Below are 228585 nucleotides of genomic sequence, written 5' to 3' on the forward strand. Positions count from 1 at the left end.
AACTGGACTGTCCGCCCAAACGGTATGCATGAGTTCGGCTATACCGCCTCGTGGCTTACCCTGCCGCATGCCCGGCCGATCTCTCTTTCCATGCCGTTACGAACTGAACCTTACCGTGGTGAAGCGGTCTACGCCTACTTCGACAACCTGCTGCCGAACAATGACCAGATCAGGCGAAGAATCCAGAACCGCTTTGCCGCCGGAGGCATCGATCCGTTTTCGCTCCTGCAGGAAACCGGACGCGATTGTGTTGGTGCCATCCAGCTTCTCGCCCCAAACGATACAGGAGAAGATATCCGAACCATCCGGGCAACGGCTCTTGACCCGGCAGGAATCGCATCCCTCTGCAATAATACAACCCGGGACGCCGCCTTCGGCAAAAGAGAACAGGCGGGTGACGAATTCAGGATTTCTCTTTCCGGGGCAAAGGAAAAAACGGCCCTTCTTTTTCATGAAGGCCGGTGGATGATTCCCCACGGCACCACACCCTCAACCCATATCCTCAAACTGCCACTCGGCACAATCGGCCAAAACCATATCAACATGGATTTGTCGATCGAAAACGAGTGGCTCTCCCTGAAGATCCTCGAGGCATACGGAATTCCTGTCGCCAAAGCAACCATCGAAACCTTCAGCGACGTGAAATCGCTCGTTGTAGAACGCTTCGACAGAAAACCGTCCCGTGAAGGGGACTGGATCATGCGCCTCCCGCAGGAAGACCTATGCCAGGCCACCGGGACACCGCCTTGGCAGAAATACGAAAGCGATGGTGGTCCGGGCATCGAAGCCATCATGCAGCTCCTCCTCGGCTCAGCGCGTGCAGAGGATGACCGGAAGCTGTTCTTCCAGATACAGGTTGCCTTTTTTCTTCTCGCGGCTATCGATGGGCACGCAAAAAACTTCAGCATCTTCCTTGGTCCCACAGGAACGTTCCACCTCACGCCCCTCTATGATACCCTCTCGGCTTTTCCTGTCATCGGAAACGGCCGAAATCAGCTTCCTCCCGGAGAAATCACCATGGCCATGGCTCTTTGGGGTAAAAGCCGTGTGTACCGATGGGCAAACATGACACGGCGCCACTTCATCACCACTGCAAGAAGCTGCGGCCTTACAGGGCGTGCCGCCGAAACCATCATCGATGATATGCTGCAGCGAACGCCGCAGGTTCTTATGGATACCGCCCGACAACTCCCGTCCGGGTTCCCGGAAAGCGTAGCCGGAGCAATCTTTGACGGTGTGGAGCAGTCACAGGAAAGAATTGGATGAAAGAGACCCTGTGCCCTGAAATGAGACCGTACGGCAGTCTTTTCCGCCAATACATGCTACTTGAGAAAGGAGGCCCTCGCTGACATCCCTCTACTCTCATCTCCTGGGGAACTGTTCGAGGCCGAGCTGCCCCGCTTCAGCCGGGTTGGAGAGGAGTGCCGGCCGCTGACAGGGTTGTTTCATAGCTACCTGCTTCGTGGCAGCTTTCCCCAGACCGCACTACTGGAAAGCACCCCTATGGCACAGAAACTTCTTCGTGAAGACATTGTCGACAAAGTCCTCAAGCGCGACATCTGCTCCATGTTCGGCGTAAGGAGACTCAAGGAGCTTGAGCAGACATTTCTGTATTTCTGCCAGCATGACGGGGGGATGCTTGACATCCCCACACGCTGCAACAATCTTGATGTCAATAAAAAGACTGTACTCAACTTCATGATGCTGCTTGAATCAGCTCACCTGATATAGAGGCTGAAGCCGCCTGGTTACGGCAAGGAAATACTGAGGGGCCGAGAGAGAAAGGCCTGCTGGAAGACTCCACAGCGCTTGGCCGGGTTGTTGAAACAGCATTTTTCAAACACGTCTTCGAATGCCACCACAAAGAGAGCGGCGCATTTTCGTACGGGAGAGACCCTTCCACCCAGCATGAGATTGATTCCATATTGTTTTTCTCTCTGATCTCACTGAGAATGTATCAATCGATTATTATCGAAGACTTTCGCCGGGGGCGTACTTTTTACCGGCTTTTTGTCGGGACCCCTTTTCTGTCTTTTCGATACGGAATTTTGTTGCATGTAGCGATGTTTTAGTATATGTTACATGTTACAGGATCAAACAATAACTCAAGGATGGATACTATGGCGGGGGTAGCCGAAAGAGTTCAAAAGTACAGGGCGGGCTTACGCAAGGCCGGGATGCGCCCGTTGCAAATATGGGTTCCCGATACCCGGCGGGCAGGGTTCGCGGCGGAGTGCAGGCGGCAATCGGCCCTTTTGAAAAAAGATCATCAGGAAAAGGAAGTCCTGCAGTTTCTGGAAAAGGCCGCAGACCGTGAAGGGTGGACGGCATGAAGCGGGGCGAGCTCGTCTCCATTGCATTATCAGGCGACTACGGCAAGCCACGCCCTGCCCTCGTCGTTCAGTCTGATTTCTTTTCTGAACATCCTTCTGTGACGGTGCTGCCCGTGACCAGCGAACTTCGTTCAGCGCCGTTGTTTCGCATTGAGATTCCTCCGACGGCAGACAACAACCTGAAAAAGCTTTCCCAAGTGATGGTGGATAAAATCCAGACCGTCCCTTCTGAAAAGGTGGGGCCTGTTTTTGGACGGCTCGATGATACAAGCTTACTCGCCATTAACCGGGCATTGGCTTTGTGGCTGGGGTTTGCGTAGGCTTGCCCCACCAATCATTCACGACCGCGTTGATTACGCAGCCTTTTGTTAAGCCCGTCCCAACCATCGATTACATCCGTTCTCCAAGGCCGAAGGATCGCCAAGGATGTAGGTTTCGCCAAACCTCGAACACATTGCAGCCCTTCGATGGAAAGTGTTCTCGAGTTGACCCGAAAGGCGCTTCACCATTCTTCTGCATGTGGTATTAATCCTAGCCTTGCCGTTTTCCTCAACCAGAACGCAGCGCCTTGCATGGTACTGAGTAAATCTACTCAGTACCATGCAGGGCAGCTCTGTTTGGTGCAAGCGTGACAATGCGTGAGCTTCACTCCAACTGCATTCGTAGGGCGGTCCGGCCGCCATGGGCTGCCGGATGCGGTATCCCATCAGCCTGATAGCCATTTCGGCGATTCTGCCCCATACGAGCCAGCTGCGGGAGGTTCAGCTCGATGGAGTCGTAGATGTGGATGATTCCTTTGTTGGGGTGGGGGGAGATGGCCGTGGAGCGTGATGAGGTTGGGGTTACTGGTTTGATGAGATTCTGCAGGCGCTGGAGATGGGCGGTGTGATGCATTTTCCTGTAAGCCCTGATTTCAATTCGGCTGCAGGGCTTTTGCCGGTTATGCAATTTTCAAGTTCAACTTGAATATTACATACTTCAGAACAAGTACCGAACAGAAACCCGTAGGATGCATCATAACAACCGACGCGGCTTCCAGTCCCTGTCTTCATCCTTCAGGGAGCCATTCTTTCTACCATGCAGGCGGGGACAGCAAAAACACGTCTTCGAATGCCACCACAAAGAGAGCGTCGCATTTTCGTACTGGAGAGACCCTTCCACCCAGCATGAGATTGATGTCATCGCCGACACAGGCGAACGACCCGTGCCGTTCGAGGTCAAGTTCATGGACGGTGCTAAAGAGACCGGGAACCTGAAAAAACTGAAAGCATTCTGCAGGACCCGCTCCGTCGAGGGCGGGTGTGTAATCACCCGTGATGCCGCTAAGGGCTCCCGGGTGTCGCTGCCCCCCTCCCCCCTCATCCATGCTCATCGACGAGCCTTGAGGCGCTTTGGTAGCCGATCACATCGACATCACTCCGCCGTTGGTGTTCCGTGCCGCCATAGATCAGGCTTAACGTCTGAACGCGTTCACCGAGCGTGTTATGGACAGCGTGCAACGAGGTAAAAGCCTCCTTCGCAACAGTCATTCCTGATTTAATTTCGGCAAGACCGATCTTCTCCCCATCTTCAAAGAGCAGGTCGACCTCCCTGCCGTTGCTGTCCCGGTAAAAAAAGAGACGGGAGTGCCGCCCCAGATTTTTCTGCCTCTTCACGACCTCCAGGACAACCAGATTCTCGAACAGGTTCCCTCGAAGGGGGTGTGAAGCCAGATGCGTTTCATCACGGATGCCGATAAGCCAGGCGGCCAGACCCACATCACAAAAGTAGAGCTTGGGTGATTTGGTCAGGCGCTTGCCAATGTTGGCGAACCATGGAGGGAGAAGGAAAACGATAAAAGATGCCTCAAGAACGCTCATCCATGCCCTTGCCGTCTGGCTCGAAATGCCCGAGTCGGCCGCCAGACTGTGCAGGTTCAGAAGCTGACCGGTCCTGCCGGCGGCAAGACGCACAAAGGTTTCGAATGCGCTGAGATTGCGGAGCTGCATCAGTTCGCGAAGATCCCTTTCAATGTATGTTGCAAAATAGTCTCCGAGCAGGACCGTCGGATCAAGCCTGTCGGCATGGATGCGCGGGTATCCTCCGGCATAAAGCATTCGGTTGATGGAGGTGTCGGCGCCAGCGCCCTGCAGCTCCGCAATGGAGAGGGGGAGAAGTTCGAGCAGAGCCGTACGACCTGCCAGAGATTGGCTGACGCTACGACTAAGCTCGAAGTGATGGCTGCCAGTAAGGATGAACTCGCCTTTGCGGTTATGCAGGTCAACCCGGACCTGAAGCCAGGAAAGCAGTTCGGGCACTCTCTGAATCTCATCAAGAACGGCTCCCTCGGGAAACTGCTCAAGGTACCCCCGGGGGTCGGACTGTGCGAAGGCCCTCGTATCCGGCCGTTCGAGGTTGCTGTATGGCTTTTCTGGAAAGCATTGCCTACAGAGAGTTGTTTTTCCAGATTGGCGGGGCCCGGTGAGGGTGACGATCGGGTACTGCCCTGACCTCTCCTTCATGGTAGGAGCAAGATGTCTTTGGATCATTGTTATGCAATTTTCAAGTTCAACTTGAATATTACATACTTCAGAACAAGTACCAAACAGAAACCCGTAGGATGCATCATAACAACCGACGCGGCTTCCAGCGCCTGTCTTCATCCATCAGGGTGCCATTCTTTCTACAATGCAGGCGGAGACAGCATAATGACCAGATAAGGATAACCATCATTTAGAAAGAACACATATACAGCAATAAACAGTTATCCTCAAAGAAGGAGGATTCTACCCTGTGGATTCAAATTTCGGGGTCTTCATGGACTCATGTCCCGACCGGCGGGGCCAACAGCTGATACTGCGGCGGGAAGCCCTTCCTGCAGAAGAACAGAGGCGTCATCCCATGGCACCCGGTGCATGACAATGCTGCACCATATCGATAGCGATGATGCCGGTTATCTGGAAATCGCGGAGTTCATTGCTTCGTACGGGGAACCTGCAGCTGTCAACCAGGACCTGCATGAGCTTTTCACCCGGACTGCATTCAATGTCGCCACAGCACATCGCGACCTTCATCTGAGAAACCATCTGTTTCTCCGCTCGCCGACGGGATGGAGGCTTTCCCCCGTTTCCCGAACCCCGCCCCGTTCAGGGGCGGGTATCCTCGATCTTGGCCTGTTTGCGGATGGAAGCGAAGTATTCGCTGAAGAGCTGTTCCTGCTTCATCTGCAGGAGACGGGGGGCGACAGCCGCTTTTTCAAGGGCGGGGTCCAGCCCTTCGGGAAGAGTTTTCTTCTGCACCATGAAGACGGCAAAGCCGTCATTACCCCTGACAGGCAGGGAGAGCTTCTGCACCGGCATGCCGGCCATGGCCTCCACAAGGGGACGGTCAACCCCGTAGCCCGGAATGAACCCGTCGCTCCAGCGGATGTCGTCGGCAGTGAAGAGGCTGAAGTTCTTGTCCGCGGCAGCGATCTTCTGCAGCGTGGCGCCGGGAACCGAGACCAGCGCCTGCAGCTTCTTTTTGATGAACTCCCCCTTTTTCTCCCGTTTCAGTTCTGTGGTAATGGCCGATTTAAGCTCATCGTCAAGCTTGCGGTAACCGGTGTCGTTCTTCCCGGTAAGGCTCATGACATAGAATCCCCGCTCGGTATCAAGTACGTCGGAGAGGTCGCCCTCACCGGCCTTGAAGGCGAATGAAGCAATCTTTTCGCTGTAGCCGATGGAGGGAATCGGCATGTTGCGGGTGAAGTCGCCGGTTTTGGCAATCTCGCGTTTTTCAGTTTCGGCTGTCTTCGCAAACCCTTTATCCTTCGCATCCATCTGGAACGCCATGGCGATGCGGCGCACACTCTCGGCAGTTTCGGTCGAAGGACGGATGTTGCGGGAAAGGGCGGAGCCGACAAATGCACTGCGGTCGAACCCTTCCACCTTGATGATGTGAAGGCCGAAGCGGGTTGCGACAGGGCCTACAACCGTTCCCGGCGCTGCACTGAAGACCGCATCGGCGAACTCCGGCACCATGCGCTCACTCCGGAACCAGCCAAGCTGGCCACCGCTCCGGGCGCTGCCGATGTCAGCGGAGTAACGGCGTGCAAGATCGGCGAACGAAGCACCGCCCTTGAGCTGCCGGAGGATGTCCTGCGCCTTTGCGCCGGCCTGCTGGGCCTCGGCCCTGTTTGCGGGATTGAATCCGATGAGGATATGCGAGGCACGGGCGACGGGCTGCGAAGCCGTCACGATCTGCTTCACTTTCAGGAGCCGGTAGGCGCCCTGATCTGCGACAGGGCCGATCATCCCGCCCGGCCGCATGGCGGGGGAGCCGAAGATGGCAGAACCTGCTTCGGGTGAAAATACGGAACGGTCAAACGTCCTGTCGGCGCCGCCGGGCTCATCGCTCTGCACCGACACAAACGCGCTGTCGGAGGAGGCAGAGGCAAAGTCACCCCTGAGTGACTCAAGTTCACTGCGGGCCAGCAGACTGTCCTTTGCTGAAGGAACGAGCGGGAAGAAGACGTACTCGGCTGAACGCGAAGGGGGCTGAAGGAACATCTCCTTGTGCTCGTCATAATACTTCCGCAGTTCATCGTCCTTCACCGGGAAGCTGGCATCGTCACCGGCGTAGCTGTAAGGAACAGGGATGAACGAGGCCGACATGCGGGTATACTGGCGGAGGACAAGTTCATCGACCTCCCGGTCCGTCACGTGCGCCATCGTGCCGAGTGCACGAAGCAGCTTCTGGATCTTCAGTTCACGGCGGATGATGTCTTCGACCTGTACCCACATTTCCTTGTTCCGGGGATCCTTGCGTGCGCTGTCAAGCCGTGCGCGGTCGATGGCGCCGGTAGCGGGGTCCATGAAGTTGCGGGCGATGATCTGGGGCGGATCGGGGCGCTGGATGGCAGCCAGGATTTCAGAATCCTCGATGGTGATCCGGAACTTCCGGAACTGCTCTTCAAGCAGCTTCTGGTCGACAAGGGTGTTCCAGGCCTGTTCCTTGAGACCAAGCTCCGCTTCGGGCGAGATGTCTGCTCCGGGGTTGCTCTGGCGGTAGTTTTCGCTGTACTGGCGGTAGATTTCCTCATACTCGCTGTAGGGCACCGGCGTGCCGTTCACACTGCCCGCCTGGCCGTTGCGGCCGGCCGGTCCGCTGAAGTTCATGCCCCATTCGAACACGATGAGGGCGAGGAATGCGGCAAGGAGCGTGTAGAGGATGATATGCGTTTTATCGCGCATGCTCGTCATGAGTGCCATAAGACTTCCCTGTGTATGGTTGCTGCTTTTGTGTTACGATTGTTCCTGTTCTTCTTCCCAGCCTTCCCTGCCGATGAGCGGCACGAAGGCGAATTCATGATACCGTTCCTTCAGAAAGACCTCGCCGCGGCGGGTAATGACGGTCATCTGCTGCACATCCATCCCCCCGAGCGGAATGACGAGGCACCCGTTGTCCGAAAGCTGGCGGAGGAGCGCTTCGGGCTCCTTCGGTGCTGCGGCAGTGACCAGGACGGCGTTGAACGGGGCCTCCTCCGGCCAACCCTCTGAGCCGTCCCCGAGTTTTGCTGCAACGGGGAGGGCAAACCGCCTGAAGCGCCCCAGGGCCTCGCTGTAGAGCGCCGCAACCCTCTCGATGGTAAAGACCCTGTAGCCCATGGCATCGAGGATGGCCGACTGGTAACCCGATCCGGTGCCGACCTCCAGCACCTTGCCGGACGGCACCCTGTCGGCAAGCAGGCTCGTCATGTAGGCCACCGTATAGGGCTGCGAGATGGTCTGGCCGTGCCCGATGGGCCACGCCGCATCGTCGTAGGCGTGCTCCCGCTCGCTTTCGGGGAAAAACAGGTGGCGGCGGACCTCCAGGAACGCCTCGAGGACCCTTGCATTCATGATGCCTGAGCGCCGAAGTCCCTCGACCATCTCCCTGCGCCTTCCGTCAAATACCGATTCGCTCCATTCCATACCTGAAATCCTTTATCTTTAGAGACACAGGCGCAGGGGGAACGCTCCGCTAATATTGCATCAAAAGGGGAAAAAGCCAAACAAAGAGAGCCGCCATGAGCGAACTGCAGTGCACGATACTGGGTGAAGGGTGCAGGATGGGAACCTACATCCTCTTCATCCGCCTCAAGGCTCCGCTCCTGATTCCGTTCGGGCGGTTCATGGGCGGCCGACCCGTCGAGGCCCCGGAGGGCGACTACGTCTACGTCGGCTCAGCTCTCGGAGAGCGGGCCTCGGGTTCACCGCTTGCCCTGCGCCTCTTGCGTCACGCCTCCCGTTCAGGCAAAAAACCCGCGCACCCGATCCGGCGCCTTATGCTCCGGGAGTTCCAGGCCGCCGGCCTCACAAGCGGACCTTCCGCCCGCCACCCCCTTAAACATCTCCGCTGGCACGTCGACTACCTGCTCGAGCGGCGGGAAGCTGAACTCTTCCGGGTAATCGCAATCCGAAGCCCCCTGCGGCTCGAGGACGCGCTCTCCGTCGTCCTGAACACGCACCCTGCCGCCGAAGCCCTCGCTCCCCGTCTCGGGGCTCAGGACCGTAAACAGGGCGCACACCTGCTCCGGCTTTACGACACCGCGGCCGTCATGGCCGACATGGAGAACGCTGCGCTCCATCTGACGGGGAACTGAAGAACTACTCCTCCAGACGGCCGAGCAGTGCGGCGACGAACTGCCGGCGGTCGAAGAGCTGCAGGTCGTCGATCTTCTCTCCCACACCGATGTACTTCACCGGCAGCTTGAGTTCCCGCGATATAGAGAGCACGATGCCGCCTTTGGCCGTACCGTCAAGCTTGGTGACAATGATACCCGTCACATGCACGAACTTCATGAACTCCCGGGCCTGCTGCACGGCGTTCTGGCCGGTGGTGCCGTCAAGCACCAGCAGCACCTCGTGCGGGGCCTCGGGGATCTTCTTTTTGGCCACCCGCATGATCTTGGCAAGCTCCTCCATCAAATGACTCTTGTTGTGCAGCCGGCCTGCCGTATCGACCAGCACCACGTCAGTGCCGCGCGCCACGGCCGAGCTGACGGCATCGAACACCACCGAGGCGGGATCTGCACCCTGCCCCTGGCCGATGAGCGGCACGCCGGCCCGTTCGGCCCATACCTGCAGCTGCTCATAGGCCGCTGCGCGGAACGTGTCAGCGGCGGCAATGACCACCTTCTTCCCCGCCCGCTCGTAGTTGGAGGCAAGCTTGGCCACGCTCGTGGTCTTGCCCGCGCCGTTCACCCCCACGATGAGGATCACATGGGGCCTGGCCGCAAGCGGTGCGTCGAACTCGACCGGATGCTCAAGGCTGCTGTCCCTGAGCATGCCCGAGATTTCATCGAGCAGCATCCGGTTCAGCTCTTCTTCAGAACGGTAGGTCTCCCGTTTCGCCCGCAGGGTGATGGCCTCGACGATGTCGAGCGTCATCTCCACGCCGACATCCGCCCCGACGAGGATGTTTTCGAGTTCCTCAAGGAACTCGTCATCTATTTCCGTTTTTCCCTTCGTCACCACAGCCAGCTTCTCGCGAAGTGTCTCGCGCGTCTTGCCGAGCCCTTCAGTCAGCCGTGAGAGTTTGAACTTGTCAAAAAAACCCATATGCAGTCATGTTAATCCAGCCCCGAAAGGCAATTGAGTTCCCCCATGCGGCGCACCCATTGCAGCCGATCCAGTCAATATAACGAGCACTCCAGCCATAACGGCATGCCACCCTGCATAAAAAAAGCGGCAGTCTCTCTCTCTCTCTAAACCCGCCCCGTCCGTCGAGGCCCGGTGCGGCAAGCGGCCGGTTGCGCTCGAATGGTACAACACCTCACGAAGCAGCCCTAAGGCTGTTTCAACGGCTGCCATTCTGCTGAAGCAAGCATCGATGCCGGTACAGCATCAATCCCCTCAGCCATCGCCCACGGCTCTCCTTCAGCATGGCACATGACGAAAAGACGGTCGAGCTCAAGCGTCTTCAGGGCCCTGCGCATCGACAGCGTGACTTGCGGTGACCGGGTAAGCTTGATTTCAAACCCCACCCTCTGAGCGTTTTTTACGATCAACAGGTCCAGTCCCGCACCCGCATGCAGGCCCCAGAAAAAAGCCTCACCACACTCCGCATGGGTCCGCCGGATAAGCTCCTGTACCATGAACCCTTCCCACGAGGCGCCGCATTTCGGATGGGCCAGCAGATCGTCCCGCCCGCCGATTTTCAGAAGGCTGTGAAGAATGCCGGTGTCGGCCACATACACCTTCGGCGACCGTACCTCCCGCTTGCCCGTATTGGCATGCCACGGAAGAAGGCGAAACGCCATGAACGTGCCTTCCAGGATATCCAGATAACGGCCGACCGTTTTGTCGCTGACGCCAAGCGAACGACCCAGTTCGCTCCCGCTCCAGGTCCGGGCGTGATAATGAGCCAGCATGGTCCAGAAACGCCGCAGCGTCAGGGCCGGCAAGTTGATGCCCAGTTGCGGAAGGTCGCGCTCAAGATAGGTGCGGATAAAGGATTCCCGCCATTCCAGACTGCCGGCGTTGTCGAGCGCAAGCAATGCACTCGGCAAGCCGCCCCGCAGCCAGCGATCATCCAGCCAGTCGCTTTTGGCTGCTGCAGGCGCATATTCGTCCAACCCAAGGCCGTCAAGTTCATGAAAAGCCACCCGTCCGGCAAGGCTTTCCGATGTCTGCTTAAGAAGTTCAGGCGCGGCGCTGCCGAGAATCAGAAAGCGGGCAGGCAGTTCCTCGCGGTCGGAAAGCACCCTCAAGAGAGGAAAAAGATCCAAACGAAGCTGTATTTCATCCAGTACAACCAGGCCGGTCAATGGCCGCAACACAAACGAGGGATCGCTGAGGCGGGCCTGATCGTCAGGATCCTCCAGGTCAAAGCGGTGCACGGGGCCCTGCCAGACGGCTGCAAGCTGCCTGGCCAGCGTGGTTTTGCCTGCCTGCCGGGGTCCGAAAAATAGCTACCACGGGAAAAGCGGCTAGCTGTCGGACAAGATCCTGAATATGGCCTTTTCTTGGTATCATGACGGAAATATATGAAGATTCGGAGTCAGTCTCCGAATCTTCATGCCAACAACAAAAAACACAGCACGCTCCCTCACCAACGGGAACGAGCGGCCGGAATCGGAGCGGAAAACAGCTTTTGGTCGCATCCGCAAAGCCATCGGCACGCCGAAGGCTTCAAGAGAAATCTGGATTTGCTTCGTAGAGAGGCTCTCTGGCCACAGAAGCGAAGATGTTGTTTCTCCCGGGGAAAATACATACAATTCGGAATGGCGCGTCCAACTGACTTCGGGAGAGGTGCGGAAGGCGTCACGCCCCTGAGGGTAACGCCCCATCATCCAGAACCACATTACCGTGCACAGCACCTTGAAGCATGACACACAAAACAACCGCTGAGGTCGGAGAGTTCGGCCTCATCGACAGAATCTCCGCCATCGTCAAGCCCACCCTTGCGGCCTCACCCGGCCTCATCGCCGGCATCGGCGACGACTGCGCCGTCTGGCATCCGGCGGCGGATATGACTGAAGTGGCTTCAACCGACCTGCTTTTGGAGCAGGTCCACTTCGACCTCCTCACCACCCCCGTGAAGCACCTCGGAAGCAAGGCGATCAGCGTCAATGTCTCCGACATCTGCGCCATGAACGCCATACCGCGCCACGCCCTCGTCTCCATAGCCGTGCCGCCGTCATTTCCAGTCGAAATGATCGAGGAGCTCTACCGAGGCATGGAGGCCGCCGCCCGGGAGTACGGGATCGCCATCGTCGGTGGCGACACCTCGCGCTCACCTTCCGGGCTCGTGCTGTCCGTCACGGTAACAGGGGAAGCCGAAGAGGCCAACATAACCTACCGGAAAGGGGCCGAACCGGGAGACCTCGTCTGCCTCACCGGCACACTCGGCGGCTCGGCGGCCGGCCTCAGGGTCCTGACGCGCGAAAAGCTCATCATGATGGAGCATATCGAACACAATGAAGCGTACGAAGGCAGCATCATGGCCGACCTGAAGGAGTACAGCGGCGCCATTCAGCAGCACCTGCTCCCGCTTGCACGGCTCGACATCGTCCGCTTCCTCCACGAACGCCGGGCGCACCCCTCGGCCATGATTGATGTGTCCGACGGACTCGGCCAGGACCTCGGCCACATCTGCAGCGCATCGGGTACCGGCGCGCTCCTGCAGGAGAACCGCATCCCGGTCAACTCCACCGCCCGGCTGATTGCCGACGAGCTGCAGGACGACGCCCTCGGCTGGGCGATAGGCGGAGGAGAAGACTACCAGCTGCTCTTCACCATGCCACATGAGGAATACCAGAAGATCGCCGACAACCGCGACATCTCGGTAATCGGCGAAATCACCCCCAAGGAACAGGGCATACTGCTCAAAGACATCTACGGTATCGAAATAGACCTCCAATCGCTCCCCGGATTCGACCACTTCCGATGATGAGGGAGGGGACGGGTACAGGAATAATCAGCAACACATGGAGGGTGGCGCATTCTGCTTGTGAAAATGAGGGAAGAGTGTAACTTTACCAGGCTTGGCCGAAGTGGCGGAATTGGTAGACGCCCGGGACTTAAAATCCCGTGTTCAGCAATGAGCGTACGGGTTCGACCCCCGTCTTCGGCACCACCCAGCATAGGCTTACATAAGCAACAGCCCTGAAACCCCTGCAGATAAGGGAACCCCACAGGGTAGCCGGCGATTAATTCAAGTCCAGTGAGTATGCCGGCAGGTAGAGCGCCCCGAGCCCCAGCATGCCAAGCAGGATCTGGAGCGTAAGCGCCGTAAGTAAAGCACGATTGCAGAAAACCAACCCTCGCCTCACCCGCGGGGGTTTTGCATGCCCCGCCCCAAACACCCTCACACCCGCCCATCCCCAAGATCGACCTCCCCATTGATCTCTTTCCAGCTGCGCTTGTCATCCTCCAGCACCATACGCCCTAGGCTGCCGCAACAAAAAAAATCGCACCCACGACCCATCCTCCGACGTTTTCCCTATGGAAGCGGCCAAAGACTTTCTTTTCTTTAGAGAACCCCGAAACGGACACGGAACATCCACACAAAACCCACCGCCTCATGAGTACAGAGCCCACCAAGATCCTCCTTACCGAAGATGAGATGCCGCGCCAGTGGTACAACATCCAGGCCGACCTCCCCGTACCGCTCCCCCCTCCCGTTGGCCTTGACGGCACACCCATCGGTCCTGACGACCTCGCCCGTGTGTTCCCGATGAACCTGATCGAGCAGGAGATGAGCACCCAGCGGTGGATCGACATCCCGGAGGAGATCCTGGGAATCCTGAAACTGTGGCGCCCCTCGCCGCTCTACCGGGCTCACCGCCTGGAGGCCGCACTCGGAACCCCCGCAAAGATCTACTACAAGAACGAGGGGGTGTCTCCGGCCGGAAGCCACAAGCCGAACACCGCGGTAGCGCAGGCGTGGTACAACAAACAGTTCGGCATCAAGTACCTCACCACCGAAACCGGTGCCGGGCAGTGGGGCAGCGCACTTGCGATGAGCTGCAAGCTCGTCGGCATCGAGTGCAAGGTGTTCATGGTGCGCATCAGTTTCGATCAGAAGCCCTTCCGCAAGATCATGATGAAGACCTGGGGAGCCGACTGCATCCCGAGCCCGAGCATGGAAACAGCCGTGGGCCGCAAAATCCTCTCTGAGATGCCCGATACCCCGGGAAGCCTGGCCATCGCCATCAGCGAAGCCATCGAGCAGGCCGTAGAACGCGAAGACACCCGTTACGCACTCGGCAGCGTGCTGAACCATGTGATGATGCACCAGACCATCATCGGTCTTGAGGCCAAAAAGCAGCTCGAAAAGGTGGGACTGTATCCCGATGTGGTGATCGGGTGCGCAGGCGGTGGCTCGAACTTTGCCGGCATCAGCTTCCCGTTCCTCTGCGACAAGATCCACGGCAAAGAGGTGCAGGTGATCGCCACGGAGCCGGAAGCATGCCCGACCCTGACCAGGGGACCCTATGTGTACGATTCGGGAGATGTTGCCAAAATGACGCCGCTCCTGCCGATGCACAGCCTCGGCCACGGGTTCATCCCGCCGGCCATCCATGCCGGAGGCCTCCGCTACCACGGCATGGCGCCGCTCGTGAGCCATGTGCGCCAGCTGGGACTCATTGAAGCCACCGCCCTGCCGCAGACCGAGTGCTACCAGGCAGCCCTGCTGTTCGCCCACACCGAAGGGTTCATACCCGCACCGGAAACCTCGCACGCCATCGCTCAAACCATCCGGGAAGCGAAAAAGGCGAAGGAGGAAGGCAAAGAGAAGGTGATCCTCATGAACTGGTCGGGACACGGCCTGATGGACCTGCAGGGCTATGACGCATATATGTCGGGTAAAATCAGCGACTTTCCGCTGCCGGAGGAGATGCTGCAGCGCTCTCTGGAGGCATTGAAGGACCATCCGCCAACGCCCTGAGAGACCGGAGGAAGGGCGCCACGAACATGCCCGGCAGACCCCCGGTGACGAAGCCGGGCCTCCCCTGATGCGAGAAGCCGCTCAAAAAAAGAGCGGCTTCTCTGTTCCCCACGCCACCTGCGGGGGGCATGTCAGGAATAGTCATATCGCGCTCTTTTGCACGCTCCTGCATCAGTGTATGGTGTTCGAGGCGGAGTTTCTGTCGGGCTGCGTCAGTGGTGGCGGCGCGCATACGCATCCGGTAGTCGTTACGTTCGGCCGGCGTCATCAGCTGGCTACCGTAGATGGGCGCTTCTGCCAAGGTTGGGCAGGTGGCGCTGCTGGAAGCGAAGGTCGGATAGGATTATTGAACGTTATTGCAGATGAAGCCGTTGTATTTGTAAATTGTCATTCAACCATGAACACCTTAGCTATGATAGAGATTACCAGCACAGAATTGCGAAGAAACTTTGGCAAATATCTGGATATGGCCACAAAAAAACAGGAACAAGTACTTGTCCGTTACAGGAACAAGAGGCTGTTTACGTTGACTCTTGAGCCCGTTAGTGAGAGCCTCTCTGAAAAGGAGGAGAAGAACGATACGTATTTTGAACAGACTGAGGTGCGTGACTCAATCCTCCGTGGTCGTGCTGACGTCAAAGCGGGAAGAACGCGTAAGTTTACCGGCGTAAAGGATTTATGGGCAAATATCACGTAGAGCTTACTGAGGAGTTTGACAAACACCTTGCTCACTGGAAAAAAGTCGGAAATACAGCTATAATCAAGAAGATTGGAAAGATGATGCTTGAGCTGGAAAACCACCCAACCACAGGGATAGGTAAGCCTGAGCTACTGAAAGGTGATTTAGCCGGGCTATGGTCACGAAGACTAAACCAGCAACATCGAATGATTTATGAAATTGACGACGGTATTGTTACTGTCTATGTTCTTTCAGGTAAAGGGCATTACGACAACAAGTAACATCCCCATTGCCTGACCTTCAACCCTCGCCCCCCGGGCGGGGGACGGACGCCACGAACATGCCCGACAGCCCCTCGGTGACGAAGCCGGGCCTCCCCAGATGCGAGAAGCCGCTCAAAAAAAGAGCGGCTTCTCTGTTCCCCCCGCCAGTAATCCAACGAAGAAGCTGTCAGCTTTTTTGCGATGGCGGCAGAGGGAACTCCCACAGCGCCCTTACCGGACGCTATTTTTTGCCGCCGCCCATTCCGCCACCCATTCCGGGACCCATGCCGCCGCCACCCGCAGGAGGCATGTCAGGAAGAGTCATGCCGCGCTCTTTTGCACGCTCCTGCATCAGAGTATGGTGTTCGAGGCGGAGTTTCTGCCTGGCTTCGTCAGTGGTGGCGGCGCGCATGCGCATCCGGTAGTCGTTACGTTCGGCCGGCGTCATCATCTGGCTGCCGTAGATGGGCTCTTCTGTCACTTTGGCTGACGCTGGAGCCGGAGCGGCAGCTTTCGGCTGCATTACGACGGGAGCAGGCGGAGTCTTTTCGGCAGGCTTGGCCTGTGCCGACCCGGCCTCTGTTTTGGCCGGAGCGGCTGCCGGCTCGGCGGCCTCCTCGGCCCCAGACGCCATTGCCGGTCCCAGGATGAGCGCTCCGGCAAGGATCGGCAATGCAAACGTGTTTCTCTTCAACATGGTATTGTTCCCCCTTGGTGTAGTGGTTCGGGTTGGTTCAGCATATGCCGCTGCCGCAGCAACCCTTTCAGCGGCAGTAGCAACCGGCCGCCGCACCCTGCATCTGTGCAGGGTCGGACGTGGCCGGAGCCGGGTATGGGGGAGTGGAAAAAAACGGATTACTTGTCGAGCTTCTCTTCGCGTCTGCCTTTTTTGGCGGGTTCCGCGCCACCGTCGAGAAAGCGGAGCTCGTTCTCCTTTTCGTCGAAGCTGATGTGGATGGTGCTGCCTTCACTGAAACGGCCCTTGAGCATCTCCTCAGCCAGCGGGTCTTCGACATACTTCTGGAGCGCACGCTTCAGCGGCCGGGCCCCGTATTTCTGGTCGTAGCCCTTGTCGACAAGGAACGCCTTGGCCTTTTCGTCGATCTCGACCTCGATGCCCATCTCCCGGAGGCGCCGGAACAGCTTGCCTGCGGTAATGTCGATGATCTTGAAGATATGCTCCTTCTCAAGCTGGTGGAAGACCACGATATCATCGATGCGGTTCAGGAACTCGGGGTTGAATACCCGTTTCAGGGCATCCTCGATCGTGGACTTCATCGCCTTGTAGCTGCTGCCGACAGCATCATCCGGTGCGCTGAACCCCATGCCGGCGCCGATGCTCTTGATGTCCTTCGCCCCGATGTTCGAGGTCATGATGATGATGGTGTTGCGGAAGTCCACCTTGCGGCCGAGGCCGTCGGTGAGCACGCCCTCATCAAGCACCTGGAGCAGGATGTTGAACACATCCGGGTGCGCTTTTTCGATTTCATCGATCAGCACCACGGAGTAGGGCTTGCGGCGCACCTTCTCGGTGAGCTGCCCGCCCTCTTCGTACCCCACGTAGCCGGGAGGCGCTCCGACGAGTCGGCTGACGGAGAACTTCTCCATATACTCGCTCATGTCGGCGCGGATAAGGGCATCTTCAGTGTCGAAAATGTAGCGGGTCAGCGCTTTTGCAAGCTCCGTCTTGCCGACTCCTGTGGGACCGAGGAATATGAACGAGCCGATGGGACGCGAGGGGTCCTTGAGGCCGGCGCGGGTACGCTGGATGGCCTTGGTGATTTTCTTGATGGCTTCATCCTGGCCGATGACCTCCTTCATGAGGTCGGCCTCCATCGCGAGCAGCTTCTTCGATTCCGACTGGGCGACCCTGTCGACCGGTATGCCGGTCATCATAGCCACCACTGAGGTGATATCCTCAAGGGAAACATCGTAGACGGTTTCGGAGGCCTGGTCCTCCCACACCTGTTTGGCATGGTCAAGCGCTTCGATGAGGTTCTTCTCCTTGTCGCGGAGTCTGGCAGCCTCCTCGAAGTTCTGCATCTTCACGACCTGGTTTTTCTCGGTTTTCACCTCTTCGACCGATTTCTCGAGCTCAAGGATCTCCTGCGGCACATGGATGTTGCTGAGGTGCACGCGGGCTCCGGCTTCGTCCATGACGTCAATTGCCTTGTCCGGCAGGAAGCGGTCGGGTATGTAGCGGTCAGAGAGCTTGACGGCTTTTTCGATTGCCTCGTCCGAGTAGCGGACGTGGTGGTGCGATTCGTACTTCGACTTGATGTTGCCGAGGATCTGGATGGTTTCATCAACCGAGGCCGGCTCGACCATGATCTTCTGGAACCGGCGGTCGAGCGCACCGTCTTTTTCGATGTACTGGCGGTACTCGTCAAGCGTGGTAGCGCCTATGCACTGGAGTTCTCCGCGTGCGAGCGCGGGCTTGAAAATGTTGCTTGCGTCGAGCGAGCCGGAAGCGCCGCCGGCTCCGACGATGGTGTGCAGCTCGTCGATGAAGAGGATGACGTCGCGTGACTTCTCCAGCTCGTTCATGAGCGCCTTCATGCGCTCCTCGAACTGCCCGCGGTACTTCGTGCCGGCCACCAGGGCGGCAAGGTCGAGCGCCACGACGCGCTTGTCGTAGAGCACCCGGGACACCTTGCGCTGCACGATTTTCAAGGCGAGACCTTCAGCAATGGCGGTCTTGCCGACGCCGGGCTCACCGATGAGCACCGGGTTGTTCTTCTTGCGGCGGCTGAGCACCTGGGCAACCCGCTCAATCTCCTTCTCGCGCCCGATGATGGGGTCAAGCCGGTCCTCGATGGCGAGCCGGGTGATGTCGCGGCCGAAGTTGTCGAGCACGGGGGTCTTGGTGCGCTCGCTCTTGCGTTCCGCACCCTTGCTTACAGGACGCTCGCTGCCTCCCGATGAAAACGACTCCTCCATCGGCGGTTCGTCGGGCTCGCCGGCGCTGCCGCTGATGGCCTGCAGTTCGTCTCGCGCGAGGTCGTAGGTGACCCCGAACTGCTCAAGAATCTGTGAGGCGATGTTGTCCTCGCCTTTGAGAATCGAAAGCAGCAGATGCTCGGTGCCAATCACGCTGGACTTGCAGATTTTGGCTTCGAGGTAGGTGATTTTGAGCACCTTTTCAGCCTGCTTCGTCAGCGGGACATTGCCCAACTGCGTCGCCGGCACTTTCGGGTGCGTGCTGTCCTCTATTTTCTGTTTCAGTTTGAAGAGGTCTATCTTGAGGCTCTTCAGTATCCGGGCGCCGATCCCCTCGCCCTCGCGGATGAGGCCGAGCAGCAGGTGTTCGGTGCCGATATAGTCGTGGCCGAGCCGGAGGGCCTCCTCACGGCTGAGGCGGATGACATCCTGGACTCTGTTCGAGAAATTTCCTTCCATTGGGTATGTGCTGGTAAAAGTGTTGGCGGTGCGCCCTTTTGCGACAGGGTCCGCATACTGCAGTATTATATGAAGACAGCGGCTCAAAAACAATGACGAAAGAACCTCATATCCCCACACTTACCCTCCCGAGCTGCTCCAGGGGGTTGCAGGCGCCCTTCCGGGGTCCTATCTTCCTTTGACGACGGCCGCCCCTGAATTCTCTCACCAGTGGCATGTAATGATGAGAGTACCGGCGTGAGAATACCCGGTTGAGCATGCCGCCAAGGCACCCGTTCACACAACAGAACCCTGGGAACCCTCAAAAGGTTCTCTTTGCCCCATACCGACCGCCACCGAGCCCATGGACATCACCTACATCCTCATTGACGATGATAACCCACTGCACCGCGCGCTCTCTATCTGCCGCAGCGGCACCCTGAACAGCGTACAGCTCGAAGACAGCTCCTACCGGGTGTACGAGTCGCTCCCGATGGACTTCCACGACTATGCGGCCATGTTCCACTACGGCCTGCCGGAGGCGCTTCGGGAGCTGCCGTTCATTTCAGAAAGCGGCAACGGGTTCGACAGCTGGGACGAGGTGTTCCTGCACTGCAGCAGCCTGCCGGCAATGCTGAAGATCCTCCGGGAGGTGCGGGAGAGGATCGATCCCGACAACCCCGAGACCATCCTGCTCGGGTGGCAGGAGGAGCCGCCGGCGGCGTACCTGCGCGACATCGATCCGAAACGCTTTCTCCTGTTCCTCGACCGGATGGAAGGGTTCGTGCGGCGGGTGGAACGGGAAGGCAAAGACCTCGAGTTCATCCTTTAGGGTGCATGGCGAGCACGGGGAGAAGGGCTCAGCCGATTCCAGCCTCATGGAGCAGCCAGTCGGCTCGCTCTTCGACCCCGGCCCGGGGCACTTCGTGGATGCGGTAGCCGAGCCAGCTGTAAGTATCGTGGAGTGAACGGCTGAGAGCGGCGGATTCAGCCTCTGACTGCGGGCGCTCCCGGTCGTTGACATAGATTTCCGGCCAGGGAGGAAGAATGAACACCCTCCTGCTGTATCGGCACCCTCTGTGCGCTTCAAGGTAGTCGTCAGGAACAGGAAGCCCGGCATGGCGGAGGTAGCCGAACACGTCCGGCAGGCCCCGGTCGAAAAAGCAGGCACCCTTTCGCTTCATCGCATGGGCGTGCTGGCGGAGGATGGCGCGCAGAGCGAGTCGGGAAAACGCTTCAAGATCGGTCCACGGCAAAACGCCGCCCGGACGGCGGGCTTCGCGACGGATGATGTCCCGCGACACCTCCCGGTAACAGGCGAACCCACGCTTACGAAGCTCCTCGATGAGGGTGCTTTTCCCGCTGCCGGGACCGCCGGTGATGATGAACCGCCTTCCGTTCATGCTTCTGCCCTCACAGTTACCTTCACTGCTGCGTTATCTTCTCCCCTCATGCCTCAAGAAGCCACAGGGGAAACCCGGGCTCCGCCCCCCAGTACATATGGATATACGACGCAAAGGTGTTCCCTTTGCGGTAGACGGGGGTCCCGGAAACCTTGCCGCTTGCCGTAGTGACATTGGCGATGCTCTCAAGCGGGCCTGAACGGAGCAGCTTCGAGTAGTGGAACTCGTGGCCGCGCAGCTCCCCCGTAAAGCCTTGAAGCTTGAGTGAGCGGTAGCCGAGGGTGAGGGAGGCCTGCTGCATCGTGGTCTCGAGGTCAAGCACGCCGCACATGGGGTGCCGGCTGCCGTCGGCAAGCGTGATGGCCTCTGCGAGGTACATCATGCCGCCGCATTCCGCCCAGGTGCGCCCGCCCGAGCGGCAGTATGCGGCAACGGCCCCGCGCATCGCAGTATTGCGTGCGAGCTGCTCCGCATAGAGTTCGGGATAGCCTCCTGCAAGGCAGACAAGATCCGCTTCCGGCAGGCGGTCGTCCTCAAGCGGGCTGAACCATTCGATGCGGCCGTAGCGCCGGAGCACCTCGAGGTTTTCCTGGTAGAGAAAGCTGAACGCCTCATCGCGCGCTACGGCAATGACCCGCTTTCCACCGGTCCCTCGAGGAAGGTCGGCAGGCGCCTCTGGACGCGGCACTGCCGAGAGAGCCAGCAGGCGGTCGATGTCGAGGGTTTCGGCAACATGGTCGGCCATGCGTTCAATCACGCCTTCCCGGTCGTACGACACGGAGGTGTTCAGGCCGAGATGGCGTTCGCTGATGGCGATAGCTTCATTTTTCGGCACATAGCCGAGCGGTTCGACGCCGGCGTCCCGGGCTGCGGCTTCCAGATAGCTGTAGTGCGACGGGGTGTTGACCCGGTTGAAGATGACGCCCGAGAGATTCAGACGCGCGTCGAAGGTGCGGAACCCGTGAAGCAGCGGTGCGGCTGAATAAGCCATGCTCCGGGCGTCGACAACCATCACCACCGGAAGGCCGAGCAGTTTTGCGATTTCAGCGCTGCTCCCCCGATCCTTTTCCGCCCCGTCGAACAGCCCCATCACCCCTTCCACAACAGCCACGTCAGCATCCGCCGACCAGCGGCCGAACAGCTCCCGGGCGTGCGCCGGAGGAGCCATGAAGGTATCAAGGTTGATGCCCAGGCGCTCACGCCCCTCAACTGAAGCAGCCATGCCGTGCAGGCGGGTGTCGAGGTAGTCGGGGCCGCACTTGAAGGGCTGCACCCCGAGCCCCCGTCTTGAAAGAAGGCGGAGGAGGGCGAGCGTCAGGGTCGTTTTACCCGAACCGCTGGAGGGGGCGGCAATGAGGAACGCGCTGAAGGGGGCAATCATCAGAGGTCGGCCATCGGATCAGGGTGGAGGAAGGTGTAGCCGATGGCATTCTCCAGCTTGCGGCTGCTGACGATCTTGAAGGGAGCGTCTCCTCCGGCTGCCGGGGGCAGGGGTACACCGGCCTTTTCGGCAGCTTTCGTGTAGTAGTCGATGCGCTTCGGGTGCACGGAGCTGCAGGCGTTGAACACCTCCCCCCACTGGCCGAGCCGTATGATCTCCATCATGATGGCGATGCAGTCATCGCGGTGGATGAGGTTCATCGGCTGGCTGGGTGCCGTAATCTCCTTCATGCGCCCGAGGTAGTTAGAGGGCGTACGGTCGTATCCGACGAGGCCTGCAAATCGCAGCACCGTCGTCTGGAACCCTCTCTCCTGCATGAGCATCTCCTCCACCGTAAGGAGCGCACGGCCCGACGGGGAGTCCGGTTCCAGAGCGTCCTCCTCCACAACCTCACGGTTGAGGGCGGGGTAGACGGACGTTGAACTCACCATGAGGACATGATGGACCGGGGAGAGACGGATGGCATCGATCAGCGAGGAAAACTGCAGCACATGGTACTCTTCAATATCATCTCTGCGCTCCGGCGGGAAGTTGATGATGAGGGTGTCGCTCTGCAGGAAGTCCGCAACCTCGTCGCCCTCAAGCTCCGGATCGAGGCTGAGCAGATAGGGTTCGATGCCCGCTTCCTGAAGCAGGGAGACGTGATCTTCGGAGGTCGTGGATCCTTTGACCGGGAAGCCCCGCGAAGACAGTTCCGCTGCGAGCGGAAGGCCCAGCCAGCCGCAGCCGAGGATGCTTATGGATTCGTTCTGCATTGGTGTATGTTGATGGTTAATTCGGAATGTGGGCAAATATACATAGCTTTCACGATTTATAAACCATTCGCTAAACCATTCACCCCAATGCCAGTGAAGGGAAACATCACCGTTACGGTCATCGTCGACAACAACGCCCTTCCGGGCTTCGCCGCAGAACACGGCTTTTCGCTATGGATTGAAACATCGGGGATGAGGATGCTGTTCGACCTGGGCCTCGGCCCCGCATTCCGGCCGAACGTCCTGCAGCTCGGCATAGATCTCAGGACCATGGACGCCCTGGTGCTCAGCCACGGCCATTACGACCATACCGGCAGTGTCCGTGAAGCACTCGAGGCAGCACCGCATGCAAGGGTGTGCCTCCACAGGGGGGCGTTCACCGACCGGTGGAGCATCCGCGGAGGCACGGCAAAACCGACCTCAATGCCCGAATCCTCACGAAACGCCATCAAGGCGCTCAGGGAAGGACAGGTATGCTACGCTCTCGGCCCTACGGAGCTCGCTCCGGGAGTGTGGGTGACGGGGCCGGTGCCGAGGCTGAGGGAGTTCGAGGACCCGGGCGGACCGTTCTTCCTCGACACTGAAGGCAAGATTCCGGACCCGATTGAAGACGACATGTCGCTCTGGATTGAAACCCCGGAAGGGCTTGTGGTAATGGCAGGATGCTGCCACTCGGGCATCATAAACACCCTGGAGTTCATCACCCGTACCACAGGAGAGCATCGGATAGCGGCCGTGATGGGCGGACTGCACCTCTCTTCGGCCTCTCAGGAACGGATCCTGCGAACGGCCGGGGAGCTCAAGCGCCTCGGCGTCCGGCGTGTGGTCACAAGCCACTGCACGGGTGAGGCGGCAACGGAACAGTTCAGGGAGCTGCTGGCATGCCCGGTTGAAGGAAGCCTTGCCGGCATGCGCCTTACTCTGCCTTGAATGCAGGCGGCTGCAGATGCTCGGCCCGCTTTTTCATGGCGTTCAAAAGTCCGGGAAGGTCTTTTTTCTGCACCTTCCTGACAAACATCGCAGGGGCGAAAAAATCCGGCTTGATTTCCGCAACGAAGGTCAATAGCACCCCCCGGCCAAGAGGATCATCGCTGATCCGCCACTCCCCGTTATAGACCTTGAAGTCACCTCTCGTCTGACGGAACACGAGCCGGCGCGGCCGCTCGCCCTTCAGGCGCAGCTGTATATGCACGGTCTTCCGGAACAGCAGCACCCCGGTGCGGCCGGTCTGGAACATCTCCTGCTCGCGGCCGTTGTCGGACAACAGGCCGCTCTCTTTCACGTTCGGCAGAAACTGCCAGTGGTGATCATAATCGGTAATGACGTCCCATACCTGATCGGCGGCGGCCTGCACCCGGATCCGGCCGGTGACGCCGGTGAGGCCATCTCCCATCGACTCGGTTGTGACCACGGCCTCCCCCCGCTGCAGTTCCTCGAGCTCTCCAGCCGAGAGCGCAGGTACGGAGGGAAGCGCCGGGGCCGTCGTCGGCAAGACCAGCATGAACCACACGAGAAACGCGGCGCCCGGGGCCATTATTCTCGCAGCACTCCTCTGGATCCGGCATGTCAGCATCTTGAAGGGTGTTATGATGGGAGTTATGATGGGAGTTATGGGAGTCCGCATACCCGCAACATACCCGCTTGAGAGAGATCCCCTATCCATCCTGCTCCTTCTGCATACCTGCAGCATCTTCGGCGATGAGGCGATCGAGGCAGGCGGGGCAGACGCAGGTGGCGTAGCGGTCGGCAAGCCAGCTTTTTACGGACTCCGGGAGGGTGCGCCCTGCGCACCAGCAGGAAGGTGAGTTCCAGCAGGTGAAAGTAGCGCCGCAATTCGGGCAGGTGCGCTGTAAGGGTGTGCCGGCATGGGATGCATCGCTGTGTGTCATCACGCCTGAATGTTGTCTTGGTTGTCGGTTACCTTTGTCTCTCCGATAGCACCCACTAGCAAGCAAGCGTCTGGCAAAGGGCCTTACGCCATCCATCGAAGAGAGAGCGGCGAAGCCCGTCCTCCATCGCTGGAAGAAACAGGTCCCCTTCCATCTGGAGTGCCGGAAGCTCATCGGCCCGCTGCCACAATCCGCACTGCAGGCCGGCAAGCGAAGCGGCTCCGAGGGAGGTCGACTCAATGTTTTTCGGACGCTTCAGCCGGATGCCGAGGATATCGGCCTGGAACTGCATAAGAAAGCTGTTCGATACCGCTCCGCCGTCCACGGTGAGCGAGCCGGCAGCCATGCCCGTATCGGCCCGCATGGCCGCAAACACGTCGGCGGACTGGTAGGCGATGGACTCCAGTGCAGCACGCACAATCTGGGGGCGGCCGCTCCCCCTCGTGAGGCCGACAATCGTTCCACGGGCGTCCATCTGCCAGTGCGGAGCGCCGAGTCCGGTGAAGGCAGGCACCATGTAGACCCCGCCGTTCGAGCCCGCCTCCACGGCAATGGCTTCGGTTTCGGCAGCACTTCCAATGATGCCGAGAGCGTCGCGCAGCCACTGCACCACAGCTCCACCGATGAACACGGAGCCCTCAAGGGCGTAGCAGGGCCGGCCGTCAGGCTGTATGGCAAGGGTGGAGAGCAGACCGCTTTTAGAGCGGACCAGTTCGCCGCCGGTGTTCATCACCATGAAACAGCCGGTGCCGTAAGTGTTCTTGACGCTTCCGGCCTCAAAGCAGCACTGCCCGAACAGGGCCGCCTGCTGGTCTCCCACGACAGCGGCAATCGGCACGCCCCGGAGCCCCGGAATATCCACCACGGTACCGTACCCGTCCATGGAACCGCGCACTTCCGGCAGCATGGAGGCCGGCACCCCGAACAGCTCCAGAAGGCCGGGGTCCCACTGCTTTGAGCGGATATCGAAGAGCATGGTCCGCGATGCGTTGGTGAAATCGGTGGCATGGGTGCGGCCTCCGGTCAGATTCCAGACGAGCCAGCTGTCAACGGTACCGAAAAGGAGGGTGCCGGGATCGAGCTCGGGATGGGCCTCGAGTATCCAGCGGATCTTGGTGGCACTGAAATAGGCGTCGAGCGGAAGACCGGTCGCAAGAGTGATCCGCTCCTGCTCGGCCTGGTAGCGGCGGCAGATGTCGGCGGTGCGACGGCACTGCCATACGATGGCGTTGTGGACCGGCCGGCCACTCACCCGGTCCCATACGATGGTGGTCTCCCGCTGGTTGGTGATGCCAAGGGCCGCAATGGGGCCCGGATACTCGCGGCGAACCTCCCCTACGCACTCCAGAACACTCCGCCAGATCTCCATCGGATCATGCTCCACCCACCCCTCCCGGGGGTAGTGCTGGGTAAGTTCACGGTAGCTTCTCGAAACTGAAGCGCCTTCGGCATCGTAGACGATGCAGGTGGTTCCGGTGGTTCCCTGGTCGATGGAGAGAATGGCCATGGAGGTGCAACGAATGAAGTGGATGAATCCTGCTGATGCAACATATGCGACATGACCGACGGGTCATCAAGCCCTTAGCGAATCAACCATTTTAATGCAGATCCATGCATAAAAGTGGGACATTTTAAAGCACAGCAATGAATAAAAATGGCACAACCGCCCTCACTCCCCCGGCTTTTCGACCAGATACTTCCAGTACTTCATCGGCATGTTCGACTTCTGGAGCCGGGAGTCCTTTCTGTCAGCGATGGCTATTGAGCTGAAAAAGACCTTCCAGAGCGCCTGCACCTTCATTTCGTCCTCGCTGTGAGGCGGATTCGTAAACTCTTCGATGGCGCCGAAACGGAGCTCCCGCTGGTGCCAGCGGGCGGCGGTACGACGGCCTGCATCATAAATAAACCAATCCTCCGCCTTGAGCCTCCTGCTGAAATAGTAGGCAAGCGGCTGGAGGATGTTGCTCTCGGGCTCCATTCTGGCGAGGTAGGCCCCGTCACGGAGCTTTTCAAAGCGCAGGAGCCCTTTCATGCGGTGCAGCTCACGCGATGTTTTTTTGGCAGTTGCGACAATCTCCTTCACTGAAGGGTCGGTGAGGAAAGCGTTGACGTCCGCTCCGCTTTGGAGCGACAGCATGAGGTAGCAAACGAGGCTCCCCTCCATCCCCTTTTTTTCAGCGAGCAGGAACGTGAAGAGCGTTCGGGCCGCTTCGGGTGCATCGTGGCGGAGCCGCAGGAAGAATTCCGAGGCCCTTTCTGTGTCAGTCGGTACCATCGCCCCCTCCTCGAACAGGGTGTCCTCCCGTACAGCGAGCACAGCCTCCTCCGGGTGGGCATCGGTATCGAGAATGAAGGAGATGGCCGAAAGCAGGCCTTCGGCGGTTCCGTCGTAAAGATAGCTGTTCATGCAGGCATAGGGAAAAGGCCGGGAAGCACAAGCTGGCGTGGCTCCGACGGCGGTGAAAGGAGCCGATGCTCGCGAAGCAGCGGAGGAGCTGGAAGCGCGGGAAGACGGCTGTCATCGTTGACGGATATGAATGCCGAGTAATATACGCGCTTGAGATGCATTTTCCGGTACAGCCCTTCGGATAGTCGCAGGATCTGGAAATCGGATTCGGGGCTGGCGCCGATGATCATCTGCGTGCTCTGGCCCAGAGGAGCGAAGCTGGGAGCATGACGACTCCGGCGGCGTTCAGAAATGCTTGTAGTGATACCTCTGCCGATAGCAGACATGGGACCAAGGATGGCGTCCTTCTTCTTCTCGGGAGCCAGCCGTTCGAGCGAAGCTGCGGAGGGAAGTTCGATGTTCACGCTGATGCGGTCGGCACAGAGCCCTGCCCTATCAACCAGTTCGCTGCTGCAGCCGGGAATGACCTTCAGGTGGATGTACCCCCCGAACCCTGCCTCCTCACGGAGCAGTTCAGCAACCCGCACCATCCTCTCCATGGTATAGTCAGGACTTCCGAGCACGGCGGAACTGAGGAACAACCCCTCAATGTAGTTGCGGCGGTAGAAATCAAGCGTAAGGGAGACGACCTCCCCCGGACTGAACGAGGCACGCTCCACCTGGCTGCTCCTGCGATTGACGCAGTAGGCGCAGTCATAGGAGCAGTCGTTGGAAAGAAGGATCTTCAACAGGGATATGCAGCGTCCATCGTCGGACCAGCCGTGGCAGATACCACCCGAAGAAGCGTTGGCGGTGCCGGAGGACGCGCCATTCCGCCTGCTTCCGCTGGAAGCGCACATTGCATCATAACGCGCCGCGCCCGAAAGAATACGCAGTTTGGAGAGGGTGTCCATACCCTGAATATAAAAAAACAAGCCGCCCTTAAAGGCGGCTTGTGCGGGTATTTTCTGTCGGCGTAGCGGGATTTGAACCCACGACCCCTTCCACCCCAAGGAAGTGCGCTACCAGGCTGCGCTATACGCCGATACATGTCAATGCGGGTAGAAAGTATAAAAAAAATCTGTGGATTACTATAATATTTTTTCCCTGCAGCACCAGCCAGCGGAGCACCCGCTCACCTCAAAGCAAAAGTTGTCAACATCAGTCCACATTTCTGTCAGAAAAAATCAGATCCAGTCTGGTGACGCAAAACGATACAGCGGAACCCGGGCAAAACCGGTATTACAATACAATAAAACAACTTAACCGATAACCAGAATCACCTGTCGGCACAACACTCCATTGCAGAACTGAGCGGATGGACAGTTGTTCCACAAGTTGTCAACATTCTTTCAACATTGTGGACAACTTGCGGAACAGCAGAGAGGGCGGGGCTTTCGGGGCTTCAGCGGCGCAGGAAACGATGCTTCAGGTATTCCACAACGGGAGGAAGGATGGAGAAGATTATGATGGCGAGGATCAGCAGCTTGAAGTTCTCCTGCACGAACGACAGCTGCCCGAAAAAGTATCCGCTGTAACAGAAGAGCCCGACCCAGAGGAGAGCGCCCGTGATATTGAAAAGAATGAAGCGGCCGTAGGCCATGGCGCCGATGCCGGCGACGAATGGAGCGAAGGTGCGGACAATCGGCACAAAACGGGCGATGATGATGGTCTTGCCGCCGTACTTCTCGAAAAAGTGCCTGGTCTTGATGAGATGTGAGGGGTTGAAGATCATCGAGCGCTCGTAATCGAACACCTTTGGGCCTACCTTGTGGCCTATCCAGTAATTGAGGGTGTCGCCGAGCACTGCGGCCGTGAAGAAGACAAGAAAGAGCAGGTGCGGATCAAGGGCGGAACCGGCGACAGATGCCAGCGACCCGGCGGCGAAAATCAGCGAGTCACCCGGAAGGAACGGCGTGACGACAAGGCCCGTTTCAGCGAACACGATGAGGAAGAGGATCAGGTAGAGCCAAAGACCGTACTCTGCGGCAAGCACCTGGAGGTGGGTGTCGATATGCATGATGAAATCGACGAGGGCGCTGGTGAGGTCGAGCGGCGAATAGTGCATCGGGAAAGGGGGGTGGCTGAAAAAAAGTATTATTAGTTATTATATTAACTTTTCTCTTCCCGCAAAAGAACTGAACTGCCCCATGAGCTATTTCCCGACGAAGCGATGCCGGCTCTATTATGAGGATACCGCCGAATCGGATCCTTCGGCCATAGGGCGCCCTGCGGTGCTCTTCGTCAACGGCTGGGCCATCTCCGCCCGGTACTGGAAGCCGGTGGTGGAGCTGCTCTCCCCCTCCTACCGCTGCATCACCTACGACCAGAGCGGAACTGGACGGACGGTGATCAAAGGCCACAGCCCGTCGTTCACGATTGCGGGGTTTGCCGAGGAAGCCGGGGCACTCATCGAGCATCTCGGTCTCGACCGCCCGAAGAACCTCCACATCGTCGGCCACTCGATGGGCGGGATGGTTGCAACTGAACTCGCACTCCGTTACCGGGACGCACTGCTCTCGGCCACAATCATTGCCTGCGGCATCTTTGAAGAGACCCCATTCACAACTCTCGGTCTCTTTTTCCTCGGAGGGCTGATCGATGTCTCCCTGAGCTTCCGCAACATCTTCCAGGCCGGCCCGATGAAGACGCTATTCATCAAGCGTGCGGCAGCAAAGGATATCGGCAGGGAGTACAGCGACATCATCATAGAGGACTTCACCAGCTCAGACCGCGACGCGACAATCGCCGTGGGGAAATTCTCGATCGATCCCGAAGCGCTCCGGGCCTATACGCGCCATGTCATCGAAATACCCGCTCCGGTGCTCTGCTGCGTCGGCATGGAAGACCATACCATCCCCCCCGAGGGAACCATCACGCTCTACAATACACGCAGGAAAAAGTCGGCAGCACCGACAACGCTTCTCAAGTTCCAGGACCTCGGACACCTGCCGATGCTCGAAAACACGGCCGGGTTTGCCGATGGGCTGAAAAAACATTTTGATTCCTCGTCTCTTTTTCATAAAAAGGCGACTGACCCTATACGATAACGACACAGCAATGGATGCAACAATTTCAAGACTGAACCTGAACGTGTACACCTCATTATCCAGACTCTTCGTCATTCTCTCTCTTTCTTTAGCCGCCATCGCCTCGAACCCGCCCGAAGCCCGGGCAGGCTCCTCCATTCTCGGCCTGCCGAGCCTTGAGGAGCTCGAAAACCCGAACCCGGACCTCGCATCCCTCGTCTATTCAGAGGACGGTGTGCTCCTCCACAAGTTCTTCCTGAAGAACCGGACCTTCGTCCCCCTGCGTACGATTCCGATGTCGGTCCGCAATGCGCTGATCGCCACCGAGGATGTGGAGTTCTACCGCCATTGGGGCGTCGACATGCGCCGTCTGGTGCTCGCCATGGGCGAAAACATCCTGAAGGGCCGAACCCGCTGGCACGGAGCGAGCACCATCACCCAGCAGCTGGCCAAGAACCTCTTCCTGAGCCAGGAACGGACCGTCACGCGCAAGATGAAGGAGTTCGTCACGGCCGTCGAGCTTGAGAAAACCTACACGAAAAACGAGATCCTCGCCCTCTATCTCAACACCGTCTACTTTGGATCGGGAGCATACGGGGTCGAAGCTGCGTCGCGGACATACTTCGGCAAGCCTGCAAGCCAGCTGAATCTGCCGGAGAGCGCAACCCTCATCGCAACCCTGAAAAACCCGACCGCCTACAACCCGGCAAAAAACCCGGCTGGTTCCATCGGCAGACGGAACCTGATCCTTTCTCTGATGGCAAAGGAAAAGTTCATCACCGAAGCACAGGCCGCCAAGGCAAAACAGGCACGGCTGGTCCTCAAGTACACCCCTGCGACCCATCACGGCGCAGCGCCGTATTTCACCGAGTACATCCGCCAGACCGTTAAACCTGCTTCGATGCTCGGCGACGTCAACCTCTACCGTGACGGGCTGACCATACAGACCACCCTCGACAGCCGAATGCAGAAGTATGCCGAAGCGGCGGCCAGAGAGCACCTGGCAACCCTGCAGGCAACATTCGACCAGTCGTGGCGCTGGACTGAACCGCTGAAGAACCAGCTCATCCGTGAAAGCGCACGCTACAAGGAAATGCGCGAGGAAGACGGTCTCACCGACGCCGCAGCCATGGCAAAGCTCAAGAGGGACCGGGTATGGCTCAACGGCCTGCTCCGCGACAAGACCCGCATTCAGGTCGCGCTTGTAGCCATAGACCCCTCCAACGGTCACGTGAAAGCCTGGGTCGGCGGCAACCAGTTCGCCTCCGAGGACTACAAGTACCAGTTCGACCATATCTGGCAGGCGCGCCGCCAGCCCGGCTCGACCTTCAAGCCGTTCGTCTACACCGCAGCGATAGACAAGGGCATCCCCGCCAACTTCCAGGTGCTCGACAAGCCCCTCTCGCTGCAAAGCGGAGGCGGCATATGGTCGCCCCGGAACTCGGACGGATCCTCGGGTGGATGGACCACCCTGCGCTCGGCCATTGCCCGCTCACTGAACCAGGTGACGGTGCGCCTTGCCTATGAGCAGCTCAGCACCGCCGACATCATCAGCTATGCCCGCAGGATGGGCATCTCTTCGCCCATCCCATCGAACCTCTCCATCGCACTCGGCACCGCCGAAGTGTCTCCGCTTGAACTGGCAGGGGCATTCTCGACCTTCGCCAACAACGGGGTATGGAACCAGCCGGTATCCATACTGAGGGTCGAGGACAAGAACCACCATCTCATCTCCGAATACGTGCCGAACAGCCGCTTCGCCATCGACTCCACCACCAACTTCGTGATGGTCTCGATGCTGAAGGACGTCATCAATAAAGGCACCGGCATCGCAGTCCGCGCCCGCTACGGCCTTGAAATGGAAGCCGCCGGAAAGACCGGCACCACCCAGAGCCTCCGCGACGCATGGTTCGCCGGCTTCACCCCTCAGCTGGTCGCAGTGGTCTGGACCGGGTTCGACGACGAACGCATCAAGTTCACCTCCATGGAGTACGGCCAGGGCGCACGCGCCTCACTGCCCATCTGGGCCGGCTTCATGAAGCGCTGCTATGCCGATCCGTCACTCGGCCTTGAGAACCGCTATTTCCGCATCCCGGAAAATGTCATCGCAGTGCCGATATCCTCGACGTCCAACCGGCCCTCCGACCTGTTCGACAGCGATGTCTACATCGAGTACTTCACCCCGAAAGGGTTCCAGAACTACCAGCAGCATCCCGAACGGACAGAAAACGCCGTGCCGGACACATCAAGAGGCCCTGCGGCTGTTCCCGCTGAACAGCCTTCATTTTAATACAACCACAACCGCGCTCCCATGCAATCTGTCCTGGTACTGGATTTCGGATCACAATACACCCAGCTGATCGCCCGCCGTATCCGCGAACTCGGCATCTATTCCGAGATCCTCCCATACAGCACCACGCCTGAGGCCATACGGGAACATGATCCCAAGGCGATCATTCTTTCCGGCGGCCCTACGAGCGTCTACGGCGAATCGGCCATCCTGCCGCACCCCGGCATTTTCTCGCTCGGCCTCCCCATCCTCGGCATCTGCTACGGCCTGCAGGCCATTGCCAACCATTTCGGGGGTGCGGTTGAAAGCTCTTCAAAGCAGGAGTTCGGCCGTGCGAAAATCCTGGTCGACAGGACGGAAGGCCACGAAAGCATGCTGTTCAAGGACATTCCGGATTCGGACGTATGGATGAGCCACGGCGACAAGGTGACCCGCATGCCTGAAGGGTTCCAGATTACCGCCAGCAGCGGCAACTCGGAAATGTGCGCCATCGAGAGCTTCGGCCCGAAGGCCGCCCTCAAGATCTACGGCCTGCAGTTCCACCCCGAGGTACAGCATACCCTCTACGGCAAACAGCTTCTTTCGAACTTCCTCATCAACATTGCCGGCATACGGCCCGACTGGTCGTCGAAAAGCTTCATCGAGCACCAGATCGAGGATATCCGCCAGCGCGCCGACAAAGGAACGGTCATCTGCGGCATCAGCGGCGGCGTCGACTCCACCGTGGCGGCAGTCCTTGTCAGCAAAGCCATCGGCAAGCAGCTGCACTGCGTCTTCGTCGACAACGGCCTGCTCCGCAAGAACGAAGCCCGGAAGGTGATGGAGTTCCTTAAACCCCTCGGCCTGAACATCACCCTTGCCGACTCCGCGGACCTCTTCCTCGGACGCCTTAAAGGGGTGGCCTCTCCCGAAAAGAAACGCAAGATCATCGGACGCACCTTCATCCGCGTCTTTGAAGAGCATATCAACGAGGAGAAGTTCCTCGTCCAAGGGACCCTGTACCCCGACGTCATTGAAAGCCAGAGCGTGAAAGGACCTTCGGAGACGATCAAGTCGCACCACAACGTGGGCGGCCTGCCGAAGCGCATGAAACTGAAACTCATCGAACCGCTCCGTGAGCTCTTCAAGGACGAGGTCCGCGCCGTCGGCCGCGAGCTCGGCATTCCGGAAGACATCCTCATGCGCCACCCCTTCCCGGGCCCGGGCCTCGCCGTCAGGGTGCTCGGCTCACTCACCAGGGAGCGGCTTGACATACTCCGCGAAGCCGATGAAATCTACATCGACGAGTTGAAGTCCAGCGGGCTCTACCAGCAGGTATGGCAGGCGTTCTCCGTACTGCTTCCTGTCCAGTCGGTCGGCGTGATGGGTGACAAGCGCACCTACGAGAACGTGCTTGCACTGCGTGCCGTGGAGTCCACCGACGGCATGACGGCCGACTGGGCCCACCTCCCGCACGACTTCCTCGCAAAAGTATCGAACAGGATCATCAACGAGGTCCGCGGCATCAACCGTGTCGCCTACGACATCTCATCGAAACCCCCGGCCACAATCGAATGGGAATAATACAGTAGCATGCAGCAGAAAAATGCTTACGGGTTTCTTGCCGGCGTCATCATAGGAACACTAGGCGGCCTTATCGGGCTGGGCGGTGCTGAGTTCCGCCTGCCGCTCCTGATTGGATTCTTTGGCTTTCCGGCACTGGAAGCAGTGATTCTGAACAAGGCGATGAGCCTGGTGGTCGTAGCATCAGCGTTGCCGTTCAGGGCAGGAGCTGTCTCATGGAGCCTGCTTGCCGAACACTGGCAGATTGTCATGAACCTGCTTGCAGGAAGCCTGCTGGGAGCTTGGACGGGTGCGGGATGGGCCACAAAGCTTCGATCAAAAGGGTTATACAAAATCATTGCCATCCTTCTTGTCGTCATCGCAGCCATAATGATCAGCAGCCATATGATGGAGGGTGCCGGCAGTCCGATGCTGGAGAATGCTCTACTGCTGGCACTCAGCGGAGCAGTTGCAGGGTTCGCCATCGGCGTTGTTGCCGCCCTGCTCGGTGTTGCCGGCGGGGAACTGCTTATCCCGACGCTCGTGATTCTCTTCGGCGTCGACATCAAGCTTGCCGGCAGCCTGTCTCTAGCCGTCAGCCTGCCAACCATGCTGGTCAGCTTTACCCGTTACAGCCGCGACCGGAGTTTTTCAGTCCTCGGCGCCAATAAGCCGTTTCTCTTCCTTATGGCGGCGGGCTCCATCGCCGGAACCTGGATTGGAGGCCGTTTACTCGGCGTTGTTTCTGAAACCGTACTGATCCCGATGCTCGTCCTGCTTCTGCTGCTGTCCGCCCTCAAGGTATGGAAGCACCAGTAAACACCTCCACCAAGAACATCCATTGTAACGAGAAGGCATGAAAGAACTCCTCCTCATCAATATTTCAGGCCCGGACCGTCCGGGCCTCACCGCATCCATCACCGGGGTGCTCTCCAGCCACCTGATTCCGGTGCTCGACATCGGCCAGGCCGTCATCCACGACCATCTCGCACTCGGCATGCTGGTGGAAATCCCCGGCGGATCGGACTCGGCCGCCATCATGAAGGACCTCCTCTTTAAAGCGCACACCCTCGGCCTGCAGCTCACCTTCACGCCGGTCACCGAGACCGAGTACGCCCGGTGGGTCGACGAGCAGGGCAAAACCCGCCACCTGCTCTCGCTGCTCGGACGCAGGATCACCGCAGAACACCTCGGACAGGTGACTTCCATAGTCGCCGCCCACGGCCTGAACATCGACACCATAAACCGCCTCTCCGGGCGTGTCCCCCTCGAAAACGCGACGACGGATGACATAACGAAGGCCTGCGTAGAGTTTTCGGTGCGCGGCACCCTCCAGAATGAAGCGAAGTTCCGCGAGGAACTGCTCATCGTCACCGACACGCTCGGCATCGACATCGCATTCCAGGAAGACAACATCTTCCGCCGCAACCGCCGTCTCGTAGTGTTCGACATGGACTCAACCGTCATCACCTCCGAGGTGATCGACGAACTGGCCCTTGAAGCGGGTGCAGGGGCCGAAGTGTCCGCCGTTACAGAGCGTGCGATGCGCGGTGAACTGGACTTCTCTGAAAGCCTCCGCCAGCGGGTCATGAAACTGCAGGGACTGGAAGAAGGTGTCCTTGAGAAGGTCGCCCGGCGACTGCAGCTCACCGAAGGAGCCGAAACCCTCTTCCACAACCTGCACAACCTCGGCTTCAAAACCGCCATCCTCTCCGGCGGGTTCAGCTATTTCGGGAGGTTCCTGCAGAAGAAGCTGAAGGTCGACTACGTCTATGCCAATGAACTGGAAATCAAGGACGGCAAACTCACCGGCAACGTGATAGGACAGGTGGTGGACGGAAAAAGGAAGGCTGAACTGCTGGAGCACATCGCAGGAAAGGAGAACATCCGCCTCGAGCAGACCATCGCCGTCGGCGACGGAGCCAATGACCTTCCCATGCTCGCAAAAGCCGGACTCGGCATCGCCTTCCGCGCCAAACCCATTGTGCGCGAAAGCGCCCGCCAGGCCATCTCGACCCTCGGCCTCGACGCCATTCTCTACCTCATGGGCTTCCGCGACCGCGACAGCCTGCGTTAAACAATCACCGTGCGCCCGCCCGGGGCGACGGGCAGAGCCTCCCGGACGCTCCAGGTGTTGAGGGGGTATGTCAGTCGATGTATTCCACGAACTGCAGGAAATCTGCGGCGGGAGGAAGAGTGATCGCGCCTGAGGTGCAGATGGGCACGCAGCGGGTGCAGAGCACCACACAGCTGTAGGGGTTGGCGACGATCAGTTTCGGGCGGTGGATGCCGGCGGGGTCGGGCGGTCCCGGCTCGAATACCCCCGGCCGGCAGAGTACCTTGCAGTCGCCGCAGCCGTTGCATAGCTCAGGCTTGATGGTCGGGTACCAGGGGATCTCCTCTCTTGGAACCGTGAGACGTTTCTTCATTTTTACCTGAGCCTTACCCTCCACCGTTGCGGGTTTCGGTGGGCAGACGGGCGCAGATGGAGCGCTCGGTGCCAATGAGGGTGCCTGCGGAACAGATGGCGGGACCGCTGCGGCAACAGCCCCGTCCTCGAAACCGCCCATGGAGCGCGACTTCTGCAGGCGCCGCAGGGAACGGACAGGGCGACAGAGGCAACCCTCGCAGGTGGGTTTTTCACACCTTCCGGAAAAACAGTCAAGAATCAGCATACGGAGTCATAAACCCCTGGAGCTTCACAGCGATGCATCCAGGGCACTTGTCGTTACGGGTTCAATGGATGAGTTCCACAAAGTGTTCGAAATCGGCAGCAGCCGGAAGCGTTATCGCACCCGACGGGCACCGGGGTTCACAACGGGTGCAGAGCACCACGCAGTTGAAGGGGTTCATGACCGTCATCTTCGGACGCCCTGCACCAACCTCAAGCGCGGGGCCGAACACCCCCGGCCGGCAGATATCCATACACTCTCCGCATCCATTGCAGAGTTCCGGGTCAATCACTGGAAACCATGCAATCTCTTCACGCGGAGCTGTGAGGCGTTTTTTCTGTCGTGGAGTGGTCATTGGGTGGTCATTGGGCGGTCATTGAGAGCGTCATTGAGAGAGTCATTGAGAGAGTCACATGGTTCGCTTCTCTCATGTGAAAGAACGCTGAAAAGCCTATCGCCCCCATCTGTCCTGCACCAGGGGGTGCAGGACGGAGAGAGGAGGCAAAAGTTTCGAGGGGGGAACCATCAGCTCTGTTTCTCGGCACAGCGGTCGAGATGGCGGAGCTTTATTTCCACGGCTTCGGCAGCCTTGAGCAGCGGGTAGCCGGTGGGCGGGCCGGTAAGCAGCGGATGGGTACCGAACTGCAGGGTGAGGAGTTCGTTGATGGTCATCTTCGTCTCGATGATGACACCGATGACGTTGATCAGCTCGCCTGCGCTGTTGCCGCCGGTGACCGCGCCGCCGAGCACGAGGCCGGATTCACGGTTGACGATGAGCTTGACGAACTGCGTAGCGGTGCCGGGCATGGATTTCGGGTGCTTGTCGATGCCCTCGAACCCTGCAGACACAACATCGAACCCGCGCTCTTTGGCGAGGCATTCGGTCACGCCTGCCGCAGCGAAGGTGATGCCGCCGATCGCGGTAGAGAAGATGGAGATGGTGCCGCCGAAGGTGCGGAGACGGGAGAGGCCGAAGAGGTTCATACCGGCGATCCTTGCCTCTGAGACGGCCGTTGAGGCGAGCATCAGGCCCTTGACGATGCGGGTGATGAAGGAGAACTTCTCGGCGCAGTCACCAACGGCGAAGATATCCTTGTCCTCGGTGCGCATGTACTCGTCGACACGGATGGCACCAAGCTCATTGATCTTGATGCCGGCTTTTTCGGCAAGCGTGACGTTCGGGGCGTAGCCGGTGGCGAGGATGACGGCGTCGGCAGGAACCGAGTCGCCGCTCTCAAGCAGCACCCTCGACACCTTCCCGTTTTCTCCAGCGAGCTCATGGACCTTTTCACCGGTGCGGAGCACAATGCCGCGATCCCTCAGTATCCCTTCGGCCTGCAGCGACAGATCGCTGTCGAATGCGAGGCTGAGCACATGCGGCAGCACTTCGACAAGCGTGATCTGTTTGCCTTTCTTCGAGAGCTCGTCGGCCATCTCGACGCCGATGAACCCGCCGCCGATGATGACGATGCGCTCGCATGACTCAAGGCGCCGGCGTACATCAGCAAGATAGTTGCGGTCTTTAGGAATGGTGAAGACATTCTGGAGATCCCGCCCCTTGAGCCAGCCCGGAACCCTCGGCAGTGAGCCGGTGGCAATGACGAGCTTGTCGAAGGTGATGGTCACTCCATTGGCTGTGGTTGCGGTCTTTGTCGAACGGTCGAGTGAGACCACCTCGTCGATGAGGAGCTCGACACCGGCACCTTCGATATGTGCATTCGGGATCACGTTCTGCTCGATGCCCTGAAGGGTACCGAACACATAGGGAATCCCGCAGGGAACCACGGCTTCAGCTTCCTTCCTGACGATCAGAAAACTTTTGGCGGCATAAAACGCCTTGCCTGTCGTGGCTGCGGCTATACCTGCGGCACTGCCGCCTATTACGAGTACATCTACGCTCTTCTGCATCATCGCCCCTTCTTATTGTTTAGTACTGCATTACGTTACAACTATACTGCTCCTGCAATCCTACGAACGTCTTCAGCAAAAATCCTGCATGCTTCCGCGACCCCATCGGGGTTTTTCCCGCCTGCTGTTGCAAGCTCCGCCCTGCCGCCTCCGCCGCCCTTGACGGCTGCTGCTGCAAGACGGATCAGCTTTCCCGCGTCGATGCCTTTTTCCTTCACCGCCACGTCCGATGAAAACGCCGCAAGCGACACCTTCCCGTCGGCGATACTGCAGAGCAGGCCGGCCGAAACGGGAAGTTTTTCACGGAGCGCCATGGCCGCCGAACGGAGGGTATCGGCGTCGACACCTTCGAGCACCTTCGTCACGATCCGGCACCCACCAATCTCCTCGGCCGATGTGGCATCACGGACGAGCGCGTCGATCACCGAAGCACTTTTGAGTCCGGCCAGTTCTTTTTCAAGTTCCTTCTTTTCCTCCTGCAGTTCGGCCAACTTCTCTGCGACAGCCTCATCCGCCTTCAGTTTGAGCTGCTGGCGCACATCCTGGAGTTCATGATACTCTTTCCAGAGGAGCATTTCGGCCGCACGGCCGGTGAGCGCCTCGATTCGGCGGATGCCGGCGGCTGCGGAGGACTCGCTGATGATCTTGAAGATGCCGATCTGGCCGATGTTGTCGACATGGGTGCCGCCGCAGAGCTCCGCAGAGATGCCCGGCACTTCGACCATCCTGACACGCTCAGCGTACTTGTCACCAAAGAACGCAAGAGCCCCTTTGGCGATGGCCTCATCGTAGGGAAGGTCGGCGTGCTTGGAAACGTGTGCGGCACAGCGGATATGTTCGTTCACTTCAGCCTCAACAGCCTGGATCTCTTCGGGCGTCATTTTTGAAAAGTGGCTGAAGTCGAACCGCAGACGCTCTGAGGTGACGAACGAGCCTTTCTGCTGCACGTGGCTGCCGAGAATGCGGCGGAGCGCGGCGTGGAGCAGGTGGGTTGCGGTATGGTTTCGCTCGGTTTCCTGACGGAGGATGCGCTCAACCGATGCATCAACGGGAGTGGCCTCTTCAATCACTATGTCCATAGGATCGATCTCGGTGTCACGGACCTTGTCGAAGGCGCGGCTGACAACGTGGACGAACGAGTCGCCGTCCTTCCGGGTGTCGGTCACCTGCATGCGGTAGGCAGCACTCTCCAGCCATCCCCGGTCGCCTGTCTGGCCGCCGCTTTCGGCATAGAAGGGAGTCTCGGCAAGGACCAGAAGAAGATGGCCCGAAGCATGGGCGGCGCCAATGATGGTTGAGGGCATTGCAAGGCGGTCGTAACCGAGGAAGGTGGTGGCATGGCTGTCGCTGAACCACTGCCAGCTGCCGGCACCATCTCCGGTCTGCTGTTTTTCACGCCTGTCACTTCTGGCACGGGATTTCTGCTCCTGCATGCAGTGCTCGAAGCCTTCGCCGTCGACATCAAGGCCTGCCTCGGTGGCAAGCAGACGGGTGAGGTCGAACGGGAACCCGTAGGTGTCGTAGAGCTTGAAGGCATCTTCTCCCTTCAGCATCCTGCCTCCAGCCCGGGCCGTTGCTGCCGCCAGTTCGCCGAAGATCTCCATGCCGCGGTCAAGTGTCGTGATGAAGCTCTCCTCTTCTGCCCGTATGATGCGCTCGACCGCATCACGGCGGTCGCGCAGCTCGCCGAACACGTCGCCCATGGAGTCGGCAAGCGTACCGACAAGCTGATGGAGGATGGGACCGCTGCAGCCAAGGTCCCTTGAGTAGCGAAGCGCCCGGCGCAGGATGCGGCGAAGCACATAGCCGCGCCCTTCGTTCGAAGGCATGGCACCGTCGGAAAGGGCAAAGGTGAGGGTGCGGGCATGGTCTGCAATCACCCGCATGGCGATGTCCTGACGCCCGTCCATCGAAGCGCCGTAGGTGACGCCCGTCAGCTCCGAGAGGCGCTGAAAGAGCGGGAGGAAAACATCCGTATCATAGTTGGAGGCCTTTGACTGCATGACGGCGCATACGCGCTCGAAGCCCATGCCGGTATCGACATGGCGCTGCGGCAGCGGCTCGAGCCGGCCGTCCGGCTGGCGGTCATACTGGATGAAGACAAGGTTCCATAACTCTATGGCCCGGTGGTCACCGGCGTTGACGAGTTCTTTTCCGGAGCCGTCGGGGGTGAGGTCGATATGGATTTCAGAACAGGGACCGCAGGGGCCGGTTTCGCCCATCTCCCAGAAGTTGTCCTTGTCGCCGAAGCGGAGGATGTGGGAGGGCTCGATTGAGGTCTTCTCCGCCCAGATGCGGGCGCTTTCATCGTCGTCGTGGTAGACGGTGGCGTAGAGCCGGTCGGCCGGCAGTTTCCATACTTCGGTGAGGAGCTCCCAGGCCCAGCTGATGGCTTCCTCTTTATAATAGTCGCCGAACGACCAGTTGCCGAGCATCTCGAAAAAGGTGTGGTGGTAGGTATCGCGCCCCACGTCTTCAAGGTCGTTGTGCTTGCCGGAAGCGCGGATGCACTTCTGGGTGTCGGCTGCACGGGTGTATGGCCTCGTGCCCTTTGCAAGGAAGACGTCCTTGAACTGGTTCATGCCGGCGTTGGTAAAAAGAAGCGTCGGGTCGTCGGCAGGAATGACCGGAGCGGAACGGACGATGGTGTGGCTCTTTGCGGCAAAAAAATCCAGGAAGGACTGCCTGATTTCTCGGGAATGCATAGCGAGGGTGAATCTGGTTTCTGTAGGGCCGTTTATGCCTTGAAGGCTCAATGGGCTGGCTCTTTCGGCGACAAAGTTAACCTTTTTACGCCCTTGTTGCCAACCAAATATGTATTGTTTTTCACGCCGGCAACCATCCCTTCCGGCAAAGTGAGCTGCATATGCAATCCCCCCATCTTCCGTAAAAAAGGATTATATTCATGGAGCTACCCGCTCCGGGGAGCCATACTCGAACACCAAAGGGAGGATCGCTATGAGCTGGGGAGTTGAAGATGAAGCCCGCCGCAAAGGGGTGAAAGCGTTGATGGATCTTTCCGAAAAGATCATGCGTGAAAACCCGAATCACGTCAACGATGTCAAAAAAAGCGACAGCGGATGCTGGATGGAACAGATGTACGGCATGCAGCGCTGCGACTTCTGCGACCTCGCCTCCGACTGCCCTATCCGCGAAGAGTCCGAGTGGCAGGCCTACCTGAAGGAAAACAACATCGTCATCGAAAAAAATCCCCCTGGAGAGGGAGGACCCGCACCAGCCGGCACCTGACAACGGAGGCTGGATATTAGGGGCTTGCGTAAGCCCGAATGATGCCTTATATTCTATACTTTAGCGTAGAATGCAGCAGGGGGCGCCCTGTATCTCATCACCCGCCAGCAATACATTTCACCATACAGCGACCCGATGAACGCCATGAGGGGATGTTCACCGCTGGGAGGATTTTGCTGTTTATCAACCTTGAAAAGTAATTAAGGGACAATGACTGACACAAAAACGACAACACGACAGGTCAATGTGACATCGAAAACCAGCGTGACGGTGCTCTTCGCCGGCGACTCTGGTGACGGCATGCAGCTGACCGGCACGCAGTTCGCCAACACCGTCGCGGTGTACGGGTCCGACCTGAATACCTTCCCGAACTTCCCCTCGGAGATCCGCGCCCCGGCCGGCACCATCTCAGGCGTTTCGGGCTTCCAGATGCAGTTCGGCAGCACCGCCGTCTACACTCCCGGCGCAAAGTTCGACGTACTCATCGCCATGAACGCGGCAGCATTGAAGTCGAACATCGACAAGCTTCACCATGGCGGCATCATCATCACCGATACCGACGGATTCGATGCCAAGAACCTGAAGCTCTCGGGCTACGGCGAAGGCAACAGCCCGCTTGAGGACGGATCGCTTCAGGACTATACTCTCTTTGAAATCCCGGTTGTTTCACTCACCCGCGCTGCTCTCGCCGACACCGGTCTCAGCGTGAAGAACATCGACCGCTGCAAGAACATGTTCATCCTGGGCATCCTCTACTGGCTCTACAGCCTGCCCATCGACACCACCGTCAAGACCCTGCAGACGAAATTCAAGAACAAGGCCGACATTGCCGAGGCCAACATCAAGGCGGTACAGGCAGGTTATAATTTCGGTGACGAAACCGACATGTTCGCACAGTTCGGGCGCTTCGAAGTCGGCCCTGCAGCGATGAAGAAGGGTACCTACCGCCGTGTCACAGGCAACGAGGCAGCCGCCATCGGTCTTGCCGCCGCATCGAAGAAAGCCGGCCTGAAGCTCTTCCTCGGCTCCTACCCGATCACCCCGGCTACCGAGATCCTCCAGGCGCTCGCCAACATGAAGAAGTGGGGCGTGAAGACGTTCCAGGCCGAAGATGAAATCGCCGGCGTACTTTCAAGCATCGGCGCATCCTACGGCGGCGCGCTCGCCGCCACAAGCACCTCCGGACCCGGCCTTGCGCTCAAGTCCGAGGCGCTCGGCCTTGCCGTCATCATGGAACTGCCGCTCGTCGTCATGAACGTGCAGCGCGGCGGCCCCTCAACAGGCCTTCCGACCAAGCCCGAACAGTCCGACCTCTTTATCGCCATGTACGGCCGCCACGGCGACGCTCCGATGCCCGTCATCGCCGCCTACTCGCCGGTCGACTGCTTCTATGCAGCCTACGAGGCCGCAAAGATCGCCGTCGAGCATATGACCCCGGTCATCTGCCTCACCGACGGCTACCTCGCATTCAGCTCCGAGCCGATGCTGATCCCCTCACCCGACAGCCTCCTGGAAGTGAAGCCGGTCTTCGCAAAACCCAGGAACGAAGGCGACGACCCCTACCTGCCCTACAAGCGCAATCAGCTCGGCGTAAGGGAGTGGGCCGTTCCCGGCACCAAGGGCCTCGAGCACCGCGTCGGAGGGCTTGAGAAGGCGAATGAAACCGGCAACGTGTCGCACGACCCCCTCAACCATCAGCTGATGACGGATCTCCGCATGGAGAAGGTCGCACGCATCGCCGACTGCATCCCGCTCCAGACCATCGACAATGGAGCAGAGAAGGGCGACCTGCTCGTGCTCGGATGGGGTTCGACCTACGGCGCCATCAAGATCGCCGTCGACCGTGCCCTCAAAGCCGGCCACAGCGTCGCACACGCCCACCTGCGCTACCTTAATCCCTTCCCGAAAAACCTCGGCGAGATCCTCAGGAACTACAAGAAAGTGCTCATTCCCGAGAACAACTGCGGCCAGCTGCTGCTCATGATCAGGGACCAGTTCCTCATCGAGCCGGTAGCGTTCAACAAGGTCGAGGGACTGCCGTTCAACGAGATGGAAATCGAAGCAAAAATCACCGATATCGTAAAGGAGCTTTAAATCATGACCGATACACTAACCACCCTGACCGCCAAGGATTTCACCTCCAATCAGGAGCCAAAATGGTGCGCCGGCTGCGGAGACCATGCGGTCCTGCAGCAGCTGAAAAGCGCTATGGCCGACCTTAACCTCAAGACTGAAGAGGTTGTCGTGGTATCCGGCATCGGATGCTCCTCCCGCCTCCCCTACTACGTGGCCACATATGGGGTGCACGGCATCCACGGCCGCGCCCTGCCGGTTGCCAGCGGCCTGAAAGCCGCCCGCCCCGAACTCAACGTCTGGGTCGCGACCGGAGACGGTGACGCCCTTTCCATCGGCGGCAACCATTACATCCACACCATCAGGCGCAACCCCGACCTGAATGTGATCCTGCTCAACAACGAGATCTACGGTCTGACCAAGGGCCAGTACTCTCCGACCTCGAAGATCGGCCAGAGGACGGTGACCTCACCCAACGGCCTGATCGATTACCCGATAAACACCATTGCCCTGACGCTCGGCGCCGGTGGCACCTTTGTTGCAAGGGTGACGGACCGCGACGGCAAGTTCATGCGCGAAATCTTCAAGCGCGGAGCCCGGCACCGCGGCACCTCGCTGATTGAAATCTATCAGAACTGCCCGATCTTCAACGACAACGCCTTCTCGGCTTTCACCGACCGCGAGCGTAAGGCCGACACCACGCTGTATGTAGAGCATGGTCAGCCGCTGGTATTCGGCAAGGAAAGCGACAAGGGCATCCGCCTCGACGGCTTCAAACCGGTCGTTGTCAACCTCAACGATGCCTCGGTATCGAAAAACGACCTCTGGATCCACGATGAGGGCGACTTCAACAAAGCCAACATCCTCTCACGCTTCTTCGACAATCCGAATGCTTCCGAGGACTTCCCCCCGAGGCCATTCGGCATTTTCTATGTGGAAGACCGCTTCACCTACGAAGATGCGCTCACCGCACAGGTCGAAAAGGCTCAGGAGAACGGCGAAGGAACGCTCGAGGCCCTGCTTGCAGGCAACAGCACCTGGACCATCAAGTAACCCCTGCCTGAACAAACAGGACGGGCATAACAGAAAAGCCGGCTGCAGAGCCGGCTTTTCTGTTTCTACACTAATCCATGTACTCCCCGTTAAACCTCCGGATAAACCCGGAGACTGCGGGCCGGAGGCGGTGTTCACCCTTCGTCGTTCCACACGCCCATGGCGGAGAACTTTTCAATACGGTTGTTGACAAGCTCTTTCTCCGGCACAGGCATGAGCGCCTTCAGCTCTTCGATGAGCATCCCTTTCAAGGTGGAGGCCATAGCCTCGGGGTCGGTATGCGCACCACCCATCGGTTCAGGTATGATGCGGTCGATAATTCCCTGCTTCAGGAGGTCTTCCGCCGTGAGCTGCAGCGCCTCGGCCGCCTGCTCCTTATAGTTCCAGCTCCGCCACAGGATGGACGAGCAGCTTTCAGGGGAGATGACGGAGTACCAGCTGTTTTCAGCCATCAGGATGCGGTCACCGACACCGAGACCGATGGCACCGCCGCTTGCGCCTTCACCAATGATGACGACGATGACCGGGACGGTAAGCTTGGCCATTTCATAGAGATTGCGGGCGATGGCCTCAGCCTGTCCGCGCTCTTCGGCCTCGATGCCGGGGAATGCCCCGGGGGTATCGATGAGGGTGATGACGGGCTTCCGGAACTTCTCTGCGAGCTTCATCAGCCTGAGCGCCTTGCGGTACCCTTCGGGCTGGGCCATGCCAAAGTTGCGGTAAAGGTTCGACTTGGTGTCGCGACCTTTCTGGTGGCCGATCACCATAACCGGCTGGGAGTATCCCGATGCACGGTCTTCCAGGCGGGCGAACCCGCCGACGATAGCCTTGTCATCGCTGAAGTGCCGGTCGCCGGCCAGTTCAACGAAGTCACAGGTCATCATGTAGATGTAATCGAGCGTATAGGGGCGTTCCGGGTGGCGGGCCAGCTGCACCTTCTGCCACCTGGTAAGGTTTTTGTAGATCGACCGCCGAAGTGCGTCGACCTTCTTTTCCAGAGTTTCAATTTCTTTCGAGAGCGCATCGCTCTCCACGGGTGCCTGTTCGCGGGAGCTGCTCCGGAGACACTCGCGCATCTCGTTCAGCTTGGCTTCCAGTTCAACAACGGGCCGTTCAAAATCCAGCACGACATTCGTAGCCATAGTGCGTAGTATAATATAAGATGGTCGCCTCCTTCGCCCCCTTATGGGGTTCGGACGCGGTTAGCGATAAAAAAAGCCCATCAGGCAGATGCCCGGATGGACTTTTTTATAATAATACAGCACAAAGCGGGAGAGAAGGGGATTATCCACCGACCTCGTCCTTGAGCGCCTTGCCAGGCTTGAACTTCACAACTTTCTTGGCAGGAATGGTGATGGCCTTTCCGGTCTGGGGATTGCGTCCCTGACGTGCAGCCCTGTCGCCCGTGGTGAAGGTGCCGAAGCCAACGAGAGTGACATCGTCGCCGCCCTTGAGGGAGGAGGTAACGACATTGATGAAAGCGTTGACTGCGCGCTCGGCATCAACTTTGGTAAGTTTGGCCTGTGCGGCAATCTTCTCTACTAACTCAGCTTTTGACATGTGGCATTGTTTTTTGTTGAAGTAAAACCCGATCAATAATGCAAAGGTACTAATGGAATGAATTTAAACAGTACTTCATAAAGATGCAATCTGTTTTTACCCATAAAAGCCAATAGATTCGGCTATTTGAAGTTCGTCGTGCGCTATGTTATATTCACTATCTTTGATTCGGGGATTCCAGGAGGAGGCCCCGGTACGTAAATATTTCACCCGAGCAATGACTTCGATCAGCAACATATCCAAAGGTTCCATCATCCGATTCAAGGGGGAACCCCATATCATGGAAAGCCTTGTACACCGAACGCCGGGCAATCTCCGGGCATTTTATCAAGCAAGCATGCGCAATCTCAAAAGCGGCCGAAACGTCGAGTACCGCTTCAGCGCCACAGAGTCCGTCGATCTCATCGTCACCGAACGGAAGGAGTACCAGTACCTCTATCCAGACGGCAGCGACTTTGTCATGATGGACAACGAAACCTTCGACCAGATCAATGTCCCCGAATCGGCAATCGGTCCTGCAGTCCGCTTTCTCAAGGACGGTGTGAACGCCATGATAGTATTTTCAGATGACGGTGCCATTCTCAGCGTCGAGCTCCCGACCTTTGTCGAAGTGGAGATCACTGAGACCAGCCCTGCCACAAAGGACGACCGGGCCACCAGCGGCACCAAGACCGCGGTGATTGAAACCGGCGCCGAGGTCAATGTTCCCATGTTTCTTCAGACCGGCAGCATCATCCGCGTCGACACCCGCAGCGGGGAGTACATTGAGCGGGTAAAAAAATAACCTAAAGCCTCACCTATCATGAATCTCAACGAAATCAAGCAGCTCATCGGCCTCGTCAACGGCTCTGATCTTCAGGAAGCCATCATCGAAGAGGGTGACTTCAAGATCATCCTCCGCCGCAGCGTACCCCAGAGTGTGCAGTACGCACCGGCTCCCGCTCCCGCACCGGCTGCTCCAGCTGTCGCGCCTGCGGCAGCTCCGGCACCTGTCGTCGAAGCAACCCTCACCGCTCAGGCTGCCGGATTGATCGACGTCTGCTCACCGATCGTCGGCACCTTCTATCAGGCGTCCTCACCCGATGCCGCTCCCTTCGTCAGCGTCGGCGACACCGTGAAGAAAGGCGACATTCTCTGTATCATCGAAGCCATGAAGCTGATGAACGAGATCGAAGCCGAGATTTCCGGCACCATTGCCGAAATTCTTGTCGAAAACGGCCAGCCGATCGAGTACGACCAGCCCCTTTTCCGCATCAAACCCTAAACAATGCCATCCCCAACAACCGTGTTCAAGAAAATCCTTGTCGCAAACCGGGGCGAAATCACCCTTCGCATCATGCAGACCTGCCGTGAGATGGGCATCAGCACGGTTGCAGTCTATTCAAAAGTAGATGCTGATTCGATCCATGTGAAGTATGCCGACGAGGCAGTCTGCATCGGACCCGCCCTGTCGAAGGAGAGCTACCTCAACATCCCGCGCCTGATGGCCGCGGCCGAGGTCACCAATGCCGATGCGATCCATCCCGGTTACGGGTTCCTCGCCGAAAATGCCGATTTTTCCGATGTCTGCGCTTCGGCCGGCATCAAGTTCATCGGCCCTTCGGCCAGGATGATCAACCAGATGGGCGACAAGAACACCGCAAAGTCGACCATGATCGCGGCTAACGTCCCGGTCGTTCCCGGCAGCCCCGGTCTCGTCACCGACCTCAAGGAAGCCATTGCCGTAGCGAAAAAGACCGGCTACCCCGTCATCATCAAGCCGACCGCAGGTGGCGGAGGAAAGGGGATGCGGGTCGTGCATGAGGAAAGCCAGCTTGAAAAAGCGCTCAACACGGCAAGAAGCGAAGCCGAGCAGGCTTTCGGCAACAGCGGCGTTTATATAGAGAAGTTCCTCGAGAATCCCCGTCATGTTGAAATCCAGATCCTTTCGGACCAGCACGGCAACACCCTTCACCTCGGCGAGCGCGACTGCACCGTGCAGCGCCGCCACCAGAAACTGATTGAAGAGACTCCCTCCCCGGTAGTCGATGAGGCGCTGCGTAAAAGAATGGGTGATGCGGCCGTTGCAGCCGCAAAGGCAATCAACTATGAGGGTGCTGGCACCATCGAGTTCCTGCTCGACCGCCACAAGGACTTCTATTTCATGGAGATGAATACCCGCATCCAGGTCGAGCATCCAGTCACCGAAGAGCGCTACGATGTGGATATCGTGAAGGAACAGATTCTGATTGCGGCCGGCGAGTCGCTCAAAGGACGCGTCTTCACCCCGAAGGGTCACTCCATAGAGTGCCGCATCAACGCAGAGGACCCGGAGCACATGTTCCGACCCTCACCAGGCAAACTTCAGGTGTTCCACACGCCCGGTGGGCATGGCGTCAGGGTAGATTCGCACTGCTATGCGAGCTACGTGGTACCATCCAACTACGACTCCATGATCGGCAAGCTGATTGTCACTGCACATACCCGTGAAGAAGCCATCGAGCGGATGTCGCGCGCGCTTGACGAGTTCATCGTCGTCGGAATACAGACGACCATCCCCTTCCACAAACAGGTGATGCATAACCCTGTTTTCCGCAGCGGCGACTACGACACCAGTTTCCTCGACAGCTTCCGCTTCGAAAAGAAGTAATCAGGCTGCACTCCGGAATGCGTCTCTTTCCGCACGCACTGGCTATACGTCGCTTTTGGAAAAGGCCGCCCCGAAGGGCGGCCTTTTCCATTTTCCAGCCACAACCAGCATCTGGTCCGGGTATCCATAGCCGAATCAACAACCGGATAAGAACAAGTAAAGCCGCCCGAAGGCAGCTTTACTTGTTAACTCTCCCGGGATGACTATCCCGACAATGAAGCAGCTTACTCGTCCATCGCTTCGCGGCGAGCCTGCGCTTCGGCTTCAGCGGCCGCTGCTGCGGCATCTGAGGCTTCAATCGCTTCTCCACCAAGGCGGATGGCCTTGTACTTCTTCAGTCCGGTACCGGCCGGGATCAGCTTGCCGACGATGACATTCTCCTTCAGACCTGCAAGATGGTCGACCTTGCCGGCGACTGCCGCATCGGTGAGCACCTTGGTGGTCTCCTGGAAGGAGGCCGCCGAGATGACACTCTCAGTCTGGAGTGCGGCGCTTGTGATGCCGAGCAGGACCGGATGCGAGGTTGCCTGAAGGGCGGGCTCGAAGGCGATGAGCTGTTTTTCGTTCTTGCGCAGGTCACGGTTGAGTTTGGTGATCTCGCGCAGGCGATGGAGCTGGTCGTCCTGAATCCTCGGCGGAGCATCGCCCCGCTCGCTGATACGCACCTTTTCGGACACGTTTTCGTTGGCCTCCAGGAAGACACTGCGATCGATTAGGTCGCCGGGAAGCAGCTCGGTATCACCGGGCTCCTCGACGCGGACCTTCTGCAGCATCTGGCGTACAATCACTTCAAGGTGCTTGTCGTTGATTTCCACACCTGCGTTGATCTGGTACACCTTCTGAATCTCGTTGACCAGATACTGCTGCACAGCGTTCGGTCCCTGAATGCGGAGGATGTCCTGCGGGGAAACAGCGCCATCGGTAAGCGGTTCGCCTGCCTTGACCTCGTCGCCCTCGTTGGCAAGCACATGCTTACCAACCTGGACATAGTATACCTTCTCTTCCCCGAAGTCGTTCTTCACCTTGATTTCCTTGCTGCTGCGACGCTGTGAACCGAAGCTGACATAGCCATCGATTTCAGTGACAATCGCCGGATCGGTTGGAATGCGGGCCTCGAAGAGCTCGGTGACCTTAGGCAGGCCGGCAGTAATGTCGCCGCCGACACGGTCGAGGTTGCGGGGAACCTTGGCCATGATGTCGCCGGGCACGACCTTCTGTCCGTCCTCGACGTAGAGGTTGCTCTTGATCGGTACAGGGTATGTCTTCTGGACCTCGCCCGACGCGTCGATGATCATGAGGCGAGGCTCACGGGTCTCGGTTGCGCGAAGTTTGGAGCGCCAGTTGATGATGGTATGCTGGGCAAATCCGGTCTGGGGATCGACCTCTTCCTTATAGGTCACACCCTTCTCGATATCGGCGAACTTGACGGTACCGTTGATCTCGGCGATGATCTGCGTGCTGTTCGGCTCGCTGCTGAAGAGGACCTGGTCCTTTTTGACCTGGTCGCCGGGGGCAACTGCCAGATGCGCGCCATGCGGTACGACGTAGCGTTTCAAGACCTTGCCGCTTTCAGCATCGACGATGTTGATCTTGCCGTTCTTCTGGATGACGATGGTGTGCTGTTCCTCAACACCGTCCTCATTTATTGCGGCGTGGTAGACTGTCTTGATATCCTCAAACTCGACCGTACCCTCGTTGAAGGCCTTGGTCTCGGTTTCGGAAATTCCGCCCTGCGCAGTACCGCCCTGGTGGAAGGTACGAAGCGTCAGCTGGGTACCCGGCTCACCGATGGACTGCGCCGCGATGACGCCGACCGCTTCGCCGATTTCAACCAGCTTATGAACCGAGAGGTTGGTTCCATAGCACCTTGAGCAGATACCGATTTTCGATTCACAGGTGAGCACCGAACGGATTTCGGCCTCTTCGACGCCCGGGGTGTCCTGGATGATCTCTGCGAGCTCTTCGGTGATGGTCTCTCCGGCAGGAACAATGACGTTGCCGGTGATGGTGTCGTAGATGTCACGGGCAGCGACGCGTCCCTTGATCTTCTCGCGGAACTTGATCTGGCCGCTCGTCTCCTCCTCGATATTGCGCTGGATGAACAGGCCGCGGGTGGTACCGCAGTCATCCATCGTGACGATGACGTCCTGGGCGACGTCATGCAGACGTCTCGTCAGGTAACCGGCATCTGCCGTTTTCAGCGAGGTATCGGAAAGACCCTTACGGGCACCGTGCGTTGAGATAAAGTACTCGAGGACGGTCAGACCTTCCTTGAGGTTCGAAATGATCGGGTTCTCGATGATCTCGCCCGGCTGTCCCGACATGGACTTCTGCGGACGGGCGATGAGACCCCTCATACCGGTAAGCTGGCGGACCTGCTCACGCGAGCCGCGGGCACCGGAGTCAAGCATCATATAGAGCGGGTTGAAGCCTTCGCGGTCTTTCTTGAGCTTCTGGTAGGACTCCTCTGCAACGATGTTGGAGGTCTTCTGCCAGACGTCGACAATCTGGTTGTAACGCTCGTTGTCGGTAAGGGTACCGCGATTGTACTCCTTGACGACCCTTGTGCTGTCACGCTGGGCGGCCTTGATGTGCTTGGCCTTGGTTTCAGGCACGATGGCGTCTGAAAGGCCGACCGAAAGGCCACCCTTCATCGCATAGTGGAAACCGACCTGCTTGATGTTGTCAAGGAATCGGGCGGTTTCGACATTGCCGACTTCGCTGGAGAGGCGGCCGATGAGCTCCTTGGCCACCTTTTTGTCGATGACGCGGTTGATGAATCCGATCTCTTCGGGAACGCTCTCGTTGAAGATCACGCGGCCTACCGTCGTGAGCAGCATGGTCTTTTTCTCGAGCTGCTTCTTCAGCCACTCGTACTTTTCGGTTCCGGCTTCAAGGATCCAGTCGAGCGCACGGAGCGAATCGAACTTCTGGTCGAGCCTGCCGTCGTACTGCACGAAAATCTGTGCATGCAGACCAAGGCGCCCTTCGTTGTGTGCAATGAGCACATCCTCACGGCTGTAGAAGATGCCTGCCTCGCCAAGGCTGCCTGGGCGTGACTTGGTGAGGTAGTACATACCGAGCACCATGTCCTGTGAAGGAACGGTAACCGGTTTACCGGACTGCGGCAGGATGAGGTTGTGCGAGGAGAGCATGAGAAGCGAAGCCTCAAGCTGCGCCTCCTGCGAAAGCGGTACGTGCACAGCCATCTGGTCACCGTCAAAGTCGGCGTTGAATGCCGTACAGACGAGCGGGTGGATCTGGATGGCCTTGCCTTCAATCAGGGTAGGCTGGAATGCCTGAATACCGAGACGATGGAGGGTAGGTGCACGGTTGAGGAGCACCGGACGGCCGTCGATTACTTTTTCAAGCACGTCCCAGACAATGGGATCCTTCTTGTCGATCAGTTTCTTGGCCGATTTGACCGACTTGGCGATGCCGCGTTCTACGAGACGCCGGATGACAAAGGGCTGGAACAACTCGATGGCCATGCTCTTCGGCAGGCCGCACTCGTGCAGTTTCAGCTCGGGCCCGACAACGATGACGGAACGGCCGGAGTAATCAACTCGTTTACCGAGCAGGTTCTGACGGAAGCGGCCCTGCTTACCCTTGAGGGCATCGGAGAGCGACTTCAGCGGGCGGTTTGATTCGCCGGTTTTGACTGCATTGGCCTTGCGCGAGTTGTCGAACAATGCGTCGACGGCTTCCTGGAGCATCCGCTTCTCGTTGCGGAGAATGACCTCAGGAGCACGAATATCAATCAGCTTCTTCAGGCGGTTGTTGCGGATGATCACCCTGCGGTACAGATCATTCAGATCGGAGGTAGCGAAACGGCCGCCTTCGAGCGGAACGAGCGGACGGAGCTCCGGAGGAATGACCGGAATGGCTTCCATCACCATATACTCGGGCTTGTTGCCCTCATAGATATAGGGCTCGGGGATGTCGTCCTCCGGGAAAAGTCCGGTCGACTTCTTGCGGACCTTGCGCTGCGGCTCGTAGCTCTTGCGGAAGGCCTCGACGACCTTCAGGCGCTTGAGTGCATCGGCACGCTTCTGTTCGGAACTGCTCTCCTTGAGGATCTTGCGGAGAAGAACTGCCGAACCGTCCAGATCAAGGTTCTTCAGCAGCATATGGATGGCCTCGCCGCCCATCTTGGCGACAAACTTCTGAGGGTCCGAATCTTCCAGGTCCTGATTGTCTTCGTACTCAGTGATAATCTGGAAGTACTGCTCTTCGGTCAGGCGGTCGAGCTTCTTGATGCCCTGCTTCTCGCCCGGCTCACCGGGGTTGATGACCACGTAGACTTCGTAGTAGATGATGCGCTCAAGCTCCTTGGTGGAGAGGTCGAGCAGAGCACCGATCTTGCTCGGCACTGAGCGGAAGAACCAGGTGTGGACAACCGGAACGGCAAGGGAGATATGCCCCATACGTTCACGCCGCACACTCTTGGTGGTCACTTCAACACCGCAACGGTCGCAGATGATGCCCTTATAGCGGACCCTTTTGTACTTGCCGCAGTAACATTCCCAGTCCTTGGTCGGACCGAATATCTTTTCGCACATCAGGCCGTCACGTTCAGGCTTGAATGTACGGTAGTTGATGGTCTCGGGTTTCAGCACCTCTCCGCGCGAATGGGCGAGGATACTCTCGGGCGAGGCGATGCTGAACTTAATCCTTGTAAAATCACCTTTCAGCGGCGATGCTCCCTGTGAAAAAATCATGATCGATATCCTGGTTAAACGACTCTTTTCAGCTTCCTTTAATGATGGTCACTCCGGGGCCCCTGCCCCTTCTGCTAAGGTACCCTGTCGTCGATGCGAATCTCAAGGCCGAGGCCCTGAAGTTCTCTGATAAGCACATTGAACGATTCCGGGATGCCCGGCTCGGGAAGGTTCTGGCCCTTCACGATGGCCTCATAGGTCTTGTTACGGCCGACCACATCGTCGGATTTCACCGTCAGCATCTCACGGAGGATGTTTGCGGCACCGTATGCTTCGAGCGCCCAGACCTCCATTTCACCGAACCGCTGTCCACCGAACTGCGCCTTGCCACCGAGCGGCTGCTGGGTGATGAGTGAGTATGGACCGGTTGAGCGTGCGTGGATCTTGTCGTCGACAAGATGGCTGAGTTTCAGCATATAGATGTAACCCACCGTGACCTCATCGTCGAACTGCTCGCCGGTACGGCCATCGTAGAGACGGACCTTGCCATGCATGGGCAGTCCTGCCCGTTCCAGCTCGGCCTGGACCTCTTCGTAGGTAGCGCCGTTGAAGATCGGGGTCTTGAACTTGACGCCGAGTTTCTTGGCAGCCCAGCCGAGGGATGTTTCATACAGCTGACCGATGTTCATACGGCTCGGCACACCGAGCGGGTTGAGCACGATGTCTACCGGGGTGCCGTCTGCCATGAAGGGCATGTCCTCGATAGGAAGAATCTTGCCGACCACACCTTTGTTTCCGTGGCGGCCGGCCATCTTGTCACCGACCTGGATCTTGCGTTTCTGGGCAATGTAGACTTTAGCCAGCTCCTCGATTCCGGGGGGCAGCTCGTCGCCGACGTTGACCTTGTACTTTTCATTGTCGCGTTCGTCAGCGAGATCCTTCAGCTTGAAGCGGAACTCTTTGACAAGGCGTATAACGGCTTCATCAACCTTCTTCGTTCCGGTAACGCCGAGAGTGAAGTCGATGGACTCAAGGAACGGCTGGCTCGAGAACTTCGCAAGGAGTGCATCGTCAAACGCCGCTCCCTCATCGGCAAGGACTTTGCCCTTGTCGCTCGTGAGTCCCTTTACTTTCTTGCCCTGGAGCATCTGGCGGAGCCATTTCTCAAAGCTCTTGCGCAGCTCGATCTCACGGCGCTCGAAACGGGCATCGATGAGTTCAAGTTTTTCCTTCACGTCCATGCCAACCTTTTTCTTGCGGCTGAACAGCTTCGTCTTGATGACGATGCCCTTCATGCCTGCGGGCACATGCATGGATGCGTCTTTCACATCGCTCGACTTGTCGCCGAAGATGGCACGCAGAAGCTTCTCTTCCGGCGTCGGATCGCTCTCGCCTTTCGGCGTGATCTTTCCAACGAGGATGTCGCGTTCCTTGACCTCGGCGCCGATGCGCACGATGCCGTTTTCATCAAGGTTACGCAGCGCTTCGTCGCTGACGTTGTAGATGTCGCGGGTAAACTGCTCTTCGCCGCGCTTGGTGTCGCGGACGTTGGCTTCGAACTCGTGGACATGGATGGAGGTGAACACATCGTCGTAGACGAGGCGTTCGCTGAGGATGATGGCATCCTCAAAGTTGTATCCGCGCCACGGCATGAAGGCCACAAGAACGTTCTTTCCGAGTGCGAGCTCGCCATCCTCCGTTGAGGAGCTGTCAGCAAGCACGGTACCTTTATCGACCTTCTGACCGTTCTTGACAATCGGCCGCTGAGAAATGCAGGTATCCTGGTTGGAGCGCTTGAACTTGATCATCCGGTAGGTTTTCAGACCTTCGTCCGGATCAAGCAGCGACATATGCTCGTTATTTTCGGTATCGATGTCGTAGCGGACCTTTATGAACTCAGAGGTAACCTCTTCGACAAATCCGGGACCTTCACCGAGAATGACCGAGCGGGAGTCGCGTGCGACCTTGGCCTCCATGCCGGTGCCGACTACCGGGGCCTCGGAAACGAGGAGCGGCACTGCCTGGCGCTGCATGTTGGCACCCATGAGGGCACGGTTACCATCATCGTGCTCGAGGAACGGGATGAGGGCAGCGGCTGCGCTGACGATCTGGACGGGGGAAACGTCCATGTAGTTGACATCCTCGGACGGAACGAGCGGATAGTCGCCCTTGGTCCTGGCCTGCACGGATTCGACTGCGATATTATTGTTCGCATCAATCGGGATGCTGACCGGAACGGTGATCTTGTTCTCCTCGTCCTCGGCAGAGAGCATCACGACCGTATCGGTGACGTGACCCTTCTCGACGACGCGGTAGGGGGTCTGGATGAAGCCCTTGTCGTTGATTTCGGCATAGACCGAGAGCGACGAGATAAGACCGATGTTCGGGCCTTCTGGGGTTTCAATCGGACAGAGCCTGCCGTAGTGGGTGTAGTGGACGTCGCGAACCTCGAAGCCAGCCCGCTCGCGGGTAAGGCCGCCAGGTCCAAGCGCCGAAACCCTGCGCTTGTTGGTCATCTCGGCCAGAGGGTTGGTCTGGTCCATGAACTGCGAAAGCTGGCTCGTGGCAAAGAAGCTCGAGACCACGCTGGAGACCGTACGGGCGTTGATGAGGTCAGCAGGGGCGATCTTGTCGGAGTCGCGGCTGTTGAGTTTTTCACGCACGTTCTTGCCCATTCTGGCAAGACCGATGACGAACTGGGCGGCGAGCTGCTCACCGACCGAACGCACACGGCGGTTGGCCAGGTGGTCGACATCATCAACCTCAGCCTGGCCGTTGACCAGCTTGATGAGGTAGTTGATGACGGCGATGATGTCAAGGTGGGTAAGTACCAGAACCTCTTCACCGATCGGCTCGTCGGAGAACGACTGGATGGTCTGGAGGATCTTCTGGTGGATCGTGTCGGAGAGCTGCTTCAGCTCGCCTTTTCCACCAAGGTACTCATCCATCTCACTGAACTCTCGGCTGAGTTTTTTTCCGATACGGTAGCGGCCGACTTCGCCGAGATCATACTTCTTCTGGTTGAAGAAGGTGCGCTCGAGGAAGCTGCGGGCGGCATCGATATCGGGTGCCTCATTGGCACGGAGCTCTTCATAGACGATCTCAAGAGCCTCTTCCTCGGTGGCCGAGCTGTCGTTGAGGATCGTATTGATGACGATGGACTTGTCCTGGCCCTTATCGCTGCCATTGAAGCTCTTCATGATCTTCACGCTCTTGTAGCCGGCGGCCTGAATCTGCTCGAAAACCTCTTCAGTGATCGCCGTGCGGGCGCTGACCACTTCACCGGTCTGCATGTCGACGATGTCGGAGGCGAGATACTGGCCGACCAGGCGCTCCCGCTTGGCAGCCTTCATAGGGACCTCTTCGACAAGATCGAAGAGCCCGAGGATATCCTCGTCGCGGGTAAAGCCGATGGCGCGAAGCAGTGCGGTGACCAGGAAGTTCTTCTTCTGGTCTATATAGACGAAAATCTGGTTGTTGATATCGGTCTGGAACTCGATCCACGACCCACGGGTCGGGACGATCTTGGCCGAATACATTTTTTTGCCGTTCGGGTGGACAGCCTCGCTGAACACCACGCCGGGGGAGCGGTGGAGCTGGGCCACGACGACGCGCTCGGCGCCGTTTACGATGAACGTACCCCGTTCGGTCATATAGGGAATCCTGCCGAGATAGACCTCCTGCTGGATGGTCTCCTTCCAGTCGGTCTCGTCAGCCTCGTCCTTGTAGGAAAGCTTCAGCTTTACCTTCAGCGACACATCATAGGTCAGCCCGCGCTCGATGCAGTCCTCTACCGTGTACTTCGGCTTGTCGAAGCTGTAGGAGATGTACTCGAGGAGGTAAAGGCCTCTGGTATCGGTAATCGGAAATGCGCTCCTGAGGACCTTTTCCAGACCCTGCTCCCTGCGCTTTGCGAGGGGAACGCTGTCCTGTATGAAGTTATGGAAGGAGTCGAGCTGGACTTTTAAAAGGTCAGGAGCCTCTATAACGCTTTGGATTTTGGAAAAGTCAATAGACGGTGTTGATGTTGCATCAGCCACTTTCACAAGCACCTCGCTTTTGGTTCAATTGCATGAAATCTGTTAACCCGGCCGGCATATTACCCGGTTGCATCCTGGTCATATCGTCACGTGACCACGCCTAAAATACCACTTGCAGAAACAGACAAAGCTCCGCTTCGTAAAGAAGCGGAGCTTGCTGTGTAAATCGGCTCTGCTGAAATCACTTCAGCTCTACAGATGCGCCTGCGTCCTTGAGCTCCTTCATGAGCTTCTCGGCCTCGTCCTTGGAGACGGCTTCCTTGACGGTCTTCGGAGCACCGTCAACCATGTCCTTGGCCTCTTTCAGACCCAGGCCGGTGATGGCACGCACAACCTTGATGACGTTGATCTTGCTCTCGCCGGCGGCGGTCAGGACCACGTCGAACTCGGTCTGCTCTTCTGCTGCGGCTGCTGCAGGTGCGGCAGCGGCTACGCCGGCGACGACTGCGGGAGCTGCGCTGACGCCGAACTTCTCTTCAAGCGATTTGACAAGCTCAGATGCTTCGGTAAGGGTAAGTTTACCAATTTCCTCTACAAGTGTTTCGATGGACATTATTGCCTCTCTCCTGGTTTTGATTGACGGTTGTAAATTTCTGTACTGAGTGCGTAATAGACTGTGATTGACCCTTTTACTGCTTCTGTTTTCCGACCTGGTCGATGACAGAGACGAGGTTTCTCATCACCGCATTGACAACCATCGGAACGGAAGCGACCACGTTGTTGATGACACCTGCTGCGCGACCGATGTTCTCGGTTTTTGTCAGCATCTCCGACAGTGCAGGAAGCTTGTCCGAACCGAACACAACACCGTCGATGGCGGCCATCTTGAACTTCAGGGCCTCATTGGTTTTACTGAACTTGGTAATCACCCTTGCAGGGGCGATGGGATCGTCGTAACCGAAGGCCACTGCAGTAGTGCTCTTCAGGGCAGGAGCCAGCTTGTCGGCACCTTCCATGTCGCTGAGCGCCTTCTTGATCAGGGTGTTCTTGACCACCCGGTACTCCACGCCGGCCTTGCGGAACTCATTGCGGAGTTCTGCCATCCGGGCCACACTGAGACCCTGGAACTCGGTCAGATATATGCCCTGTGAACGACGGAGCTTCTCGGAAACTTCGCTGACCACCTGTTCTTTCTTATCTCGCTTCATCGTATAAACCGTTTGTTATTAGGCGACAAATTTCTCTCTCTTGATCCGAACGCCGGGCGACATGGTGCTGGAAACCGCGATACCCTGGACATACTGTCCCTTGGCCGCAGAAGGTTTCAGGCGCATGACCTCCTTAAGGAAGCTGGTGATGTTGGTGACCAGCTGGTCAGCGGGGAAGGATGCCTTGCCGACGGGTGCGTGGACGTTGCCGGCCTTGTCGACGCGGAACTCGATCTTTCCGGCCTTGACCTCCTTGACAGCCTTTGCCACATCCATGGTCACCGTACCCGATTTCGGGTTCGGCATGAGGCCGCGGGGTCCGAGGATCTTGGCTACCTTGCCGAGCTGGCCCATGACGTCGGGAGTGGCGATGATGACATCGACACCGGTCCAGCCGTTCTGGATTTTTTCGATATACTCTTCAAAACCGACCAAATCTGCGCCGGCCTCAGTTGCCTCAGCGGCCTTGGCCTCTTTGCAGACGACCAGCACCGAAACAGTTTTACCTGTGCCATGCGGGAGCATGACGGTGCCGCGAACGACCTGGTCCGCGTGACGCGGATCAACTCCGAGCTTGACAGCCACATCAACGGTGGCGTCAAACTTGACGTTGGTGATCTCCTTGACCTTGGCCACTGCGTCCACGAGGTCGTACTCCATGTTCCGGTCGACCTGCGCAGCAGCTGCCCTGTAATTCTTTCCTGCCATTCTTTATACTATGCTAGTGGTTGAAAAAGCGGCCTCTTCAGCCTCCCACGACTTCAAATAAAACGGGCGTCCTCAGCCCTCTACTACAATACCCATGCTTCTTGCCGTACCCATGATCATCTCTTCTGCACCGCGAAGATCGAAGGCATTGAGGTCAGGCATCTTCAGCTCGGCGATCTTCTTGACCTGCTCGCGGGTAACGGTGCCGACCTTGTTGCGGTTCGGCTCACCCGAACCTTTCTGCAGCTTGGCTTCCTTCAGAAGGAGCACTGCGGCGGGAGGCGTCTTGGTGATGAAGGTGAATGACTTGTCGGAGAAGACAGTGATGACCACGGGGATGATCATACCAGCCTCTGACTGGGTCTTTGCATTGAACTGCTTGCAGAACTCCATAATGTTCACACCCTTCTGACCGAGGGCGGGACCGACAGGAGGTGCGGGGTTCGCAGCGCCGGCAGGGATCTGAAGCTTGATGAAACCGATTACCTTTTTTGCCATTGTCCTATGTTCTGTTCAGAAGCTTACCAGCGTAAGCCCGTGTTGTATTTATTGTGAAACTGACTTAACCTGCGAGAAATCAAGCTCTGTCGGCGTGCTGCGACCGAAGAAGCTGATCATGACCTTCACCTTCATGCGCTCGGTGCAGACATCGTGGACCACGCCGGTAAGCGAACTGAACGGGCCGTCGATGACCTTGACGGAATCGCCGACCTGGAAGGGCGCCTCGATGATGGTGCGATGCTCGACAGAAGCCTCCGGCTGAAGCAGCTTTTCGACCTCGTCGGGACGAAGCGGAATCGGGTTGTCGTCGACACCGAGAAAACCCATGATCGAGGGGATATCGAGAATGAGGTTGCGGGTCTGCTTGTCAAGCACGGCTTCGATCAGCACGTAGCCCGGAAACGCATTCTTCGTCATGCTGCGCTTCTTGCCGTTCTTGACCTCGACGAACTTCTCGTAAGGAACATACACCTGCAGGATCTTGTCACCAAGCCCGCTACGCTCAACTTCCGCATCTATACCTTCCTTGACCTTCCGCTCGTGCCCGGAATAGATCCTGAGCGCATACCAGCGTGCTGCCGGCGGCACTCCCAGATCCTCAACTTCCTTTTTTCTTGCGGCCATCCTCACTCCCCTTTCCGGTTTCTTACAGTAACTTTCCCATCACGAAGTTTATCACCCAGTCGACGAGGAAGGTGAAAAGAGCGAGGAGGCCCGACACTGTCAGGACCACCACCGTCAGATCTTTCAACTCTTCCTTGCTCGGCCAGACGACCTTGCGCATCTCTGCGACAACGTCCCTGTAATACTGACCGGCCTTACCGATATACTTGTTCATGAATCACGGCCCGGAATAAACTGCGCTTCCATACAAATAAAAATCATGCGTGCACGTCAGGAGGGAATCGAACCCCCAACCTGCGGTTTTGGAGACCGCTGCTCTACCAATTAAGCTACTGACGTATAGCCAACACCAAAACCGGAGCTGATGATCGGACTCGAACCGATGACCTCTTCCTTACCAAGGAAGTGCTCTACCAACTGAGCTACATCAGCACGTAAAACAGGAAAAACAATGTGTGGGTAGGGGAGGATTCGAACCTCCGAAGACATATGTCGACAGATTTACAGTCTGTTGCGTTTAACCACTTCGCTACCTACCCGCAATAGTCCAGAGCTGGTGATGGGACTCGAACCCGCAACCTGCTGATTACAAATCAGCTGCTCTACCAATTGAGCTACACCAGCAGCTCAGTCAAAAAACAGGGCAGGTAATATAATGAGATGATTTAAAAATGCAAAAGAAAAAGGGAACAAATTATTTTCCCCAGACGCCCGACAGAAATGCCGCCAGCCGGGCGGAAACCTCTCTCGGGGCAAATCTTTCAGCAAAGGCAAGGAGGGTGTCGATGAGGGTGGGATACACCCGCATCTTATTTTTCATAAGTCCGCGGACGGCCGCCTTCACCACGACCGAAGCGTCTGAGATGGGCAGAAGGATGGAAGCAGGATCATGGCCGGCGACGGCGAAGAAGCCTGTTTCGATGAACCCGGGGCATACTGCCAGCACTTTCACCCCGGAAGCTTTCAGCTCTACATGCAGGGCTTCGGTGAGGGTGATGACGAATGACTTGGTCGCCGAATAGAGTCCGAGACCGGCGATACCCTGCAGGCCTGCAAGCGAGGCGATGTTGATGATGCCGCCCCCGCCCGCAGCCACCATGTCGACCGAAAAGAGGCGGGTGAGACGGGCAAGCGCAAGCATGTTGACGGCCATCAGCTCCTCGAGTTTTTCCGGAGGGATCCCGCTGTACCCTCCCGCATACGAGAGCCCTGCGGCATTGATGAGGAGGTCTACCCTCACACCCTCGCGGCGGCAGAACTGATGGATCTCCTCCGGCGCAGTCGGCCGGGTGAGATCCGAAACGCACACCAGCACTTCAACGTGCCTTTTTTCTCGGAGCTCTGCGGCCAGCGTGTGCAAAAGCTCAGCCGAACGGGCAACGAGAATGAGGTTGTTCCCCCTGCGGGCGAACTCGCGGGCAAAGGCCTCGCCGATTCCCATTGAGGCCCCGGTGATGAGCGTGCAGCGCATGGACATGCTAGTCCTCTAGGGGGGCAGAGGGCTCGACCCAGCGGCCGTGCTCCCGGATGAGATCGATCAGGCGGTCGACAGCCTCCACCTCAGGCAGATTCTCGGCAACGCATTCCTTTCCTACATAGAGGCTGATGCGGTTCTTTCCCGCACCCACATAGCCGAAATCGGCATCGGCCATCTCGCCCGGCCCGTTCACCACGCACCCCATGATGCCGATTTTGAGTCCTTTCAGGTGTGAGAGGCGTGTTTTGATGGAAGCGGCGGCACGCTCAAGGTCGAAGTAGGTCCTGCCGCAGCCGGGACAGGAGATGAATTCGGTTTTCGACATACGGGCCCTGGCACCCTGCAGGATATTGAACCCGAGACTGATCTCGTCCTCGGCACTCAGCGGCGTCTGGAGGGAGAGCATGTCGCCGAGTCCATCGGAAAAAAGCGGACCGGCCTGTACGGAGGCATCGATTATGGTACTGAGTCGAAGGGGATCGCTCCCGCTGAAACGTACAGAAACAGGGGCCCTGATGGAGCGGCGGCGGAACTCAAGGGCGAGGCGGCGTGCAGCATAGAGCCCATCGGAGGAGACAACCGAAAAGAGTACCCTTTGCAGGTTGCGGGCTCGGGCTTTCATGGCAAACGATGCGAGGACTTCGGCCGCAACGCCGACACCTGAGCGCTGGCGTACGAACGAAAATTCGACCGCCGGAAAGCAGTCGGCGGGAATCATGTCGACAAGATCTTTCGGAAGCATCTCCTCTTCGGTAATCTCGAAGCGGACTTTGGCGAGATCCTCCCTGAGAAGAAGATTAAAAAGCCCTGCTTCAGCCGTCGATGCTCCGACAGACCTGGCAGCCGGGCCAAGCCTCCCAAGCAGATTCCGGAGCAGAGGGAGATCACTTTCGACGGCCACGGGAACCGTGAGGAGCTCGGAGCGGATGGCACCCGCCTCCAGCTCGGGGCGAAGCCGCAGGAGAGCTTCCTCCAGTGCACCATCCGCTTCAGAAAGAGGTGACTGCAGCGCAGTCTCGACCACCGGCAGCGCTTCACCGCCGATGACAAGGCCTCCGGTCTCCAGCGGCTCCGAGCTCCGCCGGCTGTAGCTGACGGGATCAAAAGGAAGCTCCTCCGTTGCGGCACGCGATCTGCCGGCCTCACCGGAGGACTCTATAAGATGCTTGAGGGGGAGATGAGCCTTTTTGCCCTTCACCTGATGGAACGTGTTGTACTTCCGTACGATCTCGAAACCGACAGGCACCTCGTTGACAGGGTCTTCGGTGAGCGATACCCTTATGGTGTCGCCAAGACCGTCCTCAAGCAGGGCGCCGATGCCCATGGCGGATTTCACCCTGGCCTCGTCACCATCCCCGGCTTCAGTCACCCCGAGATGGAGTGGATATGCGTGGAGAAGCTCCTTGTCTGCACGCTGCACAAGAAGACGATATGCCTGGATCATCACCCTGACATTGGAAGACTTCATGGAGAAGAGGATGTCATAGTAGCCGGCATCTTCGCAGATGCGGGCGAACTCCAGCGCGGCCTCGACCATGCCGTCCGGGGAGTTGCCCCTGCGGCTGACGATGCGGTCGGACAGCGAGCCGTGGTTGGTGCCGATGCGCATGGAGACGCCAAGGCTGCGGGCTTTCTCGACAAGCGGAAGGAATTCCTGGCGGACATGCAGAAGCTCCTGCTGGTATTCGTCCTCCGTGTAGTCACCGTTTGAAAACTTCTTGCGGGTTGCGTAGTTGCCCGGATTGATGCGGATGTTCTCGACGAACTCCACCGCCTTCATTGCGGCGCGAGCGGAAAAGTGGATATCGGCCACAAGCGGCGTCCGGATGCCGTCGCGCCGCAGCTGGTCGCGGATGGCGCGGAGGTTTTCAGCGTCTTTCTCGGTAGGGACGGTCAGCCGGATGATTTCGCAGCCCGCATCATGGAGCCTGCGGCACTGTTCAACCGAGGCCCGTGTATCGGAGGTATGGGTATTGAGCATGGACTCCACCCTGATCGGCAGGTATCCTCCGAGGGATATGGGGCCGAACGGCACTTCTCTGGTCAGGCGGCGGCGGTACTCGTACATGGGACTGTCGGGTTTTCCTTGGCTGTTGAAATGTAAGGGGGCAGTGTGAAGGAGAACGGGCTACTCCTCACTGATGATATAGATGCGTTCCCCCGTGCGGCGGAAATTATACCTCTCCCGGGCAGCCTTTTCGATGCTGTCGGGATCGGATGAATGGCGGATGCGGGCCTCGTTCCGGATGATCCGCTGCTGCCCCTCCTCCTGCGTTCGCAGCAGGCTCCGGTGCTCTGCCTCCATGGAGATCCTTGTCAAGAGACCGTAGTCGTCAAAGAGGAGCCAGGTAACGAACACAACGGCAAGCACCGCGAAAAAAAACTTTTTCGGGTTGGTGCGTACATAGCCCCAGAACATGTTCAGCGTGTGTTTCAAGCTCAAGATGCCTCAGGATATTTTTCGCCCCGGGGAAGCCGAAGGAAAGAACCCGTGCCGGCCAATGAGACAGCACGGGGTTCCCGCCTCGGAAGCATGCACCCTCAGACCCTGAAGGCCTGCTTTCCGGGATAGATTGCCTGCTCGCCGAGCTCTTCCTCGATGCGGAGCAGTTCATTGTACTTCGACATGCGGTCGCTGCGCGACATGCTGCCGGTCTTGATCTGTCCGGCATTGGTCGCTACAGCGATCTGGGCGATGGTGCTGTCTTCGGTTTCGCCGCTGCGGTGGCTGATGACCGAGGTGTATCCGTTGCGCTTTGCCAGATCGATGGCCCGGAGGGTTTCGGTAAGGGTACCGATCTGGTTGACCTTGATGAGAATCGAGTTGCCCACACCTTTTTCAATGCCCTCGGCGAGGCGCAGGCTGTTGGTAACGAAAAGATCGTCGCCGACAAGCTGCACACGGTCTCCGATCTTTTCGGTGAGGAGCTTCCAGCCTGCCCAGTCGTCTTCGGCCATACCGTCTTCGATGGAAATGATCGGGTAGGTGTTGGCCCACCCTTCCCAGTAGGAAGCCATCTCTTCAGAGGAGAGTTCGCGCTTATCGGACTTCTTGAAGACGTATTTCTTTTTCTCCGTATCGTAGAACTCGGAGCTTGCAGGATCGAGTGCGATCATGACCTGAGCGTCGCCGAGGCCGCCTTTCGAGGCGGGAGAACCTGCCTTGTAGCCGGCCTTGCCGATGGCTTCGACCACAAGCTCGATAGCTTCTTCGTTCGAACGGAGGTTGGGTGCGAACCCGCCTTCGTCACCGACGGCAGTGCTGAGGCCGCGGCTGTGGAGAAGAGCCTTCAGGGCATGGAAGATTTCTGCACCGCAGCGAAGTGCATCGGAGTAGGTGCTGAACCCTATCGGCATGATCATGAACTCCTGGAAGTCGACGGTATTGTCTGCATGGGCGCCGCCATTGAGCACGTTCATCATCGGAACCGGAAGCGTATTGGCCATGGTGCCGCCGATGTAGCGGAAGAGCGACAGGCCGGAGTATTCGGCTCCGGCTTTGGCGCAGGCCATGGAGACGCCGAGAAGGGCATTTGCTCCGAGTTTGGATTTATTCGGAGTGCCGTCGAGCTCGAGCAGGCGGGCATCGATCTCTTCCTGCTCGGTCACGAGCATGCCTCTGAGCGCTTCGTCGATGACGGTGTTGACGTTCTCCACCGCTTTCAGGACGCCTTTGCCGAGGTAGACCCCCTTGTCGCCATCACGCAGTTCCACTGCCTCATGCACGCCGGTCGACGCACCGCTGGGAACGGCTGCACGGCCGAATGAACTTTCAGTATAGACGTCGACTTCGACCGTAGGGTTGCCCCGTGAGTCAAGGATCTGGCGGGCGTGGATTTTGTGGATTACAGGCATGGGTAACGATGATTTGGGTTGCGGTGGTTCGCTGGAAAACCAAAATATATCCTTTTTTCCATAGCATTTCACCCCCGCCTGAGAAGCAAATAGGACTTTTTTTCGTTAATTGACTCTTAAGCTTCAACTGCTGCACCGTTCCATTACCTTCCAACAAGGAGTAACCGCCATGCAAGCTGTCCAACCCGATCAAATCCGCAACATCGTCATCACAGGCCATGCCGGCAGCGGCAAGACCATCCTCACCGAATCCCTTGCTCTCTCGATGGGACTCATAAACCGGGCTGGCAGCATCGAGGAGGGCAATACCCTCTCCGACTACTCACCCGATGAGATAAGCCGCAGGCACAGCCTCAACACCAGCCTCATAAACGGAATGTGGCAGGGCTGCAAACTGAACATCATAGACACGCCCGGCCTGATTGACTTCCATGGCGACGTAAAGTCCGCTATGCGCGTGGCCGACACGGTGCTGGTCACCGTCAATGCGTCCACCGGCGTGGAGGTTGGCACCGATACAATCTGGGAGTACACCAAAGAATACTATAAGCCGACCGTCTTCGTCCTGACCAAGCTCGACGCCGACCGAACGCGCTTCAACGAGACAATCCAGGAACTGCAGGACCATTTCGGGCACCTCGTCACCCCGATCCAGTTCCCGGCAGAAGAGGGCGTCGGACATCATATACTCATCGATGTCCTTTTGATGAAGCAGCTCGAATTCAACCCGGACAAACCGGGCAGCATGACAGTCTCCGACATCCCGGACATTTATCTGAAACGGGCTGAGGAACTTCACCAGCAGCTTGTCGAAGCAGTCGCCGAAACCGATGAAGAGCTTATGGAGCGCTTCTTCGAGATCGGTTCCCTGACCGAGGACGAACTGCGCCACGGCATCAAAAGTGCACTTGTATCCCGCACCTTCTTTCCGGTGTTCTGCACCTCTCCCCTGCACCTCATCGGCTCTGAGCGTCTGCTGAACGCGATGGTCAACCTCTTTCCTTCGCCCATAGAGCGTGGCCCGGAGCACTCCCTCTGCACGTCCGGCCAGAACGAACAGCTCCTCGAACCCGATCCGGCAGGCGCCACCATCGCCTTCATCTTCAAGACCATGTCGGAACCACGAATCGGTGAAATATCCTACCTACGGGTCTATTCCGGCCATCTTGAATCCGGTCATGAACTCCAGGACGTGCAGACCGGCCAACTTGAAAAACCCGGCCAGATCCACACCGTCATCGGCGAAAAACGTACTCCGGTCGACAGCCTTCTTGCCGGTGACATCGGCATGGTCGTCAAGCTGAAGGATGCACATACGAACGACACCCTTGCCGACAAGGGCACCAACTGCCGCATCAGCCCCATCACTTTTCCCGTTCCGGTACTCGCCACGGCCATCGTGCCGATCACACAGGGCGATGAAGAAAAGATCTCGGCGGGACTCCACCACCTGCATGAAGAGGACCCGAGCTTCTCGATCGAGCATGATGTCGAGTTCAACCAGACCATTCTCAAGACGCAGGGAGAGACACACCTCGATATCATCCTCAGCCGCCTTGAAAAGAAGTTCAATGTGAAAGTCGAGACCGCCCCGGTAAGGGTCCCATACCGCGAAACCATCCGCGTACAGGCCTCTGCCCAGGGTCGCCACAAGAAGCAGTCGGGTGGACGCGGGCAGTACGGTGACGTCTGGGTAAGGCTCGACCCCGCCCCTCGCGACAGCGGATTTGAATTCACAAGCGAGGTGGTCGGCGGCGTGGTCCCCACCCGCTACATCCCTGCCGTTGAAAAAGGACTCCGCGAGGCTATCGCCTCCGGAACCCTAACCGGCTACCCTGTGGTCGATTTGAAGGCTGTCGTTTACGATGGCTCGTACCACCCTGTCGACAGTTCTGAATTCGCGTTCAAGATTGCAGCCGGAATGGCGTTCAAGGCGGCCATCGAAAAAGCTAAGCCGATGGTTCTTGAACCTATTGCGGAGCTCACCGTGACCGCACCCGACCAGTACACCGGAGAAATCGTTGGGGATATTTCAGCCAAACGGGGAAAGATACTCGGCATGGAGGCGGACGTCCGGATGCAGGTGGTCAAGGCGGAGATTCCGCAGTCAGCTCTTCCGGCCTTCCATCACTCGCTGACGCGCCTCACCCAGGGCAGAGCACGTTACAGCTATCATTTCAGCCACTATGAAGAAGCGCCGGCCGAGGTGGTGCAGCAACTGGTTGCTGAAAAGAATGACTGAGCAGCATTGAAGGCAGCAATAGTAGCGCCGGGCAGCATCATGCGGCCGCCCGGCGTTTTTTTTCGTCCCCCCAAAAAAAACTCCGACTAAAGCATTCCGACAAGCGATTTCAGTTTCAGCCACCAGACCATCCATACCGCTTCGCGGATGTTCCCTCTCGTCATCTTCGACAGCCCCACGGTCCTGTCGGTGAACACAATCGGTACCTCCTGAATCCGGAACCCTTTCTTCCATACCCTGAAGTTCACCTCGATCTGAAACGAGTACCCCTGCGAAGCGATGCGGTCAAGATCGATTGCCTCAAGCACTTCACGCCGGAAGCACTTGAACCCCCCGGTCGGGTCTGCAACGGGCATGCCGGTGATGACCCGGGTATAGATGCTAGCCATTTTCGATAGAATCAGGCGGCTGAGCGGCCAATTGACAACGTTGACCCTGTTGCCGACATATCGGGACCCTATCACGAGATCCGCAGTTCCAGCAGCGTCAATAAGTACGCCGACCATGGCAGGGTCATGCGAGAAATCGGCATCCATCTCCAGTATGAACCTATATCCACCCTCAAGCGCATAGCGGAATCCCTGAATGTAGGCAGTGCCTAGCCCGAGTTTTCGCTCCCGCTTGATGAGATGCAGCCCCCGACAGTGCTGCTGCATTTCAGCGACAATACTGGCGGTCCCGTCAGGCGAACTGTCGTCGATGACCAGGATGTCGAGAAGCCGGCCGAACGACTTCTGAAGGGTGTCGATGAGACGCCCGATGTTCTGGCTTTCGTTGTAGGTTGGTATGATGACGAGGGCGGAGGCATAGCCCGCTCCCCCGATCTCTTGCTCGTTCATACGTCTATTGACAGAGGAGACTCGAAAAAAAAGAGCATTGTCAGGCTGACAATGCTCTTGTAAAAAACAACGATACGTTCCAGCCTCTCTTCAGCGGGCTTCGCGGTGGAAGCGATGCAGGAAGCGGAGATCAAAATCAAGACGATCAGGCGGCGTGAATGAGAAGTCGAGGACTTCTCCGTCAGGCAGCACTTCAACAAGCGCGCCGGAAGGGCACTCATCACCAGAGAAGCAGGCCGAGCAGGAAATACATGCAACCTGATCGATGTAGCAGCGGAAGCCGCCTTCCTGAACGTCCCCGTAGAACTTGTAGCCGATGGCGTTGACCTTCGGTGGACACTTGTCAAGGCAGAGGCCGCATCCTACACAGAGATTCTCGAAGATGAAGTAATGCTTCTTCGCCCTCGGAGCCGCAGGCTTCATGGCCGGAGCGGCAGCAGGTGCGGCCTTCGGTGCCGGAGCTGCGGTCGGTGCCGGTTTTGCTCCTGCAGCGGGCTTGGCAGCGGGTGCTCCTTTAGCCGCAGGTGCTGGTTTTGCAGCGGGCGCTGGTTTTGGAGCAGCAGGCTTCTTATAGGGCAGCGCGGATTCCTGCCGGACGCCGCAACGGCCAAGGTTGACATTCAGCGGCTCAAGGCGGGCCTTGCCGGCCGGTTTCGCCGCCGCACCCTTCGGCGCTGCCTGCCCCTGCTTCGCGGCTGGTGCCGGTGCCTTAGGCGGCGCACCCTTCGGCGCTTCCGCCTTGGGCGCAGCCGGAGCCTTCGCGGCTGGTGCCGGCTGAGTTTCTGGCTGTTTTACAGGATCGGCCATCAGGGAACCCTCCTCTATTGATTATAGTCTTCTGTAGTTTCCTATTGCATTCTGACCATAAGGGGAGCCCGGAAGCCCCCCCGGTCAGGCAGTTCATGCAATAAGCTTCATCAGGTAGTCCACCACCTGAGTCAGGAGCACCTGACCGGACACCGCTGCGTCACTGACGGTCGGCGGTAGGGGTGAATCAGTCTGATAGAACCCGTTGGCCATGAAAAGGAACACAAGCATAAAGGTTCCGCCGAAGTACAGGAAGGTACCTGCAAGCTTCGAGTCCGAGATGGTCAGGACAGGGAAACGGAAGTTGACGTCCCTGCCGAGGAACTTCTTGCCTAGCCAGCGGATGGTGCGGGTCTGGATATCGGCACCTTCAAGACGGGAACCGCGATCCTCGAACCATACTGCAAAGCTGATGAACCATACAAGGTGACCGATCATCAGAATGGTCGAGAGATGCGAGCTCGAGAAAATCGTCACGGTCTCTGTCCAGAAATAGTAGAAAATGCCGGAGGTATAGTGGTGGGCTAGGCCGGCCACAGAGTCCCAGGCTTTTGCGTCAGCCGCAGGCACACCGTACATCATCGAAGCAATCCATGCGCCGTCGATATACCAGCAGACTGCAGACAGACCCTTCACTCCCCAGAGCATGGCAAACCAGAGCTGATCCTGGATCGAAACGCCGCAGGTACCGCCGTAGACAGGTCCGAGACAGGGGAAGGAGTACGAGTTCTTCTTCAGACCGAGATCATCCCAGAGGGGTGAGGTGTGGGCGAAGAAGGCGATGCGGACAAGTGCGATAAGCGAGAAGAGCGAACCTGCCACGATGACGTGGACCATGACCCAGTCGTTGATGCTCGGGTCTGCAAACATCCACTGGAACATCGGAAGCGGCTTCAGCCAGTAGAACGACATCATGATGTTCGTTCCGAAGATGTTCAGCTCGCAGATGGTGTTCCACACGATGACAGCGTAAACGGAAAGCATGGTGGCGAAACACAGCGCCATGACAGTACCGAGGATCTTGACCTGGACTTCCTGATTGCGGCCCTTTGTGATCCAGATGGACTTGATCTGATTGTAGAGGCCGTTGAGCTGGATCTTGAGGAGGTACTGGCCACCATGGTAGACACCTGCGAAGACATAGAGTACACCGCAGATGATGTGGTTGAAGGTGATGAGGTTGATGACAACCCTCGACATGCCGAACGATGCGCCGTTCTTGGGAAGGATTGCGAAGGGAGCGAATTCCGAGAATTCCTTCGAGCCGGAGACGATCCGGCCGCCTTCCTGCACGAAGTCGTAGCTGACACGGTTGAACGGCTCACCATAGAGATAGAACACCAGCTTGTCGAGCTCCTTGTAATAGGGCGCGAAAGATGGCTGCTGGAAAGCGACGAAGGCGATGACACCAAGAGCGATGTTGATGTAGCCTATCGCGGTGAGATGCACCGAGAAGGCTGCTTTCATGTCGTCATTGAGGTGAATGGCCGCATTCGGGGGGTTGTTCCACCAGTAGATGCCGAGAGCAAAGAAGGCCACGAACCACACGAACGACATAAACGTCTCGGAGTTGATGGTCTGGAAATCAGGAACAGGTGCGAAACCGAGCACGAACCACATGAGCAGGCCCCATCCGAGGAACAGGAGGGACATGTAGACGGCGTGGGGTCCGAGAGCATCTTTGTATGTCTTTGCGCTGGTTCCGTTGAAGACCATGTCACCGAACTTGCCGAGGAAACGGAAATCGCGGAAGTTGCCTGCGCGGCCGGTAAACGGATTGGTCAGGTTGTGGGTCCAGTGACGCCAGCCGCCGAAGAGGAGGATGGAGCCGGAAAGGAAGTGGAACGCTGCCCAGCCGATGAGATTGGTCGCTGCCTGCTGGAGATCTGCTGTCTGGGTGCTGTAGGTGTCGATGCCGAGAGAGACCATCCTCGGTTTGATGGTGAGGTAGAACCAGTTGTCATGGAACCCGGGCATTCCACCGAGCCATGCCGGGAAGACCTGGATGCCGGAGAAATAATAAATGGCCATGAGGAATCCAAGAACGCCGAGAAGGGCGAGATGGCCGCCGACGACCTGTTCGTCGTCGATCTTGTCGGTGTCGAACACCTGGTACCATTTCGTGGACCGGGTCTCTGTCCGCTGGAACAGGAACCTTCTCATTTTGGCGGCATCCTGCTCCTTGATGACGGAAGGACCGCCCGAAGCGCCGCTCGCCTTCGGAGAAGGAGCGCTCCCCTTGGGAGGCGGAACCGTCCCCTTTGGCTTGACTCCTGCCGGATTCACTTGTTCAGCCATTGTATTCTCTCCTTTGTTTGGACATATTTCAGGTTGAAGAAACCGAAAGAAACCCTCCGGACCAGCGCCATACACCGTACTGAGGAATGGTCCATCGGAGCAAGTGTTCCACCCATCCCCGGCAAAGCAACGAAGGCACCTTTCCCGGTGCCGGCCATACCGGAATGGCTGCTGAGGCGGTCTTCCCACCTGACGCAGTATTAAATAAAATAAGAAAAATTATTTAATAATAAATTTTTTTGGGCCGCCATTACAGGGCTATTGTTTTATTATAAAGTAGGAAAGCCCCTACGGGGACTGCTTTGGCGGAGCATTGGCGGCAAGGGTCCTCATGAAAAGCCAGGAGCACGAAGCCCCTCATCAACACCATTCCAACACATTCTGGGCATGAGACGAGAGATCCCATTCAGCAAACTGTCCGGTGCAGGCAACGACTTCATCATCATGGACAACCGTGACCGCTCCATCACCCTTGAGGCTTCGGCCATCCGTGCGCTCTGCACACGCCGTACCGGCATCGGCGCCGACGGGCTCATCCTCATCGAGCCGTCAGAAACAGCATCATTCAGCATGCTCTATCACAACGCCGATGGTCTGCCCGGCACGATGTGCGGCAACGGAGGCCGCTGCGCGGTCTGGTTCGCCAGGAGCATCGGGGTGCAGCCGGACGCCGGGGGGTGCTTCCGTTTTGAGGCAAACGGCGACCCCTATCAGGCATGGGTGAGCGGACCCGAAACGGTACGGCTCCGGATGCGCGAGCCACGGGGCATAAGGGACGAAATCGATCTCGGCGGTCAGTACTGTGCCTTTATTGATACCGGCTCGCCGCACGCCGTGATCCGCACCGAAGGGCTTGATGCCGTGGATGTGGTCGGGGAGGGCCGCGCCATTCGCCACCGCACCGACATCTTCCCCGGCGGCACCAATGTCAATTTCATCGAAGTGACCGCCACCGACAGCATCGACCTCAGAACCTTCGAGCGGGGCGTCGAAGATGAGACCCTCGCATGCGGAACCGGAGCGGTCGCAGCCGCACTTCTCAGCCGCCGCCTCGGCATGACCTCAGCCGACAGCATCAGGGTCCGGGTGAAAAGCGGTGACATGCTCAACGTGACGTTCAGCGAAGATATGCGGGAGGTCTATCTCACCGGACCGGCGGTCATCGTCTATACCGGCGTGGTGAAAGCAGGCTGAACATCGGTCGATGAAATCGGCAGGACACGATGAACTTTTTACAGGCGGGGGGAATTCATTTTCGCTGAATGGGCAATAGCCCCCGATACAGCCTTAAATCAGAACCCTTCAACACCAAACGGAGAATCATCATGCAGAAATGGGTATGTGTGCCTTGCGGTTACGTATACGATCCCGAAGCCGGAGACCCCGACAGCGGCGTCCAGCCCGGAACGCCTTTTGAAGATGTGCCCGAAGACTGGGTATGCCCTGTCTGCGGCGTCGACAAGACCCTCTTCGAACCCTACGAAGAACGTTGAGCCTGAGGGCCGCAGCCAAAGGCGCACTCCTTCCCTCGTATCCATCTGCACGCCGCCATCCGCGGCGTGCTCAGTTTCCGCCCTCTCCAGAATCCATGAACACCCCGTCGATCAGCTCGCGTGGAACACCGATCGTGATGGTATCTGAGGCTGCCGCCGTAGCCGTGGTATCGACCGGAAGCGGCACGCGTCCCCCATAGGATGGCGCCACAATCCCCCGTTTCTGCATGATGCGGTAAATGATGGCGGAGCGCTTCCGGACATAACGGGAACTGCCGGTGGGTGACCAGCGGATGGGGTTTGGGAGTACGGCGGCAAGACGTGAGGCCTGACGGGCGTTCAGCCGGCCGGCACTGGTGCCGTAGTAGTGGCGGGCAGCGGCTTCAATGCCGAAAATGCCATCACCCCATTCGGCAGAGTTGAGGTAGAGCTCCAGAATGCGGCTCTTTGAGAGCGACCGCTCGATCCGCCAGGTGAGGATCGCCTCCTTGATCTTGCGCACCGGGTTCTTCGATGGTGAGAGATAGAGGTTCTTTGCCAGCTGCTGGCTGACGGTGCTCCCGCCCATGGCGATTTTGCGCTCCTTGAGGTTTTTCTCCAGCGCATGCTCCATCGCATCGTAGTCGAACCCGTCATGCTGCCAGAACTTGTCATCTTCAGCAATCAGCACAGCCTTGACGACGTTTTTCGATATGGCGGAGAGAGGGACGACCTTCCGGTCGGTCTTCCTTCCGCTGTATCCGGCACGGCGCCATGCCTCCACCCGGTAGCGCATGAACGCGGTGGTCTCCGGGGTTTTCCGGGCAAGACCCTCCACATCGGGAATGACGAAGTAGCGCACGATATCTACCACAAAAAGGCAGAAAAGCAGGATGGCGATGTTCCGAAGGAACTTCATATGCTGGGGCGGTTAGTTTTTTTGGGTACCTTTTCCTTTCGAAGGCAGGAATATTTCTTCATCCAATGTAACACGAGGAAGCACCGACATGAAACTGGTCATACTGCCGCTTGCGGCTGGACTCATCCTCTCGGCAGCAGCCGTTGACTGCTTTGCCGCCGCTCCGGACGGGAAAGCGGTCTTCGAGCGCAACTGCAGCGTCTGCCACAGCGTGGCGCCGCCGCCAAAATCCGCTCCACCGATCATTCCCATCGCCTCCCGCTACCGTGCAAAGTTCTCATCGAAAGCCGAAGGCGTCAAGGCAATGACGGCATTCATGCAGTCGCCCTCCAAAGCGGCATCGGTCATTGAAGCGCAGGCCATCGAACGCTTCGGCCTCATGCCCGCAATGTCGGCACTCAGCGAAGCAGACCTCCGGGCCGCAGCCGGATGGGTCTGGGATCAGGGCGGTGCAGGCATGGGTCCCGGCAGGGGTGCTGGCCAGCCAAAAGGCAGCTGCCGGTAGTATTGAAAAACCCGGAGGGTTGCTCCGGGCTCTCTGTTCTTTATGTACCCTTGGGCAGACTCGAACTGCCGACCCACAGTTTAGGAAACTGTTGCTCTATCCACTGAGCTACAAGGGTAGCTGTCTGAAGCGGGAATTTAGCATCTTTGGCCGAAAGAAGCAAACACTCAGGACCTGCCGAACATATGGTCGAGCTCGGTCAGCGTCATCTTGATGATGACGGGCCTGCCATGCGGGCATGAGTAAGGTTCCCTGGTGGCGAAAAGATTGTCGATGAGGGTGCGCATCTCCCCCATCGAGAGTTTCTGGCCCGCCATGATGGCGTTGCGGCAGGAGTATGATTTCGCCAGATTGTCGCGCCTCTCCAGCCGCAGCCGGGTGGCGTTCTCCCTGTACTCGGCAATCATGTCCTGCATGATGGTGGCCTCGCTTCCGGGCCGCACATCCTGCGGGACGCCCTCGATCATCACCGCCCGGGTCCCGAACGAACGAAGGTTGAAGCCCAGCCGGTACAGATCGTCTTTGATCTCCTCGAACACTTCATACTCCCACGGCCGGAACTCGACCTTCTGCGGAAAGAGCAGCTGCTGGGAGTTCGGCACGCGGCTCTCCATCACCTCCACCGCGCGTTCGTAGAGCACCCGCTCATGAGCCACGTGCTGGTCGATGATCATGAGCCCGGTCTTGATCTGGCAGATGAGGTACTTGTTGTGGAGCTGCCAGATCTTCGGTTCCTCCCCTTTCGGCTCCACTCCGGCGCCTTCCGGGCCCTCGTGCATGCTCGAGCGGAGCAGCTGTGAGATATCCTCACGGGCCGCCGGGACTTCAGGAACAGGGAACATCACCTCCTGGTGTGAAGGCTGCGGAACTGCCGGGCGGGAACTGCCGAATGCCCCTTCGCGATAGCTGCCGTAGAGCTCTCCGGTCGTAATGGCCCGTTCCGGGACCTCCTGAAAAGCAAGGGTCCTGAATCCACCCCCGCCGGCATGAGTGAACCCCCGGGAAGCGGAATCATCCCCTGCCTGCGAGGTCCGTCCTCCTGCGGCAAGATCGGGGGAAAAGTCATGCAGTGTCACGGCCCGCTTGATGACGGGGTAGAACATGTTGCGCACGCTTCGCTCATCGTCGAACCGGACCTCGAGCTTCGCAGGGTGCACGTTGACATCCACCCGTGAGGGATCGATACCGAGAAAGAGGAGGGCGAAGGGTGCCTGGCGCTCTACAAGCAGCTCGGCATATGCCTGCTGGAGAGCCTGGGTGAGCATGCGGTTCTGGATCGGGCGACGGTTGATGAAGAAGTACTGGTCGAGCTTCTTTCGCTTCTGGAGCGCCGGGCGGCCGATGTATCCCCTGATGGAGAGGTAGTCGTTTTCTTCGCCGACCTCGATGAGGCTGTCGGCAAACCCTTTTCCGTAAAAGGTATCGAGGCGCTCCAGCATATCGGAAGTGCGGAAGTTGAACAGCTCCTGGTCGTCGTTCAGGAGCTGCCACTGTATTTCAGGGTAGGCGAGGGAAAACGAACGGACGAGTTCGAAAATATGGCCGTACTCGGTGGCGTTGGACTTCAGGAACTTCCGGCGCGCGGGGACGTTGTAAAAGAGATTGCGGACGCTCACCGAGGTGCCCGCCTCACCCTGCACCTCAGACTCTTCCACTGCAATGCCGCCCTCGTAACGGAAACGGAGCGCGACAGGCGCATCGGTCATGCGGGTGCGGAGCTCGAAATGGGAGACGGAGGAGATGCTGGCGAGTGCCTCGCCACGGAATCCGAGGGTCCCGAGGGTATCGAGGTCATCGACGTCCCTGAGCTTGCTTGTGGCGAACCGCTCGACCGAAAGAAGTGCATCCGCCCTGCTCATTCCCCGTCCGTTGTCGATGATGCGCACCAGTTCCCTGCCGGCGTCTTTTATAACGACTGAAATCCGGTCGGCGCCGGAGTCTATGGCGTTTTCAAGGAGTTCCTTGACGACGGAAGCCGGCCGCTGGACGACCTCCCCCGCTGAAATCTTGTTGGCTACATTGTCCGGAAGCCTGGCAATGGATGGCATACCTGTTCACAGATGAATACTGTTCGACTGAACGTGCTCGAACAGCAACTTATCGATAAATACCCGTCTTTGAAAGCGACGGGGGGAAGTTATCCGCCCTGTTCACCCCGAAGCGCCACCCAGAGATCACGAAGCGCAGCCTCCGAGAACCGGTGCTTGTTCTGAAGGCGGTCGCCGTGCATATGGAGAGTCCGGACTCCGACCGACGGCCCCGAGCCCGGAACCTGGCGGGCGATGGCAAGACAAAGGGTGCCGACAGGCTTTTCAGGGCTCCCGCCCCCGGGGCCGGCGATGCCGGTAGTGGCAAGAGCAATCGAGGTTCCGCTGCGGCGGAGGCAGCCGAGCGCCATGGCGCAGGCCACCTCTTCGCTGACCGCTCCGTGTGTGTCGATGAGGCCCCGGCTGACGCCGAGCAGTTCTTCCTTGGCGCTGTTGCTATAGACTATGAACCCCTGCATCAACGAAACCGATGAGCCGGGCACATCGGTCAGGCGGCTCGCTATGAGCCCTCCGGTGCAGGACTCCGCAACGGAAAGTGTCAAGCCGCCAGAAGCCAGCATGCCGATGATGGTCTCCTCGAGGCTTGCCGTTCCGACGGCGAAGATGAAAGCCGCGGCCCGCTCCCGGATGGCCTCGACCACAGCGGCATTGTCCCGTTCTGCACGCAGGGGGTCCCGGGCGATGGTGCTGACCATGAGGTCGACCCCTGCGCCGTGCGGCAGGTATGCCAGGCTCGTGCCCTCCGGCAGCGAGTCCTCGATGTCGGGGAGCATGTCGGCAAGCGTGGACTCGCCGATGCCGGTGGTCTTTACGGGGGTGTGGATGATCGTCGTATCGCTGAGGCCCCTGAGCCACGGCTGGACCGTCAGCTCCATCATGGCCTCCATCTCTACCGGCACACCGGGCATCAGCACCAGATGGCTTCCGCCGAAACGCTCTCCTGCGGGGATGATCATTCCCGCTGCCGTACCGCGGGTGTTCGGGATGGCCCTCGAGCCATCAAGCACCATGGCCTGGCCCTGCATGAGTTCGCTCATTGTCCTGCCGTGGGCCGTGACCCGCCGTTCGACCTCCCTGAGGGCATCGGGGTCGAGCCGGAGGCCGAGCCCCAGGAGTTCCCCGGCGGCCTTCCGCGTACGGTCATCCCTCGTAGGTCCGAGTCCGCCGGTCACAAGCACCACATCGGCACGGCCGAGCGCCTCCCTGAACACTGAGGCCATCTCGCTCTCGAAATCGGAACATGCCGTGACGCGAACGACCGGAATGCCGACGGAGCCTAGGCTGCGTGCGATGAAGGAGGCGTTGGTGTTGACGCGCTGGCCTTTCAGCAGTTCATCGCCGACCGAGACGATTTCCGCCCGAATGGACGGCACCCGTTCAGACAAGGTAGCCGGCGATGCGCAGGATGTCGGCGAACACGCCTCCTGCGGTTACTTCTCCGCCCGCACCAGGTCCCTTGACAACAAGCGGAGTCTGGAGGTATCGGTCGGTGGTGAACACAACCATGTTCTCGGAACCGCTTAGTCCGGCAAGGGGGCTTTCCAGCGGGACCCGCTTGACGCCGATACTGGCTTTCCCGTCACGGATCTCGCCGGCAAATGAGATGGTCATCCCTTCCCGGCCTGCATCTTCGATGGCATCGCTGTACCCGTCGTCCACACAGCTGAGGCGCTCAAGGAAGGTGTCGACATCCATCTCGCCCCGGAGTTCTTCGGGAACAAGGCTCTCGCACTCCACATCGTCATACTCGAGCTCGAAGCCGAGTTCGCGGCCGAGAATGAGGAACTTGCGTGCGAAATCCGCTCCAGAAAGGTCATCGCGGGGGTCCGGCTCGGTGTAGCCGGCCTGGCGCGCGCTGCGAACAATTTCGCTGAACCGTCCACCCTTGCGGAGTTCGTTGAAAATGAAGCTGAGGGTCCCGGACAGCACACCCTCGATGCTCCTGATTCTGTCGCCGCTGTTTTTAAGGTCACCGAGGGTGTTGATGATCGGCAGGCCGGCGCCGACGTTGGTCTCATAGAGAAAACGCGCATTGCTCAGACGGCGAGCATCGCGGATTGCGCGGTAGAGCGGCCAGGGCCCCGCCATGCCGAGCTTGTTTGCCGTGGCGACGGAGATGTCGGAGCGTAGCAGCTCGGGATATTTAGCGGCGACATCGGCACTTGCGGTACAGTCGACAAAAATGGTGTTGTGCAGGTTCTTCTCCATGATGAAGCGGAGGTAGCCATCGATTCCCTGGTAGTCGCCACGCGGCTCCAGGGCATCCTGCCACCCTTCGAGGTCGATGCCGGAGGGGTTGAATGCGATGCTGCGGGTGTTGGCCATCGCGGCCACAACCACGTCGAGTCCGTTCTCCTCCTGGAGTTTCTTTCGATGCGCCGAAATCTGGCCGATCAGGCTTTTTGCAATCGTGCCGGTGCCCGCGATGAAGACATGCACCCTTCGGCGTGAGAGGAAGAAGGATTCGTGGATGCAGTTGAGTGCCTTGTCCTCGTCATGGCTCTCGACGACGAAGGAGATGTTCATTTCATTCACCCCCTGGGCGACGGCAATGACATTGATGCCGTTCTTTCCGAGGGTTTCGAACAGCTGGGCCGACACGCCGGGATGCCCCGACATGTTGTTGCCGACAACGGCGATCATCGCAAGGTCGCGGCGGACGGCGAGCGGGTCGATCTGGCGGGCAGTTATTTCGGCAGAGAACTCGTCATCGAGTACAAGCTTCGCCTCGGCGGCCTGCGCGGGGTTGATGGCCAGGCTGATAGACTGCTCAGAGGAGGCCTGCGAGATGAAAATGACGTTGATGCGGTGCCGTGCCAGGCGGGTGAAGAGTCGCGAGGCAATACCCGGTACACCGACCATGCCGCTTCCGGAAAGATTGAGGAGCACCACCGTGTTGATGGAGGTGAGGCCCGTAACAGGAAGAACGACCGCTTCATCGCGATGCTCGTCGCGCTCGATGCGCGTTCCGGCGGCCCCGGGGTTGAACGAGTTCTTGATAATCAGAGGAATGGATGCCTTCATGGCCGGCTGCACGGCGAGGGGGTGGAGAATCTTCGCGCCTGCGTGCGACAGCTCCATAGCCTCGGCATAGCTGATATAGGGCAGCACCCGTGCATCGGTGACACGCTTGGGGTCGGCGCTGAAGAAACCATCAACGTCGGTCCATATCCATATTTCACGAGCACCGAGCGCAGCGCCGAGAATAGAGGCCGTGTAGTCTGATCCGCCACGGCCGAGTGTGGTCACGGTACCATCAGCGGCGGCGGCAATGTAGCCGGTCACCACGGCAAGCTCGGTCTCCCGGGCAAGGCGGAGGGCGACGCGTTCGCGGGTAGCCGGTTCGTCAAGCCGGGCGTCGGGATAACTGGCATCGGTCACAATCAGCTCGCGGCCGTCGACATAAACGGCAGGAAGTCCCGCCTGGCGGAGCCATGCGGCAACGATCCTTGCCGACATGCGCTCTCCGAAGCTCTGCACGAGAGCGGAGCTTTTGAAGGATAGTTCACGGAGAAGGAAAATCCCGTGCAGGACATCGTGCAGTTCTTCGAGTTCCCGGCGAAGGATGCCACTGAGCTCCTCAAGGGCTTGCCCCTCGAGCAGATCTGCCGCCACACTAAGATGGCGTTCCGCCAGTTCTTCGTGAACGGCCACGTACCCGCTGTCGCCTCCGCATGCCCTTCTGGCGGCTTCCAGCAGGCGGTCGGTCACCCCATGCATGGCAGAGATGACAATGACAAGGCGGTCGTCAGCGAGCGCCCTGGAGATTATGCCGGAAACGTTCCTGATACGGTCGGCCGATCCGAGGGAGGTTCCCCCGAACTTGAATATTTTCATGTGCAATCGAGTTACTGGGTATTAATGTCTCCGTAGAATTTCATCCATTGCGCGTTAAAATACAACTATCCTGATGCAGCGTAACGACCGGAACGATTGAGGGAAACGGTCCGGCTGCGCGTGACATCCCGATAAGCCGCGGCACTCGTTGCTCCTAATATAAAAACCTTTACCATAACAGCCACCGAAACCGTAACCCTCTCATTTATTGCGTGATACGCCCTTGCATTTTGTGATGGATGAGCCCTCATGCCCATCCCCGGTCCGTGCACGGCACACGCCCCCGGGCTGGTCTATGGAACGAGACGGCAATGCGCTCAAAAAAAAAGCGCCCCGAGCGGGGCGCCTTTTCTTGTTCTCCATGGGAGAAGTGTATCAGTTCTGCAGTGCATCGGCACCACCGACGATCTCGCTCAGCTCCTTGGTGATCGCCGCCTGGCGGGCACGGTTGTAGCTGATATTGAGGCCGCGGAGCAGTTCCTTTGCGTTCTCGGTCGCAGAGTCCATGGCGGTCATCCTTGCTGCCTGTTCGGCGGCATTGGATTCGAGCATCATTCCCCAAACCTGCGTATTGAGGTGCTTCGGAACCAGCTCTTCGATGATCGCTGCCGGCGAGGGCTCGTAGATGTAGTCGCCACCCTCGGCAACAGGCAATTCGCTCTTGATCGGAAGCAGTACCTCGGCCTTCAGGGTCGGGGCAAGCACCGACTTGAACTCGTTGTAGACCACGACCACCCTGTCCACCTCTCCCTTGACGTACATCGAGGAAGCGGTTTCGGCAATCTCGCGTGCCGTCGAGAAATCAAGGTTCTGGAACACCGCGGGATACCCTTTCAGCACACTGTAGCCCCGCTTGCGGAAGAAATCAAACCCGCGGGTACCGGCGCAGATCAGCTGGACGTTGCCGGCAGCGTATGCCGCAGCATACTCTTCATGGATCGTGCGGTGCGCAAGCTTGATGATGTTGGTGTTGAAGGCGCCGCAGAGCCCCCTGTCAGAGGTGATGAGGACCACCAGGACCCTTGAGGCATCCGCACGGTCGGCAAGCAGCGGCGATGCGGAGGTATCGACCTTGCCGGAAAGCGAGCCGAGCATCTCCTTGAGCTTGGCTGCGTAAGGTCGGGCCATGACCGCCCGCTCCTGCGCCTTGCGGAGCTTCGCAGCAGCAACCATCTTCATGGCCTTGGTCACCTGCTGCGTCGACTTCACACCCTTGATGCGAACTCGTATGTCCTTTAATGTTGGCATGTATTACGGGTCGTTAATGAATTATCTGAATTACCCTGCACCGGCCAGTCAGGCCTTTACCTTGTCGTTGAAGGTGGTGACGAACTTCTGCGCCGCCTCTTTGAGCCTTCCGGCCACGTCGGCCTCGAGTGCACCGGTTTCTGCAATGGATTTCAGGATGTCGCTGTGCTTCAAGTCGAGCATGGCGAGGAACTCTTCCTCAAACTTCTTGACATGCTGCACTGCAACAAGGTCGAGCAGACCCTGGGTGCCGAGGAAGATGATGGCGACCTGACGTTCAACAGGCATCGGCACATACTGGCCCTGCTTGAGGATTTCAACAAGACGTGCACCGCGGTCGAGCTGCGCCTTGGTGGTCTTGTCGAGGTCGGAACCGAACTTCGAGAAGGCTTCAAGCTCGCGGAACTGTGCGAGATCGAGGCGAAGGGTACCGGCAACCTTCTTCATCGCCTTGATCTGGGCAGCACCGCCAACGCGGGAAACCGAGATGCCGACGTTGATTGCAGGACGCTGTCCGCTGTTGAACAGGTTCGACTCGAGGAAGATCTGACCGTCGGTGATGGAGATCACGTTGGTCGGGATGTATGCCGACACGTCACCGGCCTGGGTCTCGATGACCGGCAGCGCGGTGAGACTTCCTCCACCCTGCACCATCGGGCGGAGAGCGTCGGGAAGGTCATTCATTTTCTTTGCGACTTCGATGTCGTCGGTAATCTTTGCAGCCCTTTCAAGAAGGCGGGAGTGCAGGAAGAACACATCGCCGGGGTATGCTTCGCGTCCCGGGGGACGGCGGAGCAGGAGGGAGAGCTGACGGTAGGCAACTGCCTGCTTGGAGAGATCATCGTAGACGACCAGCGCATGGCGGCCGGTGTCACGGAAGTATTCGCCGAGTGCGGCGCCGGCAAACGGAGCAATGAACTGCAGCGGCGCAGGATCGGAAGCCGTGGCCGTAATGACGGTGGTGTATTCCATCGCACCATGCTTCTCGAGGGTGTTTACCACCTGTGCGACGGTCGAGCCCTTCAGGCCGATGGCGACGTAGATGCAGTAGACGCCCTTGCCCTTCTGGTTGATGATGGTATCGAGCGCGACGGCGGTTTTGCCTGTCTGGCGATCGCCGATGATGAGCTCGCGCTGGCCGCGGCCGATCGGGATCATGGAGTCGATTGCCTTCAGACCGGTCTGGAGCGGTTCATGCACCGACTTGCGGTAGATGACGCCGGGAGCGCGGCGCTCGAGAGGAAGACGGATGTCGGTATCGATGATACCTTTGCCGTCGATGGGTACGCCGAGCGGGTTGACAACCCTGCCGAGCATTGCTTCACCAACCGGAACAGAGGCGAGGATGCCCGTGCGCTTGACGGTGTCGCCCTCTTTGACCTCGGTGGAATCACCGAAAAGCACAGCACCTACGTTGTCCTCCTCCAGGTTCAGAGCCATGCCCATGACTTTGTTCGGAAACTCAAGGAGTTCACCGGCAGCAGCTTTGGACAAACCGTACACACGTGCGATACCGTCGCCGACCTGCAGCACGGTTCCCACATCATAAACTTCGGCTTCGGACTCAAAGCCGGCAAGCTGCTTGCGAAGTATGGATGAAACTTCATCAGGCCTGACTGTTGTAGACATATGCTTATTCCGCTTGGTTATTTGTTAAGAAAAGAGAAAGATTCTGCTTACTTTCATTTGAATTCAAAGGGTCTCTTCCCTTTCCAAAAATAAAAGCCAAATTTAATGAAAAGCTTTTAGTTATTCAAGTACTCTCTCGCATTTGAACAACTTGGTTTTTCAAGGGACACGGCAGGAGCCACTCTGGCCCATATCCGGCCCGCATCATACGGTATGAAAACAGTCAGGGGATTTGCTTCAGCGACCGTCGGAAACGTGGCATGCGGTTTTGACGTTCTCGGATTTGCCATAAAGGAGCCCGGCGACGAGGTCATCCTGACGCTTTCGGAGCGGAAGCACTCATCGTGCCCCGTCACCATATCCTCCATCTCCGGAGACGAAGGAAAACTCCCCCTCGACCCGAAAAAGAACACGTCAAGCTTCGTCGTCCTGAAGTTCCTCGAACACCTGCGCGCCCAGAAAGGCATCGCCTTCAACGGCCACATTTCGCTCGAACTGAAGAAGCACCTGCCGCTCAGCAGCGGCATGGGCAGCAGCGCGGCCAGTGCGGCCGCAGCCCTTGCGGCGGCCAATGAACTCCTCGGCCAGCCCTGCACGAAAATGGAGCTGGTCCACTTCGCCATCGAAGGCGAGCGGGTCGCCTGCGGCTCGGCCCACGCCGACAACGCCGCTCCGGCCATCCTCGGCAACTTCGTCCTCATCCGCAGCTACACGCCGCTCGACCTCATCGTCATCCCTCCGCCCGACGAGCTCTACTGCTCGCTCGTGCATCCCCATACGGAACTCAGAACCTCATTCGCCCGCTCGGTGCTGCCGAACGAAATCCCGCTCAAGATGGCGACCCAGCAGTGGGGCAACGTAGGGGCGCTCGTCGCCGGGCTCCTCACCGCCGACTACCCGCTCATCGGCCGCTCACTCATCGATGTTGTCGCCGAACCCAAACGAGCTCCACTTATTCCGGGATTCTTCGAAGTGAAGGAAGCCGCCCAGAGGGCCGGCGCCCTCGGCTGCAGCATCGCCGGCTCGGGCCCCTCGATATTCGCATTCTCCTCTTCTCCCGACACCGCACGGGAAGCCGGCATCGCCATGCAGGAAGCATTCCTCACCTCCAAGGCGAAGCTGCCCTCCGACATGTGGGTGTCGCCGATATGCAGGGAAGGCGCAAGGATACTGTAACGAACACAACCGCCGAAGCCTTACCGCACATGATCTACTTCAGCACCAGCAAATCATCCACGCCGGTCTCCATGAAACGGGCCACCCTCGAGGGGCTCGCGCCCGACGGCGGCCTCTACGTCCCCTCCGCCATCCCCTCGTTCACCCGTCAGGAAATCAAGCAGCTTGAGGGCGCCACGTTCAGCGATGTGGGCTTTGCCATTGCAAAGAAGTTCGTCGACGGCGAAATCCCTCCGCTGGAACTGCAGGAGATTGTCAGCGAGTGCTGCAACTTCCCGACACCGCTCGTCCAGCTTGATCCGGCAACCTTCGTCCTTGAGCTTTTCCACGGACCGACCCTCGCCTTCAAGGACTACGGCGCCCGTTTCCTCGCCCGCATGACCGGATGGTTCGCTGCCGAGGACAACCGGCTGATCACGGTACTCGTGGCAACATCCGGTGATACAGGAAGCGCCGTGGCATACGGATTCCAGGGGATCCCGAACACCCGCGTGGTGCTGCTCTACCCCTCCGGCAAGGTCAGCCGCCTTCAGGAGCAGCAGCTGACGACAGCCGGCGGCAACGTCCACGCGCTTGAAGTGAAGGGTGATTTCGACGACTGCCAGCGCCTGGTGAAGGAGGCCTTCGTCGACCCGTCGATGAAAGAGCGCCACACCCTCACCTCTGCCAACTCGATCAACATCTCGCGCCTCATTCCGCAGTCTTTCTACTACGCCTGGGCTACCCTCCGGCTCAAAGAGGACCACGGTCTGGAAAACCCCATATTCAGCGTTCCCTCCGGCAACTACGGCAACCTGACGGCCGGCGTGCTCGCAAAAAAGATGGGGTTCCCTGTCGGAGGCTTCATTGCCGCCTCGAACGCCAACGACAGCGTCACCCGCTACCTCACCGACGGACGCTATGAACCCCGTCCAACCCGCCGCACGCTCTCGACGGCGATGGACGTCGGCAACCCCAGCAACTTCGCGCGGCTCATCCATTTCTACCAGGGTGAGCACGATGCCATGGCCCGCGACATCACCGGCACCTCGGTCACCGACCGGGAGACCCTTGAGACCATCCGCCTTGTACACAGCCGGTTCGGCTATGTCATGGATCCCCATACCGCCGTCGGCTACTGCGCCCTCCTCAGGATGCGCCAGGACGGTGTGTACCGCGAAAACCCCGGCGTCGTCCTTTCGACGGCCCATCCGTCGAAGTTCCTCGAGGCCATCCATGAAGCCCTCCAGCTGGAAATCGAGGTCCCCGAACGGCTCGGGTGCCTTCTTGCGAAAGAAAAACACTCGACCATGATCAAGCCGGATTACCGCGATCTTGCGGACTTTCTCAACGGGCTGGACCACTGACTTGTGTCCACCGACCCACACCACATCCCATGAACGCTCGCACCCTGCTCTTCTTCATCATCCTCATACCCGTGATGTTCTTCGGAATGCTCACCGGCTATATCATGAACACCATTGACGGGACCGGAGACCGGTTCCACCGCCTCGCCTCCTGGTGGGGGCGTTTCAGCGCGTGGCTCTTCGGCATCACGGTGGAGGTGGAAGGCGAGGAAAACTACAGGGCGGGCGGCAGCTACCTCGTTGTAAGCAACCATGCCGGCATGGCAGACATCCCGCTGCTGCTCGGCTCAATGAAGCTCAACCTCCGCTTCGTCGCCAAGGAGGAGCTCGGCAGAATCCCCGTCTTCGGATGGGCCCTGAAGAACGGCGGCTACGTGATGATCAAACGCGGCCAGAACCGCGAAGCCCTTAAAAGCCTGCTGGCTGCATCGGAAGTAATCAAAAGCGGGCGGTCCGTCCACATCTTCCCCGAGGGGACCCGGTCCGCCACCGGCAAGCTGCTCCCCTTCAAGCGCGGTGCGTTTCTCGTGGCTGAAAAAGCAAAAGCCGAGGTCCTGCCCGTCACCATCATCGGCAGCCACATCATCACCCCGAAAAAGAGCCTTGCCATCCACCGCGGCAAGGTCCGCCTCATCATCGGCAAACCCCTCCGCACCACCGACTTCCCGAACGTCGAAACCCTCATGCAGGCCTCGCGCGACGCCATCGCAGCGAACCTCAACTGAGGAGCGGCACCGGGGGGACCCCACACCCCCGAGCCCGGCGAGGAAAAACAACAAAGGGCCGCTGCGTTTCCATTTGACACGCAGCGGCCCTCTCGTATTGTTTGGCGTTCACCAAAAACGTGGATCACATGTTCCGGTAGAGGTTCACCATTTCGATGGCGGTAAGGGCGGCATCAAAGCCCTTGTTGCCGGCCTTCGTGCCTGCACGCTCAATCGCCTGCTCGATGTTCTCGGTAGTAAGCACGCCGAATGCGATCGGCACGCCGGTTTCGAGCGAAGCCTGGGCGATGCCTTTGGTGGCCTCGGCAGCAACGACGTCGAAGTGAGGGGTGCTTCCGCGGATGATGGCGCCGAGGGTGATGAGGGCATCGTACTTGCCGGTAAGGGCCGCCTTCTTGGCGACCATCGGTAGCTCAAACGCTCCGGGGCAGCGGTAGATGGTGATGTTATCTTCCGATCCGCCGTGGCGGCGGATGCAGTCGATGGCACCTTCCATCAGCTTCTGGCCGATGAAATCGTTGAACCGGGATATGACGAGGGCGAACCGGGCGTCTTTGGCGCTGAGCGCCCCTTCAATCTGTTTGATCTGCATACTGGTTGGTTGTTTATGGGTTAGGCCTAGGTGTCGCAGTATCCGAGAATCTGCTCCACAAGATCGATGATGACGTGGCCGACAGTGATATGGCACTCCTGCACCCGGTCGGCCGTACCGGAGTGGGGAACAATGAGCTGGAGGTCGGCCATTCCTTTCATGAGTCCACCCTCACCGCCAAGAAGGGCGATGGTCTTCATCCCCTGCTGCCGAGCAACTTTCATTGCATTGATGACGCTCATGCTGTTGCCGCTGGTGGAAAGGCCCACGAAGAGGTCCCCTTCCTTGCCGTATGCCTCCACAAGCCGCGCAAAAACAGCGTCATAGCCAAGATCGTTGGCCCCGGCAGTGAGCGCCATGCTGTCGCTGGACAGGGCGATGGCGGGCAGGGCAGGGCGCTTCACGGTGCTTCGGTAACGGATGGTAAGTTCCGTTGCAAGATGCTGGGCATCGGCCGCGCTTCCGCCGTTTCCGGCAAAAAGCACGCTCCGGCCCGCAGAAAAAGTATCAGCCATGAGGCGCGCCATTGCGGCAATGACCGCGCTGTTCTCTCTTGCGACACGTTCCTTAAGGCGTGCGCTGTAGAGCATCGTTTCAAGGACACTCTCTTCAAGTCGGCTCCTGTCAGTGAGCCTGCAGGAACATTTTCCGCCATTGTCCATTGTTTCGGATGGTACGGGTTCAGGGTGTCTCATCCGGACTACGCAACAGGAGGGCCTCCGGACAAAATTGTACGCTAATATAACGAAAAAGGCAGGAAGCGAAGAAAAAGCCTCAGCTGAGGCCATCGCCATCCGGAGCATCCTCAAGCGGAAGGCCGCAGCGGCGGCAGAACGCGGCATCAGGTTCGTGGCGGAGGCCGGGGCATGCGCGGCAGAGCCTTTCGGGGCTGCAGGATGAGCGCATGGAAGACATTTCTGCAGAGACGATGCCCGTCGGGACAGCAATCACGCTGTAACCGGTGATCATGAGCAAAGCCGCCAGAAATCGTCCAAGCGGGGTCTCTGGAGATATGTCGCCGTATCCGACTGTCGTAACGGTAACGATGGCCCAGTAGATACTTTCAGGAATGCTTCGGAACCCATGTTCCTCACCCTCTATCAGGTACATGAGGGCGCCGACGATGCTCGTAAGCACAATGACGAAAAATAGAAACACCAGAATCTTGCGCGAAGAGGCCACAATTGATGCCCGGACAAAGTTCGCCTCATGGACGAACTGCATGAGCTTCAGAAGACGGAAGATACGCAGCACCCTGAAAAAGCGGATGACCAGCAGGTACTGGGTGCCGGGTATGAAGAGACTGAGCCAGGTAGGAAAGATGGAGAGGAAGTCGACGACGCCGAAAAAACTCAGGGCGTAGCGCCCTCTCCTTTCGGCTGCATAAATACGAAGTCCGTACTCGATGGAGAAGAGGATGGTGAAAAACCACTCGAAAGCGAGGAAGATATCCCCGGCTGCGGCATGGAAGGACGGCACGCTGTCAAACATGACGACCAGCACGCTGCAGGAAATTGAGAAAATGAGCAGAAGGTCGAAAGCCTTGGCCGGCAATGTGTCATAGTCGAAGATGACGTGCCGGAGTCGTTCTCTTGGTGTACCGGTTCTTTCCATGATTCGATCCTGTTGCACATAAAAAAAACTCCGCCGGTGCATGGCACTGGCGGAGATGGGAAAAACGGGCAAAAAAACGCCTTAGTGGTACTTTGCGCTCTCTTCCTTGACGAACTCGACGAGCAGCTTCAGGTTGGCCGGGTCGACGTCGGGCAGGATGCCGTGGCCGAGGTTGAAGACGTGGCCGGACTGAGCGGTGTGCTGGCCGAACTGGCGGAGGACCTTCGCGGCTTCCGCCTTGATCTTCTCGGGCGTGCCGTAGAGGACTGTCGGGTCCATGTTGCCCTGCAGGCAGACGCGGTCGCCGAGGATGGTGCGGGCTTTCTTGATGTCGATACCCCAGCCGAGTCCTACGGCGTCGCAGCCGGTGTCGGCGATTTCCGAAAGAATGGTGTTGCAGTCCTTCGAGAAGACGATGACCGGAACGTCAGGATACTTGGCCTTCACCGCCTGCACGTTCTCCTTGATGTAGGGAAGCGCGAACTCGCGGTAGTCGTCCTCGGACAGGGCGCTGGCCCATGAGTCGAAGATCTGGATGGCGTCGGCTCCGGCTTCGACCTGCGCACAGACGTATTCGGAGATGACGGCGGAAATCTTGCTGAGGAGCATGTGCGCCATTTTCGGCTCACGGTACATCATTTTCTTGGCGAACGCGTAGTTCTTCGATCCGCCGCCTTCGACAGCGTAGGTGAAGAGGGTCCATGCTGCACCGGAGAAACCGATGAGGGGAACGCGGTTGTCGAGTACTTTCTTCGTGAGGCGGATGGCATCAAGCACGTATCCGAGCTTGTCCTGTACCTCGGGGATGATGAGACGGTTGATGTCGGCCTGTGAACGGATCGGGGGGGTAAGCTTGATGCCCTTGGTTTCAATGATCTCAACGTCCATGCCCATAGCCTCGTTGACGACAAGGATGTCCGAGAAGATGATTGCCGCATCGACGCCCATCAGCTCGACCGGCTGGATGGTGACCTCCATGGCAAGTTCAGGAGTCTTGCAGAGGGTGAGGAAGTCGGTTTTTTCCCTGATTGCGCGGTACTCGGGGAGGTAACGGCCGGCCTGTCGCATCACCCAGATGGGGGTCCGTGAGCATGGCTGGCGCTTCAGTGCCCGGAGGAAAAGATCATTTTTGAGCATGCAGTGCTAAAGTTTGATGGTTGAACAAAACAGGCGGCCTTTCAGAGCGTGTCCCCGGAGACCCCGGGGGGAGGGCTGAACGCGATTCGAACCAGCAAAGGTACGATTTTTCAGCCTTTTTTTAAAACTTCGTCCTCACCCAGGCGCCACGTCAGCTGACGATATGGCGCTTGATGCCGAGTTCCTTCGGGCTGTAGCCGAGCGCAAGACCGACCATCTCCGACAGGTGAAACACCGGAATGGAGCTGTGGATATGGGCCTGCTTGAGGGCTTTCGACTGGTAGCCATCGAGCACCGTGTGGCAGAGCGGACAGGGGGTGACGATGAAGTCCGCCTTCTCTTCGATGGCTTCCCCGAGCGCCTCGGCTGCAACGCTGAGCGATTCCTCCTCTGCGACGAGCAGAGTGTGGAATCCGCAACAGCGGTTCTTATGGCGGTAGGGAATGGTCTTGCCGCCGAGTGCCTCGATAAGCTGGTCGAGCGAGGAAGGATCGAGCGGGTTGTCCTTGCCGAGTACCGTCGAAGGGCGCAGGATATGGCAGCCGTAGAACGGCGCGATGCGGTACTTCGAAAGCGGCACCTTCACCTTTGACTTGATGGCCTCCAGGCCGACGTCGTCGATAAGTACCCAGAGCAGGTGGCGGACTTCGGAGGTGCCGCGGTATTCCAGCCCCTCTTTTTTCAGGATCTCATTGACCTCCGCCCTCAGTTCCGGCGAGGCATCAAGTTTCTTCTTGGCGCTGCGGATGGTCATGAGACAGGTATTGCAGGAGACCACGAGGTCGAGGCCCATCTTCTCGGCATGGGCGATGTTGCGCGCGTTGACCAGCGCAAAGTGCTTCGGACTGACATAGTCGAGGTTGCTCCCGCCGCAGCAGGTGCTCTCGTGCAGGTGCACAAGCTCGATGCCGAGGTCCTTCTGCCAGAGTGCAATCGAGCGGTCAACCTCCTTGGTCATGGACTCATTGATGCAGCTCAGGTAATATGCGTATCTCTTCATCCGGTCATGCCTCCCGATTATTTATTATGGGTCTTGTGATCATCTTTCACATGCTCAGTCATCTCACGGAACTCCTCGCGGAACTGCTTCATGCCTTTCGACGATTTGACGAGCGGCGGCGGAGGCGGCGTGCGGCGTTTCATGATCATTTTCACGGCCATCGGCAGGAGGTTCTTCACCGTCCATGCAACGCCATTGGTGCGGAACGGCAGGGTTGCCTCGACCAGCTTGCCCTTCTTCTCGATATCGGACATGAACGCCTCGGCATGCTTCGCGCCGGCACTGTCTTTCAGACCGCGGCACTCGATGGCATCTTCTCGGATGCCGTGGATGGCTTCCATGATCGGGATATTTTTCACGCAGGTCTCCTGGCAGCGGTAGCAGTGGGTGCAGTCCCACACGCCGTGATCCTGCACCAGTTCGGCGAGGCGGACATCATGGAGACTGTCGCGCGTGTCGACGTTCATGCGGTACGACTTCAGGAGCACTGCAGGCGAAACGTACTCCTTGTTGGCACGAAGGATGCTGCACTCCGAGACGCAGGAGGCGCAGAGGATGCAGTCGGTGGCCTTGTCGTAACGCGAGAACTCCTCTTCGGAGACGAGAAACTCTTTCTTCCCCATCTCTGGTTCCGGCATGCTCGACTCAACCCAGTTCCGGTAGTGCTTCATCTTGCCGACAAGCGGATCCATATCGACGATGAGATCCTTGAGAAGCGGCAGGTTGCGCAGCGGCTCGATCTTGATGATGCCCGCTTCCCGGCACTTGGGGAGCTCGTCCCATACCTGGGTGGTGCAGGCGAGCTTGGAAATGCCGTTGATGCGCATGCCGCAGGAACCGCAGATGCCTGCCTGGCAGAACACCCGGTAGCTGACGGAGGCATCGATGTTCTCCTTGATGTAGTTCAGCGCACGAAGCACCGTGATACCCCGTTCGACCGGGATGGTATAGTCATCGAAATAAGGCTTGCTGTCAACCTGGGGGTTCAGCCTGAACACCCGGAAGGTGACATCCCGCTTGCCTTCGATATGCTGTTCGCTTGTGACAGTCATGGGCTCGTGTGGTTAATAAGTTCTTTCCTGGAGTTCATAACGGCCCATCGTCACCGGCTTTTCGCCGAGCTCCAACCTGCCGTCGACAAGGGTCGCCATCGTATGCTTGTGCCATTTCCCGTCGTCCCTCGTCGGGAAGTCGGTACGGGTATGTGAACCGCGGCTCTCTTCACGGGCATAGGCGCCGGCTGCGACGGTTTCGGAGAGGTCGAGCATGTTACGGAGCTCGAGGACCTGAAGCAGGTTGGTGTTGAACACGTCGCTGGAGTCAAACACCCTGACCTTCTTGAAGCGCTCCCTCAGGGCGGCGATGTCCTCGATGCCCTTCCGGAGGAGCGAGGCCTCGCGGTAGATGCCGACGTTGGTGCCGAGAGTATGGCCAAGCTCTTCACGGAGTGCGCCGTAGCGCTCATAGTGGCCAGAAGGCTGCATGTAGCTGCGGATCTCGTCGGCATGCTCCTTCAGTTCGGCGTCGGTGATATTGCCGGGTTCGAAGCTGCGGGCCTCCTCGGCTGCGGTATGGCCTGCGATGCGGCCGAAGACGAGGATGTCGAGCAGGGAGTTGCCGCCGAGGCGGTTGGCGCCGTGGACGGATACGCAGGCGCATTCGCCGGCGGCGTAGACGCCCTCCATCACGGTACGGCCCTGATTGTCGGTATCAATGCCGCCCATTGAGTAGTGGGCCGTCGGGCGGACGGGAATGGGCTCCTCGATCGGATCGACACCCTCGAAGTACATCGACATCTCACGGATCTGGGGAAGGCGCTGGCGGATGAGGTCGGCACCGAGATGGGTAAGGTCAAGGTGGATGTATTTGCCGGCAGGGCTGTCGAAGCCGCGGCCCTGGAGAATTTCGGTTTCGATGGAACGGGAGACGAGATCCCTCGGTCCGAGCTCCATCTTTTCAGGTGCATAACGCGACATGAACCGCTCGCCGAGGCTGTTGACGAGGTAACCGCCCTCGCCGCGCGCACCCTCGGTGACGAGCAGGCCGCTCTTGCGCAGTCCGGTCGGGTGGAACTGGACGAACTCCATGTCTTTCAGCGGGATGCCTGCGCGGTAGGCGATGGCCTGGCCATCACCGGTGTTGCCGAGGGCATTGCTGGAACGGTTCCAATACATCTTGGCATAGCCGCCGGTGGCGAAGATCACGGTCCTTGCGGTAAACGCCTCGATCTTGCCGGTCTTGATGTCCATGGCGATGAGCCCCTTGGAGCGGCTGCCCTTCACGGACAGGTTGAGTGCGAGGTACTCGTTGAAAAACACCACGCCTTTCTTCAGGCACTGTTCGTAGAGGGTCTGCAGAATCGTGTGGCCAGTCTTGTCTGCGCAGTAGCAGCAGCGGGGACGGCCTGCGCCGCCAAAGGGGCGCTGGGCGATGGTCTTGTCGTCGAGGCGCGACCAGGGGGTTCCCATGTTGTCGAGCTCGCGGATGATTTTCGGGGCCTCGGTGCAGAGCACTTCCGCTGCATCCTGGTCGGCGAGGTAATCGCTTCCCTTGATGGTGTCGAAAATATGCAGTTCGACCGAGTCATCCTTGGCGGTGTTGCCGAGAGCGGCATTGGCGCCACCCTGAGCCGCAGAAGTGTGGGACCGGTTGGGATAGACCTTCGAGAGCACGGCGATGTTCAGCGACGGATTCGTCTTCATCGCTTCCATGGCAGCGTAGAGCCCGGCGCCCCCCCCTCCGACGATAATGATATCAAATGGTTTCATTCGCTCAAGTCTTGTGTATGACCTCTCGGGGAGGCGTACGGATTAAATGGCCGGGCACAGCAGTGGCGGAGCCCCGCATTCTGGATAGTCTCTTTCTCGGAATCCCTCAGGAAATGCCGCTGGGGAGCGCCCCCTTACAGGGCGACATGGTCGTCGTGAGCCGGCAGTTCCTCGACGGCATGGAGAACGTCAGTCATATTGAGGACGCCGACCACTGCATTGCCGTCCATCACCGTCAGGCGGCGGACATTGGTGCGCTTCATCATGCGGAGCGCGTATTTGATGCGGAGGCTCGGGTTGACGCTGATGACAGGCTTGCTCATGATTTGGAAGACCGGAGTGTTCCAGGGGTCACGGTGCACATCTTCGCCGGGATCGATAACCTTGCCGAGGATGTCTTTTTCCGTGATGACGCCGTAGCAGTCGTCTTCATTGCGCGGCTCGACGATAAGACCGCTCTCGCCGCTTTTTTTCATGATCTGCAGGGCCTCTGCAACCGTGCAGCTTCCCTTGATCATTGCGAAATCCTTCTGCATGAGGGCCGATACCGGCAGCGTCCGTAATGTGATAAGCTGGTCCATAGTCGAGATCTGGTTACTTTAGAATGGATAAAACGCCGGACGGGCCGGAGAAGCTGCTGCCCGCGCGCTCTGTCATACTGCATGAAAAACTGCACCGGGGCGCAGAGGGGCCTGCCACCCGAAGGGAAAAATCTCAGCCTATAATGTATGAAATACGGGCTGATTCACAAAATTGCGCAGGAAAATCGCCACCGGCATCCCGGAGTCAGGCGATCCCGTGCTCCTTTTTGTAGGCCGCCCAGTTCCTCTTTAGTTCAATAAACCCGGCAACATCCGCCCGCATAAGGAAGGGATTCGTCATCCTCTCGGTGCCAATGTCCGACACCGGCCGGAGGCCGTAGTCATGACCCGGCCAGAGCGTTGTTTCGGGCGGGAGCGTCAGGAGTTTTTTGTGGAGGGAGTCGTACTCGCTCCGGGCGTCATCGTCAGTAGCGGTGCCGCCGACTTTTCCGACAAAGAGCGTGTCACCGGTGAAGAGCGAACCTCCGGAATAGAGGCAGATGGAGTCGGGAGTGTGGCCGGGAGTATGGATGAGGGCAAGTTCATGAGCGCCGAGAGGAAAACAGGCGCCGTCAAGAACCCTGATGCCCGTCAGAGGACAGGTGCTGCCGTAGAGAAGGGGTTCAAGGCCCGTAAGCCGACCGGCAAGATCGTTGCCACAGGTATGGTCCTGGTGGCTGTGGGTCGAGAAGATGTAGCGGACACTGTAGCCGCGCGCTGTGGCGGCATGGACAATGGAGCGGGGGTCGTAGGAAGCATCGACGATGAAAGCCAGACGGCTCTCCTCATCGGCGGCGAGGTACCCGAAGTTCCTGTCGCCGCCGGTGCGGAACTGTTCGACCAGCAATGCCATCTTCCCTTTATACGAACTTTTCGACGTTCATGAGGAACGCGCGTGCAGGAAAGTCCTTGTCGACGGCGATGGGGTTGCGCTCGAGCGCCTCCATGATCTCATCGGCTTTCGAGGAGTCGAGGATGGCGAAGCACAGCGAAGAGTACGTCCCCAGGCTTTCGTCAGAGGGCCACCACGACTGGTGCTCCATGTCGGAACGCTGGCAGTTGCAGCCACGGATGGCGATGTTCGAGAACATATGGACCCGGTGCTCCTTGAACAGCTTGCGGACCTGGGGGCGGGTCTCCTCATGCCCCATGATTGCGAGAAATTTCATAATGGTGTCCCTCTGGTTGGGGTTATGCGTTTTTCTTTTCAGCCATATAGTAGACCAGCGGCACGACGACAAGCGTCAGGATGGTCGAGAGCACGCCGCCCCAGATCATCGAGATGGCAAGACCCTGGAAGATCGGATCGAACAGCATGACGATGGAACCGATGACCACCGCACCGGAAGTGAGGATGATCGGACGGGTACGGACTGCGGCAGACTCGATGATGGCCTGCTTGAGCCCCTCGCCCTCGTCGCGGCGGATCTGGATGAAGTCAATGAGCAGCACCGAGTTGCGGACCATGATGCCTGCAAGCGCAATCATGCCGATCATGCTTGTTGCCGTAAAGAACGCCCCGTGTATCCAGTGGCCGGGAATGATGCCAACAAGGCTCAGCGGAATGGCAATCATCATGATGAGCGGCGTCTTGAACGACTGGAACCAGCCGACAATAAGCAGATAGATGATGACGAGCACGACAGCAAACGCCGTACCGAGATCGCGGAACACCTCGAAGGTGATCTGCCACTCGCCGTCCCACTTCATGGCCGTCTTGGCCTCGCTCTCAGGAAGAGAGGTGTAGAGCGGAGAAACGCTATGGCCGTCAGGCAGTTTCAGGGCCTGGATCTTCTTGTCCATGTCAAGCATTGCGTAGACAGGGCTTTCGGTCACACCGGCGACGTCAGCCGTAACGTAAACTACATCGTGCAGGTCCTTGCGGTAGATACTCTTGTCCTGCACGCCCTTCTCCACCTTCACCAGTTCCGACAGCGGAATCATCTCTCCGGCACGAAGGCGGCTCGTCATAGAGCCCATGCCCTGCGACTGGACAAAGATGTTGGAGAGGTCGCTGAGCGAGGTGCGGTCTGCTTTCGGCAGACGGACATGGATGGTCACCTGCTCAAGGTCCGGCTGGCCGTGCAGTGCGCCGATGTCCATGCCGGCAACCGACATGCGGAGCGTCTGGGCGATCTGCTGGACCGAAACACCGCGGAACGCAGCCTTTTTCTTGTCGACGACGAGGTCGTAAACCTCCTGATCGTCCTCGACAAGCCAGTCGACGTCAACAACGCCGGGTGTCTCCAGGAAAATCTCCTTCACCTTCGCTGCAAGCTCGATGCGGTCTTTCTCTGTCGGGCCGTAGATTTCGGCAACGAGGGTGGAGAGGACCGGAGGGCCCGGAGGGATCTCGACGATCTTGGCATTGGCACCGTACTTTCTGCCGATCTCCTGCACGCCCTCGCGGACACGCTTGGCGATAGCGTGGCTCTGGTCGCTGCGCAGACCCTTGTCAACGAGGTTCACCTGCACGTCAGCCATATTGTCGGCCTGGCGGAGATAGTAATGGCGCACGAGTCCGTTGAAGTTGATCGGAGCGTTGGTGCCCACATAGTACTGGCAGCTCTCGACCTCGGGAACAGTGCGGAGGTACCCGGATATTTCCTGAGCAACCCGCCCGGTTTCTTCAAGGGCTGTACCTTCCGGCATGTCGATGATGACCTGGAACTCGTTCTTGTTGTCGAACGGCAGCATCTTCATCTCAACGGCTTTCAGCGGCACGAGGGCTATGGCGCCAAGCAGCATAAGGCCGACTACGCCAAAAGCCATCCAGCGCTTCAGGCTGCTGTCGATGAGCGGTGAGAGCACCGAGTTGAACACGCGGTAGTAGGGAGTCTTCTGGATGTCATACTCCTCATGACCGCCTTCATCTGCCTTCAGCAGGCGGTAGGAGAGCCAGGGGGTGGCAATGAGGGCGACAAGCAGCGAGAAGATCATGGCCAGCGATGCGCCGATGGGCATCGGGCTCATGTAGGGGCCCATAAGGCCGGAAACGAAAACCATCGGGAGCACTGCGGCGATGACCGTGAAGGTGGCCAGGATGGTCGGGTTGCCGACCTCGCTGACCGCTGTGATGGCCGCCTGCAGTTTCGGCTGGCGCTTCATGGCGAAGTGCCGGTGGATGTTCTCTGCGATGATGATGGAGTCATCGACCACGATGCCGGTCACGAAAATGAGCGCAAAGAGCGTCACACGGTTCAGCGAATAGTCGAAGAGGAAGTAGACAAGCAGGGTAAGAGCAAAGGTGATCGGCACCGACATGAAGTTGACGAGTGCGCCCCTCCAGCCGAGGAAGAAGCCGACGACGATCGTCACGGCGACAACGGCGATGCTGAGGTGCTCAAGAAGGGTGAAGACCTTTTCGGTAGCGGTTTCACCGTAGTTGCGGGTTTCGGTGACGGTGATGCCGTGGGGAACGACCTTCTGCTCCTCGAGCTGCTTGACTTTGGCGATCACCTTGCCTGCCAGCACGCTGGCATCAGTGCCCTTGCGCTTGGCAACGGTGAGGGTCACGGCCGGGTACTCGCCTTCCGGCATGCCGGCCGGAGCAGCTGCCCCCCAGGTGAGGAAGTTGTAGTTGTTCACCTCTTCAGGGCCGTCGCTGATGGTGGCAACATCACGGACGTAGACGGGCGAGCCGCCGTAAACGCCGACAACGACACTGCCCACATCCTCGGCGCTCTCAAGGAACCTGCCGGTGCGGACGATGACCTCGCGGTTCATCGAGGTGAAGTCGCCGGAAGTGATCTGGCTGTTGGCCGACTGGATCTGCTGCATGATCTGCGGCGCGCTGACATTGTAGCGCTGCAGCTTGTTCTTGTCAAGCAGGATGCGGACCTGGCGCTTCAGGCCGCCCTTGATCTCGACATCACCGATGTCGGGGATCTTCTTCAGTTCGTCGGCCACGTCGATGGCAGCCAGACGGAGCTGATAGGGATCGGTTTTGCCGCCCCAGAAGGTCAGGTTCAGGACGGGAACATCATCGATGGCTACCTTCTTCATGAGGGGCATCTGGACACCGGCAGGCATCTTGTCCATGTTCTTCATGAGGGTCGACCAGAGCTTGACCATGCTCTCCTCGGTGCTTGCGCCCACATCGTAGCGGACGGTCACAAGAGCGAAATCAGGCATGGAGGTCGAGTAGACGTAGTCGACGCCCTGGATTTCGGTGAGCGCGCGCTCGAACGGCTTTGCAACGCGCTCGGCAACCTCGGAAGGCGCTGCGCCGGGATAGGGGATATAGATGTCGACCATCGGCACGACGATCTGCGGCTCTTCCTCCCTCGGGGTCATGAATGTCGCAATGACACCAACCAGGAGCGCCGCAACCATCAGGAGGGGCGTAATCTTCGAATTGATAAACTGCTTGGCAAGTTTACCGGCAATACCTTCATTCATTTGGACTGAACCTCCTCTGTCACAGACTGACTCTTTGTTACTGTAATTCCTTCACGAAGTGCCGGATCATAGGACCCGACGACAAGTTCTCCCGCATCAAGGCCGGCGAGCACGACAAGATTTCCATTTACTGCGCGGCCGGTGCTGATCCAGCGGACTGCTATGCGGCCATCGTCTCCAACGACGAGCACGCCCTGCAAGGCGCCCTCATGGAACACCGCCGTTGCGGGCACGAGCAGCTGGCTTCCGTTGCCGGAACCCTGAACGGCCTTCACCGGCAGAATATTCTGGACAGCGACCGTCTCAGCGGCAGCAGGTTGCCGGGGAGGCGTTGCCTCATGGCCGCCGCACCCAGCAAAGAGCAGGAGCGTGAAGGCCGCAAGGACAATGTTTTGTTTTTTCAGTACCATATATGGATCAATGATTTACCGTTCAGTTGCAGCGGGATGCGTTATTTCGCCCCGTAATAAGCCAGTTCGCTTTTCGCTACAGCGTAGTCGTATTTCGCCTGGTTCAGCCTCATCTTGGCGTAGGTATATGCACCCTCACGCATAAGAAGCTCGAAGGTCATGGCCTTGCCGGTGCGGTACTGCTCGCCGATGTAGTCAAGGCTTACCTTTGCCCCGTCAAGCGACTGGCCAGCGACCGCGATCCGCTCTTTTGCGGTCTTCATCGAGCGGAGGGCCTTTGCAACCTCGGCAGCACTGTTGCTCTTGGCAGCCTCGTAACTATAGCGGGCCTCACGTTCGCGGGCCTTGGCCTCCTGCACCTTGCCGGAAACAGCCATGCCATCGAATATCTGCCACTGCATGTTCAGGCCGACCATCCAGCTCGAGCCGTCCTTGTCGAAGTCGGCGGTATGGTGATCGGTGCGGGCGAATGCGTTGAGGCGGGGGAGGCGGGCGGCGCTGGCCATCTCGCCCTGCTCTTCAGCAAGCTGACGGTAGGTCTCCATCGCCATGAGATCGGAACGGGTAGAAGATGCCTTGAGAGAGGGAAGCGCAGCATCCACAGCGAAGGTGCCGGTCGGCTCGATATTGACATCGGCCTCAAGGTTGAGCAGGACGCGAAGGGCGTCTTTGGCCTCCTTCACGCCGTCCTGAAGCATCAGCTTCTGCTCGCGGAGCTCAGCCAGGCGGACATCGGTGGAGAGCTTGTCGGACTTGGGAAGCATGCCGGCATTGAATGCCCTGCCGGCTTCGCTGCTGTGGCGCTGCATGGTGGCGATCGACTGGTCGATGGCCGTGATATTGCGCAGGGCCAGCATCATGCCGTAATAGGCCTTGCTGACGTAGAGCTCAATAGTTTCTTCAGTACGCGCGGTCATGTACTGCTCGGCGACCTTGGCCTTCCTGGCCATGCCGCGACCGATTGCGCCATCACGGTTGAAAATCGGCTGCATGAGCTGCAGCGATGTGTTGAAGTCGCTGATGGGATCGGCCTCGTTGAGCTTATCGCTCACCGCCATTGTATTCATATTGAACAAATCACCTGCAACAACATTTGTCTGCATGAGCTTGATGCCGAACACATTGAGCGGATCGTTGGTGCGTACGAAGTTTTCAGAAAGGGTAACGGTTGGCAGGTAGGATTTGCGGCTCTGCACGATCCGCCCTTCGGCCTGGTCCACGCGGCTCCGGGCCGCCTTGATGGTGGAGTTGTTCTCGCGGGCCATCGAGATGGCCTCCTTGAGGGAAAGTTTCAGCGTCTTTGCCGCAGCCTCCGCCCCGGAAGGGGTTGAAAGAGATGCCGCAACCAGAAAAGCGGCGAGCGCCTTGGATACCTTCATCGTATTATTACTGTTTGGAAATCAGTTTGAGAATCTTTTCGACATTTTTCGAATCGTCTTGGCTCATGCACTCCTTGAGGTTGCGCTCGAGCACCAGGGAAAAGGTCTTGTCAAGTGCCGCCTTGGCCGCCTGGAACTGCGTAATGACCTGCTCGCAGGAAGCACCCCGCTCCAGCATGCGGATGAGTCCTTCGACCTGACCGCCCATTTTCTTCAGCCTGAGTATCACATCTTCGTCCATGACTGCTCTCCACCTGGTTGTTCCCGATTAAGGCAAGGCATACCCCTACCCAGTACGGGTATCAAGAATACAAAAAAAAGGGGTACGGTGCAAATTTTCCTGATCACTCAGACCCGGCCGCCTCCGGCTTCAAGCTCGGCATCGCTGCAGCAGATATCCGACTGCACCTGAGCGAGCATGCTTTCGGTAGCCTGCTGCATGATCTGCGACATGACGGCCTCGGTCATGAACTTCAGGATCCCCTCGGGCATCATGTTAAGAGGGAACGAAAGTTCAAAGTCGATGACAATGTCGGTTTCGAAGTGTACTTCGGTACGGCCCTCGGCGAGGTGGTACAGGCAGATTTTCGAATCGGTACGCCCGACGAACGTATTCGCCTCTTCGGGGAACTCCTCCCCCTCAGGACTGTCCGCGCTCACCCAGCGTATGCATCGGCCGGTCATGCCGCCCGGCGCCTCGCCGGCATGCGGAGAGGGGAAGTTGCCGTCCTCCTCGATCTGACGAACGAAAAACACCGCAACGATGGGGTTGTTGCGCGGGTCTTTGACCTGAAACACCCACTTGTACATACCATCTTCCGGCATGTGCACCACATGGGTGCAGTAGGGGTTGCAGCGGATGATGCGCTCATGGTCTGAAAAATATGTCGACGAGTCCCTGAGGCAGGACTCGATGACGATCTTCGCCTTGCTTTTGCCGACTACCTCCATAATAATGCAGTTCTGGTCTTGTGGCCGACCCCGCTGCCAACAAAGAAGGGGGCGTCCGTATTACTCTTATATAATAATGTACTGAGAAGCACCGCCGGCACGGGAACGGCTACATCCAAACGGCAGCATCATACTCGAGATGAACCACGCCCCGAAGCGAAGAGTTCCCCGCAAGGGACGGGGAAACCAGCACCCTCGAAAAGGCAAACCGATGCCCGCAATAGTACCTATTTACAGGTTTTTTATTATTATTGGAAAAGATTATCCCCACCACGAACAGGAAGACAATGGAACCGACACTCGAAACAACGTTCAATTACACCGCAATCGTCGCTCCGATCGCATTTTTCCTCGGCGGCATCGTTATTGTTCTCCTGCTCAACAAGTTCATAGGAAAAAATCAGGGGCCCTCAAAAACGCTATAACGCGTTGAGCGCCCGTGGCTTCCGTCCCATTTTCCATTTTTTTATCTCGGGAAAATTAGTTAGCTTTTTATTATTACTGCTCGGGATAAGGTAATTTTACCGGATATTTTCCCTTAACTCTTCTAAAACCAAAACAATACACGCCATGTCAAACGGATCAAACATCGATGTCGCAGGCGCTGTGAACACTCTTGTCGAAACTGCCGGCAAGCTTTTCCAGCTCCAGATGGACCTCATCAACAACAGCCTGAAGGCTATCACCAACGCTGCCGAGCCGCTTGCAAAGACTGCAACCGACCTCATCGGCAACCTTGCTGACACCGCCAACCAGGTTCTCCAGAACGTCTCCGCCGCAATCGCGCCGAAGAAGTAAGTTCACCTGTCCTTAGACAAGCACCTTACGCTACAGGCGTAAGGTGCTTTTTTTTTGCCTCACGGAACGCCCTGACCATATTGGAACCACAATGATCGAGGACCGCATCAGGAACATGCTCGGCAGGGATGAAAGATCCGAAGCCGCCATCACGAGGATTCAGGGGGATGCCTCCAGCCGCCAGTACTTCAGGGCTGCCACCCCGAACCGCACCCTCATCGCGTGCTACGACCCGCTGTTCGAAGGCCGTGATGCAGCAGGCTACCCGTTCCTCGTCATGCACCGGCTGTTTTCCGCCCACGCGGTTCCGGTACCGGAAATCGTTTCGGCCGACAGCACAAGCGGCCTCATCATGCAGGAGGACTGCGGAAACCTCCAGCTGCAGGATGCCCTCGCTGCCGCCTCGCCCGAAACAGCGGCCCTGCTTTACCAGGATGCCGTAGAACTCATGATCCGCATCCAGAGGATCCCCCGGAGTACCGAACCCGTCCCCTTCTCACTGTCGTTCGACATGGAAAAGCTCATGTTCGAATTTGACTTCTTCATCGAGCATGCCATCCTCGGCTACTTCGGCGACTGGTTCAGCGAAGGCGATGCCCTTGCCCTCAGGATGGAGTTCGAAGCGATCGCCCGACTGCTTGTCCGTCCTGAGCAGTTTGTGCTCAACCACCGCGACTACCACAGCCGCAACATTCTCATCCACCGGGGCAGGCCGGTAGTCATTGATTTCCAGGACGCGCGCATGGGCCTCTCACAATACGACGCCGCTTCACTCCTGCGCGACTCCTACAGCCGCCTCCCGGACAAACTCGTCCTTGATCTCCAGCGCCTCCACCACGAAGGGCTGGCATCGGCAGGCATCCATAGAGAAGGGTTCGACGGCTACCTCCGCATGTTCGACATCATGGCCTTCCAGCGGAACATCAAAGCGCTCGGAACCTTTGCATTCCAGATGAAACAGCCGGGAAAGGCCTCGTTCGAAGCATCCATACCACCGACCCTCGCCTACCTGCCACGTTATATCGAACGGCACCGGGAACTGCAGGGCGCCGGGCGGATCCTCCAGCGCGTCCTGGAAGGAGAGGGCAGATGAAAGCCTTTGTTCTTGCGGCCGGTTTCGGCACGCGCCTCCGCCCCCTTACCGAACATCTGCCGAAACCGCTGGTACCGGTGATGAACATCCCGGGCCTCTTCTACACATTCGCGCTCCTTAAGCAGGCAGGCATCACCGAGATCATCTGCAATATCCACCACCATGCCGAGCAGATACGGCGCTTCATCGAAGAGAGCCGCCTGCCGGGCCTCTGCATCACCTTTTCGGAAGAACCCTCGATACTGGGCACTGGCGGAGGACTGAAGCGGTGCGAACCCCTGCTGAAGGGCGGGGACTTCCTGCTCGTCAACAGCGACATCATCACCGACATCGATTTCCGGGCGCTCATCGAACAGCACCGCCGCTCGCAGAGAGCAGGGACGCTCTGCCTGTATGAAACTCCCGAGGCCGCATCAATCGGCATGGTTGGCATAGAGGGCGAGCTCGTCAGGGACTTCGCCGGCCGGCGCGGCACCGGCATTGAATCATCATTCATCTACACCGGAAGCGCCGTCTTCAGCCCTGAAATCTTCCGCCACCTCGAGACCGGTTTTTCCAGCATCGTCGAAACAGGGTTCTACGGCCTCGTCGAGCGCAACACGCTCGGATACCACCCGCACCGGGGCCTCTGGCAGGACATCGGCACCCTTGAGAGCTACCTTCGGGCGAACCTCGATACCCCGGCCGTTCCGGACCGCCTCGGCGCCATCTTAGAGCATGCGCTGGGCATGCGGCCGCACCGGATCGCACCCGATGCCCGGATCGCATCCGATGCATCCATCACGCACTCCGTCATCGGAAGCGGGTGCGTCATCGGCAAGGGGTGCCGGGTCCAACGCTCCGTCCTTCTGCCCGGCACGGTGGTGGAAGCGGGCACAGTGGTGGAGGATTCGGTTGCCGACCAGTACGGAGCAACCCTCGTCAAACCAAAACCTGCAGCCCGGAACATCATCATGGAGCAGAATCAATGATACTGACTGGACTTGACCGGCTCCTTGCAGAGCCGGATGGCATAAGCGGACGCTCCATAGGCCTGCTCGTCAACCAGACATCCCTCACCCGGGAGTTCGAGTACTCCTGGAACGCCCTGAATAGGCGCGGCATCCCCGTCCGGAGGCTCTTCTCCCCAGAACACGGACTGTTCGCCATCGAGCAGGACCAGGTGGCGGTGGGCTTCGAACCGGAAACCGGATGTGAAACGGCAAGCCTCTACGGCAGCACCGCCGACTCCCTCATCCCGAAAAAGGAGCTCCTTCCGGACCTTGACCTGATCATATTCGATATACAGGATGTCGGCTCCCGATACTACACCTACCTCAACACCCTCGCACTCCTCATGGAGGCGGTCTCCGGCATGGGGATCGAAATCATGGTGCTGGACCGCCCGAACCCCCTCGGGGGAACAGCCGTCGAAGGCCCCATGCTGGATCCTGCATTCCGCTCATTCGTCGGCATTTTCCCCGTCCCGGTCCGCCACGGCCTCACAGCCGGAGAGCTCGCCCACCTCTACCGCGACTACCGCAAGCTCGATCTGGAGCTCAGCGTGGTCCCTATGGAGGGATGGCGGCGCGATATGCTCTTCGGCGATACCGGTCTGCAATGGGTCCCCCCGTCCCCGAACATGCCGACCGTCCAGACTGCCGCCGTCTATCCCGGCATGTGCCTCTTCGAGGGCCTCAGCGTGTCGGAAGGCCGCGGGACGACGACCCCGTTCGAACTCTCCGGCGCTCCGTTCGTCCATCCCGAAGCGCTGGCTGAAGCATGCCGCTCCTATAACCTTCCGGGAATCGTGTTCCGGCCGGCCTGGTTCCGTCCGGGGTTCCACAAGTTTGCAGGGGAAGCGGTGGGCGGGATCGCCCTGCAGGTGAGCGACCTCCGGAGCTTCCGCCCCTTCGCAACCGGCGTGGCCATGACCGCTGCGCTCCACCGGCTATACCCCGGTGATGTCCGCTTCCTCCGGGGGGTGTACGAGTTCAACGACACCGTTCCCGCCTTCGATCTCCTTGCGGGCAACGCTTCAGTGCGGACCTCCATTGAAGAGGACCTCCCGGTTGAGGCCATCATCGACTCATGGAGAGCCGACGAAGCAGCATTCAGCGCCGAAAAACAGGCATTCCACATCTACGGCCACTGACACTCCATGCCGAAACGACAAGCTTCCGCCCATGCAGCCCCTTGACATCACAATCGTCGTCGTCTTTCTTCTCGGCAACACCATCTTCGGTCTCTGGCAGGGAAGAAGCAACCGGAGCACCGGCGACTACTTTCTCGGCAGCCACCGTCTTCCGTGGGTGGTGGCCATGCTCTCCATCGTCGCCACTGAAACCTCGGTACTTACCTTCGTCAGTGTTCCGGGACTTGCCTACCGCGGCGACTGGTCGTTCCTGCAGCTCCCGCTCGGCTACATCGCCGGCAGGATCCTCGTCAGCGCCCTGCTCCTGCCGATGTATTTCCGAGAAGGGGTAACATCCATCTATGAGAGCATCGGAACCCGCTACGGCCGGGGCATGCAGCGCCTCGCCTCCGTGGTTTTTCTCGTAACACGCATCCTTGGCGACGGCGTGCGCTTCCTTGCCACCGCGGTGGTGGTGGAAGTCGTGACCGGCTGGAGCATGCCGCTCTCGGTGCTGATCATCGGCGCCGTCACCCTCATCTACACCATTTCGGGTGGGCTGAAGGCAGTCGCCTGGCTCGACAGCTTCCAGTTTGCCCTCTACCTGCTCGGCGGCATCATCACCATCGTCTTCATAGGCCTCCACATCGACGGAGGCATCCCCGCAGCGCTCCAGACGCTTGGCGCTGAAGGGAAGCTGCAGATGTTCAACTTCGACCGAAACATCCTCCTTGATCCCATGGCGTTCGGCGGCGCATTCATCGGTGGCATGTTCCTTTCGCTCGCTTCGCACGGAGTCGACCACATGATGGTGCAGCGCGTTCTTGCCTGCAGCAGCCTCGGTGCAGCCCGAAAAGCCCTCATCGGCAGCGGATTCTTCGTGTTCCTCCAGTTCGCCGTGTTCCTTCTTGCCGGCTCGCTCATGTTCGTTTTCACTGGCGGCGCGCCGCGGGAGCAGGACCGGGAGTTCGCAACGTTCATCGTCCAGAGCCTCCCCCCGGGCCTCAAGGGGCTCCTGCTTGCCGGCATCCTCTCAGCCGCCATGTCGACCATTGCATCCTCCATCAACTCCCTGGCATCCTCCACCGTCACCGACATCATGGGAGGGAATGCCTCGCTCCGGACATCACGCATCATAAGCCTCGGATGGGCAGGGGTGCTCATCGCCATCGCGCTCGCCTTCAATGAGGGCGACAAGGCGATCATCATGGTCGGGCTGAAAATCGCATCCTACACTTACGGAGGGCTGCTGGGGCTCTTCCTCCTCTCGACCGGCCGCTGCAGCTTCCACCCCTCGAGCCTTGCCGCAGGCCTCGTTGCCGGCATGGGCACCGTCTTCGCCCTTGACGCCGCAGGGCTCGCCTGGACCTGGTACATTCTGCTCTCGGCCGCCGTCAACATCCTCATTGTCCACGCAGCCGACGCTTTCCGTCGGGAGAGCTCGGGCAGCAGAGAAAACACCCCCCGAGAGTAAGCTGAAGTCCGCTTTCTTTTGAGTGGGGGTATTGCTACATTGGTTATTAAATCCCCATACGGCAATGGCATGGAACATGCACACGAACAATTGAGACGCGAGAACGAACGCCTGCGGATGGAGCTCAAGCTCCTGCGGGCCCAGACCTGCGACGGAAACGCCTGCCAGACGCTTGAAATGGCCGCTGAAGCCAGCCGGACAGGGACCTGGGACTGGAACATCGCCACGGGGGAGCTGAGGGTCGACGAGCGGTGGGCGGAGATGATCGGATTCACTCTCTCGGAGCTCGGCCACTTCACCCTCGACGCCTGGCACGAACGCTGCCACCCGAACGATCTCGAGCAGTCGGAGCGGGTGCTTCAGGAATACTTTGAAGGCAAACGCCCGCTTTATGAGGTTGAGCTCCGCATGCTCCACCGTAACGGCCGCTGGGTATGGGTCGTGGCACGCGGCAAAGTGTTCGAGCGCGACTGTGAGGGCAGGCCGATCCGGATGGTCGGCTCACACCACGACATCACCGAACGGAAAGCCGCCGAAGAAGCCCTCACCCGGAACATCGGGTTCGAGCGGCTGATCACCGCCCTGTCGAACCGCTTCATCAGCCTCGGTTTTGAGGAAATCGACGGCATGATCATGAGCATCCTCCAGCTCATCGGTGAGTTTGTCGGCGCTGATAGAAGCTATGTCTTTCAGTTCAGCGACGACCTGCAGCTCATGGACAACACCCACGAGTGGTGCGCTGAGGGTACCGAACCGCAGATTGATGCACTGAAGGGCCTGCCGACCGACATCTTCCCCTGGTGGATGGAGCGCATCAACCGCAATGAGTCCATCCTCCTGCCCCGGATCGAAGAGCTGCCTCTGGAGGCCTCGGCCGAACGGGATATCCTCGAAGCGCAGGACATCAAGTCCCTGATCGTTATTCCGCTTACTTCCGGGGCGATCCCGTTCGGCTACATCGGCTTCGACACCGTACACCGCGAAATGGAGTGGCAGCCGGACACCGTCTCCATCCTCAAGTTCGCAGGCGGCATCATCGCCAATGCCCTCCAGCGCCAGCGTGCCGAGCAGTGCATCCAGGCCGAGCTCGACCTTGCCATCAAGCTCAACACCTCAACCTCGTTCCAGGAGACCCTCGCATTCTCTCTCCATGCGGCCATGTCGGTCTCAGGCATGGACTGCGGCGGCGTCTACCTGGTCAACAAGAACGAAAAGACCATCACCCTCGCTTACCATGAAGGACTCCCGGACGCGTTCGCCCGTGAAGCCGCATGCTACCCCTTCGATTCAGAGAACGCCCGGATCATCCAGGAGGGAAAACCGATATACCAGCAGTTCAGCAGGCTCCTGAGTACGGAAAAAAGGAGATCGGTGCCGAAAACCTCCAGGCCATCGCCATCATCCCGATCATTTACAAGGGAGAGGTGATCGGCAGCCTCAACGTTGCATCGCACACCATCAGCCAGGTCCCCGGGTTTGCGCGCAAGGCGCTTGAAACCGTGACCGCCCATATCGGCGCGGCAATCATTCAGGCCCGGCATGAAGAGGAAATCGCGACAGCAAAGACCAATTTCGAGGTACTCTTCGACACCATTGACGACTTCCTCTTCATCGTCGACATGGATGGTCTGGTCATCCACACCAACGAAACGGTCCGCCAGCGGCTGGGCTATTCGACCGACGAACTGCAGGGCTGCCATGTGCTCCACTTCCACCCCGAGGAACAGCGGAAAGAGGCCGAAGCCAACATCACGGCGATGCTCAAGGGAACAGGGGATGCATGCCTCGTGCCGCTGCGAACCAAAAGCGGCGAGCTCATTCCGGTTGAGACACGGGTGACGCCCGGCACATGGAACAGCCGCCCGGTGCTCTTCGGCACCAGCCGCGACATGTCCGAACGGATGCGGGCAGAAGAGACCCTCATGGAAAGCGAACGACGCTTCCGGGAGCTGACCGAGTTCCTGCCGCTGCCCCTCTTCGAGATCAACCGGCAGGGCATGGTGACTTACAGCAACAACAAGTCAACGGAAGTGTTCGGCTACACCAAGGAGGAGTTTGCCGACAACTTCCCTGTCGCACGCTTCACCGTGGCAGAAGAACGCGACCGGGCGTTGCTGAACATGAGCCAGATGCTGGCGGGGCAGCGGCCGGCAAACAGCACCGAATACGGAGCAACAAAAAAAGACGGCAGCAGGATCCCGATGCTGCTCTACAGCTCGCCGATCATGCAGGAGGGCGTAATCAAGGGAATACGCGGCATCGCCATCGATCTTACCGACCTGAAACAGGCCGAGGACGCGTTGCGCAACATCGCAATTCAGCAACGTCTGGTCAGCGAGTTCCAGGCACTTATCGACAACATCCCGGGCGCGGTCTACCGCATCAACCGGGAGGGAAAAACCGTCATTCTCTCGATGGTTGACGACTTCCAGAACGAATTCTCAAAAGAGCGGTTCGAGGCAGAGCTGTTCAACGAGCCCTCCATCATCCACCCCGACGACCTGGAAGCCGTTCTCGGATCGAATCGAACCATCGGAGAATCCGGCACCTCAGAAACCCTCACATACAGGATCATCTCCGCCAGCGGCACCGTTCGATGGATCGAGGACCGCCGCACGCCGGCATTCGGGGAAGACGGCACATTCAACGGCATCGACGGCATCCTGTTCGACATCACCGAACGGGTCCGGATACAGGAGGACAAGCGGGAGCTTGAGTCAAGGCTCCGCAACACCCAGCGCCTCGAAACCATCGGCACCCTGGCTGGTGGCATCGCGCACGACTTCAACAATATCCTCACCCCGGTGCTCGGATACGCCGAGATGGGGGCGCTTGAGGTTCCGGTGGAGAACCACCTGCGGGATTATTTCAGGGAAATCGTTCAGGCTGCCGAGCGGGCAAAGAACCTTGTGTCGCAAATCCTGACATTCAGCCGGGCCCAGGAGAGCGAAGCGACAGCGGTCAACATGCAGTCCATCATCACCGAAGCCCTCAAACTCCTCCGGCCCTCCATTCCCAGCACCATCACCATTAAGAGGAATCTCGACCAGAAATGCGGAAACATTCTGGCAGATCCGTCGCAGATCCATCAGGTAATCGTCAACCTCTGCACCAACGCCTTCCAGGCGATGGAACAGTCGGGCGGCACCCTTTCCCTTGAACTCGGCGAGATTGCTCCCGGGAGCGAACGACTGAAAATGTTCCCCCGCCTGGAACAGTTGAACTGCATCCACCTCTCCATTACCGATACCGGGTCAGGCATGGACGAAGCCACGATGGAGCGCATCTTTGAGCCCTTCTTCACCACGAAATCGGTCAACAAGGGCACCGGGCTCGGCCTGTCGGTCGTGCACGGCATCATCACGAGCTACAATGGCGAAATCACCGTTGAAAGCCAGCCCGGAATCGGAGCCACCTTCCACGTCTACCTGCCGGTCATCAACGAGGAGATCCATGAGGAGCCGATGCAGGAACCCATGTCGGGCGGAATCGGGCGCATCCTCTTCGTCGATGACGAAGTGGCGACCGTCAAGCTGATGCAGGAGATGATCCCGAAACTCGGTTTCAGCATCGCATGCTTCAACTCCCCCCACAACGCCCTCGAGGCATACAGCAAAGAGCCTGACCGGTTCGATCTGCTGTTGACCGACCTGACCATGCCGGAGATGACCGGCATCGAGCTGGCACGAAACATCCACAAGCTCAATCCCTCAATTCCTGTCATACTCCTGACAGGTTACGGCAAGGACATCGAACTCACCTCGCCGCTCAACCGCTACGGCATCACGAAGTTCCTGAAAAAACCGGTCCAGCGAAGCGAACTCGGAGCAGCAATCAATGAAGTCATTTCAGCAAATAAGCCCCAATGAACATGAACATCCTGGTTATTGACGACGATGCTGCCGTCAGAAAATTCATATGCACGACCCTGACACGGGAACACCACAACGTATTTGAAGCGGACAACGGCAAGACTGGACTGCAGATGCTGGCCCAGCACCCGGAGGTCGAACTGATGGTCACCGATCTCATCATGCCGGAAAAAGAGGGCATTGAAACCATTATGGAGGCACGCCAGAGCCATCCGGAGCTTAAAATCGTAGCCATGTCAGGCGGCGGGAAGGTCGGCCCTGAAAACTATCTGGTCCTGGCCGACGCCCTCGGAGCCAATGTCACCCTGAAAAAGCCCTTCAGTGCACAGGAACTGCTCCTCAGCCTGAAGTTCATGGAGTAGGGCCTAAAAGACGGGGCGCGGGGAAAGGTTTTGATGATAACCGATATTTTTACGATATTATAAGTAAGCGATACTACCGACCCTATCGGTCGGCGATACCAACCATTTCAGAGGAAACAACAGCGATGAACGGCAGCACAGGCGCATTCGTACAGGGAGCAGAAGCCTACGGAAGGCTTCTTGAGGTGTTCATCGACGGGCACTGGTGGGTGGTCGGAGACGCTCTGGAGAACATCGGCAAAACCACCAAGCGGCTTGGCGCCAATGCCTACCCCTATCTCTACGGCGGCAGCGGAGCTGGAGCGGGCCTGAGGGGTTCGTCACCGGAAGCTTCCGGATACGCGAGACCGGATAAAGACGTCGTAAGCCGCTTCAACGACTGAGGCCGGCCTTACAGCCGAAAGGCAGGAAACACCGCGGGACCCGATCAGGGTCCCGTTTCTTTTTGTGCCGCAGGCAACAGCAGTGCACTCCATATGTCCCCGACGATATGCCTCAGTCAGGACAGGTTGTCGTAACAGTACTCAAGGCTGTCCTGCACCTGCTCTTCACCACTCACAACTTCAAAGGTCCGGTTCCGGGCCTTATCCAGCCATAACGACAGAACGAGAAGTTCAGCCACGTCCGAACGGTTTGTCCAGCCCGACCACATATGGTCACCCTGCCCCACCACCATAGTATGCTGAAGCGGCTCCCCGTCCTTCAATCCGCCGGGCCGCACGATGGTGTAGCTTCTGCCGTTCTGGGAAAAGATCTTTCGAATGTGCTCCTCGGCCGCAAATTTCATGGAAAGAACTCCACCGAACAGGTTGAGCGGATGGTACCAGCGGGTTACGGCAAGCGAGCTTACCAGCCCGAAATGCTTCACCCCCGCAGAGAGGGCTGCGTCAGCAAGCCTGATGACCCCGTCGCGGTCCACAGCAGATGGAGACGCATCGCCGGTGAGGGCGCTGGAGCCGACCGCCGAAATCACCCCCGTGCAACCCGTCACCGCCTTGTCGAGTGCGGCCCGGTCCTGCAGTGAGCCAAGAGCAATCTCCACGTCGGCGTCGAAACCCGATGCCCGCTCAAGTGAACGGACGAGCGCACGAACAGGAATATTGTAATGCCGCAACCGCTTCACGACCCAACTCCCGGTACGGCCGCTTGCTCCCGCAACAAGCACCCTGCCGCTGAAAAGATCCCTGCTATCCATTGTATTCCTTTGGTTTATAATTACAGAAGTTCTACAGTAACTAACGCAGCGGGCTCAGCCAAAAGTTTCGTACGGCGCCATGAATTCATTACTTTTCCTTCATACAGCATCAAACCAGACCAAGCCGCCATGAAGCCTCAGCTCCTCAAGTGGGTACTCAGTGTAACCCTTGTCCTCATCCTCCCACCGAAGGGCGCTCCTGCGTTTGAGCGTGAGGCCCTCCAGACACTGAAGGGAAGCCTCACCGAGTGGAACGGCATGCGCAACGCTGCCAATGGTGCCCCGGTCGACCTCTACAAGGCCGATCTTGAGGATGCCGAACTTGCGGGAGCGGATCTCCGCCGCACGGTCCTCATCCGTGCCGACCTCAGCGGCGCCAACCTGAACGGAGCGAACCTCCGGGAGGCGAACCTCGCCATGGCATTCATCAGGAAAGCCGACATGAAGGGCGCGGACATGACGGGAGCCTGGCTCGTGAAGGCCAACCTGAAAAGCTCGTTCATGAACGGCGCCAGTTTCAGGGGCGCGAACCTCCTCGGGGCCAACCTTCGCTGGAGTTCGCTGAGAAAAGCCGACTTGACGGGTGCCAACCTTTCGAACGCCGTACTCTTCGAAGCCAATCTCGCCGGAGCCGATCTCAGCGGGGCGAACCTCTCGGGGGCGACGTTCCTGCCGAATGCGAACCTCGAGGGGGCGACACTGTCGGCAAACACCATCCTGCCCTCCGGCGCCCGTGCCGATGCCGGCTGGTGCACCCGCAACCGCGCCCGCTTCGTCAATGAGGCTCCGCGCACCACACCATCCTGGATTGAAAAACCTGCCGTTGAATATCTCCCACCAGCAGCGCCAAAAGCAGGAACTGCCGCAAAAGATGCCGCCATACCGGCCGTCGCTGGTCAGAAGCAGCAGGAACTTCTCTTTGAGGACGTGGAGGCATGGAACCGGATGCGCAAGGACAATCCCGCAATGAAGGTCGAACTGAAAAAGGAAAAACTTGAAAGCAGCTCGCTGGAAGGTGCCGACCTCCGCCAGGCCGACCTCGGAGCGAGCAGCTTCAACGGAGCAACCCTTGACAATGCCGACATGAGGGGTGCAAACCTCAGGAACGCATACATGAAAAAAGCCGACCTTAAATCAGCAAAGCTCGGCGGAGCATGCCTTGAGGGAGCGAATCTGGACAGGGCTTTTTTGAAGGATGCGGACCTCAGTGGCGCAAACCTCCGGGGAACCATGCTTTACGGAGCGACCCTCAGCGGCGCGAACCTTGAGGGTGCGGACCTTGCAGGCGCATCACTCTTTGATGCCGACCTCCGGGGCGCAAACCTCGACGGGGCAGATCTGGAAGGAGCCAATGTCATGGACGCAGATTTCACCGACGCGGTGTTTTCCCCGACGACAACGCTGCCGTCGGGGAAAAAGGCGACGAAAAGCTGGACCGCCATGCATCGCGCGCGGTTCATCAGCCACAACTAACAGAGACGGAGCTCACGATGGCCAACATCCTTGTTGCCAGTTATTACAGCAGATGGAACCTGCATAACCATACGGGGCGAATCGCCCTGTATGATTCAGGCAGCCAGCTGATAGAGAACCATATATTCAGCGACCCTGCGGAATTCCAGGTCGTCGTCAGCATGCTGCGGAATGAAAGGCCCCTGTGGTATGAAACCGAGGCGCATCACCTCCGGGCCGGGCACGAACCGGCAGGTGAGGCCGAGGACTGAGCCGGTCCCTACTTCTTGCTGGACAGCACAGGAAAGCGCTTCCTGTACACGAGATGGTGGAACAGATGCGTCCGTGAAATGTTCGGATCGCTGGCAGGCAGGCGGTGGGTCTTGCCGGTGCGGGTCACTACGTCGATGGTGCCGTCGCCGTTGACGCCGGTCACAGTCCAGAACTTGTCGACCACGTAATGGTACTCTTCTCCCCGGGCAAGCGGATATACCTGGCGCGCCCGAGGGCCGGGGCTGTAAGAGATTTTCGCTTTGTGATAGACAATAGTGTCGCCAACCCTGAAACTGATCATCTCGACCTCCTTTCCGGCATCATCGACCGGCAGTTTGAAACTGATTGTAGTTATAAAACCTATATAGTAACAAAAAAACACACCACCGCAAAACGGCCTGTTTTGCGGGGCTGCGAGCCCATGGGGAGGAAAGCAATGGAAGGGGAAAACTCGGTCGAGGCTGATAGGAACTCAGCAGCTTTTACGCAGGATCATCGCATACTCGTTCAAGTCGGACATCGGACGGCTTTTCACATAGAGGCTCCACTCCACATCCACGTAAGCCCCGCCTCCTGTCAGGAACTTGGAGTTGAAGGTGAATATGCCGTCGTCCGGGCCGTCCTCCCTGAGCGCGCTTTCCACATCGGGGAAGTCTTCGGGATGGATGATGCTGTCGAGACGTGCATTATGCAGCGCATTTTTCTCATAGGCCAGAAACTTCTCGATGGATCCCGTCAACTCGACGATGCGGGCAGCGTGGTCGAGCACGGCATATGCCTCGATAACCGGCTTGTACATGCCTCCGTACCGCCCCATATGCATACGGACCTGGCGAAGCAGGCCCTCAATGTCCATTCGGTAGCGGGAAAGCAGGAGTGCGTTGCCGAGCGGATCGGACGAAGATGCGGGTGAATGACCGCTGAGCAGCCACTCAATGTCCGCGCCGTCCTTCGCGAGGCGGGCCAGCATTTTCTTGCCGGGAAGGCAGCGGCCTTTCAGGTAGGGGGTCATCTGGGCGGGATACTTGATGCCCGCCACTTTGCAGAACGCGTTGACTGAACCGTGCTTCTTCAGGATATACTCCCTCAGGCGCTGACTGAAGCCATTGCGTGAAGAAACCGGATGGGGAATACTGCTGGGAGTCATGAAGTCACCTTGGGCCCGGGGGGCCGATTTTCAATCCAGGGTTGAACTACTCTGGAATATAACACTTTTAATAACCATGCAACATGAGAGTCAGGTTGCCTATATCTGCACCTGCACGCCGATTTCGATAACCTGGCCGGACGGGAGGTCGTAGTATGCTGTCGCGCTCAGCGCATTGCGGGCCATGAGGGCAAAGAGCTTCTTGCGTGAAGGGAACATCTTCGTCTTCTCGCCGGCAACGATCTTTTCGCGACTCAGGAAGAAGCTGATGCCCTCGGGCTTGAAGTTCAGGCCCTGCTGGTTGGCGAGTGCCAGCACCTGACTGATATTGGGATATTCAAGGAACCCGTACCGGGCAATCACGCGGGTGAATCCGTCACCCAGCCGGTCGACCTCGATCTTTCGGCTGTTCGGAACCCGCGGCACACGCTCGTTACTGAAATGGAACAGTGCAACCTCGGAATGCAGCACCTTGTTGTGGCGGAGGTTGTGCAGGAGCGCGATTGGAACCACATCGGGATTCGCAGTGAGATAGACCACCTGGCCCGGCACCCGTTGCGGCTGCTGGAGGGCAAGACTCCTGATGAACTCGTCGACGGTGAGGGTGCGGTCCTGGAGTTGACGCATGAGCAGCTTCCGGCCCTGCTTCCAGGTGTTCATGATGGTGAACATGACGAGGGCAACCGCAAGCGGTACCCAGGCACCGTGGAAGAGTTTACTCATGCTGGCACCGAAGAAGGAGAGATCAATTGCGGCGAAAAAGGTGATCATGACGTTGAGTGCGGCCGGATTCCATTTCCACAGATCGCGGGCAATATAGTAGAAAAGGATGGTGGAGATCAGCATCGTTGCCGTCACCGCCACACCATACGCCGCGGCAAGCTTGCTGGATGAACCGAACCATGCAACGATGCCGATGGTGCCAACCATCAGAGACCAGTTGGCCGCCGGCACATATATCTGACCCATATGGCGCGCCGAGGTGTGCGTCACCGTAAGACGCGGCAGGTATCCGAGCTGTATGGCCTGCTGGGTGAGCGAAAACACTCCGGTGATCAAGGCCTGCGATGCGATGATGGTGGCCGATGTAGCAAGGAGCACCATCGGAATCATGGCCCATGAAGGCACCAGCCCGTAAAAGGGATGGTGCGCCTCGCCGGGAGAAGACAGCAGCAGGGCGCCCTGTCCGAAGTAGTTGAGCAGCAGCGCAGGCAGCACCAGAAGGAACCAGGTAATACGGATCGGACGTCGGCCGAAATGCCCCATGTCGGCGTAGAGGGCCTCTGCGCCTGTCACGGACAGGAATACCGCACCGAGCACGGTGAACCCTTTGAGATTGTTGCCGAGCAGGAAAGAGATCCCGTGCCAGGGAAGCATGGCCTGGAGAACCTGCGGGTACTTGACGATCTCGATAATGCCGAGAATGGCGATGGCAATGAACCATAACAGAATGATCGGGCCGAACAGTGCGCCCACGCGGGCCGTTCCGTTATGCTGGAACAGAAAGAGTCCCGCAAGCACCAGCATGGTGAGAGGGATGACCATTTCATGGAAGGCAGGCGCGATGATCTGGAGCCCCTCGATGGCACTGAGCACGGAGATGGCGGGGGTGATCATCCCGTCCCCGTAAAGCAGCGATGCGCCGAACAGCCCTATTGCGACGAGAAGCCAGCGTTCATAGCCACGGTTTCGGCTATGGGTGATGATCAGGGCGGTAAGGGCGAGGATGCCCCCTTCACCGTCGTTGTCAGCCCGCATGATAAAGGTCAGGTACTTCAGCCCGACAATGAGGACCAGTGCCCAGAACAGGAGTGAGAGCACCCCGAGCACGTTGCCGGCTGAAGCCGTGATGCCGTATTCGCCGTGAAAACACTCCCTGACGGCGTACAGCGGGCTCGTGCCGATGTCACCAAACACCACGCCAAGGGCGGCAAGCGAGAGCCCCGCAAGCCGTTTCATGCCGGACGGACCGTGATCGGTCATCACGGAACTGCGTATATCAGAGTCTTCTGTCTTGGATGAAATGCTCATTCGTGAAAATAGAAGTGGGGGGTACCGCCGCGAAAGGCCCTCGGCCTGTCATGCGGAAACGGTCGTCGATCGACGGCCTGTGATGAGCCGGCAATAACATGGAGATGTCCGGCATACGGCAATTGCGCCATGCAGGATGGTCGACGCTGCAAAGGAGCGGGACTGATGAAGCGAAGCTAGCTGTCAGCATACGGTAACATTCAATGCATAAGCAGATCTATGCAGGTGTCAATATAGGGAATAGTTGCCAAACCAAACAATCCCCGGCACCTGAGTTGCGACCCCCGATGCCTGCCGATGCTGATGAATAGTATTCATAAAAAAGGATTGAAATACGCCCTTTTCAGTCCAAAAGCTTTCAATTACAAAGCAGAAAATAAAAAGAAGCACCCATTACCCGGAGCCCGCAGACCCGCACAAAACCGCCCAAACAGCCTATAAAAACAGGGGATTTCGCTCAATTTGGACATATGGGTCGAGCCGTCGTATATTGATTGAACGGAAACGAATGGATACGAATCTGATTTTTATTCATAAATGGGGCCTCCCCGAACAAATGAGGGAGGCTGAACGCGAACATAAATGAACGCTCTATGGGCACGAGAAAGCTCTTTTTCCCCACAATTCTGACCCTTCTGGCAATTACGGCCGTCACATCCTGCCAGAGCTCCCTCCAGGTATCCAGCCAATCCCCCCGCACCGACAGAGGAACAACTCCGGAGTGGGAAGCTGTGGCGGAACATACCGCAGTTGACAGCAACAACGGACTCTTTCTCGTTACTGAAGGCCTGGCATCTTACTATGCCGACCGCTTCCACGGACGCATGACGGCCAACGGAGAAAGGTTCAACATGGACGCCCTGACAGCAGCGCACCGCACCCTGCCCTTCGGCACCTGGGTCAGGGTCACCAACATGGAAAACGGCAAAGAGGTCATGGTCCGCATCAACGACCGCGGCCCGTATGTCAACGGCAGAATCATCGACCTCTCGCGCGGAGCTGCCCGTGAGCTCGGGCTCATTAAGCCGGGCACCGGCGAAGTGAAGCTCGAGGCCTTCGAATCCAACCCGGAAGCATCATTCAACGGCTGAGAACCCTTCATAATGGCATAGGGGCTGTGAGGATGTAATTACCTATATTAGAGGAAACTGCAGGAGCACCTCAATCCAGCCGTCCCCCATGGCACCAAAGGAACTGCTCAAAAGACTCATTGCCGCGACGTTTCTCGTCACGGCCAGCCCCGTTGCTCAGGCTGAAACCGAGCTGGTGGCCGATACATCCATGACAGGGCCGCAACCCTCCGCAGCCTTCGTTGACGAAGGCAGAGCGTCCTATTATGCCCTGCGCTTCAACGGAAGGAGAACTGCAAGCGGCGAAAAGCATGACGGCGCGGAACTCACAGCCGCGCATCGCACCCTCCCCTTCGGCACCAGCGTAAGGGTCACGAACCTCCGCAATGGAAAACAGGTGGTCGTACGCATCAACGACCGGGGTCCGTTCCGCAAAGGACGGATCATCGACATCTCGCCGGCGGCTGCAAGAGAGATCGGCCTCATCAGAAGCGGAACAGCGAAGGTACGCATCGAAACCCTCGACTGAGACTCACTTCGGCCTCTCCTCCATCACGCGTTTATAATAGGATGCGCTGGTATAGAGCGCAGCTGCAGGATTGTGACCGAGCACCCTGTCTTTCACGATAAGGGTTGTAGCGGGAGCCTCAGAGTGCTTGCAGAACAGCGCATCGTGCCCCACGCAGAGACCTACCACCACGTTGAGGTCCGACTTCCACCCGTTCAGCAGTTGGGCCTGCAGGAGAGGATTGCAGGCCCCTTCGAAGCTGCCCGGCCTGATTTTCAACTCCTCATCTATCCCTATGTCAGCCTTATCCACCGACCCCGCCTTGCAAAGCGCCGCCCTGTACTCGAAACCGTTCGCCTTCAGGATCCGGCCGAACAGGCGCGTCTCCCCGATGAGCCCCACACAGGTGGCGATGCCGACCTTCCGAGCCCCGATGCGCCTCGCAAACTCCACCGTCTCCTCCACACGGGTCAGCTTCCCATAGAACAACCCTTCGACCTCCGCCGCAGCATGGGCCACACGGGCATCGGTGCCGTCTCCCCCATACTCCGAAAGAGCTCTGCCGAGAGCCGCCTCATCAAGCGCCTCTCCCGGACAGAAAGGAGGGAACTCGCCCTCACGCCGGTAACAGTTGAGGGTTCCGCACTCCAGGCATCCCGGTTCATGCCGGCCTTCGCTCTCAGATGATGACATAGTCCTTATTTCCGTTTACAATGTAATTAATGCACTTTATTGCATGTAAAAACCCTCCCCATCGTCAAACGCCAGAAACCCGCCGGTCTCGAGAGACCTGCGGCATGCTCCGGGGGGAGCACACAATTCACTTCTCAATGTAACAATGACACGCAATAACGATAACGAAGGACTTTCATTCACGTCGAGCAGAATCAAAAAAATAGGCATACTGACCTCAGGGGGCGATGCGCCCGGCATGAATGCCGCCATCAGGGCGGCAACCCGGTCAACCATAGCCGCAGGACGGGAGGCCGTCGGCATCCTCCGTGGCTACCAGGGCATGATTGATGGGGAGTTCCTCCCTCTGCAGTCATCGGACGTCAGCGGCATCCTGCAGCTCGGCGGAACCATGCTCAAGACGGCCCGCTGCAAAGCATTCCGCACGCCCGAAGGACGCCGCAAGGCCGGGGAGCAGCTGAAGGCCGCGGCCATCGACGCCGTTATCGTCATCGGCGGCGACGGCTCGTTCACCGGAGCCTGGGTCATGTCGCAGGAGTGCGACATCCCGTTCGTCGGCATTCCAGCCACCATCGACAACGACATGTACGGAACAGACTATACCATCGGTTATGAAACGGCCCTGAACTCTGTGGTCTGCGCAGTCGACAAAATCAAGGACACGGCCCGCTCGCACGGACGGATCTTCTTCATCGAGGTCATGGGCCACGAAGCCGGCCTCCTCGCCCTCAACGGCGGAATCGCCTGCGGAGCCGAGGTCATCCTCATTCCCGAATCGAAAGCCCAGCACGACGAACTGCAGAAATTCCTGGAGAAGGGATACCGCGACAAGGAGTCCAGCGGCATCGTCATGGTGGCCGAAGGCGACGAGGCCGGGGGCGCCCTGCACATCGCCGAACAGGCCCAGAGGGATCACCCCGACCTCGATGTGCGCATCTCGATCCTCGGCCATATCCAGCGTGGCGGAAGCCCCGTGGCCAGGGACCGGATCAACGCCACACGGATGGGCATCGCCGCCGTTGACGCCCTCCTGAACGACCAGAAAAGCATCATGATCGGCCTCGACAACGACAGGATCGTGCATGTGACCTTCAACAAGGCGGTCAAAATGAACCACAGCATCGACACCGGCCTTTTGGAGGTGCACAACCTGCTGAACGGCATGTAGGATGCGGGGCTGTGCCCGGATAAAATCCTGCAGCCTCCGCATGCGACGCTTCTCACTCGAAACCGGAAGACTGAGGGAGGGAACACTCCGGCCCTCAACAAAGGGGGCCAAAGCCTCTGCGATGCAGGCCTGAAGCAGCTGCCGATAGAGCAGTGAAGCGCCCATAAGCGTATGCGGAAAAAGTCGGGGGAATCAGGAATTAAACCTCGAATATTCCGGATGATAGGATCGGGGTATCGGGAATACAAAAATACAACCGCATAAGCCTCTTTCGTCTCGGCTCTGTATGAACGCCGGTATGAACGCCGCACCACCCAAGGCCGCATACGCTCTCAGCAGCCGCTCACTTACCCATGCAGAACCGCCTGAAAACCGTATTGCAAAGATCTTACGCCCCCCTCACCGCCAAACCGGAGCAGTTCAGGAGGAGAGCAGATGAACCACGATGCGTACGAGGTTCTCCTTTTCCTACTATCAGATTCAGCGAAGGCTCCACGCAACCGGTCGACCACCCGATGGTCCTCTTCATAACCGAGCGGCATGAGTACCATGCCGCTTGTCTCAGGAAGGGTTACCCGCTGGTGGTCATAATCATCAAGCAAGCCGAGCGCCCGACTGTAATCACCGATGATGGCAAGCAGAGCCTTTGCCTCATCCACCTCGAGAGTGCGGCGATGAGCCGTATAGACAATAAGCTTTAATGCTCGGTTGAGCTCTTTGAGACGGGCCTGGTTAAGGGTATAACCCCGGACAACATGCTCACGAAGGGTCCGCGCCGCCCTTCAGCCTGAAATACGCTGCCGACATGCTCGCTGATGGTTCTAACATTCTTTTCGAACAATACCGACATCTGCTTCTGCATGAGCCATATCGATTCCTTTTCCAGACAAACATCGAGAGTGAGGCTCCCATCAGGGGAACTGTAGAGGAGGATCTTCCCCCTGGCATCCTGCTCCTTCATCACAAATGATGCTCAAAGCTGAAAACAAGGTCGACGCGACACACTCAAAAAACATAAGGCCATTCTTTGCCGAAAGACAACACGCTCAAGCAGGACATCGCCCCCTACTTTCCGATGCAGAACTGCCCGAATATCGTATTCAGCAGTTCTTCACTGACAACCTTTCCCGTGATTTCTCCGACATAATCGAGTGCGGAACGGAGCTCAAAGGCGATAAGTTCTGTAGCCTCACCGCCCTCTATCAGTCCGAGGGCGTTATGGAGTGCATCCGAAGCGTTGCGGAGGGCCTCGTAGTGGCGGAGGCTGGTGACGAGCACGCTGGCTTCATGGAGCTTGTCGAGCCCTTCGACCATGGATGCCATAAGGAGTTTGAGTTCCTCGATCCCTTCGCCGCTCCGTGCCGCCATGGGAACGACCGGGCTGCCTGCGGCAGTCTCCAGGGCAGCAATTCGCAGGGCGGAGTCCTTTACGAGATCGGTCTTGTTGGCAAGGAGGATCATCCGGGCTTCAGGGTGCCCGGCGCAGAGCGCCGCGGCAGACACAGCCTCCTCACGGAACCCCTCCCCCGACACATCGAGCATGTAAAGGATGAGATCCGCCTCGGATATCTTGCGGTAGCTTCGCTCTATGCCTTCGTGCTCCACATCTTCCTCTGACTCCCTAAGGCCGGCGGTGTCGGTAAGTCGGAACATGGTCTTGTCGTAAACGAAGCACTCTTCGATATAGTCCCGCGTAGTGCCCGGCATGTGGCTGACGATGGAGCGCTCCTCTCCGAGCAGCTTGTTGAGGAGGGTGGACTTGCCGGCGTTCGGGCGGCCGGCGATAACGGTAGAGACCCCTTCCGAGAGCAGCCTGCCATGCTGATAGGAATCGACAAGGCCTGAAAGCTCCGTCTGGAGCCGGATAACTTCGCCCCTGAGTTCCTCCCGGCTCTGGAACTCCACGTCCTCTTCGCTGAAGTCGAGTTCGAGCTCAAGGAGGGCGCAGGACTGCAGGAGCCCCTCCCTCATCTCCAGTAGGCGGCGCGAAAGGCCGCCCTGCATCTGCGTCACGGCCGTGCGGAATGCCCCATCGGTACGGGCGTGGATCATCTCGCCGATGGCTTCGGCCTGCAAAAGGTCGATGCGGCCGTTGAGGAAGGCGCGCCGGGTGAACTCTCCGGGTTCGGCGAGCCGGCACCCCCCGTCAAGCAGCGCGGCGAGCACCCGGCGAACCACAACGGGCCCGCCATGACAGGTAAACTCGACCATATCCTCCATGGTGAACGACGAGGGGGCCCGGAAGACGAGCGCAACGACCTCGTCGACCATCCCCTCACCATCAAAAAGCGTACCCACATGGGCAGTGAACCCTTCAGCCGCCTCGAAACTGAACGCCTTCCCGCTTTTTTTCCTGAACGCCCTGTCAGCAATACCGAAGACGCCTTTCCCGCTCATCCGGACAATGGCGAGCGCCCCGACCCCCACCGGCGTGGCGATTGCGGCTATCGGGATATCGGGCTGCTGAAGTACGACAGATGCAGGCATGGCTTCAAGAGGATATTGAAGGGTTAATGTTTAGAGCGGACAGATGATGAGCTCTTCGTGCAGGATATCATCATCCGCAGCTATTGCGGCAATGATGGCGTTGACAACGGCCATGGTGTCCATGCGTTTTTCAGGCTGTATGCTGGTCGTATCGAAAAACGGAGTATCGACGGCTCCGGGACATATGCAGGACACCCTGATGCCATGCTCCCGGAACTCCTCCTTCAGCGATGCAGACAGACCAACGAGACCGAACTTGGTGGCACAATATGCCGCAGCCCCCTTGATGCCCCGCTTGCCGGCAATCGAGGCAATGTTGATGATCATGCCACGGCGCCGTTTCTTCATCGCAGTGACCACCTCCTGAATCGCGAAAAACGGAGCTGCGAGGTTGACGGCAAGCATCCCCTCCCAGCTTTCTCGCGGGAGGGCTTCCATGTCACCGAATTCACCCCACCCGGCATTGTTCACCAGAACGTCAACCGGCGGGCCCTCCTCGCGGATCCGGCGAAACGCCTCGGCAATATCCTCGGGGAGAGAAAGATCCGCCTGAAAGGAGCGGAACCGTCCCCCGCCCGACCCGGCCGGAATAAGGGTCTTTCTCCTGCTGAGCCCTACGACATTCCCGCCTTTTTCGACAAGGGCTTCCGAAAGGGCCAGCCCTATTCCGGAGCTTGATCCGGTAACAACGATTCCTGCATCCCTGATTTCCATGGTCGTTCTCCAATCGCATTATGCAAGGGGGGATCAGTTCAAGTATACGCAATAGCTCAGAGGAAATTGCTAACTTCACCCCAAAGTCAAGGAAACCGATCAATCCCCCACGCATCATGGATGAACATACACCCAACGAATCCCTGAAAGCTGAAATCACCGCCGTTCGCCAGCGCACCCTCCCCGAACAGTTCGACCGGGTACTCAGCCTGTTGAAGGTCCTTCGCCGGGAGTGCCCCTGGGACCGCAAACAGACACCGCAGTCGCTCGCGCACCTGCTTCTTGAGGAGAGCTATGAACTGGTGGACGCCATCGACGGCAATGATGACGAGGAGTTGAAAAAAGAGCTGGGAGACCTGTTTCTGCATGTCTGCTTCCAGGCCGAGCTTGGCGAGGAGTCGGGGAAGTTCACCTTCAACGAGGTGATGGACGGCCTCTCCAGGAAACTGATCCACCGCCACCCGCATGTGTTCGCCGATACTGTCGCTGAAACAGAGGGCGATGTGCTTCGCAACTGGGAGTCGCTGAAAATGAAGGAGGGGCGCAAGCGCCTGCTTGAGGGTGTACCGAAGGCTATGTCGGAGCTGCTGCGCGCCTACCGGGTGCAGAAAAAGGTTGCGGGGGTCGGCTTCGACTGGCCGAGTGGCGAAGGGGTGCTTGAGAAGCTTGCAGAGGAGGTTCGGGAACTGCAGGAAGCTCAGGGCCCACGAGAACAGGAAGAGGAGTTCGGCGACATCCTCTTCACCCTCGTCAACTACAGCCGTTTCATCGGCACCAACCCGGAAGATGCGCTGAGAAAGGCTACGAACAAGTTCATGGGCCGGTTCGAGAACGTCGAGGATCGGGTTCAGGCATCAGGTCGCAGCTGGCAGGACCACACACCCGAAGAACTCGACACCCTCTGGCGGGAAGCAAAAAATACCCTCAGGCCGGATTCAGCCCTGCACACACCCGGAGAGAAACGCCCCGGCTGACCGGAGGTACTCTACCCCGGGGCCGTGCCCGCCGATGAATGCAGAGAAATCCACCCTCACACCTGCATCCCGGAGCCGGCGTCTATCTTCATTGCATTTTTCTTCTGTATACAACCGGTCCCTGAAACCGCGGCCAAGGTGCACCCGCCCCATCCCACCAAGCCCCTTTGCGTCGGGAGGGATGTCGCCGCCAAGCAGCATCACGGCCACCGGAGGGCGGCGACCATGAAGAGCGGCTCTTACAGCCATCGCCGCGCCCTGCGAAAATCCATGGAAAACAATCGTACCGGAAGCGCCGCCCCCGGCGGCAAGTGCGTCAAGCACCCCGTCCACATAGCCTACATTCTCTTCGATCCGCCGCAGCCGGTCCCGGGAAGTCATCCAGCTGCTGCCCTGTCCGCCGTCCCGCAAGATGACGGGATGGAGCGCCTCGATGGACAGAAGAGTCCATCGATCGCTCCCGGGAATGGAGGAAAGAAGGCGGAGCTCATCTTCTGCGGTGCCGCCGTACCCGTGAAAGCCGACCAGGTACCCCGCTGGAGTCGGGGCCCCGGAAGGGCGCAGCAGTGTGCGCCCGCCGATCGTAACCGGGATCATGTGTTCGTTCACCATTTCCTCATGCACATCTTCTGTTACCACCCTGAAAAGGAAGGGGCCGCATCCCTTGCGGCCCCTTCTTCTTTTGTTTCCCTTACATATCGAGCATCTTCAGAATGCCCCTGATCGGGATACCAACCCACTGCGGGCGGTTGTTGAGCTCGTAGTTGAGCTCGTAGACCGCCTTGTTCATAAGGTAGGCGTTCATCAGGTGTTCCCGCTGACGGGGATCCTCAGGGACGATGGCACTGCCCTCGGTGCTCTTGAAGTAGGAGTCGAGGAAGTGCTGCCCGACGGCATTGCTCCAGCGGTCGGCCCAGGGTTCCATCTGGTGACGGTCTTCAGCGCGAACAACCGATTCGTTGAGGTGGAGCACATGGAAGGCCGCATAGTCGAATGAACGGAGCATGCCGGAGATATCGCGGAAGACCGAGCGCTTGATCTTGCGTTCGGAAATCGGACGGGCCGGCTCGCCCTCGAAGTCGATGATGACGAAGTCCTTGCCGGTGAAGAGCACCTGGCCGAGGTGATAGTCGCCGTGGATCCTGATTTTCAGGGTATCGATCTTCTCCTGGCGGACCGGCTCGAACTGCTGCAGGATGTCCTTCTGGTTCCTGACGAGCAGCGAGCAGAGCTCACGCTGTTCCGGCTCCATCGAAGGCATAAGCTCCCCGATGAGGATCATGGCACGCTTTACCTGCTCGCACATCGCCTGATAGATTGAGCGCTGGTAGAGGGTGGTGAAGGGCTCCGGGGCGAACGCAGGGTCGGCGTCAAGCGAGGCCAGCGAGAGGTGCATTTCAGCGGTACGCTCGGCCAGCTTCTCGATCATGCCGAGATATGCTCCACCGATAAGCTCATGCATGAGCTCAGGGACCTCGACGGGGCTGCCGCTGAGCTGCTGCATGGACGGAAGCTCGATGCCGGCGCCAACCTTGGCCTGTACGTCTCCGAAGTAACGGGCAACCTGGCCGAGGGAGAGCTGCCATGCATCACCTTCATTCTCCACGAAATTCTGCAGGATGCCGATGGAGTAACCGGCATTGCGGCCCTGATCGTAGTTGAGCGAACCGAGGTATTTCGGGAGGCTTGCAAAACCGGTTTTTTCCGTCAGGGCGCCGCACATCTCGATTTCGGGAGAAACGCCCTTCTCGATCCGGCGGTAGAGCTTCAAACAGAGCGAATCGTGGAAGCGGATTGAGGTGTTGGTCTGCTCGACCCCCATGAGGAAGGGTTCGGGCTGCGACCCGTCCGTCACGTCGCGGAACACTTCGAGAGCGGATCCTTTCATGCCGGAAACAATACCCGCCTTTCCTTTCCACTGCTCACCGCCGACCATGATGCTGAAGAGGCGGCTGAGGAACGCGTTCTCGTAGGTAGCGTCGCACAGGTACCCGTCCACTTCCCCGACAACGGCGCGGCCGATGACCCTCCGGTAGAAGTTGTCGTCGGAAGGCGATACCTCCTCCAGTGGAACGAAGCTGACAGGCAGCTGATAGAGTTCGTTCTCTCCGCTGGAGTAGCGGACTTCGGTGACGAGAAGCTTGGCATGCTCCATACCCTCAACCGGAATGGTGTCGACGATCGAAATGCGAAGGACATTGCGCGCCTTGCCGCCGAACCAGCGCATAGCCTGGTAGTAGCAGGGCAGGACCGAGTTTTCAAGCTTCTCTCGGCTTCTGCCGGCAAAGAGCGCAGGCCAGTTATACACTTCGGCGAACGCCGTTTCCAGACCGGGACGGCAGGATACATCGGCGGTATCCGGCACCATCTTCAGCCAGAAATACCCATAGGAGCCGAGCGAGAGCATATAGGGCGCCTGACGGATTTTCGGGAAGCGGTTCATGCTGAACACCTCTTCGGGAGTGTAGCCTTCGAAGGCGGAGAGGTCGACGGAGACCGCCTGTGCGTTGCGCGAAAGGTTTATGACCGACAGGATGGTCTCGTCTTCGTAACGGCGGATGAAGATGAGCACCTTGGGATTGCTGACCTGCAGGAACTCTATCGAGCCGCGGCTGAGCGACTTGTAGCGACGCGCGGTGGCGATGGCGTGGCGGGTCCACCAGAGCAGCGAGTTGACGTTGCTCTCCTGCACCTCGACGTTCACCGCCTCGTAGTGGTACTCGGGATCGATGATGACAGGCAGCAGCAGCTGCTGGGGGTTGGCGCGGGAGAACCCGGCATTGCGGTCGCTGTTCCACTGCATGGGGGTGCGCACACCGTCGCGATCACCGAGGTAGTAGTTGTCGCCCATGCCGATTTCGTCGCCGTAGTAGAGCACCGGGGTGCCGGGAAGCGAAAGGAGCATGATGTTCATGAGCTCGATGCGCCGGCGATCGTTGGTCATGAGCGGAGCCAGGCGGCGGCGGATGCCGAGGTTGATGCGCGCCTTGGGGTCGTTGGCGTAGACGCGGCGCATGTAGTCGCGCTCCTCGTCGGTCACCATTTCGAGGGTCAGCTCGTCATGGTTGCGCAGGAACGATGCCCACTGGCAGCCCTCCGGGATTTCCGGGGTCTGCTCGAGAATGTCGATGATGGGGAACCGGTCCTCGGTGGCAAGGGCCATGTACATCCTCGGCATCAAGGGGAAGTGGAAGTTCATGTGGCACTGGTCGCCATTGCCGAAGTAGGCTGCGGAATCCTCGGGCCACTGGTTGGCCTCGGCAAGCAGCATGCGGTTCGGGAAATGCTCATCGACATGGCGGCGGAGCTTCTTCAGGAACTCGTAGGTCTCGGGAAGGTTTTCGCAGTTGGTGCCCTCAGCCTCGTAGAGATAGGGGACGGCGTCGAGCCGGAGGCCGTCGACACCCATGCCGAGCCAGAAATCGAGCACGTCGAAGAGCGCCTGCTGGACATCGGGGTTCTCGAAGTTCAAGTCCGGCTGGTGGTGGAAGAACCGGTGCCAGTAATACTGGCCGGCAACAGGATCCCATGTCCAGTTGGAGGCCTCGAAGTCCTGAAAGATGATGCGGGTTTCGGAATACTTGTTGGGATCGTCGCTCCACACATAGAAGTTCCGCTCCGGGGAACCTGCCGGCGCCTTGCGTGCCTGCTGGAACCATGCGTGCTGGTCTGAGGTATGGTTGACCACCAGCTCGGTGATGACCTTCAGCCCGCGGCTGTGGGCCTCTTCGAGGAACTCCCTGAAATCGTCCAGCGTCCCGTAGTCGGGGTTGACCGTCATGTAATCGGCAATGTCGTATCCGTCATCGCGCAGCGGAGAGGGGTAGAAGGGAAGCAGCCATATGGCGGTTACACCGAGGCTCTCCAGATGGGGAAGCTTGCGACGGAGCCCCTGAAAATCGCCGATGCCGTCATTGTTGCTGTCGTAGAACGTCTTGACATGCGCCTCATAGATGATGGCGTCTTTGTACCAGAGCGGTTCAGGTTGATACATGGTGGGGTTGAACGGGTAAAGTGATTGAATTTTCAGATCGACAAAATTTTTCAGCCGAAGCTCACCCTGAACACATGCGCCGGCATGATTGAGGGATCAAGCTCCACATAGTTCCACTCCCCCCTCCACTCATACTGCATGCCGCTGAAGAGGTCCTCGACCCTGAAGGCGTGGTCGTGGGAGAGGCCGAACTGCTCAAGCGGAAAGCGCATCCAGCCGCTGCGGCGCCGCTGGTGGTCGAGGTTGACGACGGTGAGAATGATGTTCCCTCCATCGTCGGACTGCTTGACGTAGCCCATGAGCCAATCGTTCTCGTGGCCGGGTGAGTCTTCGATGGTGAGGAAAGAGATGGACGGGGTCTGCTGCAGAGCGGCATTCTCCCTGCGGATGCGGTTGATGCGGGTGATCTCGGCGCGGATGTTGCCGGGGCGGTCGAGGTCCCACTCCCGGATCTCGTACTTTTCCGAATCAAGATATTCCTCCTTGCCCGGTGCCGGCGGCAGGTGCTCGCAGAGCTCATAGGCGGGGCCGTACATGCCGTAGTTCGACGAGAGGGTTGCGGCAAGCACCATGCGGATGATGAATTTCGGCCTGCCGCCGGTCTGCAGCTCCTCATGGAGGATGTCGGGGGTGTTCGGCCAGAAGTTCGCCCGCATGAACTGGCTGAGCGGAGGCGTGGTGAGCTCCTTCATATATTCCTGGAGCTCATGCTTGGTGTTGCGCCAGGTAAAGTAGCTGTAGGACTGGCTGTAGCCGATCTTGCCAAGGCGGGCCATGAGCTTCGGGCGGGTGAATGCCTCGGCGAGGAACACCGTATCGGGATGCTCCGCCCTGATGGAGGCGATGGCCCACTCCCAGAACCCGAATGCCTTGGTGTGCGGGTTGTCGACGCGGAAGATCTTCACCCCTTTTCCGATCCAGAACAGGAAGATGCTTTTCAGCTCAATCCAGAGGTTCTGCCAGTCGGCAGTCTCGAAATCGATCGGAAGGATGTCCTCATACCTCTTCGGGGGGTTCTCGGCGAACTGCACCGTGCCGTCCGGGCGCCAGCGGAACCAGTCGGGGTGCTCCTGCACCCAGGGGTGGTCGGGGGAGCACTGGAAGGCGATATCGAGCGCAACGGCAATCCCCTCGGCTCCTGCCGCAGCGACAAAGGCCGTAAAATCCTCGATGGTGCCGAGCTCGGGATGGACCGACTTGTGTCCTCCCTCGGGGCTGCCGATGGCCCAGCAGCTGCCGGGTTCTCCGGGCTCCGCCTTGAGGGCGTTGTTCTTTCCTTTCCTTTTCGTGGTGCCGATCGGGTGGATGGGAGGAAGATAGACGACATCGAACCCCATGCCGGCGATGAAGGGCAGGCGCTCCATGCAGTCGCGGAAGGTGCCGTGCTTTCCGGGAACGGAACCCCATGAACGGGGGAAGAATTCATACCATGTGCTGAACCCGGCCTTCTCCTGCTCGACAGTAAGCGGAAGAACCCGGTCATACACCGAAACCGCCGAACGGTCGGGGTTCCGCTCCATGAGGATCGCGAGGGCCGCGTCAAGAGCGGCATCGACACCCTTACCCTTGGCGCGCCCTTTAGCGCGGATGGCTGCGGCAGATGCGTTGAGTTTTTTTGCGTCGGCCGCACCGGCGCGGCCGGCGGCCGCATCAACAAGAAGCGCGCCGATTTCAAGGTCGAGGGCAACGTCCTGAAGCGCTTCGATTTTTTTCACGAGTCCCCTTCGCCAGGTGCTGAAATGGTCGACCCATGCCTGGACCGTATATTCATAGGGGCCCGGCCGGCCGACATTGAACGAGCCGCCCCAGCGATCGTTGTCCTTCGGCTCCATCGGCGAGCATTCCCAGTCAGCCGTTCCCGCAGGGCGAAAACACACTTCAGCCCGGAGCATGTCGGCGCCGTCGACGAAAATGTCCGCCTCAACCTGCACCCGTCCGCCCTCAACCGCCTTTGCGGGATGGCATCCACCGTATGCTTCAGGAGAAACATGCTCAATAACGGCCCGTTGCCGTCCATCGAACTCCCTGGGTGAGCAGAGGGGAGCGGAGCGGAGGAAGGTGTCTTTCATCGTGGACTTGGATCTTGTTGTGGGCCGGGTACATTCCGGCGGTGCGGCAGCAGCGACTCCCCGGAGGGAAAGCCCGCCCTCGGGGCGGGCAGGAGGGGGCCGGCACTGCCGTATGAAAACTTTATTACGGCCTGAACCGGAAAATAGGAAAACTCCCATACTTTTTTGCCAGCGAACTCCGCTAATTTCCTGAGCGCCTGGAAAACGGCCCGCTTTGCATTCCGGCAAAAAAATCCTTCTTTTATGGGAGTTTCCGTTTTCACCCACACAACAGGGAGCGCAGCAGCCCCCGCAACAAACAACCACCATCATGTTTGAACCACAAAAAGAAAGACTGCAGGACATCAACAGGCGCCTGGAACAGTTACGGGGGTATCTTTGACGTCGACCAGCGCAAAGAGAAAATAGAGGATCTTGAAAAGGTTTCCGGAAACCCCGAATTCTGGAACGACCAGAAAGCCGCACACGCTGTCCTCAAGGAGTTGAACGAAAACCGCTCCTGGGTCGAGGGCTACGAAAAGCTCGCAGGGAAGGCTGAATCCTGCCGCGATGAGCTTGCAATCGCAGACGAGCTGGAAGACGAGTCGTTCGAACGGGAGCTGACAGCATCGATTGACGCCATTGAGCAGGAAATTGCCGCCATCGAGTTCAAGAACATGCTCTCCGGCAAGGACGATCCCGGCAACGCCATCATCACCATCCATGCGGGGGCCGGCGGCACCGAGGCTCAGGACTGGGCCGAAATGCTCTACAGGATGTACATGCGGTGGGCCGAGCGCAAGGGATTCAAGGTCTATACCGACGACTATCAGGAGGGTGACGGCGCCGGCATAAAGACCGCAACCCTTGAAATACAGGGACCCTATGCCTACGGCTACCTGAAGGCGGAAAACGGCGTACACCGTCTCGTACGGGTCTCCCCGTTCGACTCGAATGCCCGGCGCCACACCTCGTTCGCCAGTGTCTACACCTACCCCGAGGCTCCGCCCGACGTGGAAATCGAGGTCCGCAAGGAGGACCTTGAGCTCTCGACCTTCCGCAGCGGCGGCAAAGGCGGCCAGAACGTCAACAAAGTGGAAACCGCCGTACGCATCAAGCATATCCCCTCCGGCATCGTGGTCGGCTGCCAGCAGGAACGCTCGCAGTTCCAGAACAGGGAGCGCGCCATGAAGATGCTGATGGCCCAGCTCTACCAGCGCCAGCGCGAGGAAGAGGATGCAAGGAAACGCGAGGTGGAAGGAAAGAAGAAAAAAATCGAGTGGGGAAGCCAGATCCGCAGCTACGTGCTCGACGACCGCCGCATAAAGGACCACCGCACCAACTACGAGCGCTTCGACGTGGAAACCGTTCTGGACGGGGATATCGACGACTTCATGGAGAAGTACCTCTCCGAGTTCGGAGACTGAGGCACCTGATGGAACACGCAGGGGCCCTCCGGTTCGGCATCGTCACCGACGTCCACTTCCAGACGGAGGACCCACGCGCCGCACATCGTGACGAAGCCGATCTCCGGCACTGCCTGGAGGATTTAGGACGCCGTGGTGCCCGATTTCTGGTGCAGCTCGGGGATCTCATCAAGGGCACCCCGGAGCACGCCCCCGAAGAGCTCCGGCAGGCACTCGGCCCGTTCAGGGAGTTCCGGGGGCCGGTCCGCCACGTCATCGGCAACCACTGCCTTCAAGTGCCGGCAGCAGTCCTGCAGCAGGCCTTCGGGCTACGGCACCCGTGGTACTCGTTCACGGAGGGCGGGGTTCTGTTCCTCGTGCTCGACGGCATGGAGGTCAGCCTGCTCCGTGAGCCCGGAACGGAGGAAGACCGGGCTATGCTGGAACACTTCAGGAAAACCCCGGGTTACCAGCCGTGGTGCGGAGCTGTCGGGTCACGCCAGAAAGCCTGGCTCCAGAAAGAGCTTCGGCTGGCTGGAGAACAGAGGATGCCGGCCTTCGTGCTATCGCACCTCCCGCTCCATCCCGCAACCACGGACGAGCGCCACGGCATCCTCTGGAACCACGGCGATATCCGCGACATCCTAGCCGCTGCCCCCGCAGTGAAGGCCTGCATCAGCGGGCACTACCACCCGGGCGGATACAGCGCGGAGGGCGGAATCCACTACATCGTCCTGCCGGCCTTTTTCGCCCGCGGCACACAGAGTGACGACGGCTGCTTTATGGCAGAACTCCGGAAACGGCGGCTCGTTGTAAGCTCCACCGGAGGCTCCATATTTCATGATGTCGAACTCGACGAACCTTAAGCTGAACGTGAAACGAACCTGAAAACTCCAGAGACCATGCACCCGTTCCGCCCCATCTTCCGCACCTTCGCCCTGCTCACGCCGATGTTACTCATAGTGGCCGCATCGGTCCTCGCCCGGACCACGCTGGAGGTGGATGTCGCCCGCAACAGCCTGGTACAGGGCGGATTCGTCACCGTTGATGCCCGGGGTACCGAAACGGCGCCCGTCGTCAGCTTTATGGAGAAAGAGTGGCCGATGTTCCGGCAGGAGGACGGGTCATGGCAGGCGCTGGTACCGGTTGAAAACCTCAGCGAACCCGGCAGGTACTCCCTCACCGTTTCGGCAGGTGAGCGGCGGCGTGAACTGCCCGTCACCGTAAAACCAAACGGGCTGAAGGTGCAGTACATCACCCTCAGCCCCTCAAAGTCGTCGCTGCATGCCACCGCAATTGAAAAGTCGCGGGTCAAAGCCGCCCTCATGACCATCACGCCGGACCGCCTGTTCGCTGAGGGGTTCATACGTCCCTGCAAGGGAGAGACAAGCAGTCTGTTCGGCCTGAAGCGTTCGTACAACGGCGGACCCGCCACCAGCTACCACAAGGGGATCGATATCGCAGCACCACAGGGAACGGCGGTCCACTCGACCGCAGGAGGAAGGGTAGTGCTGGCCGGCACCGTCCCGGAAGGATTCGAGGTCCACGGAAACACCGTCATTCTGGACCACGGCCAGGGAGTGACCTCGGTCTACCTCCACCTCGACTCCATCAGTGTAAAGGAGGGGCAGCGGGTGGAAAAAGGCGGGCAGGTCGGAACGGTCGGTCACACCGGCATCTCGACCGCCCCGCACCTGCATTGGGGCGTCTACCTCTACGGGGTAAGCGTCAATCCGGAACTTTTCCTCGTCAATCGTCCAGTCTTTCTTCGAGCCAGGCGCTGATTCTTGAGGCCGCGGCCCCGTCCCATTTTTCCGGGATCTTCGAACGCCGCGCTTCATCCTTCTTCACCCGGAGGCTCTCGAGCATCCGGGCAGAAGCTTCCTCGACATCAAGCCCCACAAGGACGTTGCTTCCGATCTCAAGGGTGGACGGCCGCTCGGTCCGCTCGCGCATGGTCATGCACGGAACATTCATCACCGTTGCCTCGGCCGCAAGTACACCGCTTCCCTGAAGCAGCAACGATGCATCGCGGAGCAGGATTAGAAGGTCGCCATAAGCCGGAAGCTCGGTCACATGCACCCGCGCCATCCCCTCCAGACGCTGCCGGAGCACCGCCGAGGAAGGAGCTCCGTCCGGCAGCATGACAAGGACGTCGGTTGCGGCTGAAAGCCCGGCCAGCATCAGGAGGAGGGCATCCTCGAACCCGTTGCCGCCGTTTTCATCAGGCAGGACGAGGGCATACTGTTTCGGCTTGAGACCAAGTGAAGCGGCCAGAGGAGCAGCACCGCCACGTTCCATGAAAGCACGGAGGGCATCGATGACGAGGTTCCCGGCAAACATGACCCCCTCTTCGGCGATCCCCTCGTTGATGAGGTTGTACTCCCCGCTGTGCTCGCTGACGATGTACATCGAGGCGACGGTATCGATGAGCATTCTGCGGATCTCCTCAACCTCCCCGCGGTCGTAACTGCGCAGGCCTGCATCGGAAGATGCCACCGGCAGGCCGAGTTCGGCAGCGGCAAGAGCGGCGCCGAGGGCCGGCGCATCGGAACCGCACACAATGACGAGGTCCGGCCCTGCAGCGGTGATGGCCTCGTCCATCGCGGCAAGTGAGCGGGCAAGCGTGCACGGGGAGCCGCAGTCGACAACCCTCGAAGCTGCCGCTGTAAAGCCGAAGCATAATGCCATGTCGGCAGTGGGCGGCTCCGACGACACGAGAGAGACGTTGAACGAGCCGCTTTGTTCAAGAGCAGCAAACAGGGGGCCGGAGACGAGCAGGCCACGATGGCCGCCGGCGGCAAGGAGTATGTTTTTCACAGCGTGGAAACCTTTAGTACATTAAGAAAACAAGAGACATTGATTTTTTTCAAGGCACCCAACAATCACGCACCCATGACACGACCGGGCCGACTGCTCATCCTCACCGCAAGCATCTTGCTGCTTCAGGATGCCCCGCTTCCGGGCCTGCACCATAATACGGCTCATGCGGAGAAAAAGAAAATCATTCTCCGCCACGCCGACACGATCGAAGGCGGCGAGGATGCCGGCGGCAGCTTCCGCGCGGCCATCGGCAACGTGTTGTTCGAGAAGGACAACCTGACATTGAGTTGCGACCGCACCACCGACTATGAGGGACAGGACCGCATTGTGATGAACGGCCATGTCCGCATCTCCGATGGCGCCAAAGAGATCTTCGGCGACGATGGGGTCTTCCACCCATCCACCGACGTCTGCGAACTCCATGGCAACGTCCGCGGCCGGATGCTGGACAACTCCATGATGGTCCGGTCCAGAAAAGCAGTCTTCAACAACCAGGAAAACCGCCTCTGGTTCTACGACAACGCCATCGGGTGGCGTTACAACGAACAGGTCAGCGGAGACATCCTGCGGATCCAATTCAAGCCTGTGGATGAGAATGCACCGTCGAAAGATGGTGGCGGCAAACAGAAAATCGACGAAATGCAGGTGCACGGCCACGCATTCTACGCCACACGCGACACGCTGACGGCCGACCCGGAAGGCTATGACCAGCTCAGCGGGCGCCATATCGTGGTGCTCATCGGAGATGACTCGAAAGTAAAAGGGGTCACGGTGACCAAAGAAGCCGAAAGCCTAGTCCATATTTATGACAACGACGGCATGGAGAAGCCGGACGGCAGCGGGAAAGGCAACAGCAGTGACAAGGGCAAGGGCTCGGACGATGGCGCGAAAAAGCTGAGCGGCATCAACTACTCGAGCGGCGACAGAATCAAGATGATCTTCAAGGAAGGCACTCTGAAGAAAATGAATGTCACCGGAAATGCCGAGGGAACTGAATACCCTCCCGAGCTGCGCGGATCGGTCAACCTCCCGAAATTCAAATGGCGGGAAGACGAGCGACCATTCGGAAAACAGGCCGCCGGGGATAGAACGGCCGCAGGCATCAAGACCGTGGACAAGGGTGCCGAGGCGCCTGAAAGAGAAAGCCTTCCGTAAAGGGAAGGCTTTCGGCAGCATGCCGGTTGCCGGCAGCCTGCAGACGACGGAAGGGAAACTCTGGCTTACTTCGCGAACGGGCAGGTCCCGGTCGAGCAGGAGGAGCCTGATGATGACGAATCGGAGCAGGAGGACTTCTTTGCACTGTAATCGGTGCCGTAGAAACCCGACCCCTTAAGCACAAAACCGCCCTCTGCGCTGATGACGCGCTCCAGCGCATCCTTCCCGCATTCAGGGCAGGTCTTCAAGGCGTTCTCACTCATTTTCTGGACCACTTCAAGTTCATGGCCGCAGCTGGTGCAGCGATATTGATAGGTAGGCATAGGTTCGAGCACATTATGGTTGAAAGGCATCCGGAAAGGCTCCTTCGCTGCCGAAGGGCCTGTGAATGTATATAGGGATATTTCAAAAAATAAAAAAGGGGCTCCGTTGATCGTCAAAACCCGGGCGGTCGTGCTGCGGGAGATCAAATACCGCGACCAGTCCAAAATCCTCACCCTCTACACCCGCGAGTTCGGGAGGCTGGCCTGCATCCTGAAGGGGGGACGCAATCCTAAAAACCGCCTCTCGGGCATTTTCTCCGCCGGCAACGTCCTGGACATCGTCCTCTACCGGAAGCCCGAACGGGAAGTGCAGCTCATAAGCGATGGCAGCCTCGTCTCATGCCCGATGGTGCCCGGACCCGACATCGAACGCTTCGGGGTGCTCTACCGGATCATAGACCTGGTACGTCTGACAACTGAACATGACGGAAGGAGCCCACGGCTTTTCAGCCTTCTGGAGTCGACTCTCCTTGAACTCAACAGGGAGCGGGTCGCCTACCGGACACTCTATGCCTGGTTCCTGCTCCGCTTCATTTCATTGCAGGGGTTCGCCCCGGAGCTCTGCCGTTGCGTCTTCAGCGGCAGGGAGATAGCTGCGGACGCGGCCGGGGGCCCCCGGGGCGAACTCCTCTTCGTCATGAACCCCGGAGGCCTTGCCCTTCCGGGCACCGCCTGCACCGACGGCAGGAACGTCCGGCCGATTCTCCCCGAAGCCGCAGACCTGCTCGCCGCCCTCTCCCGCACATCCACCGCCGAATCGGCCGCGGGGGGAAGCGGCATCCCGGAGGGAAGCGCCGCCCTCTTCTGCGGAACCCTCCTCCAGGAATACTGCCGGCACCATCTGGAACACACGGGAGGACAGAAAAACCTTGCCGTGATCTCGCAGCTCCTCGCGGAATGAGCAGCGGGATTTGGGGTTTTATATCTGCTGGAGTATTCCTATCTTGACCCTACATTTTCATTTTTCCACTTCGTCTCGTCCAATCAAAAAACGTATTGACCGACATGCCGACACACACCAGATCAGCCGAACTCTTTGAAAAGGCAAAGAAGTTTATCCCCGGAGGCGTCAACTCGCCGGTCCGGGCCTTCAAATCCGTTGGAGGCAACCCCATCTTCATGGCAAAGGGCCAGGGCGCTTACATGACCGATGTGGACGGCAACACCTACCTTGACTATGTCGGATCATGGGGACCGTTCATCCTCGGCAGCATGCACCCGAGGATCACCGCAGCCCTTGAGCACACCCTCACCAAAATCGGCACCAGCTTCGGAACCCCGATCGAGATGGAAATCGAGATCGCCGAGCTCCTTACCAAAATCGTGCCATCCATAGAGATGGTCCGCATGGTCAACAGCGGAACCGAAGCCACCATGTCGGCCGTCCGCCTTGCCCGAGGATGCACCGGCCGCGACAAGATCATCAAGTTCGAAGGCTGCTACCACGGCCACGGCGACAGCTTCCTCATCAAGGCAGGCTCCGGTGCCCTGACCCTCGGCGCCCCCGACAGCCCGGGTGTCACCAAGGGAACCGCCGAGGATACCCTGAACGCGAAGTACAACGACATCAAGTCGGTCGAACTCCTCGTTGCCGAGAACAAGGGCAACATCGCAGCCATCATCATCGAGCCGGTCGCCGGCAACACCGGTGTCATCCCTGCGAAGAAAGAGTTCCTCCAGGCGCTGCGCGATCTCTGCGACCGCGAAGGCATCGTCCTGATTTTCGACGAGGTGATGTGCGGCTTCCGCGTAGCCCTCGGCGGTGCGCAGGAACTCTACGGCATCACCCCGGACCTCACCACCATGGGCAAGATCATCGGCGGCGGCCTTCCCGTCGGCGCATTCGGCGGCAAGCGCAGCCTGATGGAGAACGTAGCCCCGCTCGGCGGCGTCTACCAGGCCGGTACCCTGTCGGGCAACCCGCTCGCACTCACCGCCGGCATCGAAACCCTGAAAATCCTCATGGAAGAGAACCCCTACCCGGAACTTGATCGCAAGGGCGCCTTCCTCGAAGCGGGATTCAGGGACAACATGCAGAAGCTCGGCCTGAACTTCGTTCAGAACCGCGTGGGCTCCATGGCCTGCCTGTTCTTCACCGAAACACCGGTGGAGAGCTACGACAGCGCCATCACCGCAGACACCGAAAAGTTCGGCAAGTACTTCAGCTCCATGCTCGAGCAGGGCATTTATCTCGCTCCCTCGCAGTTCGAAGCGATGTTCACGAGCACGATGCACACCGATGCCGACCTCGAAAAGACGGTCAAGGCGAACTACGTCGCGCTCCAGGCCGCAACAAAGTAACCGGTCCGGATAACTAATCCGTATAACTGATCCGAACAACTGGTCCGTGAAGGCGGAACATTGAAAAAGGAGGCCCGCAAAGGCCTCCTTTTTTATTTGCCCGAAGGCAAAGGAAACGCGATGGTGTACAGCCGAAGGTTCAGCCGATGATGGAGGAACGGACCGCCTCCCTCGAAACCATGATGCGGCCGCCCGAGTCGCGGACCATCTGCTCGAGCACAGGCAGGAATGTGTCGATCTTTTGGGGAGTGTCGCAGATCTCCACCACCATCGGCAGATCCTCTGCGAGCTCCATGATCTTCGATGTATGGATCTCCATGTCGTGGCCGAACGAGAGTACCCCCTTCAGTACGGTGGCGCCGGCCATGCCCTGCAGGCGGGCTTCACGGACAACCTCCTCATAGAGCGGCCGGTGGCCGAGGCGGACCTGCTCGCCGAGGAAGATCCTGAGCATTTCACTGTTCCTGAATTCCATCATGACCAAGGTTTGGCGGCAATGATGCCGGTGTAGAGCGCAACAAACCCGCCGACGATGCTGCCGGCAAGGTAGAGGCTGAAATAAAACAGTTCACCATCTCTGGCAAGCGTGGCCCCTTCAAACATGTAAGACGAGAACGTGGTAAAGCCTCCGCAGAAGCCGGTCACCAGAAACAGCCTCGCCTCGGGGGACACAATCGTAGTGGAGACGGCAAGCTCGCTCAGGAAGCCGATAAGAAAGCTACCGGCGATGTTGACCGAAAAGGTCGCAAACGGGAAGCCAGGCGATGCCGGACTGAAGGCAAGCGCCACGAGGTAACGAGCCACCGTGCCGAGAAAGCCGCCCGCCCCTACCAGCAGGACGGACAAGGGGTGGTTAATGCTCATCGCCCCCTTTCTGGCGGTCTTCTATCCGGCGGTGCGCGCAGCACATCTCATCATGGATGCCGAGAAGGGTATTGAAGATGCCCACGGCAATGATGGTCGGAGCCCAGAGACCGATGAAAATGGCGATCAGTTCGTGGTTGGGAGCCGTGCCGAAAATGAAGACATGGATCGAGAGCACGATCGAAAGGGTTGCGGACACGAAATAGTAGAGCGGCTTCATGCACGAATGTCTGTAGTGTGACTGATTGACTGGTTACCAGAATGAAATGTACACATTTGCCGCCATTATGAAAAAACGCCCGTGGGGCTCGAAGCGCCACTGACGGCGGCTCGGAGGAGGGATTTAACAATTGGAAGAACGGTCGGGCAGGGTTATATTGCAACCTTTTCCATGCACTCGAATACCGTCAGGCCGGCACAAACGCCATCCTCGATTTCTCATCGATCCATCGATTCCTTCAAGGAAATCACAGCAATTTTTCATCTGTCTGAAGGGGAGATTTTATGCACAAAACTATTTCGCGCCGCCAGTTCCTGAAAGTCGCCGGCGTTCTGGGGGGCATGTCCCTGTTGCGCCCCGTCTGGAGCCTGGGGCAGGCTGGATCACCCGAACAAGGCGGAGCCGTCTCGGGAACAGTTGTCTGGGTACCGAGCATCTGCAACTTCTGTTCTTCGTTCTGTGACATCAAGGTTGCCACGAAGGAGATCGACGGGGTGAAGCGCGCCGTCAAGATCGAAGGCAATGCGGAAAGCCCCCTCAACCGCGGCAAAATCTGCGCCCGCGGTCAGGCCGGCCTCTACCAGACCTACGATCCGGACCGGCTGAAGCAGCCGCTCATCAGGGTCGAGGGCAGCAAGCGGGGCGAATGGAACTTCAGGGCGGCGACATGGGATGAGGCCTACCGCCACATCATAGGCAAGCTGCAGAAGGTCAACCCATGGGAAATCAGCCTCGTCGGCGGATGGACGGCCTGCGTCTCCTACATGCATTTCAGCCTGCCGTTCTGCCAGAGCCTCGGGATCCCCAACATCGTTGCATCTCCTCTTCAGCACTGCGTCACCGCAGGCCATCTCGGCACCGATCTGGTGACCGGCAACTTCAACGTGCACGACGAGATCCTCGCCGATTTCGAAAACGCCCGATACATCCTCTTCAGCCTCAACAACGCCTCCGTGGCTGCCATCTCGACGGCCCGTGCCGTGCGGTTCGGCCAGGCGAAGAAAAACGGGGCCAAAGTGGTCTGCCTCGATCCCAGAATGGGCGAGCTTGCCGCAAAAGCCGACGAGTGGATCCCCGTCAAGCCGGGTACCGACCACGCATTCTTCCTCGCGATGCTCCATACCCTGCTCCGCGAGAAGCTCTATGACGGGCCCTTTGTGTCCAAACACACCAATGCCCCGTTCCTTTCGTTCGTTGACGAAAAGGGCGCCGTGCAGCTGGCCGCGGATAAGGGTGCGGACGGAAACCCCACCGCCTACTACGTCTTTGACCTCATCAGCCAGGAGGTCCGCGCCGTCCCGGCCTATACGAACACCAACGAGCGCACGAAATCGGGATCGAGGATCCAGCCGGGCCTCAACGCCCCGAATAACCTCACATGGCAGGGACGCCCCGTCACGACCGTCTTCGACCGGTTCATTGCGGAATCCGAACCCTACACCCCCGAGTGGGCATCGAAGATCACCGACATCCCGGCTTCCACCATCAAACGCATCGCCGTCGAGTTCGGCCAGGCACGTCCGGCCATGGTCGATCCCGGCTGGATGGGAGCACGATACCACCACCTCATCGGCCAGCGCCGACTGCAGGCGATCATCCAGACCCTCGTCGGAGGCATCGACCGTCCCGGCGGCTGGATGATGAACGGCGAACTGCACCACAAGGCCGAGGTTTCCTGGCACAACACGCAGCAGGGCAAGAGCGACAAGGACCTCCTGCCGGTCCAACGCCCCGGCATGGGCTTCGCCTACGGCCTGCTTGACATCTTCGCCAACCCCGGAGCCTGGGAACACGGAATGCCGGCGTTCTCGTTCGCATGGGCCGAAGAGCAGGCGAAAGCAGGAAAGCAGTCCGCGTTCCTGCCCGCCATGGCCGACACCGGCCTGCTTGAAGCGGTGAGGGGAGAACTGAAGTACCATGGGCGTCCCTACAACATCAAGGCCATCATCCTCAACGCGGCCAACCCGATCCGCCACTACTTCCCGGCAAAGCGGTGGGAGGAGATCCTCTCGCACAAGAACATCGATCTCGTGGTGGCCGTCGACGTACTGCCCTCCGACTCGACGCTCTATGCGGACGTCATCCTGCCGAACCACACCTACCTTGAGCGCAACGAGCCGCTGCTCTACCCGCTCGGGCCGAACACCGGCATCGGTTTCACGACCAGGATCAGGACCATCGATCCGATCTACGACACACGCGACACGACCGACATCCTCTGCGCCATAGCCGAGGGGATGGGCAAGCTCGATAGCTACATACACGGCATCGCAGAATACGCGGGCCTTGATCATGCAATGCTGAAGCGCGAAATCGCAGCCGCAAAGAAAGCCGGCAAACCGCTGAACGAAGCCTTCCTGAAAACCGCCTATGAAGCCATGGGCCACTTTGCAGAACATGTGACAGGCAAGCACATGAGCGCCGCCGAGGTTGAAGCAACCATCATGGACAAGGGACTGCTCATGCTGAAAGACGCCGATACTGTGGTTGAAGAGATGAACATGCCGCGCAAAATCCCCGTACCGACATCCACCGGACGACTCGAGCTCTTCAGCCCGATCCTCTCTTCATTCGGAGAGAAAGCCGGAAGGACCCCGCTGTTCGACCCCGTGCTCGGCTACGTTCCGCGGGTCGTCAGCGACAAGTCACCCGAACCCTCCCTGAACGCCGACGAGTTCTACTTCACCTACGGCAAGGTCCCGGTGGTGTCGCACGCATCGACCAACAACAACAACGCGGTGCTTGCCGCAGTGACAAAGCCTAAAGAGGGCGCATTCACGGGCCTCTGGATGAACGCCACAAAGGCCCTTGCCCTCGGCCTCCGGGATGGTCAGGAGGTGGAGGTCACCAACCTCCGCTACGGCCCGAAGGTAACGGCAACGCTCTTCGTGACCGAGATGATCCGTCCCGACACGGTCTTCCTCCCTTCGTCCTATGGAAGCCGCAACAAGATGCTTTCGGTCGCAGGCGGAAAAGGAACTGCGCTGAACGAGCTCATGCCCTACAGCATAGAGCCGATCGCAGCATCGTTCATGTCACAGGAATTTACGGTAAGCGTCACGCCCGTCAACAGTTAAATGGAGGAGTAAGCACCTATGGCGCGATATGGAATGGTAATGGACATGCGGACCTGCGTCGGATGCCAGGCCTGCATGGCTGCATGCACGGCGGAGAACCAGACGCCGTTCTGGAACGGGAAGTTCCGGACGCATGTCGAAGACAAAGCACAGGGCACATTTCCCGATGTACGGCGGGTGCTGCTTCCGAGGCTCTGCATGCACTGCGAAAACACCCCCTGCCTGTCAGCATGCCCGACAGGGGCAACATTCATGACGGAGGACGGCATCGTCAAGGTCAACTACGACCGCTGCATCGGCTGCTACGCATGCTGCATCGCATGCCCGTACGATGCCCGCTACGCTTACGACCGCGAGGATGTCAATAAGGAGGAGGAGCTCTACGGAAAGTTCACGAGCCACAAGCAGCCGCATGTCGACAAATGCACATTCTGCGACCACCGGGTTTCGGAAGGGCGTGAGCCGGCCTGCGTCAGCACCTGCCCTACCAATACAAGGATCTTCGGAGATCTCGACGACCCCAACAGCGAGGTGCACAAGCTGGCAACAAGCGGAAAAGCCCAGGCGCTGAACCAGTCGCTCGGCACGTCCCCGAAAGTATATTACATCCCATCATAGTTTAGGAGGAGGACCATTATGACTTTTGTTCATCAGGAGGTATGGCACTGGCAGATCGCCACATACCTGTTCTTGGGCGGACTGGGTGGCGCCACATTCGCCATCAGCGCCCTCATCCACCTCTTCGAAGGGTGCGACCGCAAAATGCTCTCCGTCGCCGTCATGTCGTCGATCGGGTTCCTGGTTCTCGGAACCGTCTTCCTTCTTGCCGACATGCTCCAGCCGCTGAAGGCCATCTACGCCCTTACCAACCCGCGCTCATGGATTTTCTGGGGCGTCATCTTCATCAACTTCTACTTCGTATCGGCCATCGCTTATGTGATACCGTTGCTTGAGGTGTGGCCGAAGATAAATCCATACGTACAGAAAATCCCGAGAGGGATCCTTGATCTTCTGGAGCGTTTCAACAAGCTTGCAGCGCTGACCGGCTCGGCTGCAGGCTTCCTTGTGGCGATCTACACCGGCCTGCTCATCTCTGCAGCTCCGGCCATCAGCTTCTGGAACACGCCGGCACTTCCGCTGCTCTTCGTCATTTCCGGATTTTCGACCGGTGCCGCGTTCCTCCTTCTGCTCTCGACGTTCTCGAAGAACGAGGAGTCATGGAAGATCATAGCAAAACTTGAGGAACTCGACGCAATGCTGATCGTGACAGAGCTGATCATTCTCGGCGCCTACTTCAACTTCGCGCTCTTCCTTCCGACCGGCGCCCGCGAGTCCGCCCAGGTGCTTTTCCACAGCCCGCTTTTCATCATCGGGTTCTTCATCTTCGGACTCATCGTGCCGCTCGCGATTGAAACCTACGGGATCTTCTTTGCCAAGCACACAAAGAAATCGGGGCACCTCCTGGTTATTGCCAGCGTCATGGTGCTCCTCGGCGGCTACCTCCTCCGCTACTACGTCCTCAAGGCCGGCCTCTTCCAGTTCCCCTGGTAAGCCGCATTGAAGGAACCGCAACCATCAACCAGAAAGCCCGTCATGCAGCATCCAACTGCATGACGGGCTTTTATGATACAACGTTTATGAACAATGCAGGCGATCCACGAGATCCACGCCAACAGGCCCTCACCTACCGCTTTTTCAGCCGCTCGTTCGCCTATCCGAACGAGGCCTTCATCAAGGAGCTCAAAACATCTCTGGAAGAACTGAAGGACGCCCCCGATGTGTTCGGCGAAATGCTCGCAGCGTTTGCATGTGAAGGAATCGAAGCGATGCAGGGAGAGTACACCCGCCTGTTCCTGAACGGCTACCCCACCACGCCCTGCGTCCCCTATGAATCGGTCTATCGCGAGAAACGAATGCTCGGAGATGCCTCGATCGGTGTACAGGCCGCATACAGTGAGTGGGAGATGACTGTGGCGCCGGGCCTCATCGACCACATCGCCACCGAGTTCGAGTTTCTCGCTTTCCTCTCCTCAGCAGAGTCCATGGGCGGCACCCTCGCAGAAGATGCCCGTAAAGCCTCGGAAACGTTCATGAAGGAGCACCTCTGCCGCTGGATGCCGCGCCTTGCGGCAGATCTCGACAAGGCCGCCACCATGGAACCCTACCGCCTGCTGGCCAGAGCTCTACAGACCATCCGCTGCCCCGCCTGACGGATCCCACTCTGCACGCTTCTCCTTATGAGGTCTTCTCGTGGTGGACGGCCTTGAGGATCTTGATGTTCAGTACGATGAACCGCCAGAACTGGTAGAGGCGGCAGCGCATCAGTGCTTTCTGGAAAGAGGTGGGCCTCATATGGGTCGGTTCGGTTTGGTTATTCCGGGATGAACTGCCACAGGGGACGGCCTCGGAACTTGTGCATGAAGGTGGTCTCGACCATCTGCTTCAGCCAAGCTCCGCTGATACCGCGCTCCACCCTCGTCACGAACATGTCTCGCCCCTCGCGGTTGTCGTAGTGCTTCAGGTCGGGAACGACCGGATAGATGATCATGACGATGGCCGAGCCGTTCCAGAGCGACTTGCCGTTAGAGGCAATGCAGACGGTAAGCATCTCGGTCATCCGCTCCCGGTGGGTCATGCGGCCCTTCCGGATCATATCCATCACATTGAATGCAACAACCCTGCCGGTGACCCCGGAAATCATTCCGGTCCTTGGTGCGCCGGCAATGATTGCCGTGCCGTTTTTTGTTACGTGCGGTCTGGAGATGGGCCCGGGAGGGGCGAATGCGATGCCGGCGGAGAAGATGTTCCTGTAGAGCGGATGGTTATACTGTGCAGGCCAGGCGTGGGGAGTTTCGCGGAGTTCGTCATAGTCGAGACCGTAAATGCCGTCGGCCAGGACGAATCCTGCGGGGTTGCATACTTTGGAGGTGATGTTTGTGCCCTCTATGTCGAAGAATGGGAAGGTAACGCCCTTCGACTGGGGAATGAGCATCGCGAAATCATAGCCGGTCTCTCCGTAGTTTCCCTCGAAATCCTCCCAGAAGATGGTGTTCCGGTCAACCTCATGCACGCCCCTCCTTACGGCCTTTTCAATGCCAAACTCGTCCATCGCGTCCTCGATGAGATCACCCCCGCGGGCGATCCTCCCGCCTTTGGCCACCACGTTGATGCCGCCGACCCCGAAATCGCCGATCTCGGGTTCGTTGGTGAGGTAGACAAGGTCCGCCCTGCTTCGCAGACCGCGCTGGGTGAGGTCGTGGTGGATATTGGTGATGTATTCGAACGCTGCACCCTGACACGCCGCCGAAGGATGACCGGTGCCGATCACGATACGGCGACGTTCACCCTGCTTCATGCGCTCGACATTTTCAAGGTACCGGTCCCGGGCCTGTATGGCGGTATCGAAGTGGCAGATGGACTCGGTGTGCTTATGGGGGCCAAGGCCGGGTGTCGCCTCGTAGTTCATGTGTGCACCGGTGGCGATGATGAGGTAGTCGTAATCGAGCCGCTCCGCCACGCCGCCTTCCGCCCGCTGCAGAAAGACATGGTTTTCGTCCGGGTGGACACTCTCTACACTGCCCTGGATGAAGTGTACATTGAATTTGTCATAAATCGGCTGTAACTTGAACACGGTGTTCTGGGGACGCACCGCATCAATGCCGAGCCATACCCATGAGGGAACGAAGCCGAAGTAGTCAAACTTGTGGACAACCGTGATGTCATGCTCCCGGCCTATGCCACGGCCAAGGTACATGGCTGCGGTATGTCCCGCAAAGCCCGCGCCAATGATCACAACTTTTGCCATGATGGCTTTTCTCTCCCGTTCCCAGATGTTGCAGAAATGCCGGGACCTCTTCCCGGACGCTGTCGCTAAACTTACGATCAAAAAACCTGACGACATAATCATCTCTGAGCGCCGCCGGAAGAAAACGGCCATGGAGGCCGCCGTAGCATGAAACCCAAAGGACGCATCGTCGGAATCGATTACGGCACGAAGCGCATCGGCCTGGCCATGACGGACCCGCTGCAGCTGTTCGCCAGCCCTGTCGGCACGTTTGAACCCGGGGGGCTCCATCATGAACTGCGCCGGATCATGCAGGGGGACACCGTCGACCTGGCCGTGGTGGGAAGCCCCGTCTGCGATGACGGGAGCGGAAACGCCATGACCGCCGTAGTTGACCGGTTCGTCGAAGAGCTCAGGGCTGCGTTTCCGGACCTTCGGGTGGAGCGGGTCGACGAGTCGCACTCCTCCAGAGAGGCCTCAAGAATCCTTGCCGCCTCGGGCAAAAGCCGGAAAGTACGCCGGGAGAAAGGCCGGCTGGACAGCGCCGCCGCATGCGTGCTCCTTACCCGTTTTCTTGAGGAAAACAGGGGGTGAAGGAGGGCTCCGGGACAAGACGTTTTCGTCTGGCATTTCGGAACTGCTTCTGTATCTTAGAGTTAATAGCTGCGGCAAATCGCTCCGGAGCGTATCTTTCTTTCCACCTCCACACCATCTGAACAGCCACCTGATGCTAGAAATCTTCAAACAGACGGGCGCCCTGCTCGAAGGGCATTTCAAGCTGACCTCCGGCCGGCACAGCAACACCTATTTCCAGTGCGCCAAAGTGCTGCAGCACCCGGAGCACCTGACGGTTGTCTGCGGGGAGATCGCAGGGCATTTCAGCCATAAGGAGATCGATACCGTCATCTCCCCTGCCATCGGCGGCATTGTCGTCGGCACCGAAGTCGGTCGGCAGCTTGGAGTCAAGACCATCTTCGCCGAGCGCAAAGACGGCAAAATGACGATCCGCCGCGGCTTCTCCCTGGAAAAAGGTGAGCGGGTCCTCGTGGTGGAGGATGTGATCACGACCGGCGGCTCCGTGCTGGAAGTCATCGAACAGGTGAAAGCCGCGGGTGCAGTTCCCGTTGGGGTGGGCTCGGTGGTCGACCGCAGCAACGGCAATGTTCGCCTAATTGACGACCAGTACTCCGTTCTCTCTATGGAGGTGGTGAGCTACGATCCCGAAGAGTGCCCGCTCTGCCGGAGCGGCGTACCGATAGAAGCACCTGGAAGCCGTGCCAGCATAGGAGGCCCTGCCGCATGAATGTTAAACCGCCCATCGAGAGCATCTCCTTCATAGGACTCGGCCTCATCGGCATGTCCCTGCTGCGGGCGCTCCGCCGCTCCTCCATTGCTTTGGAGACGGGCATCGTCTTCACCGGATTTGACCCATCTTTCAGCGAGACCGACAAAGAGGATGCCCGGATACTCGGTCTCGACCGGTTCGTTGAAGATCGCGAAGAGCTTTTCAGCGCCGACATCGTGGTGCTTGCCGCACCGGTCCAGGCCAACATCGCAATGCTCGACGAAGCGGCGCGCCTCGCTCCGCCCTCCACCATCATTACAGACGTATCAAGCACGAAAGCCAACATTTTCCACAGAGCGGAGGAACTCAATCTTCCCTTCATCGGCATGCATCCGATGGCTGGCAAGGAGCTGCAGGGTTTTCGTGAAAGCGCGGAAGACCTCTTCAAAGATATGCCGATTTTCCTCTGCCATAAAGATGATCTGCTGACTTCGATGCGTGCTGAGGCTTTTAAGGATATGCTTTCATCGGTAGCCGGTGACACTGTAATGATTGATCCCGACCGGCACGACTGGATCATGGCGCGCATCAGCCACCTCCCGCAGCTGATCTCAACCGTCCTCATTGACTACTGCTCTCCTGAACTGCGACGCACCGGTGCGGGGTTCGCCTCTCTCACCCGTCTGGCGGGAAGCCCCTGGGAGATCTGGCGCGACATCATCGGCACCAACAGCAAAAACATCGCCGACGCGCTTGAGGTGTTCGCAACGAAGCTGGTAGAGCTCTCATGGGAGGTGCGCGATCTTGAGAATGAGAGTCTGGAGTCACGCTTCAATCAAGCAAACAAGGCATACAAGTTCATGCGGTTAAGGGGATGGCGCAAATGAAATTCGGCATCGTCATCAACGTATCCAGAGAGCGGGCCCTCGAGCTGGCACGCAAACTGGTATCGTGGCTTGAAGCGCAGGGCATCGGATACATCTTCGAAACCCTCTCGGCAGAGCGCATAGGGAGCGCGCTGTCAGCCCCGATCGAAGAGCTCAACACCCAGTGCGATGCATTCATTTCCCTCGGCGGCGACGGAACCCTCCTCTTCACCTCGCAGCACTCGGTCACCAAGCCGGTCGTCGGCATCAATGTCGGCTATCTCGGGTTCCTGACGGAGTTCACCCAGGAAGAGATGTTCGACGCGGTTGAAAAGGTGATCAAGGGCACCTACACCATCCACACGCGCACGCAGCTCGAAGCCTCGGTGCCCGCAGACGGACGGAACGAGCAGTTCCTTGCCCTGAACGATGTTGTCATCGAAAAGGGAACCTATCCGAGGATCCCCGCCTTCGTCATCAAGCTCGACGGCGAACTGCTCAGCTCCTACCGCGCTGACGGCATCATCATCGCCACGTCCACGGGTTCGACGGCCTACTCGATGTCGGCCGGAGGGCCCATCATCGCTCCGAAGTCGAGCGTGTTCGTCATCACACCCATCTGCCCGCACATGCTGACGGTTCGGCCCATCGTCATCAGCGACGAAAAGATCATCGAAATCTCGGTCGAAGCACCCGACGGCGAGTTCCCGCTCAACTGCGACGGGCACCTGCGCAGGATGCTTGAGCCGATGGAGCGCGTGACGGTCCGGAAATCCATCCGCCTCATCAATCTGGTGGCCAACGAAAACCGCGACTACTGCGAAGTGCTCCGCACCAAACTGCTCTGGGGCCGCGAACACAACTCCGGCCTGTAGGCATCTTTCCTGCCATCATGAACTGCATCAGTGAAGCCTCACTCGGAGCCATGCTGGGCATCCCCGCACTCACCCCGCTCACCCTTACGGCCATGTGCCGGGGGCTCCGGCCGGTCTTCCACCCCGCGCCGCACATCTCAGGGCGCCTGAAGGCATTCTCAGGAGGTCTCCAGAGCGCATTTGACGCGCTCGGCATCAAGGTCGAAAGTCCCGAAGCGGCATCGGGCGCCGACGGACGGATCCTTCCAGGAAGGGTTGTCTTTTCTCCCGGCGTCCTTCCGGACCATGAGCTTGCGATCAACCGGGTCTCGACGCTCTACAACAACATGATAGTCGGCATCTACGACGAACCCCCGCCACTCTCCAGCCAGTCGGGCGCACAGGAGCGGCTTGATGCCATCGTGGCGCGCCTGGCGCGCGATATGGTACATATCCTTATTTACGTTACCGCTGAGTCCTGGACCATCTGCACCATGAACGGTGGGGTTGCCGAGTTCCACACGCCGCTGCCCAGCGTGGAAGACGTCCGGAGTACGCTGGTGCCGAAGCTGACGGCGCAGGTCGTGCCGCCGCGCCCGGAGGATTTCATTCTCCGGAAGGGAGAACTCGACACAAGCTCGCCCTTCTTTCTCGCGGCAGCAGAGGATTTCCGGAGCTCGGGCCGGCTATGGGAGCGGAGCCCGGAGCTGCTCACCCATACCTCAACCGACAGCCTGGAATACCGAAGCGGGTACTACCGGCGGATAGTCCGACGCTACCTCGATGAACGGAGCGGCATGAGCTATGGGTTCTTCGCCCGCCAGCTGCCTGTGAGGGTTGAGGCGGCAGTGCCCGTAGCATATGGAGATACCTACGGCATGGAGCCGGTGAAGGATCCCGGCGGCCTCAGGGTCCCGGTGCGGGTGGGAGGCAGGGTCTATATGATAAAGGTTCCGACGGTGCGGGTACTGACAACTCGGTCGGGATGCAGGAAAACCGCCGTCGAGCCGCTGCGCGACCTTCTGGAAATCGGTATGGAGAACGGGCGGGCTTACATCTCAACCCCTGCCCACGGTGAAGAGAGCCCGGCGCCGCGCCCCTCCTTCGACACCCTCACCATTCTGGCCCACGCCCTCGGCAACGCCCTGGTGGCGGCCGTCCTCCTCTCGATCCTCCCCGACCCGGTCTTTGCTCGACTCCTCGGAGAGTCAGGAGCGTCCTTGACGCACTGGCACGGGTATCCGGAAGAGGCGACTCTGCCGGAAGGGTACTTCATGCACGGAACCGCCAATCCGCCGGTGTCGTGTTCGACCCCGCAGTCGGCGGCCTACAGCCTCCTTGGAAAAATCGATGCACTGGAGCGAGCCCTCCAGGCGGGGGGAGTGCGCGCCGGCGGCGCTGCAGGGTATAGGGGGGACGTGCATGTCGAGCCGAACCACGGCACGAACATCGTCGGGGTTCTCTCGCTTTCGGAGACGGCCGCTGCCCTCAACCCAGAAAATGGGAAACCGGCCGCGGCAGGATCGATTCAGTCCTCTTCGGCAGACGGCTCCACCCAGGGCCACAGACCCTGACTCCCGAGAATCATCTCCACAACCTCCCGCACGCACCCGCTGCCGCCCTCGAACGCAGAGATGTAGCCAACACGGTTGCGCAACCAGTCGGCGCCGTTGATGGCCGTAACCGGCAATCCGACGCGCTCGAGTACCGCCAGATCGCCGACATCGTCGCCGATGCAGGCGCATGCATCGTCACTGAGGCCGTGCGCGGCAATGAACGCCTTGTAGGCATCAAGGAATGAAGCGCTTCCGAGCCGGATGTCCTGTACGCCGAGCCCTTCGAGAATCGGACGGTACCCCTCGGCTGCGCGCTCCGAAAACACGGAAACGAGGAGCCCGTGACGCACAGCCTCCCGGATCGCAACGGCGTCACGCACGGAAACCGAACAGAGCTCTTCACCCCTGCCGTCGAAGGTGAGGCGGCCTCCGTTCAGCACGCCATCGACTGGAAGGATCAGCGCACGGGTTGCCTTGAGGGCTTCGGCGACACGCGACGAGGGGTCGGCCAGGGATGGTTCCATCCCGAAATACTGGAAACCTGACAAGGAAGTGGGGATTTAGGATGAATGAAGCGGCTGCACGCACCGGTAGAGGTCGATCAGCTGTTTGACAAGCGGTCGGAAGCTCCCCAGCGGAAGCTGGGTGGCAGCATCGGAAAGGGCTTTTTCTGGCTCAGGGTGGACCTCGAAAAAGAGGCCGTCGACCCCGGCAGCCACTGCGGCCCGGGCAAGCGGGACAACATACTCCCGCTCCCCTCCCGATACGCCGTTGCCGGCACCCGGCAACTGAAGACTGTGGGTGGCGTCGTAGATGACCGGCCATCCGGATTCAGCCATTTTGACGATCCCGCGGAAGTCGACGACGAGGTTGTTGTACCCGAAACTCGACCCGCGCTCGGTCAGCATGATGCGCTGGTTACCGGTCGCAGAAACCTTGGCGGCGGCAAGCGCCATATCCTGCGGGGCCATGAACTGGCCTTTCTTGATGTTGACCGTAAGGCCTGTTTCACCGGCGGCCTGGAGAAGTTCGGTCTGGCGTGAGAGAAACGCGGGGATCTGCAGCACGTCCACATACCGGGCGGCCAGCTCGACGTCCCTCGTCTCATGCACGTCGGTGAGTACCGGCATATCATACCTATCGCCGATCTCGCGGAGCACCTCGAGTGCCGCCTCGTCGCCGATGCCGGTGAACGAGGAACCCGAGGAACGGTTCGCCTTGCGGTAGGATCCCTTGAAAATGAAGCGGACACCGAGCTCACGGCTGATATGATGCAGTTCCTCTGCCACCGTCACTGCCATTGAACGGTTTTCTATGACGCAGGGGCCTGCGATGAAAAGCGGGACATCGGGATCGGGTACGGCTATGGAGCCGATGGAGAACTTTTGCATCATCCTGCCTGTTAAGAATTGTAACGGCGGCCAAATCCCGCCAAGGCATTTGGGCATTGTGAGTTTGCCGCCATAAGCGTTAAATTTACAACAATATTCTGTTATTCACAGTCTGCAATCAAACGCACAGCAATCAATGAGCATCACCGACACGAAGCAGCGGCTGCAGGAGATCGAAAAGCAGCTGGCGGATCTGGGAGAAGAGCAACGGAGCATCAAGGCACGCTGGGACAGCGAAAAAGAGCTGATCAGCCAGTCCCGCGACCTCAAATCGCAGATAGAGGAACTGAAGGTCGAATCGGAAGAGTATGAACGGAGGGGCGATTACGGAAAAGTCGCTGAAATCCGCCACGGAAGGATCAAGGAAATAGAGAAAGAGGTCGAGCGGAACCGGGAGAAGATCGAGCAGAAGCAGTCGGCCGGCGAGCTCATCATGAAGGAGGAGATCGATGCCGAGGACATCGCTGCGATTGTGGCGAAATGGACCGGCATCCCTGTCAGCAAGATGCTCCAGTCGGAACGCCAGAAGCTGCTCCATATCGAGAGCGAACTGCACGAGCGGGTGATTGGTCAGGACGAGGCCGTCAGGGCGGTGAGCGAAGCCGTCAAGCGATCCCGTGCAGGCATGGGCGATGAAAAACGCCCCATCGGCTCATTCATCTTCCTCGGCCCGACCGGAGTCGGCAAGACCGAGCTGGCAAGAACACTTGCCGACTACCTTTTCGACGACGAGGACGCCATGATCCGCATCGACATGAGCGAGTACATGGAATCGCATACCGTCAGCCGCCTAGTCGGAGCGCCTCCGGGCTATGTGGGCTACGAGGAGGGTGGACAGCTGACGGAAGCCGTCCGCCGTAAGCCTTTCTCTGTGGTGCTGCTCGACGAGATCGAAAAAGCGCATCCCGATGTATTCAACATTCTGCTCCAGATACTCGACGACGGCCGACTGACCGATAGCAAGGGGCATACGGTGAACTTCAAGAACACCATCATCATCATGACCTCGAACATCGGCGCCCAGCTCATCCAGTCCGAGATGGAAAAGATCGATGGCCAGCCGGCGGATGAGGTGCTTGAAGGCCTCCAGGAAAAGCTGTTCTCGCTTCTCAAGCAGCAGGTACGCCCCGAGTTCCTCAACCGGATCGACGAGGTAATCCTCTTCAAGCCGCTGACACGCGAAGACCTGAAAAAGATCGTCCTTATCCAGTTCGAGGGCATCAGGAGCACCGCCCTGCGCCAGCACATCACCCTCACCATCACGGATGAAGCCCTCGACTGGCTCTCCGAAGCGGGCTTTGATCCTGCATTCGGCGCACGGCCGCTGAAACGGGTCATGCAGCGAAAAATCACCAACAGCATCTCCGAATTGATTCTATCGGGGGCGGTCTCGGAAGGTGATGCGGTGGCCATCAGCCTCGAAAACGGAGAACTGGCGTTCAAAACGACGAAAGCCGCATGAGTCAGAGGGTCCCCGTCTTTCTTGCGCTGCTGCTCTTCGCCCTCCTCCTCCAGCCACCGCCCATCGCAGAAGCGGGAACGAAGCCGGACAGCCTATCCATTAAAATCGGCCAGATGCTGATGGTGGGCTTCAGGGGCACCACCATCGGCGATGCCCCTGACGTACGGCGCGCCATCGACCGCCAGCGCATCGGCGGCGTGGTGCTCTTCGACTATGACGTCCCGTCCCGGACCCCGCTTCGCAACATAACCGGCCCGGAACAGCTTCAGCGGCTGAACGGCGAACTGCAGGAGCGTTCCCCCGTCCCGCTCTTCATTTCGATCGACCAGGAAGGCGGCATGGTCAGCAGGCTCAAGCCGGCAAGGGGGTTCCCCCGGAGCCCGAGCGCCCGGAGCCTCGGACTGCTCAGGAACCCCGACAGCACCCTCGCTGCAGCGGAGGTGACTGCCCGGACACTGCAGTCGATGGGAGTCAACATGAACCTTGCGCCGGTGGTCGACCTTGATACCAACCCGCAGAATCCCGTCATCGGCCGTATAGAGCGGAGCTACTCGCCTGACCCCGACATCGTCTCGTCTCAGGCCGCCATCGTCACAACGACCTTTCTCCGCGAGGGGATCATCCCTGTCCTGAAACATTTTCCCGGCCACGGCAGCTCGACCTCGGACAGCCATCTGGGCTTCACCGACGTAACGGAAAGCTGGAGCGAGATTGAACTTGAACCATACCGCAGCCTCTTGCTTGATGGATATCAGGGTGCCATCATGACCGCCCACGTCTTCAACGCCCGCCTCGATCCCCGCTATCCGGCGACCCTTTCAAAGGCGACCATCAGCGGCCTACTACGAGAAAAGCTCGGGTTCCGTGGGGTGGTGCTTACCGATGACATGCAGATGGGCGCCATTGCCCAGAACTTCGGCTTTGAAGAAGCGGTCCGCCTGTCGATTGAAGCCGGTGCTGACATTCTTGTGTTTGCCAACAATACGGCCGTCTACGACCCAAAAATCGCAGAAAAGGCATCAGGCATCATCCGCAGGATGGTGGATGAGGGCATAATTTCTCCCCTTCGCATCGAGGAGTCGTACCGGAGGATCATGACACTCAAAGAGACTGTAACCCACCCTGCCAGATGAAAACACTCTACCTTGTCAGACATGCCAAAGCAGGCTGGAGCGCCGATGCCGCCTCGGATTTCGAACGGACGCTCAGTGAACGGGGGATAACGGAGGCACATTTCATGGCGCGGCTGGTGCATGAGAGAGATCCGCGCCCCGATATGCTCGTGACGAGCCCTGCCGTAAGGGCTCTCACGACAGCAGAGACGTTTGCCGGAGTGTTCGATATTCCGCCGGAATCGATCATTCAGAACATGGAGATCTACCACGGCGGGGCATCGGAACTGCTGGACATCGTGCGTTCACTGCCCGATGATGCCGGAAGCGTGATGCTCTTCGGTCACAATCCCGTCATGTCGGAACTCGCCAACCGCCTCGGGGACATGAAAGGTGAGGCCATGGAGACATGCAGCGTGGTGCGTCTGGACTTCCAGAGCAACCGATGGAGTGAGGCAGGACCGGGAAAAGGGCTGATGGTGTGGCATGAGCATCCTGAAAAACGCCATACCCGCTGACCCGGTATACAGCAGCGGAAAGGAAGACCTTTCAGTCGCGCTCGGGCTTCGGCTCGCGAGTCATAAGATCAAGGATGGCCTGCTCGACAGGCTTCGCCTCGAACAGCATCTCATAGACCGCCTGGGTGATAGGCATCTCGACGCCGAGGCTGCTGCTGAGTGCGTAGACCGCCTTGGAACTCAGTACCCCCTCGGCGATCATATTCATATGGGTGATGATGTCATCAAGCGAGCGGCCGCGACCGAGCTCCTCGCCAACAAAGCGGTTGCGGCTGTGACGGCTGAGGCATGTGACCACAAGGTCGCCGATGCCCGAAAGCCCTGAAATAGTCATGGGGTCCCCGCCGAGTTTCAGCGCGAGGCGGGATATTTCAGCCATGCCGCGGGTAATGATGGCCGCCTTGGCGTTGTCACCGAAGCCGATACCGTCGGAAATGCCTGCAGCGATGGCAATGATGTTCTTGACCGATCCGGCAACCTCAACGCCGACGATGTCGGTGTTCACATAGACGCGGAACCTACTCGTATGGAACACCTCCTGGACCGCTTCAGCGGTTTCCATGGAAGGAGAGGAGGCCACCACCGTCGTCGGCTGCTCGCGGGCAACCTCTTCGGCATGGCTCGGCCCATACAGCGCCGCAACCCGTCCCGGCTGCAGCCCGGGAAGCTCGTCCATCAGCACTTCCGTCATCCGCATTCCCGAACCGACCTCGATCCCCTTGGCCACGTTGACGATGATTTTCCCCTGAAACGGAAGGCTGCTGAACGCGCGGGCGGTTTCTCGCAGCGCCTGGGAAGGCACTGCGGTGACGATCATTTCAGCTTCGGCAATGCAGCCGTCAAGGTCGCCTACGACTTCAAGAGAGTCAGGGAAAAGGGTTCCCTTGAGATAACGGGTGTTTTCGCGCTCAGCCTGAAGGGTTCGGGCAAACTCCGGACGGTGGGCCCACAGCTTCACCGCATGACCCTTCCGGGCAAGCAGGACCGCAAGCGTGGTGCCCCAGCTTCCGGCACCGAGGACGGCGATATGCATCAACGCACCGCCATCTTACGCGCTCTTTCCGAAAGTGATGCGGTTCTCGGTGCCTGAAATAAGGCGCCGGATGTTCGCACGATGGGTATAGAGGATGGCAAGAGCCACGATGAGCCCGAAGATCATCAGATGGTAATCGAGGCTGTCATGGAAGGAGAAGGACTCCCCGAACAGGCGGATGTAGTAATCCAGACCTCCGCCGAGTTCGAACACATACTTGCGGATGGCGATGATGAGCGGAAAGGCGATGGCCGCAAGGATGGATGCGACGGAAACATAGCGCGAAAGCCAGACCGTAAGAAGAAAGATGCCGATGACGATCAGCATACTGACAGGGGCGATGCCGATGAGCATGCCGGCAGCCGTGCTGACCCCCTTGCCCCCCTTGAATCCGGCGAATACGGTGAACACGTGGCCGATGACTGCTGCCATTCCAGCCAGAAGGCGGAGCGCGACTTCGTTGATGTCAGGATAGGCCCCGATGGGATGCATCCTGAAGAAGGCCACCACGCTGACAGCGGCGATGACGCCCTTGGCGATGTCAATTAATGTGACGGAGAGTCCGGTCTTCCAGCCGAGGACCCTGAATGCGTTGGTGCCGCCGGCATTGCCGCTGCCGAACTGCCGGATGTCGATTCTTTTGAGCATTTTTCCCGCCATGATGCTGGTGGGAATGGAGCCGATGATGTAGCTCACCGCCAGAATAGCCAGTAGTGTCATCATATTCGCTGTTTCGGATGTACTTATGGATAAAGCATTTTCAGCGCCGCCTGTCAGGCAGCGCTCACCTGACCTATAATGTACGCATTTTCACCTTGAGATTTCAAGCCCGCCATCACCCGCTCGACCCCATCACCCGCAACAATCATGACGAGGCCGATGCCGAGGTTGAAGGTCCGGCGCATATCGTCTTCGGGAACAGAGCCTTCGCGGCGGATGAGATCGAAGATCGGCAGTTCCGGCCAGGCATCCCACTGCACGTCAAGCTGCAGGCCTTCGGGCACGATCCGCATGGTGTTGCCCATAAGGCCTCCGCCGGTGATGTGCGACATGCCGTGCAGATCCGGCGAGCCGAGAAAGGGTTCGACCACCTTGAGGTAGGAGCGGTGGACGTTCAGCAGCTCTTCGCCGACTGAACAATCAAATCCCGCAAAGCGCTCCTGCATACGACCCTCGAACACCTTGCGGGCAAGGGAGTAGCCGTTGGTGTGCAGGCCTGTTGAAGGAAGGCCGATCATCACATCACCGGCCCGCATCGCCGTTCCGTTGACGATCTTTTTATGATCCACGACTCCGACGACGGTGCCGGCAAGATCGAAATCGTCACCATGGTAGACGCCCGGCATCTCAGCCGTTTCTCCGCCGATCAGGGCACAGCCGTTCTGGCGGCAGGCCTCGACCATCCCGGCGACAACCGATGCCGCATCGGCAGGCACAAGCTTGCCGCAGGCGTAGTAGTCAAGGAAAAAGAGCGGGCGCGCTCCGCAGACGAGAATGTCGTTGACGCAGTGGTTGACCAGGCACGAGCCGACGGTGTCGAAGCGGCCGAGCTCGACGGCAATTTTCAGCTTGGTACCTACGCCATCGATGCTGCTGACCAGCACCGGTTTTTCATACCCTTTGAAATCGGCTTCGAAAAATCCGCCGAACGCGCCGATGTCTGTCATCACCCTCGGGGTGAACGTCTGGCGGACATTTGACTTGATCAGACGGACGAATTCCTCACCCGCGCCTATGTCGACTCCTGCTTTCCTGTAATCCATGTGGCTTAAGCTTTTTTGTTTCGTTTCAGGCCTTCCCTGCGGGAACCTCAAAAATCCCTGCCGCATCGTCCCCGGAAAAGAACTCCCTGTGCAGCGCGCTCACGGCAACCGGCACATCGTGCAGACCGACAACGACGCCGACGTTTATCTCGGATGCTCCCTGGGAGATCATACGGAGGTTCACTTCCGCTAGCGCACCGAAGATCCGTCCGGCAACGCCTTTCGACATGCGGAGGTTGTCGCCGACGACGCTGACGGTTGCCACGCCATGCTCGATATCAACCTGGCCGAACTCCCTAAGTTCCCCGAGCAGCTCCTGGCTGAACGGCGCGTCTTCGACCGTCACAGACACGGAGACCTCGCTGGTGGAAATCATCTCTACCGATACCCGGTAGCGGGCGAACACGTTGAACAGTTCGTTCATGAACCCGTGGCGGCCGAGCATGCGGTTGGAGCGGACGTTGATGATGGACTGCCCTTTCTTCACGGCGATCGACTTCACAAGACCCCCGTAGCTCATTCCCGACAGACGCTCCGGATCGTTGGTGATGACGGTGCCCCTGGCATCGGGGTGCCAGGTGTTGAGGACGAAAACCGGGATATTCTTTTCAACTGCCGGGGCGATGGTGTCGGGATGAAGCACTTTCGCGCCGAGATAGGCGAGCTCCGCCGCTTCGGAAAAGGTCATCACCCTTATGCTTCGGGCCTCCGGCACAATCCTGGGGTCACAGGTCATTACGCCGTCGACATCAGTCCAGATCTGTATCTGCGACTCGTGGAGCCAGGCGCCGAGAAGAGCTGCCGAAAGGTCAGATCCTCCACGTCCGAGCGTTGTGGTCCTGCCGTCCTCCGTCCTGCCGATATAGCCCTGGGTGACGACGGTCGTCCCCGCCCTCTGGAGGGGGCGGATGATCTGTTCGGTGTTGGCCATGCACTCTTTGAGGATGGGACGGGCAAACCCGAAATGGTCGTCGGTGACCATGACGGTGCGCACGTCCACCCACTCGGCCCGGTGGCCGGCTGCCTGCATGGCGGCTGCGAACACGGTGGTGGAGAGCAGTTCGCCGAACGAACAGAACATGTCGCGCGAACGCTCGGTGAGTTCGCCGACGATCTCTACACCCTTGACGAGCAGCTCAAGACGGCTGAGAAGCTCTTCAATGCGCGGGATGAGCACCGCCTGGCTTTCAGCGGAAGGGATCAGCTCCCGGACCAGACCGATATGGTGGCTGCGCACCTCACCGACAAGCGCCATAGCCTCGTCGAGAGAACCGCGGCCGGAAGCGTCGGCGATCTTCAGAAGGGTGTTCGTAATGCCGCTGCAGGCACTGAGCACCACGAGCGGCGTAGAGAGTTCTGCCTCGCGGGCAACAATGGAAATGGCCTGCTGCATGGCCCTGGCGGTCCCTACCGAGGTACCGCCGAATTTCATTACAGCCATAAGTTTCTCTGGGAATGGTTTGTCGGTTGTCGGGTCTGGCAAATATAGCTTAAAAATGAGAAAAACATCTTTGAGGACAGAAAGTCTTATATTGAGCCACTGATCGAGCAACCCCCTGCAACAGCAGGGTATCAGCCCACATGACACCAGAAAGAGATGCCAGGCACGCACCACCATATCGAGCTGTCGATACCAATTACCTCCGACCAGCACGAGCTGGCCATAGCCCTGCTCTCGATGGAGGGTATTGAATACTTCCAGGAGGAGGACCGCAAACTGCTGGCCTACATCCCCGAAGCGGAGTGGTCAGAGGAAAAAGAGACCGCCGTGAAGCTTGCGCTTGCCGCCCTCCCCGGGGGAACGCCCACGATCAGCACGGAGTTCATGGCGGACCGGAACTGGAACGCGGAATGGGAGGCAAATCTGAAGCCGATCGAGATTTCAGACCGGTTCATCATCGTTCAGAAAAAGGGCGGGCCGGCACCCAAACCCGGGCAGATCCAGATAGAAATCAACCCGAAGATGTCCTTCGGTACCGGCTACCATGCCACCACCCGCCTCATGCTCCGCCAGATGGAGGACCTCGGGCTGGAAAATGAGAAGATCATGGACATCGGGACCGGAACCGGCGTGCTTGCCATTGCCGCCCGCAAACTCGGCAACACCAGTCCCATTCTGGCGTTCGACAACAGCTCCTGGGCCGCAGAAAATGCTGTTGAGAACATTGCAGAAAACAATGCCGGGGATATCCAGATCGAGCTGCTCGACGCCGAAGAGGATCTCGCCGTCAACCTCAGGGACGGCTACACCCTCATCCTCGCCAACATCAACAAGAATGTAATCGACCGGATCCTTCCCGTCATCCGGGCCAATGCACCGGGTGCCACGGTACTGCTTTCCGGCATCCTCGTCTACGACGAGCCGTGGCTGAAAAAGCTGCTGAAACGGCTCGACTGCGAAGCTGTGCGGACCATCTATGAAGATGAATGGCTCTCATGCCTCGTCCGCACCGCCTGAGACCAACCCCATTAATCACCACATGACTGAACGCGTATCTTGCATAGACATCGGAACCAATACCGCCCTTCTCCTCATCGCCGACCTTGATGCGGAAAAGGGTACCGTGGAACCCGTATTCCACAAACAGACCATCATACGGCTCGGCGAGCATGTCGACGAAATGAAAATCATCGACCCCGAAGCACGCCAGCGGCTTATCAGCTGCATGCGCGACTACGCCGCGCTTTCCGGAGAACACAAATCCGACAGGATCATCGCCGTCGGAACCAGCGCACTGCGCGACGCGAAAAACCGCATGGAGGTCACCAGCGAAACCGTCCGCTCGACCGGCATCGTAATCCGCTGCATTACCGGCGAGGAGGAGGCCGGGCTGACCTTTTTCGGCGCAGTCGCCGGCATGACGGAAGTCCCCGACCCCTTCACGGTAATCGATATCGGGGGCGGAAGCACGGAACTCTCAATGGGATCGCTCACCTGTGTCTCCCGCAGTACCAGCATGGACATCGGCTCGGTGCGCCTCACGGAACGCTTTTTCTCCACCCTGCCGCCCTCGGAAGAAGAGTTCATGCGTGCGAAGGAAGAGGTGAACCGGGTGCTGACAGGCGGCGTCCTGCCGTTTTTCGCCTCGCGCGAACATGTCTTCGGCGTGGCCGGCACCCTTACTACCCTTGCCCAGCTTGCGCAGGGTATGCGGGAGTTCAATCCGGAAAAGGTCCACGGCTACCAGCTTCACTACGACGACGTGCACAGGATACTGGAACTGCTGAAAGCCTCCACACTCGAAGAGATTCTGGCCATGGGGGTTTCCGGGGGCCGTGCCGACGTCATCACGATGGGCGCACTCATCCTCCACCAGCTGATGCGCCTCCTCGGCCTCGGCGAAATCCGGGTCAGCGGTCAGGGTCTGCGCTACGGCATTGCCCTGCAGGAACTGCAGAACATTCGCGTGGCGGAGTAACTGCATAAATTGCAAGCGGCCGCGCTTCGGCATCGCGCGTAAAGAACAGGAACCGCCTGTCGTCCTCCTTCAACCGGTATCGCGCCCGGATCGCATCGGCTGAAAGGGGGAAGTCCCTCCGCTGGATGGCCGCGCCATCAATACCATGGCGCTTCAGGAACTTCCCGAACCCCTTCCCGCTGTACAGCGCAGCCTCGACCACCCGGAACACCCGCCCCGGGAACCCCTCCGGCCGGTGTGCGGCCGTCAGGTAGCCGACCGAACGATTGATGAACAGAAGCCCGAACGTCTCGGCAACCACCCCTTCAAGCCCTGCTTTCAGGATTGCTGGATCAGGCTCCAGCAGCCACTCCATTACTGCATCCGACACCCTCCGCTCCCCCGTATCCCGCCAGGTGAAGCGCCGGGCTTCCTCGCCCGCACCCCGGATGCAGACCGCATGGCGCTCGACTTCCAGTGGTGCTTGACGACGGAGGATAAGGAGGGTTGCGCGGCACTGGCCGTCGACCGAAAGCACCGTAACCGATGCAAGCGAGGGCAGCCGATCTTTGAGTCGTGAGGTTTCCAGGGCTGGTGAAGCCTTGATGCAGACACCGGGTGCCTTCTGGAGCAGGAAGTCATGGAGGGAGACGACATCCGGAGACCCCTCTTCAAGGCGGATGTTGCGATGCGCACCTTCGCGGCGGTCCGGGTCGAGGTAAATCCAGTCAAAGTAGCCGTCCGGGAAGGATGCGAGCCGCTCCCGACCGTCTCCCCGGAGGCACTCCACGTTCCGGCGGCCGAGAACCCCCATGTTGTGGCAGGCAATGGCGGAGAGGACAGGATCACGCTCAACGTGCACCACCTCTTCGAACGATCCTGCAAGGCTAAAGGCATCGATGCCGAGCCCGCCCGACAGGTCGATCGCCCGCCTGCCCTTGAGGAGTGAAGCCATATACGACGCGGCGCGCTCCTCCGACGCCTGCTCGAGGGCACGGGCAGTATAGAGGAGGGGACTTCGGGAGAGGAGGGGGAGTTTTGCGGCAGCTTTTTTCCGGCAGGCGATCTGCTCGGCCATCACCCGGACAGGCAGATCGGTGCGGCCGTGCAGGCGCATCGCAAACTCCGCGGGCTCTTCACCCTCATGCATGCCGACCATGGCGAGCACGCCGGGATCCTGCAGCCGGAACAGTTCGTCCTCAGTCATCTCCCTTGAGCTTGCGGCGGAGGACCTTGCCCACCTGTGATTTCGGGAGCGACTCCCTGCACTCAAGGAAGCGCGGCACCTTGTATGCGGCAAGATCCTGCCGGCAATGCTCCCGCAGTTCCTCCAGTTCAAGCCTCATGCCTTCCCGGAGCACCACCCAGGCTTTCACCGCCTCTCCCTGGCGAGGATCATGAACCCCCGCCACCCCGACCTCCAGAACTGCTGGATGACGGGCTATGACCTCCTCGACCTCACGCGGCCATACCTGGAACCCCCCTGGCTTGATGACGTCCTTTTTCCGGTCGACAACAAACAAATAGCCATCTTCGTCCATATAGCCGAGGTCGCCGGTCAGAAGCCAGCCCTCCCTCAGAGCCTCCCCGCTCTCCCCGGGCCTCTGCCAGTACCCGCGCATCATCTGCGGAGCGCGCATCAGGACCTCGCCCACCATGTTCGTCCCGAGCGGCCCCTCGCCCGTCGCTTCGTCCACGATCTTCACTTCCACATCGGGCAGCGGCACTCCGACCGAGCCCGGCTTGTAGACGCCGAGGATGGGGCTGAATGTCCCGGCAAGAGTCATTTCCGTGAGGCTGTAGGCATCGATGATACGTCCGCCTGTCAACGACTCGAACCGCTCTTTCGTCTCCTGCAGCAGCGGCGCCGCTCCGGAGACGCAAAGCTTCAGCGAGCGGAGCAGGCCGGGATCCCTCTTGACCCTCGGATGGGCGATAAGCGCGGTGAAGAGGGTTGGGACGCCGGGAAGCACGGACGGGCGTACACGTCGGATGGTCGAGAGCAGGTCATCGAGGTCACGCGGGTTCGGCACCAGCGCCATAGGGTGGCGGCCGGAGAGCGCGGCCGTCATGATGCCCGCCTGCCCGTAAACATGGAAGAGCGGCATGTTGAGCATGATGGGATCGCTGCCCTTCCGGAGAAGGACACTGAACCAGGTGACGATCTGCATGCCGGAAATCACAAGGGAGCGGTGGGTGCTGACGACGCACTTCGGGGTGCCGGTCGTCCCGCCCGAAAAGAGGAACAGGGCTGGCTCATCCGACCGGGGAGGTACCGGAAGTGAACCGCCATGGCGCCCGGACCGAAGGATGGACTGGAACGGAGGATCCCCCCTCCGGGCATCGACCCGGTGACCCTGCGGCCGCTCATACAGGAGGGTGAAGAGCATACGCTTCAGCGGGGGGAGGTACTCGCCGATACCGGTAGGAATGAGGAGCCTGAGCGGCCCGTCGGTACGGCAATCCCTCAGGGCTGCAACTTTCGTGTAGAAAGGAGCAAGGACGACGGCCGCCGAAGCTCCGCACTCCCGGAAGGCATGTTCGAGTTCGGTATCGCTGTAAAGAGGGTTCATCGGCACGGCAACGGCGCCCGTCTTCCACACACCGAACTCGCTGATGAGCATCTGCGGCGAGTTCGGCAGGAGGAGGGCAACCCGCTCTCCCTTACGGACACCGAGAGAGAGCAGACCCCGGGCAAAAGCGTCACTTTCCCGCTCCAGCTCACCGTAGGTCATGCTCCTGCCCTTGAACCAGAGAGCGGGTGCATCGCCGGCCTCCGCGGCCGCACGGCGGAGCACCTCCACAAGACCCTCTTCGGGATAGGGCTGGAGGGTGTGCGGCACGCCGGGATCATAGCGGCGGGTCCAGTGCGCTGCATTCATGCCGTCACCTCCCGTACCGCCCGGCAGAGGACTGCCAGATCAGGGTCATCAATGATGAAGGGAGGCATGAGATAGACCAGACGGCCGAACGGGCGGACCCAGACACCGCGCCGGACGAATTCGCGCTGAATGGTGGCCATATCGACCGGGCGCTTGAGCTCCACCACGCCGATGGCTCCCAGTACGCGGACATCGGCCACCCCATCATGCTCCATGCACGCCTCAAGCCCGCTAAGGAGCCCTGCCCCGATCCGTTTGACGGACTGCTGCCACGGCTGTGAGCAGAGGAGTCGGATGCTTGCCAGACCGACGGCACATGCCAGAGGGTTGGCCATGAAGGTAGGTCCATGCATGAAGAGGCCCGGTTCGCCGGAAGAAATGGCCATGGCGACGGCATCGGTCGTCAACGTGGCGGCAAGCGTCATGTACCCGCCGGTCAACGCCTTGCCCACACACATGATGTCAGGCTCGACCCCGGCATGCTCTAGGGCGAACATCTTCCCGGTCCGGCCGAAGCCCGTGGCGATTTCGTCAAAGATGAGCAGCACGTCATACTGCAGACAGAGATCCCGGAGCCGTCGGAGGCAATGAGGGGAGTAGAAGCGCATTCCTCCGGCGCCCTGCACCACCGGCTCCAGAATTACGGCGGCAAGCTCCCCATGGTGCTCTTCAAGCTTGCTTCGGATGTCGGCCATGACGGAGTCCGTGCACCCGGCCTCGAACGGACAGTCGGGGAGTTCGGCAAACAGCTGCTCCTGCATTGCCCCGCGGAACAGGCCATGCATGCCGGTCACAGGATCACAGACCGACATGGCACCGAAGGTGTCGCCGTGGTAGCCCCCGCGAAGTGCAAGCATCCGTTTCTTTCCGGGCCGGCCGAGAGCCTCCCAGTACTGCACCGCCATTTTGAGGGCAACCTCAACTGCAACGGAACCTGAATCGCTGAAAAACACTTTCTGCAGCCCGGGCGGAGTAATCTCCACGAGCAGGCGGGCAAGCTCGACGGCCGGCTCGTGGGTCAGGCCTCCGAACATGACATGGCTCATCCGGTCGAGCTGGCGCCGCACCGCCTCGTCAAGCACGGGGTGGCGATAGCCGTGGATGGCCGCCCACCATGAAGACATGCCGTCAATGAGCTGCGCTCCGTCTGCGAGCTCGATCCTCACACCCGAGGCACTGCGGACGGGATAGACCGGGAGCGGATCGGCCATGGAGGTATAGGGATGCCAGAGATGTAGGCGGTCGAACGCGGTGTCGACGGGGCTGGAATCTTGCAGCATGCGGGTTGAAGGGTTAACGGGTTGGGAATCCGAGGCACCTGAGCTGATCGGGAGTGAAACGCTGGCTTCCCGGCTCTCCCCGAAGCTCAACGATGCCGGCTCCGGAACCGGACCGGAGGAGATGCCGGCGAAAGTAATCCAGGGTGTCGTCGCCAATCGAAGGGTCCGTTTCACCGTAGCGGTTATAGACCAATCCCTGCAAGGGAATGCCCCGGTTGCGGCAGGCTTCGAGGGAGAGGAGGGTATGATTGATGCTTCCGAGCCAGGGACCCGATACAAGGATGAGCCCGAAGCCCTCCCCCGCGACGAAGTCCAGAAAAAGAAGCTCCCCGGAAAGCGGCACGAGCAGTCCCCCGACCCCCTCAAGCAGCACTATGGGGTAGCGCTCCCGGAGGGCGGCCGTTGCGCCGCGAATCGTCTCAGCGTCGACCCGTCCTCCTGCGAGGCGGGCTGCAAGGTGGGGAGAGGCCGGAAAGGGAAACGAACAGGGACATGTGAGGCCCTCATCGTCGGCTTCCTCCGGAGGAACCCCCATCAGTCGACGGTGTTCCAGAATATCGGCCGACATGCCGATGCAGCCGGTCTGCACGATCTTCTGGGTGATGGCATGCCGCCCCTCCGCCCTGAGCGCTCCGGCAAGCAGGCCGGTAACCACCGTTTTGCCGACACCGGTGCCGATGCCGGAGATGACCGTGACGGTTCCGCTCATAGCGAGCCCTCCTGTCGCTTTCGAAGGCAGCAGTAGACGGGATTGTAGGTCAGCCGCACTCCTTCAGCCTGAGAAAACATGCTGCGGTAACGGTCCGAGAACTCCTTTTGACGCCCTTTAGTCCAGGGCTTACGGGCGAGAGCGTTGACGCCGGTGCGGCTGATGTGGCGGAGCACCGCTTCAGGGGAACTGAAGGTCAGGGTGATTTCAGCTTCACGGAGTTCAAGCACCTCAAAATACCTTTCGCAGAGTTCGCCAGTCTCGGCAATGCTACGGTACGTGAGGGCCGTGCCGAGAATGGCGGCGATTTCCTGCATATTGGAACTGCTGAACGAGGTGAACAGAAAGAGCCCGCCCGGAGCCATCGAGTCGGCGATCCTCCCGAGAAAAGTCTCAAGGTCGTCGAGCCACTGCAGGGTGGCGTTGGAGACCACGAGGTCTCTTCGTTCCGGCAGGAAGGGGAGGGATTCGACATCTCCACCGAGAAAATTGAACACCACCTCCGGATGGCGGTCCATGATCCCCTGCAGGCACTCCCGGCTCTCCTCCACCAGGTCATTGGCCGTGTATCGTTCGATGCTGAAGGCCTCAAGCATGAGCTCCGTCAGCATGCCCGAACCCGAGCCTACTTCCAGCACCCGCTCAAAATGGATCCCGGATGCATGGCGGGCCGCCATTGATACAAGCTCCTGGGCCATTGCCCGCTGCACCGCTGCCTCTCCGGCATAGGAACCGAGGGTACGGCGAAACCGCTCCCGGACGAGAGCCTTGTCGGTCAAGCCTGCCATGCCGTAACCTCCCGGATGGTTCTGCAGTGGAAAAAAGGATAGTGCGGCATTGCGGCAATCAGGGTTCGGGGCGTGGCGTCCCAGGCCGCATCCTGGCGTGCGGCAGGGAAAATGGCGTCGCGCCCGCCGATGAAAGCGTGGTCGTACTCCCATCCCGGTTGGAGAACCGGACCGGAGAAGAGGCACTGGAGACTCGAGAGTTCATTTTTCTGATCTTCGGTCGTGCGGGTGGAGGGGCACTCGCTAAAGCGGGAGAGCACTTCCGTCCCGCCGCACATCCGACGCTCAAACCGGCGTCGGCCATCTTCTCCGTACCCGTCATGCGTGGCCTGGAAAATCTCAGGATCTATGCCCCGGTGCCGGTCAACAGGAAAGAGGGTCCCGTTCAGGGCGACGGCCGCGGCAATAGGGGGGAGAGGAACCGCACGGGCGGCCCAGACACCGAAGGACCAGGCTATGAGGGTAATGCGCCGGTACAGGGAGAGTTCCGGTTGCAGGTCGATGTCAGGAGTGAGTGCCGTGTAGTCGTAGAAGGCAAGCATGTCGCCCCCGAACCCATCGTCAAGGGAGTCCCTGAAGAGGCGCCCGGCATGGCATGCGTCCGTTCCCCAGCCGCTGAAGAAGAGCACCAGCTCCTCTCCGCCATCCTGTTTGAACCACTGGTGTTTCATCGCCGCAGCCCTCCAAGGCAACCGGCCACGCCGGCAATGTCATCCCACCCGAGAATGGAGCGGAGGGAGATGCGGACGCGGGCGCTGTTTTCAGGCACGCTGGGCGGGCGGACCGCCATGGCCAGAAACCCCGCATCCCGAAGAGCCGCTGCCATTTTGAGGGCACGGGAGTCCGCGCCGGCCGTAACCGGCACGATATGGCTCTCCCCCGGCACCTCGAACCCCAGTGCCGAAATCTCGCTACGAAGCCTGGAGGCAAGAGCCAGAAGTGCACGTCGCTCAACCTGCATCCCGACCTGGCGGCGGAGCGTCAGGAGACTCCAGCCGAGGGTCACGGGAGGGAGGGCTGTCGTGAAAATGAAGGTGCGCATTGTGTTGACGAGGTACTGGCGGACAACCCGGTCCATGACTGCATACGCTCCGGCGGAACCCAACGCCTTGCCGAAGGTGCCGATGATGATGTCGACTTCGCCGGTAACCCCCTCGTTTTCCGTAAGCCCGAGCCCCCGCTGACCAAACACCCCGGTGCCATGAGCCTCGTCGATGATGAGCACGGCGTCGTGGCGCTTTTTCAGCTCCACGAGACGGCGAAGATCGGCAAGGTCACCGTCCATACTGAACACCGATTCAGAAATGATGAAGATCTGGCGGTACCGGCCGCGCGCCGCTTCAAGCAGCTCCTCGAGATGAAGATAGTCACCGTGAGGGTACCGCTCCCACCGTGCATCGGCGATCTTCATGCCGTCGATGATGCTGGCGTGGTTGAGCCGGTCGGAGAGCACAAGGTCGTGGCGCCCGGCAAGGGCAGGAAGGATGCCGGTATTGGCGTGGTAGCCGCTGTTGAACACCATGGCCGCCTCACGCCCGTAGAGGCCTGCAAGTTCCTGCTCAAGTTCATCGTAGAGCGGGTGACTGCCTGTCAGAAGACGGGAGGACGAGCTTCCGAGGGGCGGCAGTCCACTCCGGCAACTCTCGAAATAAACCCTGCGCAGCTCCTGGTCGTCACCGAGTCCGAGATAGTCGTTGGAGGAGAGGTTCATGAGGCGTCTGCCGCCGATTGAAATGAAGCGCCCATCTCGGGAGGTTACCTCTGGCACTGCACGCAACCGGTCCCGTTCCTTCAGCTGTCCGAGCTCTGCGGTTATGCGTTCATGAAACTGCATCGGCTCCCTCAGGAAAAGCTTGCAAGCTGCGCTCTGAACCGGGTGTCGTCGGCGACCTCCCGTCCCCTGGTGGTCAGGTACCCGCCGGTCAGCAGCCCGTCAGCGCCCGAGAGCATCAGCAGGCCCTGGAAATCCTTCATGACGGTCTCCCGACCGGCGGCGAACTTTATGGTTTTACGGGGGTGCACCAGACGCATGATGGCGAATGTCTTCACAATCTCGTCGAGCGGAAGGGACGGAGCCCCTTCAAGCGGGGTCCCCTTGATCGGGACGAGCACGTTGATGGGGATGACCGATACATCGAGCTCCCGGAGGGCGAACATCATCTCCACCCGGTCCTCCATGTGTTCACCAACGCCAATGATACCGCCGCAGCAGACCGATACGCCGTTCCGGCGGAGGAGCCGGACCGTCTCCATACGCTCTTCGACGGCATGAGTATCGGCAATGAGCTCGCCGTACCGGCCGGGGGTCACCTGGATATTGATGTTGTAGTGCGCGATGCCGCGCCCGGCAAGTGCTTTTGCGGTATCGGGACCGAGCACGCCGAGTGATGCGCAGACCTGGAGCGAAGGGAGTTCGCTGTGCAGGCGGTCGATCATGGAAAGGATCCGCTGGAACTCATCACTCATCTTCAGGTAGCCGTAACCGCTCGTTACGATGCCGAAATGCGACACCCCCTGCTCTACGCAGCCGCGCGCCTCGAAAAGCACGGCATCTTCGTCGACGAGCGGGTAAACCTCGATGTCTGAATGGTTGTGGCGGGATTGGGCGCAGAACCGGCAGTTTTCGCCACATACTCCCGACTTCGCGTTCATGATTGAACAGGCATGCACACCGCCCTTCCCCCAGCGGTTCCGAACCTTGTTGGCAAGGGAGGCGATGTCAAGAGCGTGCTCTCCGGGAAGCGCGGCAAGCATGAGGGCCGCTTCACGGCCGATCGGCTCTCCGGTCTCAAGCACGCTGTATGCCGCACTGATTTCGGGATGAAGGGGCGGAACGCCCATAGTGGAGGACTGCATGTGTTCCATAAGTTATTTCCTTAGACGGGCCTCGCCGGATGCCACCCTGCAGGGGGTACCGTCGGGGGTTGTGATGATGAGTTCTCCGGTCGGGGCGATACCGGTGACCGTGCCTTCAAGGGTTCCATGCATACGCTCGACCGACACCGTCCTGCCCTGAAGAAAGGCGTTGTCTTCGAGTTCCTTCTGGACGAAGCGGAGGTCGTCCTCCTCCTGCTGCCATCGGTCGTAGAGCGGCTCGAGATGGTTCAGCACCGAAGCCAGAAGGGCGGGGCGGGATATCGTCCGGCCGGTTTCCATCCGTAGCGAGGTGGCCGTTCCATCAAGCTCCCCCTCAAAGCCGGCCTGATTGACATTGATGCCGATGCCGGCCACGACGAAGTGTGCACGATCTGCTTCCGACTGCATCTCACAGAGAATGCCGGAAAGCTTCCGTCCACCGACGAGAATGTCGTTCGGCCACTTTATGGCCGGCCGGAGTTCTCCATCCAGCAGGGTGAGTGCGCGATGCAGCGCCACGGCCAGAAGCAGGGTCAGCTGGGGAATGCGACCCGGCGGAAGCTGCGGACGGAGTACCAGAGAAAAATAGAGGTTCACGCCTGAAGGAGAATCCCAGCTGCGCCCGAGCCTCCCGCGGCCGGCGCTCTGGCTTTCGGCAACGACGACCGCTCCTTCATCTGCCCCCCCCGCTGCAAGCAAACGGGCTGTACTGTTCGTGGACTCGAGGCTCCGGTGCCAGTGAATCAGTCGACCGAAACGGGCAGTAGAAAGGCAAGGCTCGACCTCCACGCCAAGCGGCCTCCCGGCCATCGATGCGAGACGGTAGCCGAGACCGGTACGGGCCTCGATGCCGTAGCCTTCAGCCCGGAGCATACGGATGTGCTTCCACACAGCGCTACGGGTCATGGCGAACTCCGCCGACAGCTCCGCACCCGAAAGAAAAGTACCTGAAGCTGCAAGGCGCTGGAGGATATGGAGTGAAGTATCGTGCATACAGGTGCATAGAGGCGGCAAAGTTGTCAACTTGAATGTACAACCGGGTTGACAACTTTGCAATAAGGATACGATCTAACGGGCGGAGGCCATGCGTGATGCCTCGTATTGGGTCCGGTAGGCCTGGAGGCCCTGGAAAATCCCGTAGGCAATCTTGGTCTGCTCCTGGCGGTCACGAAGAATAACCTCTTCACGGGGATTGGAGATGTAGCCGACCTCTACAAGGGCGCTCGGCATGGAAGGAGTCCAAAGCACCATGAACCCTGCCTGGCGGACTGCCCGGCCATTCGTGCTCGTCGAACGGTCGAGCGGCTTTACGAGCTCCCGGGCGAGAGTTGTGGAGTGGCGGATGAAGGAGTTCTGGGCCATGGAGCTCATGATGAGATGCTCGTCACTGAAGTTCCGGTACTGCTCGCGGTAGTCCGATTCCTGACTTATGACACCGTTTTCAAGCATGGCGACCTTCAGTGCGGCGGCCGTCTTGTGCGGGCCGAGAATGTATACCTCCGGCCCCCGTATCGAACGGTTTTCATTGGCATTGCAGTGAACGCTGAGGAACAGCTTGCCCTCAGTGCGGTTGGCGATCCGCCCCCGCTCGTGGAGCGGGATGAAGATGTCGTCTTTACGGGTATAAACGACCTCCACATCGGGCCACTTCCGTGCAATGATGCTGCCGAGGTCCCTGACGATGTTGAGTGCGACATCCTTTTCACGGGTCCCTTTCAAGCCTACCGCCCCGGGATCCTGCCCACCGTGGCCGGCATCCAGTACGATGGTATTGAGTTTCCATTTTTCAACATCGCGGCTGATCACACTTGCGATCCGCTGTAATTTTTCCCTGCTGCGGATGGCCTCCACGTCTGCATCACTGCGAACATAGAGGAGGTAGCGGTTGTTGCGCTGGTCGCGCTGGTAATCAAGCGAGCGCACGACACCGGAGCGGCCGTCGAAGCTCACACTGAAACGCAGTGCGCCGGCAGGAGTGCGATCGGCCGTGACGGAACGCACAAGGCCCGAGGGGAACATCTTTTTAAGGATGGCCGGATCGCCGGAGGCACCGGAAAGAACGAATGATGCCCTGCCTGAAGCATCGGGCTGCGAAAGCGCAGCCGAAGCCTGTGCTCCGGAGGCGGAAAACGAGATGATCGCACCGTTGGCCCGTTCTTCAACATCAACGCCGGTTATCCTCGTCGGGCCAAAAGCCGGAGGTGGAGGAGGGGGCGTGGGGGAGAGTGTACCGATGGAAGCTTCCGATCGTCCGAGAGGACGGGGCTGCAGCCAGACCTTGAACATCTTTTCGGAAGCGCTGTAGATGACATCGCGGTCAAGCCAGATGGAAAAAATCCTGGCGGACTGGCTTATGGGAAGAAAGAGGCGCTGGTCCAGCAGCTGCGGAGCAGCGGAAAGCTGCACAATCCTTGCCGGATCGGCAGCGCGGCGGTAAACGATGCGGGCAAAACTGTTGCCGGCCGTGAGGGTGCAGACACTGCCGTGTGAAGAGATGGCCTCTTCGGCCGAGAGCATCCCGGCCGAAGTCCGGTAGGTGAGCCGCATGGCCCGCGTCATGGACTGAAGGTCGACAAGGATCCTGCCGTCTGCACCTTTGCGGGTAAGCACCTTTATGGTGTATCCCTCACCATTGCCCTGCATGATGCGGAGTGGAACCGAAGAAACGGTCCACGGAGGGGCGGTGGCGGCAGAGAGCTGCTTCGGCAGGCATGCGGCAATAATCAGGGCAAACAGGAGATGCAGGACCGCAGGACGTGAAAAGGGCATCATGAAACAGCCGATTGTCTATGGGTTGAGTCGTATGGGTTATGTCGCAGGTTTTTCAGGGCTTCAATCGACCACTCCGGGATCCGGGCTCTCCAGGGGTGCCTCCGCACCGATCAGCGGCAGTATAATAATAAATATAAGGGTAGCCTGAAATTTGTTTTTAAGCAACCAAGGCCTATCTTTTTCAAAAATTCATTGCAACGCTCTCACCACAGGGACTGACGAATGGCTTCAAAAGCAGCGGCACTGTCCGCCAGAAACAGGACCCTGATCGTCGTAGAGTCGCCCTCCAAGGCTAAGACGATCAACAAGTACCTCGGGGACGGCTACACGGTGTTCGCCTCGGTAGGCCATATCAAGGATCTTCCCAAAAAGGAGATCGGGCTTGATTTCGACAATCATTACGAGCCTCGCTACGAGATCATCCCCGGCAAGGAAAAGGTGGTGCGACAGTTGAAGAAGCTTGCGTCGGAAGCCGACGGAGTCCTGATTGCAACTGACCCTGACCGCGAGGGCGAGGCTATCGCGTGGCACATCGCCAATGAAATCGGCAGCACGCCGAAACCGGTATTCAGGGTGATGTTCAACGAAATCACCAAAAGCGCCATCCTTGCAGCCATTGATGAGCCGCGCCAGATCGACTACCGGCTGGTCCGATCCCAGCAGACCCGTCAGGGGCTCGACAAAATCGTAGGCTACCGGGTCAGCCCGTTTCTCTGGAATGTGGTCATGCGCGGCCTGTCCGCCGGGCGCGTGCAGTCCGTCGCCCTGCGGCTGATCTGCGAGCGCGAGGTGGAGATCAACAATTTTGAGGTTCAGGAGTACTGGACCATTGCGGCCGACTTCATCACAGAGGGCAAGGAAACCTTCCGTGCACGGCTGGTGAAGCTCGAAGGAAAGAAACCCGAACTCTCGAACCAGGCAGAGGCGGAAGCCGCGGCAGATCTCGTACAGAAAGGCAGCTATACGCTTCTGGACATCGCACCGCGCACCCAGCAGCGCAAGCCTCCGCTGCCCTTCACCACGTCCCTCCTCCAGCAGGCTGCATCGAACCAGCTGGGATTCGGCTCGAAAAAGACCATGCGCCTCGCACAGCAGCTCTATGAAGGCATTGATCTCGGAGAAGAAGGTGCGACCGGCCTCATCACCTACATGAGGACCGACTCTATCCGCATCGGCAATGAGGCGGCAGGACAGGCCCGCAGCTTTATCGAACACGCCTTCGGCAAGGAGTACATAGGTTGGGGCGGCGCGGCAAAATCAAGTAAAAATGCACAGGACGCCCATGAGGCAGTCCGTCCGACCGCCGTCGGCAGGCGCCCGGAACAGCTTAAGTCCTATCTCTCTGCGGACCAGTTCAAGCTCTACGACCTCATCTGGAAGAGGTTCGTGGCCGCCATGATGGCTCCGGCAAAAATCGAGCAGACAAGGGTTGACGTCGGTGATCCGGCCCGCGACATCATGTTCAGGGCAAGCGGCAGCAGGGTGCTCTTCCCCGGCTTCATGCGGGTGTTCAACGACCAGGAGGAGCTTGAGTACGAAGCCCGGAAATCGACGAAAGACGAAGGTGAGAAAGAGCAGGAGGTGCGCCTCCCGAAGCAGCTTGAGAAGGACGGACTGCTCGGCCTCGGAGAAATCGACAACCGCCAGAGCTTCACCCGTCCCCCGGCGCGCTTCAGCGAAGCGACCCTCGTCAAGGAGCTCGACAACTACGGCATCGGACGCCCCTCGACCTATGCATCCATATTCTCAACCCTTCAGGACCGCCGCTATGTGGAGCTGCAGAAAAAGAAGATCATCCCCACCATGCTCGGCATGGACGTGTCGCAGATCCTCGTTGCCAACTTCCCCGACCTCTTCAACGTAGACTTCACCGCCGAAATGGAGGGTGAGCTCGACAAGGTTGCTGCCGGAGAGGACGAGTACGAGAAAGTACTCGACAGCTTCTATCGCCCGCTGGAAACTGCGCTCAGCGTCCGGAAGGAAGATCCGCTGATCCCCCAGAACCGCGATGCGGCGCTCTGCGAGAAATGCGGCGAAGGGCACATGATCGTCAAGTGGACCCAGAGCGGCAAGTTCCTCGGCTGTTCGCGCTACCCGAAATGCCGCAACATCAAGCCGATCAGCACCAACCGCGAAAAGCCCAAGGATACCGGCATCCTCTGCCCGTCATGCGGCGAAGGGCACATGCTCCTGCGAAACGGCCGGCTCGGCCCGTTCCTTGCATGTTCCAGCTACCCGAAGTGCAACACCCTGCTCAACCTCTCGAAACAGCGGCATGTCGAACCGATGAAGATTCCTCCGGTACAGACCGATCTGGCCTGTCCGAAGTGCGGCTCGCCGATGAACCTCCGCGTCGGAAAGCGGGGGCCCTGGCTCGGATGCTCGAAGTTCCCGAAATGCCGGGGACGGATGGCATGGAACTCCCTTGACGAAGGAGTCCGGGCACACTGGGAGGCGGTCATGGAAGAACACAGGAAAGCCCATCCCTCCGTCACCCTCATGATGCTCGACGGTACCCCTGCACCGATGCAGATGGCAGTCGACGACATCATACAGATGGCAGAAGAAAGCGGCATGGTCGAAATAGCCGTCGAAGCGCCTGAAGAGGCAGTGGCAGAAAAACAGGACTAAGCATCGCGGCTCAGGAGAGGGCAACGATATAGCCGATCCCCCCTTACAGACAAAGCCCGGAGGAGCAAGAGCTCTCTCCGGGCTTTTTTCGTTCAGCGTCCCATTCCCTTAGATGACGGACCCTGTGGGCAGTATTAGAGGAACAGCAGAGCCCCCCGGTAGGCAATGAACGAAAGCACCCAGGCAACACCAAGCGAGTACGCCGAATAGAGCAGTACCGGCTTCCACCGTCCGATTTCCTTCTTCATGACTCCGAGGGCGGCAACGCAGGGCAGGTAGAGCAGCACGAACACCATCAAGCTGAGAGCAGTCGCCCGGTTGAAGGCCGGATCGTTCCTGAGGGTCGCCTGCAGGTCCCCGGTATCGGTATCGGACGAGAGTGAATAGATGGTGGCCATGGTGGAAACGACCACTTCTTTTGCGGCAAGTCCGGTGACAAGGGCGATCCCGATCCGCCAGTCGAAGCCGAGGGGCCTGATGACGGGCTCCATCAGCATGCCTGCACGTCCAGCCAGAGAATGGGCCAACTGCTCGCTCTGGGCCTTCTGCTCAAGGGTGGAAATGCGGATATCTTTTTCAGCGGCCCCGAGCCCTGCATCCGCTTCAACCGCACTGCGCGCCTGCTCTAGACCCGCTTCGATGGCCGCGCTCCGGGGGTAGTTGCTCATGACCCAGATAATGACCACTGCCGCAAGGATAAGGGTCCCGGCCTTTTTCACGTACATCAGCGCCTTCACCTTCGCCTGGAAAAACACCGACCCAAGGGTCGGCCAGCGGTAGGGAGGAAGCTCCATGACAAAGGGCTCGGAGTCGCTGCTCAGCACCGTCGACTTCAGGATCCATGCGGTCCAGAGCCCGACGGCAATGCCGAGCAGATAGATGCCGAACAGGATGTTGGCGGCCATCGAGGGGGCGAAGAACGCTCCGCAGAGCAGTACATAGACCGGCAGCTTGGCACCGCAGCTCATGAACGGGATGATCATGATGGTCGCAAGACGGTCGGTACGGCTTTTCAGTGTCCGGGTGGCCATGATGGCCGGAATGGAGCATCCGAATCCGGTAATCATCGGGATGAACGACTTTCCGTGCAGACCGAACCGGTGCATCACCCGGTCTATGACAAAGGCCGCACGCGCCATATAGCCGGATGCCTCAAGGAACGAGAGCCCGATGAAAAGAAGAACGATGTTCGGCAGAAACACCAGCACTCCGCCCACTCCGGCAAGCACCCCGTCAAGCAGGATCGAGCGAACCATGCCATCCGGAAGATAGCGCCCCCCCGCCACCGCCAGCAAGCTGAAAAGGGAGGATAGCCACTCCATGACCGGTGCACCTAAAGAGAAGGTAAAATGGAACACTGCCCATACGACAAGAAGAAAGACGGGCAGACCGAGCACCCTGTTGAGCACGACCATGTCGATGTAGTCGGTCAGCGAAGTGCGTTTTTCCGTCGGCATCTCGACGCACTCTTTCATCGCACCCCTGATGAAGGAGTGCCGATCCTCACTGATGAGCTCTTCTGGATCCGATCCGTAGAGGCGCCGCGCATCTTTCAGCGCACCCTGCATGACCACTTCGGCCTTCACCCATGCCGGCTGGCGCTGGATTTCACGGTAGACCTCCCTGTCGCTCTCGAGCAGCTTGATGGCAAGCCAGCGACTGTTGTAGGCTGCGAGTTCCAGCTCAGGTGCAAGCAGCTCCGAGATCTCGTTGATGGGCTCTTCAAGGCCGGGACGGAAAAACAGCTTGTTCTTCTGGATGGCAATGTCTCCCGTTCCGACACGGATGACATGATCAAGCAGCAACTCCAGGCCCGTACGCTTTTTGGCGGAGGTCGGCACGATGTGGCAACCCAGAAGTTTCTGGAGCTGCCGGGTATCGATCTTCATTCCCCGCTCCTCGACCTCATCCATCATGTTCAGGGCTACAAGGAAATCCACCTCCATCTCCATGAGCTGGGTGGTGAGCAGAAGGCTCCGCTCGATGTTCGGGCCCTCGATGACATTGACGACCACGTCCGGCCGTTGCTCAATCAAGTACTGCCTGGTGACTATTTCCTCAGGGGAGTAAGGGGTGAGCGAGTAGGTACCGGGAAGATCGACGACCTTTATGCGGTATCCCCGGTAGTCGAGGTATCCTTCGTATTTTTCAATCGTGACGCCCGGGAAGTTGCCTACCTTCTGGTGGGCACCCGTCAGGGCGTTGAAGAGCGACGACTTGCCGCAGTTGGGGTTGCCGGTCAGAGCAATGGAGAGTTCTTTAGGTGCTGTCATTTCGCCCCTCCCGATCCATGGCGCCGACGGCCTCCGGACTGCATCGGCATGCCGTCACCGACGCCTCCGATCCGTTCCACCATGATCCCTTCAGCCTCGCTGATGCGCATCGTGAGATAGAGCCCTTTAAAGAAAATCTCTACGGGGTCCCCAAGCGGAGCCACCCTCAGCACCTTGAAGCGGGTCCCCTTGATGAGCCCCATGTCCATAATCCTACGCCTGACGGCGGCATCAACCTTGAGGCCAGTTACTTCTGCCTTGTCACCAACCTGCAGTTCCGATAAACGCATATACATCACTCCATATGAAAACGCGTGCGCGTCAATTAATCTAGATTTAATATAAATAACAGCGCGCGAACACAAAAACGTTCCGGGCCTTTTAGCAATAGCGCAATCCCTACGCGCCGTGCGTAATGGCCGCTCCGGGAAATGGAGGCCAGCCCATCCCGGTACCGCCGAGAAGATGGCCGTGGATGTGGAAGACGCTCTGCAGGGCATCGGGTCCGCTGTTGAATACGAAACGGTAGCCGGACTGCCTGACGCCGAGAATGTCGGCGACCCTGCCGGCAGCGAGCATGATCTGGCCGGCAATATGGAGATGGTCGGGCGAAAGATCGCTCAAGGAGGCGATGTGCTCCAAAGGAATGATAAGGGCGTGGGCCGGGGCAACCGGGGAGATGTCCCTGAAGGCTAGTACATGGTCGTTGCGGTAGAGAATGTCGGCAGGGATTTCGCCTGCAATGATCCGGCAGAAAATGCAGTCAGCGCTGTGGTTCTCCATGGTGCATGTCAGGATAAAGGGTTAAGTCCGTCAACCGACTCCAGAGCGGAATCACGGAGCAGCTTCGAGGCAAGCACTTTGTCGATGCGCTGGCCGTCGAGGTCGACGATTTCCAGCCGCCAGTTTTCCCAGGTCATGATGTCGCCGGTCTGCGGCATCCGGCCGAGCATCCACATCATAAGTCCGCTGAGGGTGTGGTAACGGCCTTTCTCCTCTTCGGGAAGACTTCTGAGTTCAAGCGTATCCTTGAGTTCCGGAACCGGAATGAGACCGTCAAGGAGCCAGGAGCCGTCTTCGCGCTCGACCGCCCATGAATCCTCACTGTTGCGCGGAACGAACTCTCCTGTCACCGCTTCGAGCATGTCCTGGAGGGTGACGAGACCCTGGATCTCGCCGTACTCGTCGACCACGAACACCATCTGGCTGCCGGAAGTCCTGAAATGGTCGAGCAGTTCCATGCCGGTCAGCGATTCGGGAACATAGATGCACGGCTGAAGCTGGGAAGTGAACTCCGTCAGCCCTCCGCGAAGCGACTGGGAGAGCAGCTGCTTGGCATTGACAACACCGAGAAGCGACTGCAGGCTGCCGCTGCAGACAGGGAATCGGGAATGCTCCGACTCCGTCACCCTCGCAATATTCGCCTCCACGGGACGGAGTACATCGAGGAAAACGATGTCGGCCCGGGGCACCATCAGGGTGCCGAGCTGGCGGTCGTCAAGACGGAAAACGTTGCGGACCATCTCATGTTCATGCTGCTCAATCACTCCGGCCTCTGATCCCTCTTCAAGCATTGCATGGATCTCCTCCTCAGTCACGCGCTGCACCTCTTCGGGATTCTTTCCGAGCAGGCGAAGGATGGCATCGGTCGAAAATGATAGCAGCCTGACGAACGGGCGGGTGGCAGTAGAGAGGGTGAGCATCGGCAGTGCAACGAAGCGGGCTACCCCTTCAGGATTGAACTGGCCTAGACGTTTCGGCACCAGTTCGCCGATGACGATGGTGACATAGGTAATGGAGACAACCGCGGCAAAGGTGGCGGAAATGCGGCTGATGTCCGGATCCAGACCGAGCGATACGAGCCATGCCGACAACGGCACGGCAAAAGCTCCTTCACCGACGATGCCGTTGAGGATGCCGATGGAGGTGATGCCGATCTGGATGGTCGACAGGAAACGGATTGGTTCCTGTCCGAGCTTGATTGCTACCGAGGCGGGGCGGTCGCCGCCCTCGGCCAGTTTTGCCAGCCGGGAGCGCTTGGCGGAGACAAGGGCTATTTCGGTCATGGCAAGCATGCCGTTGACCAGAATCAGAAAAAGGAGAAAGAGCAGTTCCATACGTTGTATTTAGTTCGCTGGGGGCAGAAGCTTCGGCGCCCGGATGCATTCTATTACGCTTTTTCCCTTTTATTTCCAAAAGGGGCATCCACCCGGCTTCATGCCCCGGAACCCGCAGAAGAAACTCAGTGGACTTCGTTTCCAACGTAAGTCGTTCCATCGGGGCCGATTGCGTGGAGTTCGAGCACGACCTCCTCACTGCCGGCCACGGCATAATGAGGCACCCTCACCGGCTCGGTGAAAAAGCTGCCGGGAGGCATGGCGCGAAGGGTGGCATTGTCGAACCGTTCCCCGAAGGCGAAGTAGAGTGTCCCCTTCAGCACGGTCACCATCCTGGCCTGGTTCGGATGAAAATGCGGTTCCAGGCGGGTACCAGGGGCAAGCTTTATGCGCTGGGCGTATGACTCCGGAAGAGCGGGATCGCCGGCGAGCACCGTTGTCTCAAGACCGTGAAGCTTCGGGTTCGCCACCCAGACCAGTTCTTCCGGGAGGAACGCTACGCCCGCTTCCCCGGCGGCAGGCTGGGTTGCTGTGGGCACAGCGTGGAGCGGAGCGGCAACGAGGATGCTCAACATGAGCATGCGGAAAATGGAGGACTTCATGCTGAAGGGGTTTTGATTGACAATCACCGTACAATCTACGCAGATTGTCCCTATCGGCAAAATCCAGAGCCGGCAGCAGTCTAAGGATCCGGGACGGCGGAATTCGAAACATTCCTATATTATCCTTGATTGTTGGCATATGACCGTAAACACACCACGATGACGACCATGCACCGAATACTGAAAAGAACCCTCCTCTCGACCATCATCCTCTTCACTGCCGCCTGCTCCCGACCGGCACCGGAAGCCGTCGACATCGACGGCAACAGCTACCGGATTGTGCGTGCCGGCGCCATGACATGGACTGCCGAAAACCTGTCGGTCTCCCGGTTCCGGAACGGTGAGCTGATCCCCGAAGTCAGAGATGGGGCAGAGTGGGCAGCGCTTGCCACTCCCGCCTGGTGCTGGAACAGCAACAGCCCGGAAAACGGCAAGAAGTATGGAAAAATGTATAACTGGTATGCGGTCAATGACCCGAGGGGGCTGGCGCCCGAGGGGTGGCATGTGGCCACGGATGCAGAATGGAGCATGCTCTCGGAACTGCTCGGGGGCGAACGGGAGGCCGGCGGGAAACTGAAGGCTGTCCAGGGCTGGGCTGAGCCGAACGAAGGAGCGGAAGACACCATCGGGTTCGGTCTGCTGCCGGCCGGGGCGCGTCGTGATACGGATGGGGAGTTCATGGAACCCGGCAGCTACAACCGGCTTTGGACATCGACCGAAACCTCAGACAAAGCCGCATGGAGCCGCAGTATCGGCTACTTCGACGCCGCCTTGAGACGCGGAAAGGCGAACAAGAAGACTGGTTTTTCCGTCCGCTGCGTCAAGGATTGAGTCAGAACGATTCGCCCTTCGAGGGCTTTTCTTTCTGCTTCATGAGGGTAGCCGTGAGGAACCCGCGGTTCAGAATGGCGATGTTCGTGACGGAAATTCCCTTCGGGCACTCCGCCTCGCAGGCGTAGGTATTGCTGCAGCCGCCGAAGCCGAGGCCGTCCATACATTCCACCATCTTCATGACCCGGCGCTCCGCCTCGATCTCTCCCTGGGGGAGAAGGGCAAGGTGGGAGACTTTCGCCCCGATGAAGAGCATAGCCGCTGCATTGGCACAGGCCGCGACACATGCCCCGCAGCCGATGCAGGCTGCAGCGTCGAAAGCATCGTCCGACCGCTCCTTCGGAACAGGAATGCTGTTGGCGTCCGGCACGCCTCCGGTGTTGATGGAGACATACCCGCCCGCCTGGATGATGCGGTCAAGCGCGCTGCGGTCTACGATAAGGTCCCTGACGACGGGAAAGGCCTTGGCCCGCCAGGGCTCTATCGTGATGGTGTCGCCATCCTTGAAGGAGCGCATGTGCAGCTGGCAGGTGGTCACACCCTTCACTGGCCCGTGCGGACGGCCGTTGATGTAGAGGCTGCAGGTGCCGCAGATCCCCTCCCGGCAGTCATGATCAAAAGAAACGGGCTCCTGGCCATCTTCGATCAACTGCTGGTTGAGGATGTCGAGCATTTCGAAAAACGAACTGTCGGGGGAAATGCCGGAAACCTTGTAGGTAACCATGCCGCCTTTTGCTTCGGCGTTTTCCTGCCGCCAGATCCTGAGAGTGTAGTTCATGACCGTCGTTGAAATGGTGATGGGGGCACAGGCAAGCCGCCCCGTTACTTGTAGCAGCGCTGCGATAACTTGATGTCGTTGAACTCGAGGCGTTCACGCTGCATGGAGGGCTCCGCGCCGTCAGCAGCAGCCTCCCATGCGGCAACGTACGCATACTCATCATCATTGCGCATGGCCTCCCCTTCGGGGGTCTGGAACTCTTCGCGGAAATGTCCGCCGCACGACTCCCTGCGCATGAGAGCGTCGCGGGCCATGAGTTCGCCGAGCTCAATGAAATCGGCGACCCGCCAGGCCTTTTCAAGCTCGGGGTTGTAGCGGTCCATCCTGCCGGGCACACGAACATCTTCCATGTACTCCCGGCGGAGTTCTCCGATAAGCCCGAGTGCCTGCTGGAGGCCTGCCTCGTTGCGCGCCATGCCGCAATGATCCCACATGATCCGCCCTAGACGGCGGTGGAAGTGGTCGACGCTCCGGCTGCCGCCGGTCGAAAGATACCGGTTCAGGCGGTCACGGACGGCTTCGGCCGCAAGGGTGAACTCCTGAGAAGCGGGGTCGATGCGGGGGGTGTGGATCTCATCGGCAAGGTAGCTGCTGATGGTTGCCGGAAGGATGAAGTACCCGTCGGCAAGCCCCTGCATGAGGGCTGATGCGCCGAGCCGGTTGGCACCGTGGTCGGAGAAGTTGGCCTCGCCGATGGCGTACAGGCCCGGAATGGAAGTCATCAGCTCATAGTCGACCCAAAGGCCACCCATCGTGTAGTGGACAGCCGGATAGATCATCATCGGAGTCCGGTAAGGATCCTCTGCCACGATCTGGCCATACATCTGGAAGAGATTCCCGTAGAGTGCTTCTATGGTGTCATGCCCTTTGCGCTTGATGGCGTCCTTGAAATCAAGGAAGACGGCCATGCCGGTGCGGCCGACCCCGAACCCCGCATCACAGCGTTCCTTGGCAGCGCGGGATGCCACGTCGCGCGGCACCAGATTCCCGAAAGCGGGATAACGGCGCTCAAGGTAATAGTCACGGTCCGACTCTGGAATATCGGCCGGGGTGATCTCTCCGCTCCTGAGGCGCTCAACATCCTTTTTTAATGCCGGGACCCAGATGCGGCCGTCGTTGCGGAGGCTTTCGCTCATCAGCGTCAGCTTCGACTGGAAATCGCCGTGGACAGGAATGCAGGTTGGATGGATCTGGGTGAAGGAGGGATTGGCAAAAAGCGCCCCTTTCCTGTATGCACTCCAGGCCGGGCTTACGTTGGAGCCCATGGCGTTGGTGGAGAGGTAGAAGACGTTGCCGTAGCCACCGCTCGCCAGCACTACGGCGTGCGCTGCATGACGCTCAATCTCTCCGGTGACGAGGTTGCGGGCAATGATGCCGCGCGCCCGACCGTCGACAAGCACGGTATCGAGCACGTCGCGCCGATTGTAGAGGGTGACGGTGCCGGCCGCAATCTGGCGGGAAAGAGCTCCATAAGCACCCAGAAGCAGCTGCTGTCCGGTCTGGCCCCTTGCATAGAAGGTACGGGACACCTGCGCTCCGCCGAACGAGCGGTTGGCCAGAAGGCCGCCGTACTCGCGGGCGAAGGGAACCCCCTGAGCGACGGCGAGATCAATGATGCTGTTGCTTACTTCGGCAAGCCGGTAGACGTTGGCCTCACGGGCCCGGTAGTCGCCGCCCTTGATGGTGTCATGAAACAGGCGGTGGATGCTGTCACCGTCGTTCGGGTAGTTCTTGGCGGCGTTGATGCCGCCCTGTGCGGCAATGCTGTGGGCGCGTCGCGGGGTGTCTTGATAGCAGAACGCCTTCACGTTGTATCCGAGTTCGCCAAGCGATGCGGCTGCCGAAGCACCGGCCAGGCCCGTGCCGATGACGATGATGTCGAGCTTGCGCTTGTTCGACGGACTGACAAGCCTGCAGCCCGAACGGTATGCCGTCCATTTTTCAGCAAGGGGGCCTTCGGGAATCTGGGCGTTGAGTCTTGTCATTGCGGTACCGGTAGCGGTAAGGGGGTTAAGGGAAAAAGGCCAACCTGAGAGGAATCAGGCTGAATCCGGCTGTCATGAGGATGGCATATGCCGATCCCGCGAGCTTCAGCACCGGAGTATAGCGGCTGTGGTTCACGCCAAGCGTCTGAAAGGCCGACTGGATGGCATGGTTCAGGTGGAAGCCGAGAAAGAGGAACGAAGCGATGTAGAAGCTCGAGTACCAGGGGCTCTGGAAAAGGATGAGTGCCCGGCTGTAGAAGTCATGCCGGTCAATGCCTTCGGGCGGAGCCACGAGGCCGACCTTCAGCATCCAGAAGTCCGCAAGGTGCAGGGCGAGGAACACGAGAACGATGAGGCCGGTATGGAACATGTATTTTGACAGGAGCGAGGTGTCGCTGCTGTTTGGACGCTGGTAGCCGACAGGACGCGCGGCACGGTTCGCGCCCGATACCATGAGGCCGTAGATAATGTGGAGAAGGAAGCCCAGAAACAGCACCGGTTCGGCAATACGGATGACCGGGTTTGTGGCCATGAACTCTGCGGCAACGCTGAAGCTCCGGCCGCCATCCTGGACAAGAAGCAGAAGATTGACTCCGAGATGGACGGGAAGAAAGACCGCAAGGAAAAGGCCTGCAAGAGCCATGAGGGATTTCCTGGCGATGGACGAGTTCAACGGCATGATGGTTGATCCGGAATTGAGTGAATGGGAAAGAACGGAGTGCGGTGCCACGCGGCTTCGCCTTCGGGCGGTAAGGTAACGCGCTGGGTACCGACTTCCAATAAAATAATCACACGGCCCCCTCTTCTTCTTCGATCGCTGCGGCCCGGACCGGCGAAGCCTCGGCTCCGGCGATCTTGAGCGGGAAGGCGGAAAAAAGAAACCGCTTCCCGATGAGGGGAAAAAGTCCTGTCAGGTTTTCGACGACCACCAGCCCATGGCCGAGCAGTATCCGGTGCGACGGGTAGGCGTCCCCGAGCGGTGGATCGATTGAGGGGGAGTCGATGCCGATGCCTTTAAGACCCTTAGAAACAAGCAGCAGCGCCGCCTCCTCCTGCAGATACGGGCAGGCTTCGAAATAGGACGGGCTGCCCCAGCGGCTGCTCCACCCGGTATGGATCAGCAGGAAATCGCAACTCCCCTCAGGAGGAGCGCCGGCGGCAATGACAGTGGCCGTAACCACCCCGCCGTTTTCCGGAGCAGCGTCCAGCACGAACCCCCTTCCTGCAAACGCTTCCAGCGGGCAAGCGTCCAGCGACCGGCCTTCCGGCAGCATATGCAGCGGCAGGTCGACATGGGTCCCTGCATGAGAGGAAAACGAGTACTCCCGCTCCAGATAGCCCTCCGTCCCGTACCCGGCCGCGTCCCGCACACGGGTAACGGGAGAGGCGGGCCAGAGGGGCATGCCCTCGGCAATCGAATGACTCAGGTCGTGAATACGCATGGGGAAGGTCGAATGGTCATTCGAATAGTCATGATATGTTGCTGAAATGTTTCATGAACTGCACGCGCTCATAGCCTGCAGGGTTTTGGACGGCACCCATCGCCATCCGGCCGATAAATTCATCGAGCCTCGCAAAGCCGTGACGGTCCATGTAATCCTCGAGCTCGCCGAGCATGATGCGTATCTCCTCGAACCCTTTTCGGTAGAGCACTGAAGCGACCTCAACGGCTTTGGCGCCGGCAAGCAGCTGTTTGATGAGCGATTCGCCATCATGCACGCCGGTTGAGGCCGCAAGATCGCACCCCGTCCTTCCCGAGAGCATGGCAATCCAGCGGAGTGACTGGTACAGGTCGCCCGCGGTGCTGAAGACCGGGCCCGCTTTAAGTGCGAAGGTTTCGATGTCGATGTCAGGCGAGAAAAACCGGTTGAACAGCACCATGCCGCCGATGCCGGAACGCGACAGCCGGCCGGCCGTTTCCGACATGGATGAAAAATAGCTGCTGATCTTTGCGGCAACAGGGATGTGGACGGAGCGCGTCACCCGCTCAAGCACATCGAAATATATCTGCTCGTTTTCGGCACCGGTTCGCGATGTGTCGGAAGGTGGCACGAAGATGTTGACCTCGAGCCCCGCAGCTCCGGCCCCCTCCATCTCACGGGCAAATGACACCCACTCGCCGGAAGTGACGCAGTTGATGCTGGCTATCACGGGAACCGAAACGGCATCGCTGCATTCCTGGATCAGTGCGAGGTAGCGGTTGAGGGCGTCGCCGCGCGAGTATTCCCGGATGTAGTCCTCAGCCTGACCGTACCAGAAGCGCTGCTCGTTGCCGGCGAGGTTTTCAGCACTCTCCATAAGAATCTCTTCTTCGAAGAGCGATTTCAGCACCACGGCACCAGCACCGCACCGCGCAGCCTCCACCACGTTGTCAACGCTGCCCGTAAGGGTTGAGCTTGCTGCAATCACGGGGCTGCGGAGGTCAAGCCCCATCCAGGTCGTTGAAATGTCTGCCATAGGCTTTCTGGTTGTTCATAGTGTTGTCGGTTGCTTCAGCACCCTGAAAGGGATCATGGTGCAGAACGCGCCGGAGCGGGGGAAAATTCCCCGGGATGAGGGTCCGTAGCGCCGGAGAACCCGGCTGCCTGCATAAGCCGTTGACCGAGAACAGTGTTCGGGTAGGAGCCGCTGAACATCCCAGCATGCGCTCCGATCGCGAACACGGGGACCGGAACCGCAGTATGCACCCTGCTCCCCCACCCGATGCCCGCCCGGCGATTCAGGATCGCGCTGACAGCCGGAGAAAACCTGTCAGGGGCCGGGAACGGAGCCATGGAGGATGTAAACGCCACCTGCAGCTCCCGCCTGTTTCGGGCAGAGAGCACTAGCGCGGAGTCACGGGGGGAACCGAGACCGAAAAACACTTCGAGGCTGTCAAGCGCCATCGGGAAGGTGACCCGCCGTTCGCTCCGCCACAGCGCAACCTTATCCATGAAGCGCTCAAGCGACAGCTTCTGGTTGAGGAGCAGCCGGGGCCGGCTTTCGTATCCGCCGGCGGTGTTGCCGAGACTGAGTCCGCCGCATTCATGGTCGGCGGTGACGACGATGAGGGTGCTGGAGGGGTGGCTTCGATAGAATGCGAGCGCCTGACGGACAGCCCGGTCGAATGATGCCACATCATGCGCCACCGCCGCCGCATCATTGCCATGGCAGGCCCAGTCGATCTTTCCGCCCTCCACCATCATGAAAAATCCCTTCGGGTTCTCAAGCAGACGGATCCCTTCGCCGGTGTATGCCGCGAGATCCATCTCCCGGGAATCGGCGTCCATGGCAAAAGCCATGGCAGCACTCCGGCCATATTGACCGTACGCCCAGACGGGCTTGCCCGGCTGAACCTCCCGCAGTTCACGGGCGTTCCTTGCAATCCGGTAGCCGCCGGCCAGCATCAGGGAATCGATGTCACCATAATCCAGTTCTGCACGTGCCCGCATGAGAGGGAAGTTCCCTTCAGCGTATCCGCCAGCGAAATAGTCGACACCGCTACCGACCATCTGGCTGGCAATGTCGTGAATGCGCGTACGCGATGGGCTATGGGCGTAAAAGCAGGCCGGAGTGGCATTGTCGATGCCGACACTCGTGACGATGCCGGTCCGCATACCCGCAGTCTCAGCAATTTCGACAATGGTTTTGAGGGTGTCGAGCCGGTTGCTGCCCATGGCGATGGTGCCGACCATTGTGCCGTGCCCGGTGGCCAGAGCAGTTCCTGCAGCTGCAGAATCAGTTATGTAGTGGTCAAGGGCATGAGTCGAGACGAGTCCAGTGACCGGCAGAGAGGTCATCGCAAGCGAGTCCCCCTCCGGGAGGAGTGCACGGGCGAGTTCAACCTGAGCCAGCCCCATGCCGTCGCCAATGAAAAGAAACACATGGCGTGCGGGTGGTGCTGTCGGGACAGACGTCTCTACGGCATCCCCGATGGCCGTGTTGCGTACCGAACAACCCGGCAGGAGAAGGAGGAGGAGCGAGAGGGTAATCCATGTCCTCTGCATACTGGCTGATGGGCGGATCATGGCGGCGGCATTGTTATCGGTTAGGGGGAACATACCATGCCGGCCGGAAAGAAAACAATGCGGTTGCGTTACAGTCCCGTTAAATCCTGAGGGGAACGCAAGGACTGACCTTAACGCTCTTCACTGCGGCCCATCCGCCCCGACACATAACGGACGATTGCTTCGACAGCATCCTCGCGCTCGCAATCGCAGAACACCTGATGTCCTGAACGGCTGAGCCATAGGACCGATCTATCGGAATCCGGCGTGCCGAGTGAGCTGTTGAGGATACCGACACTTTCAGGAAGCACCGTGCTCTCACTGCGGTTATGAAGAATGAATACGGGACAATGCACCGCAGCGAGCAGCTTCTGGGTCTTTCTTATGAGCCGGAAAAACGAGAGGACCGCATCGGTCGGAACCCATTCGTAATGCCCCCGGCAGACCGCCCCCTCGGGATCGGCAAAAACGGACTTCAAGCCCCACCGCTTTACCATGAGGCTGATCGGAAAAGCGGCAAAATGCAGCGGACGGCCCGGCGCAAGCACTGAGACCAGACGAATGGCCGTAGCAACAAGAACCAGGGCATCGACCTTTCCGGGATGACGAACCGCAAGGTTGAGGGCAAGCAGAGCACCCATACTGTGGCCGACCACGATGATGCGGTCAGCCCGCTCTGCGAGTTCCCTGAACGCCGCTTCGGCATCATTGAGCCAGTCCTGCCACCGCAACCCCTTCAGGGCTGCGGGCGAAGGACCTCCATGACCGGCAAGAACAGGTATGGAAACTGGAATGCCAAGGCTCTGAAGTGGCTTAAGGAGGAGCTCGACGCTCTCCCTGTTCGCCGTGAACCCGTGGATGACGAGCACCCCGAAGGGGCTTCGCCCCGCTGTTCCGGCGTGTATGGTTACCATTCAGGCAGGCTTTGGTTGCGTGGATAAATACAATCGGACCGGCAAGCTTCGCCCGAAAGGGTTCCGGCATATGCCTTTAAAGGTAATATAATGGGGTAGAGGGGAATTTCCCGTATATTGAAAAGACAGATGTAGAATCTTCTGAAACCCCCGGAATCCGCCCAAGGCACCGCTTCGGGCGTCTGGACAGGAACCCTCTCTGATGAAGTCGAACGCACTGTTTCCCGCATGCATCATCCTCACGCTGGCCCTCAGCTCCTGCTCATCCTCCAGAGGATCGTTTGTCAGGGAACGTCTGCCGCGCATTTCACCCGAAGAGGCCTACCGGCAGGGGAAACTGAAGAACACCCCCTACGTCATCGACGGAAGGATCTACGTTCCGATGAGCTATGAGCAGGCTACGGCTTATGAAGAGGTGGGGAGAGCCTCATGGTACGGCCATGAAACACTTGACAAGAACAACGGACAGCCGACCGCCTACGGAGAACCCTTCGACCCTGCGGAACCCAGCGCTGCACACAAGTACCTGCCGCTGCCCTCGGTAGTCAGGGTGACGAACCTTGAGAACAGCCGTTCCATCGTGGTCAGGGTCAATGACCGGGGACCGTTCGTCGATGACCGTGTTATTGATTTGAGTGCCGAGGCGGCAAAACAGCTGGGGTTCTACCTGCAGGGGACGGCGAAAGTGAGGGTCGAGGTGCTGAACCGCTGATGGGCGGGACTGAACGCCCGCCCATGCAAACGACGCTGCTTTATTTCTTTATGACGGCGGCATCTTCCATGAACTTCTTCAGGCCGGCATCGGTCAGCGGGTGGTTTGCCAGCTGACGTATGACGCTGTAGGGAATGGTGGCGATGTCGGCGCCGATGAGAGCCGACTCGACGACATGCTGCGGGTGGCGGATGCTGGCGACAATCACCTCGGTCATGAGCCCGTAATTGTCGTAGATCTCGACGATCTGCCCGACAAGGGCCATGCCATCAGTACTGATGTCATCAAGCCGACCGACAAACGGACTGACGTAGCCCGCTCCCGCCTTCGCGGCAAGAAGTGCCTGATTAGGCGAAAAGACGAGGGTTGCGTTGGTGCGGATGCCCTTTTCAGAAAGGCTTCGTATCGCCTTCAGTCCATCGATGGTGAGGGGGCACTTGACCACCACGTTATTGTGGATTGCGGCAAGCTCCTCACCTTCCCGGACCATTGACGCCGCATCGAGCGTAGTCACTTCGGCGTTTACAGGTCCGTCGACAATCTCGCAGATGCGCTTTATGTGGTCCATGAAATCCTTCCGGGTGAAGGACGCCGGATCTTCTACGATCTTTGCGATGAGCGAGGGATTGGTGGTCACGCCGTCAAGCACCCCGAGCGATTCGGCTGCACGGATTTCGTCGAGGTTTGCCGTATCGATGAAAAATTTCATGGTTCCTCCTATGCCGTAACCTGCTGGCGGTCAAGCATTTCGTTGAAGTTTTTAGCTTTCTTTCCCTCCCAGCTGCGCCGGTGGTATGCATAGCCTGCGATGAGCGGCATGGCGATGGTGGCCTCGGCGTACACCATCTGCTCAAAGACGGTGTCGACCTTACCCCAGGAGCTGGCCTCTTTGAGGGTTGAGCCGGAAAGTGCGCCGTCACGCTCGTCGGCAACGGTGATCTGCACCGCATACGTGTGCATGGAAACGTCCTCGTAGCCAAGCACCTCGGCAGCGACGACGATATCCTGAGTGAAGTTCTTCGGTACGCCTCCACCGATCATGAAGATGCCGGTCCGGTCGTTTTCGATCTTGATGCGGGTAAGTTCGCGGAAATCCTTCACCGAATCGATGCTGACATGGCTTCCGGGGTTGTTCCACTGGTGGTGCACCAGCCCGAATCCGGCAGAGCAGTCGGAGAATGCCGGGCAGAAGATCGGCACACCCTTTTCATACGCCTTGTAGACTATGGAGTTGCGGTCGTGTCCGTTCGCCTCGATGTACCGGGCCATCTCAATGATGAATTCGCGCGAGGAATAGGCACCGTGCGGCATGGAGTCGGCGATCTTTCCTGTGGTCTCGTCGCAGACGCGCAGGTCGTCCTCATCGATGTAGGTGTCATAGATGCGGTCGACATGCATGTCGCGCAGGATGGCGTCATCGATGAAGGGGGTTCCCTTGTAGTGGCGGAATCCGAGAGCCTCGAAGAAGTCCTGGTCGACGATGTTGGCACCGGTGGAAACAATGGCGTCCACCATGTTGTTCTCAAGCATGTCGATGATGACCTGCTTCAGGCCGGAGCTGATGAGCGAGCCGGCAAGCGTAAGGATGACGGCGCACTCATGATCCTTCTGCATTCGGTCGACGATTGATGCCGCTCGCGCAAGATTGCGGGCCTGGAAGGCCGTATCGGCCATCTGGTCGATGAGCGGGACGACGTTCGTCTCTTTGATGTCGATGTGCTTTACCTGATCGGAAAGCAGTTCCTGTTTAGTGATAGCCGATGCCATGGCGGACTCCCTTGCCTGTTGTTCAGTAAAAATTAAAAGATCAAATAAAAAAAGGAGAGCAAGCTGACTATATCACACACCTGAATTGCCGGATGCTGCTTCCTTCCGGATCTGACATGGTTGGGCAACCAAGTGTTGTATAGGACTTACTCTCCAATAATAGAGGTTTTCGACATGTTCTTCTGTGAAGAGAATGCAACAAAAGAAAATCGAAACAAGTTGCATAATATAGCGCAGCGGGCTCAAAAAACAAACATAGCCCTTTTATCTTTATCCGAACTGTTATAACTTCTTTGAATTTCACCACCAAGCCTCCTGGAGGCGCACTGCCGCCCGTTGCGGCAACATTCATTTTATGGGAACACAGAGGATTTTGAGCGGGATGCGGCCGACCGGAAAGCTGCACCTCGGCCACTACACAGGAGCGCTTGAAAACTGGATTGAACAGCAGAACCTCAGGGCCCCTGACGGCTCAAGGCTCTATGAGACCTGCTTTCTCATCGCCGACTACCACAGCCTGACCACCTCGCTCGACACCAGCGAGATTTACGGCCATACCATCGACATGCTCACCGACTGGCTCGCTGCAGGCGTCGACCCGGAAAAAAGCCCGGTCTTCCGCCAGTCGCAGGTCAAGGAACATACAGAGCTCTTCCTCATCTTCTCGATGCTCATCACCTCGGCCCGCCTGGAGCGGAACCCGACCCTGAAGGAGCAGGTCCGCGATCTGCAGATGGAATCCCTTACCTACGGGCATCTCGGCTATCCGGTGCTTCAGGCCGCCGACATCCTGCTCTACAAGGGAAGCGTCGTTCCCGTCGGTGAAGACCAGATCCCGCATGTCGAGATCACCAGAGAGATCGCCAGGAAGTTCAACAACCACTACCCGCACCCGACGAAAGGCGAAGTATTCCTGGAGCCCGAACCGAAAATCACGAAATTCTCGCGCCTCGTCGGCCTCGACGGGAAGGCGAAGATGTCCAAGTCACTCGGAAATACCATCCTGCTTTCGGACGGGCCCGATGAGGTCCAGAAAAAGATGCGCAATGCCGTGACCGACACGCTGAAACAGAGAAAAAACGATCCCGGCCGACCCGAAGTATGCTCCGTATTCAGTTATCACAACCGCTTCAGCAACCCCGAGCGGCTCTGCAGCATCGAAGAGGACTGCCGCTCGGGAGCGCTCGGTTGCGTCGACTGCAAGCGGATGTGCGCCACAGCCATCTCCGAAGAGCTTGCACCGATCCTCGAGAGGAGAAAACAGTATGAAGGCAACCCGGGGCTCGTTCGTTCGATCCTGCTTGAAGGTGAAAACAAAGCGAGAGTGATTGCCAATGAGACCATGCAGGAAGTCCGCGCTGCAATGCAACTGGGAGAACAGTAATGGAACATGCCACGACACAGGCCTTCATTTTCGACATGGACGGAGTCTTGACCGACAACATGCACCACCATGCCGAATCCTGGGTACAGCTGTTCCGCGACTACGGACTCGAGGGAATGGACGCACAGCGCTATCTGGTGGAAACCGCCGGCATGAAAGGCCATGACGTCCTCCGATACTTTCTTGATCCGGCCATCAGTGCCGAGGAGGCTGAAAAGCTTACAGAGCTGAAGGACTTCCTCTACCGTGTCATGTCGCGTGACCTTATAGCGCCGATGGCGGGCCTTCTCTGCTTTCTCGACACCGCCCGCAGCCACGGCATCAAACTGGCCATCGGTACCGGAGCAGGGCCTAAGAACATTGCGTTCGTGCTCCGCCTTCTCGGGCTGGAGAATGCATTCAGCGCCATCGTATGCGCCGATGACGTTCCCCACGGCAAACCCGCCCCGGATATCTTTCTCCGCGCAGCAGAACTTGTAGGCGCCCCTCCATCCTCATGCATCGTCTTCGAAGATGCACTGCCCGGTCTTGAAGCGGCAAGAAGCGCCGGAATGGCCGCCGTCGGCCTCACCACAACGAACAGCGCCACTGAACTTGCCGGGTTTGACAACGTGGTCCGGGTCATCGACGACTTCACAGGCCTTGATCCCCTCGCGCTCATGCGGCTCGCCGCCGGCCGGCATCAATCGAATCCAGCTTAACACCAGCAATGCAATCATTCCTCGTAGCAGAGATCCAGAACGCCCTCCGCTCGGCCTCAGTCACTACCGGCCAGTCTATCATCATCGAAAAGCCAACTTCGCCGAAGTTCGGTGACTATGCCACAAACATCGCATTTCTTGCGGCAAAAGAACTCAAGCGGAACCCCCGCCAGCTGGCCGAAGAGCTTACCGGCCATTTCCGCTTTCCGGAAGGGACAGTCACAAAAACAGAAGTTGCCGGCCCCGGATTCATCAACTTCTTCATGGAACCGGCGTTCATCATGCAGTCGGCCGAACGGGTGTTCAGAGAAGGTGCGGAATACGGGAAGGGACGCGAGGGTCAGGGAAAGACCGCCATTGTCGAATATGTGAGCGCCAACCCGACCGGACCGCTCACCATAGGACGTGGGCGCGGCGGTGTCCTCGGTGACTGCATCGCCAACCTGGCAGAGGCGCAGGGGTACCATGTTAACCGTGAATACTATTTCAACGATGCCGGCCGACAGATGCAGATTCTCGGCGAATCGGTGCGGTACCGCTATATGGAACTGTGCGGCAGAACCATCGACTTCCCCGACACCCACTACAAGGGCGGCTACATCGGTGAGATTGCCGAAAAGATCCACAGCGAGCACGGTGAAGATCTTCTTCATGTGGAATCCATCGAACCGTTCCGCAGCGAAGCCGAATCCATCATCTTCAGCTCAATCCAAAAGACACTCGGAAGGCTCGGCATCGTCCATGATTCGTTCTTCAACGAGCATACCCTCTACACTGCCGACCTGAACGGCATTTCGCCCAACCAGAACGTTATCGACCGCCTGCGGGAGAAAGGATTCATCGGGGAATACGATGGGGCGACATGGTTCCTCACGACAAAGCTCGGCCAGGAGAAAGACAAGGTGCTCATCAAATCTTCAGGGGAACCAAGCTACCGCCTGCCGGACATTGCCTACCACGTCACCAAGTATGCCCGCGGCTTTGACATGATCATCAACGTGTTCGGAGCAGACCATATTGACGAGTATCCGGACGTTCTCGAGGCGCTGAAAATCCTCGGCCACGATACCGCACATGTCCGAATCGCCATCAACCAGTTCGTCACGACGACGGTGAACGGCGAAACTGTCAAAATGTCCACCCGAAAGGGAAACGCCGACCTGCTCGACGACCTCATTGACGACGTCGGCCCTGATGCCACACGCCTCTTCTTCATCATGCGCAGCAAAGACTCGCACCTGAACTTTGATGTAGAGCTGGCAAAGAAGCAGTCAAAGGACAATCCGGTCTTCTACCTGCAGTATGCCCATGCGAGGATCTGCAGCCTGCTCCGGCTGGCCTGGAGCGAAATAGGCTTTGATGCTGCGAAACGTCCCGAACCGGGCGTACTGATGCGCCTCACCACCCCTGAAGAACTGCAGCTTGCCTTCGGTATTCTGGACTTCGGTGAAGCGTCACGCTCGGCGTTCAGGATGCTTGAGCCGCAGAAGATGGTCGACTACATGCATTCGATCGCAGAACTCTTCCATCGCTTCTACCAGGAGTGCCCGATCCTTAAGGCAGAGCCGGAAATTGCAGAAGCCAGACTCTTCCTTGCTGTGGCTGTTCGCCAGGTACTCCAGAACGGATTCAGGATCCTCGGAATCTCTGCACCGGAATCCATGTAGGCGTATGGATACGCCGGCAGCTACGCCTCGCGGTAGAGCCCTTCGGAAAGGATGTACTGCATGACAGTCTCCGGAACAAGCCCCCGCAACGATTTGCCCGTCGCGCTAAACTCACGCACCATGGTCGAGGATACCGGGGCATCGAATGCAATGCATCGCACCCGGCTGTCTCCGGCAATCTCATCTGACTCATCTTCTCCTCTGCGCCTGAACACCGCTACATCTGCAAGCGCAAATATGCCCTCCGGGTCCCTCCACCGCGGGAAGTCCTGATAACTGTCCTCTCCGACAATGAGGGTCAGGTTGGCATCGGGATGAGAGGAACGGACAAATCTGAGCAGGTCGACGGTATAGGACGGGCGCGGCTGCTGCAGTTCCCAGCCGGTTACTTCAGCGTTCATGCCGGTCCGGTTGATTTCAAGGGAAAGCAGCTCAGCCATGTCAAGCCGTTGCCTGTCGGAAGCGCCGCATGCGGGCTTAAGGGGGTTGTCTGAAACGGAAATCAGGATACGGTCGGCAGGAAGGAGCTCCCGGGCAAACAGCGCCATAGCAAGATGGCCGTTATGCGGCGGATCGAAAGTCCCGCCGAAAACCGCAAGGTGCACAAGGAGACCCGTCAGGAATTGCTGAAGTTCCGCATGATCTCCTCACGCAGATCCTTCATCTCTTCAAGATCCTCAGGGTAGCTCTGGAGATAGCTATCAAGCGCTCGCCGGGCATCGAACCACTTTCCACGCTTGACCTGCACCTCGACGAGGCCCGACTGGGCTTTCTTCATCCAGGGGGTATCGCCGTAGTTACGCACCACGTTCTCAAAGTAGATGGCGGCCGCCTTGTACTTTTTCAGCTTCACATACTGTGTTGCTATGGAGTATGTTGCCGCACCTAGCTTGTCGTGCAGCACGGGAATCGCAGCAGAGGCATATTTAACGCTGTCCTGGCGGGCCATGGCCAGCTTTGCAGCCTCATAGCCACGCTGGTAGGAAGCACGGGATGGATCGATCTTCAGAAGCTCGCTGTAGGTGTCGAGATCGCGGGCAGTCGAGGCGGCATCATTCAGACTGTACTCGGCCAGATACTCCGAAAAAGCCTCAATGGCTCTACGGGTATACTCCTGATCGCGCTCGTATGCCGGAGAAAGCTGCTCGTAGGACTTGGCCAGCATGTAACGTGAAGCTTCCCGGTAGGGAGAGGAGGGTACCTGCTGCAGAAGGCGATCATACATGTCGGAGGAAAGCAGGTACTGCTTGGAGGCATAGTAGGACTGCGCGAGAAGAAAAAGCACATCATCCTCAAGCGGGGTTGCGCGGGAGGCAAACAGCTGCGGCTCAAGCGATGCCGCCGCATTCTCGTATTCCTTTTTCTGATAGAGTTCGGTCGCATTCCTGTAGGCAACACTTACCTGCTCCTCGGCGCTCATCTTCGGTCGGCTTGATGAGCACGACGCAAGCGTGAGGGTGATGGAGAGCAGCAACAGTAACGGGAGAATACGGATGCCTGAAAAGGATGTAGCCTGCGGGATTTTCTTGACCGCCATAGTGACTCCGTTATGCAATTGTGTCCGGAACATGGTCCCGTGTCATTGTAAAAGTATGCAGGGCTGGATGTGGAGCTTAGGGGAGTCGAACCCCTGACCTTCTCATTGCGAACGAGACGCTCTACCAACTGAGCTAAAGCCCCGGAACGGCGCCAGACGGCACCTTCTATAAAACAGTAACAGCCTGCACGAGGCAGGCTGTGAATGCGTATTCCGCCTGCTGCGGCTGCAGAGAGGGAGCCCCCCCCGGCTATCTCAGGCTTCTTCGACTGACAGGGTCCGGCGGAGAACCTGCAACTGATGGCGGATGCTCCCGTCAAGAATCGTATCGCCGATCTGGACTGACACGCCGCCTATCATTTCAGGGTCAAGAGTCATGCGGGCCCTGACATGCTTGCCTGTATATGCGGCAAGTCCGTTGACCAGCTCTTTTGCCTGCTCCCCGCTGAGTTCCGTCGCACTGGTCACATCGGCGTTGACCACCCCGTTCTTCTCATCGAGCAGCACCTTGAATTCAGAGGCTATCCCGCGCAGGATTCCGGCCCGTTTCTTCCGTGCGATAAGCGACAGGAAACGCATCATCCGTTCTCCTACCCTTCCCCGGAAAATCTCTTCGAGTATATGTGTCTTGCGGTCGCCGTTGATCAGCGGGCTTGCAAGCACGCGGACCAGGTCGCGGGAACCGGCAAGGGTTTCGCCGATCATCTCCATCTCAGCCGTCACATCGTCGAGGAAACCGCCCTCGTCTGCAGCGCTAAGAAGGGCATAAGCATATCGGCGGCTTGCAATTACACTTGACATTTCAGGCCCGTTTTCAGTTACGATTGGTGGAAAGATCCTGGATCATGCTGTCCACGACCTTTTTCTGCACATCAGCATCCAGCACGCCGCGAATAATTTTCTCAGCGCCACGGACGGCCAGATCTGCAACTTCGTTGCGGAGCTCGGCAAGCGCACGGCGCTTCTCCTGCTCAATTTCTTCTTTTGCGGCACTGATCATCTTCTGCGACTCCTGATGAGCCTTTTCAGTGATCTCCGCACGGATCTTCTCGGCATATTCCCTGCCTTCGCGGATGACCCTGTCGGCTTCTGCATCGGCTTTGGCAAGCAACTCCCTGTTCTGGCGGAGGATTGCTTCAGACTCTTCTTTCGCACCGTGTGCACGGTCGATGGAAGACTGGATACCTTTCTCGCGCTCTTCAAGCGCACTGATGATCGGACCCCAGGCTATCTTCTTCAAGATGATGAGCACGAGGACGAAAGTGATGGTCGTCCAGAAAATCAAACCGGGTTCAGGGCTCAGAAGACTGCCGGCAAGTAGGATGTTTCCCGACGTAAGCATGGACAATGTTTACCGTTAACGGTTGATAAAATCCGATTGCGGCCGAGGCGAACCCTGCCGCAATCGGGATGACTTCTGTGTCGCTCTCGTAGGCTTAGAAAAAGCTTACTTGAGGGCGAGAAGCACACAGATAACCTCACCGAACAGCGCAACACCCTCGATAAGAGCAGCTGCGATGATCATGGTGGTACGGATATCGGAAGTTGCCTCAGGCTGGCGGGCGGTACCCTCTGCCGCAGAAGCTGCGATGTTACCGATACCAAGGCCTGCGCCGATGACTGCAAGGCCGGCGCCGAGACCTGCGCCCAAATAACCCAATCCAATTCCTTCCATCTTGTAATTACCTCCGTTTGTTGTTTTAAGTTGTTCGCTAACGCTGACTAGCAGTATTGAACCTGTTGATGAAAAGCCGAAAAATACTACTTATTCCCCAATAATCCAGACATCTTTTCAGTGGTGCGCCGCTTCGGCCTCACCGCCCTCATGCGCCGTGGCAAGCCCGATGAAGAGCGCCGAGAGCATGGTGAAGATGAAGGCCTGCAGGAACGCCACGAAAATCTCAAGCAGGTAGATGAAGATTGAAAAGGGGACCGATACTGCAGCCGCGACGACATAGCTCTTAAGGATGAAGCTGATGAAGATCAGGCTGAGAATGACGATATGACCGGCCGTCATGTTTGCAAACAGACGGACAGTGAGCGCAAACGGCTTTGTAAAGAGGCCGATCACTTCGATCGGGATCATGATGATCCAGAGCGACCAGTGGGTACCTGCAGTCAGGTGCGTGAGATAACCTTTCAGCCCGTGAGCCTTGAGAGAGGCGGCCTGGGTGATGAAGAACGTGAAGACTGCGAGCGTCAGAGTAACGTTGATGTTGCCGGTGGCCGTCGCGCCGTAGGGAATGAGACCGAGGATGTTGCAGAGCAGGATGAACATGAACACCGTCAGCAGATAGGGCAGATGAGCCTCGTAGCCGTGGCCGATGTTTGACTTGGCCACGTCGAGGCGGATGAACTCGACGAGCGCCTCCATGGTGTTGGCCACGCCGGAAGGCGCGGTCTTCGGGGTGATCTTACGGTAGGCTGCGCCGACAAAGGAAAAAAGGACGAGGAGAATGGCCGAAACGATCCAGAGCATCACAACGTGCTTCGTGATGGATATGTCGATGCCGAAAACCGGGGGAAGGGTGGGAAGATGGATCGTGCCGAAAGGCTCGAAGGAGAAACTGTGAGAGTTGAGGATGTGATGCATGATCACGTCGCCTGCCTTCTCATCTTCGTGCCCGGCAGGCTCTGCGTGAGCAGGCTCCAGGGCGGGGTCGACTGCGGCCTCAGCGTGCGCAGCGACGACGGCGGCAACCGGGGCGGCATGCTCTTCGGATGCCTGCACCGGCAGGTATGCATTCAGCAGAAGTGGCGCCAGAAGCGCCATGACCCTAAAAAAACCTTTGATCTGAATGACTTTGACCCGTTTCATGCAGCGTTCTTTTTCTGTTTGTTCTTCCGTTGGTAGCCGAGGATTTCGACGATCACATAAATACAGTAAAAAGCGAAAAACGAGAGCACGAAATCGTTGATGACGGCCAGGTCCCTCAGAATGACGAGGGCGACGAGGACCATCAGGACGAGAAGCCTGACAACGAGACCGCCGAACACCACTTTGGTGAACACCTGCGATTCCCGGTCAAACGCGTACTCAAAGAGCAGGTAGCCGGCAAGCGTGTTCGTGACGATCATGACCCAGGCAATGAAAACCGAGCGGAGATCCACGCTGCCGGGTGCAAGCCCGTAGGCTATCACCCCCCATAAAATGACGGACAAGATACATAACTTTAACAGAAAATCAAACAATGGTTTCATCGCCGGGGCTGGTTCTGGTTAACGGGGGTGCCTCCCTTTGCGGTTGGCTGCACGGAGCACCTTCCACAGCACAAGCGACATTCCGGCCATGCCGAGAAGGACGCCGAGCAGGAGAAGGAAGGGGGAGGATCCGAGCTGCTCGTCTGCCCAGTAGCCGAGCAGCACAAACAGGGCAAAGCTCACGGCAATCTGCAGGCCGATGCCCAGATAGTCCGAGAGTGCGCGGACAGAACGGCCGAAATAGTCCGGGAATCGCTCATCATCCTGCTTCTGCATCGTCCGGCCCCCCTCTGGTTGCACTAGGTAGCTCTCATCTGTCCATGAAGATAACACTCTTGCCCGACATCGTGAAGCTCCCGGTGCATTTAGGCGAAAGGAGATTCGCGTTGCAGGAAATTGCTATTTTCCACCCAAAGGCCGGACGCGGAAGGCTACGGCATGGCAACCCCCGGAAATACACAACTGAATTATGGAACAGGAACAGCATCTCCGCCATGAGGGCAATGCGGCATTCATCACCCCCGAAACCTTCGGCAGCTCCGGCGGCATCCTTGCACTGCAGAGCACGCGCCGGGGCGGCCTGAGCCCCGACCCATGGAGATCCCTCAACCTCGGGGAAAACACCCGCGACGACCCTCAGCGGGTACAGAATAATATGCAGGTCCTGGCCTCAGCGGCCGGCTTCGATGCATCGCGGACCGTCGGATCCCTGCAGGTTCACGGCACTGAGGTGCTCCATGCCCGGCAGCCCGGACGCCACAGCGGTTACGATGCATTCATCACCGACACCCAAGACCTCTGGCTCTGCATCTTCACCGCCGACTGCCTGCCGGTGTTCCTCTATGATCCGGAACACCGTGCCGTCGGCGCAGCGCACGCAGGATGGCAGGGAACAGCCGCAGGGATAGCCGTAAAGACCCTGCATGCGATGGGGGAAGCGTTCGGATCACGGCCGGAATCCTGCGAAGCATGGATCGGCACAGGGATCAGCGGAAAAGAGTACGAGGTGGGGGCGGAAGTTGCCGCGGCATTTCCAGAGGAATGCAGTATTCCGGGCGATGAGGGAAAACGCTTTCTGGACCTTGCTGCGGCCAACCGCATGCAGCTCCTGCAGGCGGGAGTGGCCGGAGGGCAAGTGGAGCATGCGCCCTACTGTTCCTTCAGGGACGAAGGGATGTTCTTCTCCTACCGGCGGGACAACGGCCGGACGGGAAGGATGGCTGCGGTAATCGGTATCAGGCCCGGCAGTCCTCACCCTTGACAGCGACCAGCATGGTGCCGATCCTGTCTTCAAGCTCACGGATTCTCTCAAGCTCACCCGGGCTCAGCTCCTCAAAGGATGCCTCGCACCCGGAGAATGAAAGGATCGTCTTGCCAAGCTCCCTCTCCAGACTCCGTATCTCCTCGATCTGGGACTGGGTTAATGCAGAAAGGGTTGGAAGCATCGGCCACCTCCTGTTGGATTATGTTCGCGTTTGACTCATTCCTCTAACTCACCGTCCACTCCAGAAAGAGCGCACATAACGTAATTATAACACATAGGCTGAACACCGCACAGTTGTTTCATAACAGCATTTAGCCTAAATTTAAATTTTACTGTGTTCGGTATTCTCCTTCTTACAACAATAAGCATAACGCCAACCATGAACGAAATAGCGTTACTGAAACAAAACCACAGAGCCAACGAGCTGATTTTCAAGGGACTTGTGGAATTCGGATGTTTCAAGGCCGCCCTGGAACTCGATCTTTTCGCCCTGCTTGCAGATGGAGCAAAAGATACTGCAACTCTGGCCAGAGAAGCAGGTGCTGTACCCCCGAGGCTCGGCATGCTCCTTGAGGCTCTCCGCCAGATCGGCGTAACTACTGAAAATGCCGGCCAGTGGGACCTCACCCCGATGGCAAGAACCATGTTCGTCCCCGCTGCCGATCAACCCAACATGTTTATGGTTCCGGTGGCCAAAGCCATGGCGCACCTTGCCGACAGCTTCTACCTGAAAATGGCCGATGCGGTCAAGGGAAATCTCAACTTCAAGGGCGAAGTACCCTATCCGCCTGTAACACGCGAAGACAACTGGTACTTCGAGGAGATCCACCGAAGCAACGCCCATTTCGCCATCAAACTCCTGCTTGAAGAGGCCCGCCTTGAAGGCACCAAAACCCTTGTCGACGTCGGAGGCGGCATCGGCGACATCTCCGCAGCCCTTCTGAAAAAGCATCCGCAGCTCGACTCCACCATCCTCAACCTTCCCGGCGCCATCGGCCTGGTCGATGAGAATGCCGTCGCACAGGGCGTCGGGGGACGGCTCCGCGGAGCAGCCGTGGACATCTACAAGGATGCCTATCCGGCAGCCGATGCCGTGATGTTCTGCAGAATCCTCTATTCAGCAAACGAACAGCTGACCGAAATGATGTGCAGGAAGGCCTATGACGCCGTTCCGGCCGGAGGCAAAGTCCTGATCCTCGACATGATCGTCGATGACCGGGAGAACCCCAACTTCGACTACCTGAGCCACTACATCCTCGGCGCCGGCATGCCGTTCTCCGTGCTCGGGTTCAAGTCGCAGGAAGCCTACCGACAGATACTCGAGTCGATCGGCTTCACCGATGTGCGCATGGTCCGCAAATACGACCACCTGCTCTGCGAAGCGGTCAAGCCCGCCTGAGACACCGGCGCCAGGAGGGCGCAGCCCTTTGCCGGCGTCGCCCCGGATGCAAACAAGAAAAGCCTTCTTCCCGTACTGCAGGGAAGAAGGCTTTCTCTTTACACTGAAACAGGCACGGCAGAATCAGCATGCCGCCCGCTGCCGGCCAAGGGGCGCTAGCAGCATATCGATGACTTATTGTAGGCCCCGTAGACGGCATGTGCCTCCCTGCAGATATCCTCGCGGAAATCCGGGTGGGCGATGCTGGCAAGCGCTTCAGCCCGCTGGCGGAGGTTCTTGCCGTGCAGGTTGACAATGCCGTATTCAGTCACCACGTACTGCACATGGGCACGCGTTGTCACCACACCGGCACCCGGCTGGAGGCGGGGGACGATCCGCGAGAGCCCCTTGCGCGTCGTCGAAGGCAGCGCAATGATCGGCTTGCCGCCGGGAGAAAGAGCGGCGCCCCTGATGAAGTCCATCTGGCCGCCGACACCGGAGAAATGCCTCTGGCCTATCGAATCCGCACAGACCTGGCCGCTCATGTCGATTTCAATGGCGCTGTTGATGGCCGTAACCTTCGGGTTCTTACGGATCTCTCGGGTGTCGTTCACGTAATCGGAAGGAAACATCTCCACGAGCGGGTTGTCATCGACAAAGTCATAGAGGCGGCGTGTCCCGACAAGGAAGCTCGCCACGATGATGTCGCGGTGGGTGTTCTTCTTCGAACCGTTGATGACCCCTTTTTCCACCAGTTCGACAACACCGTCCGAAAACATCTCGGAGTGGATGCCGAGGTCGCGATGACCGGACAAGGCCGCAAGGGCAGCGTCGGGAATGGCGCCGATGCCCATCTGCAGTGTAGCCCCGTCCTCGACGATGCCAGCGATATGGCGACCGATGCTGAGCTCGATCTCGGTCAGCTCATGAGCTGCGGTCTCGGGAAGCTGGTCATCGACATCGACCATAGCATGGATCCTGCTGACATGCAGCATTCCCTCGCCGTGTGTACGTGGCATATTAGGGTTGACCTGTGCAATCACAAGCTTTGCCCCGTGAACGGCGGCAAGCGCGGAATCGACTGATACGCCGAGCGAACAGAATCCGTGGCGGTCAGGAGGGGAAACATGGACAAGGGCAACGTCGAGGGGAAGCACGCCGTTCAGGAACAGCGAAGGAACGTCTGAGAGAAAGACCGGAATGGCGTCTGCATCGCCCCCCTGTACAGCGGAACGGACATTCCTGCCGACAAAGAGCGAGTTCAGGCGGAAGCTTTCACGGTATTCAGGTCGCACATAGGCGGCCTCTCCTTCCGTGTGCAGGCTGACGATCTCCACGTCTCTCAACTCATCGGCCCTCCCGACCATGGCGTCGATGAGCCGCTGCGGGGTTGCCGCTGCAGTATGCAGAAACACCCGGTCGCCCGACTTTATCCTGGAAACCGCCTCCTCAGCGGAAAGCGCGTGATACTTCATGACAAGAATTGTCTAGCAGAAAAACCCTGTCAGATCCAATTTTTTGTTCGGCGAAGATGGGCCGGAAGATCTGACTGACCTTTCTGAATTATATCTTCATGTTCTCCATTCCGTCCGGCGGAGGCACGACCGAACCCGCCGCCCTGGCCATCTGTCATTCGCCCGGCCGCATCATAGGGGCCGGATATCTGGATATTCTTTCTGATGTAGGCAGGAACCCTGAGATCCTCGTCCGGACGCTCCGCGGCAGCTCCCTGCTGAGCGGCGAAGGGCATCTGATGTGAACGGTGCTGCCGGGGCGGAACCGTCCTCATTCCGGAAGTCATGGCTGGCGGCTCCTCCCGCTCCCGGGGCTTCGGCGGCTCCTGGTCCTTGCGCTTGAATCCGGTGACGATGACCGTCACCCGGACCTCGCCGCCGACGAGCTGCTCGTCGACATAGCCGTTGATGATTTTGGCCTCCCCTCCTGCCTGTTCGGCAATGAAGCTCATAGCCTCAGAAAGGTCGCGCATGCTGACCCCTCCGGTGATGTTCACCAGCACGCCTTTCGATCCATTGATGGAGATTCCCTCGAGCAGCGGACTGCCGAGCGCGTCCGAAGCCGCTTTGAGGGCGCAGCGCTCGCCGGCGGCTGCCGCCGATCCCATGACTGCATCTCCTGCCCCCGACATGATGCTGCGCACGTCAGCGAAATCAACATTGACGTGTCCGTGGCTCGTTATGATATCGGCAATCCCCTTTGCGGCGCGGTAGAGGACGTCATTGGCCATATTGTAAGCTTCTGTGGCGCTGACCCCCTCCTCTGCGATGCTGAGGATCTTTTCGTTTTCGACGATGATGAGGGTGTCGATGTACTTACGCAGCTCGGCAATGCCCCCGTCGGCAATGCGTGCTTTCACGTCGCCCTCGAACCCGAACGGGCGTGTGACCACTCCGATGGTGAGGATGCCCATGTTCCGGGCGATTGAGGCGATGACCGGAGCCGCACCCGTTCCGGTGCCCTTACCCATGCCGGCGGTGATGAAGACCATGTCGGCGCCCTCGAGCTGGGCAGCGATGATGTCGCGGTCGTCATCTGCCGCCTGTCGGCCCTGTGCAGGATCCGCGCCGGCACCAAGCCCGCCGGTGGCCCGCCGTCCGATCTGCACCCGAAGCGGAGCCTTGGAGTTCAGAAGGGCCTGGCGGTCGGTGTTCATCACGATGTATTCCACGCCGCTGATCTTGCGGTCGATCATGTTGTTGACGGCGTTTCCTCCGCAGCCGCCAACGCCGACGATCCTGATCGTAACGCCTTTCGACTGGTCGCTGTCGAACAGGCCCGGATCGAGTTCAAATGCCATGGCTTATCGCCCTCCCATTTCTTGTTCCGCAGTCCGCCTCACAGCTGCTCCCAGAATTTCTTGAAGCGGTTGAGGATTTTCTGCCAGAAGCCTTCATGAGACTCCTCGGGCTCCGGCTTCGGCTGGGGTTGCGCCCCCTGTCCTACCACCGGTTTCGGCTCAGATGGCCCCGGCGTTACCGGCTCGACCGTCAGCGCATGCTCGAAGGCGTGGCCGACAAGCCCCGTGACGGTTGCGTAAATGGGGCTCTCGACAGCACCGCGGATGCCGCCGGACACCCCTTCGGGGCAACCAGTGCGGACATCAAGCCCGAGGATGCGCGAAGCCAGGGGCTCCGTAGCGCGGAGCAGTGAACCTCCACCAGTGATGATCGCGCCTGCGTGGAGGGCATCGTAGAAGCCCGATTGGTTGAGGGAGTCGCGGACCATCTCGAAAATCTCCGTCATGCGGGCCTCGATGATGAGGGTGAGGGAGCTTCTGGGGAAGTATTTCGACGGGCGTCCCTCGATGCCCTCAACGACAAGTTCCTCGTCCTGGCCGCTTTCGGGCCCGTAGGCGCAACCGTAGGCTATTTTCAGCTCCTCGGCAATGCCGTGAAGGGTCTTCACCCCGTAGGCGATGTCGCCGGTGACGTCGTTTCCGGCCACCTTGATGACGTCCGAATAATGTATCGCCCCGTCGAGATAGACGGCGACCTCGGTCGTGCCTCCGCCGATATCAATGACGGCCACACCGCTTTTGCGCTCGCTCTCCCTGAGGACGGCAAGCCCTGAAGCGATGGGCTCGAAAGTGATGGCACCGACCTCAAGCCCTGCTTTCTCAACGCACTGGCGGATGTTGCGGATCTTCGTTTTCTGGCCGACCACGATGCAGGCGCTGCCTTTCATGGTGGTGCCGGCCATTCCGATGGGATCGGGGAGGCCTTCCTGGTCGTCGACGGTGAATGTCTGCGGAATGACGTGGATTATTTCGTTCTCGATGTCCAGATAACGGATGTTCGAACGGGCCTTCTCAAGAAAACGTCGCACGTCCGACTCGGTAACCACGCCGGTCTGGTTGATGCTGATCTCGGAGGTGCTCGGAATGCAGTGCACATGGGTACCTGATATCCCTACGTTCACTCTGCCGATCCGGATGGAAGACTCCCTCTCGGCGTCGGCGACGGCAAGCCGGATGGCCTCGACCGTCTTGTTGATATTGACGACGGTCGCCCGCTGCAGACCCTCAGATGCCGCAAGGCCACGGCCGAGGAGGTTGAGTTTCCCCCTCGCGTCCTTTTCGGCGACAACGACACACACTTTGGTTGTCCCTATGTCGAGACCAACGGCAATATCGCTTTTGGGCATTGTGTCTTTTCCGTGCATGATGTTCTACTGGGGCGCTTCCGGTGGGGCCTCCCGGGCCGGGGCATCGGTGGTGAAAATCCGGTCGCGGAACCGCAAATCCACCGTCTCGTAAGTTCCGAAACCTTTCTTCGAAACTACCTTTCGCCAGAATATCTCGAATTTTTCCAACTTTTCCTTGAAGTCCCCGTCATTGCCTATAATAAAGCGGGCGGGATCTCCGGCAACCGTAAAATACGTCAATCCTTCGCCGTCAACATGCAGGCTTCGGACGAGAAGCCCCGCATAAGGAGCATCGGCAAGTGCGTCCACGAACTTCCGGACCACCCTGCATTCGTGACCCTCGATCTGCCGGAACCCATATCTCAGGGGCCGGGTCCGTCCGATGCCCGACACCGTGAGAAGTTCCCGGAACCGTGCCCCCCGAAGCATCGTTCGCGGCATCAGCACCCCGTCCCTGTCGATGGCTGAGGGCACTCCGTCAACAATGCTCAGCGCCATCGGCCTGCGCTCCCGCAAGGTAACGCGCAGGATCCCGTTCAGCTCCCGATTGACCGCGGCATCCTTCACCCACGCAATTGCGTTGACCCTTTCAGCAGCCGCCACCGTGTCGACACCGTCCATCGGACGGCCGAGATGGCTCGCAAGGGCGGACTCCACATCGTAAGGGGCAACGATCTCGGCCCCCTCGACCACGATGCTGCGGACCCGTACATCTTCTTTCCACGATAAAGCGCTTTTCCAGAGCCATCCGAGCAGGAGGAGCACCGGCAGAAACGCCAGGATAAAGGCTTTTCCGCCGCCACCCGATCTGGGAGCCCTATCCGGCCGTTCCAGGGGCCGGGAAGCGCTGCTCTCCTCGGAATCAGTCATAAGAAACAACAGTTTCGGTATTATTACAACGGTCGAACAAAATAAATCTTCACAATTTGCGCCCCAGACGGAACGCGACGGATAGAATCACTTCACCCTCGCCAAAGCCGTCGGGCTTCACCCGGCGCGCCTCGCCGTTGCGGAACAGCTCCAGCCACTCGACCTGTCCGTACAGCTCCGAGCAGAATGAGCAGCACCGCATGGACAGTGCCCCACCGACACTCCCCTCGGCATGCCTCTCGGTCGAGGCTTCGGGAAGGGCTATATCCAAAGGGAGGTCACTGAGGAGGGTTCCCGCCCCGGCAATGACGCGTCCTGCCGTCACGCTCACACCCTGCAGCGCACGGTGCGAAAGGATGACCGCTCCGCGGAACCCTGCTCCGCCGTCATTCAGGCGTGAGCCGGTACCCACAACCCTGAACGGCTGATCGCTCTTCTGAAAATAAAGAATGCTCCGGCAAAAGTCATCCTTCCGTTCGGGAATGACGAGAACATCCGCCGGTCCTCCCCTGCGGGCCACCGTATGGTCGGCCAGAGGCTCGCCGATATGCAGGTCGCCCCGGACATGCTGCCTGAGTTCCTTAAGCGCGAGCATGGCCCTCCCCGCCGGAAACCCGGCCTGCGACCTCCGTTGCAAGAACTGTAATATCTCCGGCGCCCATGAACAGGAGAATCGTCCCGCCCGGAGCCGGCTCGGCCCCTTCGTTGAGAACGGCAGCAAGCAGCTCGTCCCGGTCAGGAACAAACGCAACCTGACGTCCGCCGGCCCTCCGGACCGCCTCTGCCACCAGTGCACCGTCCACACCCGGAAAATCCTCCTGCTTCTCGCGGGAGGGGTAGACAGCCGCAACGTACACGCCGTCCGCCCGTGAGAGAGCCCAGCCGTATTCGTCGGCGAACTCCAGGGTCCTTGAAAACAGGTGCGGCTGGAATACGGCGATGACCCGGGCATCGGGCCAGCCGCTCCGGGCGGCCTTCACGGTAGCTTTCACCTCCGAAGGATGGTGTGCGTAATCATCGATGACCATGAGCCCGCGGCTGTCACGGAACTTCACCTGAAAACGCCGGCGCATGCCGCTGTACCGGCCGAGCCCCGCAATCAGCCGCTCAGGCTCGATGCCGAGCTCGAGCCCTGTGGCAAAAGCCGAAAGAGCGTTGAGTATGTTATGCCGTCCGGGCACGTTGAGGCAGACTCCGGGATAGTCGGTTCCGAAGGCGGTGATGGTAAAGGTGGCGCGGCCATGATCCATCACGATGTCACCGGCTGTCACGTCGGCAGGCTCCTCGATGCCGACGGTGGTGAGGCGGCGGTTCAGGGAACCGATGATCCTGCGGATCTCCGGCCAGTCGACCGAGCAGATCACCCTGCCATAAAAAGGGACCTTGTTGGCGAACTCGATGAAAGAGCGCTTCAGCTCGTCGAGTGTGCCGTAGGTGTCCATATGCTCCGACTCCAGACTGTTGAGCACTGCTATGGTGGGGGTCAGTCTCAGAAACGCCCGATCGAACTCGTCGGCCTCGATCACCATGTAGCGGCCCTCGCCGACAACAGTGCTGCCTTTCAGGTAGTCGGATACCCCGCCGATCATCACCGTCGGCGATTCGCCCGACTCGATCAGCATGGTGGCAATCATCGCCGTCGTCGTGGTCTTTCCATGGGTGCCTGCCACGCAGATGCCCGACTTGTAGCGCATCAGCTCGCCGAGCATCTCGTCGCGCTTGACAACGGGAATGCCTGACTTCAGAGCTTCCGAGATCTCGACGTTTGCATCGGGACGTACCGCCGACGAGTATACCACTACGTCGCAGTCCGCGACCTGCCCGGCCTCGTGGCCCCGGTAGATGACGGCCCCGTGCTGTTGCAGCTTGTCGGTTACCTCCCCCGTCGACAGGTCGGAGCCGCTGACGGCAAAGCCCGATTTCAGGAGGAGCTCTGCAATCGCGCTCATGCCTGCCCCTCCGATCCCCACGATATGCACGCGTTTCGTCTTTCCAAGTTCCATAGTATTGCGGTCCCTTTGGTGTGTGTCCGGTTAATTGTCCGGTTAATGTTCTTCAGCAAGGTCGATGATCCGGCCGGCAAGGATCCGGGCTGCTTCAGGCGCCGACAGCCGCCCGGCCTCGGCGCCCATCATCTGGAGGCGTTCCCGGTCGTGGAGCAGGGCGATGACACCCTCAATGGCCTCCGGGTTCTCAAGCTCGCGGTCCTCTATCATAAGAGCCGCCCCCGGGCCGGAGAGCGCCCTGGCGTTATGGCGCTGGTGGTCCCCCGTCGCATGGGGATAAGGCACCAGCACCGAGGGTTTCCTGAGATTCGTCAGTTCAGCGATGCTTGAGGCCCCTGCACGGCAGAGCACGAGGTCCGCCGCGGCATATGCGCTCCCCATATCCTCGATGTAGGCGCCGATCCAAAGGTTCCGACCGGGGCTCACCTCTTTTTCGATCCGCCCGAAGTCCAGCGCTCCGGTCTGCCAGATGAGGTTTGAGCCTGCCGTCAGCCGCCCCAGATGCCGAAGCACGGCATTGTTGATTGCTCGGGCCCCGCGGCTTCCGCCGAAGACGAGAAGCGTGGGAAGAAGGGGGTCGAACCCGAATGCCTCCCTGCCGATACTGCTGTCTCTCTGAGGGAAACTACGGGCAGGGTTTCCGGTCAGGAACACCCCCCGTTTTTTCATGAGGTACCCGGTCGCCTCCCTGAAGGCGACATGCACCTCGCGGGCAAGGATCGAAAGCAGTCGGGTGGTAAGGCCGGGAAACGCGTTCTGTTCCTGGATCAGCGTTTTCCTGCCGAGCAGCTGGGCGGCAAGCAGCACCGGTGCGCTGACAAAGCCTCCCGTGCCGACCACCACGTCGGGCCGCTCCCTCCGGATCAGGGCCGCAGCCCTGAAAAGCGAGGCCGCAAAATCGGTGAGCACCCCGATGTTGGAGAGCAGTGCCGACAGCGAACGGCCGCGCTTCAGCCCTCGAACAGGAATAAGATGCAGGCGGTAGCCGAGCCGCGGAACCTCCCCGGCCTCAATCCCCGAGGCGGTCCCGGCAAAGGAGAGTTCAACACCGGGCACCATCTCCTTCAGCATGGCGGCCATGGCGACGGCCGGATAGAGGTGCCCTCCGGTACCCCCTCCAGCAAACAGTATGTTCATGGGTGACTCCATTCCAATGGTTCGGTTCCGGATTCAGGAGAACGTTCGGGTGCTGTTTCCGCCACCATGTCATGCATCCGTTTCCGGTGCCGGGAAATGCTGAGCAGGATACCCACGCCGAGCGAGTTGAAAAGAAGGGCTGTGCCTCCGTAGCTGATGAACGGCAGCGCCACGCCGGTCGTCGGGATGAGGTGGCAGGCCACGGCAATATTGATGAAGGCGAAAAGAGTGATGGCAACGGTGATGCCGAGTGCGACAAACCTCCCGAAGAGGTCCGGGGCGTGCTTGGCGATGATCAGGCCGCAGATGAAAAAGCCCGCAAAAAGCAGTACGACCGACACGGCTCCGATAAAACCGTACTCTTCACCGATGACGACGAACACAAAATCGTTGTAGGATAGCGGAAGATAGAGTTCCCGCTGTTTGCTGGCCCCGATGCCGAGTCCGAGGAGGCCCCCGTTGCCGAGCCCGATGAGCGCCTGCACCACCTGGTAGCTGAGCCCCTTCGGGCTGTCACTGAAGAATGAGACCAGCCGCGCGATCCGGTACGGAGCGGCAAGTGCGTAAGCGATGGCAATCGGAATGACCAGCGCGCCGGTCGCCATCAGGTAGCGGAGATTCACACCACCGGCAAACATGAGGATGAAGCCGAGGATGGTGATGAGCGAGGCCGTGCTGAAGTTCGGCTCAAGCGCCACGAGCACCGAAACGGCCAGCAGCAGCGCAAGCATGGGGTAGTAGCCGGTGTCGAGGTCGCGCACGTCACCCTCCTTGTCGCTGATGAAACGGGCGAATCGGAAGATGATGGCATATTTGGCAAGGTCGGAAACCTGGAATTTCACAGACCCGACACCGATCCAGCGTGCCGCACCGTGTATCACGCCGACCACCTTCAGGAGCAGGAGCGCCGTCAGGAGGGCCAGGCTCACCAGATAGAGAAGGCGGCTGATTTTCGAGAAAAAGTGGTAGTCGAAATGACCGACGACGAGAACGACTGCGACTCCGGCGAGGGTGAAGATGACGTGACGCCATAGGAAATACTCGCTGTTGGAGAACTTGGTTTCAGCCCATCCGGCACCACTGCTGTAGACAACCACCACTCCGATGCACATCAGCACCGCAACGATGAACAGCAAGAGCTTGCCGGCAACGGCTTCGCCGCGTGACGAAGGCATGTAGATGCTCTCCGTCATGCCTCAAGCCTTCCTACTTCGGCCTTGAAGCTGCGCCCGCGGTCTTCAAAGTCCCTGAACAGGTCGAAACTCGCGCAGCCGGGAGAGAAGAGCACCGTCCGACCCGTCCCGGCACCCCCGGCGGCAAGCCGGACAGCGTCCTCGAGCGTGGCAGCCTCGACGACCGCAACATCGGCGCGGAAGGCATCGGCGACTTTTTGGCGCGACTCGCCCATGGCGACGACGAGGTCGGCCTTCTCGCGTACGAGGGTAGCAACCGCAGAATAGTCGTTCCCCTTGTCGCGCCCTCCGGCAATCAGCACGATGCGGCCGGGAACCGCCTCGAGCGCCTGACGCATGGCATTGACGTTGGTAGCCTTTGAATCGTTGATCCAGTCCGAACCCCGTTTGCTGGCGACGAATTCCTGGCGGTGCTCGACGCCGGGGAACTCCCTGAGCGCCTGAAGCACCGCTTTTTCGTCAAGCCGAAGCGCCCTGGCAAGACCAATCGCGCCGAGCACATTGCTGTTGTTGTGATTGCCGCGGAAGCTCCCTTTCTGGAATTCGGATGTATGGATCAGCCGCCGCAGGCCAGCATGCACCCACCCGTCCTCGAGGTAGATGCCGGAGGAAGGATCTCCCCCGACGGGTCCCGCTGTCGAGAAGGGGACCGTCGAAAACTGTAAGCCGCCCACCGAGAAGCGGGCACGAAGAATCGGATCATCCGCGTTGTATACGAGGGTCCCGGAGGAGCCGAGGTTCATCGCAATGCGGTATTTCGCATCGGCGTAGCGCATGATGTCGCCGCCGTAACGGTCAAGGTGGTCGGGCGTGATGTTGGTGATGAGGGCGGCCTCGGGCCTGAACGAGCTGCAGCGCTCAAGCTGGTAGCTGCTGAGTTCGACGACGGCGATGTCGCGCTCTTCCATCTCTTCAACCTTGGAGGAGAATGGAACCCCTATGTTCCCGACCCCGTAAGCCCGGTACCCGCCGAGGCGACCGACGGCCTCCGCCATCCGCTGTACAAGTGTCGCCGTCGTCGTCTTGCCGTCCGTGCCGGTGATGCCCGCAATCCGGGCACGGCAGAACCATGAGGCCAATTCGATCTCGCTGTGCACTGGAATTTGTCGCCGCTCGAGCTCCCTGATGACAGGAACCCCCGGAGGAACACCGGGGCTGACGACGGCGAAATCCGCGTCGAACACCCTGTCCGAATGGCCTTCCGACTCAACCTCCGCCCCTCTCTGACGGAAACGCAGGGCCGTGTCGGGGTCCAGGGCGCCCTTTTCGCTGAGCAGCACCCGTGCGCCGTGACAAAGCAGCAGTTCAACGGCAGCGTTCCCGCTCCGTCCGGCGCCGATTACCGACACCTTTCTGCCCGCAAGATCGGCTCTCTTCATCTGAGTTTCAATGTCATGAGGCTGGTGAGAAAAAAGAGGATGGTGATGATCCAGAATCGGATGACGATCTTCTGTTCCGCCCATCCCTTCAGCTGGAAATGGTGGTGGAGCGGAGCCATGAGGAAAATCCTGCGACCCTGGCCGAAACGCATCCGGGTATACTTGAAATAGAGCACCTGCACCGACACCGACAGGGTTTCAAGAAGGAATACCCCAGCCAGCACCGGAAGCAGTAACTCCTGCTTGATGAGCAGCGCGATGACGGCGATGGCGCTGCCGAGCGCCAGCGATCCGGTATCGCCCATGAAAATCTCCGCAGGGTTGGAGTTGAACCAGAGGAACCCGACAGAAGCCATGACGATGGCCATGCATACCACCGCGATCTCTCCGCCGCCGGGAATGAACGGGATGCTGAGATAGGTGGCATAGACCGCGTTGCCGGCAAGGTAGGCGAAGCCGCCGAGGGCGAAGACCACGATGGCAGAACTCCCCGATGCCAGCCCGTCGAGGCCGTCGGTGAGGTTGACGGCGTTGGAGAGCGCGGTAATGATGAAAATGACAACCGGGATATAGAAGTAGCCGTAATCGATCGTCAGGTTCTTGAAGAACGGCACGCTGGTCTCCCGCATAAGGACCGAAAACGCAGGGTCAAGACTGGTATATATGCCGACTACAAGACCGAGCGCAACCTGTGCGACGAGCTTCCAGCGGGGTGAGAGTCCGCCTTTGACCTTGAGCACCACCTTGCGGTAGTCGTCGATGAAGCCGACAACGCCCATCCAGAGAACGGCGAGCATGATCAGCCAGACGTGCGGATCGTCGAATTTTGACCAGAGCAGCACCGACACCTCGATGGAGAAAATGATGAGCAGCCCGCCCATGGTCGGGAGATCTTTTTTCTTCCGGTGCTCGGCAGGGGCCTCCTCCTTGACCGGCTCGATGAAGCGGGAACGGAGGTAGCGGATGAACCCCGGGCCGGCCAGAAGGGTGATGAGGAGGGACGTGATGGCCGCCGCACTCGCCCTGAATGTGAGGTACTCTACGACACCGAGTCCAGGCGGATTGTAGGTACTGTTGAAGTAATGCAGAAGATAATAGAGCATAGGTATCCGTTCAGCTTGTTTGTGTTCCCTTTTTCAGCTCAAGAATGAGAGCCCCGGCCGTCTGCTCGAGGTGCATGCCCCGAGATCCCTTGAAGAGCACCGCGTCACCGCTCCTGACTTCTTCCTGAAGGGCATGAAGCAGCTCATCCCTTCCGGTAAAATGCCCCCGGCACCGTTCGGGCAGCTCACGGCCGCCGAGGCCGGCAAGTGCGCCGAAGGTGAAGAACATGTCGATGGGAAGGCCGGCAAGATAGCGTCCGATGCTCCTGTGCTCATCTTCTGCAGTCGCCCCGAGCTCGAGCATGTCGCCGATGACGGCAATCCTCCGCCCGCTGCATGGCATGTCGGCCAAAGTGTCGAGCGCAAGGCGCATCGAATCCGGATTGGCGTTGTATGTGTCGTTGATGATGGTGACTCCGCCCTCCTCCGAGAGCTCGAGCCGTTTCCATCCTGATTCAGGAAGGAGGCCTTCGAGACCCGCCTTCACCTGAGCGGTTGAGAGACCGAAGTGCAGTCCGACTGCCGCCGCAGCCACTGCGTTCTGTACGTTATGCCGGCCGGTGAACTGCAGAAAGACCTGCTCCCGCACTGCACCTGCAGTGAGCGTGAACGATACCCGTCCGCCATGGCCGACGGAAACTGATTCTGCGCTGCAGATACGGCCTTCCGGACTTCCTGTTCCGTAGAGAACGTGGCGTTCGGAATCGGTGGCGGCATCTGCGAGGCGGGAGTCGTCGGCGTTGACGAAGATCGTGCCCCTGCAACGGTCGAGCCAGTCGAACAGCTTGCGTTCGGCCAGCCTGACGCCCTCTAGGTCGATGAGGAACTCGAGATGCTCGTGGCCGATGTTCGTCAGAAGACCGTCGGTTGGCCGAGCTATGGCGGTAAGCAGTTCCATCTCGCCGGGATGGTTGATGCCCATCTCGACGACGGCTATTTCGGTGTCGCGCCGCATGCCGAGAAGGGTGATGGGAACACCGAGATGGTTATTGAAGTTGCCCCGGCTCACATGAACCTTGAATCCGGTGCGGAGCACCGCCGCAGTCATCTCCTTCGTCGTGGTCTTGCCGTTGCTGCCGCCGATACCGACAACCGGAATCGGAAAGGTGTCGCGGTAGATTGATGCAAGTTCCTGCAAGCCTTTTTCGGTATCCTGCACGACGATGTATGCTTTGCCGGGAGGAGGAACCGGATCTTTCTCCAAGCTGTGCCACTCCCGTGATACCATCGCAAAGTCGGCACCGCGCCGGAACACATCCTGGACAAACCGGTGCCCGTCGGTCGACTCGCCTCTCAGGGCAATGAAGATCCCCGGCCCGTCGATCGCCCTGGAATCAATGGCCGCAACCGGATCCTGCACCTCCCTGCGGGGATGTGCTTCGGGGTTCAGGACCAGCTCTCCGCACTTCCTGAAATCCTCCCATGTCAATACACCTTTCATTCCCTCGCTTCCTGTTCGGGGTTCTTTTCGCCGTTTTCCTGTGCAATGCCTGCCGCCAGCACCTCGCGGTCTGAGAAATGCTCCCGCCGCCCATGGGTCTCCTGATAACACTCGTGCCCCTTGCCTGCGACGAGGAGGATGTCTCCGGAACGAAGCATGCCGACCGCCGTCCTTATGGCCTCTGCCCTGTCGGGGATGCGAAGATGTTCTCCTCCGCCCATGCCCCCCTCGATCTCGTCAAGGATCGCTTCAGGATCCTCGTCTCGGGGGTTGTCGGAGGTGATGACCGAAAAGTCGGCCATCTCTATGGCGATCCGCCCCATTTCCGGGCGCTTCTGCCGGTCGCGGTTGCCGCCGCACCCGAACACGACGAGAAGCCGTCCATCCGGAGGAAGAAGTTCCCGCAGGGTGCCGAGCGACTGATGGAGCGCATCGGGGGTGTGGGCGTAATCGACAATGGCCGTCCCCTCGAAGCCTGGACCCTCAACCTGTTCCATCCGCCCTTCAACGCCCTGAAGCCCGGGAAGCGATGCGGCAACGTCCCGGGCGGGAACCCCGAGCTGATGGGCTGCAGCGGCGGCCTCAAGCATATTCATCACATTGAACCGGCCCAGCAGGCGGAACTCTTCTTCCGGCTGCACGCCCTCGGGAAACGAAAGCGCGACCACAGAGGAACCCACACCCTCTCTGCGGACCATAGCGCCATAGTTAAGGCCGCACCGCATGCCGCCGAACCCAGCAGCGTCAAGTGAGCAACAGGCTCGCTGCTCCTCTGCTACCCTGGCCGCCATGAACGTAGCCATCGGGTCTTCGGTGTTGAATATCCCGATACCGCCCGGCGCAAGCTGGTCGAACAGCTTGCGCTTGGCTTCCGCATAAGACTCCATCGACGGATGGAAATCAAGGTGGTCAGGCGTCAGGTTGGTGAACACCGCCGCCTGAAATGCGATGCCGTGCACCCGCCCGAGTTCGAGTGCATGCGAGGAGACCTCCATCGAAACTGCACGGCAGCCACCATCTACCATCATCCGGAACAGGCGGTGCAGCCCGTGGGCCTCGGGAGTGGTCCGCTCCAGCGGGATCTCCCGGTCTCCGATGATAGCCTTGCCCGTGCCGATGTAGCCGCAGGAAATTCCGTTCATGGAGAGGATGGAGGAGATGAGGCGTGCCGTTGTCGTCTTGCCGTTCGTACCGGTCACCCCAACAATCCTCAACCGGTCGGCCGGATGGCCGTAATATGCCGCAGCAGCAAGGCTGAGAGCCCTGCGGGCGTCCGGAACCCGGATGCAGGGCGGGCCGTTTAAAGCGAGCTCCATGGGGAAGTCCTCCGAGACCACCGCCGAGGCGCCCCGTGCGATGGCATCCTTGATGAACCCTCGACCGTCTGCAGCAAATCCCCTGACCGCAACGAACAGCGATCCCGGCTCGACCACCCGAGAGTCATTGGTGAGCATCCGGACCATAACCCCGTCCGTCTGTCCTGCCGCGACCTCATACGCCCCCATCCCCCGGAGAATCTCCCGGAGAGCGACCGGCTGCATACCGTCCAATGCGGTGTTTGGGTTCATGAGGGGTTCCTGTTCCTCTTGCTGGGGGCGAGCGTCACCCTTATTTTTCTCCGCTCTTCTACTTTTGTTCCTGGTGCCAAGCTCTGGCTTGAGACAAGACCGTCCCGCGGACCGCTGCACTCCATTGTAAGCCCGAGCCATTTAAGCAGACGCTCGGCATCCTCACGCCCCATGCCCCGGAGCTCCGGTACCGCCACCGAGGAAGTCCTCTTCAGCTCGGCCTGTTCCAACGAGCGGATGGAGAGGTTCTCCTGCATTTCGCTTGAGCAGGCGATCATCCTCGACGCGATTGAACGGAACGAAGGGGCGGCTACAGTGGACGCATAATACGCTGGTTTAGGATCTTCAACAAGCACGATTATCGCATATCGCGGGTCCTCAACGGGGAAATATCCAACAAACGAGGAGACATAGACCGCAGTGCGGTAGGAGCCGCCGCTCGCCCGCCTGGCCGTTCCTGTTTTTCCCGCAACAGTGATGCCCTGGAGGGAGGCACTCATCGCCGTTCCGCTGTCAACGACCGCCTTGAAATACTCTGTTCCTATGTATGCAGCGCTCTTTTCAGACATCACCCTCCCGACACTTTCCGGCTCAAAGCTGCGCACGGTATGGCCGTCGGCATCAGCAATCCGCCTAATGATGAAGGGGCGCATCCGCTTCCCCCCGTTGGCCAGGGCAGCGTAGGCCTGAAGGATCTGGAGGGGGGTGGTCATCACCTGATAGCCGTAGCCCATCCATGGGAGGGTGGTGCCGTCCCACTTTTCCAGAGGACGCACGGAACCCGGAAGCTCACCGATGAGGCCGATCCCGGTTTTCTTGCCGAACCCGAACCGGCACACATAATCGTAAAAGGTCTCACGACCTACATCCATTGCGGTATTGGCCGCAACAATGTTGCTTGAGTACATGACGGCCTCGCGGAAGGTGATGTTGCCGTACGGCTCGTGGTCCGTGATCCTGAGGTTGAATATCGGCATTACCCCGTTGTGGGCGAAGACCATGTCTTCGGCCTTTCGACCCAGTTTCTCGGTGGCCGCCGTGGCCATGACGATCTTGAAGGTGGAGCCGGGCTCAAAGCTGTCGGTCACCGAACGGTTCCGGGCTTTATCGGCCGTCCAGGTAGAGCGGTTGTTGAGGTTGAAGGTGGGGTTGTTGGCCATGGCAAGCACCTCGCCGGTCCTGACGTCCATGACGATGCCGGTAGCTGCCGAGGCGCTGTAGCGCTCGACGATGCCCGACAGTTCGTCCTCAACGATGCTCTGGATGTCGGCGTCGATGGTAAGCTCGACCGTATTGCCGGTAACGGCCGCCTCCTGGCGGGCGTCAGGGGCAGGGTAGCGGTTGCCCGTCGCGGTCCGCTGGTAAACGGTGGTGCCGTCAGTGCCATGCAGTTCGCTGTCGAGCTGGAGTTCAAGGCCGCTGGTCCCCTTGTTGCCGCTGCCGGTCAGGCCGATGAGCTGGGCTGCCACGTTCAGGTAGTACCGCTGGTGCTCACGGTCGTTCCACACTCCCGGGATCTTCTCTTTCAGAAGAGGCAGCGCCTTGGCGATGGGCACCTTCCGTCCGAGCACCGCGTTGCCCCTCCTGCGCCTCAGCTCCTTGAGATAGGTGGAGCGGCTGCCGCCGAGGTGGCGGGCAAACAGGGTGGCGATGGCGCCGGAGTTGTCGAAGGTCTTCTGGCGGCGGGTCCGGCGGTCGTTGACCGGACGTCCCTTGCTGTCGAAAAGAGGTGTACGGCGCACCACCTTCGGATCGGCGTAGAACGATACCGACTCGATGCTCTCGGCAAGCATCCTGCCGTGGCGGTCAAGGATGTCTCCCCTTCGGGCAGTGCTGGTGACCACGCGTTCATACTGCTTCGCCGCCTTGATTTTGTAGACCTGACCGTTGATGATCTGGATCTTGAAGAGCATGACGATGATGGCCGACATGAAGAGGGCGAAGAGCAGCATGAGGACGCCGACCCTCCGGCCGAACCCCCGTTCGCTCTCATGCATCTCTTTGCGCACTTCGTTCATCGTTCACGCGTCCTTACGTTCTCTCGTTCACGGTTCGATTTCGACAGGAGGTTCCACCGAGGGAGTGAGCCCGAGCGCGGCGGCATCCTTTGTGATGCTGTGTATGCTCTGCAGCTCCCTGATCTTCAGTTCCTGTGCGGCAAGCACGCTTGATGTCAGCTGGATATGGGTCCGGAGCCGCTCGTTCTGGAGCGCCAGACTCTTGATGGCGATGGTGCTGTTGATCTGGAAGAGGAAAAAAAACGTTCCTAATAGCAGATACACGAACGAGCGCAACCGGAGAAGGCTCGTGAAATCAAATGATGCGGCGCTTTCCGGTAATGCATCGGCCGGGGTGGGTGATGCCGCCTGCGGATCCATTTCCACGGCGGCCGCAACGCCCTCACTGGCGGGCACGATGACGGAGACAGTGCCCGACTGGCTGGGTCCCCTGAAAAAGAATGTCTGGATCCTGCTGAATGACGCAGGCAGCAAGCGCTCGCTGATCACTGGACTCCTCCTGTTTTTTCTGCTACTCTGAGTTTTGCGCTCCTCGACCGGGGATTGACCCGGACCTCATCTTCCGATGCGACAACCGCCTTGCGCGTAACCGGGACCAGCGTACCTCTGGAGAGGGGCTCGCGAAGCCCGACGCCTTTCGGCCCCCAGTCACATTTCGACTGTGCCGCGAAATACTGCTTCACCATCCGGTCTTCGAGCGAGTGATAGCTGATGACGGCTATCCGACCGCCCTCATCAAGCACCGACACCCCGTCCTCCAGAACCCGCTGCAGGACATCAAGCTCCCTGTTGACGGCTATCCTGAGCGCCTGGAAAACCCGCGACAGCGACCTGATGGATGGCTGGCGGCCGTGCACGACGCTCCTGACGATGTCCGCAAGATCCTCGGTCGAGGAGAGGGGGCCATGCTTCATCCGGGCGGCAATGACGGCCCGGGCTATCGCCCGGCTCCGCGGCTCCTCGCCGTATCGGAAAAAAATTGCGGCCAGTTCCCGCTCATCCGCATCATTGAGGATGTCCGCCGCCGTCGTGGATGCAGAACTGTCCATGCGCATATCGAGCGGCCCTGTCCGCATGTAGCTGAACCCCCGCTCCGCCCTGTCGATCTGGCGGGAGGAAACCCCGAGATCAAGCAGGATTGCTCTGGCCCGGGGCTCCAGCCCTTTCTGCACGGCCTCCCTTGATGCCAGCCGGGCGATGTCCTGGAAATTTCCCTTCACGGCAACTGCCCTCCCCGGATAGGCCGCAAGGCGTGAGCCCGCCTCATGAAGGGCTTCATCATCCTGGTCAATGCCGACAAGAAGCGAACCCTCAAGCCAGCCACCGCTCTCCAGCGCCCGGAGGATGGCCATGGAATGTCCGCCGCCGCCGAGTGTGCCGTCCACGTAAAGGCCGGGGCCCCGGACCAGTGCATCGACGCATTCATGCAGGAGCACCGGGTCATGATAGCTGTCAGGGGAACGGGGCATCAGAAATACCGCCCCGCAAGCGCTGCAAAGCGCCCGCTGCTGCCCTCAAGCACCTCGGAGAGCCTTCCGGGCTCCCATACAATCATTTTGGTATCGGCCCCTATGATGACGACATCCCGGGTAATCCCCGCATGGTCAAGGAACTCCCTGGAAAGGGGAATGCGGCCCTGGCGGTCGAGTTCGACCATCTCAAGGCTTTCATACATAAGGGTCTTAAGGAGGCGCTCATCCGGATGAAAATCCGAGAGCGCGGAAATGGTCCTGGCCATCTCCTCCCACACGTCGGGGAGATAGAGCTCCAGGGAACTGTCGGGTGACTTCATCACATAGAGCGAAGCCGGCTCCTTTTTGGAGGCAAGGCTTCCGGACGTCTCGGGGAACTTCCTGCGGAACCTCGCAGGAATCATCAGCCGTCCCTTTTCGTCGACCGCATGCTTCTCTTTTCCGATAAATCCTGCCATGGCGACGCCTATCTATGCTACGGTTGGGCCAGAACCTCCCATTTTTTACCATTTTCCACCACCTCAAATGTATAAAAAAGGATGCACTAAAAAAATATTCCCTTATTATAATGGGATACATGAACCTCCACATATGTCACACCGACAGAAAGAGACCGTCGTGGACGGCTACAATCTCATCCACCACCTGTTCCGCCCCGCAGCGGGCGCGTCCTTCGAGCCGCTTCGAAGGCGCCTTGAGTCGCTGCTCACCGGGTATCGCAGGACTCGGAAAACACCCGTCACCGTGGTCTACGACGGGGATGGACGCTACCGGGACCACGATGAGACGGGGGAGGTACACATCGTATACACCGCACGCAGGAAAAGTGCAGACCGGTGGATCATTGAATACGCAAAATCGTTGAACACGTCGGCAAAAATCCTTACTATTGTAAGTTCGGACAACGAGGTCCGAAGGTACTCCGCGGCATTCGGAGCCGAGTGCATGAGCTCCGCCGACTTCGCATCGATGCTCCAGCCGGGAGGCACAGGAGATAAGCCCTCGGGGGAATCCGGCTTGAACCGGAGGAAGTTTTCAGCAAACCCCCTCCCTGAAAGGGAGGTGGATGGGTGGATGCGGCTGTTCGGAGGGAACGATGCCTGACCCCGACCCTGAAGACGCTCACCATTAACCGACTGAACACCTATGACGACCGACACCCCCTCCGGCCATGAAGCAGAGTGGCAGGAACTTGACCAATGGCGGAAAAAAATAGACTTGATTGACTGTGAACTCACAGCCCTCCTGGGTGAGAGACTGGACTGCGCTGAAAAAATCAGTGCACTGAAGTCCGTGATGGGCGCAGAGGTACTGCAGCCCGAGCGCGAAAAAGAGGTGCTCCACAACGTGCTCGAACGGGCCGGTACGGAGGAGAAATCACGCACCCTTGCAAACATCTACCGCTGCATCCTCGAAGAGTCCCGCCTCTTCCAGCATGCCTGGAAAAACAGGGCAGGAAACACACACAAAGACTGAGCGGGCCACCCCAGATGACACCAAAAACGCTCCCGGCCAAAGGCTCCGGAAAGACTGCCATTCTTGCCGCCACACTGATTGGCCTTGCGGCGCTGGCCTTTTCGATCGTCCCCGGCCTGAACACCTCCGGCGAGACTACCCGCATAGCAGTCCACCGCGGCGCATCCTTCTCCGCCATCGTCGACAGCCTCCACCGGGCGGGCAGCATCCGGCTCCGCTGGCCGGTGACCCTTACAGGTCGCATCATCCCCCGCCTGCACAACATCAAGCCCGGACGCTACACCATTCCGCCGGGGCTGTCGAGCTACCGCCTGCTCGGCTACCTGCACGGCAGCAGTCAGGACGAGGTGCGGGTCACCATTCCCGAAGGGCTTGACCTGAAGAAAACAGCGCGCATCATCTCCCGCCACCTCGATATCGATTCGGCTGCGTTCATAGCAGCCGCTTCCGACCGCAGGCTCCTCGATAAACACGGCATCAAGGCGAGCAACGCGGAAGGCTACCTGTTCCCCGGCACCTACAACTTCGCATGGGCCAGCAGCCCTGAAGAGGCTGCAGGTTTCCTTGTCAAACAATGCATGGCGTTCTGCACCGACAGCCTCACGGCGGTTGCCGCCCAACAGGGACTCAGCCAAACCGCTCTATTGACGCTCGCTTCCATCGTCGAGGCCGAAACCCCCCTTGACAGCGAAAAACCCCTGGTGGCAAGCGTCTACCTGAACCGCCTGAAAAAAGGGATGCGCCTGCAGGCCGACCCCACCGTACAGTTCGCCATCGGCGGAGAGGGCCGCCGCCTTTACTACAAGGATCTGGAAATCGACTCCCCCTACAACACCTACCGGCGGAGGGGGCTCCCGCCTGGGCCGGTATGCAGCCCCGGCGCCGCATCCATTCTGGCCGCCCTTAACCCCGCAAGGACCAACTACCTCTACTTCGTTGCAACCGGCAGAGGCGGCCATTATTTTTCCGCCACCCTCAGCGCCCATGCGCTGAATGTCAGGAAATACCGCAACGCCCGCAGCAGGGCCTTAAAGTAAACGGGGGAACGGATAACAGGCGCCTCTTATTTCAGTTCCAGATGATTATATTGCCTGTACAATGAACGGGCTAACGGTTTTTGTTTTTTCAACCAATCCAGAGAGCAATGCAGAAAAAGACCTTGTCGGACATAACCATCCAAGGCAAACGGGTACTGATGCGCGTAGATTTCAACGTTCCCCTTGACGGCAACGGAGAAATCACCGACGACAAAAGGATCGTCGAAGCCCTTCCCTCAATCAGGAAGGTGCTGGACAACGGAGGACGCCTCATCCTGATGTCACACCTTGGCAGGCCGAAAGGAAAGGTCAACCCGGACTTCTCTCTGACCCCCGTAGCATTGCGTCTTTCCGAGCTCATCGACACTCCCGTCATCATGGCAGGCGACTGCATAGGCACCGAAGTGATGCAGCAGGCTCTGGCGCTGCAGGACGGCGAAGTCCTCCTGCTTGAGAACCTCCGCTTCCATCCTGAGGAAGAGGCCAATGATCCGGAGTTCTCCAGAGAACTCGCCTCGCTTGGTGAAATCTATGTGAACGATGCATTCGGCACGGCCCACCGTGCGCATGCCTCGACCGAAGGCATCACCCACTTCGTGCAGACCGCTGTTGCCGGCTACCTGATTGAAAAAGAGCTGATGTACCTCGGCAAAGCGCTGCAGAGCCCTGAACGCCCGTTCGTTGCCATCCTCGGCGGATCAAAGATCTCCGGGAAAATCGACGTCATCGACAACCTCTTCAGCAAGGTAGACACTGTGCTCGTCGGCGGCGCCATGGTATTCACCTTCTTCAAGGCTCAAGGCTTGGAAACCGGCCGCTCCCTTGTGGAGGACAACAAGACGGAACTTGCGCTCGAACTGCTAGCAAAGGCGAAAAGCATGGGCGTCAGGCTCATCCTGCCTGAAGACGTGATGGCCGCACCCGAAATCTCACCCGATGCTCCATTTCATGCAGTGTCGGTCGACCAGCTTGCCGAAAACGAGATGGGAGTCGATATCGGCCCTAAAACAGCCGAGACTTACCGCAAGGAGATCCTCGGAGCCAAAACCGTACTCTGGAACGGACCGATGGGAGTCTTTGAAATCGACAACTTCGCCGGCGGCACCATCGCCGTAGCCGAAGCGCTCGCCGCTGCCACCGCTAAGGGGGCAACCACCATCATCGGCGGGGGCGATTCTGCTGCCGCCGTCGCCAAGGCCGGACTTGCCGACAAAATGACCCACATCTCAACCGGAGGCGGCGCGAGTCTCGAGTTCCTTGAGGGCAAGGAGCTCCCCGGCATCGCAGCCCTGAACGGCTGACACACCCCTTTCCAGAGAACGCCCCCGCCCGTCCTGCGGCGGGGACGGCAAACCCTTGCTCATGAGCTATTCCAACCAACCATATCGTCCCGGAGGGTTCCAGGTGATCCCTCCGGCGATCAAGGCGATCATTCTCATCAACGTGGGGGTATTCCTCCTGGAATCCTTTCCGGCATTCGGCAATGTGCTTCTCTCCGAGCTCGCACTCTGGCCGATCAGCTCGGGAAACTTCAGGATATGGCAGCCACTGACCTACCTGTTCCTCCACGGCGGAACGGCCCACATCTTCTTCAACATGTTCGCCCTCTGGATCTTCGGAGCTGAAATTGAAAACCACTGGGGCACGAAGCAGTTCAACGTCTACTACTTCACCTGTGGCATCGGAGCCGCCCTCATCAATCTCTTTGCAACCATGGGCTCGACCTATCCGACCATCGGAGCATCGGGAGCGGTCTACGGGATCCTGCTCGCTTTCGGGATGATGTTTCCCGACCGCTACATCTTCCTCTATTTCCTCTTTCCCATCAAGGCGAAGTTCTTTGTCGCAGGGTACGCTTTCATCGAATTCTTCTCCGGGCTCGGAAGCCGCACCATGGGCAGCGGAAGCAACGTCGCACATTTCGCACACCTCGGAGGCATGCTGATCGGATGGATCTACATCACCCTGAAACGGCGTGACTTCAACCTTTCAGGGATGCTTGAAAAAATCCGGCCCCGAAAGAAAGAAGGGGGCGCTAGAATCCACAGCATCAGCAGGAATGATGACGTGGTGACGGAGGCGGAAATCGATCGGATCCTTGAGAAGATTTCGCAGAGCGGCTACAGCTCGCTCAGTGCAGATGAACGCCATAAACTGCTCAAAGCGGGCAGGAAGTAGGGTCTGTGGAAGACAACAGGGAGGACACAATGGAGACACCTTTGTTTGAAAAGAGCACGAGCCGAGCCGAGCGGGTAATGCAGAATCCGGGCAGGGTGCAGAAGCTCATCGCCTCGGTCATCAGAAAATCCGCGTCGCTGAAAAGCACGGCGATGGTACCAGGACTTCTGGAAAAGATCCAGCCGCTTGTCCGCATGGTGAAAAGCTATGCATCGAAAGAGTACCGCGAGGTTCCATGGCAGACCATCGTCCTTTCGGCAGCCGCACTCATTTACTTCGTCGCCCCCTTCGATGCCATTGCAGACTTCATCCCCATCCTCGGCTTTGCCGATGACCTTGCCATCGTATCGGCCGTTCTGGCCTCCATCAGCCAGGATGTCGACTCTTTCACCGCATGGGAGAAGAAGAAGCGCGAGGTGGCTGAGCACGCCGAATTCACAGAAATCGACAACGGGCAGCAGTAACCCCCGCCTCAGTCCCGAACGAAACAGGCCACGCTTTCGATATGTGCCGTGTGGGGAAACATGTCCACCGGCTCCACCGACTCAAGCCGGTAACCCGCCGCCGCTATCTCTTTGCCGTCCCGTCCGAGACTTGCCGGATTGCAGCTGACATAGATGATCCTTCGAGCCTCCAGCTGCACCATAGCCTGAAGTGCTTTCGGGTGCATGCCGGCCCTTGGCGGATCGGTCACAACTACATCCGGCCGGCCGTAGGAGTCGAGCGTAGGAAGGAGGGTCCCGAAATCCTTCAGGTCTGCCTGAAAGAAGACCGCATTGCGGATGCTGTTGAATTCTGCATTTGCTCTGGCGTCCTGAATAGAGCTCTCAACAACCTCGAGTCCTACCGCCATCCTGCAGTGTCGGGCCATGAAGAGGGTAATGGTGCCGGTACCGCAGTAGAGATCGTAGACGGTATCCTCCGCCTTGAGTCCGGCCGCCCTGAGTATGCAGGCGTAGAGAGCCTCGGCCTGACGGGTGTTGGTCTGGAAGAACGAGTTGGCCGATATCCTGAAATCAAGCTCCCCCAGCCGCTCGGTGATGACGCCGCTGCCTGAAACGATGTACTCATGCTCACCGACGGCCACGGTATTCGGGCGGCTGGTGACGTTGTTGACAATGGTCATCCGGACGCCCTCCATCCCCGACTCCAGGTGGAGGCGGTATCGCTCCATGAGATCCCTGTCATACCATGAGGTCACAATGTTCACCATCAGCTCCTCCCGCTCTTCGCTGTAACGCACAACGAGGTTCCGGAGAAACCCGGTATGCTCTTTGGCCCCGTATGCCGCCAAAGTGTTCAGGAGTGCGAACTCGCGCGTCAGGTTGAGCACCCTGTTCATTCCATCCGTGGCGAGGAAACACCTGTCGATATCAATCACTTTCTCGAAATTGCCGGGAGCATGGAAACCCAGTGCGAAGTTCTTCGGCGCCTGCAGCCTGTCTGCGGCGATCTCCTCATGCAGAAGGTAGCGCTTGCTTGAGCAGGAGAACTCAATCTTGTTGCGGTAGTGGACCGATGAGGGTGCCGGGTGGGCCGGTGTGAGCGGAGGATCCTCGAAGCCCCCGAGGTGCGCGAGGGCGTCCCGGACCTTCTTCTCTTTATAACGGAGCTGGGCCTCATAGCTGACATGCATCAGCTTGCATCCCCCGCAGACACCGAAAAAACGGCAGGGGGGGGCGGTCCGGTCCACTGAGGGCTCAAGCACCTCCACGGCGACCGCCTCGATGTATCGCTGGCGGACTTTTCGGATCTCGGCCGAAACCCGGTCGCCGATGGCGAGCATACCCGATACCATCACCCCCATGCCGGACGGCAGCCTGCCGAAGCACTGCTCCTTTTCAGCCAGATCGGTGATGGTGAGTTCAATGATGTCCCCTTTCCTGTATGTCGTGTCCGCCATGCCGAAATGCCCCTATGGTTGAATGTTTCTATATGCTTTCGCCGTGAGAGCCGCTCCGATCACCCCGGCACTGTCACCGAGCTCCGGCCGGAGAATCGGGATTTC

Annotated in this window: 214 protein-coding genes, 8 tRNA genes, 1 other RNA gene and 2 pseudogenes (2 of these 225 cut by a window edge); 82 read left to right on the forward strand and 143 right to left on the reverse strand. The window is 59.0% G+C overall.

The features are described from left to right. From PLUT_RS09880 to PLUT_RS09895, 4 genes are all read left to right on the forward strand, one after another. Positions 1-1266, forward strand: the 3' portion of a protein-coding gene (locus PLUT_RS09880) for a type II toxin-antitoxin system HipA family toxin (RefSeq protein WP_011358628.1). 60 nt of this gene lie to the left of the window's left edge; 1266 of the gene's 1326 nt are visible here — the last part of the coding sequence; the start codon falls outside the window, past its left edge; it ends in the stop codon at positions 1264-1266. A gap of 60 nt (positions 1267-1326) precedes the next feature. Beyond that, entirely contained in the window at positions 1327-1731 is a 405-nt protein-coding gene (locus tag PLUT_RS11815) for a hypothetical protein (RefSeq protein ID WP_011358629.1), read from the forward strand. 389 nt (positions 1732-2120) lie between these two features. Continuing rightward, positions 2121-2333 (forward strand): antitoxin MazE family protein, encoded by a 213-nt coding sequence (locus tag PLUT_RS09890; RefSeq protein WP_041464212.1) that lies wholly within the window; start codon positions 2121-2123, stop codon positions 2331-2333. Further along, entirely contained in the window at positions 2330-2653 is a 324-nt protein-coding gene (locus PLUT_RS09895) for a type II toxin-antitoxin system PemK/MazF family toxin (protein ID WP_011358631.1), read from the forward strand. The genes PLUT_RS09890 and PLUT_RS09895 overlap by 4 nt, the downstream gene beginning before the upstream one ends. 325 nt (positions 2654-2978) lie before the next feature. Here PLUT_RS09895 and PLUT_RS11820 read toward each other — a convergent pair whose 3' ends face one another. From PLUT_RS11820 to PLUT_RS09905, 3 genes are all read right to left on the reverse strand, one after another. After that, complete coding sequence (locus tag PLUT_RS11820; protein WP_157858189.1) at positions 2979-3227, reverse strand: hypothetical protein; 249 nt, start codon at positions 3225-3227, stop codon at positions 2979-2981. A 178-nt stretch (positions 3228-3405) separates the two neighbouring features. Continuing rightward, positions 3406-3705 carry a hypothetical protein gene (locus PLUT_RS09900; RefSeq protein WP_157858190.1) on the reverse strand — a complete coding sequence of 100 codons (300 nt, stop codon included), beginning with the start codon at positions 3703-3705 and terminating at the stop codon, positions 3406-3408. Next, positions 3692-4861, reverse strand: a complete 1170-nt coding sequence (locus PLUT_RS09905) for an ATP-binding protein (RefSeq protein WP_011358633.1) — start codon at positions 4859-4861, stop codon at positions 3692-3694. The genes PLUT_RS09900 and PLUT_RS09905 overlap by 14 nt, the downstream gene beginning before the upstream one ends. A 372-nt stretch (positions 4862-5233) precedes the next feature. On the opposite strand from PLUT_RS09905, the pseudogene PLUT_RS12040 reads away from it, so the two are divergent. Beyond that, positions 5234-5380, forward strand: a pseudogene (locus tag PLUT_RS12040) (type II toxin-antitoxin system HipA family toxin); the annotation flags it as partial. Positions 5381-5458: 78 nt separating this feature from the next. Here the strand turns inward: PLUT_RS12040 and PLUT_RS09915 are convergent. Next, entirely contained in the window at positions 5459-7564 is a 2106-nt protein-coding gene (locus PLUT_RS09915; RefSeq protein ID WP_011358634.1) for a peptidylprolyl isomerase, read from the reverse strand. Positions 7565-7597: 33 nt separating this feature from the next. Beyond that, a complete protein-coding gene (locus PLUT_RS09920; protein WP_011358635.1) occupies positions 7598-8266 on the reverse strand; it encodes a protein-L-isoaspartate(D-aspartate) O-methyltransferase in 669 nt (222 codons plus the stop codon). A 95-nt stretch (positions 8267-8361) separates the two neighbouring features. On the opposite strand from PLUT_RS09920, the gene PLUT_RS09925 reads away from it, so the two are divergent. After that, positions 8362-8937, forward strand: a complete 576-nt coding sequence (locus PLUT_RS09925) for a GIY-YIG nuclease family protein (protein ID WP_011358636.1) — start codon at positions 8362-8364, stop codon at positions 8935-8937. A 4-nt stretch (positions 8938-8941) separates the two neighbouring features. On the opposite strand, the gene ftsY is transcribed toward PLUT_RS09925, so the two are convergent. Both ftsY and PLUT_RS09935 read right to left on the reverse strand, forming a co-directional pair. Next, positions 8942-9895 carry a signal recognition particle-docking protein FtsY gene (gene ftsY / locus PLUT_RS09930; RefSeq protein ID WP_011358637.1) on the reverse strand — a complete coding sequence of 318 codons (954 nt, stop codon included), beginning with the start codon at positions 9893-9895 and terminating at the stop codon, positions 8942-8944. A gap of 227 nt (positions 9896-10122) precedes the next feature. Then, on the reverse strand, positions 10123-11211 hold the full coding sequence (locus tag PLUT_RS09935) for an ATP-binding protein (RefSeq protein WP_081423700.1): 1089 nt from the start codon (positions 11209-11211) through the stop codon (positions 10123-10125). Between the two features lie 452 nt (positions 11212-11663). On the opposite strand from PLUT_RS09935, the gene thiL reads away from it, so the two are divergent. The 5 genes from thiL to PLUT_RS09965 all read left to right on the forward strand — a co-directional run bounded on the left by thiL (position 11664) and on the right by PLUT_RS09965 (position 15689). Beyond that, the gene (gene thiL / locus PLUT_RS09945) at positions 11664-12728 is read left to right on the forward strand and encodes a thiamine-phosphate kinase (RefSeq protein ID WP_011358640.1); all 1065 of its coding nucleotides are present in this window, start codon (positions 11664-11666) and stop codon (positions 12726-12728) included. A 97-nt stretch (positions 12729-12825) separates the two neighbouring features. Further along, a tRNA-Leu gene (locus tag PLUT_RS09950) sits at positions 12826-12914 on the forward strand. 447 nt (positions 12915-13361) lie between these two features. Continuing rightward, a complete protein-coding gene (locus PLUT_RS09955; RefSeq protein ID WP_011358641.1) occupies positions 13362-14729 on the forward strand; it encodes a TrpB-like pyridoxal phosphate-dependent enzyme in 1368 nt (455 codons plus the stop codon). 67 nt (positions 14730-14796) lie between these two features. Beyond that, positions 14797-15426: a type II toxin-antitoxin system Phd/YefM family antitoxin gene (locus PLUT_RS09960; protein ID WP_157858191.1), complete on the forward strand. Its 630-nt coding sequence runs from the start codon at positions 14797-14799 to the stop codon at positions 15424-15426. After that, positions 15408-15689, forward strand: coding sequence for a Txe/YoeB family addiction module toxin (locus tag PLUT_RS09965; protein ID WP_011358642.1), 282 nt, complete (start codon positions 15408-15410; stop codon positions 15687-15689). Before PLUT_RS09960 ends, PLUT_RS09965 begins: the two co-directional genes overlap by 19 nt. A gap of 223 nt (positions 15690-15912) precedes the next feature. Here the strand turns inward: PLUT_RS09965 and PLUT_RS11180 are convergent, their stop codons facing one another. After that, a complete protein-coding gene (locus PLUT_RS11180) occupies positions 15913-16368 on the reverse strand; it encodes a hypothetical protein (RefSeq protein WP_049752401.1) in 456 nt (151 codons plus the stop codon). 158 nt (positions 16369-16526) lie between these two features. Then, entirely contained in the window at positions 16527-19070 is a 2544-nt protein-coding gene (locus PLUT_RS09975; RefSeq protein WP_011358644.1) for an ATP-dependent Clp protease ATP-binding subunit, read from the reverse strand. A gap of 343 nt (positions 19071-19413) precedes the next feature. On the opposite strand from PLUT_RS09975, the gene PLUT_RS09980 reads away from it, so the two are divergent. Next, entirely contained in the window at positions 19414-19881 is a 468-nt protein-coding gene (locus tag PLUT_RS09980; RefSeq protein WP_011358645.1) for a hypothetical protein, read from the forward strand. 28 nt (positions 19882-19909) lie between these two features. On the opposite strand, the gene PLUT_RS09985 is transcribed toward PLUT_RS09980, so the two are convergent. From PLUT_RS09985 to PLUT_RS09995, 3 genes are read right to left on the reverse strand one after another with little or no spacing between them, the layout of a single operon-like run. Beyond that, positions 19910-20452: an AAA family ATPase gene (locus PLUT_RS09985; RefSeq protein ID WP_011358646.1), complete on the reverse strand. Its 543-nt coding sequence runs from the start codon at positions 20450-20452 to the stop codon at positions 19910-19912. A 46-nt stretch (positions 20453-20498) separates the two neighbouring features. After that, positions 20499-21833: a cobyrinate a,c-diamide synthase gene (locus tag PLUT_RS09990; RefSeq protein WP_011358647.1), complete on the reverse strand. Its 1335-nt coding sequence runs from the start codon at positions 21831-21833 to the stop codon at positions 20499-20501. Further along, complete coding sequence (locus tag PLUT_RS09995) at positions 21833-22648, reverse strand: SDR family oxidoreductase (protein WP_011358648.1); 816 nt, start codon at positions 22646-22648, stop codon at positions 21833-21835. The genes PLUT_RS09990 and PLUT_RS09995 overlap by 1 nt, the downstream gene beginning before the upstream one ends. Positions 22649-22735: 87 nt before the next feature. On the opposite strand from PLUT_RS09995, the gene PLUT_RS10000 reads away from it, so the two are divergent. After that, the gene (locus PLUT_RS10000) at positions 22736-23578 is read left to right on the forward strand and encodes an MBL fold metallo-hydrolase (protein ID WP_011358649.1); all 843 of its coding nucleotides are present in this window, start codon (positions 22736-22738) and stop codon (positions 23576-23578) included. On the opposite strand, the gene PLUT_RS10005 is transcribed toward PLUT_RS10000, so the two are convergent. From PLUT_RS10005 to PLUT_RS10035, 7 genes and pseudogenes are all read right to left on the reverse strand, one after another. Beyond that, positions 23565-24149: an SRPBCC family protein gene (locus PLUT_RS10005; RefSeq protein WP_238974646.1), complete on the reverse strand. Its 585-nt coding sequence runs from the start codon at positions 24147-24149 to the stop codon at positions 23565-23567. The two genes, PLUT_RS10000 and PLUT_RS10005, sit on opposite strands and share 14 nt — an antisense overlap. A gap of 154 nt (positions 24150-24303) precedes the next feature. Further along, positions 24304-24711 (reverse strand): cysteine-rich CWC family protein, encoded by a 408-nt coding sequence (locus tag PLUT_RS12105; RefSeq protein WP_338047148.1) that lies wholly within the window; start codon positions 24709-24711, stop codon positions 24304-24306. Then, entirely contained in the window at positions 24593-26044 is a 1452-nt protein-coding gene (gene glpK, locus PLUT_RS10015; protein ID WP_011358652.1) for a glycerol kinase GlpK, read from the reverse strand. The genes PLUT_RS12105 and glpK overlap by 119 nt, the downstream gene beginning before the upstream one ends. A 162-nt stretch (positions 26045-26206) precedes the next feature. Next, entirely contained in the window at positions 26207-26944 is a 738-nt protein-coding gene (locus PLUT_RS10020; RefSeq protein WP_011358653.1) for a TIGR03915 family putative DNA repair protein, read from the reverse strand. A gap of 59 nt (positions 26945-27003) precedes the next feature. Then, positions 27004-27837, reverse strand: a pseudogene (locus PLUT_RS10025) (putative DNA modification/repair radical SAM protein); the annotation flags it as partial. Between the two features lie 57 nt (positions 27838-27894). Further along, positions 27895-27968: transfer RNA gene (locus tag PLUT_RS10030), tRNA-Pro, on the reverse strand. Positions 27969-28328: 360 nt separating this feature from the next. Continuing rightward, the gene (locus PLUT_RS10035; protein WP_011358655.1) at positions 28329-28991 is read right to left on the reverse strand and encodes a DedA family protein; all 663 of its coding nucleotides are present in this window, start codon (positions 28989-28991) and stop codon (positions 28329-28331) included. An 82-nt stretch (positions 28992-29073) separates the two neighbouring features. Here PLUT_RS10035 and PLUT_RS10040 point away from each other — a divergent pair, with 82 nt between their 5' ends. From PLUT_RS10040 to serB, 5 genes are read left to right on the forward strand one after another with little or no spacing between them, the layout of a single operon-like run. Beyond that, positions 29074-29973, forward strand: a complete 900-nt coding sequence (locus tag PLUT_RS10040; protein WP_011358656.1) for an alpha/beta fold hydrolase — start codon at positions 29074-29076, stop codon at positions 29971-29973. A gap of 10 nt (positions 29974-29983) precedes the next feature. Next, positions 29984-32242 carry a penicillin-binding protein 1A gene (locus PLUT_RS10045; protein ID WP_011358657.1) on the forward strand — a complete coding sequence of 753 codons (2259 nt, stop codon included), beginning with the start codon at positions 29984-29986 and terminating at the stop codon, positions 32240-32242. A gap of 21 nt (positions 32243-32263) precedes the next feature. Continuing rightward, the gene (gene guaA, locus PLUT_RS10050) at positions 32264-33805 is read left to right on the forward strand and encodes a glutamine-hydrolyzing GMP synthase (RefSeq protein ID WP_011358658.1); all 1542 of its coding nucleotides are present in this window, start codon (positions 32264-32266) and stop codon (positions 33803-33805) included. Positions 33806-33814: 9 nt separating this feature from the next. Next, positions 33815-34603 carry a sulfite exporter TauE/SafE family protein gene (locus PLUT_RS10055; protein WP_011358659.1) on the forward strand — a complete coding sequence of 263 codons (789 nt, stop codon included), beginning with the start codon at positions 33815-33817 and terminating at the stop codon, positions 34601-34603. Positions 34604-34640: 37 nt separating this feature from the next. Beyond that, positions 34641-35861: a phosphoserine phosphatase SerB gene (gene serB / locus PLUT_RS10060; protein ID WP_011358660.1), complete on the forward strand. Its 1221-nt coding sequence runs from the start codon at positions 34641-34643 to the stop codon at positions 35859-35861. A 70-nt stretch (positions 35862-35931) separates the two neighbouring features. Here the strand turns inward: serB and PLUT_RS12215 are convergent, their stop codons facing one another. The 4 genes from PLUT_RS12215 to alaS all read right to left on the reverse strand — a co-directional run bounded on the left by PLUT_RS12215 (position 35932) and on the right by alaS (position 41069). After that, positions 35932-36459 (reverse strand): 4Fe-4S dicluster domain-containing protein, encoded by a 528-nt coding sequence (locus PLUT_RS12215; protein WP_041463935.1) that lies wholly within the window; start codon positions 36457-36459, stop codon positions 35932-35934. Positions 36460-36520: 61 nt separating this feature from the next. Beyond that, a complete protein-coding gene (locus PLUT_RS10070) occupies positions 36521-36811 on the reverse strand; it encodes a 4Fe-4S dicluster domain-containing protein (RefSeq protein ID WP_011358662.1) in 291 nt (96 codons plus the stop codon). Positions 36812-36981: 170 nt separating this feature from the next. After that, positions 36982-38364, reverse strand: a complete 1383-nt coding sequence (locus PLUT_RS10075) for an FAD-dependent oxidoreductase (protein WP_011358663.1) — start codon at positions 38362-38364, stop codon at positions 36982-36984. Positions 38365-38405: 41 nt separating this feature from the next. Then, positions 38406-41069 (reverse strand): alanine--tRNA ligase, encoded by a 2664-nt coding sequence (gene alaS, locus PLUT_RS10080; protein WP_011358664.1) that lies wholly within the window; start codon positions 41067-41069, stop codon positions 38406-38408. Between the two features lie 253 nt (positions 41070-41322). Between alaS and PLUT_RS10085 the strand changes: the two genes are divergently transcribed. From PLUT_RS10085 to PLUT_RS10095, 3 genes are all read left to right on the forward strand, one after another. Then, positions 41323-41613 (forward strand): hypothetical protein, encoded by a 291-nt coding sequence (locus PLUT_RS10085; protein ID WP_011358665.1) that lies wholly within the window; start codon positions 41323-41325, stop codon positions 41611-41613. Between the two features lie 210 nt (positions 41614-41823). Continuing rightward, positions 41824-43707 carry a 2-oxoacid:acceptor oxidoreductase subunit alpha gene (locus PLUT_RS10090; RefSeq protein ID WP_011358666.1) on the forward strand — a complete coding sequence of 628 codons (1884 nt, stop codon included), beginning with the start codon at positions 41824-41826 and terminating at the stop codon, positions 43705-43707. A gap of 3 nt (positions 43708-43710) precedes the next feature. Then, complete coding sequence (locus PLUT_RS10095; protein WP_011358667.1) at positions 43711-44739, forward strand: 2-oxoacid:ferredoxin oxidoreductase subunit beta; 1029 nt, start codon at positions 43711-43713, stop codon at positions 44737-44739. Between the two features lie 134 nt (positions 44740-44873). On the opposite strand, the gene PLUT_RS10100 is transcribed toward PLUT_RS10095, so the two are convergent. Together PLUT_RS10100 and PLUT_RS10105 are read right to left on the reverse strand one after the other, a co-directional pair. Next, positions 44874-45881, reverse strand: coding sequence for an acetyl-CoA carboxylase carboxyltransferase subunit alpha (locus tag PLUT_RS10100; protein ID WP_011358668.1), 1008 nt, complete (start codon positions 45879-45881; stop codon positions 44874-44876). Positions 45882-46023: 142 nt separating this feature from the next. Continuing rightward, a complete protein-coding gene (locus PLUT_RS10105) occupies positions 46024-46299 on the reverse strand; it encodes an HU family DNA-binding protein (RefSeq protein WP_011358669.1) in 276 nt (91 codons plus the stop codon). A 217-nt stretch (positions 46300-46516) separates the two neighbouring features. On the opposite strand from PLUT_RS10105, the gene efp reads away from it, so the two are divergent. The 3 genes from efp to accC are packed head-to-tail and all read left to right on the forward strand — an operon-like array spanning position 46517 to position 48928. Next, complete coding sequence (efp, locus tag PLUT_RS10110) at positions 46517-47083, forward strand: elongation factor P (protein WP_041463936.1); 567 nt, start codon at positions 46517-46519, stop codon at positions 47081-47083. An 18-nt stretch (positions 47084-47101) separates the two neighbouring features. Next, on the forward strand, positions 47102-47563 hold the full coding sequence (gene accB, locus PLUT_RS10115) for an acetyl-CoA carboxylase biotin carboxyl carrier protein (protein ID WP_011358671.1): 462 nt from the start codon (positions 47102-47104) through the stop codon (positions 47561-47563). A 21-nt stretch (positions 47564-47584) separates the two neighbouring features. After that, the gene (gene accC / locus PLUT_RS10120) at positions 47585-48928 is read left to right on the forward strand and encodes an acetyl-CoA carboxylase biotin carboxylase subunit (RefSeq protein ID WP_041464215.1); all 1344 of its coding nucleotides are present in this window, start codon (positions 47585-47587) and stop codon (positions 48926-48928) included. Positions 48929-49152: 224 nt separating this feature from the next. On the opposite strand, the gene rpoC is transcribed toward accC, so the two are convergent. The 16 genes from rpoC to eno form a co-directional block, all read right to left on the reverse strand. After that, on the reverse strand, positions 49153-53649 hold the full coding sequence (gene rpoC, locus PLUT_RS10125) for a DNA-directed RNA polymerase subunit beta' (RefSeq protein WP_011358673.1): 4497 nt from the start codon (positions 53647-53649) through the stop codon (positions 49153-49155). 74 nt (positions 53650-53723) lie between these two features. Further along, a complete protein-coding gene (gene rpoB / locus PLUT_RS10130) occupies positions 53724-57629 on the reverse strand; it encodes a DNA-directed RNA polymerase subunit beta (RefSeq protein ID WP_011358674.1) in 3906 nt (1301 codons plus the stop codon). A 181-nt stretch (positions 57630-57810) separates the two neighbouring features. Beyond that, the gene (gene rplL, locus PLUT_RS10135) at positions 57811-58182 is read right to left on the reverse strand and encodes a 50S ribosomal protein L7/L12 (protein WP_011358675.1); all 372 of its coding nucleotides are present in this window, start codon (positions 58180-58182) and stop codon (positions 57811-57813) included. A 76-nt stretch (positions 58183-58258) separates the two neighbouring features. Continuing rightward, complete coding sequence (gene rplJ / locus PLUT_RS10140; protein ID WP_011358676.1) at positions 58259-58777, reverse strand: 50S ribosomal protein L10; 519 nt, start codon at positions 58775-58777, stop codon at positions 58259-58261. 18 nt (positions 58778-58795) lie between these two features. After that, entirely contained in the window at positions 58796-59485 is a 690-nt protein-coding gene (gene rplA, locus PLUT_RS10145) for a 50S ribosomal protein L1 (RefSeq protein ID WP_011358677.1), read from the reverse strand. A 72-nt stretch (positions 59486-59557) separates the two neighbouring features. Continuing rightward, positions 59558-59983 (reverse strand): 50S ribosomal protein L11, encoded by a 426-nt coding sequence (gene rplK, locus PLUT_RS10150; protein WP_011358678.1) that lies wholly within the window; start codon positions 59981-59983, stop codon positions 59558-59560. A 48-nt stretch (positions 59984-60031) separates the two neighbouring features. Beyond that, entirely contained in the window at positions 60032-60610 is a 579-nt protein-coding gene (gene nusG, locus PLUT_RS10155; RefSeq protein WP_011358679.1) for a transcription termination/antitermination protein NusG, read from the reverse strand. 22 nt (positions 60611-60632) lie between these two features. Continuing rightward, entirely contained in the window at positions 60633-60824 is a 192-nt protein-coding gene (gene secE / locus PLUT_RS10160) for a preprotein translocase subunit SecE (protein ID WP_011358680.1), read from the reverse strand. A 52-nt stretch (positions 60825-60876) separates the two neighbouring features. Further along, positions 60877-60949, reverse strand: a tRNA-Trp gene (locus PLUT_RS10165). Between the two features lie 20 nt (positions 60950-60969). Further along, positions 60970-61042, reverse strand: a tRNA-Thr gene (locus PLUT_RS10170). Positions 61043-61066: 24 nt separating this feature from the next. After that, positions 61067-61149 (reverse strand) — tRNA-Tyr (locus PLUT_RS10175). Between the two features lie 12 nt (positions 61150-61161). Beyond that, positions 61162-61234: transfer RNA gene (locus tag PLUT_RS10180), tRNA-Thr, on the reverse strand. 70 nt (positions 61235-61304) lie between these two features. After that, complete coding sequence (locus PLUT_RS10185) at positions 61305-62087, reverse strand: SDR family NAD(P)-dependent oxidoreductase (RefSeq protein WP_011358681.1); 783 nt, start codon at positions 62085-62087, stop codon at positions 61305-61307. A gap of 1 nt (position 62088) precedes the next feature. Beyond that, positions 62089-64155: a (E)-4-hydroxy-3-methylbut-2-enyl-diphosphate synthase gene (gene ispG / locus PLUT_RS10190; RefSeq protein WP_011358682.1), complete on the reverse strand. Its 2067-nt coding sequence runs from the start codon at positions 64153-64155 to the stop codon at positions 62089-62091. A 60-nt stretch (positions 64156-64215) separates the two neighbouring features. Then, positions 64216-64530, reverse strand: coding sequence for an FtsB family cell division protein (locus PLUT_RS10195; protein WP_011358683.1), 315 nt, complete (start codon positions 64528-64530; stop codon positions 64216-64218). Between the two features lie 98 nt (positions 64531-64628). Continuing rightward, positions 64629-65942: a phosphopyruvate hydratase gene (gene eno, locus PLUT_RS10200; RefSeq protein ID WP_011358684.1), complete on the reverse strand. Its 1314-nt coding sequence runs from the start codon at positions 65940-65942 to the stop codon at positions 64629-64631. A gap of 169 nt (positions 65943-66111) precedes the next feature. Between eno and fusA the strand changes: the two genes are divergently transcribed. Beyond that, a complete protein-coding gene (fusA, locus tag PLUT_RS10205; RefSeq protein ID WP_011358685.1) occupies positions 66112-68184 on the forward strand; it encodes an elongation factor G in 2073 nt (690 codons plus the stop codon). An 86-nt stretch (positions 68185-68270) separates the two neighbouring features. Here the strand turns inward: fusA and PLUT_RS10210 are convergent, their stop codons facing one another. The 3 genes from PLUT_RS10210 to PLUT_RS10220 all read right to left on the reverse strand — a co-directional run bounded on the left by PLUT_RS10210 (position 68271) and on the right by PLUT_RS10220 (position 72128). After that, the gene (locus tag PLUT_RS10210; protein WP_011358686.1) at positions 68271-69023 is read right to left on the reverse strand and encodes a polyprenol monophosphomannose synthase; all 753 of its coding nucleotides are present in this window, start codon (positions 69021-69023) and stop codon (positions 68271-68273) included. A 90-nt stretch (positions 69024-69113) separates the two neighbouring features. Next, positions 69114-69830 (reverse strand): indolepyruvate ferredoxin oxidoreductase subunit alpha, encoded by a 717-nt coding sequence (locus tag PLUT_RS10215; RefSeq protein WP_011358687.1) that lies wholly within the window; start codon positions 69828-69830, stop codon positions 69114-69116. A 93-nt stretch (positions 69831-69923) separates the two neighbouring features. Continuing rightward, positions 69924-72128 (reverse strand): photosystem I reaction center subunit IX, encoded by a 2205-nt coding sequence (locus tag PLUT_RS10220; protein ID WP_011358688.1) that lies wholly within the window; start codon positions 72126-72128, stop codon positions 69924-69926. Positions 72129-72515: 387 nt separating this feature from the next. Between PLUT_RS10220 and dapF the strand changes: the two genes are divergently transcribed. Then, positions 72516-73322, forward strand: a complete 807-nt coding sequence (dapF, locus tag PLUT_RS10225; protein WP_011358689.1) for a diaminopimelate epimerase — start codon at positions 72516-72518, stop codon at positions 73320-73322. 131 nt (positions 73323-73453) lie between these two features. Continuing rightward, positions 73454-73621, forward strand: a complete 168-nt coding sequence (gene rd, locus PLUT_RS10230; RefSeq protein WP_041464217.1) for a rubredoxin — start codon at positions 73454-73456, stop codon at positions 73619-73621. Positions 73622-73691: 70 nt separating this feature from the next. Here the strand turns inward: rd and mtgA are convergent, their stop codons facing one another. Beyond that, positions 73692-74519 (reverse strand): monofunctional biosynthetic peptidoglycan transglycosylase, encoded by an 828-nt coding sequence (mtgA, locus tag PLUT_RS10235; RefSeq protein WP_011358691.1) that lies wholly within the window; start codon positions 74517-74519, stop codon positions 73692-73694. Positions 74520-74607: 88 nt separating this feature from the next. Here mtgA and PLUT_RS10240 point away from each other — a divergent pair, with 88 nt between their 5' ends. Further along, positions 74608-75024: a c-type cytochrome gene (locus PLUT_RS10240; protein WP_011358692.1), complete on the forward strand. Its 417-nt coding sequence runs from the start codon at positions 74608-74610 to the stop codon at positions 75022-75024. Between the two features lie 45 nt (positions 75025-75069). Here PLUT_RS10240 and PLUT_RS10245 read toward each other — a convergent pair. From PLUT_RS10245 to atpA, 6 genes are all read right to left on the reverse strand, one after another. Further along, positions 75070-75142 (reverse strand) — tRNA-Arg (locus PLUT_RS10245). Positions 75143-75191: 49 nt separating this feature from the next. Continuing rightward, the gene (gene mutL / locus PLUT_RS10250) at positions 75192-77072 is read right to left on the reverse strand and encodes a DNA mismatch repair endonuclease MutL (protein ID WP_011358693.1); all 1881 of its coding nucleotides are present in this window, start codon (positions 77070-77072) and stop codon (positions 75192-75194) included. Positions 77073-77161: 89 nt separating this feature from the next. After that, on the reverse strand, positions 77162-78457 hold the full coding sequence (locus PLUT_RS10255; RefSeq protein ID WP_011358694.1) for a CinA family nicotinamide mononucleotide deamidase-related protein: 1296 nt from the start codon (positions 78455-78457) through the stop codon (positions 77162-77164). Then, positions 78450-80909, reverse strand: a complete 2460-nt coding sequence (thrA, locus tag PLUT_RS10260) for a bifunctional aspartate kinase/homoserine dehydrogenase I (RefSeq protein WP_011358695.1) — start codon at positions 80907-80909, stop codon at positions 78450-78452. Before thrA ends, PLUT_RS10255 begins: the two co-directional genes overlap by 8 nt. 375 nt (positions 80910-81284) lie before the next feature. Then, complete coding sequence (locus PLUT_RS10265; RefSeq protein ID WP_011358696.1) at positions 81285-82157, reverse strand: F0F1 ATP synthase subunit gamma; 873 nt, start codon at positions 82155-82157, stop codon at positions 81285-81287. A 48-nt stretch (positions 82158-82205) separates the two neighbouring features. Continuing rightward, positions 82206-83786, reverse strand: a complete 1581-nt coding sequence (atpA, locus tag PLUT_RS10270; RefSeq protein WP_011358697.1) for a F0F1 ATP synthase subunit alpha — start codon at positions 83784-83786, stop codon at positions 82206-82208. A gap of 213 nt (positions 83787-83999) precedes the next feature. Between atpA and PLUT_RS10275 the strand changes: the two genes are divergently transcribed. The 3 genes from PLUT_RS10275 to PLUT_RS10285 are packed head-to-tail and all read left to right on the forward strand — an operon-like array spanning position 84000 to position 87033. Next, positions 84000-84962 carry a homoserine kinase gene (locus PLUT_RS10275; RefSeq protein WP_011358698.1) on the forward strand — a complete coding sequence of 321 codons (963 nt, stop codon included), beginning with the start codon at positions 84000-84002 and terminating at the stop codon, positions 84960-84962. Between the two features lie 29 nt (positions 84963-84991). Beyond that, complete coding sequence (gene thrC / locus PLUT_RS10280; protein ID WP_011358699.1) at positions 84992-86308, forward strand: threonine synthase; 1317 nt, start codon at positions 84992-84994, stop codon at positions 86306-86308. 29 nt (positions 86309-86337) lie between these two features. After that, complete coding sequence (locus PLUT_RS10285) at positions 86338-87033, forward strand: lysophospholipid acyltransferase family protein (RefSeq protein WP_011358700.1); 696 nt, start codon at positions 86338-86340, stop codon at positions 87031-87033. A 124-nt stretch (positions 87034-87157) separates the two neighbouring features. Here PLUT_RS10285 and ribE read toward each other — a convergent pair whose 3' ends face one another. The 15 genes from ribE to PLUT_RS10360 all read right to left on the reverse strand — a co-directional run bounded on the left by ribE (position 87158) and on the right by PLUT_RS10360 (position 101866). Continuing rightward, positions 87158-87625: a 6,7-dimethyl-8-ribityllumazine synthase gene (gene ribE, locus PLUT_RS10290; protein WP_011358701.1), complete on the reverse strand. Its 468-nt coding sequence runs from the start codon at positions 87623-87625 to the stop codon at positions 87158-87160. Positions 87626-87651: 26 nt separating this feature from the next. Then, positions 87652-88287 (reverse strand): D-sedoheptulose-7-phosphate isomerase, encoded by a 636-nt coding sequence (locus PLUT_RS10295; protein ID WP_041463938.1) that lies wholly within the window; start codon positions 88285-88287, stop codon positions 87652-87654. 112 nt (positions 88288-88399) lie between these two features. Beyond that, on the reverse strand, positions 88400-89239 hold the full coding sequence (locus PLUT_RS10300; RefSeq protein ID WP_011358703.1) for an ion transporter: 840 nt from the start codon (positions 89237-89239) through the stop codon (positions 88400-88402). 81 nt (positions 89240-89320) lie between these two features. Then, positions 89321-90376, reverse strand: coding sequence for a uroporphyrinogen decarboxylase (hemE, locus tag PLUT_RS10305; protein ID WP_011358704.1), 1056 nt, complete (start codon positions 90374-90376; stop codon positions 89321-89323). A 151-nt stretch (positions 90377-90527) separates the two neighbouring features. Continuing rightward, a complete protein-coding gene (locus tag PLUT_RS10310) occupies positions 90528-91376 on the reverse strand; it encodes a CoB--CoM heterodisulfide reductase iron-sulfur subunit B family protein (RefSeq protein WP_011358705.1) in 849 nt (282 codons plus the stop codon). A gap of 17 nt (positions 91377-91393) precedes the next feature. Further along, on the reverse strand, positions 91394-92428 hold the full coding sequence (locus PLUT_RS10315; protein WP_011358706.1) for a succinate dehydrogenase/fumarate reductase iron-sulfur subunit: 1035 nt from the start codon (positions 92426-92428) through the stop codon (positions 91394-91396). Between the two features lie 12 nt (positions 92429-92440). Further along, positions 92441-94144, reverse strand: a complete 1704-nt coding sequence (locus PLUT_RS10320) for an FAD-dependent oxidoreductase (RefSeq protein WP_011358707.1) — start codon at positions 94142-94144, stop codon at positions 92441-92443. A 134-nt stretch (positions 94145-94278) separates the two neighbouring features. Beyond that, a complete protein-coding gene (locus tag PLUT_RS10325) occupies positions 94279-94725 on the reverse strand; it encodes a CBS domain-containing protein (RefSeq protein WP_011358708.1) in 447 nt (148 codons plus the stop codon). Between the two features lie 205 nt (positions 94726-94930). Further along, positions 94931-95578, reverse strand: a complete 648-nt coding sequence (locus PLUT_RS10330) for a hydroxyacylglutathione hydrolase family protein (protein ID WP_011358709.1) — start codon at positions 95576-95578, stop codon at positions 94931-94933. A 7-nt stretch (positions 95579-95585) separates the two neighbouring features. Next, a complete protein-coding gene (locus PLUT_RS10335; protein ID WP_011358710.1) occupies positions 95586-95894 on the reverse strand; it encodes a hypothetical protein in 309 nt (102 codons plus the stop codon). Between the two features lie 22 nt (positions 95895-95916). Continuing rightward, the gene (locus PLUT_RS10340) at positions 95917-99126 is read right to left on the reverse strand and encodes an efflux RND transporter permease subunit (RefSeq protein ID WP_011358711.1); all 3210 of its coding nucleotides are present in this window, start codon (positions 99124-99126) and stop codon (positions 95917-95919) included. Continuing rightward, a complete protein-coding gene (locus tag PLUT_RS10345; protein WP_011358712.1) occupies positions 99123-99536 on the reverse strand; it encodes a hypothetical protein in 414 nt (137 codons plus the stop codon). The genes PLUT_RS10340 and PLUT_RS10345 overlap by 4 nt, the downstream gene beginning before the upstream one ends. Positions 99537-99577: 41 nt before the next feature. Beyond that, positions 99578-100915 (reverse strand): TolC family protein, encoded by a 1338-nt coding sequence (locus tag PLUT_RS10350; protein ID WP_011358713.1) that lies wholly within the window; start codon positions 100913-100915, stop codon positions 99578-99580. A gap of 7 nt (positions 100916-100922) precedes the next feature. Further along, a complete protein-coding gene (locus tag PLUT_RS10355; protein WP_011358714.1) occupies positions 100923-101156 on the reverse strand; it encodes a metal-sensitive transcriptional regulator in 234 nt (77 codons plus the stop codon). A 107-nt stretch (positions 101157-101263) separates the two neighbouring features. After that, positions 101264-101866, reverse strand: a complete 603-nt coding sequence (locus PLUT_RS10360) for a DUF1997 domain-containing protein (RefSeq protein ID WP_011358715.1) — start codon at positions 101864-101866, stop codon at positions 101264-101266. A 287-nt stretch (positions 101867-102153) separates the two neighbouring features. On the opposite strand from PLUT_RS10360, the gene PLUT_RS11940 reads away from it, so the two are divergent. The 10 genes from PLUT_RS11940 to PLUT_RS10405 all read left to right on the forward strand — a co-directional run bounded on the left by PLUT_RS11940 (position 102154) and on the right by PLUT_RS10405 (position 111961). After that, complete coding sequence (locus PLUT_RS11940) at positions 102154-102291, forward strand: hypothetical protein (protein WP_203415235.1); 138 nt, start codon at positions 102154-102156, stop codon at positions 102289-102291. A gap of 145 nt (positions 102292-102436) precedes the next feature. Continuing rightward, entirely contained in the window at positions 102437-102664 is a 228-nt protein-coding gene (locus PLUT_RS10365; RefSeq protein WP_011358717.1) for a hypothetical protein, read from the forward strand. 91 nt (positions 102665-102755) lie between these two features. Continuing rightward, positions 102756-103757 carry an aminoglycoside phosphotransferase family protein gene (locus PLUT_RS10370; RefSeq protein WP_011358718.1) on the forward strand — a complete coding sequence of 334 codons (1002 nt, stop codon included), beginning with the start codon at positions 102756-102758 and terminating at the stop codon, positions 103755-103757. Then, the gene (locus tag PLUT_RS10375) at positions 103754-104728 is read left to right on the forward strand and encodes a nucleotidyltransferase family protein (RefSeq protein ID WP_011358719.1); all 975 of its coding nucleotides are present in this window, start codon (positions 103754-103756) and stop codon (positions 104726-104728) included. The genes PLUT_RS10370 and PLUT_RS10375 overlap by 4 nt, the downstream gene beginning before the upstream one ends. Next, complete coding sequence (locus PLUT_RS10380; protein WP_011358720.1) at positions 104725-105891, forward strand: exo-beta-N-acetylmuramidase NamZ family protein; 1167 nt, start codon at positions 104725-104727, stop codon at positions 105889-105891. The genes PLUT_RS10375 and PLUT_RS10380 overlap by 4 nt, the downstream gene beginning before the upstream one ends. Positions 105892-105922: 31 nt before the next feature. Beyond that, positions 105923-107344 carry a sodium:solute symporter gene (locus PLUT_RS10385; protein WP_011358721.1) on the forward strand — a complete coding sequence of 474 codons (1422 nt, stop codon included), beginning with the start codon at positions 105923-105925 and terminating at the stop codon, positions 107342-107344. Positions 107345-107413: 69 nt separating this feature from the next. Continuing rightward, positions 107414-108772 (forward strand): PAS domain-containing protein, encoded by a 1359-nt coding sequence (locus PLUT_RS10390; protein WP_081423701.1) that lies wholly within the window; start codon positions 107414-107416, stop codon positions 108770-108772. Further along, positions 108769-111213, forward strand: coding sequence for a PAS domain S-box protein (locus PLUT_RS12045; protein ID WP_011358723.1), 2445 nt, complete (start codon positions 108769-108771; stop codon positions 111211-111213). The genes PLUT_RS10390 and PLUT_RS12045 overlap by 4 nt, the downstream gene beginning before the upstream one ends. 2 nt (positions 111214-111215) lie before the next feature. Next, positions 111216-111578 (forward strand): response regulator, encoded by a 363-nt coding sequence (locus PLUT_RS10400; RefSeq protein WP_041464221.1) that lies wholly within the window; start codon positions 111216-111218, stop codon positions 111576-111578. A 125-nt stretch (positions 111579-111703) separates the two neighbouring features. Further along, positions 111704-111961 carry a bacteriochlorophyll c-binding family protein gene (locus PLUT_RS10405; protein ID WP_011358725.1) on the forward strand — a complete coding sequence of 86 codons (258 nt, stop codon included), beginning with the start codon at positions 111704-111706 and terminating at the stop codon, positions 111959-111961. Positions 111962-112077: 116 nt separating this feature from the next. Here PLUT_RS10405 and PLUT_RS10410 read toward each other — a convergent pair whose 3' ends face one another. Beyond that, positions 112078-112773, reverse strand: coding sequence for an SDR family oxidoreductase (locus PLUT_RS10410; RefSeq protein WP_011358726.1), 696 nt, complete (start codon positions 112771-112773; stop codon positions 112078-112080). A gap of 129 nt (positions 112774-112902) precedes the next feature. Here PLUT_RS10410 and PLUT_RS10415 point away from each other — a divergent pair, with 129 nt between their 5' ends. Next, positions 112903-114246 carry a pentapeptide repeat-containing protein gene (locus PLUT_RS10415; protein WP_011358727.1) on the forward strand — a complete coding sequence of 448 codons (1344 nt, stop codon included), beginning with the start codon at positions 112903-112905 and terminating at the stop codon, positions 114244-114246. 17 nt (positions 114247-114263) lie between these two features. After that, a complete protein-coding gene (locus tag PLUT_RS10420) occupies positions 114264-114497 on the forward strand; it encodes a hypothetical protein (protein WP_041463940.1) in 234 nt (77 codons plus the stop codon). Between the two features lie 8 nt (positions 114498-114505). On the opposite strand, the gene PLUT_RS10425 is transcribed toward PLUT_RS10420, so the two are convergent. From PLUT_RS10425 to PLUT_RS10435, 3 genes are all read right to left on the reverse strand, one after another. Then, positions 114506-114799 (reverse strand): hypothetical protein, encoded by a 294-nt coding sequence (locus tag PLUT_RS10425; RefSeq protein ID WP_011358728.1) that lies wholly within the window; start codon positions 114797-114799, stop codon positions 114506-114508. Between the two features lie 171 nt (positions 114800-114970). Beyond that, positions 114971-115645: a PAS domain-containing protein gene (locus PLUT_RS10430; RefSeq protein WP_011358729.1), complete on the reverse strand. Its 675-nt coding sequence runs from the start codon at positions 115643-115645 to the stop codon at positions 114971-114973. 99 nt (positions 115646-115744) lie between these two features. Continuing rightward, on the reverse strand, positions 115745-117628 hold the full coding sequence (locus PLUT_RS10435; protein WP_203415236.1) for a potassium transporter Kup: 1884 nt from the start codon (positions 117626-117628) through the stop codon (positions 115745-115747). 641 nt (positions 117629-118269) lie between these two features. On the opposite strand from PLUT_RS10435, the gene PLUT_RS10440 reads away from it, so the two are divergent. Then, a complete protein-coding gene (locus tag PLUT_RS10440) occupies positions 118270-118767 on the forward strand; it encodes a septal ring lytic transglycosylase RlpA family protein (RefSeq protein ID WP_011358731.1) in 498 nt (165 codons plus the stop codon). A 190-nt stretch (positions 118768-118957) separates the two neighbouring features. After that, positions 118958-119275, forward strand: coding sequence for a septal ring lytic transglycosylase RlpA family protein (locus PLUT_RS10445; protein ID WP_157858258.1), 318 nt, complete (start codon positions 118958-118960; stop codon positions 119273-119275). Positions 119276-119278: 3 nt separating this feature from the next. On the opposite strand, the gene PLUT_RS10450 is transcribed toward PLUT_RS10445, so the two are convergent. Then, positions 119279-119947 (reverse strand): DUF1847 domain-containing protein, encoded by a 669-nt coding sequence (locus tag PLUT_RS10450; protein ID WP_011358733.1) that lies wholly within the window; start codon positions 119945-119947, stop codon positions 119279-119281. Between the two features lie 145 nt (positions 119948-120092). Here PLUT_RS10450 and pfkA point away from each other — a divergent pair, with 145 nt between their 5' ends. Next, complete coding sequence (pfkA, locus tag PLUT_RS10455) at positions 120093-121115, forward strand: 6-phosphofructokinase (RefSeq protein ID WP_011358734.1); 1023 nt, start codon at positions 120093-120095, stop codon at positions 121113-121115. Between the two features lie 347 nt (positions 121116-121462). Here the strand turns inward: pfkA and PLUT_RS11830 are convergent, their stop codons facing one another. The 4 genes from PLUT_RS11830 to PLUT_RS10475 all read right to left on the reverse strand — a co-directional run bounded on the left by PLUT_RS11830 (position 121463) and on the right by PLUT_RS10475 (position 124316). Beyond that, positions 121463-121774: a hypothetical protein gene (locus PLUT_RS11830; protein ID WP_011358735.1), complete on the reverse strand. Its 312-nt coding sequence runs from the start codon at positions 121772-121774 to the stop codon at positions 121463-121465. Positions 121775-121812: 38 nt separating this feature from the next. Further along, positions 121813-122076 carry a hypothetical protein gene (locus PLUT_RS10465; RefSeq protein WP_041463942.1) on the reverse strand — a complete coding sequence of 88 codons (264 nt, stop codon included), beginning with the start codon at positions 122074-122076 and terminating at the stop codon, positions 121813-121815. A 104-nt stretch (positions 122077-122180) separates the two neighbouring features. Next, positions 122181-123602 carry a tRNA uridine-5-carboxymethylaminomethyl(34) synthesis GTPase MnmE gene (mnmE, locus tag PLUT_RS10470; RefSeq protein WP_011358737.1) on the reverse strand — a complete coding sequence of 474 codons (1422 nt, stop codon included), beginning with the start codon at positions 123600-123602 and terminating at the stop codon, positions 122181-122183. A gap of 30 nt (positions 123603-123632) precedes the next feature. Then, positions 123633-124316, reverse strand: a complete 684-nt coding sequence (locus PLUT_RS10475) for an SDR family NAD(P)-dependent oxidoreductase (protein ID WP_011358738.1) — start codon at positions 124314-124316, stop codon at positions 123633-123635. A gap of 116 nt (positions 124317-124432) precedes the next feature. On the opposite strand from PLUT_RS10475, the gene mazG reads away from it, so the two are divergent. Next, positions 124433-125290, forward strand: a complete 858-nt coding sequence (gene mazG / locus PLUT_RS10480; RefSeq protein ID WP_011358739.1) for a nucleoside triphosphate pyrophosphohydrolase — start codon at positions 124433-124435, stop codon at positions 125288-125290. Here mazG and PLUT_RS10485 read toward each other — a convergent pair. The 3 genes from PLUT_RS10485 to PLUT_RS10495 form a co-directional block, all read right to left on the reverse strand. Next, positions 125252-125902: an alpha/beta hydrolase gene (locus tag PLUT_RS10485; protein ID WP_041463943.1), complete on the reverse strand. Its 651-nt coding sequence runs from the start codon at positions 125900-125902 to the stop codon at positions 125252-125254. The two genes, mazG and PLUT_RS10485, sit on opposite strands and share 39 nt — an antisense overlap. 79 nt (positions 125903-125981) lie before the next feature. Next, complete coding sequence (treS, locus tag PLUT_RS10490; protein ID WP_011358741.1) at positions 125982-129284, reverse strand: maltose alpha-D-glucosyltransferase; 3303 nt, start codon at positions 129282-129284, stop codon at positions 125982-125984. Positions 129285-129334: 50 nt separating this feature from the next. Beyond that, entirely contained in the window at positions 129335-131353 is a 2019-nt protein-coding gene (locus PLUT_RS10495) for an alpha-1,4-glucan--maltose-1-phosphate maltosyltransferase (protein WP_011358742.1), read from the reverse strand. 310 nt (positions 131354-131663) lie between these two features. Between PLUT_RS10495 and prfB the strand changes: the two genes are divergently transcribed. From prfB to PLUT_RS10510, 3 genes are all read left to right on the forward strand, one after another. Beyond that, positions 131664-132759 (forward strand): peptide chain release factor 2 gene (gene prfB, locus PLUT_RS10500; RefSeq protein WP_203415237.1). Its coding sequence is split into 2 segments (ribosomal slippage): positions 131664-131732 and positions 131734-132759, totalling 1095 coding nucleotides; the frame shifts between segments, so codons are not numbered across the junction. Between the two features lie 8 nt (positions 132760-132767). Next, positions 132768-133604 carry a metallophosphoesterase gene (locus PLUT_RS10505; protein WP_011358744.1) on the forward strand — a complete coding sequence of 279 codons (837 nt, stop codon included), beginning with the start codon at positions 132768-132770 and terminating at the stop codon, positions 133602-133604. Positions 133605-133640: 36 nt separating this feature from the next. Next, the gene (locus PLUT_RS10510; RefSeq protein ID WP_011358745.1) at positions 133641-134522 is read left to right on the forward strand and encodes a M23 family metallopeptidase; all 882 of its coding nucleotides are present in this window, start codon (positions 133641-133643) and stop codon (positions 134520-134522) included. On the opposite strand, the gene PLUT_RS10515 is transcribed toward PLUT_RS10510, so the two are convergent. Beyond that, positions 134488-135558 carry a UDP-N-acetylglucosamine 2-epimerase gene (locus tag PLUT_RS10515; protein ID WP_011358746.1) on the reverse strand — a complete coding sequence of 357 codons (1071 nt, stop codon included), beginning with the start codon at positions 135556-135558 and terminating at the stop codon, positions 134488-134490. The two genes, PLUT_RS10510 and PLUT_RS10515, sit on opposite strands and share 35 nt — an antisense overlap. A 75-nt stretch (positions 135559-135633) precedes the next feature. Between PLUT_RS10515 and PLUT_RS10520 the strand changes: the two genes are divergently transcribed. After that, positions 135634-136716 carry an OstA-like protein gene (locus tag PLUT_RS10520; RefSeq protein ID WP_157858193.1) on the forward strand — a complete coding sequence of 361 codons (1083 nt, stop codon included), beginning with the start codon at positions 135634-135636 and terminating at the stop codon, positions 136714-136716. Positions 136717-136781: 65 nt separating this feature from the next. Here the strand turns inward: PLUT_RS10520 and PLUT_RS10525 are convergent, their stop codons facing one another. Beyond that, positions 136782-137039: an FmdB family zinc ribbon protein gene (locus PLUT_RS10525; RefSeq protein ID WP_041463944.1), complete on the reverse strand. Its 258-nt coding sequence runs from the start codon at positions 137037-137039 to the stop codon at positions 136782-136784. Between the two features lie 106 nt (positions 137040-137145). Here PLUT_RS10525 and recO point away from each other — a divergent pair, with 106 nt between their 5' ends. Further along, positions 137146-137940: a DNA repair protein RecO gene (recO, locus tag PLUT_RS10530; RefSeq protein WP_011358749.1), complete on the forward strand. Its 795-nt coding sequence runs from the start codon at positions 137146-137148 to the stop codon at positions 137938-137940. A gap of 104 nt (positions 137941-138044) precedes the next feature. After that, entirely contained in the window at positions 138045-139340 is a 1296-nt protein-coding gene (gene hemL / locus PLUT_RS10535) for a glutamate-1-semialdehyde 2,1-aminomutase (protein WP_011358750.1), read from the forward strand. A 139-nt stretch (positions 139341-139479) separates the two neighbouring features. Here the strand turns inward: hemL and PLUT_RS10540 are convergent, their stop codons facing one another. Genes PLUT_RS10540 through PLUT_RS10550 form a run of 3 tightly spaced genes read right to left on the reverse strand, consistent with a single transcriptional unit; the run spans position 139480 to position 140424 of the window. Then, on the reverse strand, positions 139480-139818 hold the full coding sequence (locus PLUT_RS10540; protein WP_011358751.1) for a DUF190 domain-containing protein: 339 nt from the start codon (positions 139816-139818) through the stop codon (positions 139480-139482). Next, positions 139815-140204: a fluoride efflux transporter CrcB gene (gene crcB / locus PLUT_RS10545; protein ID WP_011358752.1), complete on the reverse strand. Its 390-nt coding sequence runs from the start codon at positions 140202-140204 to the stop codon at positions 139815-139817. Before crcB ends, PLUT_RS10540 begins: the two co-directional genes overlap by 4 nt. Then, a complete protein-coding gene (locus PLUT_RS10550; protein ID WP_011358753.1) occupies positions 140194-140424 on the reverse strand; it encodes a hypothetical protein in 231 nt (76 codons plus the stop codon). Before PLUT_RS10550 ends, crcB begins: the two co-directional genes overlap by 11 nt. Positions 140425-140708: 284 nt before the next feature. Between PLUT_RS10550 and PLUT_RS10555 the strand changes: the two genes are divergently transcribed. The 4 genes from PLUT_RS10555 (at position 140709) to PLUT_RS10570 (ending at position 145711) form a co-directional block, all read left to right on the forward strand. Continuing rightward, positions 140709-143501: a molybdopterin-dependent oxidoreductase gene (locus PLUT_RS10555; protein ID WP_011358754.1), complete on the forward strand. Its 2793-nt coding sequence runs from the start codon at positions 140709-140711 to the stop codon at positions 143499-143501. Between the two features lie 18 nt (positions 143502-143519). After that, a complete protein-coding gene (locus tag PLUT_RS10560) occupies positions 143520-144119 on the forward strand; it encodes a 4Fe-4S dicluster domain-containing protein (RefSeq protein ID WP_011358755.1) in 600 nt (199 codons plus the stop codon). A gap of 18 nt (positions 144120-144137) precedes the next feature. Next, positions 144138-145052, forward strand: coding sequence for an NrfD/PsrC family molybdoenzyme membrane anchor subunit (nrfD, locus tag PLUT_RS10565; RefSeq protein ID WP_011358756.1), 915 nt, complete (start codon positions 144138-144140; stop codon positions 145050-145052). An 86-nt stretch (positions 145053-145138) separates the two neighbouring features. Then, positions 145139-145711 (forward strand): TorD/DmsD family molecular chaperone, encoded by a 573-nt coding sequence (locus tag PLUT_RS10570; protein WP_041463945.1) that lies wholly within the window; start codon positions 145139-145141, stop codon positions 145709-145711. A gap of 161 nt (positions 145712-145872) precedes the next feature. Here PLUT_RS10570 and PLUT_RS10575 read toward each other — a convergent pair whose 3' ends face one another. Continuing rightward, on the reverse strand, positions 145873-147306 hold the full coding sequence (locus tag PLUT_RS10575; protein WP_011358758.1) for an NAD(P)/FAD-dependent oxidoreductase: 1434 nt from the start codon (positions 147304-147306) through the stop codon (positions 145873-145875). Here PLUT_RS10575 and PLUT_RS11835 point away from each other — a divergent pair. The 6 genes from PLUT_RS11835 to PLUT_RS10600 all read left to right on the forward strand — a co-directional run bounded on the left by PLUT_RS11835 (position 147287) and on the right by PLUT_RS10600 (position 151864). After that, positions 147287-147457 (forward strand): hypothetical protein, encoded by a 171-nt coding sequence (locus PLUT_RS11835; RefSeq protein WP_157858194.1) that lies wholly within the window; start codon positions 147287-147289, stop codon positions 147455-147457. The two genes, PLUT_RS10575 and PLUT_RS11835, sit on opposite strands and share 20 nt — an antisense overlap. Further along, the gene (gene ruvX / locus PLUT_RS10580; protein WP_011358759.1) at positions 147454-147879 is read left to right on the forward strand and encodes a Holliday junction resolvase RuvX; all 426 of its coding nucleotides are present in this window, start codon (positions 147454-147456) and stop codon (positions 147877-147879) included. Before PLUT_RS11835 ends, ruvX begins: the two co-directional genes overlap by 4 nt. A gap of 133 nt (positions 147880-148012) precedes the next feature. Continuing rightward, the gene (pyrE, locus tag PLUT_RS10585) at positions 148013-148588 is read left to right on the forward strand and encodes an orotate phosphoribosyltransferase (RefSeq protein ID WP_011358760.1); all 576 of its coding nucleotides are present in this window, start codon (positions 148013-148015) and stop codon (positions 148586-148588) included. Further along, positions 148585-149457 carry a prephenate dehydrogenase gene (locus PLUT_RS10590; RefSeq protein WP_011358761.1) on the forward strand — a complete coding sequence of 291 codons (873 nt, stop codon included), beginning with the start codon at positions 148585-148587 and terminating at the stop codon, positions 149455-149457. Before pyrE ends, PLUT_RS10590 begins: the two co-directional genes overlap by 4 nt. After that, complete coding sequence (locus tag PLUT_RS10595) at positions 149454-150311, forward strand: NAD(+)/NADH kinase (RefSeq protein WP_011358762.1); 858 nt, start codon at positions 149454-149456, stop codon at positions 150309-150311. Before PLUT_RS10590 ends, PLUT_RS10595 begins: the two co-directional genes overlap by 4 nt. A gap of 17 nt (positions 150312-150328) precedes the next feature. Beyond that, positions 150329-151864: a hypothetical protein gene (locus PLUT_RS10600; RefSeq protein WP_011358763.1), complete on the forward strand. Its 1536-nt coding sequence runs from the start codon at positions 150329-150331 to the stop codon at positions 151862-151864. Here PLUT_RS10600 and PLUT_RS10605 read toward each other — a convergent pair. Next, the gene (locus PLUT_RS10605) at positions 151819-152370 is read right to left on the reverse strand and encodes a KdsC family phosphatase (protein WP_011358764.1); all 552 of its coding nucleotides are present in this window, start codon (positions 152368-152370) and stop codon (positions 151819-151821) included. The two genes, PLUT_RS10600 and PLUT_RS10605, sit on opposite strands and share 46 nt — an antisense overlap. Positions 152371-152406: 36 nt before the next feature. After that, complete coding sequence (kdsA, locus tag PLUT_RS10610; protein WP_041464228.1) at positions 152407-153237, reverse strand: 3-deoxy-8-phosphooctulonate synthase; 831 nt, start codon at positions 153235-153237, stop codon at positions 152407-152409. A 136-nt stretch (positions 153238-153373) separates the two neighbouring features. Here kdsA and PLUT_RS10615 point away from each other — a divergent pair, with 136 nt between their 5' ends. The 3 genes from PLUT_RS10615 to PLUT_RS10625 are packed head-to-tail and all read left to right on the forward strand — an operon-like array spanning position 153374 to position 156329. Beyond that, positions 153374-154699, forward strand: a complete 1326-nt coding sequence (locus PLUT_RS10615; RefSeq protein ID WP_011358766.1) for an AAA family ATPase — start codon at positions 153374-153376, stop codon at positions 154697-154699. Further along, a complete protein-coding gene (locus tag PLUT_RS10620; RefSeq protein WP_011358767.1) occupies positions 154696-155832 on the forward strand; it encodes a glycoside hydrolase family 3 protein in 1137 nt (378 codons plus the stop codon). Before PLUT_RS10615 ends, PLUT_RS10620 begins: the two co-directional genes overlap by 4 nt. Further along, entirely contained in the window at positions 155829-156329 is a 501-nt protein-coding gene (locus tag PLUT_RS10625; protein WP_011358768.1) for a SixA phosphatase family protein, read from the forward strand. Before PLUT_RS10620 ends, PLUT_RS10625 begins: the two co-directional genes overlap by 4 nt. Positions 156330-156360: 31 nt before the next feature. Here PLUT_RS10625 and PLUT_RS10630 read toward each other — a convergent pair whose 3' ends face one another. Genes PLUT_RS10630 through lysC form a run of 4 tightly spaced genes read right to left on the reverse strand, consistent with a single transcriptional unit; the run spans position 156361 to position 160566 of the window. Then, on the reverse strand, positions 156361-157362 hold the full coding sequence (locus PLUT_RS10630) for an NAD(P)H-dependent glycerol-3-phosphate dehydrogenase (RefSeq protein ID WP_011358769.1): 1002 nt from the start codon (positions 157360-157362) through the stop codon (positions 156361-156363). A 15-nt stretch (positions 157363-157377) separates the two neighbouring features. After that, complete coding sequence (gene plsY, locus PLUT_RS10635) at positions 157378-158085, reverse strand: glycerol-3-phosphate 1-O-acyltransferase PlsY (RefSeq protein ID WP_011358770.1); 708 nt, start codon at positions 158083-158085, stop codon at positions 157378-157380. Positions 158086-158135: 50 nt separating this feature from the next. Then, positions 158136-159125 carry a phosphoribosylformylglycinamidine cyclo-ligase gene (gene purM, locus PLUT_RS10640; RefSeq protein ID WP_011358771.1) on the reverse strand — a complete coding sequence of 330 codons (990 nt, stop codon included), beginning with the start codon at positions 159123-159125 and terminating at the stop codon, positions 158136-158138. 25 nt (positions 159126-159150) lie between these two features. Next, complete coding sequence (gene lysC / locus PLUT_RS10645; protein ID WP_011358772.1) at positions 159151-160566, reverse strand: lysine-sensitive aspartokinase 3; 1416 nt, start codon at positions 160564-160566, stop codon at positions 159151-159153. Between the two features lie 156 nt (positions 160567-160722). Here lysC and prmA point away from each other — a divergent pair, with 156 nt between their 5' ends. Both prmA and PLUT_RS10655 read left to right on the forward strand, forming a co-directional pair. Next, positions 160723-161583, forward strand: a complete 861-nt coding sequence (prmA, locus tag PLUT_RS10650; protein ID WP_011358773.1) for a 50S ribosomal protein L11 methyltransferase — start codon at positions 160723-160725, stop codon at positions 161581-161583. A gap of 22 nt (positions 161584-161605) precedes the next feature. After that, positions 161606-162544, forward strand: coding sequence for a Ppx/GppA phosphatase family protein (locus tag PLUT_RS10655; RefSeq protein WP_011358774.1), 939 nt, complete (start codon positions 161606-161608; stop codon positions 162542-162544). Here the strand turns inward: PLUT_RS10655 and PLUT_RS10660 are convergent. The 10 genes from PLUT_RS10660 to PLUT_RS10705 form a co-directional block, all read right to left on the reverse strand. Next, the gene (locus PLUT_RS10660; protein WP_011358775.1) at positions 162477-163730 is read right to left on the reverse strand and encodes a THUMP-like domain-containing protein; all 1254 of its coding nucleotides are present in this window, start codon (positions 163728-163730) and stop codon (positions 162477-162479) included. The two genes, PLUT_RS10655 and PLUT_RS10660, sit on opposite strands and share 68 nt — an antisense overlap. Beyond that, complete coding sequence (locus PLUT_RS10665) at positions 163723-165405, reverse strand: AMP-binding protein (RefSeq protein WP_011358776.1); 1683 nt, start codon at positions 165403-165405, stop codon at positions 163723-163725. The genes PLUT_RS10660 and PLUT_RS10665 overlap by 8 nt, the downstream gene beginning before the upstream one ends. Further along, complete coding sequence (bioA, locus tag PLUT_RS10670) at positions 165402-166685, reverse strand: adenosylmethionine--8-amino-7-oxononanoate transaminase (protein ID WP_011358777.1); 1284 nt, start codon at positions 166683-166685, stop codon at positions 165402-165404. Before bioA ends, PLUT_RS10665 begins: the two co-directional genes overlap by 4 nt. 13 nt (positions 166686-166698) lie before the next feature. Continuing rightward, positions 166699-167394, reverse strand: coding sequence for a dethiobiotin synthase (gene bioD, locus PLUT_RS10675; protein WP_011358778.1), 696 nt, complete (start codon positions 167392-167394; stop codon positions 166699-166701). Further along, the gene (gene bioC / locus PLUT_RS10680; RefSeq protein ID WP_011358779.1) at positions 167391-168182 is read right to left on the reverse strand and encodes a malonyl-ACP O-methyltransferase BioC; all 792 of its coding nucleotides are present in this window, start codon (positions 168180-168182) and stop codon (positions 167391-167393) included. The genes bioD and bioC overlap by 4 nt, the downstream gene beginning before the upstream one ends. Then, positions 168170-168853: a pimeloyl-ACP methyl esterase BioG family protein gene (locus tag PLUT_RS10685; protein ID WP_011358780.1), complete on the reverse strand. Its 684-nt coding sequence runs from the start codon at positions 168851-168853 to the stop codon at positions 168170-168172. The genes bioC and PLUT_RS10685 overlap by 13 nt, the downstream gene beginning before the upstream one ends. Beyond that, entirely contained in the window at positions 168850-170016 is a 1167-nt protein-coding gene (locus PLUT_RS10690; protein ID WP_011358781.1) for an aminotransferase class I/II-fold pyridoxal phosphate-dependent enzyme, read from the reverse strand. The genes PLUT_RS10685 and PLUT_RS10690 overlap by 4 nt, the downstream gene beginning before the upstream one ends. An 8-nt stretch (positions 170017-170024) precedes the next feature. Further along, a complete protein-coding gene (gene bioB / locus PLUT_RS10695) occupies positions 170025-171023 on the reverse strand; it encodes a biotin synthase BioB (protein WP_041463946.1) in 999 nt (332 codons plus the stop codon). Positions 171024-171050: 27 nt separating this feature from the next. Further along, the gene (locus PLUT_RS10700; protein WP_011358783.1) at positions 171051-172031 is read right to left on the reverse strand and encodes a biotin--[acetyl-CoA-carboxylase] ligase; all 981 of its coding nucleotides are present in this window, start codon (positions 172029-172031) and stop codon (positions 171051-171053) included. Positions 172032-172106: 75 nt separating this feature from the next. Next, complete coding sequence (locus PLUT_RS10705; RefSeq protein ID WP_011358784.1) at positions 172107-173810, reverse strand: N-acetylmuramoyl-L-alanine amidase family protein; 1704 nt, start codon at positions 173808-173810, stop codon at positions 172107-172109. Positions 173811-174032: 222 nt separating this feature from the next. Here PLUT_RS10705 and topA point away from each other — a divergent pair, with 222 nt between their 5' ends. Beyond that, positions 174033-176441, forward strand: coding sequence for a type I DNA topoisomerase (topA, locus tag PLUT_RS10710; RefSeq protein ID WP_011358785.1), 2409 nt, complete (start codon positions 174033-174035; stop codon positions 176439-176441). Between the two features lie 134 nt (positions 176442-176575). Here the strand turns inward: topA and feoB are convergent, their stop codons facing one another. The 5 genes from feoB to PLUT_RS10735 all read right to left on the reverse strand — a co-directional run bounded on the left by feoB (position 176576) and on the right by PLUT_RS10735 (position 181433). Continuing rightward, a complete protein-coding gene (gene feoB, locus PLUT_RS10715) occupies positions 176576-178714 on the reverse strand; it encodes a ferrous iron transport protein B (protein WP_011358786.1) in 2139 nt (712 codons plus the stop codon). Next, positions 178711-179004, reverse strand: coding sequence for a FeoA family protein (locus tag PLUT_RS10720; protein WP_011358787.1), 294 nt, complete (start codon positions 179002-179004; stop codon positions 178711-178713). Before PLUT_RS10720 ends, feoB begins: the two co-directional genes overlap by 4 nt. Positions 179005-179113: 109 nt before the next feature. Beyond that, positions 179114-179497 (reverse strand): histidine triad nucleotide-binding protein, encoded by a 384-nt coding sequence (locus PLUT_RS10725; RefSeq protein WP_011358788.1) that lies wholly within the window; start codon positions 179495-179497, stop codon positions 179114-179116. Between the two features lie 8 nt (positions 179498-179505). Continuing rightward, positions 179506-180831, reverse strand: coding sequence for a hemolysin family protein (locus PLUT_RS10730; protein ID WP_011358789.1), 1326 nt, complete (start codon positions 180829-180831; stop codon positions 179506-179508). Between the two features lie 125 nt (positions 180832-180956). Beyond that, complete coding sequence (locus tag PLUT_RS10735) at positions 180957-181433, reverse strand: cupin domain-containing protein (RefSeq protein ID WP_011358790.1); 477 nt, start codon at positions 181431-181433, stop codon at positions 180957-180959. A 159-nt stretch (positions 181434-181592) separates the two neighbouring features. Between PLUT_RS10735 and PLUT_RS10740 the strand changes: the two genes are divergently transcribed. Continuing rightward, on the forward strand, positions 181593-182264 hold the full coding sequence (locus tag PLUT_RS10740; protein WP_011358791.1) for a fibrobacter succinogenes major paralogous domain-containing protein: 672 nt from the start codon (positions 181593-181595) through the stop codon (positions 182262-182264). 1 nt (position 182265) lies between these two features. On the opposite strand, the gene PLUT_RS10745 is transcribed toward PLUT_RS10740, so the two are convergent. From PLUT_RS10745 to PLUT_RS10775, 7 genes are all read right to left on the reverse strand, one after another. Continuing rightward, positions 182266-183042, reverse strand: coding sequence for a succinate dehydrogenase/fumarate reductase iron-sulfur subunit (locus tag PLUT_RS10745; RefSeq protein WP_011358792.1), 777 nt, complete (start codon positions 183040-183042; stop codon positions 182266-182268). A 44-nt stretch (positions 183043-183086) separates the two neighbouring features. Beyond that, on the reverse strand, positions 183087-185027 hold the full coding sequence (locus PLUT_RS10750) for a fumarate reductase/succinate dehydrogenase flavoprotein subunit (RefSeq protein ID WP_011358793.1): 1941 nt from the start codon (positions 185025-185027) through the stop codon (positions 183087-183089). 25 nt (positions 185028-185052) lie between these two features. Continuing rightward, positions 185053-185706 (reverse strand): succinate dehydrogenase cytochrome b subunit, encoded by a 654-nt coding sequence (locus tag PLUT_RS10755; protein WP_011358794.1) that lies wholly within the window; start codon positions 185704-185706, stop codon positions 185053-185055. A gap of 109 nt (positions 185707-185815) precedes the next feature. Continuing rightward, entirely contained in the window at positions 185816-186469 is a 654-nt protein-coding gene (locus PLUT_RS10760) for a cyclase family protein (RefSeq protein ID WP_011358795.1), read from the reverse strand. A gap of 28 nt (positions 186470-186497) precedes the next feature. Then, positions 186498-187484 carry a dihydroorotate dehydrogenase-like protein gene (locus PLUT_RS10765; protein WP_011358796.1) on the reverse strand — a complete coding sequence of 329 codons (987 nt, stop codon included), beginning with the start codon at positions 187482-187484 and terminating at the stop codon, positions 186498-186500. A gap of 53 nt (positions 187485-187537) precedes the next feature. Then, positions 187538-189013, reverse strand: coding sequence for an alkaline phosphatase (locus PLUT_RS10770; protein ID WP_011358797.1), 1476 nt, complete (start codon positions 189011-189013; stop codon positions 187538-187540). Positions 189014-189144: 131 nt separating this feature from the next. Then, positions 189145-189927 (reverse strand): alpha/beta hydrolase, encoded by a 783-nt coding sequence (locus PLUT_RS10775; protein ID WP_011358798.1) that lies wholly within the window; start codon positions 189925-189927, stop codon positions 189145-189147. Positions 189928-190129: 202 nt separating this feature from the next. Between PLUT_RS10775 and PLUT_RS10780 the strand changes: the two genes are divergently transcribed. Continuing rightward, a complete protein-coding gene (locus PLUT_RS10780; protein ID WP_011358799.1) occupies positions 190130-190639 on the forward strand; it encodes a septal ring lytic transglycosylase RlpA family protein in 510 nt (169 codons plus the stop codon). 40 nt (positions 190640-190679) lie between these two features. Here the strand turns inward: PLUT_RS10780 and fsa are convergent, their stop codons facing one another. From fsa to ffs, 3 genes are all read right to left on the reverse strand, one after another. Then, positions 190680-191348, reverse strand: coding sequence for a fructose-6-phosphate aldolase (gene fsa / locus PLUT_RS10785; protein WP_011358800.1), 669 nt, complete (start codon positions 191346-191348; stop codon positions 190680-190682). 8 nt (positions 191349-191356) lie between these two features. After that, entirely contained in the window at positions 191357-192406 is a 1050-nt protein-coding gene (locus PLUT_RS10790; RefSeq protein WP_011358801.1) for a 1,9-bis(guanidino)-5-aza-nonane synthase, read from the reverse strand. A gap of 53 nt (positions 192407-192459) precedes the next feature. Continuing rightward, positions 192460-192558: signal recognition particle sRNA small type (gene ffs, locus PLUT_RS11620), an RNA gene on the reverse strand. 203 nt (positions 192559-192761) lie between these two features. Here ffs and trpS point away from each other — a divergent pair. The 3 genes from trpS to argS are packed head-to-tail and all read left to right on the forward strand — an operon-like array spanning position 192762 to position 196158. Then, complete coding sequence (gene trpS / locus PLUT_RS10795; RefSeq protein ID WP_011358802.1) at positions 192762-193790, forward strand: tryptophan--tRNA ligase; 1029 nt, start codon at positions 192762-192764, stop codon at positions 193788-193790. Continuing rightward, entirely contained in the window at positions 193790-194491 is a 702-nt protein-coding gene (locus PLUT_RS10800) for an HAD family hydrolase (protein ID WP_011358803.1), read from the forward strand. Before trpS ends, PLUT_RS10800 begins: the two co-directional genes overlap by 1 nt. 8 nt (positions 194492-194499) lie before the next feature. Beyond that, positions 194500-196158: an arginine--tRNA ligase gene (argS, locus tag PLUT_RS10805; RefSeq protein WP_011358804.1), complete on the forward strand. Its 1659-nt coding sequence runs from the start codon at positions 194500-194502 to the stop codon at positions 196156-196158. Positions 196159-196178: 20 nt separating this feature from the next. Here the strand turns inward: argS and nadD are convergent, their stop codons facing one another. The 9 genes from nadD to PLUT_RS10850 form a co-directional block, all read right to left on the reverse strand. Continuing rightward, positions 196179-196763 (reverse strand): nicotinate (nicotinamide) nucleotide adenylyltransferase, encoded by a 585-nt coding sequence (gene nadD / locus PLUT_RS10810; RefSeq protein ID WP_011358805.1) that lies wholly within the window; start codon positions 196761-196763, stop codon positions 196179-196181. Positions 196764-196774: 11 nt separating this feature from the next. Further along, on the reverse strand, positions 196775-197695 hold the full coding sequence (locus PLUT_RS10815) for an outer membrane protein assembly factor BamD (protein WP_011358806.1): 921 nt from the start codon (positions 197693-197695) through the stop codon (positions 196775-196777). 70 nt (positions 197696-197765) lie between these two features. Continuing rightward, positions 197766-197838 (reverse strand) — tRNA-Ala (locus PLUT_RS10820). Between the two features lie 112 nt (positions 197839-197950). After that, on the reverse strand, positions 197951-198496 hold the full coding sequence (gene atpH / locus PLUT_RS10825; protein WP_011358807.1) for an ATP synthase F1 subunit delta: 546 nt from the start codon (positions 198494-198496) through the stop codon (positions 197951-197953). Between the two features lie 13 nt (positions 198497-198509). After that, the gene (locus PLUT_RS10830; protein WP_011358808.1) at positions 198510-199037 is read right to left on the reverse strand and encodes a F0F1 ATP synthase subunit B; all 528 of its coding nucleotides are present in this window, start codon (positions 199035-199037) and stop codon (positions 198510-198512) included. A gap of 105 nt (positions 199038-199142) precedes the next feature. After that, complete coding sequence (atpE, locus tag PLUT_RS10835) at positions 199143-199370, reverse strand: ATP synthase F0 subunit C (protein WP_011358809.1); 228 nt, start codon at positions 199368-199370, stop codon at positions 199143-199145. Positions 199371-199487: 117 nt separating this feature from the next. Next, positions 199488-200513, reverse strand: a complete 1026-nt coding sequence (locus PLUT_RS10840) for a F0F1 ATP synthase subunit A (RefSeq protein WP_011358810.1) — start codon at positions 200511-200513, stop codon at positions 199488-199490. Next, complete coding sequence (locus PLUT_RS10845; protein ID WP_011358811.1) at positions 200510-200896, reverse strand: hypothetical protein; 387 nt, start codon at positions 200894-200896, stop codon at positions 200510-200512. The genes PLUT_RS10840 and PLUT_RS10845 overlap by 4 nt, the downstream gene beginning before the upstream one ends. Before the next feature lie 18 nt (positions 200897-200914). Then, positions 200915-201172, reverse strand: coding sequence for an AtpZ/AtpI family protein (locus PLUT_RS10850; RefSeq protein WP_011358812.1), 258 nt, complete (start codon positions 201170-201172; stop codon positions 200915-200917). A gap of 193 nt (positions 201173-201365) precedes the next feature. On the opposite strand from PLUT_RS10850, the gene pgeF reads away from it, so the two are divergent. Next, on the forward strand, positions 201366-202157 hold the full coding sequence (pgeF, locus tag PLUT_RS10855; RefSeq protein WP_011358813.1) for a peptidoglycan editing factor PgeF: 792 nt from the start codon (positions 201366-201368) through the stop codon (positions 202155-202157). On the opposite strand, the gene PLUT_RS10860 is transcribed toward pgeF, so the two are convergent. Next, positions 202132-202341, reverse strand: coding sequence for a hypothetical protein (locus tag PLUT_RS10860; protein ID WP_011358814.1), 210 nt, complete (start codon positions 202339-202341; stop codon positions 202132-202134). The genes pgeF and PLUT_RS10860 overlap by 26 nt on opposite strands. Before the next feature lie 198 nt (positions 202342-202539). Between PLUT_RS10860 and bchU the strand changes: the two genes are divergently transcribed. Continuing rightward, entirely contained in the window at positions 202540-203559 is a 1020-nt protein-coding gene (bchU, locus tag PLUT_RS10865; protein ID WP_011358815.1) for a bacteriochlorophyllide d C-20 methyltransferase BchU, read from the forward strand. 155 nt (positions 203560-203714) lie between these two features. Here bchU and PLUT_RS10870 read toward each other — a convergent pair whose 3' ends face one another. From PLUT_RS10870 to mraZ, 16 genes are read right to left on the reverse strand one after another with little or no spacing between them, the layout of a single operon-like run. Next, positions 203715-205013, reverse strand: a complete 1299-nt coding sequence (locus tag PLUT_RS10870; RefSeq protein ID WP_011358816.1) for an acetyl-CoA hydrolase/transferase family protein — start codon at positions 205011-205013, stop codon at positions 203715-203717. Positions 205014-205042: 29 nt separating this feature from the next. Beyond that, positions 205043-206353, reverse strand: coding sequence for a cell division protein FtsZ (gene ftsZ / locus PLUT_RS10875; protein ID WP_011358817.1), 1311 nt, complete (start codon positions 206351-206353; stop codon positions 205043-205045). 38 nt (positions 206354-206391) lie between these two features. Further along, complete coding sequence (gene ftsA / locus PLUT_RS10880) at positions 206392-207699, reverse strand: cell division protein FtsA (protein ID WP_041464232.1); 1308 nt, start codon at positions 207697-207699, stop codon at positions 206392-206394. Between the two features lie 24 nt (positions 207700-207723). Further along, positions 207724-208569 (reverse strand): cell division protein FtsQ/DivIB, encoded by an 846-nt coding sequence (locus PLUT_RS10885; protein ID WP_011358819.1) that lies wholly within the window; start codon positions 208567-208569, stop codon positions 207724-207726. Between the two features lie 49 nt (positions 208570-208618). Beyond that, a complete protein-coding gene (locus PLUT_RS10890; protein ID WP_011358820.1) occupies positions 208619-209164 on the reverse strand; it encodes an FAD-binding protein in 546 nt (181 codons plus the stop codon). Next, the gene (gene murC, locus PLUT_RS10895; protein ID WP_011358821.1) at positions 209151-210572 is read right to left on the reverse strand and encodes a UDP-N-acetylmuramate--L-alanine ligase; all 1422 of its coding nucleotides are present in this window, start codon (positions 210570-210572) and stop codon (positions 209151-209153) included. The genes PLUT_RS10890 and murC overlap by 14 nt, the downstream gene beginning before the upstream one ends. Before the next feature lie 42 nt (positions 210573-210614). After that, positions 210615-211712, reverse strand: a complete 1098-nt coding sequence (murG, locus tag PLUT_RS10900; protein ID WP_011358822.1) for an undecaprenyldiphospho-muramoylpentapeptide beta-N-acetylglucosaminyltransferase — start codon at positions 211710-211712, stop codon at positions 210615-210617. Next, positions 211709-212905, reverse strand: coding sequence for an FtsW/RodA/SpoVE family cell cycle protein (locus PLUT_RS10905; protein ID WP_011358823.1), 1197 nt, complete (start codon positions 212903-212905; stop codon positions 211709-211711). Before PLUT_RS10905 ends, murG begins: the two co-directional genes overlap by 4 nt. After that, the gene (gene murD / locus PLUT_RS10910; RefSeq protein WP_011358824.1) at positions 212902-214284 is read right to left on the reverse strand and encodes a UDP-N-acetylmuramoyl-L-alanine--D-glutamate ligase; all 1383 of its coding nucleotides are present in this window, start codon (positions 214282-214284) and stop codon (positions 212902-212904) included. The genes PLUT_RS10905 and murD overlap by 4 nt, the downstream gene beginning before the upstream one ends. Continuing rightward, positions 214281-215387, reverse strand: a complete 1107-nt coding sequence (gene mraY, locus PLUT_RS10915; RefSeq protein ID WP_011358825.1) for a phospho-N-acetylmuramoyl-pentapeptide-transferase — start codon at positions 215385-215387, stop codon at positions 214281-214283. Before mraY ends, murD begins: the two co-directional genes overlap by 4 nt. A 10-nt stretch (positions 215388-215397) precedes the next feature. Further along, positions 215398-216828, reverse strand: a complete 1431-nt coding sequence (locus PLUT_RS10920; protein ID WP_011358826.1) for a UDP-N-acetylmuramoyl-tripeptide--D-alanyl-D-alanine ligase — start codon at positions 216826-216828, stop codon at positions 215398-215400. Further along, positions 216825-218396, reverse strand: a complete 1572-nt coding sequence (locus PLUT_RS10925; RefSeq protein ID WP_011358827.1) for a UDP-N-acetylmuramoyl-L-alanyl-D-glutamate--2,6-diaminopimelate ligase — start codon at positions 218394-218396, stop codon at positions 216825-216827. The genes PLUT_RS10920 and PLUT_RS10925 overlap by 4 nt, the downstream gene beginning before the upstream one ends. Further along, the gene (locus PLUT_RS10930; protein WP_011358828.1) at positions 218393-220414 is read right to left on the reverse strand and encodes a penicillin-binding protein; all 2022 of its coding nucleotides are present in this window, start codon (positions 220412-220414) and stop codon (positions 218393-218395) included. The genes PLUT_RS10925 and PLUT_RS10930 overlap by 4 nt, the downstream gene beginning before the upstream one ends. Positions 220415-220441: 27 nt before the next feature. After that, on the reverse strand, positions 220442-220903 hold the full coding sequence (locus PLUT_RS10935; protein WP_011358829.1) for a hypothetical protein: 462 nt from the start codon (positions 220901-220903) through the stop codon (positions 220442-220444). Continuing rightward, positions 220900-221883 carry a 16S rRNA (cytosine(1402)-N(4))-methyltransferase RsmH gene (rsmH, locus tag PLUT_RS10940; protein WP_011358830.1) on the reverse strand — a complete coding sequence of 328 codons (984 nt, stop codon included), beginning with the start codon at positions 221881-221883 and terminating at the stop codon, positions 220900-220902. Before rsmH ends, PLUT_RS10935 begins: the two co-directional genes overlap by 4 nt. Next, the gene (mraZ, locus tag PLUT_RS10945; protein ID WP_011358831.1) at positions 221883-222344 is read right to left on the reverse strand and encodes a division/cell wall cluster transcriptional repressor MraZ; all 462 of its coding nucleotides are present in this window, start codon (positions 222342-222344) and stop codon (positions 221883-221885) included. Before mraZ ends, rsmH begins: the two co-directional genes overlap by 1 nt. Before the next feature lie 133 nt (positions 222345-222477). Between mraZ and PLUT_RS10950 the strand changes: the two genes are divergently transcribed. The 6 genes from PLUT_RS10950 to PLUT_RS10975 all read left to right on the forward strand — a co-directional run bounded on the left by PLUT_RS10950 (position 222478) and on the right by PLUT_RS10975 (position 227041). After that, positions 222478-222990: an NYN domain-containing protein gene (locus PLUT_RS10950; RefSeq protein ID WP_011358832.1), complete on the forward strand. Its 513-nt coding sequence runs from the start codon at positions 222478-222480 to the stop codon at positions 222988-222990. A 42-nt stretch (positions 222991-223032) separates the two neighbouring features. Next, positions 223033-223362, forward strand: a complete 330-nt coding sequence (locus tag PLUT_RS10955; RefSeq protein WP_011358833.1) for a chorismate mutase — start codon at positions 223033-223035, stop codon at positions 223360-223362. 14 nt (positions 223363-223376) lie between these two features. Continuing rightward, positions 223377-224399 carry an endolytic transglycosylase MltG gene (gene mltG, locus PLUT_RS10960; RefSeq protein ID WP_011358834.1) on the forward strand — a complete coding sequence of 341 codons (1023 nt, stop codon included), beginning with the start codon at positions 223377-223379 and terminating at the stop codon, positions 224397-224399. Between the two features lie 107 nt (positions 224400-224506). Further along, the gene (locus PLUT_RS10965) at positions 224507-225700 is read left to right on the forward strand and encodes a phosphoglycerate kinase (protein WP_011358835.1); all 1194 of its coding nucleotides are present in this window, start codon (positions 224507-224509) and stop codon (positions 225698-225700) included. 61 nt (positions 225701-225761) lie between these two features. After that, a complete protein-coding gene (locus PLUT_RS10970; protein ID WP_041463948.1) occupies positions 225762-226577 on the forward strand; it encodes a rhomboid family intramembrane serine protease in 816 nt (271 codons plus the stop codon). Positions 226578-226606: 29 nt separating this feature from the next. Then, a complete protein-coding gene (locus PLUT_RS10975; RefSeq protein ID WP_011358837.1) occupies positions 226607-227041 on the forward strand; it encodes a YkvA family protein in 435 nt (144 codons plus the stop codon). An 8-nt stretch (positions 227042-227049) separates the two neighbouring features. On the opposite strand, the gene rlmD is transcribed toward PLUT_RS10975, so the two are convergent. Continuing rightward, the gene (rlmD, locus tag PLUT_RS10980) at positions 227050-228480 is read right to left on the reverse strand and encodes a 23S rRNA (uracil(1939)-C(5))-methyltransferase RlmD (protein ID WP_011358838.1); all 1431 of its coding nucleotides are present in this window, start codon (positions 228478-228480) and stop codon (positions 227050-227052) included. Between the two features lie 12 nt (positions 228481-228492). Beyond that, on the reverse strand, positions 228493-228585 hold the 3' end of the coding sequence (locus tag PLUT_RS10985; protein ID WP_011358839.1) for an ROK family protein. 843 nt of this gene lie beyond the right edge of the window; the window shows 93 of its 936 coding nt (coding positions 844-936); its start codon lies beyond the right edge, outside the window; it ends in the stop codon at positions 228493-228495.

Source organism: Pelodictyon luteolum DSM 273, from assembly GCF_000012485.1.
GTDB classification, from domain to species: Bacteria; Bacteroidota; Chlorobiia; order Chlorobiales; family Chlorobiaceae; genus Chlorobium; species Chlorobium luteolum.

Coding starts and splice junctions, on each gene's coding strand:
- PLUT_RS09890 (WP_041464212.1), top strand. CDS start 2,121: ATGGCGGGGGTAGCCGAAAGAGTTCAAAAGTACAGGGCGGGCTTACGC.
- PLUT_RS09895 (WP_011358631.1), top strand. CDS start 2,330: ATGAAGCGGGGCGAGCTCGTCTCCATTGCATTATCAGGCGACTACGGC.
- PLUT_RS11820 (WP_157858189.1), bottom strand. CDS start 3,227: ATGCATCACACCGCCCATCTCCAGCGCCTGCAGAATCTCATCAAACCA.
- PLUT_RS09900 (WP_157858190.1), bottom strand. CDS start 3,705: ATGAGCATGGATGAGGGGGGAGGGGGGCAGCGACACCCGGGAGCCCTT.
- PLUT_RS09905 (WP_011358633.1), bottom strand. CDS start 4,861: ATGATCCAAAGACATCTTGCTCCTACCATGAAGGAGAGGTCAGGGCAG.
- PLUT_RS09915 (WP_011358634.1), bottom strand. CDS start 7,564: ATGGCACTCATGACGAGCATGCGCGATAAAACGCATATCATCCTCTAC.
- PLUT_RS09920 (WP_011358635.1), bottom strand. CDS start 8,266: ATGGAATGGAGCGAATCGGTATTTGACGGAAGGCGCAGGGAGATGGTC.
- PLUT_RS09925 (WP_011358636.1), top strand. CDS start 8,362: ATGAGCGAACTGCAGTGCACGATACTGGGTGAAGGGTGCAGGATGGGA.
- ftsY (WP_011358637.1), bottom strand. CDS start 9,895: ATGGGTTTTTTTGACAAGTTCAAACTCTCACGGCTGACTGAAGGGCTC.
- thiL (WP_011358640.1), top strand. CDS start 11,664: ATGACACACAAAACAACCGCTGAGGTCGGAGAGTTCGGCCTCATCGAC.
- PLUT_RS09955 (WP_011358641.1), top strand. CDS start 13,362: ATGAGTACAGAGCCCACCAAGATCCTCCTTACCGAAGATGAGATGCCG.
- PLUT_RS09960 (WP_157858191.1), top strand. CDS start 14,797: ATGCGAGAAGCCGCTCAAAAAAAGAGCGGCTTCTCTGTTCCCCACGCC.
- PLUT_RS09965 (WP_011358642.1), top strand. CDS start 15,408: ATGGGCAAATATCACGTAGAGCTTACTGAGGAGTTTGACAAACACCTT.
- PLUT_RS11180 (WP_049752401.1), bottom strand. CDS start 16,368: ATGTTGAAGAGAAACACGTTTGCATTGCCGATCCTTGCCGGAGCGCTC.
- PLUT_RS09975 (WP_011358644.1), bottom strand. CDS start 19,070: ATGGAAGGAAATTTCTCGAACAGAGTCCAGGATGTCATCCGCCTCAGC.
- PLUT_RS09980 (WP_011358645.1), top strand. CDS start 19,414: ATGGACATCACCTACATCCTCATTGACGATGATAACCCACTGCACCGC.
- PLUT_RS09985 (WP_011358646.1), bottom strand. CDS start 20,452: ATGAACGGAAGGCGGTTCATCATCACCGGCGGTCCCGGCAGCGGGAAA.
- PLUT_RS09990 (WP_011358647.1), bottom strand. CDS start 21,833: ATGATTGCCCCCTTCAGCGCGTTCCTCATTGCCGCCCCCTCCAGCGGT.
- PLUT_RS09995 (WP_011358648.1), bottom strand. CDS start 22,648: ATGCAGAACGAATCCATAAGCATCCTCGGCTGCGGCTGGCTGGGCCTT.
- PLUT_RS10000 (WP_011358649.1), top strand. CDS start 22,736: ATGCCAGTGAAGGGAAACATCACCGTTACGGTCATCGTCGACAACAAC.
- PLUT_RS10005 (WP_238974646.1), bottom strand. CDS start 24,149: ATGCTGGTCTTGCCGACGACGGCCCCGGCGCTTCCCTCCGTACCTGCG.
- PLUT_RS12105 (WP_338047148.1), bottom strand. CDS start 24,711: ATGAGCTTCCGGCACTCCAGATGGAAGGGGACCTGTTTCTTCCAGCGA.
- glpK (WP_011358652.1), bottom strand. CDS start 26,044: ATGGCCATTCTCTCCATCGACCAGGGAACCACCGGAACCACCTGCATC.
- PLUT_RS10020 (WP_011358653.1), bottom strand. CDS start 26,944: ATGAACAGCTATCTTTACGACGGAACCGCCGAAGGCCTGCTTTCGGCC.
- PLUT_RS10035 (WP_011358655.1), bottom strand. CDS start 28,991: ATGCACTATTCGCCGCTCGACCTCACCAGCGCCCTCGTCGATTTCATC.
- PLUT_RS10040 (WP_011358656.1), top strand. CDS start 29,074: ATGAGCTATTTCCCGACGAAGCGATGCCGGCTCTATTATGAGGATACC.
- PLUT_RS10045 (WP_011358657.1), top strand. CDS start 29,984: ATGGATGCAACAATTTCAAGACTGAACCTGAACGTGTACACCTCATTA.
- guaA (WP_011358658.1), top strand. CDS start 32,264: ATGCAATCTGTCCTGGTACTGGATTTCGGATCACAATACACCCAGCTG.
- PLUT_RS10055 (WP_011358659.1), top strand. CDS start 33,815: ATGCAGCAGAAAAATGCTTACGGGTTTCTTGCCGGCGTCATCATAGGA.
- serB (WP_011358660.1), top strand. CDS start 34,641: ATGAAAGAACTCCTCCTCATCAATATTTCAGGCCCGGACCGTCCGGGC.
- PLUT_RS12215 (WP_041463935.1), bottom strand. CDS start 36,459: ATGCTGATTCTTGACTGTTTTTCCGGAAGGTGTGAAAAACCCACCTGC.
- PLUT_RS10070 (WP_011358662.1), bottom strand. CDS start 36,811: ATGACCACTCCACGACAGAAAAAACGCCTCACAGCTCCGCGTGAAGAG.
- PLUT_RS10075 (WP_011358663.1), bottom strand. CDS start 38,364: ATGCAGAAGAGCGTAGATGTACTCGTAATAGGCGGCAGTGCCGCAGGT.
- alaS (WP_011358664.1), bottom strand. CDS start 41,069: ATGCATTCCCGAGAAATCAGGCAGTCCTTCCTGGATTTTTTTGCCGCA.
- PLUT_RS10085 (WP_011358665.1), top strand. CDS start 41,323: ATGAGCTGGGGAGTTGAAGATGAAGCCCGCCGCAAAGGGGTGAAAGCG.
- PLUT_RS10090 (WP_011358666.1), top strand. CDS start 41,824: ATGACTGACACAAAAACGACAACACGACAGGTCAATGTGACATCGAAA.
- PLUT_RS10095 (WP_011358667.1), top strand. CDS start 43,711: ATGACCGATACACTAACCACCCTGACCGCCAAGGATTTCACCTCCAAT.
- PLUT_RS10100 (WP_011358668.1), bottom strand. CDS start 45,881: ATGGCTACGAATGTCGTGCTGGATTTTGAACGGCCCGTTGTTGAACTG.
- PLUT_RS10105 (WP_011358669.1), bottom strand. CDS start 46,299: ATGTCAAAAGCTGAGTTAGTAGAGAAGATTGCCGCACAGGCCAAACTT.
- efp (WP_041463936.1), top strand. CDS start 46,517: ATGACTTCGATCAGCAACATATCCAAAGGTTCCATCATCCGATTCAAG.
- accB (WP_011358671.1), top strand. CDS start 47,102: ATGAATCTCAACGAAATCAAGCAGCTCATCGGCCTCGTCAACGGCTCT.
- rpoC (WP_011358673.1), bottom strand. CDS start 53,649: ATGATTTTTTCACAGGGAGCATCGCCGCTGAAAGGTGATTTTACAAGG.
- rplL (WP_011358675.1), bottom strand. CDS start 58,182: ATGTCCATCGAAACACTTGTAGAGGAAATTGGTAAACTTACCCTTACC.
- rplJ (WP_011358676.1), bottom strand. CDS start 58,777: ATGAAGCGAGATAAGAAAGAACAGGTGGTCAGCGAAGTTTCCGAGAAG.
- rplA (WP_011358677.1), bottom strand. CDS start 59,485: ATGGCAGGAAAGAATTACAGGGCAGCTGCTGCGCAGGTCGACCGGAAC.
- rplK (WP_011358678.1), bottom strand. CDS start 59,983: ATGGCAAAAAAGGTAATCGGTTTCATCAAGCTTCAGATCCCTGCCGGC.
- nusG (WP_011358679.1), bottom strand. CDS start 60,610: ATGGCCGCAAGAAAAAAGGAAGTTGAGGATCTGGGAGTGCCGCCGGCA.
- secE (WP_011358680.1), bottom strand. CDS start 60,824: ATGAACAAGTATATCGGTAAGGCCGGTCAGTATTACAGGGACGTTGTC.
- PLUT_RS10185 (WP_011358681.1), bottom strand. CDS start 62,087: ATGTCCATGCGCTGCACGCTCATCACCGGGGCCTCAATGGGAATCGGC.
- ispG (WP_011358682.1), bottom strand. CDS start 64,155: ATGTACGAGTACCGCCGCCGCCTGACCAGAGAAGTGCCGTTCGGCCCC.
- eno (WP_011358684.1), bottom strand. CDS start 65,942: ATGCCTGTAATCCACAAAATCCACGCCCGCCAGATCCTTGACTCACGG.
- fusA (WP_011358685.1), top strand. CDS start 66,112: ATGCAAGCTGTCCAACCCGATCAAATCCGCAACATCGTCATCACAGGC.
- PLUT_RS10210 (WP_011358686.1), bottom strand. CDS start 69,023: ATGAACGAGCAAGAGATCGGGGGAGCGGGCTATGCCTCCGCCCTCGTC.
- PLUT_RS10215 (WP_011358687.1), bottom strand. CDS start 69,830: ATGGCCGATCCTGTAAAACAGCCAGAAACTCAGCCGGCACCAGCCGCG.
- PLUT_RS10220 (WP_011358688.1), bottom strand. CDS start 72,128: ATGGCTGAACAAGTGAATCCGGCAGGAGTCAAGCCAAAGGGGACGGTT.
- dapF (WP_011358689.1), top strand. CDS start 72,516: ATGAGACGAGAGATCCCATTCAGCAAACTGTCCGGTGCAGGCAACGAC.
- rd (WP_041464217.1), top strand. CDS start 73,454: ATGCAGAAATGGGTATGTGTGCCTTGCGGTTACGTATACGATCCCGAA.
- mtgA (WP_011358691.1), bottom strand. CDS start 74,519: ATGAAGTTCCTTCGGAACATCGCCATCCTGCTTTTCTGCCTTTTTGTG.
- PLUT_RS10240 (WP_011358692.1), top strand. CDS start 74,608: ATGAAACTGGTCATACTGCCGCTTGCGGCTGGACTCATCCTCTCGGCA.
- mutL (WP_011358693.1), bottom strand. CDS start 77,072: ATGCCATCCATTGCCAGGCTTCCGGACAATGTAGCCAACAAGATTTCA.
- thrA (WP_011358695.1), bottom strand. CDS start 80,909: ATGAAAATATTCAAGTTCGGGGGAACCTCCCTCGGATCGGCCGACCGT.
- PLUT_RS10265 (WP_011358696.1), bottom strand. CDS start 82,157: ATGCCAACATTAAAGGACATACGAGTTCGCATCAAGGGTGTGAAGTCG.
- atpA (WP_011358697.1), bottom strand. CDS start 83,786: ATGTCTACAACAGTCAGGCCTGATGAAGTTTCATCCATACTTCGCAAG.
- PLUT_RS10275 (WP_011358698.1), top strand. CDS start 84,000: ATGAAAACAGTCAGGGGATTTGCTTCAGCGACCGTCGGAAACGTGGCA.
- thrC (WP_011358699.1), top strand. CDS start 84,992: ATGATCTACTTCAGCACCAGCAAATCATCCACGCCGGTCTCCATGAAA.
- PLUT_RS10285 (WP_011358700.1), top strand. CDS start 86,338: ATGAACGCTCGCACCCTGCTCTTCTTCATCATCCTCATACCCGTGATG.
- ribE (WP_011358701.1), bottom strand. CDS start 87,625: ATGCAGATCAAACAGATTGAAGGGGCGCTCAGCGCCAAAGACGCCCGG.
- PLUT_RS10295 (WP_041463938.1), bottom strand. CDS start 88,287: ATGGACAATGGCGGAAAATGTTCCTGCAGGCTCACTGACAGGAGCCGA.
- PLUT_RS10300 (WP_011358703.1), bottom strand. CDS start 89,239: ATGGAAAGAACCGGTACACCAAGAGAACGACTCCGGCACGTCATCTTC.
- hemE (WP_011358704.1), bottom strand. CDS start 90,376: ATGCTCAAAAATGATCTTTTCCTCCGGGCACTGAAGCGCCAGCCATGC.
- PLUT_RS10310 (WP_011358705.1), bottom strand. CDS start 91,376: ATGAAGAGATACGCATATTACCTGAGCTGCATCAATGAGTCCATGACC.
- PLUT_RS10315 (WP_011358706.1), bottom strand. CDS start 92,428: ATGACTGTCACAAGCGAACAGCATATCGAAGGCAAGCGGGATGTCACC.
- PLUT_RS10320 (WP_011358707.1), bottom strand. CDS start 94,144: ATGAAACCATTTGATATCATTATCGTCGGAGGGGGGGGCGCCGGGCTC.
- PLUT_RS10325 (WP_011358708.1), bottom strand. CDS start 94,725: ATGGACCAGCTTATCACATTACGGACGCTGCCGGTATCGGCCCTCATG.
- PLUT_RS10330 (WP_011358709.1), bottom strand. CDS start 95,578: ATGGCATTGCTGGTCGAACAGTTCCGCACCGGCGGCGACAGGAACTTC.
- PLUT_RS10335 (WP_011358710.1), bottom strand. CDS start 95,894: ATGAAATTTCTCGCAATCATGGGGCATGAGGAGACCCGCCCCCAGGTC.
- PLUT_RS10340 (WP_011358711.1), bottom strand. CDS start 99,126: ATGAATGAAGGTATTGCCGGTAAACTTGCCAAGCAGTTTATCAATTCG.
- PLUT_RS10345 (WP_011358712.1), bottom strand. CDS start 99,536: ATGGTACTGAAAAAACAAAACATTGTCCTTGCGGCCTTCACGCTCCTG.
- PLUT_RS10350 (WP_011358713.1), bottom strand. CDS start 100,915: ATGAAGGTATCCAAGGCGCTCGCCGCTTTTCTGGTTGCGGCATCTCTT.
- PLUT_RS10355 (WP_011358714.1), bottom strand. CDS start 101,156: ATGGACGAAGATGTGATACTCAGGCTGAAGAAAATGGGCGGTCAGGTC.
- PLUT_RS10360 (WP_011358715.1), bottom strand. CDS start 101,866: ATGGAGGTAGTCGGCAAAAGCAAGGCGAAGATCGTCATCGAGTCCTGC.
- PLUT_RS11940 (WP_203415235.1), top strand. CDS start 102,154: ATGGAACCGACACTCGAAACAACGTTCAATTACACCGCAATCGTCGCT.
- PLUT_RS10365 (WP_011358717.1), top strand. CDS start 102,437: ATGTCAAACGGATCAAACATCGATGTCGCAGGCGCTGTGAACACTCTT.
- PLUT_RS10370 (WP_011358718.1), top strand. CDS start 102,756: ATGATCGAGGACCGCATCAGGAACATGCTCGGCAGGGATGAAAGATCC.
- PLUT_RS10375 (WP_011358719.1), top strand. CDS start 103,754: ATGAAAGCCTTTGTTCTTGCGGCCGGTTTCGGCACGCGCCTCCGCCCC.
- PLUT_RS10380 (WP_011358720.1), top strand. CDS start 104,725: ATGATACTGACTGGACTTGACCGGCTCCTTGCAGAGCCGGATGGCATA.
- PLUT_RS10385 (WP_011358721.1), top strand. CDS start 105,923: ATGCAGCCCCTTGACATCACAATCGTCGTCGTCTTTCTTCTCGGCAAC.
- PLUT_RS10390 (WP_081423701.1), top strand. CDS start 107,414: ATGGAACATGCACACGAACAATTGAGACGCGAGAACGAACGCCTGCGG.
- PLUT_RS10400 (WP_041464221.1), top strand. CDS start 111,216: ATGAACATCCTGGTTATTGACGACGATGCTGCCGTCAGAAAATTCATA.
- PLUT_RS10405 (WP_011358725.1), top strand. CDS start 111,704: ATGAACGGCAGCACAGGCGCATTCGTACAGGGAGCAGAAGCCTACGGA.
- PLUT_RS10410 (WP_011358726.1), bottom strand. CDS start 112,773: ATGGATAGCAGGGATCTTTTCAGCGGCAGGGTGCTTGTTGCGGGAGCA.
- PLUT_RS10415 (WP_011358727.1), top strand. CDS start 112,903: ATGAAGCCTCAGCTCCTCAAGTGGGTACTCAGTGTAACCCTTGTCCTC.
- PLUT_RS10420 (WP_041463940.1), top strand. CDS start 114,264: ATGGCCAACATCCTTGTTGCCAGTTATTACAGCAGATGGAACCTGCAT.
- PLUT_RS10425 (WP_011358728.1), bottom strand. CDS start 114,799: ATGATCAGTTTCAGGGTTGGCGACACTATTGTCTATCACAAAGCGAAA.
- PLUT_RS10430 (WP_011358729.1), bottom strand. CDS start 115,645: ATGACTCCCAGCAGTATTCCCCATCCGGTTTCTTCACGCAATGGCTTC.
- PLUT_RS10435 (WP_203415236.1), bottom strand. CDS start 117,628: ATGACCGATCACGGTCCGTCCGGCATGAAACGGCTTGCGGGGCTCTCG.
- PLUT_RS10440 (WP_011358731.1), top strand. CDS start 118,270: ATGGGCACGAGAAAGCTCTTTTTCCCCACAATTCTGACCCTTCTGGCA.
- PLUT_RS10445 (WP_157858258.1), top strand. CDS start 118,958: ATGACAGGGCCGCAACCCTCCGCAGCCTTCGTTGACGAAGGCAGAGCG.
- PLUT_RS10450 (WP_011358733.1), bottom strand. CDS start 119,947: ATGTCATCATCTGAGAGCGAAGGCCGGCATGAACCGGGATGCCTGGAG.
- pfkA (WP_011358734.1), top strand. CDS start 120,093: ATGACACGCAATAACGATAACGAAGGACTTTCATTCACGTCGAGCAGA.
- PLUT_RS10465 (WP_041463942.1), bottom strand. CDS start 122,076: ATGAAGGAGCAGGATGCCAGGGGGAAGATCCTCCTCTACAGTTCCCCT.
- mnmE (WP_011358737.1), bottom strand. CDS start 123,602: ATGCCTGCATCTGTCGTACTTCAGCAGCCCGATATCCCGATAGCCGCA.
- PLUT_RS10475 (WP_011358738.1), bottom strand. CDS start 124,316: ATGGAAATCAGGGATGCAGGAATCGTTGTTACCGGATCAAGCTCCGGA.
- mazG (WP_011358739.1), top strand. CDS start 124,433: ATGGATGAACATACACCCAACGAATCCCTGAAAGCTGAAATCACCGCC.
- PLUT_RS10485 (WP_041463943.1), bottom strand. CDS start 125,902: ATGGTGAACGAACACATGATCCCGGTTACGATCGGCGGGCGCACACTG.
- treS (WP_011358741.1), bottom strand. CDS start 129,284: ATGTATCAACCTGAACCGCTCTGGTACAAAGACGCCATCATCTATGAG.
- PLUT_RS10495 (WP_011358742.1), bottom strand. CDS start 131,353: ATGAAAGACACCTTCCTCCGCTCCGCTCCCCTCTGCTCACCCAGGGAG.
- PLUT_RS10505 (WP_011358744.1), top strand. CDS start 132,768: ATGGAACACGCAGGGGCCCTCCGGTTCGGCATCGTCACCGACGTCCAC.
- PLUT_RS10510 (WP_011358745.1), top strand. CDS start 133,641: ATGCACCCGTTCCGCCCCATCTTCCGCACCTTCGCCCTGCTCACGCCG.
- PLUT_RS10520 (WP_157858193.1), top strand. CDS start 135,634: ATGACACGACCGGGCCGACTGCTCATCCTCACCGCAAGCATCTTGCTG.
- PLUT_RS10525 (WP_041463944.1), bottom strand. CDS start 137,039: ATGCCTACCTATCAATATCGCTGCACCAGCTGCGGCCATGAACTTGAA.
- hemL (WP_011358750.1), top strand. CDS start 138,045: ATGCCGACACACACCAGATCAGCCGAACTCTTTGAAAAGGCAAAGAAG.
- PLUT_RS10540 (WP_011358751.1), bottom strand. CDS start 139,818: ATGATGGAATTCAGGAACAGTGAAATGCTCAGGATCTTCCTCGGCGAG.
- crcB (WP_011358752.1), bottom strand. CDS start 140,204: ATGAGCATTAACCACCCCTTGTCCGTCCTGCTGGTAGGGGCGGGCGGC.
- PLUT_RS10550 (WP_011358753.1), bottom strand. CDS start 140,424: ATGAAGCCGCTCTACTATTTCGTGTCCGCAACCCTTTCGATCGTGCTC.
- PLUT_RS10555 (WP_011358754.1), top strand. CDS start 140,709: ATGCACAAAACTATTTCGCGCCGCCAGTTCCTGAAAGTCGCCGGCGTT.
- PLUT_RS10560 (WP_011358755.1), top strand. CDS start 143,520: ATGGCGCGATATGGAATGGTAATGGACATGCGGACCTGCGTCGGATGC.
- nrfD (WP_011358756.1), top strand. CDS start 144,138: ATGACTTTTGTTCATCAGGAGGTATGGCACTGGCAGATCGCCACATAC.
- PLUT_RS10570 (WP_041463945.1), top strand. CDS start 145,139: ATGAACAATGCAGGCGATCCACGAGATCCACGCCAACAGGCCCTCACC.
- PLUT_RS11835 (WP_157858194.1), top strand. CDS start 147,287: ATGATCACAACTTTTGCCATGATGGCTTTTCTCTCCCGTTCCCAGATG.
- PLUT_RS10575 (WP_011358758.1), bottom strand. CDS start 147,306: ATGGCAAAAGTTGTGATCATTGGCGCGGGCTTTGCGGGACATACCGCA.
- ruvX (WP_011358759.1), top strand. CDS start 147,454: ATGAAACCCAAAGGACGCATCGTCGGAATCGATTACGGCACGAAGCGC.
- pyrE (WP_011358760.1), top strand. CDS start 148,013: ATGCTAGAAATCTTCAAACAGACGGGCGCCCTGCTCGAAGGGCATTTC.
- PLUT_RS10590 (WP_011358761.1), top strand. CDS start 148,585: ATGAATGTTAAACCGCCCATCGAGAGCATCTCCTTCATAGGACTCGGC.
- PLUT_RS10595 (WP_011358762.1), top strand. CDS start 149,454: ATGAAATTCGGCATCGTCATCAACGTATCCAGAGAGCGGGCCCTCGAG.
- PLUT_RS10600 (WP_011358763.1), top strand. CDS start 150,329: ATGAACTGCATCAGTGAAGCCTCACTCGGAGCCATGCTGGGCATCCCC.
- PLUT_RS10605 (WP_011358764.1), bottom strand. CDS start 152,370: ATGGAACCATCCCTGGCCGACCCCTCGTCGCGTGTCGCCGAAGCCCTC.
- kdsA (WP_041464228.1), bottom strand. CDS start 153,237: ATGCAAAAGTTCTCCATCGGCTCCATAGCCGTACCCGATCCCGATGTC.
- PLUT_RS10615 (WP_011358766.1), top strand. CDS start 153,374: ATGAGCATCACCGACACGAAGCAGCGGCTGCAGGAGATCGAAAAGCAG.
- PLUT_RS10620 (WP_011358767.1), top strand. CDS start 154,696: ATGAGTCAGAGGGTCCCCGTCTTTCTTGCGCTGCTGCTCTTCGCCCTC.
- PLUT_RS10625 (WP_011358768.1), top strand. CDS start 155,829: ATGAAAACACTCTACCTTGTCAGACATGCCAAAGCAGGCTGGAGCGCC.
- PLUT_RS10630 (WP_011358769.1), bottom strand. CDS start 157,362: ATGCATATCGCCGTCCTCGGTGCCGGAAGCTGGGGCACCACGCTTGCG.
- plsY (WP_011358770.1), bottom strand. CDS start 158,085: ATGATGACACTACTGGCTATTCTGGCGGTGAGCTACATCATCGGCTCC.
- purM (WP_011358771.1), bottom strand. CDS start 159,125: ATGGATTACAGGAAAGCAGGAGTCGACATAGGCGCGGGTGAGGAATTC.
- lysC (WP_011358772.1), bottom strand. CDS start 160,566: ATGGCTGTAATGAAATTCGGCGGTACCTCGGTAGGGACCGCCAGGGCC.
- prmA (WP_011358773.1), top strand. CDS start 160,723: ATGCCAGGCACGCACCACCATATCGAGCTGTCGATACCAATTACCTCC.
- PLUT_RS10655 (WP_011358774.1), top strand. CDS start 161,606: ATGACTGAACGCGTATCTTGCATAGACATCGGAACCAATACCGCCCTT.
- PLUT_RS10660 (WP_011358775.1), bottom strand. CDS start 163,730: ATGACTGAGGACGAACTGTTCCGGCTGCAGGATCCCGGCGTGCTCGCC.
- PLUT_RS10665 (WP_011358776.1), bottom strand. CDS start 165,405: ATGAATGCAGCGCACTGGACCCGCCGCTATGATCCCGGCGTGCCGCAC.
- bioA (WP_011358777.1), bottom strand. CDS start 166,685: ATGCTGCAAGATTCCAGCCCCGTCGACACCGCGTTCGACCGCCTACAT.
- bioD (WP_011358778.1), bottom strand. CDS start 167,394: ATGAGCGGAACCGTCACGGTCATCTCCGGCATCGGCACCGGTGTCGGC.
- bioC (WP_011358779.1), bottom strand. CDS start 168,182: ATGGCAGGCTTGACCGACAAGGCTCTCGTCCGGGAGCGGTTTCGCCGT.
- PLUT_RS10685 (WP_011358780.1), bottom strand. CDS start 168,853: ATGAAACACCAGTGGTTCAAACAGGATGGCGGAGAGGAGCTGGTGCTC.
- PLUT_RS10690 (WP_011358781.1), bottom strand. CDS start 170,016: ATGCAGTTTCATGAACGCATAACCGCAGAGCTCGGACAGCTGAAGGAA.
- bioB (WP_041463946.1), bottom strand. CDS start 171,023: ATGGGCGTTCCGCCCCTTCATCCCGAAATCAGTGCGGCATACAGCGTG.
- PLUT_RS10700 (WP_011358783.1), bottom strand. CDS start 172,031: ATGCACGATACTTCACTCCATATCCTCCAGCGCCTTGCAGCTTCAGGT.
- PLUT_RS10705 (WP_011358784.1), bottom strand. CDS start 173,810: ATGATGCCCTTTTCACGTCCTGCGGTCCTGCATCTCCTGTTTGCCCTG.
- topA (WP_011358785.1), top strand. CDS start 174,033: ATGGCTTCAAAAGCAGCGGCACTGTCCGCCAGAAACAGGACCCTGATC.
- feoB (WP_011358786.1), bottom strand. CDS start 178,714: ATGACAGCACCTAAAGAACTCTCCATTGCTCTGACCGGCAACCCCAAC.
- PLUT_RS10720 (WP_011358787.1), bottom strand. CDS start 179,004: ATGCGTTTATCGGAACTGCAGGTTGGTGACAAGGCAGAAGTAACTGGC.
- PLUT_RS10725 (WP_011358788.1), bottom strand. CDS start 179,497: ATGGAGAACCACAGCGCTGACTGCATTTTCTGCCGGATCATTGCAGGC.
- PLUT_RS10730 (WP_011358789.1), bottom strand. CDS start 180,831: ATGGAACTGCTCTTTCTCCTTTTTCTGATTCTGGTCAACGGCATGCTT.
- PLUT_RS10735 (WP_011358790.1), bottom strand. CDS start 181,433: ATGAAGTCCTCCATTTTCCGCATGCTCATGTTGAGCATCCTCGTTGCC.
- PLUT_RS10740 (WP_011358791.1), top strand. CDS start 181,593: ATGACGACCATGCACCGAATACTGAAAAGAACCCTCCTCTCGACCATC.
- PLUT_RS10745 (WP_011358792.1), bottom strand. CDS start 183,042: ATGAACTACACTCTCAGGATCTGGCGGCAGGAAAACGCCGAAGCAAAA.
- PLUT_RS10750 (WP_011358793.1), bottom strand. CDS start 185,027: ATGACAAGACTCAACGCCCAGATTCCCGAAGGCCCCCTTGCTGAAAAA.
- PLUT_RS10755 (WP_011358794.1), bottom strand. CDS start 185,706: ATGCCGTTGAACTCGTCCATCGCCAGGAAATCCCTCATGGCTCTTGCA.
- PLUT_RS10760 (WP_011358795.1), bottom strand. CDS start 186,469: ATGCGTATTCACGACCTGAGTCATTCGATTGCCGAGGGCATGCCCCTC.
- PLUT_RS10765 (WP_011358796.1), bottom strand. CDS start 187,484: ATGGCAGACATTTCAACGACCTGGATGGGGCTTGACCTCCGCAGCCCC.
- PLUT_RS10770 (WP_011358797.1), bottom strand. CDS start 189,013: ATGCAGAGGACATGGATTACCCTCTCGCTCCTCCTCCTTCTCCTGCCG.
- PLUT_RS10775 (WP_011358798.1), bottom strand. CDS start 189,927: ATGGTAACCATACACGCCGGAACAGCGGGGCGAAGCCCCTTCGGGGTG.
- PLUT_RS10780 (WP_011358799.1), top strand. CDS start 190,130: ATGAAGTCGAACGCACTGTTTCCCGCATGCATCATCCTCACGCTGGCC.
- fsa (WP_011358800.1), bottom strand. CDS start 191,348: ATGAAATTTTTCATCGATACGGCAAACCTCGACGAAATCCGTGCAGCC.
- PLUT_RS10790 (WP_011358801.1), bottom strand. CDS start 192,406: ATGGCATCGGCTATCACTAAACAGGAACTGCTTTCCGATCAGGTAAAG.
- trpS (WP_011358802.1), top strand. CDS start 192,762: ATGGGAACACAGAGGATTTTGAGCGGGATGCGGCCGACCGGAAAGCTG.
- PLUT_RS10800 (WP_011358803.1), top strand. CDS start 193,790: ATGGAACATGCCACGACACAGGCCTTCATTTTCGACATGGACGGAGTC.
- argS (WP_011358804.1), top strand. CDS start 194,500: ATGCAATCATTCCTCGTAGCAGAGATCCAGAACGCCCTCCGCTCGGCC.
- PLUT_RS10815 (WP_011358806.1), bottom strand. CDS start 197,695: ATGGCGGTCAAGAAAATCCCGCAGGCTACATCCTTTTCAGGCATCCGT.
- atpH (WP_011358807.1), bottom strand. CDS start 198,496: ATGTCAAGTGTAATTGCAAGCCGCCGATATGCTTATGCCCTTCTTAGC.
- PLUT_RS10830 (WP_011358808.1), bottom strand. CDS start 199,037: ATGCTTACGTCGGGAAACATCCTACTTGCCGGCAGTCTTCTGAGCCCT.
- atpE (WP_011358809.1), bottom strand. CDS start 199,370: ATGGAAGGAATTGGATTGGGTTATTTGGGCGCAGGTCTCGGCGCCGGC.
- PLUT_RS10840 (WP_011358810.1), bottom strand. CDS start 200,513: ATGAAACGGGTCAAAGTCATTCAGATCAAAGGTTTTTTTAGGGTCATG.
- PLUT_RS10845 (WP_011358811.1), bottom strand. CDS start 200,896: ATGAAACCATTGTTTGATTTTCTGTTAAAGTTATGTATCTTGTCCGTC.
- PLUT_RS10850 (WP_011358812.1), bottom strand. CDS start 201,172: ATGCAGAAGCAGGATGATGAGCGATTCCCGGACTATTTCGGCCGTTCT.
- pgeF (WP_011358813.1), top strand. CDS start 201,366: ATGGAACAGGAACAGCATCTCCGCCATGAGGGCAATGCGGCATTCATC.
- PLUT_RS10860 (WP_011358814.1), bottom strand. CDS start 202,341: ATGCTTCCAACCCTTTCTGCATTAACCCAGTCCCAGATCGAGGAGATA.
- bchU (WP_011358815.1), top strand. CDS start 202,540: ATGAACGAAATAGCGTTACTGAAACAAAACCACAGAGCCAACGAGCTG.
- PLUT_RS10870 (WP_011358816.1), bottom strand. CDS start 205,013: ATGAAGTATCACGCGCTTTCCGCTGAGGAGGCGGTTTCCAGGATAAAG.
- ftsZ (WP_011358817.1), bottom strand. CDS start 206,353: ATGGCATTTGAACTCGATCCGGGCCTGTTCGACAGCGACCAGTCGAAA.
- ftsA (WP_041464232.1), bottom strand. CDS start 207,699: ATGCCCAAAAGCGATATTGCCGTTGGTCTCGACATAGGGACAACCAAA.
- PLUT_RS10885 (WP_011358819.1), bottom strand. CDS start 208,569: ATGACTGATTCCGAGGAGAGCAGCGCTTCCCGGCCCCTGGAACGGCCG.
- PLUT_RS10890 (WP_011358820.1), bottom strand. CDS start 209,164: ATGCTCGCGCTTAAGGAACTCAGGCAGCATGTCCGGGGCGACCTGCAT.
- murC (WP_011358821.1), bottom strand. CDS start 210,572: ATGGAACTTGGAAAGACGAAACGCGTGCATATCGTGGGGATCGGAGGG.
- murG (WP_011358822.1), bottom strand. CDS start 211,712: ATGAACATACTGTTTGCTGGAGGGGGTACCGGAGGGCACCTCTATCCG.
- PLUT_RS10905 (WP_011358823.1), bottom strand. CDS start 212,905: ATGACGGAGAGCATCTACATGCCTTCGTCACGCGGCGAAGCCGTTGCC.
- murD (WP_011358824.1), bottom strand. CDS start 214,284: ATGAAGAGAGCCGATCTTGCGGGCAGAAAGGTGTCGGTAATCGGCGCC.
- mraY (WP_011358825.1), bottom strand. CDS start 215,387: ATGCTCTATTATCTTCTGCATTACTTCAACAGTACCTACAATCCGCCT.
- PLUT_RS10920 (WP_011358826.1), bottom strand. CDS start 216,828: ATGAAAGGTGTATTGACATGGGAGGATTTCAGGAAGTGCGGAGAGCTG.
- PLUT_RS10925 (WP_011358827.1), bottom strand. CDS start 218,396: ATGAACCCAAACACCGCATTGGACGGTATGCAGCCGGTCGCTCTCCGG.
- PLUT_RS10930 (WP_011358828.1), bottom strand. CDS start 220,414: ATGAACGAAGTGCGCAAAGAGATGCATGAGAGCGAACGGGGGTTCGGC.
- rsmH (WP_011358830.1), bottom strand. CDS start 221,883: ATGCCCCGTTCCCCTGACAGCTATCATGACCCGGTGCTCCTGCATGAA.
- mraZ (WP_011358831.1), bottom strand. CDS start 222,344: ATGGCAGGATTTATCGGAAAAGAGAAGCATGCGGTCGACGAAAAGGGA.
- PLUT_RS10950 (WP_011358832.1), top strand. CDS start 222,478: ATGTCACACCGACAGAAAGAGACCGTCGTGGACGGCTACAATCTCATC.
- PLUT_RS10955 (WP_011358833.1), top strand. CDS start 223,033: ATGACGACCGACACCCCCTCCGGCCATGAAGCAGAGTGGCAGGAACTT.
- mltG (WP_011358834.1), top strand. CDS start 223,377: ATGACACCAAAAACGCTCCCGGCCAAAGGCTCCGGAAAGACTGCCATT.
- PLUT_RS10965 (WP_011358835.1), top strand. CDS start 224,507: ATGCAGAAAAAGACCTTGTCGGACATAACCATCCAAGGCAAACGGGTA.
- PLUT_RS10970 (WP_041463948.1), top strand. CDS start 225,762: ATGAGCTATTCCAACCAACCATATCGTCCCGGAGGGTTCCAGGTGATC.
- PLUT_RS10975 (WP_011358837.1), top strand. CDS start 226,607: ATGGAGACACCTTTGTTTGAAAAGAGCACGAGCCGAGCCGAGCGGGTA.
- rlmD (WP_011358838.1), bottom strand. CDS start 228,480: ATGGCGGACACGACATACAGGAAAGGGGACATCATTGAACTCACCATC.